Raw genomic sequence first — 230,686 nt, 5'->3', positions numbered from 1 at the left:
CATTGCAATACGCTTTCCCGAACGGACACAAAGATATCTGGACACGACAGAAACAGGTCTCAGCAATGCTGGGCAATATGACGTTTATCCGTAACCGCGCGGCGCACCTCGAGCCGGTTTTTCGGCGTAACGTCGCTAAAGACATCACGGAAGCTAGACATCTTATGCACTGGGTGAACCCAGAAGCACTGCTGTGGTTTGATGACACGCTGAATATTGATGATGTAATAAGCCGCTAGAGTCACATCAATCTGCCATCGTGGAACCTACACGTCAAAAAGAGCTGACACAATTATTGAGGAAGTTACTGACTCGGGTTCCAGAGCGAGAGGAAAGCGACACCTAGATGCCACGAGTACGCCATCGGTTGGGAGTGCTGAGCTCCGGTGGGAACATCACCTTTGCGCAACGCGAATTCACTCGCCCTACGAACGTGCTATTCGACGTCGACGGCACTCTTACCGATGCCAGTTCGCGGGTGCTCCCGGAAAATATCCGGGCACTCCAGCAACTCCACGCTGCCGGCATTCCCATTACCCTGGCCACCGGGCGAATCATTGCCGGGGCTGCCGATATCCTCGCGGAGGCGGGCGTTCCCGGATGGGTGGTGGCCGAAGGCGGTTCCATCGTCTGGGACGGGCACACGGTAGTGCGCCGTCATCCGCTCGGCGCTGCGACCTATGCGCGTGCGGTCCGATTCGCGGAGGAACACCGGCTCGGGATGGTTGTTAATGGCGAAGAAGGCGTCGTCGTGCAAAGCTTTGGGGCGCCCTTGTTTGAGGACGTTATTTGCAACGCTTCCGCGGGGCGGGAACCGCTCCGCGGCGACGTCGCCGCCCTTGCGGCCGATACCATAACGAAGCTCTCATTCTCCGGAACTGAAACCCAGCTGGACCGGCTGCAAGAACTCTGGCAGGCAGCTTTTCCCGGGGCGGTGCGCGGGCATGCTCATTTTGTTGATGTGGTTGCTCCGGGCGTGACCAAGTGGGAAGGAATAGAGCTGGCGCTGCGGGCGCGCGGCCTCGAAGCGGAACATACGCTGGGGGTGGGGGATTCCGCCAATGATATTCCCTGGATGCGGGAGATCGCGCTGAGCTACGCAATGCCGCAGGCCAGTGCCGAGACTCAGGCTGCCGCCCGGTGGATCCTCCCGGCGGGTCCGGCTCCTGTTGCCGATCTGGTTGCTGCGGTGCTGCGGTGATATTTGCCGAGTGTCACTATTTTGCGCTCACGCGAAGTATTGGAAAGTAGCTCACATATCCACTATGTTATGGGGTATGAGTCACAATATTAAAGGAAGTGCGCTACCGCATGTGGTCATCGTCGGAGGTGGCTTTGCCGGTATCCAAGCGGCACGTGGCCTTCGCCAGGCACCCGTGCGGGTAACGCTCATTGATAAAAATCCGTACACCACGTTCAAGCCGCTGCTTTTCCAAGTGGCTGCGGGCGCGCTCAACGCGGGGGATATTACCTACAACCTGCGTGCACTACGGAGCAAGCAAAAGAATCTGCGTTTTGTGCTCGGGGAACTCCAGCACGTGGATACCGGCAATAAGCTCATCGAGCTCGATGATGAGCGCACGATGTCTTATGACTATCTCGTCCTCGCCACCGGCGTGAGCGCAGCATACTTTGGTATTCAGGGAGCCGCGGAACACACCTTGCCGATGTACACGCGCGATGAAGCGCTTGCAGTCCGCGACCGGCTCTACGGGCTGCTGGACGGCATGGATGCGGTTGACAATCCCGGGCCTTTCCGGGTGGTTGTGTGCGGTGCGGGCCCCACCGGAGTGGAAACCGCCGGCGCTATTGCCGAACTACGCAATTTTGATTTTGAGACGTTGTACCCCGGCATTGATACCGAGCAGTGTGAGATCATCCTCGTGGATATGGCCCCCACGGTTCTCGGGCCTTTCGATGAGAAGAGCCGCAACGCCGCCCACCGCGCTCTTGAAGATCGCGGCGTCAAGGTGCTTCTCAACCAGGCCGTTTCCGCGGTGGAAGAGAATCGCATCCTGGTGAAGAACACCAAGACGGAAGAGGAACAGTGGATTGATGCTTCGCTGATCGTCTGGTCTTCCGGTGTGGGTGTTCCGCCCGAAGTCAAGGAATGGAACGTGCCGCAAGGGGCGCGGGGGCGTATCCAGGTGAACGAACACTTCCAGGTGGAAGGGGTCGACGGCGTTTTCGCTGCCGGCGACGTAGCTGTGAGCGGCGAACGCGGCCTACCGCAGCTGGCCCAGCCGGCTATCCAGGGCGGGCGGCATATCGCCAAGGTTATCTCCAATAACCTGGCGGGCAAGGAGACTGAGCCGTTCGACTACTTCGACAAGGGCACCATGGCCACCGTGGGCGTTGGTTTCGCGGTTACCGAAATTCCGCATCTGCCGGCTATTACCGGAAAGTTTTCCTGGCTTATGTGGAATGCCGTGCATATTCAGCAGCTCCAATCCGGGCGGGAAATGTTCGCGACTTTCACCAACCTTGTCTCGAAGTACTTCCTCTTCCCCAAGCGCCACGATGTCATCGTGGGCGATTTCCACCGCTTCTCGCGTCGGGCACGCCAGGGAATCGTGAGCGCCTCCCCGAAGCTGGATGCTCAAGAGCTCGAGAAAGCTGAAGCGTAGCGTGCCGGTGGCACCGCCAATAATGGTGGTGCCCACGCTGAACCGGAATGCGGCGGGCCCAGGGGTGGTTACCTCAAGATTTTCTGTCGTAACCTCATGCCATCATTCAGGTATGAATGAGATACTGCCAGAAGATGTCCAGGTAGCCCTATCCCTCGGCCCGCCGCCAGGTTCCGTGCTGGATCTGGCCTATTCGCGGTGGCCGCTTCGGATAGCTACCCTTAGTTGGTACCTACCCGCCTCCGGCGGGTAGTGAAATGAGTACGCGCGCTTCCACTTTCTTGGTATTTTAAGTGTGAAGTGCCCCGGGTCATGATCCCGTCGTGGCCATCGCTCGTTACGGAAGGAATACTCATGAGCGAACAGAATAACCAGTTCCCTGATAATAACCCCGGTTATGGTCAGCAGAGCGCCCAGCCGGAACAGCAGTCCTACCAGCAGGGTTTTGATCAGCAGAATCAGCAAACCCAGCAGAATCAGGCGCAGGGCCAGGGCTATATTCCCGCCCCGCAGCAGGGCCAGTGGGCGCCTTCGGCGTACTCGGCGCCGGGCTACGGCTACCCGCCCCAGCCCCAGCAGCCGCAGAATCCCTCCGGCTTCGCGGCACTGTTCTCCACGAACTTCTCCACCCGGGTGGCGCGGTCCATCGCACCGATCATCATGATCCTCGCCTTCATTGTGGCCGGCTGCCACGTGCTCGTCTCGCTTTTCGCGATGATTAGCGTCTTTGGCGAATACACGCCTGCCATGGTTGCGCTTGCCGGAGTTCTCAGCTTCCTCCTCAGCCTCGTGGTTGCTGTCCTTATTATTGGCGGTGCCCGGTTGCTCTGCGAAGCAGCCATCAAAGACGAACAGTAGTCGGAGCGCAGCACACTACCGCCGGGCCCTCCGGAGCTAAAAATCCGGATACCCAAGCTGGCGAAACCCACCAGCGGGCTGATACATCGCGATGTATCAGCCCGCTGCGTCGTCGTAAGAATGTGTGGGTACCCTAAAACAAGGGGCATCTACTCTGCGGGTAGGTAGCGTTGCCTAGTTATTTCGCATTTGGGTGCTCGGTGCACCATACTGTGGCTATGACGTCTTACCGCCTTATTGCTTTTGACTTGGACGATACCCTGGCACCTTCCAAATCCGCGCTCCCGGAACGCATGGCGCGGGCCCTGCGGGCACTGCTCGATACGTACGACGTGTGCGTGATTTCCGGCGGCCAATTCGGACAGTTCGAAAGCCAACTCCTGGAAGGACTAGACGGCACCCCCGCAGAGCTTGCGCGTCTCCACCTCATGCCCACCTGCGGAACCCGCTACCTCGTTCACGAGGACGGAGCGTGGCGCGATGTGTACGTCCGTAACCTCACCGCGGAAGAACGTCGGGATGCCGCTCTGGCCCTGGAAGAAGAAGCACGGCGGCTCGGGCTGTGGGAAAGTAGCACCTGGGGCGAGATCCTGGAAGACCGCGGATCCCAGGTGACCTTTTCCGCGCTCGGGCAAAGCGCCCCGCTGGAAGCGAAACGCGCCTGGGATCCGAGCGGGGAAAAGAAAAACGCGCTGCGAGAAGCTGTCGCAGCGCGTCTGCCGCACCTGGAGGTGCGCTCGGGCGGTTCAACGTCCGTGGATATTACCCGCAAGGGCGTGGATAAAGCCTACGGAATTGCGGAATTATCCAAGCAAACCGGTATCCCCATCGCCCACATGCTCTTCGTGGGGGACCGCCTCGACCCCGCCGGAAACGACTACCCCGTTACCCGGCTCGGCATCGATACCCACGCGGTGCGGGACTGGACCGATACTGCCGACTTCATTGAGGAACTGGTGGGGCTGGCCTAGACCGTTGCGTGTGTGGCCTAGGCGAGCGGGCATAACGCAGTGGGCTTAGGCAACTTGGCTTAGGCAACTTGGCTTAGGCGAGGGAACTGAGCTGGGCCGGAACGAAGGAACCCCAGCCCTGCTGCCGCAGGGCCGCGCGTAATTCCTCCATGGCCGCATCCAATTCGGTGCCGGGAACATCCTTGCGTGCCGATGCGAAACTGGTGACGTTTTCCGAATCAGCCGGAATAACATGCAGGTGTGTATGAGGTACCCCGAGTCCGGCGATGACGAGCATCGCCCGCTCCACGCCGAAAGCCGCGATCTGGGCCTTGCCAATACGCTTAGCCACGATGAAGAGATGCGCGGCTGTATCGTCGTCAAGATCGGTGAAACGGTCAATTTCCGCGCGCGGAACAACTAGCACATGGCCGCGGGCGTGCGGCTCAAGAGTTGCGAAAGCAACGCAGACGTCGTCGGCCCAAACAAAACGACCCGGAATCTCGCCGGCAATAATTTTTGAAAAGACACTCATGGTGCCAGTCTAGTCACCGCTGTGGACGACCTGAGATTTGTCGGAGGAGAGAGCTACAATTGACCGAAGTCGACCGTCGAAAAGGAGTACCCTTGAGCGCTGAGGATATGACCCAGTTCCGCTACACCGCAGAACTGGCTAATGAGATCGAAGCCCACTGGCAGGAACGCTGGGAAGAGGAAGGTGCCTTCTACGCCGCGAACCCGGTTGGGGATCTCGCGGGGGATACCTCGGCGCCGAAGTTCTTCATCCAGGACATGTTCCCCTATCCGTCCGGGCGCGGCCTGCACGTGGGCCATCCGCTCGGCTATATTGCCACGGATACCGTGGCCCGCTACCACCGCATGAAGGGTGAGAACGTCCTCTACACCATGGGCTATGACGCCTTCGGACTTCCCGCCGAACAGTTCGCGGTGCAAAATGGCAAGCACCCGGCTATCACCACCGCGGAAAATATTGCCAATATGGCAGCTCAGCTGCATCGCCTCGGGCTTTCCCACGATTCACGGCGGGTTTTCTCCACCACAGATATTGATTACGTGAAGTGGACCCAATGGATTTTCACCAAGGTGTTTAATTCCTGGTTTGACCCGGATTACCCGCGCCGGGACGGGCGTGGCAACGGAGCGGCCCGGCCCATTGCGGAACTCGAAGCGAAATTCGCCAGTGGGGAAAAGGCCACGCCGGATGGTCGGCCCTGGGAGGCGCTCTCCAGGAAAGAAAAAGCGGATGCGCTCAGCGAGTACCGCCTGGTTTATATTAAGGAAGCCCCGGTTAATTGGTGTCCGGGGCTGGGAACGGTGCTTGCCAATGAGGAAGTCACCGCGGAAGGCCGGTCCGAACGCGGTAACTTCCCGGTGTTCCGGCGCAATCTTGCCCAGTGGATGATGCGGATTACCGCCTATGCGGACCGCCTGGTGAGTGACCTGGACACCATTGACTGGCCGGATAAAGTGCGGGCCATGCAGCAGAACTGGATCGGGCGCTCCCACGGCGCCACGGTTCGTTTTGAGCTTTCTGACGGCTCCGGGCGGGTCCTGGATGTTTATACCACCCGCCCCGATACTCTCTTCGGGGCCAGCTTCATGGCCGTTGCTCCCGAACATGAGGCCTTGGGCGGAAGTGAAGCGGGTACGGATACGGATGCGCAGGCACTCCGGGTTCCCGATAGCTGGCCGGAAGGCACCCGCGCAGAATGGACTGGCGGATACGCCACTCCGCGCGCAGCGGTTGCGGCCTACCGGGCGCGCGCCGCCGCGAAATCGGATATGGAACGCACCTCGGATACTCACGAAAAGACCGGCGTTTTCTCCGGGCTCTTCGGGATTAATCCGGTCAACGGCGCCAAGGTTCCGGTTTTCGTGGCGGATTATGTGCTGGTCGGTTACGGAACCGGTGCCATTATGGCGGTTCCTGCCCATGATGATCGCGACTGGGCTTTCGCGCGCGAATACAATCTGGACGCTATCCGCACCATCGGCCCGGCGGAGGATCCGTACGGCCCGGACCTGGAAGAGGGTGCCTACACCGGGGATGGCATCCTCGTTGATTCCGCCAATGAGGAAATCTCCCTCAACGGCATGACGAAATCCGAATCCATGGCCGCTATTATCGCCTGGCTGGAAGAACGCGGTGCCGGAACCGCCACCGTCACCTACCGCCTGCACGATTGGCTTTTCTCCCGCCAGCGCTACTGGGGTGAGCCCTTCCCGATTGTTTGGGATGAGGAGGGTATTGCGCACGCGCTACCCGAATCGATGCTCCCCTTGGAGCTGCCCGAAATGGAAGACTTCTCGCCGGCGTCTTACGATGCCGACGACGCAAATTCACTGCCCCAACCTCCGCTGGAACGCAACCCGGAATGGGTGAATGTGGAGCTTGACCTGGGTGATGGTCTCAAGAAGTACCGCCGCGAAACCAATACCATGCCGCAGTGGGCAGGTTCGTGCTGGTACGAATTGCGCTATGTGGATCCCACCAATTCGGATAGCTTCTGCGCCCCGGAAAACGAAGCCTACTGGATGGGCCCGCGTCCCGAGGCCGGTAACACTTCCGGAGGGGTGGATTTGTACGTGGGCGGCGTCGAACACGCGGTGCTCCACCTGCTCTACGCGCGTTTCTGGCACAAGGTCCTCTTTGACCTGGGTTATGTTTCCTCTTCGGAGCCTTTCCACAAGCTCTTCAACCAGGGCTACGTACAGGCATATGCCTATACCGATGCTCGCGGGGCCTACGTGCCGGCCGATGAGGTAGAAGAACGCGAAGAAAACGGCGAAACGGTCTTCTACTACCGGGGGGAGAAGGTCAACCGGGAATACGGGAAGATGGGCAAGTCCCTCAAGAACATCATCACACCTGATGATATGGCTGATCAGTACGGTGCGGATACGTTCCGCGTCTACGAAATGTCCATGGGTCCGCTTGATGTTTCCCGGCCCTGGGATACCCGCGCGGTGGTAGGTTCGCAGCGCTTCTTGCAGCGGCTGTGGCGCAATATCGTTGATGAGCGCACCGGCGAGGTGACGGTCAGTGACGCGGCTCCGGATACCGAAACCGCTAAGCTCCTGGCCCGCACCATCGCGGGAGTGGCTGATGATTACGATCATATGCGTATCAACACCGCGATCTCCAAGCTCATTGTTCTCAATAACCATCTCACCGGGCTGACGGCGGTACCGCGGGAAGCTGCCTGCGCTATCGTGGCCATGGTGGCACCGGTGGCCCCCCATATTGCCGAAGAACTCTGGGCACGTTTGGGTAATAGCGGCCTGGTCGCGCGCGCTGCGTTCCCGCAGGTTAGCGACGCAGCGCTGCTGGTGGATGACACCGTGACCTGCGTGGTGCAGGTGAAGGGTAAGGTCCGCGCCCGTCTGGAGGTACCCCAGGATATTTCCGATGCGGATCTGACCGCCCGGGCCCTGGCTGAAGAACGGGTGCAGGCCTTCCTGGAGGGCGAACCGCGCAAGATTATTGTGCGTGCTCCGGGACTCATCAATATCGTTCCCTAAAGCGGAACGCAGGCAAGTCTCAGGCTCTGCTGGGGTCCGAGCCTGAAATGCTCGTTCACGCCCGTGAAGTGGGCGCCAATCCAAGGGGAGGAACCCGCGGGAGTAAGGAGGAATATCGTGGCACGTATGCGAATCACAGCGCAGGACTTTGACGGTAACCCGGCGTGGCTTCTTAGCGCACCGGGCGGAGCCAGCGCCCTCGTAGCTGCACGCGGGGCCACCCTCCTCTCCTGGAGTCCCGACGGGGAGGTGTTTTCCGGATACCGTAACGGTGCCGAACTGGAGGAGGCAGATGGGGGGCGTGGGCTTATCGAAGCCCCCTGGGTGGGGCCTCTCGCCGGCGGGTGCTACACCTGGGATGGGCAGAGCTACCGCCTCGAAGCGGATACCACCGGGCGGTGCTTGCGGGTCCACAGCTGCGAATTCCGGCGGGAACGCTCCGCAGATGCGCTTATTTTGCGCGCGGAGCTTCCCGCGGTAGCGGGCTACCCGTGGCCCGTGGGAATCCAAGTGGTCTATGCGCTGGGGGATTCCAGCGCGGGAACCCATCATCTTTCCGTCAGTCTGGAAGTGACGAACCGGGGTGAGAGCTGCGCCCCGGTGGCGGTCGCGTGGAACGGCTACTTGCGTTTCCCGCAGCTCGCTTCCATTTCAAAAATGTCGACGACGGTTAGTGCGCGCACCAAGATCGCAGCCGATGCCCACGGAATCCCGGCTCCCGGCGATGCCGCGCTCACGGGGGTAAGCACCCCCGTGGAGTGGCCGGTACTCGGAGCTAGCCGTATCGACTCCACCTTCACCTCGCTGGTGCCCACCAGTGACGGAGTCGTGGCAACCGTGCTGACCGATCCAGCTCGCGAACGCGATATCATCCTCGCCCAGGAACCGAGCGAAGCACCCTATGTGCGGCTATGGACCGGGGATACTCTGGAACGCGGGGCCCGGGAAGCTCTCCTGGTTGCCCCGGCCTCTGCCTTGCCCAATGCTTTTAATCGTTCGGATCAAGTGGGGCGCGTGGCGCTAGCGCCGGGCCAGTCCCGCAGCCTCACCGTCACCATGAGCTATCCGGCTACCTCTGCTCCGTATGCCCGAAAGTAAGCGGAATCCGCGCTAGCGCCGCCGCCCGAAAATCGAATTAATAATTGAACGGCCGAGTGACCTTCCGGCACTGCGCACCACCGAATCAATTGCGGCATCGCGGCGCCGGGCCTGCCGTTGCGCCTCCTTCTCGGCATTCCGTTGGGCCTGCCGAGCCTGACGCTCCGCTTCCCGCTCCGCGGCCGCCAGTTTTTTCTCCGCCTCGCGGGCAGCTTTCTTCGCCGCGGCTTCCGCGGCCCGCCGCTGCTCTTCAGCTTCTTTAGCAGCCACCGCGGCAGCTTCTCGTTGCGCGCGCCGCGCGGCAACAGCGCGGGCAGCACCTTCGCTTGCGGTATCCCCGGCTATAGGAGCAGGCCGGGGTGTGGTGCCAAGAGCGGTGCTCAACGCGGCCGGTCCGGCTGGGCCCATGATAGAGCGCGGCGCCCAGAGCCGGGTAGGGGCCACGGCCGTAGGGGCGCCGTCGTCGCCCAAACCTGTAACCACAGCCTCGCCGGTGCCGAGCGCGGGTAGCACGGCCGCTATATCGAGGGGTGAGAAGGGGAAGGTTTTTGCTGTTTCCTTGAGAATCTTCACGTCCTTGGGCGTGTGGGCGCGCAGCGCGTGGTGAATGCGGGTGCCCAGCTGCGCGAGCACCGATTCGGGAATATCCTGCGGCGTTTGAGTCACGAAGAAAACGCCTACACCTTTCGAGCGGATGAGGCGCACCACGCGGGTAACCTCGTCCACGAAATTCCGGGAAGCGCCCGAGAACAGCAGATGCGCTTCGTCGAAGAAGAACACCAGGCGGGGCAGGGGAGTATCGCCCACTTCGGGAAGATCGGAAAAGAGCCGACTGAGTATCCACATGGTGAAAGTGGAGAAAAGTTCGGGCATATCGCGCACGTCGGGAAGTTCGAGGGCGGAGATAACACCGCGTTCGCCTTCGTGGGCGATGAGCTCGCTGGGGCTAAAGGACGGGCGCTGGAAGAACATGTCTCCGCCCTGCGCAGCCAGGGCTGATACCTCGCGCAGAATCACCCCGGCGGTGGCGGTCGATACCCCGCCAATACCGGATAGCTCCGCCTTCCCCGCCGTGGTCAAATAATGAAGTACCTCGCGCAGATCCTCCAGGGTGTACAAGTGCAGATTCTCTTTTTCCGCCCACGCGAAAACCAAGGCCAGCGCCGATTCCTGGGTGTCATTTAGTTTCAGGGCCCGGGCTAAGAGCAAAGCACCGAAATCTTCCACCGTGGAACGTAGCGGCACCCCGGTTGATTCGGTGAGGGAATACAGGTGGAGCGGGAACGAGGCACCGGACCAATCCTGCCCTAAAGCTCGGGTGCGGGCCGTGAGCTTATCGGAAGCCACGCCCGCTTCGCACAGGCCCGACAGATCTCCTTTAATATCGGTGAGGAAAACGGCCACTCCGGCCGCGCTCAGCTGTTCGGCCAGCAGCTGGAGAGTACGAGTTTTCCCGGTTCCGGTTGCTCCGCACACCAGGCCGTGCCGGTTGAAACTAGCGAAGGGCAGCCGCACCAGAACATCGGGGCGCGGATTCCCAGCCGGGTCCAGGTAGGCGCCCAGGGTGAGAGCCGGGCCCGATATCTGGTAGCTGCGGGCAACCTCGCTCGCGTAATCCTCACCGGTGCTTTCTGGCGATTGTTCCGGCGACGCCGCCGCCGGCTGCGCCGGTGAGCGCTTCTCTGCCGCGGTGGCGGTGGTTATGGTGTCCGCGCCGTCCGCGCCTTCCGCTCCTGCCGTGGCATCGGCGGCGGTGGCTACTGCCGGGGAGGCTGCGGCGGCAAGTGCGGCATCGAGGCGGGCCTGGGCGAGTTCGGCTTCGGCGCGGGCAGCTTTGGCAGCGGCTTCGGCCGCTTGGGCACGCAGGCGAGCAATATCGGCGTCGTTCATACCAATATTGTAGAGCGGGCAATGGCCGTGGCTATCCACAGCTCGGCAAACGTTAGCGTTATCCCCAGGCCAGTGGGGCTGCCAACGCTGGGTGTGCCTCGGTGTGCATGATAGCCCCATGAATGCTTCTCTGCCTCGCCCTGCCCCGCGCCTGAGTCTGCCCTTTAACGATCCTCTCAACGAAACCCGCGGGGATCCGGGTGCGGGTGCGCCGCCCGGCCAGAGCCCGGTACGGGATTTCGCCACGCTGGCCCTCGGTGCGGGCACCGGCGAGGATATCGCCGTGCTCACCACACCCGCGCAATCATCGCGGTGGCGGTGGTCACCCCGCGCGTTGGGCGCCTTTGCTATAGCTTTGCTGGGCGGGCTGCTCATTCTCGGGCTGCTGGTATGGCTCGGGCGCGGTGGTGGTCCCGTTTCCGCCAACCCCGCAGCGGTGCCACCGGGAAGCAGTGTGGCCAGTTCGGGTTCCAACACGGAAAATCCGGCTGTGGTATCTACCGATCCGCAGGCTTCGCCGGGCCCTTCGCACGGCCGGGTAATGGGTAGCACACCTGGGCCGGCTGGCCCTACCGCGGGAGAATCCGCTCCCGCAACCATCGTTGCCTATATTTCTGGTGAAGTGGCCACTCCGGGAGTGTATAGCGCTCCCGGTGGGGCACGTGTCAATGACCTCGTGGAATTAGCCGGTGGGCTCACCCCGAATGCGGATGGCGCCGCGATCAATCTTGCCGAACCGGTAGCGGATGGCTCCCATATTCATATTCCCGCTCCCGGTGAAGCACCGCGAGCACGCATCGGCTCTGGAGCTAGCACAAGCCCGGGTGGGAGCGGTGGTAGCGCAGGTGGGAATAGCGGTGGGGCGGGCGGCGGCGCGGCCGGTGGGGATAAAGCATCTGGGAAAGCCGGCTCGGGTGCCCTGATCAACCTTAATACCGCCTCAGCCAGCGACTTGGAGAGCCTCCCCGGGGTTGGCCCGGCTACCGCTCGGGATATCCTCACCTGGAGGGAAAACAACGGCCCCTTTACCGCTCCGGAAGATCTTCTTGAGGTCCCCGGTATTGGACCAGCTAAATTTAATAAGCTTTCCGCGCTGGTGACAGTATGATCCGCAAGCTCGATGTCCCGCGCAGTCGCAGTGCCAGGGGCAAGCGCAGCGATCTGTGCAAGCCTAGGGTGTTCGGCGATCCCCGCACTCGCAGAAGCCAGCGAAGTTCGCATTGCGCGCATGCGGGCCACGGTCAGGATATGCGCCTCCTTCCATCAGCCGCCGCGGCCCTGGGCGGGGCGTGGGCGGCGCTGAGCGGGTATGCGCACTTCGGATTCCTCGGTGCTGCCCTGTGCATCGTGGCAGCTTGGGCAGTAACCGGGTATGCCCGGGCGCATCCCGGCCGGCGCGGGAAAGCAAGCGGGGTGGTTTTGAGTATCCTCGCGGTGGCGTGCACGCTGGGTGCTACCAGTATCGCCGGGCTGCTCGCCCTCTCTGCCGCGCATATCCCGGCAGTCAGGGGAAGCGTGGAACTGGATGCCTATGTCATGACCCGCCCGGAACCCTCCACTATGCCGTGGGGAGAAGAAAAATGCACGGCGCTGCTGCGCCCCGCAAAGATCACCACCGCTGGCCCGAACGGGGTGCAGCTTGCCAGCGGCCCCCGCGCGCGAATCCGAGCGGAAGTTCCCTGCACAGCCCTGGCGGGTCAGCGCGTGTTTGGGCAGGGCCGACTCACCCCCGCGCACGGGCGGCGGGAAAGTGCCCGCTGGTCCGGGCCTGCCCTCCAAACACGCGGGAGTGGCGCGCTGAGCGCCGGCATCGTTCACCGCATCGATACCGCGCTTGCCACGCTGCTCTCCACCCGCCCTGAGCACGCCCGCGGCCTTATCCCCGGGGTCGCCCTCGGAGACGATAGCCGGGTATCCCCGGAACTGGAAGAAGCCATGCGCACAACGGCCCTTACCCATCTCATTGCGGTCTCCGGGGCTCATGTATCCCTTGTTCTCGGCATCATTATTATGGCGGTGGGCCGGGCCCGGCCCCTGCGTACCGCGTTAGCGGGAGTGGTGGGTTTAGGTGGACTGGTTATTCTGGTGGGACCCGCGCCCTCGGTTATCCGGGCGGCACTCATGGGCCTGGTGGTTCTCGCAGCAGTGGGAATGAACCGCCGAAGCCAAGCTATCAATGCCCTGAGCTGCGCGAGCATCACCGCTGCCCTCATTGATCCGTGGCTCGCAACCGGCTACGGTTTCCTGCTCTCCGCCAGTGCCACCCTCGGAATTATCTGCGGAGGATACCCGCTTACGGAACACCTCAGCAGGTTCTTCCCGGCCGCACTCGCCCGGGTCGTTGCCATTCCGCTGGTGGCCCAAATCTCCTGCCTACCCGTACTGCTCCTCTTCACCGAAGCTGGGTCGCTGTGGGCGGTTCCGGCTAATGCGCTTGTGGCACCCGTCGTCGCACCCCTCACTATTTTCGGACTTGTCGGGGCGCTCACCGCACCGCTGTTCCCGGTGCTCGCCGGCCTCGCCATCTCCTTTGCGCAACTGGCCACGTGGTGGATTGACCACGTAGCCCGCGCCCTTGCCTCCCTACCGGGATCGGGAATTCCCCTTGTCCTTGCCGGAATCGGTCATATATGTGCGGTCTTGGTGCTCCTGGTGATACCCCGCCTGAGCGCAATCCTGATTCTGGTGGCCGCCCTCGTGGCCCTCGGGCTATCACGAGGGCCGGGCGCTACCGTGATTCCCTCCAACTGGACGGCGGTGCAATGCGATGTGGGCCAGGGATCAGCTTTCCTCTACCGGGTGCGCGGATACACGATAATGATTGATGTTGGACCTCGCACTCCCGCCGCTGCTCGCTGCCTAAGCGATGCTCAGGTGAGTCATCTTGATCTCCTCATCCTCTCCCATTTTCACTCCGATCACGTGGAAGGGTTACGCGACGTTCTCAGCACCGCAACAATCAGCGCGGTATGGATATCTCCAAATTCCGCCCCGAAGCCCCAGTCCCGCACCGCACTCGACTTACTCGATTCCCATTCCATTCCGGTGAACGTGGTAGCCGCAGGAACAACCTTGCGGGTAGATGATGTTCCCATCGCCCGGATTCTTAGCCCGCATCCGGGTGCGCGTAGCATTCCCGAGGAAGCCAACGCGGATTCCCTCGTGATCCTCCTCGACGCTGATGGTGTGGACAGCCCGGGCCGGGCAGCTAACGCCGGCGCGAGCGGTGGCACTAGCCAGGCTGCTCAACGCATCGTGGTTCTCGGAGATGCGACTGCCCCGGCCCAAGAACGCCTCGTGGGGGCGGTCGGGCCGGTTGATATCGCCGTCGTCGCCCATCACGGAAGCGCGGACCAATCCGCGCGCCTCGCCCGTGAACTTGACCCCGCAATTGCCCTGATATCCGTGGGGGAGAATAGTTACGGGCATCCCTCCGCACGCGTCTATGAGCTTTATTCCGGTGCCCAGATTTATCCCACCCTCGCGTGCGGGGCAATCGCATGGGCGGAAGGGGACCTCGTTTCCGAATGCGAGGAGCCACCCACGCAGCCCACGCCACCCAAGCCACCCGCCGTGCAGCAGGTGGGTTATGACATGAGAGAATGGAGCTATGGCAGCCAAAGAACGCGCGGTCGGGTACGACGCTCTCCGCTTAGAACCGGTGATCCTCATCGTTGGCGCGGAACCGGTCCTTGCCGAGCGCGCCTGGGCCCGCCTCATCAGCCTTGCCCGCCAGGCGCACCCTGAGGTGCAGGTCGTGCGCGTGGACGCGGCAACCTATGAACGCGGGGCCCTCGCCCTGCACACCTCACCTTCACTTTTTGGTGACCATTGCATCGTCATCGTCACCGGCGCCGAACATATGAATGACGCGTTCCTCACGGAGATGCTCGCCTACCTACCGCAGCCCAATGCGGATATTCCCGTGATCATCCAGCACGGGGGAGGTACCCGCGGTAAAAAACTCCTTGACGCTATCGCGGCGGGTGGTTGGCAAGTAGCCCGGATCGAAAAAATCAAACGCGATGACGATAAGGCGCGCTTGGTGACAGCGGATGTGCGGGCCGCCGGGCGCAAAATCACGGACGGGGCGGTGCGGGCGCTCGTTGATGCACTCGGCCAGGACCTGCGCGAATTACTCAGTGCCACCTCCCAACTCCTCGCGGATGTGGAGGGGATGATCACCGAGGACCATATTCGGGATTTCTATGCCGGGCGCAATGAAGCAACACCCTTTGAGATCGCGGATGCTGCCTTGGCCGGGCGTACCGGCCAAGCTTTGGCACTGGCCCGCCACGCTTTCGCCACCCGGGTCAACCCGGTTCCCATCGTGGCGGCGCTCGCGGCGAAACTGCGCCAGCTCGCTATTGTCCAGGCGCCTGGCATCACCCAGCGAGAATTGAAAATGGCGCCCTGGCAGGCCCAACGGGCCCGCCGGGAAGCACGCGGGTGGAGCGATGCCGGACTCGGGCAAGCCATTCGAGCGGTGGCGCTCGCCGATGAACAGGTCAAGGGTGCCTCCCGCGACCCGCAGTTCGCTGTTGAACACGCGATTATCACCATCGGGCGCGCCCGGCGCACGCGGTAGCGACTAACCCGCACAGTCTCACGCTTGCCGGGGTGCTCAGGCCCCTTCGGGAAACGTGGAATAATAAGGAATGTCCCGCGGCGGCGCGACAATGGCGTATCTGGAGCGCCGCCCACGCAGACCGCAGCACGGTAGTGCTGTACTGAGGAGCACTTTATGCTTGTTGGAATACCACAAAGTACCCGCCCGGGTGACCCCCTGGTGGCGGGCACCCCCGATACCGTCGCCAAGCTCATCGCTTTGGGCTACGAGGTCGTGGTGGAAACGGGGGCGGGGGAGGCCTCGTCCTACCCCGATAGCCAATACGAAAGCGCGGGCGCACGCCTCGTTTCCGCGCAAGAAGCCTGGGCTGCGGATATTGTTTTAGCCACCGACGCCCCGGATGTGAGCTACCTTGACCGCATGAGCCGCGGCGCCACCCTCATTGCGCGTATGAACCCGGCCGGCTCGCCCGAGCTTATCGAGGAACTTTCGCGCCGTGAACTCACGGCCCTGGCGCTTGACGCAATTCCGCGTATTTCGCGCGCTCAGTCCATGGATGTACGTTCCTCGATGGCCAATATTTCCGGCTACCGTGCCGTTATCGAAGCAGCCTCCCACTTCGGGCGGCTTTTCACCGGGCAGGTTACCGCCGCCGGTAAGGTTCCCCCGGCCACCGTCTACGTTATTGGAGCGGGAGTTGCTGGGCTTGCGGCGGTTGGCACCGCCAATTCCATGGGTGCGATCGTCAAGGCAACGGACGTGCGTGCCGATGTTGCCGAACAGGTTCAGTCCATGGGTGCCGAATTCGTGGAGATCCCGGTACGCCAGGAATCCGCGGACGGTTACGCCCGTGAAATGACCGCGGATCAGGCCAACGCAGCCGGGGTGGTCTACGCCCGGGAAGCAGCCGCGGCGGATATTGTTATTACGACGGCGCTCATCCCCGGCAAGCCGGCCCCGCAACTATTGGACTCTGCGGCGGTAGCCGCCATGAAACCCGGCAGCGTCATCGTTGATTTGGCGGCGGCTAACGGCGGAAACGTGGCCGGTACTCGCCCGGGAGAAGTTGTCCACACCGAGAACGGCGTCACGATTATTGGCTACGAAGATCTTGCCCTACGCCTGCCCGGCCAAGCCTCGCAGCTTTTCGGGCAGAACCTCGTCAATTTCCTCAAACTCACCACCCCGGGTAAGGACGGCCAGCTGGTGCTGGATACCGAGGATGATATTGTGCGCGGTATTCTGGTCACCCTCGGGGGAGCGGTGGCCTGGCCGCCCCCGCCCATCAAGGTCTCGGCCGCGCCGGCTGCGCCTCCAGCGCCTCCCGCACCGCCGGCCGCCCCTGAACCGTCCCGCCCTAGCCCGTTGCGCTACCTGTGGGCCGGGCTGGCAGCGGCGGTAGCCCTGTGGATTCTCTTCACGGCCCCGCCGAGCATGACTTCGCATTTCATCGTCTTCATGCTGGCCTGCGTGGTGGGCTTCTACGTCATCACCTCGGTGACGCACGCGCTGCATACACCGCTCATGTCCGTAACGAACGCGATTTCCGGAATCATCGTGGTGGGGGCAATCCTCCAGCTCAGTTCGGGACATCTAGCCGTGACCATCCTTGCCGCTATTGCACTCACCCTCGCTTCCATCAATATTTTCGGTGGATTCTTGGTGACTGCGCGCATGCTGTCTATGTTTAAGAGGAGCTAAGCCGTGCTCACTACTATTAACGACGTCCTTGCCCTTGCCACCCCGAACTTGGGTGGTCTCAAGGTTGCTTTCAGCGTGCAAACTGTCGCCTACCTGGTGGCGGCCCTGCTCTTCATTCTCGCTCTGGCCGGGCTTTCCAAACAGGAAACCGCCGCGAAAGGTAATATTCTGGGCGCCATTGGAATGGTGTTGGCCCTGGTCGCCACCATTATCGTGGTTCTCGCTTTCCCCACGGAGGCTTCTTCCACTGTTGTTGTGCTGGTGCTCGTGCTCGCCCTCGTGGTGGGCGGCGGCATCGGGATTTGGAGGGCCCGCACCGTGGAAATGACGGGCATGCCCGAACTCATCGCTCTGCTTCATTCTTTCGTGGGCGCGGCAGCGGTGCTGGTGGGCTACAACTCTTTCCTCCAGCAACCCGGGGAAGATTTCTCCCCCACAAATGCCTTCCATATGGGCGAAGTGGGCTTGGCTGTGTTCATCGGCGCGATCACCTTCACCGGATCGGTATGCGCCTACCTGAAACTCGCGGGGAAGATTCCCGGCAAGCCGCTGGTGCTCCCGGCCCGTAATCTTCTCAATTTGCTGGCGATCCTGGCGTGCCTGGGGCTTATTATCTGGTTCGCCTGGACCCGCGGGGTAGGGGCCGGCCTCATTCCCCTCATCCTCATCACGATTATTGCGCTGCTGCTCGGGGCACATATGGTGCTCGCGATCGGCGGTGGTGATATGCCCGTCGTCGTATCAATGCTCAATTCCTACTCGGGCTGGGCGGCAGCGATGGCTGGCTTCACCCTCGGCAATGACCTCCTCATCATCACCGGAGCGCTGGTGGGGTCCTCGGGCGCGTATCTCTCCTACATCATGTGCAAGGCCATGAACCGTTCTTTCATTTCTGTGATCCTCGGCGGTTTTGGGTCCGACGGCGCAGTTACCGGGGAGGCGCGTGACTATGGCAGCCACACGGAAACCACCGCGGCGGAGGTGGCCCAAGAACTCGCGGACGCCAGCTCGGTGATTATTGCCCCCGGCTACGGTATGGCCGTGGCCCAAGCCCAATATCCGGTGGCGGAGCTGACGAAGAAGCTGCGCGATAACGGAACTGAGGTACGTTTCGCTATCCATCCGGTGGCCGGGCGCCTGCCCGGGCATATGAACGTGCTGCTGGCCGAAGCGAAAGTCCCCTATGACATCGTGGAGGAAATGGACGATATTAACGATTCCTTCGCGGATACCGATGTTGTGCTGGTTATCGGGGCGAATGACACGGTCAATCCTTCGGCTTCCGAGCCCGGTTCGCCCATCGCGGGTATGCCGGTGCTGCATGTGTGGGATGCCAAGAAGGTGATTGTCTTCAAGCGATCCATGGGCAATGCCGGCTATGCCGGGGTGCAAAACCCGCTGTTCTTTAATGAGAATACCGATATGCTGCTCGGCGATGCCAAGGCATCCGTGGATGCCATCAATGCGGCTTTCCCCGGTTAAGGTAGCCTCGCTCCCGCGCCCAAGCCCGGGCGCGGCCGGGGCAAGCTGAACAACTATAGCCACACGAGGAATCCCTCAGCTAGCGCAGGTGGCCGGAACGCTTTTCAGGTTCCGGCCACCTGCGCTACGTGTATATCGCGGCAATACCGAAATACATAAGCCAAAGTTCCACACATGAGACGGGAGTCACGTTATAATGAAAGTGTCAATTACTGTGGAATGAAGAAGAAAGGAGGGAGGAATATGCGCTCAAAAAGGTATTTCTATTTCTCACAACTTGCACTCGGAGCTACTCTGGGAGGCTGCATTGGGAGCGCATTAGCAGGTGGTCGTTCCTGAGTCGTGCAACTTTAGTGACCCGGTTGTCCACGCGCATGTTAAATCTGCACGACTAGCGCAATACGAATTGCGCGACTCAAGCGCTAGTGCGTGCCGGGCGTCCGGCACCATCGCCGCTCAAAGCACGCCGGTGCCGTTGGGGCAGGTGTAAGCCACGGCCGAAAAACAGCCCCGAGCCGCTGCCACGCGCCACATCCACGAGGTGGGCAGAGAGGTGTCAAGTGCGCATTCTGGACCGTGTAGGTGCCATAGTGCGTGTTACAGACACGAAATCGGGTGTAAACACGGTGCTCTGCCGCGCGCTTCGTTTGCTGACCCAGTTCGTGCGGGTCCGCATCCGGATACATTCCAACGCCGCACCACCATTAGTAACTATTTTGTCTATTGGCCCCAGGCGTGGCACCCGAGGAGGTGCCCAATTTTACGCAGAAAATGCGGCACGACCCCGGTCAAGCTAAAACAACGCAACCGATTAGTGACCCAAAACCACCAACCACAACCCCCTGAACAGGGCAAACGTCGAAGAAAAACCTAAAATCCAAAAAGTTGCACGACTCAGGTGCGCTCAAAAAGGTATTTCTATTTCTCACAACTTGCACTCGGAGCTACTCTGGGAGGCTGCATTGGGAGCGCATTAGCAGGTGGTCGTTGGTACGACTACGCTCTTATTCCCGCCCTTATCACTCTTGCGTTACTCTGCCTTGCGCTATGGCAGCGGCACCGTGAAAACGAAGTACGCGCTACGCTGCGCCGTTTGGAAATAGAACGCCGCGGTTTGGAAGCGGAACGCGAGGGCGAGCACGAAGGAGAAGAATGAGAAAATTCGTGAGGGATACGAAAAGCGGCTGGAACGCCTAGGTTCCAGCCGCTTTTCTCTAAGCATCAGCGCGGTAGATATAACAGATACAACCGCGCCGGAGGTCCGGCCTGCACGGCCGGAGCACAGCCTACTTGGCCAGTGCGTTCACGCGCTTAGCGAGCTTCGACTTGCGGTTCGCCGCCTGGTTGCGGTGAATAACACCCTTGGACACAGCCTTGTCCAGCTTGCGGGAGGCCGCGGCCAGGAGGGTTTCCGCCTCTTCGGCATTGCCGGCTTCCACGGCAAGGCGGGTCTTACGGATGTAGGTCTTCAGTTCCGACTTAACGGCCTGGTTGCGAAGGCGACGCTTCTCGTTCGTCAGAACGCGCTTCTTCTGCTGCTTGATATTAGCCAATGAAATATCTCTTTCGGTCAATCGCTAGGCGATAGATGAATATGGTCGGAGAGGGAAGCGTTCCTCGTAGGACTGCGGGCGTGGGGCACCCGTGGTTGTTACGAAAGAACAAGGACTTGCCACCCGACCGGTGAAAGTCCATCTCCAAACACTACCAGAATCAGGCGGTTTCGCGCGAGGTCCCGGTGTGAATCCCCTCTCCCGCACGCTTGTCCAATAGCGTATTCAGAAACGTGGTGACAGCGGGAAGATTCGCAATGCGGCGCAGAGTGACTGTGGCGCCTGACGTCGTCGTCACAAGAAGGGAACCGGAGGTCCCGGTACCCGCAGGTTGCGCATCCACCCGTGCCACCGCGGCGAGCGGAAGATCGTGCCCGAGCTTTGTGAACACCCCACGCCGGGTAATAATCCGGCGGTTGGTAATACTCACCGTGCTCATATACCACTGCAGCCACGGCCACCCGGCTATCGCAATAAGCGCGAGAACCCCGGCCGCTACCACCAACCACCCGGCCAGCGGCTGCCACCTACCCGGCAGCGCTACCACCCCGAGCACCGCGAGGAACACCACCGCCGCGGCACCGAGCGCCCGCGGCAGCAAATGCCGGGCATCGGGGTGCATATGGACAAGGAGTTCTTCGCCGGTTCCGAGTAGTTTTTGCGACAGAGGCATACTCACCATCGTGCCACAAAGAAAACGCGGGCGTGCGAGGCGGCCGATAGCGTGGGGGAAAAGAAACGCGAAGCTGCGCGATACGGTACGACGCCGCGCCTAGCTGCCAGCGCGGCTCCTTCCTCAGCTATCCAAGCCGTAGCCACGCGCGGTGAGCTCCAAGCACGCCAGTGATTCTTCATGCGAGGTAGCCTGCACCGAGATCATCAGTTCATCGGCCTGTGCATCGCGGGCGAACTTTTGCAGGTAGTCACCTACCTCGGCCGCGTCCCCCACCGCGGTGTAGCGGAGCATATCGAGGATTTGGCGGGCCTGCGCACTGTCCATGACCGCATCAAGATCCGCATCGGAGATATCGCGGCTCGGCGTCTCGCGCAGCAGCATATTCCGGACCCGGGCCCGCTTGACCCGCTCAAATTCGCGGGCGGCTGCCTCGGAAGTTTCTGCCGCCGTCACATTCACCGCCGCAATAACATAGGGCTCGGCCAGCTCCTCCGAGGGCTGGAAATTCTCCCGGTAGTGGGCGATAGCCTCGTGGAGTAGGCGCGGAGCGAAATGGGAAGCAAAGGAATACGGTAGGCCCAGCTGCGCGGCCAGATCCGCTCCGAAAAGCGAAGAACCCAGAATGATGAGGGGCACGTGGGTGCCCTGGCCCGGATAGGCCGCCACCCCCGGCACCCGGGAGGCATCCCCGAGGAAACCCTGGAGTTCCACCACATCACGCGGGAAATTCTCATAGGCGCTGGCATCGCGGCGCAGCGCGTAGAGGGTGCGGCTATCGGTGCCCGGAGCCCGCCCGAGCCCCAGATCAATACGCCCAGGATACATTTCCGCCAGCGCCCCGAATTGTTCAGCAATGACGAGCGGGGAATGGTTAGGGAGCATCACCCCGCCCGCACCCAGCCGAATTCGGGAGGTATGCGAGGCAACGTAGCCGATGATAATCGCGGGGGAGGAGGAAATCACCGTGGGCATATTGTGATGCTCGGTGTACCACACCCGGGTGTAACCGGCGGCTTCGGCGCGCTTAGCGAGGTCCACGCAGCGGTGCAGGGCCGCGGCCGGAGCTTCGCCGTCGTACCGCGTAGCGAAATCTAACACTGACAAAGGAACATTCATGGCAACTCCCGTGACCGATATATCCATATCCATTATGGTCCAAGGACTATACTTGAGCAGAGTTTATTGTGAAGGAGAGACGTGCCTATTTCTTCCGCTGAGGAATCGCGCGCCATTATTCCGGGCGCGACGGCGCCCGAGCGTATCCGAAATTTTTGCATTATTGCGCATATTGATCACGGAAAGTCCACGCTGGCTGACCGGATGCTCCAGCTCACCGGGATTGTGGAGCAGCGCGAAATGCGTGATCAATACCTGGACCGGATGGATATTGAGCGTGAGCGCGGCATCACCATCAAATCGCAGGCCGTGCGTTTGCCGTGGTCGGTGGAGGGGAAAGCCTACGCTCTCAATATGATTGACACCCCGGGCCACGTGGACTTTTCTTATGAGGTCAACCGTTCGCTGGCGGCCTGCGAAGGCGCGGTGCTGCTCGTGGATGCCACCCAGGGAATTGAAGCGCAGACCCTGGCCAATTTGTATATGGCCATGGAAAACGATCTCACGATTATTCCCGTCCTCAATAAAATCGATTTGCCTTCCGCGCAGCCGGAAAAGATCGCGGAAGAAGTGGCTTCCCTCCTCGGCGTAGAACCGGAGGAATGCCTAGCCGTTTCCGGGAAAACGGGGGAGGGCGTGCCCGAGCTCCTCGATCGGATCGTCGCGGAGATTCCCGCGCCCTCCGGGCGTTCGGACGGGCCGGCTCGTGCCATGATTTTCGATTCTGTTTACGATATTTATCGCGGGGTCGTTACCTATGTGCGTGTGGTTGATGGTGAGCTGACCACCCGCTCGAAGGTGCGTACCATGGCCACCCGCACCGAACACGAACTCCTGGAACTGGGCGTGATTTCCCCCGAGCCTACGCCCACCACCGCGCTGGGCGCCGGGGAAGTCGGCTACCTTATTACCGGTGTGAAGGACGTACGCCAAACCCGCGTGGGGGATACCGTGACCGGTGCGCGCGAGAGCGCTACGGAAGCCCTGCCCGGCTACCTCGATCCGAAACCGATGGTGTATTCCGGAATTTACCCGATGGACGGCTCCGATTTCCCGAACCTGCGCGAGGCCCTGGAAAAACTCAAGCTCAATGATGCTTCGCTGGTTTACGAACCGGAAAGCTCGGTGGCCCTCGGTTTCGGGTTCCGCTGCGGCTTCCTGGGCCTGCTCCACCTGGAGATTATTCGCGAACGACTCGAGCGGGAATTCGACCTGGATATTATTGCCACCGCGCCTTCGGTGATCTACCGGGTCATCACGGATGCCGGTGAAGAACTCACGGTTACGAACCCCTCGGAATTCCCGGAAGGGAAAATTCGGGAGATTTACGAGCCGACCGTGCGCGCCACGATCCTGGCTCCTTCCGATTACGTGGGTTCCATTATGGAGCTGTGCCAGGAACGCCGCGGGGCGCTCCAGGGCATGGATTACCTCACCGCCGAACGCGTGGAGATTCACTACGTGCTACCGCTAGCGGAGATCGTCACCGATTTCTTTGACCAGCTCAAATCCCGCACGAAGGGCTACGCTTCCCTCGATTACGATATTGCCGGCGAACAGCCCTCCGATCTGGTCAAGGTGGATGTGCTGCTCAATCACGAACAGGTCGATGCTTTCTCCGCCATCGTCCACAAGGACAAGGCCTACTCCTACGGCAATGAGATGACGAAGAAGCTCAAGACCCTCATTCCGCGCCAGCAATTCGAGATCCCGGTGCAGGCCGCGGTAGGTTCGCGCATTATTGCCCGCGAAACTATCAAGGCTCTGCGTAAGGACGTGCTTTCCAAGTGCTACGGCGGCGACGTCTCGCGTAAACGCAAACTGCTCGAGAAGCAGAAGGAAGGTAAGAAGCGCATGAAATCCATCGGGCGCGTGGACGTGCCCCAGGAAGCTTTCGTTGCGGCCCTCACCTCCGAAGCACCCACGGGGAAGTAAATATGTCCGAGCGTCCCGAAGATTTACGCGCGGTTCGCCCGGATTCCGCACCGCAGCAGCACGACGGCGCAGCCGGGCCCTCCGCACCCGAGCGCTCCCAATGGCGCATCCGCTCTTTCTCCCTGCGCGGTTCGCGCCTGGGTGCGCGCCACGAAGAAACGGTGGCCCGCCACCCCGAGCTTTTCGTGCCGCTGGCCCCCGGACCCCAGGCCACCACGGTAGCCCTGGATGCCCGCTGTGACCTCGGGCAAGTTTTCGGCCGCCAGGCCCCGCTCGCCGTGGAAATCGGTCCCGGTTCGGGCGAGCACGGCGTCTCCTTCGCCCAGCGCCACCCCGAATACAATGTGCTGCTCGTGGAAGCCTGGGCTCCCGGTGCGGCGCGCTGCGTGGCCAGTATTCTGCGCGCGGGCGTTACCAACGTGCGGGTGCTGGAAGCTGATGCCGCCCAGGCCCTCCCGGTCCTCTTTGGGCTGGAATGCGCTGGCTTGGTTCGCGGGGAAGATGTGACTGCCTGCGGGCCGGCGCGCAGCGCCACCCACCCCAATGCCGCGAATCCGCGCGCCGAGCAGGTGTGGACATTCTTCCCCGATCCCTGGCGCAAAGCCCGCCACCACAAGCGCCGCCTGGTTGCCGCGCCTTTTGCCACGGTGGTGGCCGGGATGCTCCGGGAAGGGGGCACCTGGCGGCTGGCCACGGATTGGGATAATTACGCCTGGCAGATGCGCGACGTCGTCGAAACATCCCCGTATTTCACGAATCCGCACGCCGGTGAACGCCCCGACCCCGCGGATCCCACCCCGGAACGCGGCGGTTTCGCGCCGCGCTGGGAGGAACGCGTCCTCACCCGTTTTGAGGAACGCGGTATCGCGGCCGGGCGCACCATTCACGACATTCTCGCGGTGCGGGCCTAGGCTCCGATGGCGTCCCTCCCGCACGGCGAGCCGGCTCCGGCCTCCGGTACGCTCCCGAACCCAGATGTGAGCGCCGGTTTTTCCGCCTACATCCACATTCCTTTTTGCACGGTGCGCTGCGGTTATTGCGATTTCAACACCTACACTAAGGCGAGCTTCGGGCCAGGTGCGGGCCGCGATGATTTTCCAGCTTCTCTCGCCCGTGAAATAGCGCTTTCACGGGAGGTTCTCGACACCGGCACCAACCGCGCCGCGCTGCGCACCGTTTTTTTCGGGGGCGGTACTCCCACCCTGTTGGATGCCGAGCAGCTCGTCGCGGTACTCGCGGAGCTGGAGCGCGCTTTCGGTCTAGCCGAGGGTGCCGAAATCACCACGGAATGTAATCCGGAATCCGTGGACCGCGAGGCCCTCGCGACCCTGCGGGCTGGCGGTTTCACCCGCATCTCTTTTGGGATGCAATCAGCTGTGCCCGAGGTGCTGCGCACCCTTGACCGCCAACACAGTCCCGGCCAGGTCGAACGCGTAACCGGCTGGGCCCGCGAGCTTGGTTTGGAGTATTCTCTCGATCTCATTTACGGGGCACCGGGGGAGACGATGGCGCAGTGGCGCACCTCCCTGGCCGCAGCTCTTGCCCTCGAACCCGCGCATATCAGCGCCTACGGGCTCATGGTGGAGCCCGGCACTAAAATGGGGATGCAGGCCCGCCGCGGTCTCATTAGCCTCCCCGATCCGGACGAACTTGCCGATAAATACGAGGTCGCGGATGATATCCTCAGCGCGGCTGGCTACCGCTGGTACGAAATTTCGAATTGGGCCCGGCCCGGTCACGAATGCCGCCACAATTGCTATTACTGGGAGAACGCGAATTGGTGGGGTTACGGCCCCGGCGCGCACTCGCATATTAATGGGGTGCGGTTTTGGAACGTTAAACATCCGCGCGCGTATGCGGATCGGGTCTGGGCGCGCGGAATAGGGAACAACGACGGCGCCGCCGCGCCACGCGCGGCGGGCGGGATAGCCGCGAGCCAGCCGGCCATTACGTCGCCGGCCCTGGAGCGGGAAATTCTCAGCCCGGCCGAACAACGCGAAGAAAAAATCATGCTCGGTATCCGGATGCATAGCGGAATTGATATCCCGCGGGGCGTGGACGCCGCGGTGGTGGAGGGCCTGGTCCGGGATGGTCTAGTCGAGGCAGAAACCGCGCGCGCCGGGCGCCTCGTTCTGACCCGGCGCGGGCGGCTCCTGGCTGATACGGTGACCCGGGCTCTTTGGTAGAGCTGATCCTGGTATTTGAAACGGATAGGCTTAGCGGCCGGTGTAACCGGCATCCACGGCGATGACGGTACTCGTCACGTAAGAAGCCGCGTCGGAGAGCAACCACAGGGCCGGTTGCGCGATTTCGCGCGGGCTACCAAAACGGTTGAGTAAGGAAATCATGGGTGCGTATTCCTCACCGCTAGTTCCAAGAGCTTCTAAGGCATCATGCAACATCGGTGTATCAATAGCACCCGGGGCAATGGCGTTAACGCGGATATTATGCGGGCCGTTCTCCACTGCTGCTACCTTGGTTAGGCCAATTACTCCATGTTTGGCAGAAACATAGGCAGGATTAAATGGTTGGGGTCGAATGCCGGAAACCGAAGCGGTATTGACGATAGCACCTCCGTCGCCTTGTGCGAGGAATTGCTTAATTTCGTACTTCATGCACAGCGCCACACCTTTGAGATCGACTTTCATGAGCTTATCCCAGTAGTCTTCATCGAATTCGGAGGTGAGTGCATTATCGGGCGCAGCAGCTGCATTATTGAAAGCTCCATCCAAGCGTCCGTAGGTTTCTACCGCGGTCGCAACCATATTTTGGACGGATTCGGAATCTGAGACATCTGTACGTACCGCAATAGCTTTGCCACCAGCCTGCTTGATGGTAGCGACGGTTTCTTCAGCGCCGTCTAGATTGTAATCAGCGACGATGACCTTAGCGCCGGCTTCAGCAAAAAGAATCGATGCTTCGCGCCCGAGCCCGGAGGCTCCTCCCGTGACGATAACGCTCTTATCGGAGAGAACCGGGAAAGTGGTGACATTGTTAGTCCGCATAGCTACTCCTTCGTGATAAGGGACCTTAGTCGCAATCTATCGAAGGGTGGCTGCAGTGGTCGTCCGGCACGGAGTTTTTACGCTACGGGCCTACGCCGAATGCGTAGTGACGGCCGTTTGATGCCGAGCCGGTAGCGGCGCTTGGGTGCCCGCCCGATGAGGAAAATTCCGAGCAGCATAATAATGGCGCCCAGCCATTGCAGAGTGGAGAGCCGTTCGCCAACGAGCACCGCGGAAAAAATGATGGCGCTCAGCGGCTGAATCAAAATAAGGGTTGCGGCCACCGAAGGATTAACCAGCGGCATGCTTGCCTGGCAGAACAACCACCCCAGCACCTGGCTGGAGAGCGCAATAAGAATCATCCAGCCCCAGGAACTAGCCGAGAGCGCGAGGGTGAGGGGACCATGGGTGACAATGAGCAGCGGGGTGGACACCACCGTGGTTACCAGGCAGACGATCGCCATAGCGGTGCCCTGATGGTGCGGAGAATTAGTGCGCCCGGTGAGGACCACGTACACGGTATAGGTGAGGCCCGCGAGTGCAGAGAGGATAATGCCGCGTATCAGATCGGATCCGCCGGCGCCGTCGAGGATGCCCGAAAGCAAGAAAATCCCGCCGAGGGAAAAAGGTGCTGCCACGAAAAACATCCACGGGACCCGGTTGCGGAAGAAAATCCAGGCGACCAGAGGTACCGCGAGGGCCTGCACGTAATTGACCACCACCGCGGAAACCGACGGGCCGGCCAGCAGCACCGAAGGTGTCCACAAGGCCATATCCACCCCGAAGCACACTCCGCATACCGCGTAGAGCAGTAGATCAGTGCGCCGCATTGGCCCGTACTGGCGCCATTCATGAACCACCATGGGCAGCAGGGTAAGGAAAGCTAAGCCGAAGCGGAAGAATACAACCGTGGTGGCATTTTCTCCCGATAGCGTGATAAAGGGAGAGACAAGTCCCACGAGAACCGAAGCAACGGCGAGGGTGCCGCGCGGGGACGCAACCGCGATTTTGTCCACGAGGGAGCGGCGCTGGAGGGCCACGTGATCACAACTCCTGATAGGGGTGCAGAAGAACCGAAACAACGAGGGCAGCGGCTCCGGTCGGGACCAGATAGGCGCCACGCAGCAAGGATATACCCTGAGGGCCTCAGGATTGTAGCTAGGTTCGCGCAGCGGTTCCGGAAGGGGTGCTAATCGCGCTTATTGCCGGGATCGGAGAGGTGTAGCTTGTGGCTCCACCCGGGTGTGGGCGGGTGCTTCTTACCCCTACCGGGTGCCGGCAGCGGTGACGAAATCGATGAGTTCTTCCATGCGACCCAGCAGTGCGGGTTCAATGTCTTTATACGAATGCACGCAGGCGAGAATATGGGACCAGGCCCGGCCAATATCTTCGGGGGTTTCGTGGGGCCAACCGAGGCGGCGCAGGGTGCCGATCTTAATATCTTCCCCGCGCGGTACCTCCGGCCAGGCCCGCAAGCCCACCGCGGCCGGTTTAATAGCCTGCCACACATCAATATATGGGTGTCCTAGTACCAGTACTCCCGGGCCGGCCACCCGCGCCGCGATCCGCGATTCCTTAGAGCCGGGAACCAAGTGATCCACCAGCGCACCCAGGCGGTGCTCATTGTCAGGGGCAGTTTCCTTTACTACGGTCTCCAGATTATCCACCCCGAGTAATTCTTCGACCACTACTCCTTCGAGGGCTAGATCTTCACCCCAGATCTTGGCCACCAGTTCGGCGTCGTGCTTACCTTCCACCCAGATACGTGAGGCGCGCGCGACGCGTGCCCGTGCCTGCACGTGAAAAGAACCGGAGGCGGTCAGGAGCCGGCCGCGCGGAATCTCCACTTTCGGGACGGTGATCTCCACTGGCTCCCCCTCGATCCAATAGCCTTTGCCCAACGGGAAGGAACGGCGCACCCCGCCGCGGCCCTCCAGTTCCATCTGCCAGCGCCCTGCAACTTTCCCCACCGTGAGCACTTCGCCCACAAAACCGGAGGCCACGTCTTCAATGAGGAGGCCGGGCGCGGCCGGTACGGGGCGGGAGGGGCGGCGGTGGTCGTGCGGATCGCGAGCGAGCACGTCGTCGCCGTAGCGATCAGGCATTCCGGTAGCAGAGAACATCACGCTCTAAGGGTATGCGCTCAGGGTCCGCCCCGCGTAGAATTAGCACTCGAAGGTATAGAGTGCTGAGTGGGGTCGGGGTAAGGCTACGGGCAACGCCGCGGTTCCACGGCACGGGGAGGAAGGATACAGGTGGCGGCAGAAGATCGGCGCGGGCGCGTTCTTGAGGCGATTGTGCGCGATTACGTCACCACCCGCGAACCGGTGGGGTCCAAGGCTCTCGTGGAACGCTACGCTCTGGGAGTTTCCCCGGCCACCGTCCGCAATGATATGGCGGTCCTGGAAGAAGCCGGGCTGCTCACCCATCCGCATACCTCGGCCGGGCGCATCCCTACCGATGCTGGCTACCGGGCTTTCGTGGACTCCCTCACCACCGTCAAACCGCTCTCCCGGGCAGAACGGCGCGCTATTAGCCAAATCCTGGATGCCGCCGTGGATCTTGATGATGTGCTGGATCGCGCCGCGCGCCTGCTGTCCCACCTCACCCAGCAGGTCGCGGTTATCCAATACCCGGCCCTGGATAAAGCTCTCTTGCGCCACCTGGAACTTATTTGGCTCGGCGCTACCCGCATTCTCCTCGTGGTTATTACCAGCGCGGGGCGGGTAGAGCAGCGCGTTATTGCGGTGCCTGCACACCTGGAGGGCCTGGATGTGGATGCGGTAAGCCGGGAGGTGACCGCCCGCTGTAACGGTCAGCCGCTCACCACCGCAGTTGGAGTGCTCGCGGAGATCGCCGAGCGGAGTGAACCGGAAGTCTCCGCAGCCCTGCGTGATATTGCGGCGGCGCTCACCACCGCGGTGCATACCGGCGCGGAGGATCGCCTCACCATGGCCGGAACCGCCAATCTTTCCCGCCATTCGGTGGATTTCCTCCACTCGATTTCCCCGGTGCTGGATGCCCTGGAAGAACAGGTAGTGCTCTTGCGCCTCCTCGCCGCGATGGAAACTGATGTGGCAGTATCCATCGGAGTGGAAAATGACCATGAAAACCTGAGCGAAACGTCGGTGGTTTCCTCAAGTTACGAAGTAGCCGGGCATGAAGTGGCCCGGGTGGGCGTGGTTGGTCCTACCCGGATGGACTATCCCGGGAATATCGCGGCGGTGCGCGCCGTTGCTCACTATCTATCCGGTATTCTATCCGGGCAGTCATAAGTGCGGTGGTACCACAGCAGCTGGGAGCACGGCCTTTGAACGGGCACTCATCAGCTAGGTAGCACGCCGGGGCGCGGGCGGGCGCAGAACATAACAAAGACGGGAGAAATGTGGCTGATTTTTACGAAACCCTCGGGGTGGAACGTGATGCGAGCCAGGAGCAAATCCGCAAAGCGTACCTGCGCCTTTCGCGCAAATTACACCCGGATCACGCCGGTCCGGAAGCCGCTGAACGCTATAAGGAAGTCAATGAAGCGTATACGGTGCTTTCCAACCCGGACTCGCGCCGTCAATATGACCTGGGCGGGCGCGGCGGGGGAGCCGGAGCCGGCGGTTTTGGTTTCGATATGAACGACATCTTCTCCACCTTCTTCGGGGGAGCGGGTATGCGCGCCGGCGGCCCGACCCCGCGAGGGGAACGTGGGCGTGATGCACTTCTCGGTTTGAGCATCGAACTCTCCGACGTGGTCTTCGGTGCCCAGCGCCAGATAAGCGACTCCTTCTTCGCTGTATGCCCTACATGTGCGGGCCGCGGTTGCGCGGCCGGCTCCCAGCCGGTGACCTGCGGGGCCTGCCAAGGCCAGGGGATGGTCCAGCAAGTCACGAATTCTCTCTTCGGTCAAATGGTGACCCAGGTGCCCTGCCACACTTGCGAAGGCCACGGTACCATCATTGCCGACCCCTGCCGTCCCTGCCACGGCACCGGGCGCATCCGCCAAGAAAAAACCCTCACCGTAGATATCCCGGCTGGCATCGAGAACGGCATGCGCATCCGCCTGCGCGGCCAGGGCGATGCCGGAACCTTCGGCGCCCCGGCCGGCGATATTTTCGTGGAAATCCGGGTGGAAGAACACCCCATTTTCCAGCGGGTGGGCGATGAACTCCTCGGCGAGGTCCAGGTGCCCATGACTTTCGCGGCCCTGGGCGGCAACGTCACCATACCCACCCTGGATGGGGACCGGGAGTTGGAGATTCCCGCCGGGACCTCCTCCGGCGTAGTCCTCACCCTCAAGGGCCTGGGCGTGGCTCGCTTGCGCGGTAAGGGCCGCGGGGATATGCGGATTACCGTCGCGGTGAAAACCCCCACCGACCTGGATGAACGCCAGCGGGAACTGCTGCGCGAACTGGCTGAGCTGCGCGGGGAAAGTGTGCAGGATGCCCAGCTATCCGAGCAGGGCAAATCCTTCTTCGATAAATTGCGCGAAAGGTTGAGTTCGCTGTGACGCTCCCGCTTTTCTTCGCCGACTTCCCCGCCACCCGGCCCGGGGGCGGAGCCGGCGCCTGTCTCCGGGTGGGCCAGGAACTGAGCCTCACCGGTGAAGAAGCACGCCACGCCAGCGTGATGCGGATCCGGGTTGGCGAGGAAATCCTGCTCTCCGATGGGGAGGGCCGGCGGGCCCGCTGCACGGTGAGCGTCGTCGCCAAAAATGATGTGCGCGCCCGTGTTCAAGAAGTGAGCGCGGAGCCGAAACCGGCCGGGCCCATCACCCTGGTGCAGGCCCTCGCGAAGGGCGGCCGCGACGAACAAGCGGTGGAAACCTGCACCGAATACGGGGTGTGGGATATCGTCCCGTGGGAAGCGGCCCGCTGCGTCGCTTCTTGGAAAAATAAAGAGGAGAAGGGCCGGGCCCGCTGGCAGGCGACGGCACGCGCCGCGGCGAAACAATCACGGCGCAGCTACATTCCACGTATCCGTTCTTTAAGCACGACGGCGCAGCTGCCCCAGGCCCTTACCGGGAACACCGTGTTAATCTGTCATGAGGAAGCCGACGTTACCCTGGCTGAGGCGGTGGCCCGCGGAACGGTGAGCTTTGCGCAAGTGGCCGGACCCGTGGCCGTGATTATCGGTCCGGAAGGCGGAATCGCGCCGGAAGAGATGGAGTCGTTGCAGGCGGCGGGCGCTATCCCGGTGCTCCTGGGCGCGCATGTGCTGCGCAGCGCCTCCGCCGGGGCCTACGCCCTGGCAAGTATTGCCACCGTGCGCGCGCTGGGCGCGCTACTATAGGACGTAATGACGCACACAGAACACAGCCAGCGCACCATTGTTGTACCGGACCGAGTTTCCATGATTCAGCTGCTCGGGCATCGTGATGACGTCCTGCGGACCTTGGAAGAACGGCTGGCCCCCACCACTATTCACGTGCTTGGCCACCGGATCACCCTGACCGGCTCGGCTGCCGAGCTTGATTTTGCCGAATCACTCATCGGGGAATTAATCGACGTCGTCGCCGAAGGTGAAATCCTCACCCGGGACGCAGTCGCCCGCGCAGTTGATATTGCGCGCGCCGGCGTAGCGCATCCCACCACGCTGCTGCACACCGATATTTTATCTAACCGCGGCAAAACCATCCGGCCGAAAAGCCTGGGCCAGAAGGCGTACGTGGACGCCATCGACACCCACGATATTACTTTCGGGATCGGCCCGGCCGGCACCGGGAAAACCTATCTCGCCATGGCCAAAGCGGTGGTGGCGCTCAATGACGGGCAGGTCAAACGTATTATTTTGACGCGCCCGGCGGTGGAAGCCGGGGAATCCCTCGGCTTTTTGCCAGGATCCCTCACCGATAAAATCGATCCGTATCTGCGCCCGCTTTACGATGCCATGTATGACATGCTTGATGCCGATTCCATTCCGAAACTCATGGCCGCGGGCACCATTGAGGTGGCGCCGTTGGCATATATGCGTGGGCGCACCCTCAACGATGCTTTCGTGATTTTGGACGAGGCGCAGAACACCACACCCGAACAGATGAAGATGTTCCTCACCCGGCTCGGCTTCAACTCTAAGATGGTGGTGACAGGCGATATCACCCAGGTTGATCTCGGTGCGAATAAAGTGTCCGGATTGCAGGTGGTGCGTCGGATTCTACGTGATGTTCCGGGGATTCATTTCTCGGAGCTGAGCTCGGCGGACGTGGTGCGCCACCGCCTGGTTGCCGAAATTATCGATGCTTATGCTCGCTGGGATTCCCGGCAGCGTTAGCGCGGGTGATAGGTGTGAATAATGGCGTGCCTTGCAACTCTAGTAGCGGTAGAACTGTTTCGAGGAAATTTAGGGAACGGTTGTCAGGAAAGACCACATGATTGAAGTAAATGACGAATCGAGTTTTAGTCCGGCTCCGGATCTGGAAGAAATATCGGAGCTAGCTACCTACGTCCTCGATAAGATGCGGGTGCATCCCATGGCGGATCTATCTATCGTGCTCCTCGATGAAGATGCCATGGCGGATCTCCACGTCACGTGGATGGATCTGGAAGGTCCCACCGATGTGATGTCCTTCCCGATGGATGAGGTGCGCCCGGCCCCACCGGGTGAAGAACCGCGCCCGGGGATGCTCGGCGATATTGCGGTATGCCCGCAGGTCGCCAGCCGCCAGGCCCACGCCATGGGGCACTCCACCGCGGAAGAAATTCTCCTCCTCGTCACCCACGGGATCTTGCATCTGCTCGGCTACGACCACGCAACCCCGGAAGAAAAAGACACCATGTTTGCTTTACAACGCCAACTCCTCCTCGTGTTCCTATCGGAACGCGGGGGAGGCGATCCGCGCCCCACGGAGGTGTAAGAAAGGATGGATCACTTACCCGTGGCAGCGGGAACGCTGCCCTCCGCCCCGTTTTATATCGCCGCAGGCCTGTGCCTTCTGCTTTCCTTGTGGTGCACGGTTGTCGGCGCCGCACTCGGGCGCATGACCCGCACCGAAGCCGCGGAAATGTACGCGCATAAGGAACGCGGTTCGGCACGTGTGGTGGCAATTATGGCTCGCCGCCCAGCCGCCTCCATGGGCATCGCGGTGGTGCGGGCCCTGCTCATGGCCAGCTACGGAATCTGCTTTACTTTTGCCCTGGGAACGGATGTAGCTGCCTGGTGGCAGATCTTCCCTATTTTCTTCGGCGTGACGGTGCTTGCTCTCCTCGCTTTTGCTTTCTTCAACCCCCTGAGTTTCGGGGTGGAACGCCACCAGCGGGTACTCCGCAAAGCCACCTGGTGGCTTTCCCCGCTCACCTGGTTGCTCTCACTACTCATCAGGGAACGCGAATTTTCACCCGAAGAAGCCGAACAACGGCAAGAAGACCAGCTCGCGGTTATGGTGGAACGCGTGGCCGAATCCGAGGCCTTGGATGATGCCGAACGCGATATCCTGCAATCGCTTTTCGATATGGGGAACACCCTGGTGCGGGAGGTTATGGTCCCGCGTACCGATATGATCGCGGTGGAGGCGGATGAAACCCTCGACCGCGCCATCTCATTGTTTACTCGCTCCGGATTCTCGCGGGTGCCCGTGTACCGGGAATCCATTGATGACGTTATCGGGGTGCTCTACCTCAAGGATGTGATCCGGCGGGTGCACCGGCGCCACCAGCACGATGACCTGCGGGTGGCCGATCTGGTACGCGAACCAGTTTTCGTTCCGGAAACTAAAATTATCGATACCCTCATGCGGGAAATGCAGGCCGATCAGGTTCATATCGCCCTCGTCGTGGATGAATACGGCGGAATCGCCGGACTCGTTACCATCGAGGACCTCGTGGAAGAACTTGTGGGAGAAATTTCTGATGAACACGACCGGGCCCTCCCGGCCGTGGAAGAGCTCGAGGCGGGTAGTTTCCGCATCCCGGCGCGTATGCCCATCGATGACCTAGGTGACCTCTTCGGAATCGAATTGGAGGACGACGACGTTGATACCGCCGGCGGGCTCTTCGCCAAGAGTATCGGGCGGGTTCCCATCCGGGGAGCCGAAACCACCGTGGCGGGAATTCACATGGTTGCTGACCGTTTCGAAGGGCGCCGGCGCCGGTTATCGACTATTATCGTTGCGCGCGAAGAAACCGACGATGATGGTGAGGACTAGAACACGATGACGGTGGAGAACACAGAATTTCGGGCCGGGTTCGCCTCGGTGGTGGGCCGCCCGAACGCCGGGAAATCAACCCTCACCAATGCGATGGTGGGCAAGAAGGTAGCGATTACCAGCGCCCGCCCGGAAACCACCCGGCGTATTATTCGCGCCATTGTGACTCGGGATGCAGGTCAGGTGATTCTGGTTGATACCCCCGGGATGCACCGCCCCCGCACCCTGCTGGGTGAACGCCTGGGTGATATGGTGCGCGATTCCATCGCCGATGTAGACACCATTGTTATGTGCCTTCCCGCGAATGAAAAACTTGGGCCGGGCGATAAATACCTCCTCGATCTGGCGGTACGCGCGAAAGTCCCCATGATCGCCGCGATTACTAAAACTGATCTGGTGAGCCGCGAAGCCCTCGCGGAAAAGATCGCGGCCGTGGCGGCTTTCCACGATTTTGTGGAGATCGTACCGGTCAGCGCCGCCACGATGGACCAGGTAGAGCTCCTCACCGAGCAGATTATTAAACAGCTTCCCGTCTCCCCGCCGCTATATCCGCTGGATGCCATTACCGATGAAACCGAAGAAACCCTTATCGCGGAGCTTATCCGCGAAGCGGGCCTGGAAAAAATGCGCGAAGAACTTCCGCATTCCCTCGCGGTTACCATCGATGAAATTATTGAGGACACCGCACCTAACGGTGGCTCGCTGGTGCGCATCCATGCCTCGCTACACGTGGAACGCGATTCCCAAAAAGGGATTGTTATCGGGCGCGGGGGTGCCCGCCTGCGCCAGATTGGGCGCGATGCCCGCAAAGCCATTAAGGCGCTGCTCGGTACGCCGGTCTATCTCGATTTGCACGTGAAAGTTTCCAAAGACTGGCAGCGCGACCCGAAAATGCTGGATCGACTCGGGTTCTGATACGTGCGCCTCACCGATCTTCCCTACACCCCGCCCACCGAGAATCCGCCGCCGGGGCGCACCCTGGTGCCGGCCAGCGCAATGGACGGCACGGAACATCTAGAACACAGTGCGCGGCGGGGATGGCGGCGCTGGCTTCCCACCCATAAACGTTTCGTCACCTGGCTCATTGTGGTGCTGGCCGCCGGTCTCGTCGGGAGCGCTTTCGGCCCGGGCTGGAATCCGCAACCCATGACCGCGGCGATCGCTCCGCAAACTTCGGATACCACAATTTTCACCGGGGTTCCCACCGCGCGGCTGGGAACATACGAGGTGGCAAGTAGCACGGTCACCATCACGTTGCGGGATGGCACTCCTATTCCCGCCGTCGTCAAACGCCCGGTGGGTGCGGGACCGGTAGTACCGGGCATGCTTTTCATTCACGGTACCGGTACCTCCTCCGCGCGTGATTTCGGGCGTGAAACCGAAGCTATTGCTTCCACCGGGATTGTCACGGTGGTTCCGGAAAAACGGGTAGCGAACTATACGACGACGCATCGCGACTACCTCCAGCTCGCCGCGGATTTCGAGGATGTCTACCGCGAGATGCTTTCCTGGGATGACGTTGATGCGCGCCACTCGGGCCTGTACGCGGTATCCGAAGGCTGCTTCGTGGCACCAATTGTCGCCACCAGCGCGAGGGCGGTGAATTACGTGGCGCTTATCAGTGCGCCGGTGCTGCCGATCCGCCAGCAGGGGGCCTACGCGGCCGACGCCTATCTGCGGGAAATTCACGCGCCGGAACGCCTGCGCGCCGCCATTCCAAAACTTATCGGCCAGGATTTCGGTCCTGATACCTTCCGCTATATCGATTTTGATGCGGCTCCGTATGAGAAGCGGATGACCATGCCGGTTCTCATGCTCTACGGCACGGCTGATAATTCCATGCCGACCATCCAGGGTCCGCAGATGATGAGCGAGTACCTGGAAGAGGCCGGAAACAGCGCGCTCACGGTGCGCTATTACAAGGACGCGGATCACGGCCTCCAGATCAACCGCAGGCAGCTGTCTCGGGCAGCTATGCAGGATACCGCGGATTGGGTTAACGGTTTACCTTTTACGGCGACGGCGCAACCGCGGGTGGCCGGTGACCAACCCCGGCAGGCCTTCGTGGCACCCACCCTCACGGCCGGCGGATGGTTCACCGCCCAAACGGCGCTCTATATCGCACTGGGTGGTGTGGCCCTTCTCGGACTCAGCATTGTGCTGGTGGCGGTGTGCTGGATTCCGGTGCGCGGGCATCGACTCTCGAATTTCTCCGGATCGGGGGCAGCTCTCAATCTCGCTTCGCTTTCCGTGGTGGGTGCCTGGGCGGTCTTCCTCGTGTACCTGGTGGCCGTTGCCCATATCGCGCTCACCTACTCCCATAATCTCCTCATCGTCCAGGGCGGTTTTGCTCTTGTCCACCTGGCGGCGCTGGGTGCGGCATGGATGCACGTGCGGGCCGCTTTCCGCAGCTGGAAGGCTCGGTCCGGCATGGGGCGTATCGCGCGCGTCACCACGCTCCTCACCCTCTGCGCCCAGGCGGTCCTGCTCCTGAGCTTGGGGTACTGGAACGCCTTCCCGGCGGTACTCTAAGTCTCACATCCCGGACAAATCTGTGCGTATTCAGCTAGTTGAGGGGCTAGAGTTATCGGTATGGGTTTCTCTCGCCTTCTCCTTATGAGCCGCCGCGAGCTTATTCGGCTTCTCGCGGCGGGTTAAGCTGCGCCGTCGTTCTTAAATTTGACCGCCACACAGAGAATAAAAGGTGACCACCCCATGAAAACTTCCGGATACACGCACCGTCAGCGCCCCTCGGGCATGCCGTTCTACAAGTACCGGCCCTTCCTCGACACCAATCCGATTGCGCTGCCGGATCGTACCTGGCCCAATAACCGCATTACCAAGGCGCCACGCTGGCTCTCCACCGATCTGCGCGACGGCAACCAGGCCCTTATCGAACCGATGGATATGATCCGCAAGCGGCGGATTTTCGATCTGCTCGTCAAGATCGGCGTAAAAGAGATTGAGATTGGTTTCCCGGCCGCCTCCCAAACCGATTGGGATTTTGTGCGCTCTCTGGCGGAGGACGGTGCGGTTCCCGAAGATGTAACAGTTTCGGTTCTTACCCAGTCGCGCCCCGAACTTATTCACCGTACTATCGATGCGCTCGCCGGATTCCCGCGCGCCACCGTGCATCTATACAACGCCACTTCGCCGGTTTTCCGCGATGTAGTTTTTGGATCCTCCAAGGAAGCCATTCGTGAATTGGCCATGGCCGGAACCCGGGAAATTGTGGCCTACGCCGAAAAAGTTCTTCCGGATGATCTTATTTTCGGCTTCGAATACTCCCCGGAAATCTTCGTGGACACTGAAATTGATTACGCCCTTGACGTGTGCTCATCCGTCATGGATGTGTGGCAACCGGATGTCGAGCGCGAAATTATTATTAACCTGCCCACCACGGTGGAACGCGCCACCCCGAACGTCTACGCCGATCAAATCGAATACTTCTCCCGCCATATTCCCAAACGTGAGTACGTGGCGCTTTCCGCACATAACCACAATGATCGCGGCACCGGGGTGGCTACCACTGAATTGGCCATGCTTGCCGGTATCGACCGGGTGGAGGGCTGTCTCTTCGGGCAGGGGGAGCGCACCGGAAATGTTGATCTCATTACGGTCGCCATGAATCTTTATTCCCAGGGAATTGATCCGGAACTGGATCTTTCCGATATTGACGCCATCGTGGATGTGTGCGAAGAATGCACCGGGATTGAGGTGGGGCCGCGGGTGCCCTACGCTGGCTCACTCGTTTACACGTCCTTCTCCGGCTCCCATCAGGACGCCATTAAGAAAGGCATGCAGCGCCGGTCCGCAGATTTGGCCGCAGCCGGGGGAGACGAGCGGCAAGTTCCCTGGGCGCTGCCCTATCTTCCTATTGACCCGAAAGATGTGGGGCGCACCTACGATGCCATCGTTCGGGTTAATTCCCAGTCCGGCAAGGGCGGAGTGGCCTACCTCATGCAAACCACCCGCAACCTGGATCTGCCGCGGCGCATGCAAATCGAGCTCTCCCGCATCGTGCAGACCTGGACAGAACATACCGGAGAAGAAGTCAGTGCGGATACCCTCTGGGATATCTTCGTGGATGAATACCTCCCGCTCTCGCAAGGGTACGGGGAGCAGGAGCTTGCGTATGCTGCTGCGACGGAGCCGGCGGGCGCTACCGGAGCGAACTCGGCGGGCACGGTAGCGAAACCGGCCGGCGCGGCGGAGCTGCGCGGGGTACCGGGTAAGGCCAGCACTCCGTGGGGACGTTACCGTTTGCGCGCTCTGGAATTCACAAACCACAGCGGTGGGGTAACCGATATTAGCGCCGTCGTTGAAACTCAGGCTGACGGCGTGCAGCATAGCCTGCACGGCAGCGGCAACGGGCCCATCCACGCTTTCGTGACCGCGATGGAACAGCTCGGTGAATATATCTGTGTGCTCGACTACGCTGAACACACCCTGAGCGAAGGTACGGATGCCTCGGCTGCCGCGTATGTGGAGTGCGAGATTGATGACCAGGTGCTATGGGGCTGCGGTATTCACACCTCCACGACACGCGCCGGCCTCAAGGCGATTATCTCGGCCGTCAATCGCGCGCACCGCTAAACTGGGGGCCAGTGAAACTCTATCGGGATGAAGGAATAATCCTGCGCACGCAGGACCTGGGGGAAGCGGATCGCATCGTCACCCTGCTGGCACGCGCGCACGGTCTGGTGCGGTGCGTGGCCAAAGGGGTGCGCCGCACCCGTTCCCGATTCGGTGCGCGCCTGGAACCCTTCACCTATGTGGATGTGCAGCTCTACCGGGGGCGCAGCCTCGATATAGTCACGGAAGTGGCCACCCTCAATCCCTTCGGGCGTGCTATCGCGCCTGATTTTGAAGCTTACGCGGCCGCGAGCACCATGGTGGAAGTAGCAGAAAAACTCGGAGCGGAGGGGGAACCGGACCGGGCCCACTATCGCCTCCTTCTCGGGGCACTCAATTCCCTGGCCTCCCGCCAGCATGCCCCCTACCCGATTATGGATTCCTACCTGCTGCGCGCCATGGCGGTATCCGGGTGGGGCCTGGCGGTGACCTCCTGCGCGCTCTGTGGTAGCGGTGAGGATCTCGCTGCCTTCCACGTACAAGCCGGTGGAATGGTGTGCCGGCGATGCGCCCCGCGCGGGGCGGCCTATCCGGGGGAGGACACCCGACGGCTCCTCGCCGCGCTAGCTCGCGGGGATTGGGACGTTATTGACGCGCTCGCCGGCAGCACCGGGGAAACCGCGCACGGCTATATTTCCGCGTACGTGCAATGGTATTTGGAACGCAAGGTACGTTCCTTGCAGATCGTGAGGTCGGCATCATGACAGAAGCGCACCCGAAGCGAGCCCAGCTGGACCATCTCCCTCACCTGGAGCGGCCTACTCCGGCCCACCGGCCCGGCATCACGCCCCCGCCCCTGGGGCGGGTTCCCGAACACGTTGCTATCGTCATGGACGGCAACGGGCGCTGGGCAAATGCCCGCGGGCTGGCGCGCACCGAAGGGCATAAAGCCGGTGAGCGGTCCCTCATGGATGTGGTGGCCGGCGCCCTGGAAGTGGGAATCGCGGAGCTCTCCGTCTACGCCTTTTCTACCGAAAACTGGCGGCGTTCACCTTCTGAAGTACGGTTCCTCATGGGATTTTCCCGCGATATTATCCGCGCCAACCGCGATCAGCTCCACGAATGGGGCGTGCGGGTGCAGTGGGTGGGCCGCGAGGGCCGGCTGTGGCGTTCGGTGCTGCGTGAAATTCGCGCCGCGGAAGAACTGACCGCGGGAAATACCCGCATGGTTCTCAACCTGTGCATTAACTACGGCGGCCGCGCTGAAATCGTGGATGCGGTGCGCGCGGTAGCAGAGCGGGTAGCCAATGGCGAACTCAAAGCCGAGCGCATTAGCGAAGCAACCATTACTGCCCAGCTTTACTCCCCGCGGATGCGCGACGTCGACCTCCTTATCCGCACCGGCGGGGAATACCGCACCTCTAATTTCCTCATGTGGGAAAGTGCCTACGCAGAACTGTATTTTTCTCCGCTACCGTGGCCGGAATTCGAGCGGCGCGCCCTGTGGGATGCCTGCGCCGCCTTCGGGCAGCGCGAGAGGCGCTTCGGTGGTGCCGTCGATAAAATTGCGCCTCAAGATACCGGTACCGGTGAGGCAGGCGCGCCGCGGGGCGCGGGCGCCGTCGCCGAAAATATGCCCGAGGGTACGGGCACGGAACGCTAGACTGGGACCTAAGCGTGCCCGCCGCGCGGACGCGGCGCCCCACGCACGCATAAGCACACGCATAAGGAGCGGAAATGACCACCCACGATCCCTACGCCGGAGTGCCGGCCGGAAGCGTCGATCTTCACCTCACCTCCGATGATTTTGCGGAAGGCGAGGCCCTTCCTGAAAGTGCCACCGGGGCGGGTAGTACCCCGGGCGGCGCGGACCGCAATCCGCAACTGGGCTGGGATACCCCGCCGGAGGGCACGGTCAGCCTGCTTGTCTCCTGCTATGACCCGGATGCTCCCACGCCGTCGGGCTACTGGCACTGGACGGTAGCGAATCTGCCCGCCGATACCGCTGAAATTGCGGCCGGCGGTTCCGGTGAGCTTCCGGCACCTGCCCTCACTTTGAAGAACGACGGCGGAACTCCGAGTTTCCAGGGTGCCGCCCCGCCGGCCGGCCACGGCCCGCACCGCTATATTTTCGCGGTGCTCGCCCTCGACACCGTTTTGGATATCGATGCGGAAACCCGGCCCGCGGTGGCGTACTTCCTGGCCCGCGAACACGTGCTCGGCCGCGGCCTACTCACCGGCACCTGGGAAAATAACTAAGGAAAACGAAGCGCAAGGGGAGGATAACTCAATGACTGACGTGCGCACATACGCGGTACTTACGCCTTTTGATAGCGCGGATGCCCTCGCGGCGCTCTGCGCGCTGCACGGTCTGGAGGTGCAGGTGGTAGCCACGGATTCCGGGGCGCTGGTGTACCGCCAGCTGGCAACGCCCGTCTACGATGAGTGGGATATCCGCAATATCACCGGCCCGGATCCGGATGAGGAACCCGCCTCCCTTTCCGATGATGCCCCGGCGGTCGCCGGAATGCTCTCCCGCCTCAGCCCCTACGGCTCCATCCTTATTGATGTGAATCTGGATAAGGAATCCACCGGTTTTGAGCCGGGCGTATCCGGGATGGTGCGCGCGCGGCGTTTCTTCGCGGGTAAAGCCGATGAGGAAATTGCCTCCGGCCTGCTCCTCAACTCCCTGGATCCCATCGTTGAGGAGCTCATGCTGGGGGAGCGCTCCATTACCGACTGCGCGGCCTTGGATTCCGCGAAGCTCACGCAACAGGATATTGAGAAAATCCTAAACAAGATGGCCCGCGGAGAAGATGCGGAAGATAGGGACGGCATGGAAGGCGAGGCTGGAGAGTCCGGCGAAGAACCCGGCCGCGGGGGATCGCGATGAGCTGTGAGCTGCTCGTTGCGGTAGATATTCGGGCAGGGCGTTCCGCGCGGCTGGGCACCGGCCCGGAAGCGTGGAATGACCCGGCCGCGGCTATCGCGGATTTCCGGGCGGCAGGGGCGCAGTGGATCCACCTGGTGGATCTCGATCTGGTATACGGCACCGGGGATAATTTCGCCCTGCTCGAGCGCCTTATGGGTACCAACCCGATGCGCTGGGAGCTTTCCGGCGGCATCGACACCCCGGAGGCGCTGGAGCGCGCCCTTGCTACCCGCGCGGAGCGCATTAATCTTGCCACCACTGCCCTGCGGGATCGTGCGTGGGTAGCGCGGGTACTGGCGCAGCACGCGGATCGGGTGGCGGTTTGTCTTGATGTCGACGGCGCCCGGGTGGTTGCGCGCGGTGCCGGTACTGATGTCGGAGGGTTACGGGAAGTTATAGATTTTCTCGACGACGCCGGTGCGCGCCGCTACATCGTCACGGACCGGACCCGAGACGGTGCCCTCGCCGGGGCTAACCTTGAGCTACTCGAGCGGGTCACGGAACTGAGCCAGGTGCGTATCACTGCCTCGGGCGGGATGGCGACGCTGGCCGATTTGCGCGCCGTTCGGGAGCTGAGCGAGCATAGCATGAGCGCGGATGGTAATTCGCCCGGCCCCGTCGACTCGGTCATCATCGGCAAAGCTTTCTACGAGGGAAACTTCACCGTTGCCCAGGCTCTCGCGGAGCTTTCCTGAGTGGTGAGTCCTGTATCTGCGGGGTACAGATGCGCCGTCGCATGTGGGGAGAATAACCCGCGGTGTTATCTGTAGCTCATGTGTCTGTGCTACACTAGTACGGTCAATCCGGCATTCTGCCGGAACGCAAGTGGAGAAATCCCACCTAGCCGCCCGCCCGGGCGCTACTTCGAAAAGGAATTTTCGGAAAAGATAAGTACCGGGTCATATCAAAGGGTAGCGGGTTCGTAACATGGCCGTTTGGCGTGCCGTGTCACCTCGGGAGTACTCCGTGCGTTGTCCACGTTGAGGAACAGAGGAACTGCAATTAACAACGAACCGCGTGTAAATGATCGCATCCACGTCCCTAAGGTGCGCCTTGTTGGCCCCAGCGGTGAACAGGTCGGTGTGGTGCGCACGGAAGATGCGCTCCGCCTGGCTGTAGAGGCGAACCTCGACCTGGTGGAAGTTGCTCCGAATTCCAATCCGCCGGTCGCGCGCCTCATGGACTACGGGAAATACAAGTACGAATCCGCCCAGAAAGCTCGGGAAGCACGTCGTAACCAGGCCAATACTCAGATCAAATCCATCCGGATTGGGCTGAAGATTGACGGTAATGACTACAACACCAAGAAGTCGCAGGCGGAACGTTTCCTGAACGCCGGGGATAAGGTCAAATTCGATCTTCGTTTCCGCGGCCGTGAACAATCCCGCCCGGAAATGGGTGTGCGCCTGCTCTCCGGCCTGGCTGAAGAGCTCGCGGAAATTTCCACTGTGGAAGCAGCACCTCGCGCTGACGGGCGCAATATGTCCATGGTCCTTGCGCCCACGCGGCGGAAGTCGGAAGCCAAGTCCGATCAGCGGCGTCGTCGTGAAGCGGAACGCGAGAACCGGCGCGCGAAAGCCGCCAAACGCGCGGCCGAACGCAACGCAAAAACCTCTGAAACGGAAAACAACGCAGCAGCAACCGAATAAGTTGACTTGTGAAAAGCGCGCCCGCGGGCGCGGAGATCTGGTAGATCAAATGTGCCCACGGGGCACGAGTGAGGATGAACAATGCCCAAGATGAAGACGCACTCCGGTGCGAAGAAGCGTTTCCGCGTGACGGGAAGCGGCAAGCTCATGCGCGAACAGCGCAATAAGCGCCACCTGCTGGAGCACAAGAGCTCCACCCGGAAGCGTCGGCTCTCGCGCGACCAGGTTGTGGACAAGTCCAACCTTCGCGAAGTTAACCGTCTGCTCGGCCGCTAGATTCGTCCGACGAAAAGTTTTGTAAAAGGAGAAAAACATGGCACGCGTCAAGCGCTCCGTCAACGCCAAGAAGAAGCGTCGCACTACCCTCGAACGGGCGTCCGGCTACCGCGGGCAGCGGTCCCGCCTCTACCGTAAGGCCAAGGAACAGGTCACCCATTCCTTCGTCTACAACTACCGCGACCGCAAGAAGCGGAAGAACGACTTCCGCAAGCTGTGGATCACCCGCATCAACGCGGCCGTGCGCGCCGAAGGCATGACCTACAACCGCTTCATCCAGGGCCTGGGCCTGGCCGGAATTGAAGTTGATCGCCGTCAGCTCGCTGAAATGGCCGTCAATGATCCCACCGGTTTCACCGCGGTGGTCAACGCCGCCAAGGCTGCGCTTCCGGAAGACGTGAACGCACCCAAGGTTGCCTAAGCTTTTTCAAGAGTGACCTATCAGCGGCCCGAGTGACGAAATCTCGTTACTCGGGCCGCTGCGTTTAGACTACAATCATGAAACTTTTCGCCCATCGGGGCCTGTGCGCCGACGCACCCGAAAACACCATGGCCGCATTTCGGGCTGCTTACCAGGCCGGATTCACCTGGATTGAAACGGATGTGGATATCACTGCGGACGGCTCTCTCCCGCTCTGCCACGATGCGACCCTCGAACGCACCACCACCGGCCACGGGCGTGTCGATGCGCTGCGTGCCGCTGACCTGGACACCCTGGACGCCGGATCTTGGTTCAGCCCGGGCTTCGCGGGGGAGAAGATTCCCACCCTCGCCCAACTCGTTGATTTTGCCCTCGAGGCCGGGATAAGCATCAATATCGAAATGAAACCCTGCGCGCAGGGTGGCCAGCAAGCCCGTGCCCTCGTGCGCGCGGTAGCGGAACAGGCCCGCAGGCTCGGCCCCGAGCGAGCCCTGGTTTCCTCCTTCTCACACCTGCAACTGGCCGAATTCGCGCGCTACGCCCCTGAGATTCCGCGCGGTGCACTCGTTGATCGCGCGAGTTTCGGGCCGGATTGGCGCACCGTTCTTGACCTCACCGATTCTCGCTATCTGCATGTGAGCGACGACGCCGTGACCGCGGCCGTGGTGGCCGAGGCCCGGGCCGTGGGCCGAGATGTGCACGTCTACACAGTCAACAGCCCCGAACGCGCCCGGCAATTGGAACGCTGGGGCGTGGCCGGTGTTTTTACCGATGGCTTCGTGCGGCCCTAGCTGCTGCCGACCACCTGCAACCTACTCCCTACAGAAAAAGAAACGACCCGTGAAAAGCACACCCGCATCGCATACCCAACTCACCCGCGCCGCCCGCCTACACCGGCCCCAACAGCGCGAACGCTTCCGGCAAACCCTGGTGGAAGGCCCCGGAGCGGTTCAGGAACTCCTCGCACACCGCGCGAATCTTGTTCGCGACGTCTACTATACGAAAGCCAGCCTTATCTCCAACCCGGACTTGGGTGGCCTCATCAAAGAAGCCGGCGTCTACCACCACCCGCTTAACGCCGATGAGATGCAGGCTCTATCCGAAGATGCGCGCGGTGTGGTGGCCGTTATCGACATTCCGGAAACTCCGGCGCTCACCCCCACGGTTAAGAACGCCAAGCTAGTGCTGGCCACCGCGAATATTCAAGATCCCGGAAATGTGGGCGCCATTATTCGGGCCGCGGACGTGGCCGGATGCGATGCGGTGCTCCTTGGCCGGGGTAGCGTCGAGCTATGGTCCCCGAAAGTTATTCGCTCCTCAGCCGGTTCCATTTTCCATCTCCCGGTTCTTGATTCCATTAACGTGGGCAAGCTCGACGGTGTGCTTGAGCGCGCGGGCATCAGTTTCCTGGCAGCCACCGGCGAGGGGGAGTGGGATCTGGCCACCCTGGTGGCCTCGGCTAATGACGCCGCTTATCTTGGGCAACCGCCCCTTGGCCCGGACCTTACCCGGCCGGTGTGCTGGCTACTGGGCAATGAAGCGCACGGCTTCGCGGATGTGGACGCCAATGTGGATGCGACGGTTGCCATCCCGATCTACGGGAAAGCCGAATCCTGCAATGTTGCTATGGCTGCCGCTATTCTTTCCAGTACGACGGCGATGATCCAGCACCGCCCTGAATAAACGTACGAGGATATAAGTAAGCGGGCGGCGAAGAGCTTTCTTCGCCGCCCGCTGCGGCTCACCCCGAGGAGGGCGCGCCATCACTATTTTGGTGGATTTTACTGATGAATGGTGGATTTAGTTGTTATCGGAGAGGTTCTCTTTGATGTCCTCGAACTTTTCCTTGGCAGCATCACCGGCATCGGAGGCGGCATCCTTGACCTTTTCGCCAGCATCTTTCGCCTTGTCACCGGCCTCAGAAGCCTTCTCCTCGGCCTTATCGCCGTGATCCTTGTCCGTCAGTTCGTCCTTGATGTCCTCGAACTTTTCCTTCGCGGCATCACCCAGTTGGCCCGCCTTATCAGCGGCCTTCTGGCCGAATTCCTTAGCCCGATCAAAAGCTTCGGTTGCGCCTTCTTTAATCTTGTCCACAAATTCGTTCGCCATAGCGACTCCTTTCCATTGATTAATGAAACAAGTCGATCATAGCAAAGTGGTGGCCGTCACTTCATGTTAAGGTGGTTAATGCACTCGGCCGTGCGCGAACGTATCGCGCACGGCCGAATCTGTAGCGCCGAGCGGGCTCATTTCGGAGTCACGCTCCGGTTACAGAGCAGTGATCCTCCGGCTGAGCGGCAGTTCTCTTACACGAGGAGAACTCGCGCTGAGTCGCATTCTCCTTACTTAGCGGTGGTCCCGCCCAGCTTGGAGGTATCCACCCGGAAGGCCCGTGCCGGAATCGTGGTCACGAGGGCTTCGGACACCTCGAGGGCTTCATCAAGCTCCAGGCGATGTTCAGCAACCAACCGCGCCAGATAAACGGCGTCCATCCGGCGTGCGACGTCGTGCCGCGCGGGAATGGAAGCGAAGGCGCGGGTATCGTCGATCATCCCGGAGGTCTTGTAGAAGGTACCGTAGGGGGTGACCTGTTCGCGGTAGCGCAAAATCGCATCCGGCTCATCGATGAACCACCACGGGGCACCCACGTACACGCTCGGGTAGTACCCGGCCAGCGGGGCCAGTTCGCGCTGGTACACATCCTGATCGATGGTGAAGAAAACAACCTGGAAGTTCGGGTTGTCTCCGTATTCGGAAAGCATGGGCCGCACGTTATTCGTGAATTCCACAGCCATGGGCACATCGCCCCCGACATCCGCCCCCAGGCGCTCGAAAGCCGCCTGGTGATGGTTGCGGTACACGGCCGGATGGAAAGTCATAACCAGGCCGTCCTCGCAGGCCAGGCGAGCCTGGTCATTGAGCATATGCCGGCGCAGGGCCGCGCCATCTTCCGGCGAAATCTTGCCGGCCAGGGCCAGCTTGTAGAGTTCGGCTGCCCGCGCTTCGGGCAGGCGTGCCGTGCCCGGATCGCGATGTGAGTGATCGGAGGATACCGCGCCCATCTCCTTGAAGAAGAGGCGGCGCTTGCGCATCGCTTCCACGTAGCCTTCATAGGTGGAGACATCCTGATCGGCTGCCTGGCCGAGCGCCTCCACATTGGCCTTGAAGTCCGGGGTGGCCGGTTCAAGGTACTTATCGGGGCGGAAGGTAGGTGGAATATAGCCTTCCCAGGTGGGATCATCCAGGAGCTGCTTGTGGTAGCGCAGATCCGAAACCGGGTCATCGGTGGTGGCCATCATTGCCAGGTTGAAACGCTTGTACAGTGAGCGGGGGAGGAACTCCTCCGTCTTGAGCAGGGCGTTGATGTGATCGTAGATCTCGTCGGCAGTTTCTTCGGAGGGGCGTACGTGCACATCGAAGACATCCACAAATTCGGATTCGAACCAGCCCTGCACCGCGGTACCGCGCAAGGTCCACCAGTTCTTGCAGAACAGGCGCCAGGCCGCACGGGACTTTTCGGGGGAGAGCGGGCTTCCTACCGGCACGCCCAGATCGGCCAGATCCACCCGGCCCACCGCGTGCAGGAGACGGTTGGTGTAGTGATCCGGGGTCAGGAGCATACTCGTAGGATCGGTGAAGGGAGTATTGAGAGCGAGCCATTCGGGGGGAACGTGACCGTGCGGGGAAATAATGGGGTGCCTCTTGGTGACCTCGAAAATTTCGCGTGCCAGTTTCCGCTGCGTCGGATCTGCTGGGAAAAGCCGATCCGGGTTGAGAGTGAGGGGCGTCGACATTGAATCCTCCTATTTTTGAACCGGGCGCGGGGCTTTCCCTCGCCTCGGCTTTCTTCTTTTAAGGTACTCCACCGGGCCAGGAGGCACGCGGGCGCAGAGACCGGGGGTGCGGCCATCGGCGACGCCGCCGCGGCACGTACCCTCACTTTACGCGAAAACACGCGGTTTTCGGGGGAGTATTTGAAAACCCGAAACGAGAATTTCTAAATGTGAAAAATATCATGATAGGGGTGGATAGGAGCGCGCAAGCGCCGTCGTCGTGCAAAAAACCGCGAGAATCCGCGGTTTTCAGAGAATCTCCGCGGCGGCACGTTCCTCGTCCACGATACGAACGGGAGAGCTAGGTAACTGCTGGAAAGCCGCGGAAACTTATAAGCTTTTGATGCGAAAGAGCGGTAGTGATAGCTTCGCGGCAGTGTAGCGCGGTAACAGCTCGCGCGGGTACGGAAGCCGGGCCTGAGCGCGGTAAGAGTCGATGGCGAACCACCACCGTTCCTCCTTTCACAGAAAGACAAAAGAAAATGGGAACACACAATAGCGGCGCATTAGACGCCGATAAGCGTGGTGAGCTGGAGAAACTCTCCAAGCTGCGCGTGTACACCGCCAAGCCGATCACCATTGGTCGCGGTATTTGTTTCGGGCTGGTGGACCTCATGGGTGGTGGGTGGAATACCATCATCTCCGGTCTGCTGCTGTACTTCTTCACGAATTACGGCGGGGTAACGGCTACCCAGGGCGGTCTTATCCTCGGTGTGGCTCGTATCGTGGACGCCGTTATCTCGGTGTTTATCGGCCCGCTCACGGACGGTTTCTACCGTACAAAGCTGGGTCGGCGTTTCGGCCGGCGCCACTTCTTCCTCATGATCGGCGCGCCCCTACTGCTCCTCATCTTCCCGCTGCTGTGGATTCCCTTCGGCGGATTCTGGTACTACCTCGTTATCTACCTGCTGATCGAGGTTATTATCGCGATCATCCTCATTCCGTGGGAGACCCTGCCCACGGAAATGACCCGCAAGTACGAAGAACGCACCACACTCTCGTCTATGCGCATGTTCTGCTCGGCCACCGGTACCTTCGTGGTGTTCTTCATCCCGGCGCTGGTGCGCGGTAACGTGTCCAACCCCTGGGCCTACCTCGGAATCGGCGGCGCCTTCGCGGTGCTCTTCGCCATCGGTGTATTCACCACCTACGCCACCACCTGGGAGCGTCCGCTCACTCCGGAATTCGTGGCCGAACTCGATGCGATGCCGAAGATGAACGGTTTCCAGATGCTCAAGCACACCGCGGTGGAATTTACCTCGGTATTCCGCAACTCTTCCTACAACAAGCACCTGACGGTCTACCTCTTCTCCTTCACCGGCAAGGATGTGTACGCTTCGGCGCTGACCTTCTTCGCGGTCTACGCGGTGGGGATGAGCGAATCCCAGGGCTTCTGGCTGCAGGCCGTATCCATCGTGGGTATCCCCATGACTATCTGGGCCATGTTCCTCATGCTCTCGCACGGGCCGCGCTTCCTGTGGGCCTTCTCCTTCACACTGATCCTCGCCTCGCTGGCGGGCGTGGGTGCGATCTACCTTATCGGGCCGGAAAGCAATGCCTTCATCTACCTGCTGGCCACCGCGGTCATCTACCAGTGCGGGCGCGCGCTGCTCGAATACACCCCGTGGAATGTGTACCCCTTCATCCCGGACGTTGACTACATCATGACCCGCGAAGATCGCGCCGGCATCTACGCCGCCGTCATGACCTTCGGGCGCAAGTCCACCGGTGCGCTGGGAACCTTCCTCGTGGGCTGGTTCATGGACCTGGGCGGCTTCGTCAACCCGCTGGAAAAGGGCACGAACCTCGCGGCCTCCGGCTACACCCCGCTGCACGAAGGTGCCTGCAAGGTGGATGCCTCCGGCGCGCTGGAAGGCTCCTGCCAGGTGGTTCAGTCCGCCGGCGCTTCCCATATGATCGCCTTCGTGACGGTCATCCTTCCCGCGATCCTCATCGGGGTGGCGCTGCTGGTGTCTCGCTTCGTCAAGCTGGATAAGCACACCCACGCCATTCTCATGGATGAGATCCACCGCCTCGAAGCGGGCGGGGCGAAGGAAGATGCCACTCCCGAAGCTCGCAAGGTTGCCGAAGACCTCACCGGGCATTCCTGGGACAAGCTCTGGCCTGAGGTTCCCTTGAACCAGCGCTAAATTCTAGGAACGACGCCGGCGCCGCGTACCGCGGCGCAAGCAACCTACCAGTAACCTCACAGCGGGGCCGAGTCCATCTCGGCCCCGCTGTTACGCACTCCCGGCGAGTTTGACTAGAATTGACATGGTTAACAACAAGAAAGGCAGCTATGTCCTCACAGCTCAGTCCCCTGGACGAAGCGGGAGTGCAGGCAGCCGTCGCGCAGGCATGTAGCGCTTTTGCGGCGGCCACCACTCTCGAGGAGTTGAAAGCCGCGCGGCTGGCGCACAGCGGTGATAATGCTCCGATCACTCACGCGAATATGCAGATCCGGAACCTCGCCAAAGAAGAAAAGCCCATCGCCGGCAAACTTCTGGGCGCGGCCCGCAAGGAAATCCAGGCGGCCCTCGCCAGTGCCACCGCCCGCATTGAGGAGGCGGAAGCGGCCGCGGCCCTGGCCACCGAAACGGTGGATGTCACGGTGCCAACCAACCGCTCTCCGCGCGGTGCGCGCCACCCGCTCACGGTTCTCAGTGAGGATATTGCTGACTTCTTTATTGCCATGGGCTGGGAGATCGCCGAAGGCCCCGAAGTGGAGCACGAGTGGTTCAACTTCGACTCCCTGAATTTCGGGCCTGACCACCCGGCACGCCAGATGCAAGATACCTTCTACGTATCGGGCGTCGTCGGCCCTGATGGTGGGGTTACCGAGGAACGCAACCTGGTGTTGCGCACCCACACCTCGCCGGTGCAATCCCACGCGCTGCTGCGCCGCGGGGCTCCGCTTTACATCGCCTGCCCGGGTAAGGTATTCCGCACCGACGCGCTGGATGCCACCCACACCCCGGTTTTCCACCAGGTGGAAGGTCTGGCCGTGGATAAGGGTCTGACCATGGCCCACCTCAAGGGCACCCTGGATCACTTCGCCCGCCATATGTTCGGGCCGGAAGCGAAGGCGCGCCTGCGCCCATCCTTCTTCCCCTTCACCGAACCGAGTGCCGAAATGGACCTGTGGTTCCCGCAGAAGAAGGGCGGCCCGGGCTGGATCGAATGGGGCGGCTGCGGCATGGTCAATCCGGAAGTGCTGCGCAATAACGGCATTGACCCGGATGTTTATACCGGCTTCGCCTTCGGAATGGGCCTGGAGCGCACCCTGATGCTGCGTAATTCCATCGCTGATATGCGTGACATGGTGGAAGGCGATGTGCGCTTCTCCATGCAATTCGGAACCACCGGGAGGGGAAACTAATGCCACTGATTCCGCAGGAATGGCTGGGCTCGCACGTGGAGCTGCCCGAGGACCTCAGCCCCGCGCAGCTGGCTGCCGCGCTGGTAAAAGTCGGCCTGGAAGAAGAAACAATCCACCCGGGCGCGGTCACCGGCCCGCTGGTGTTCGGCCGGGTGCTCAGCCGCGAACCGAAGAAACAAAGCAACGGCAAGATCATTAACTACTGCCGCGTGGACGTGGGTCAATACAATGACGAACCCGGAACCGGGCGGGAACCATCCGAACTGCCCTCGCGCGGCATTATTTGCGGTGCCCATAACTTCGAGGTGGGCGATACCGTGGTCGTCTCCCTTCCCGGCGCCGTGCTGCCGGGCGGTTTTGAGATCGCGGCCCGCAAAACTTACGGCCATATTTCCGACGGCATGATGTGTTCGGAACGCGAACTCGGGCTATCGGATGAAAGCGCGGGCATTATTGTTCTCGACGACACAGCAGCGGCCAGTGTGGAACTCGGCAGTGACGCGCGGCAATTCCTGGGCCTGCCGGGGGAGACCCTGGAAATTAACGTGACCCCGGATCGCGGGTACTGCTTCTCCATGCGCGGGGTAGCCCGCGAATACCACCACTCCACCGGGGCGCGCTTCACCGACCCGGGCCTGGCGGATGCTCCGCTCCCGGAAGCCACCCCCACCGGGTTCCCGGTGCGGGTGGAAGATACTGCGCCGATTCACGGCAAACCCGGCTGCGACCTCTTCGTTACTCGAGTGGTGCGCGGGGTGGATCCGGCTGCGCCTTCCCCGGCTTGGATGGGACGCCGTCTTCAGCAAGCGGGGCAGCGCTCCATTTCCTTGGCGGTTGATGCCACGAATTACGTGATGCTGGACCTGGGCCAACCCCTGCACGCCTACGATCTGGATAAGATTCGCGGCGGCGGGTTGGTGGTGCGGCGCGCCACCGCGGGTGAAAAACTTACCACCCTCGATGATGTGGAACGCACGCTCGATCCGGAAGATCTTCTTATTACAGATAACGGGGGAGAGCGCGTGCTCGGCCTGGCCGGTGTGATGGGCGGGGCCGATACGGAGATCACCGCGGAAACCTGCAATGTGCTGGTGGAAGCAGCGCATTTCGATGCCGTATCGGTGGCGCGTAGCGCCCGGCGCCATAAGCTCCCCACCGAAGCATCCAAGCGGTTCGAACGCAGGGTCGATCCCGCGGTGGCCGCGGTGGCCGCGCAGCGCGTCGTCGACCTTTTGGTGGAATACGGCGGGGGAGAAGCAACAGATGAAGTCTTTGTGTACGGGCAGGTACACCAGTTGCCCGCGCTCGCTTTCCCAGTTGCGGATGTGGAACGCCTGACCTCTTTGCAGCTGAGCGAGGATCGTATCGCGGATATCCTCACGGATATTGGCTGCACGGTGGAACGCGGCGGCGCGGTGTGGAGTGTGCAGCCTCCCACCTGGCGCCCGGACCTGGTGGGCTCGGCTCACCTGGTGGAGGAAATCGCGCGCCTGGAAGGCTATGATGCGATTCCCACCGCAGTTCCGGCAGCTCCGGCCGGGCGGGGCCTGAGCCCCGCGCAGGGCCAGCGCCGCGATATTGCGCGTACCCTGGCGGAAACCGGGTGGGTGCAGGTGCTGACCTACCCCTTTATTCCGGCCGCGCGTTTCGATGAGCTCGGCTACGCCGCCGATGATGAGCGGCGCACCGCTATCGCCTTGGCTAACCCGCTGCAAGATGAGGCCAATCTGCTGCGCACCTCCCTGCTCGATACCCTCATCCCGGTGGCCTCGCTCAACGTCAAGCGCGGTAATCCGGCGGTGGCGGTCTTTGAGATGGGCACGGTGAGCCGGCCAGCTGGGATTAGCCCGGCTCCGATTCCGGCGGCCGGCCAGCGGCCTTCCGAGGAAGAAATTGCCGCCCTGCACGCGGCTATTCCCTCCCAACCCCATCACGTGGCCGGGGTGGCCTGCGGGCCGCGTACCGCCGCCCGAGCCGGGTACCCGGTGGAAACCTGGGATTGGCGTGACGCGGTGGAAGCCGGGCGGCGCGCTGCCGGGATGCTCGCCGAGGTTTCGGTGCGGGCTGCGAACCAGGCACCCTGGCATCCGGGGCGCTGCGCGGCCATCCTGAAAGGGGATCGCGTTGTTGGCTACGCCGGGGAACTTGCTCCGGCCGTCTGCAAGGCCTTGGATATTCCGATGCGTTCGGTTGCTTTCGAGGTGAATACCGACGCCGCACTTCCGGAAACCGTGGAACCCGCCGCGGTGAAACCGGTATGGACCAGCCCGGTCGCCAAGGAAGACCTCGCCTTTATTGTTGATGCCGACGTGATTGCCGGCGAGGTCCGCGCAGCTATCGTAGCGGCTGCCGGGGAAATTCTTGAAGATGTTGAACTCTTCGATGTGTTCACGGGCGATCCTGTACCGGAAGGTAAGAAGTCACTGGCATTCTCGCTGCGTTTCCGCACCGATCACACCCTGACCGCTGAGGAAACTGCCCAGGTACGCCACCGGGTAGCACGCCGGATGCGCAAAGATTTCGGCGCGGAGCTGAGGGCGTAATGACGCGGCAAGAATCGGAAGGACTGGCACCGGCCCGCCGGATTCTCATCACCGGAGCTTCGCGGGGCGTGGGTAAGGAGCTTGCTATTGGCTTAGCGGCGCCCGGGCGCACCCTCGTTTTGCTGGCGACCAAGCTTTCCAATTTGGATGGTACCGCTACCGAATGCGAGATCCGGGGTGCCCAGATTATTACCCTCGGGTGTGATCTAGCCAAGGAATCCTCTATCCGGGAGATGCTGCGCATCCTCCTGGAGGAAGGCGCACCCGATATGGTGCTCAATTCCGCCGGGGTCTACGGGGAAGAAGAACTTCCCTGGGATACCAGTCTGGAGGATTTCCAGCGCACCATCGCCATTAACGTGGAGGCGCCATTCCAGCTAGCGAAAACTTTGGTGCCGATTATGCTAGAACGCGGCGGGGGGAGAATTCTTGATCTTTCCGCCACCGCGGCCTCCCACGATTCGGCGGATGCGGTGTCCTATTACACCTCGAAAACAGCGCTCTTGCGGCTGGCGGCTTCTTTGCATCTAGCCGGATATAAGCACGGCTTGCGGGTACTGTCCCTCAATCCGGGAGCGGTGAAAACCGATATGACGGCCTCCATGAAACGCTATCGCGACCGCACCGAATGGGTACCGCTCGGGGAATCGGTAGCTATCGCCCAGGCATTTGCGGCAGGCGAGCTCGATGGGCTTTCCGGCACCCAGGTGCGGGCCGGTACTGACTCCCTTGAGAAGCTCCGTGAACTCTCCGCGCGCGGGGTATCCGGGCGGGCGCGTCGCCTGCGCCTCACCGGATGGGATGCCTAAAACCCAGCGCCCATAAACAAAGCGGACTAAGGGCGGGAGTCTCCTTCAGTGGAGACTCCCGCCCTTAGTCATCTGCGTCTTACCCGAGCCGCACAAAGTGCGCGTCAGGAACATAGCCTGCAATTAATTAAGTATCGAAAATCGCATCCTGTGCGAGCACAATGACTATTGATTATTAGCCCCGAACTTATCCCCGCAGACCTTGGCTGCTTCTCCCATAATCGCCTGGTCTTCCTGAGAGAGCAAGAGGATCTTGGCGGCGATATTACGCTGGCCCTGCTCGGACAGGCCACGGCTCAACGATTCATCGACCGTGCATTCCACCAGCAGGGGAAGCATCGCCTTCTGAGCTTCCGGGATATCCTGGGTGTTCTTGAGCAGCTCGGAAGTAGCGGCAAGCATACCGGCGCTCACCTCATCGCGAGTAGGAGCCGGGCCGTCCGTTGCAATAGCCGCAGGCCCCTTATCGGTGATCGGAGCGGAAGGCTGAGCGGTGCTCGTATTGGTAGCCGAGGGAGCCGCCGGCGCCGAAGTAGCAGCAGAAGTTTCCGGAGCCGGCGAAGCCGATTCTGATTTATCGCTGGTACCCGAGCATGCAGCCAGGCTCACCGCGAGACATACCGCGGCTGCTGCACCTAAAAGTTTACGCATTTTCACTCATTTCCATGCGGAATAAAACAAGTAGATACTATCAGCTACGCGGCTTTCGCTCGCGGGGTGCCCGCGTGAGATCCGCCGCCGCGCTGCCCGGCGGGTGCTTGAGTGACGTTGCGTCAAACACCGGGTCGTATGTCCATTGGGTGCGGTATTACCCGGTGGCTCTTCGCGAAGAGTATTAGCCCTGGGGCTGGCCGATGAGCTTCGTTACGCAGCCCTCGGTGATCTTTTGGAGCAGCGCATCATCTTTCTCCGGAAGGTCATTGAATTTATCAGCGTCACCCGTGGCAATAATCTTGAGGCTCTCCGCCGAAACACCCTGTTCGATAGCCCCATCTGCTATGCACCCAACAAAGCTAGAAAGCATGGCTTCTTGAAGTCCTGCCGGGGCGGACCTACCCGTTTCCTTTATCGCGGTAGCGAATCCCTCGTTCAGTCCGGCCACGATCTCATCACGAGAAGGAGCGGCATCCTTTCCGGAACCGTTCGAGCACGCCGTCAGAGTGAATGCGGTGCAGATAGCTGCAAGACCGGCAATAAGTTTACGCATGGAATTCTCCTCGGAAGAGTGGTGATGGATGAAAGTTTATCCACCCGTCACCACTCTACCGGGGCATGGTTACCAGCGCGTGAACACTGAATAGCAAAATCTATGAGCGACGCCACCCGCGCCCACCGCGGCGTTCCCCGCGATCATGCCGATCGTGGCGCCGGTCTGAGCGCCGCTCAGACCGGTAGTCCGAACCGTAGTCACCATCATCGCCACGGTTGAAAGAACTACGGCCACGCCCGCGCCGATCCCCGCGTGCACCCCGATCAGAACGCCCAGCACGATCCGAACGGCTGTGGCCTGAGCGGCGCGCGGCGGGAGCTCCGCTGTCTTCAGAGATCCGCAGAGCACGCCCGGAAACCTGCGCTTCGGAAATGCGCCTGCGGGCTTCCGGAGAAAGTGGCACCCCAATTTCCACCAGGGAGAACGTGGGGTAGATATCGATGTGGCCCAGGTCCGAGCCGCGCAGCCCACCTTCGTGGGTGAGCGCGCCAACGATCGCTCCCGGCCGCACCCGGTCCTTATGCCCGACTTCGATGCGGTAGCGCTTCCCACCCTTGAATTCGCGAGCTTCACGGCGCTTCTTCTTGAAGGAATCGCGGTTATCCTCCCCGGTGAAGCTTTCCTCCTCATCCGCGGAAGGACCGGGATCACGCACGCCCAAGGCAAGCAAGGCCACGATAATATCCTCGAGGCTCATCGGCGCGGGTGCCGGCTCCGTTACTTCCGAAGGCAGCGCTTCCGAAGAAGAAGTATCCGCCTCGGTTATATCTGCTGCCGCTTCGGAAATATCCGGTGTTTCCTCGCGAGCTTCCTCGCCATCACAGGCTGGAGCTGCGCTAGTTTCCGCAACGTTTTCGTCAAGCGGGAGGGCAGCGGCTGCGGCGTCGTCGTTCTCATTCTGCTGCTGCTTTTGCTGCGCGGCCAAGAATTGTTCGAGTACCTCGCGGTAGACCCCGAGCCGTCCGGCATCGAAACGGGTGCGAGCCTGCTCCATGAGCTTGGCGGCGCGCAGTTTCGAGACCTCGGCCGGGGTGGGAAGATCGATTTCTTCCATCTTTGATTTGGTGGTTTTCGCGATGCGGCGCAGGCGCGGCAGTTCTTTCGGTGTCACGAAAGTGAGTGAGCGGCCCTCGCGCCCGGCGCGACCGGTGCGGCCGATACGATGCACGTAAGTATCGGCTTCGCGTGGCACATCAAAATTGACGACCAGCCCAATGCGTTCCACGTCCAGGCCGCGCGCGGCCACATCGGTGGCGATAAGAACATCGAGGGTGCCGTCACGCAGGCGCGAAACCAGACGTTCACGATCCTTCTGGGCGACGTCGCCCGAAAGCGCCGCGGTGGCCACCCCGCGGGTACCCAGCTCAATCGCCAAATCCTCGGCGGTGGCGCGGGTGCGCACGAAGACGAGGGCGGCGTCAGCTTCAGAAACCGCGAGCACCCGGGCGAGGGCTCCCACCTTGCGGCGGGCCGGAACCACGGCGAACTCCTGAGTAATATTCGCAACCGTGGAGGCCGGCGGCGTGACGGTAATTTCCTCCGGGTCGTTCAGGTGAGAATCGGCCACGCGGCGAATTGCCGGGGGCATGGTGGCGGAGAAAAGTGCCGATACGCGCTCTTCGGGCAGATCGGAGGCGATCTTTTCCACATCCTCCGCGAAGCCCATGCGCAGCATTTCGTCCGCTTCGTCCAAAACGAAATAAGAAACGTGATCGAGCACGAGCGCGCCACGATCAATGAGATCCATAATGCGGCCGGGGGTACCCACCACCACGTGCACGCCGTTTTCGAGGGCGCGCAACTGCGGGGGATAGGGCGAACCGCCGTACACGGCCAGCACTTTGGTATCCGTGCCGCGGGCAAAAGATTCAATGGCATCCGCGCCCTGGAGCGCGAGTTCGCGCGTAGGTGCGAGCACAAGTGCCTGTACAACGGCGTTGCTGGTATCCACCCGTTCCAGGAGCGGCAAACCGAATGCCGCAGTTTTCCCTGTTCCTGTTTGGGCGACACCGATAACGTCCCGACCGCTCAGCAGCAGCGGAATGGCCTGCTCCTGGATCGGGGAGGGGTGCTCAAAACCGAGAGCATGAATAGCGGTGAGCGTTTCCTCGGAAAGTCCGAGGTCAGCGAAAGTCGCCGGGGTGGCGGTGGAGGAAGAATCAGACGGCGTATTTTCGCCGAGATGTTCAGACATGAATTCCTAACATAGGCACAGGGGACGCAAACGCGCCGCTACTAGTTTACTCCGGGGTGCAAGTCTGACGGCGGATATGCGCGGTGAGCTTGCCCTCTGTTCACGCGGCGCTGGGATCCTCGCTGAGCATATCCGAGCCGCTCAGTTGTTCGCCACCCGGGCCGACGCCGCTCAGGCGTTGCGATTCGGCAAGATTGGCCGCGGCCTCGCTGCCCGCGGGCGGCACAATGCGGCTGGCCACCACCGCACCTGCGATAGTCAGTGCAATGGATACCGCGATTCCAGCCATAAGCGCAATATCCTGCGGCGGGGTAAGAACCGAATAGATAATGCCAATAATCGCGGCGACGAGCGATGTTCCCATGGAGTCTGCGACCTGGAGCGCAGAGGAGGTGCGCCCCTGACCCGCCTGAGAGGTGCAGGCGAGTGCATGCACGCTCAGCGCCGGGAAAGCGAAACCGCAACCGATACCGGCAATGGCCCAGCCAATAATGACGAGACTTCCGGGAAGTGCGTGGTGCGAGCCGGCAAGCACCAAGGCAAGCCCGATGGCATCGGCAATCGAGCCCCATAGCGGCAGGCGTAGACGCAGCGCCGCGTTAGTAATACGCCCGGAGAAATACGAGCCCACCGCCCAGGTAATTGAACCAACCGATAAAATAAGACCGGCTTCCACCGGGCTCCACCCGTGCACATCCTGGAGCAGCAGGGGCAAAAACATCTCGATTGCCACGAATGTTCCCAGCAATACACGGGTGGTAATAGTGGCGGGAAGCCCGCGTTGCGCACGGAAAGTCCCGCGCGGGAAGAGCGGGCGAGCGCAGAAGAGCAAGCCAACTCCACACACCCCGATAATGGCGAAAGTGTGCGCATTATGCGAGGTTGCCCCGCTCATAATTTGCAGGCAGGCTACCAGGGCGCCGGTACCGAAAGCTGGAATGACCATGGTGCGAATATTCATCGGCTTCTTGACGCGATCAATATCCGGGATTTTGTTCATACCGATAAAGAAGAATGGACCAATGAACAGGATAGTGGCCGGTACGAAACCGAAAATCCACCGCCAGGACATTGCCTCAACGATGATGCCGGCGAGCAGGGGGCCGAAAAGCGAGGGGAGGACCCAGGCAGCGGCGAAAGCGGTGAAGAATCCAGGGCGACGACGCGGCTGCACGCTATTGCCCACGATGGTGTAGAAGGGCACGATAATGAGGCCCCCGCCCAGGCCCTGGATGGCGCGCCCGGCCACGAAAATCTCCATGCTGGGGGAGACGGTACAGATCGTGAGCCCCAAGGTGAGAAGTACAACGCCGGTGTACAGGCAGGAATGTGGGCCTTTGGAATCGGACCATTCCCCGGCGAGCGCCGTTGTCATGAGTTGGGCAGCAAGTACCACACCGAGCGCGAGAGCGTAAAGGTTCTGACCGTCGAAAGCACGCGCGACGGTAGGCATGGCCGTGGTGACCGCCATGCTCTCAAAAGCAACGAGCGAAATAAAGCCAACGGAAAAAATACGGAAAAGGCGTTCGCGCTCCGGAGATAGATACCTGCTCATTAGATCAATTACACCAGCGGGAGGGGGAAGAAAGGAAGAGGAGGAGCTCAAGAAAGGCGGTGGTGTGTGCCACCGTTAGGGTCTAAGCCTAACTTTTGCCCCGAGTGCGCCGCGGGTTCTACCATGGATCTGGTGCTTGCTCGTCTCGCAAGCATCTCAGAACGGCCCGTCTAGCCGTTTCCCACGATAAGAAAGAGTGACAAAAGCGTGTTACGTACTCGTTATGCAGGCTCGCTGCGAGCAAGTGATATTGACAGCGAAGTGACGCTGACCGGGTGGGTGGATCGCCGCCGTGACCACGGGGGTATCGCCTTCATTGATTTGCGCGATGCCTCGGGTATCGCACAGGTGACCGTCCGCGAAGAAATTGCGCACGAGTTGCGTAACGAATTCTGCATTAAGGTGACCGGGATTGTGCGTGAACGCCCGGAAGGCAATGCGAACGCGGCCCTGGCCACCGGTGAGATCGAGGTGGAGGCCACGGACGTTGAGGTCCTCAGCCCCGCCGAAGCCCTGCCCTTCCAGGTCTCTGATCACGCCGAAGGCTCCGGCAAGGTTTCGGAAGATGTGCGTCTCAAGTACCGCTACCTGGATTTGCGTCGCTCCTACGAACAGAAGGCACTGCGGCTGCGCGCGAAGGTCAATCAAGCGGCCCGCCGGGTGCTGGACGGCCATGATTTCGTGGAGATTGAAACGCCGACCCTCACCCGTTCCACCCCGGAAGGCGCCCGCGATTTTATTGTTCCGGCGCGCCTCAACCCGGGAACCTGGTACGCCCTGCCGCAGTCCCCGCAGCTCTTTAAGCAGCTGCTCATGGTGGGCGGGATGGAACGCTACTACCAGATTGCCCGCTGCTACCGCGATGAGGATTTCCGCGCGGATCGGCAACCGGAGTTCACCCAGCTGGACGTGGAGATCAGCTTCGTTGATCAAGATGACGTTATCGCGGTCGCCGAAGAAGTGCTGCGTGAGATCTGGAAGCTCATTGGCTATGACCTGGCCACCCCGATTCCGCGGATGACTTTCAAGGACGCCATGGAAAAGTACGGTTCGGATAAGCCGGACCTACGCTTCGGGCTGGAACTTACTGACCTGACCGAGTACTTCAAGGACACTACTTTCCGGGTCTTCCAGAACCCCTATGTGGGCGCGGTGGTTATGCCCGGCGGGGCCTCCCAGCCGCGGCGCACCTTCGATAAGTGGCAGGAATGGGCCAAGGCTCGCGGTGCACACGGTCTGGCCTACGTCACCATCGCGGAGGATGGCACCCTGGGCGGTCCGGTGGCCAAGAATATTACCGATGCGGAACGTGCCGGCCTGGCCGAGGCGACCGGCGCCAAGCCCGGGGATTGCATTTTCTTCGCCGCGGGTGAGCCGACCTTCTCCCGTGAACTGCTGGGCGCGGCCCGCTTGGAAATTGGCCAGCGGGTGGGCCTTATCGATGAAGATGCCTGGGCTTTTGTGTGGGTGGTGGATGCCCCCATGTTCAAGCCGGCCTCGCAGGCCGCGGCGGAAGGCGATGTGGCCCTCGGTTCGCGCTGGACCGCGGTCCATCACGCTTTCACCGCTCCCAAGCCCGAGCACCTCGATACTTTCGATACCGATCCGGCCGGCGCGCTCACGAATGCTTACGATATCGTCTGCAATGGTAACGAGATCGGCGGCGGTTCCATCCGTATCCACCGTCGCGATATCCAGGAGCGTGTCTTCAAAGTCATGGGTATCGATAAGGAGGCCGCGGAGGAGAAATTCGGTTTCCTCCTCGAGGCTTTCAAATTCGGTGCGCCCCCGCACGGTGGGATTGCTTTCGGTTGGGATCGCATTGTGTCCCTGCTGGTCAAGGCCCCTTCGATCCGCGATGTTATCGCTTTCCCGAAGATCGGCAACGGTTGGGATCCCCTCACGGATGCTCCCGCGGAAATTACCGCGCAGCAGCGTAAGGAAGCCGGTGTGGATGCCACCCCGAAGGCTCGCTCTGGCGCGGTGGATGCCGCCACCGGGGCGCCCCTCGCGGAGGAGGCAGTAGCTGCCGGTGAGCCCAGTGCAAAGTAGCGGCCCGGCTGCCGCGTAGCGGCGGTCGCGAGCCTAGCGGTATAGCGGGAAGACGCCGAGCGTGCTCAGATGCGCTCGGCGTCTTTCACACCCGCAAGCAGGCGTGGATCAAGCGTGGCAGCCGGCCCGGTGAGCACCGATAGCTGCCCATTGGGTTCAAGGATGACAGCTGCGACGTCGTCCACACACGCAACGCCGCGCAAGCGCAAAGCCATCATGATTTCTTCCGTGGTGGTCGAGTGCCGCCGCGCGGCGGGTGTGAGTTCCCCGCGCGCCCAGATAACGACGGGCCGCGCGTGCACCCAGGCTTCCCCGCGGTGCGAGAGCGCGATAAAACGCAGTAGCGCTTGCATGAAGAACAGGGTGAGAAGGGCGACGACGCCGCCGGCCAGGGTGGGAGTATGTCCGAGTGTCACGCGCCCCGCGATCGCCCCAATAACGACGACGGCCGCCATATCCGAGGTGGAAAGCCGGCTCACCACGTTTTGCCCCAGGGCCCGCAAAATCACCACGAGGAAAAGGTAGATAAGGCAGGTGGCTACTGCGATAGCGCCAGCCTGTAACCAGGTGATACCCAGGAGTTCAGCTAGATTCAGGTGATTGATTTCAGACATGCCTCCATTATGACGCGGCGTGCCGGCCGCGTGGCATCGGCGTTACGGTGCTCGCGTGTGCGGGGGTATTGGGGGTGTCGGTGCTTAGCGACGTGGAACCCGTGAGAAGGGCCTTCGGCTCATCATCCGTGGCGGTTGCCGGCTCGTGGTGTTCGAGGGTGCGGTGCCCGCCTTCGGACACCCCAAAACGCTGGTAAATACGCGATAGCCAGCGCGGCGCCCACCAATTCCACTTGCCCAGCACCGTCATGGTGGCCGGGACCAGGAGGATACGGCTGAGGCTAGTATCCGCGATGACGGTGATGGCCAATAGCACGCCCACTTCCTTGATCGCGAGCATCTGCCCGAAGCAGAACCCCACGAAGACCGCCACGATAATCGCGGCCGCGGAGGTAATAATCCGCCCGGAGCGCTGCAAGCCCAGCGAAACCGCCCGATCATTCGATTCCCCGGAATCCCAGTATTCCTTCATGCGGGCCACCAAGAACACTTCGTAATCCATGGAAAGTCCGAATCCGAAGGCCAGGCCGCAAGCCACTACCACCGCCGTAAGTCCATTCGTTTCCGGCAAGCCCAGCAGGCCGTTATCGAAGAGGAAAGCGGTTAGCCCGAGGGAGGCCACCAGGGAGAGCGAATTAATAATGATGGCCTTGAGGGGGATCAATACCGACCCGGTCATGAGGAAGAGCAAAATCAGTACGGCGAGTAGCACCACCGCGAAGGCAATGGGTGCACCTTCGCGCAGCACCTCATTGAAATCAATCTGGATGGCGGCGCTGCCACCCACCAGAATCTCTGTATTTGCGGCGCTTGCCGCATGCGTGCGGATATCACGAACGGTATTACTGGCCTGGGCGGAGGTAGGATCCCCACCGCTCACGAATACCCCGAGGTTATGCCAGCCGTTATCCATTTTCGTGGATTCCCCGACCTTGGAAACTGCCGGCAGCCCGGCGATCCACTCGGATTGCTCGCGCAGCGCGGCATCATCACCCTTGACAAGGACAGTAATGGCCGGCTGGCTCAAATCCGGGTAGTCACGTTTCAGTATCTCCTGAGTGGTGCCCGGCGAGGACGTCACCGGAATATATTCACTGGTATCCGTGCGTAATGTGGTGTCCTTAATAGGAATAATCATGACCACGAGGATGGCCGTGACCACAGTCATAATAACCCACGGGCGACGCTGCACCCAGCCGGCGATACGGGAGAATACCCCGTGATCGGTATGGGTATCACCCACCGCGCGCATAAGGTGCCCCAATCCGGGAATCTTCGCGAGCGCGGAGGGCTGGGCCAGCCGTGGCCCGGCAATGCGTAATAGCGCCGGTACCAAACTCACCGCGGAAATAACCGCGAGCAGCACGACGACGAAACCGCCCATGGCGATCACCCGAATAATGCGGGAATTGAAGGCCAGCAGCCCGGCAATGGCGAAAGCAATGGTGACGGCGGAGAAGATGACGGTGCGCCCGGCGGTGCGAACCGTGGTGGCCAGCGCTCCTTCCATAATGGTGGCCAGTTCCTTTTTCTCCGGGCGGGCACCCGGTCCGTAGCGCCTTTCGATACCGCGGGTGATTTCTTCGCGGTAGCGGGAGACTACCAGCAGGCCGTAATCAATGGAGAGTGCCAAACCGATAATGGATACCACGTTGAGCACGAAGGAATCCACATCCGCCATGAAAGTGAGGAGCCAAATACCACCCAGGGTAATAATGATGGCCACAATAGCCCCGGCCAGCGGCATGAGGGCGGTGAGGACACCGCCGAAGACCAGCACCATGAGGATGAGGGCTACCGGGAGGCCAATGGCTTCCCCGCGCACCAGATCGTGACGGGCCACATCGTTAATGGCGGTCATTGCCGCGTTCGCGGAGGTGGCATCCACCTGGACAGAGTTCGTGGCCGCGAAAGCATGGAGAGCCTTCTCAACATCGGCTTCGGTGGCCTCGGTATTCGCCTTCGAGGTGAAGGTGATGACGAGGGCGAAGCCGTCCGCGGCACGCAAACCGGCTGTTTCCTCGCGTGCCTGGGTGCGTGCGGTGCTCATGCCTTCTTCACGTGCGGAGGTGACGATTTCTTCCTCGCTGGGTTGGCCCGCCTGGGCCGCGGCGGCCGCGGCGCTCGCCTCCTGGGTGGCACGGGCCTGAGCTGCTTCGCGGGGCATTCCGGCGCGCATAAGCTGCGCGGTGGCGGCCTCAATCTGGGCGGTGAGTTGCTGCTGGGCTGCCGCGGCGGCCTTCTGGTACTCTGCGCGTGCTTTTTCCTCCGCCTGGGCTGCGCCTTCCGCTTCGGCTTCTCGCACGAGGGAGGGGGAACTCAGAGCGCTGGAAACGCCGGGTATTTTCGCGATCTCCTCACTGAGATCAGCGACAGCAGAGGTCAGCTCCTGCGGATTCACAGCTCCGTGGATGACGGCCACCATGCGGTAATCACCCTGGGAATCGGTGAGTTCCAGGACGCGGGCGGATTCGGTGCCGGTGGTGAGGCCCTGGGTGGAGGACATACGGGAGAACAGGCCTCCCTGGCCGAAACCTGACAGTGCGGCGAAACCGGCAACAACGGCGCACAATATCCAGGTGATGATGACTCTCCACGGGTGGCGAATAGAGGCACGCGCTAACAACTCTGTCATGTCTCTATTATCGCTCATTTTCCCGAAAAATAGCGGTTTTTAAGCCATTTTTGAACGCTTGACCTGGATCTTTTGCGGTGACTTCAGTAGTCGGAGCATGAGCCTAGGTGCAGAGCTCGTAGACTGGGAGGGTGGATCTCTTTGAAAGTAGCCAGGTTGATGCTCGCGGGGTGCCCGATTCTGATACCGGCCCGCTGGCGGTGCGGATGCGCCCGCGCACGGCCGCCGAGGTGGTCGGTCAGGATGAGGTGCTCGCCCGCGGCGCACCCTTGCGCCGCCTCATTGACGCGGAGGCCGGGTCTGCGCCGTCGTCCGTATTTTTATGGGGCCCGCCCGGGGTGGGGAAAACAACCCTCGCGTACCTTATTGCCCGGTCAGGCCACCGTGATTTTATTGAGCTATCGGCGGTGAGCGCCGGGGTGAAAGACGTGCGTGCCGCGGTGGATAGCGCCCGGCGCAAACTGGTGAGCAGCGGTACCGAGACCGTGCTTTTTATTGATGAGGTGCATCGCTTCTCGAAAACACAGCAGGACGCGCTGCTGCCGGCCGTGGAAAACGGGTGGGTGATCCTGGTGGCCGCGACCACCGAAAATCCGGCCTTTTCCGTGGTGGCGCCGCTGCTCTCGCGCTCGCTTCTCATCACGCTACGCGGTTTGAACGACGACGATATCCGCGCCATCATCAATCGGGCCCTCACCAGTGAGCGCGGGCTGGGCGGGGCATATACCCTGGACGAAGATGCGGAATATAACCTGGTGCGCCTGGCCGGGGCGGATGGCCGGCGCAGCCTGACCCTCCTGGAAGCCGCGGTGGACGGAGCACGCGCCCGCGGGGAACAACGGGTGAGTGTGGAAGATGTTGCCCGGGCGGCCGACGGCGCTACCGTACGTTACGACCGTGACGGTGATGAGCACTACCAGGTGATTTCCGCCTTTATTAAATCGATCCGCGGCTCGGATGTGGATGCGGCGATGCATTACCTGGCGCGCATGTTGGAAGCGGGGGAGGATCCGCGGTTCATCGCGCGCCGCCTCATGATTTCCGCGGCTGAAGATGTGGGAATGGCCGATCCGTCCGCGCTGCAAACCGCCACCGCGGCGGCCCAGGCAGTGGCTCTGGTGGGCATGCCTGAAGCGCGGATTATCCTCGCGGAAGCCGTGGTCCACCTGGCCACCGCCCCAAAATCAAACCGGGCCTACCGCGCCATTAATGCCGCTATTGCCGATGTGCGGGCTGGGAAAAGCGCCCCGGTACCCCTCGCGCTGCGCAATGCCTCTTTCAAAGGCGCAGCTGAACAGGGCTACGGGGAGGGATACCGTTACGCCCACGACTATGAGGAAGGTATCGCTCCCATGCAATTTATGCCGGAGGGCTTGGAAGGTACTCGCTATTACGAACCCACCACCCGCGGCTACGAGGCCAATATCACTCCGAGGCTGGCACATAACCGCGAGGTGCTCGGCCGGGAGAACTGATACACTAGTTCGGTTGCTTTGCGAGAAGTAACACCTGGGGTCTTAGCCGATTGTGTTGGCCCCGAACCGGCGCCGCCCGGCGCTGGAACGTACATCTACAGGAGATTATCAATGGCAGGAAATCGTTCTCGTAAGGCCGTGCGTCAGTCGCGCGCCCTGGGCATCGCCCTCACCCCGAAGGCGGAGCGCTATATGCAGCGCCGCCCCTACCGTCCCGGTGAGCACGGCCGTGGCCGCACCAAGGATTCCGACTACTCGGTTCGTCTCAAGGAAAAGCAGCGGCTGCGTGCCCAGTACGGCATCCGCGAAGCGCAGATGCGCCGCGTATGGGAAGAAGCGCGCCGCCAGGATGGTCTGGCCGGTGAAAACCTCGTGGAGCTGCTGGAAATGCGCCTGGATGCCCTGGTGCTGCGCGCCGGCTTCGCGCGTACCATCGCGCAGGCTCGTCAGGTTGTGGGCCACTCCCACGTTATGGTGGACGGCAAGATCGTCAACCTCCCGTCCTATCGCGTGACTCCGGGTCAGGTGGTGCAGGTCAAGCCGAAGTCGCAGGCTTCCCCGCAGTTCCTCGTGGCTGCGCAGGGTGCGCACCGCGATGTGCTCCCCGCGGTTCCCGAATATCTCGATGTTGATCTGGAGAAGCTGAAGTTCACTCTGGTGCGCCGCCCGCGCCGCGTGGAAGTTCCGGTCCAGGCTGACGTCCAGATGATCGTCGAATACTACTCCCGCTAAAGATGTGGGACTTGAGGAAGGGTGCACCCGGAAAGGTGTGCCCTTCCTTTATTTCATAGCTTTTAGCTATGTGAAAGCGATGCTCGCCGCTGCTTGTCGCGCCCACGCAGGTAGCTGCGGCGTCGTCGTAAAAAATATGCCACTCCCGCCCGCGCCTCGAAAATACCGGGCGGGAGAGCCTGTACCATAGGTGCGTGGTCGGAACGGCCACATAAGCCATAAGGAGACAAATACGTATGCGCACCGCTGAGATTCGCCGGCGCTGGCTGGATTACTTCGCGAAGCACGACCATCATATTGAGCCGTCCGTGCCCCTCGTGTCGCCCGATCCCTCCATTTTGTTCACGATTGCCGGCATGGTTCCCTTCATTCCTTATATCGTGGGAACGCAGCGAGCTCCGTGGCCGAGGGTAGCCTCGGTACAGAAGTGCATCCGTACCAATGACATCGATAACGTTGGTAAAACCACGCGGCACGGTACTTTCTTCCAGATGTGCGGCAATTTCTCCTTCGGGGACTACTTCAAAGAAGGCGCTATCGACCTGGCCTTCGGGCTGCTGTGCGCGCCGCTGGAAGAAGGCGGCTACGGCCTGGACATCGAGCGCATGTGGGTGACCATCTGGGAAGAAGATGAGGTCTCTTTCGCTAAGCTCGTTGAGGTGGGCGTCAATCCGGCCCATATCGTCAAGCTGACCCGGGAAGAAATTTTCTGGTCCACGGGCCAGCCTGGACCGGCCGGTCCCTGCGCGGAAATTCATTACGACCGCGGCCCCGAATACGGCCCGGACGCCGTGGGCGGGACCGTGGACCCGGGCGGGGACCGCTACCTGGAAGTGTGGAACCTCGTTTTCGACCAGTACCGGCGCGGGGAAGGCTCCGGAAGCGACTACCCGCTGCTCGGGGAACTGGACCAAACCGCTATCGATACCGGCGCGGGCCTGGAGCGTATCGCCTTCCTGCTCCAGGGTAAAAATAACATGTACGAAACCGATGAGGTTTGGCCGGTTATTGCCCGCACCCAGGAACTCACCGGGCGTACCTACGGCGCGAATGAGGAAGATGACGTTCGCATGCGCGTGATCGCCGACCACGTGCGCTCGGCCATGATGCTTATTAACGACGGCGTGCGCCCGGGTAATGACGGACGCGGCTACGTGCTGCGCCGGCTCATGCGGCGCGCCATCCGTTCGGTCCGTTTGCTCGGGGTGGATGCCGCGGTCCTCGGTGACCTGGTGGAAACCTCGAAGAACGCCATGAAGGAGTCCTACCCCGATCTGGAGGAAAACTTCGGGCAGATTCACCAGGTGGCGGTGGAAGAAGAAGCTGCCTTCCGGCGTACCCTGGCCACCGGCGAACAGATTTTCGCGGCGGCCGTGGATTCGGCAAAGAGCACGCCGCATACCGGCAAGGTGATTATTCCCGGCTCAGCGGCTTTCACGCTGCACGACACCTACGGATTCCCCATCGACCTCACCTTGGAAATGGCGGCCGAAAAGGGCGTGGCTGTGGACGAAAAGGGCTTCCGGGCCCTCATGACCGAGCAGCGTGAACGCGCGCGGGCAGATGCGCAGGCGAAGAAGACCGGGCATGTGGACGCGCATGTCTACCACGAGATTCTCGATGCGCAGGGCGGGCCCACCTCCTTCCTCGGCTACTTCGAAAAGGCTGCGGAAGCACGCGTGGTGGCCATCCTTGAAAACGGGGTGCCGGTGCCCGCGGTCACGGCGCCTTCCGATGCCGATGTTATTTTGGACAAGACCCCCTTCTACGCCGAAATGGGCGGGCAGCTGGCCGATCACGGTACCATTAGCGTCGCCGGGGGCGGTATGTTCGACGTCGTTGACGTCCAGGCGCCCGTCAAGGGATTGCATGTGCATCGCGGTTCGCTTACCGAAGGGACCATCGCGGTGGGTGACATCGTCCACGCGCAAATCGATACCCTACGTCGCCACCGGATCGCTCAGGCGCATACCGCAACCCATATGATCCACAAGGTGCTCCACGAATTTATCGGGGAGCAGGCTACCCAGGCCGGTTCCGAGGATGCTCCCTCGCGGCTGCGTTTTGATTTCCGGCACGGTTCGCAAATCCCGGTGGACGTTATGACGCAAATCGAGGCGCGTGCCAATGAACGCCTCCAGGACAACCTGGAAGTCACGTGGGCGGAATACCCGATTGAAGAAGCCAAGAAACTCGGGGCACAAATGCTCTTCGGAGAGAAATACGGCGATATCGTGCGGGTGGTGTCCATTGATGATGCCTGGTCGCGGGAATTCTGCGCCGGCACCCACGTGGCCAATACCGGTGAAATCGGGATGATTACCGTATTGGGTGAATCCTCCATCGGTTCCGGGGTGCGCCGAATTGACGCGCTGGTGGGTGAAAGCGCCTACGCGCAGGGGGCACGTGAACGCGCCCTGGTTTCCCAGCTCACAGCGATGATGGGGGTGCGCCCGGAGGAACTTCCCGAGCGTATTGACACCATGCTCGGCAAGCTGAAAGCGGCTGAAAAGCAAATCGCGGCGCTGCGTCAAAAAGATATTGTGGGGCAGGTGGACACGGTTATTTCCCAGGGTGTGCACCTGGGTAGCCGCACCCTCTATCGCGCCCATCTTGGCGTGGTAGACAGCGCGGATGACCTGCGGGTACTCGCGACGGAGATCCGCGGGCGGTTGGCCCCCTCCGAGGATTTCATCGTCATTATTACCGGGATTAGCAATGAGCGGCCCCTCATCGTGGTGGCGGCTTCCGAAGCGGCGCGCAGTGCCGGGATAAAGGCCGGAGCGTTGGTTTCCCGCGCGGCCAAGATCCTGGGCGGGGGCGGCGGCGGTAAGCCGGATCTCGCGCAGGGCGGTGGTTCGGATGTGACCAAGCTGGATGATGCCCTCGCGGTTCTGGAAGCGGAGCTGCGCGGCTAATGCGGCGAGGCGTGCGGATCGGAGTGGACGTAGGACGGGCGCGTACCGGCGTGGCCAGTTGCGATAGTGACGGCATCCTCGCCACTCCGGTCGCCACGCTCCCGGCGAACGGCACGGATGTAAGTGAAGTTGCTCGCGAGGTGCGCGAGCGCGGCGCCATGGAAGTAATCGTGGGGCTGCCGCGCAATATGGACGGGAGCGAAGGGGCCTCCGCACGGTATTCGCGCAGGTGGGCGCGGCGTTTAGCCCGGCGTATCGCCCCGGTTCCGGTGCGCTTATTCGACGAGCGGCTCTCCACGGTGGCCGCCCATGCCCAATTGCATCAGGCCGGGCGCAGCTCGCGGAGCCACCGTGCCGTTGTTGACCAGGTTGCGGCGACCGTTATTCTTAATAATGCGTTGGAAGCAGAGAGGCTCACCGGCGCACCCGCCGGCGAACTTGTGGCGGCACAGACCGAAGCGCAAAGCGAAGCGAAAGGCGATAATGAGTGACGTTTTTGACCGCTTGAGTGCGGATGACGCCGACATCCCGCGCCGTCGCCAATCGGGTGCGCGGCGCAGCTCTCACGGAGGTGGCTCCCAGCGCGGCACTGCGCCGCGAGGCGGGGCACGCGGAAGTCATCCCTACGGACGCGGCTCGCAGGGGCGCGGAAGTTCCGGGCGGGTACCGGCGGGGCGTGGTCCATCGGGGCGAAATTCAGAAGGCCGCAATGCTGCGGAGGCGAGGCGTCGGGCTGCTGCGCGGCGTACTGAGCGTGCCCGCTTGCGCCGACGTAAGCGCATCACCACCGGAATTATTACTGTTTTGCTTGTCACCGCGCTCACCGCTGCGGCTGTTATTTTCTTCCCGCGCCTGCTGCACAGCTCTGATACCGTGCGTGACTACAGCGGAGAAGGAACCGGCCAGGTGGTGGTGCGGATTCCAGAAGGGGCTACCGGGCGCCAGATCGCCGCGGTACTCGCCGAGAAAAATATCGTGGCCACCGAAGGCGCATTTATTGACGTATTTTCCCGGGATCCGCGCTCCACGGGCATCCAGGCTGGGGCTTATACCCTGCGTGAACAGATGTCGGCATCGGCCGCGCTTTCCGCGCTACTGGACCCGGCCAATGCCGCCACGATTAAAGTGACGATTCCCGAGGGATTTACCAAATGGCAGGTGCGTGACCGGCTCGGTAACCTCATGGATATTGACGTCGGAGTGGTCGAAGATGCGATGAACGATGCCGCAGCTATCGGTCTACCCGCGGAAGCCGGCGGTAACGTGGAAGGTTGGCTGGCGCCCGCCACCTATGATTTTGATCCGAATACCACGGTGACCGAGGCACTCCAGCAGATGGTAGAAGTTCAGGTCGGGCGCCTGGAAGCCAGCGGTGCGGAACGGAGTCGGTGGCAGGCAGTGCTCACTACTGCGTCCATCGTGGAACGCGAAGGGCATCCGGCAGATTACCCGAAAATTGCCCGTGTCATTGAGAACCGACTCGGGGATAATGCCCCGGAAGTAGCGGGGCGTCTTCAGATGGATTCCACCGTGCTCTACGGGGTTGGCAAATCCGGCGGGGTACCCACCCGGGCTGAATTGGATGCGGAGAATCCCTATAACACCTACCGGGTGAAGGGCCTACCGCCCACCGCTATCGGGGCACCCGGTGTGGAAGCCATTGAGGCGGCGGTTAATCCGGCCGAAGGTAATTGGCTCTATTTCACCACGGTCAATCTGGAAACCGGAGAAACGAAATTCACGGCCGATTACGAGGAACAGATGCGTTTCCAGGCCGAGTTCCGCGAATGGTACGCCGCACACCCGGACGGAGAGAAAAAGGACCACTAGCGTAGCCGCATATAGGTACGACGGCGCAGTGACACTCTGGCACATATCGATGTGTCGGTGCCAGATTTTATCCCCAGGCTGCCCAAAGTGCTGTGCTATCCACAGGGCGCAGGCTGGGGCTGGTTGAGGTGCCGGGGAATCCGTAACCTGGGCGCATGCCCTTCTTTTCCCGCGAGCGCATTCTGCGCGGCACCCTCAGCCCACCGGTAGCGGTGTTGCTCATGCTGGGTCTGAGCCTGTCCTGGACGGGCTTGGGATGGTCGCGTTCGGTAGGTGCGCTTGGCGGTGGGAACCAGGTTATTGAAGCGGGTGCGGCTAGCTCTGCCGGCGCGTACCTGGGCGCCGGAGCGTTCCTGAGTACCGGTGTGCTTGCGCTTCTTTGCGAGGCCGTGTGCGGGGCGTGCCTGGCACTTGCCGCGGTGGTGGACGCGCGGGTGCAGCTCCTTCCCGATCCGTTGCTGGCCGCGGCCGGGGGAGTGGCACTCACGGGAATAGCGCTGCGCGGGCAGTGGGAGAATATCGGTATCGGAGCCGTGGCCGGCCTGGGCGGCTATGTGACGCATCGCCTCGCGCAGCTCGGGTGGGGTGATGTCAAAATGCTTATCGTGCTGGGATGGTGGACGGGCTCACAGCTCGGTCTGGTCTTGCTTCTCAGTGTTGCGGGCGCGGGTATTTTCGCCGCGGTACGGGTGTTGAGCGCCCAGCTCACCCTGGCCGATGCGGTGCCGCTCGGGCCGTGGCTCATGGGCGGTGGCGCCCTCGCGTGGCTGGCCGGGCTAGGATAGGGAGGCGCCCGTCTCCTCGGCACCTCCGGGGCATAGCGGGCGAACTGGAACCCGTCACCGCTGTAGTATCAGCACGGGTGGCCGAGATCGGTAACGGGAACTATGTACATAGGGAACGGGGAAGGACGCGGATGATTCGGTGGTCAACAGCGGGGGAATCCCACGGAGCAGCCCTCGTGGCGCTTATTGAGGGAATCCCAGCGGGCTTGAGCCTGAGTTCAGATACCATTCGGGATCACTTGGCCCGCCGCCGGCTCGGCTATGGGCGCGGTGCTCGCCAGAAATTCGAACAGGACAAACTCCACGTTCTCACCGGATTGCGGCACGGAGCCACACTTGGGTCGCCGATCGCGCTCGTCATTGAGAATTCCGAATGGCCCAAATGGGAAGCGGTTATGTCCGTTGATCCGGTTCCACCCGAAGCCCTGCTGCGCAATGCCGGGCGGGGAGATAGCCAAGAACTTGCCCGGAATAAACGCCTCACCGCGCCCCGGCCCGGACATGCTGATCTCACCGGCATGAACAAATATGACCACAACGATGCTCGAAACGTCCTTGAACGCGCTTCGGCTCGGGAAACTGCGGCCCGGGTGGCCCTGGGTGCTATTGCCCGCGAGTACGCGAACCAAAGCGCCGGAATCACTATCCTTTCCCGCGTGGTGGCGCTCGGTAGCGTGAGTGATACCTCAGGGATTGTTCCTGGGCCAGCCGATGCTGCAGCTCTTGATACCTCGCCGGTGCGCTGTCTGGATGAGGATACTGCGCGGGCCATGATGGAGGAAGTTGATCGGGCGAAGAAAGCGGGGGACACCCTGGGAGGCGTCGTCGAAGTTCTCGCCTATGGCGTGCCGCAGGGACTGGGTAGTTACGCAACACCTTACGGGCGACTCGACGCGGAACTGGCCCGGGCCATGATGTCGATTCAAGCGGTTAAAGGCGTGGAAATCGGAGATGGATTCGCTACCGCAGGCCGGCTCGGCAGCCAGGCCCATGATGAGATCGTGCGCACAGCAGAAGGCGTGCGGCGCCTGACCAATCGTGCGGGTGGAATCGAAGGCGGCATGTCCAATGGTGAAACGATTCGGGTACGGGTCGCTTTCAAACCTATTTCCACCGTCCCGCGGGCCCTGCGCACCATCGATACTGAAACCGGGGAAGCCACTACCGCGCTGCACCAGCGCAGCGATGCAAGTGCTGTGGTTCCCGGGGCGGTCATCTGCGAAGCGATGATGGCGCTGGTTCTCGCGGAAGCAATCCAGGATAAATTCGGAGGCGACACTCTAGGCGATACCCAGGCGGCGGTGCGCGCCTACCTGGATCGCATCCCGGAGGAACGCCGATGAGCGTGCGGGCAGTCTTGGTCGGGATGCCTGGAGTGGGCAAATCGACCGTGGGAAAGCTGCTGGCCAAAGATCTTCAACTTCCCTTTGCAGATTCGGATGCTCTTATCGTCAGCGAAACGGGGCAGAGCATCCCGGAGATTTTCCAGACGGTGGGAGAAGAAGGATTCCGCAGGCTAGAAGCCGATATTATCGCGCGTACCCTCGCGAATTTTGACGGTGTGCTCTCCCTGGGAGGAGGCGCTATTTTGAGCGGTGCCACCCGGCAAGCACTCCGGGGCTATCCCGTGGTCCTGATCGAAGCACGTATGGATATTCTGGTGCGGCGTATTACCGGCTCGCGCACTCGCCGCCCGCTCCTCGAGGATAATCCTGCGGCGCGGCTACGCGAACTCGACCGGGAACGCACTCCGCTCTACCGCGACGTGGCAAGCGTGACGGTAACTTCCGACGGGGGTTCGCCGCACCGGGTAGTGCGCCGGATTCGCGCGGCCTTGGATGTGTGCAGTGAGGCCGCGAAGGAAAAGTAGCGCGAGGCACTCGAGATAAGAGCGACATCAACCGGTGGAAGTGCAGCAACGGCCGAAAATATGGCCGCGTCGCAAAGATGAAACTCCCCGTGTAAACTTGGGGAGGACTATTTGTGAAAGGATACCTTGTGGCAACAACCAATGATTTGAAGAATGGCATGGTCCTGGTATTCGACAACCAGCTGTGGCAGGTTGTTGAGTTCCAGCACGTCAAGCCGGGCAAGGGCCCCGCTTTCGTGCGGACCAAACTGAAGAATGTCCTCTCCGGTAAGACCGTAGATCGCACCCTCAACGCGGGCATTAAGGTCGAAACCGCCACCGTGGACCGCCGCGATATGCAGTACCTCTATCATGACGGCACCGATTTCATCTTCATGGATGAGGATACCTACGAACAGGTTCCGGTTACCGCTGAGGTCATGGGTAATCTGGCGAACTTCCTGCTGGAGAACCAGAAGGCCATCGTTGCTTTCCACGAAGGTAATGTACTGTTCGTGGAACTCCCCGCATCGGTGATTCTCGAAGTGACGGAAACCGAACCGGGTCTGCAGGGTGACCGTTCTAATGCCGGCACCAAGCCGGCTACGGTGCAGACCGGGTACGAACTCCAGGTGCCGCTCTTCCTCAATATTGGGGACAAGATTAAGGTTGATACGCGCACCGGTGAATACATTTCCCGGGCGAATGACTAATGGCTAAACAGAAGAAACGCCGGTCCACAGGCCGTTCCACTCAGCGTCATCGCGCCTTGGATGTGCTTTTCGAAGCTGATGAAAAAAACATCACCTCGGAAACGGGTATCCTCGAGCTGCTTGCCGAGCGTCAGCGTATCTCTACCGCTCAGGTTCCCATTGGGGAATTTGGTTCGCAGATCGTGACAGCTTACGCGCAGCAAATGTCGCAGGTGGATACCCTCATTGAGGCTTCCTCGGAGGACTGGTCACTCGAACGCATGAACGCGGTGGATCGCAGCGCTTTGCGCGGCGCGGTTGCCGAACTCATGTACCTGGGGACCTTCCGCGGTGCCGTTATTGTGGAATGGACGAACCTCGTGCGTGAATTCTCCACGGATCGCTCGGTCGGTTTTGTGATGGGCGTGCTCAACAAGGCTGCCGATATCCGCGAACGCGAGGAAAGCGGGAACGCACCTATTCTTCAGAACGCCGCCGCTAGCGCGGTAGAAGCTGGAGAAAAAAGCGACTCTTCGGAATCCGATGAGGTCGGCCTGATCGCCGCTATCCGCACCGGTCAGCTGGATGACCCCGAAGCCGCGCGGGTCAGCACCGAAGAATAAGAGTTTCCCGGTCCACCAGTAACTCATGGCGAGTTTCCGTGAATTGACATCACGGAAACTCGCCATTTTTGTGCTTGATATACGGCTTGTGCTGTTAAACGATGACGGTGAACCCCTGAACTCCCGGAAACTTACCGGCGGCCATAATTGGAATTGCGGCCGAACAATCGGTCGAGTTCGCGCCGTTCTTTCTTGGTAGGCCGGCCGCTGCCAGGATCGCGCCGCATAACAGGTAGATAAATTTTTTCCCGCACCGGGGTGAGATCCTCGTAATTCTCCCGAGCTAGCGGAGCGCTCGTCCGCTTGGTAATAATCCCGGTAACTTTAAGAATCCGATCAAAACCTTCCACCCGGTAGCGTACCACATCACCAACACGGACCTTCGCGGCGGGCTTGACCGGTTCATCGTTGATGCGCACGTGGCCCGCCTTGCATTCAGACGTGGCCAGCGAACGGGTTTTGCACTGGCGCACACTCCAGAGCCATACGTCAATCCGGGCTGTTTCCATGGCTGTAGCCTACCCGGAAGCCGCTGCCCGCCGCGAACTTCGTCACAAGCCGCGGCGCTGACCTGCCGCGATGGTTTTATAAAAAAACAAGGGCGTGGCTCCTTATATTATTTAGGACTATTTCGCTCTACGCTACTAACAAGACGAGGAAGTTTCGTAGCGTCAGCGTCGCCGTGACTGATGTTGACGGAATTGTTATGAGCACCAGGGTATATCTGATGCGCTAGAAAGGGGACACTGTGGAGGTACCACCACTTACTCCGGAGCAGCGTCTCGCCGCTTTGGATAAGGCCGCCGAAACACGGCGGCGCCGCGCGGAACTATTGCAGCAACTGAAATCAGGGCAGCTGCACCTTTCGGAGGTTTTGGCTCAGCGCGATGATCCGGTCATTGCGCGCACCCGTGCCAGCGTGTTGCTGCGGGCACTTCCCGGTATCGGTGAAGCCAAGGCCGCGCGGGCCATGGCCGATATTGGGATTGCTCCTTCCCGGCGCGTGCGCGGATTGGGCGTACATCAAACCGCGGCCCTCATCGCGCTTTTCGGTTAATAGCTTCGTCAGGGCCAAAGTAAACTACTCTTGGCGACTGATGAGGGCTCTAGCGCCCGAAATTTGCGTCGTATTGCTATGGCACAATAAATGTCATGACATCTGAGGATCATCGCCGTATTTGCGTGCTTGCCGGCCCTTCCGGGGTAGGAAAGGGAACCGTAGTTGCGCAGCTGCTCGCGCAGGAACCGCGTATTTGGCTCTCTATTTCTGCCACCACGCGCGCGCCTCGCCCGGGGGAACGTGAAGGGGAATCCTACTTCTTTGTGGATGATGAGCACTTCGATCACCTCGTGGAAAGTGGGGAGATGCTCGAATGGGCTATCGTTCACGGGAAGCACCGTTACGGGACCCCGCGGCAACCCGTGCTGGATGCATACGCAGCCGGAAAAATTCCGCTTCTTGAAATTGATCTGGCAGGGGCGCGCCAAGTTCGCCAGTCGCTGCCCGAAGCCTTCCAGATTTTCCTAGCACCGCCGTCGTTCCAGGAACTTGAGGCGCGGTTGCGCGGCCGTGGTACCGAAACCGAGGAGGCCATTGAACGCCGCCTGGAAACCGCTCGTGGCGAATTAGCTGCGCAGGGGGAGTTTGATGCCGTCGTCGTTAATGACACCGTGGCACGTGCCACCGGTGAAATTCTCGACCTTATTGCCCCGAAGCGTTAGAATAAAAGGCCGAAGCTTCACGGTGGTGCCCATGTGCGGTACCGCGTTTATCCAGAAGGGAACTACATGTTCGGAACTGTTCCGGAACCCGAAGGCATTACCAATCCGCCTATTGACGATCTTCTCGCGAAGATTGACTCGAAGTACGCACTGTGCGTGCTTGCAGCGGATCGTGCGCGTCAGATCAACTCCTACAAGCAGGAAATGGCGCGCGGGGACGGCAATATCGAGCATTACGGTGCGCTTGTCTCGGCGGAACCGGAAGAAAAGCCCCTGTCCATCGCGCTGCGCGAAATCGCCGAGGACAAGCTCGAATGGCAGCTGGACGAAAAGTAGAGCACGCACCGCGCGTCGTTATCGGCGTAACCGGAGGTATCGCCGCCTATAAGGCGGCCCACCTCGTCCGGCTCTTCGTGAAAGCCGGTGCGGATGTGCACGTTATTCCCACCCCGGCCGCCATGGAGATGGTTGGGGCCACCACGTGGGAAGCTCTGACACACCATCCTGTTCTTGTTCGGACCAGTGAACATGCTGATGAAGTCGCGCATGTTCGGCTCGGAAAAGAAGCCGACCTGGTTGTGGTCGCTCCGGCAACTGCGAATACGATTGCGAAGGCCCGGGCGGGAATAGCTGATAACCTTCTTCTCAATACTCTGCTGGTGGCCCAATGCCCGGTGGTGATGGCACCCGCGATGCATACCCAAATGTGGGAGCATCCGGCTACTCAAGAAAATATTGCGGTGCTGCAGGATCGCGGGATACATATTATTCCACCCGCTAGCGGGCAACTCACCGGAGCGGATTCCGGTCCGGGCCGACTGCCGGAACCGGAAGAGATTTTTGTACAATCCTGGGAGATGCTCACCGGCGCGCACCCGAAAGTAGGTGCGGCGCCGGGCAGTGCGGAACAGGCCTCGCTGTGCGGGCGGCACATCCTTGTCACAGCGGGTGGTACCCACGAAGCCCTTGACCCGGTGCGTTTTATCGGCAACCGTTCTTCGGGGCGTTTTGGTCTGGAAATCGCTCGGGCTTTGCTCGAGCGTGGGGCACGGGTGACGGTACTGGCGGCCCATGTAGCCCGTGATATTACCGCACTTGCTCGGGGTGCTGAGATTGTTCCGGTTAGTTCGGCTCGTGATCTTCACGAAGCCGTTCTCGCGCGGGTGAAGAATGTGGACGGCGTGGTCATGAGCGCAGCGGTTGCTGATTTTCGCCCGGCCGAACCCGCTGCAAGTAAACAGAAAAAAGACGGCAGCGGCAAACGCGTCGTCGAACTGGTAGAAAATCCGGATATTTTGGCTGATATTTCCCACCGGCGCCGCCGCCCGGGGCAGCTCATCGTGGGTTTCGCGGCGGAAACCGGGGACGCAGGTGGAAGCGTCTTAGATTACGGACGGGAAAAAGCGCGGCGTAAAGGCGCTGATTTACTTGTGATCAATCGAGTTGGGGAGAAAACAGGATTTGGTGAGGTGCCCACTGAGATCACTGTGGTCACCCCGGCCGGTGAGATCGTTGCGAGCGGCGCGGGCAGCAAAGCTCAGATGGCTGTTCTCATCGCGGGTCTTATAGCCGATCATTTCACCACCGAGCACGTATAGAATAAGGCTTGCCTTACCTGGCAGGCGCTGGTGACTAATAGTGACTAAGTAGTTTCAATTTATAGCGAGGGGATACGATGCATTACCGGCAACCGTTCACGTCCGAATCGGTCACGGAAGGACACCCCGACAAGGTGTGTGACCTCATCTCTGACTCCATCCTTGACGCGCTGCTTGCGTCGGATGAGAATTCGCGCGTTGCCGTGGAGACGATGGTGACGACGGGGCTGGTGCACGTGGCCGGTGAAGTGACCACGGATGCTTACGCGGATATCGCTCATATTATCCGCAATGTTGTGACCGGGATCGGGTACAACTCCTCGCAGGTAGGCTTTGACGGAAACTCCTGCGGCGTAACGATCTCCATCGATGAACAAAGTCCGGATATTGCCGCCGGTGTTAATACCTCGCTGGAACGGCGGGAAAGCAGCGAGGCCGAATACGATCATTTCGACCTGCAGGGAGCCGGAGATCAGGGTCTCATGTTCGGTTATGCCTGCAATGAGACTAAAACGCTCATGCCCGCGCCCATTCTGCTTGCCCACCGCTTCGCCGAACGTCTCGCGCTGGTGCGCCGTGAAGGTGTCGTTCCTGGATTGCGCCCCGATGGTAAAACTCAGGTCACTATTGACTACGAAGGTGCGCGGCCCGTGGCCCTCAATACCGTGGTGATCTCCAGCCAGCACGACGAAAATGTGCAACGCGACTGGCTGACGGAAACGCTGCGTGACCACGTGGTGACGCCCGTTCTCGAAGAAGAAAATATCGATATCGATACCGATAAATTCGCGCTTCTCGTTAATCCCTCCGGGCGTTTCGTGGTGGGCGGACCGATGGGTGACGCCGGTGTAACCGGGCGGAAGATCATCGTGGATACCTACGGTGGAATGGCCCGCCACGGCGGTGGGGCTTTCTCCGGAAAAGATGCCTCCAAGGTGGATCGCAGCGCGGCCTACGCGGCGCGTTGGGCAGCCAAGAATGTGGTTGCGGCCGGGCTGGCTACCAGGTGCGAACTCCAGCTGGCTTACGCTATTGGTCGGGCGCATCCGGTTTCTGTGCGTCTGGATACTTTCGGGACGGAAACAGAAGAACTCGGACGTATTGAAAACGCGGTTCAGAAGGTCTTCGATTTCCGCCCCGCGGCGATCATTGATTCCCTGCAACTCAAACGCCCCATTTTCGCGAAAACGGCTTCCTACGGTCACTTCGGCCGAGAACTTCCCGAATTCACCTGGGAAAAAACGGACCGAGTCGAAGAACTCCTCCGCGCTATCTAGGGATAACTGAGCTAGGACTAAGTGAGGTATCTAAGATATCTAGCGCCCGAAGTTTCGCGGCGAATTTTTCTGTCGTAGGGCCGGGATATCCTAGGTTGCATGGAGAGCACACTCTTTGATTTCGATGCCCTCCCTCTCATGGGGGAGCAAGGCGCACTGCTTGAGGCGCGCCCGGCACGCACCCGCGTGCGCTCCAAGGTAGCAAATCCCGTGGCGCATGTTCATGTGCTCCATTCCCAACCCCATATGGACCGGGTATTTGACTACCTTATCCCTGAAAAATTCGCGGATAGTGCCCGGGTGGGAACCCGGGTGGTGGTAGATCTCGGTGCGCAACGGGTGGGCGGATTTATCGTTGCCCGGGATGCTATCACGGAAGGCTGCGGGCGGCTGCGCCCCCTGTACCGGGTAGTCTCGGAATATCCCGTTTTGACCTCATCGGTGTACTCGGTTGCCCGTACCCTTGCCGATAAGTATGCCGGAACAGTTGCTGATATATTGCGGACCGCTATCCCGGAACGGCACGCGCGCGCCGCGAAAGAATTCTTGGCGGATGCCCAAGAGGCTTTCCCATTAGCCAGCCCGCGCCCGGCTCCTGAACCGGGCCCCTGGGAAGCATATCGGGGTGGGCCGGAATTCCTTGCGGCACTCGGGGCCGGGAAATCCGTGCGGGCCTGCATGGCTGCGCTACCCGGGCCCGCCGGGGGAGTGGAGGCCCTGGTTCGGGCAGTGCAAGCAGTGCGGCACGCCGGGCGCAGTGTCCTGCTGGTTGTTCCCACCACCCGTGCCGCACGAGCGCTGCAGGCTACCCTCGCCACCCGGGTGGGGGAAACGCCCACGCTCATGGTCTCTGAAGAATCACACGAAAAACGCTACCGTGCTTTTTTGAGCGTGATCTCAGGGCAATCACGCATCGTGGTGGGTACCCGCGGGGCCGCTTGGGCACCGCTCACTGACCTGGGACTGGCCATCATCATGGATGATGCCGCCTCCACCTTGCGGGATATCCGCGCGCCCTATCTGGCCGCGCGTGATGTGCTACTGGAACGGGCTCGGCGGGAAAAAGCTGCGTTCCTCGCTTTCTCACCCTATGTGAGTGAAGAATGCGCGCAATTACTATCCGAACACCGCATCAGTTTGCTGGATGGTACCGCGGCCGCGCGCCGGGCTGCGCTTCCGAATATTTCTGGTCCTCACCAGTGGCCCGGGGGAGAAGCGGATCATTTACGCCTGCCCCAGCCCGCGTTCTCGATTCTGCGGCGGGCTCTGGAGGATGGCCCGGTTCTCATTCTGGTGCCGCGTAGCGGGTACATCCCGGCGCTGTGCTGTGCTTATTGCGGGGAGCGCGCCCTATGCACTATCTGCGGAGGGAACTTGGTCCAGAGTACTCCGCATGATCCTCTGCAATGCCAACGTTGCGGGGTGCGGGTGCACCCGTGGCGCTGCCGGCACTGCCAGAACGGGAAACTGCGGGCTATCCGGATTGGTTCAGCGCGCACCGCGGAAGAAATCGGGCGGGCATTTCCCGGGGTGGGCATTATTCTCTCCGGAGCACACTCCCCGGAGGGAATTATTGGGAAGGTCTCCCAGCGCCCACGGATCGTGGTGGCAACACCGGGTGCGGAACCGGAGGCTGAAGGAGGATTCGCTGCCGCATTGGTGCTGGATGCACGCTACCTCCTCGGAGAAGGCTTAGGGGCTGAAACACGTTTTATTCGGGTGCTTGCGCGGGTCGCGGCGCGGGTGCGCTGCGCGGGAGAAGGCGGTCATATGCTCGTGGCCGGGGGAGCTCCTCCCGAGCTTCTCAACAGGATCGCTCGGTGGGAATTGGGTGAATATGCCGCTGAGCTGCTCGAACAACGGGCCGAACTGGATTTGCCTCCCACCGCCACCTGGGTGGGAATCACCGGGGCCAGTGGGGATGTGCGTACCTACCTTGCCATGCTGCGCGCCGCGCTCAACCGCGGGGAAGCCGCGGCAGCTATGAGAGGCACGGCAGGGGCGCGAAGCACGCAGGGAACGCACGGCGAACAAGATGCGCATCTCTTCACCCAGTTTTCGCCCGATTTAGGGTCCAAGGGATGGCAACAGGAGAGCGGGAAAGAAACAGAAGCTGATTTGCTTACCGGGGGAGCCTTCGAACTGGCTTCCGGAATCGTGCTACTTGGCCCGGTGCCGGGCGCGCGGCCGGGCGAAATAACCGTTTATGGCCGGGCAGAGCTCTCCCGAGGAATCACCCTCACTAGGCAGGCACGAAAAACTTACGGCGCCTACTCCGCCCAGCGCCTGGGTGGTTCACTGCGCTTACAGGTCAACCCGCCCCTGTAACCAGGCGATATCGGATAGGCACAGAAAAGAACTAGGTAGGATTGACACGTGAGAATATTATTCGCAGGAACACCGGAGACCGCAGTTCCGGCCTTGCAGTTACTGCATCATGAAGGCTTCGATATCGCTGGGGTTCTCACCCGCGCCCCAGCAGCTCAGGGACGCAAACGCATACTCACCCCCTCGCCGGTACACCGCGTGGCAACAGAACTAGGTATTCCCGTGCTCACGCCCCGTACCTTGAAAGACGGTGCGATCCAGGAACAGATTGCTGCGCTTTCTCCGGAAGCTGTTGCGGTGGTTGCCTACGGGCTTATTATTCCGCCCGCGCTTCTCAACGTGCCGCGCCACGGCTGGATCAACCTACACTTCTCCCTCCTGCCGCGTTGGCGCGGGGCGGCACCGGTTAACTACGCGATTGCCGCGGGGGATACCACCACCGGAACCAGCGTCTTCCAGATTGAACAAGGCCTGGATACCGGCCCCGTATTCGCGAGCGAGGCCACCCAGATCGGGGAGGAAGAAACCGCTGGAGAGCTACTAGCACGCCTGGCACAATCCGGGGCGCGTCAATTGAGCGATACCCTCCACGCTATTGCTGCCGGTACCGCCCACGCGCAGCCCCAAAGCGGGGAGGTGACCCTCGCACCGCAATTCGATTCTTCCTGGGCGCGGGTGAACTGGGAGTGGCCCGCCCAGCGCGTCGCGGATCGCGTCCGCGCCGCCAACCCCGCACCCGGGGCCTGGACCACCCTCAACGGGCAGCGCTTCAAGATCGAATCGGTGGGCGTACGTGCGCTTGAAACACCCGAAGGCACCGCAAAGCACGTCAGTCTGGCGCCGGGCGAAATCAGCCCGGGCGGAATGGTTGGCTGCGGGGAAGGAACAATCCAATTGCGGCGGGTTGCCCCGCCCGGCAAGGCACATATGGATGCCTCCGCCTGGCTGAACGGTGCCCGGCTTGCCGCGCACACCCGTTTCGACTCCGAGGTGAAGGAGGGCCAGCATGACTGAGCGCCCCGCAGGCTGGGTACCGCGCCGCCAATCATCGAACCACGCCCGTCTCGTTGCTTATGATGCACTGCGGGCAGTAAATACCGAAGATGCCTACGCTAATCTCATCCTCCCGGGCATGGTGAGCCGGGCACGCCTCAATCGCAGCGATGCCGCCTTCGCCACCAACCTCGCCTACGGGACCTTGCGGCTTCAAGGCCGCTGGGATGCCATGATTGCCCGCTGTTCTCAAGGCCGTACCCTCGCAGAAATAGACCCGCGTGCCCTCGATCTGCTTCGCCTGGGCTGCTACCAGCTCATCGAGCTGAAAACACCACCCCACGCGGCCATTAACGAAACAGTTGCGTTGGCTCGCAATGAACTCGGCCAAGGAATCGCAGGTTTCGTCAATGCTGTATTGCGTAGGGTCTCCGAGCGTCGGGATGCCTGGCGCGGAATCATTGAAAATAGCACCGCTTCTAGAGAAGAGTTCCTGGCAGTCTGGCATTCCCACCCGCGCTGGATCGTGCGCCAGCTGGAAGCTGCCCTCGCGGTGGCCGGGCGCTCAACCGAAGTGGAAGCCGTTCTCGAAGCGAATAACACTCCCGCGAAAGTAGCACTAGCCTGCCGCAATATTTCACCTGAACACCTCAAAGCCAGGATTGAACGCGCCAAAATGACGTGGGAAAATCCCTACCTGGTGCCCAGTGCAGTGCTCTTAGCCTCAGGTGACCCGCACCGGCTCTGGCCCGTGCGCGACGGGGTTGCGGGTGTCCAGGATGAGGGCTCACAGCTGATTTCTGCCGTTGTCACAGAGGCATCTATCTCCGGGAAGGATGATTCCTGGCTGGATATGTGTGCCGGCCCGGGCGGGAAAACTGCAACTATCGCCGCTACTGCGGCCCGGCGCGGGGCCCGTGTATTCGCGAATGAACCCCAGGCCCACCGCCTCGATCTCGTTGAAGAAAACGTTGCCCCTTGGGCGGATACCGTTGCGTTGCGGGAAGGCGATGGTCGGGATATTGGCGCTCAGGAACCGGATAGTTATGACAGGATCCTCGTGGATGCCCCATGTTCTGGCTTGGGAGCGCTGCGTCGTCGCCCTGAAGCCCGGTGGCGCAAAAAAGAAAGCGACCTGGCCGCACTCACGCAACTCCAAGGTGAACTCCTCGACTCCGCCTACCGGGCCCTGCGCCCGGGCGGACTGCTGCTCTACACCACCTGCTCCCCGGTACTTGCCGAAACTCGCGACGTCATCTCCGCTTTCCTGGAGCGCACTGCCGGCGCAGAACTCGGAGACGTGACCGTCACCGCGAACCGGCGGGCCCTGCGCCCGGTCGCCTCCCGCGGAATGACCGTACAACTCTGGCCTGATATCCATCACACGGATGCCATGTATATGGCACGCATCCTCAAACCCGCAACCGCCCCCGCGCCCGCAGAACGGCGCTCCTGAAAGGACCATCATGGACGTGAAGATTTCCCCCTCGATCCTCAACTGCGATTTCGGGCATCTCGCTGATGAACTGGAGAAAATCTCCAACGCCGATTTCGTGCACGTGGATATTATGGACAACCATTTTGTCCCCAACCTCGCCCTCGGCCTGCCCATTTTTGAGGCGGCGGCGCAGGCAACCACCGTTCCGCTGGACGCGCACCTCATGATTGAGAACCCGGATCGGTGGGCCCCCGCCTACGCTGAGGCAGGAGCCGCTTCCGTGACCTTCCACGCCGAAGCCTGCCAAGCCCCGCTGCGCCTGGCGCGCGAACTGCGCGCGCAGGGCGCCCGCGCCGGACTTGCCCTCAAACCTGCCAGCCCCATCGAGCCGTATCTCGATATCCTCAACGAATTCGACATGATCCTCATCATGACGGTGGAACCGGGTTTCGGCGGGCAGAGCTTCATCGAAACGATGATGCCGAAAGTCACCCGCACCCGGCGCGCGATTGAAGCAGCCGGCTTGGACGTGTGGATCCAGGTAGACGGCGGCATTTCCCGCTCCACCATCGAACAAGCCGCGGCTGCCGGAGCCAATAACTTCGTGGCGGGCTCGGCGGTATTCCGTGCGGAGGATGCCTATGCCGAAGTGGAGAAGCTCCGTGAACTCGCCGCAGGCGCGTGCCAACACGCCTCAATCTAGCAATGCACGTGCCAGCACGCTGCAAACTAACAACGGGTGCACGCCAGCACCCGAAGGGCTAATATAGAACACGATGCACCGGGGTCAGTGAAAGTCTGAACCGGCGGTAACAGTCCGCGAACCACGCAAGTGGCCGATGGGGTGGAATTCCCCAACCGACGGTAACAGTCCGGATGGGAGGCGCATTGAGGGGCTCCACGCCCCTGCTTCGGCTACGCTATTTCAGCGTACCGCGGCGTCAGCGTCTCCCGGTTTGATCATTCCCGGCCATCGGGAAGGTCAGGAACCAGGACGTGAACACTGTGCGCCGCAACTCTCACCCACGCCCGCGCTCGCCGCGCACCGCGTGGGTACCCGCCACCCTTGCTCTTCTCGCGGTTTTTCTCCTCTGGGTGGTGGTCACGCGAGCCCACCTGGTGCCCGAACATCTCCTTCCCGCACCCGGCGCGGTCGGGCAACGCCTCGCCACCGCACTCCTGGGAATCGGCGGGCACCCGCCCTACCTCCTCAGCGCACTGGGGAACACCCTCACCGCGGCCCTCACCGGCTGCGCCTGGGCGGCCCTCCTCGGAATTCCCCTCGGCATTGCCCTGGCACGTTGGCGTCTCCTCAATAGCGCGCTCCAACCTTTCCTCGCCGCCTCACAAGCCGTCCCCGCCGTGGCCCTCGCACCCCTCCTCGTGGTGTGGATTGGCTACGGGATGCCTTCCATCGTGGTGCTCTGCACCATCATGGTGATTTTCCCGATTATCGTCTCGACCTCGGTGGGCGTGCACGCTATCGACCGCGATGTCATCGCCGCAGCTCGGCTCGACGGCGCATCCCGGCTCACCCTCCTTTTCCCCATCATCGTGCCCCTGGCAGCACCTTCCATCCTGGCCGGCCTGCGCACCGGATTCACCCTCTCCATCACCGGCGCAGTCGTGGGCGAAATGATCATCGGGGGAGCGGGCCTGGGCACCGAACTTTCGCGTGCCCAACCCACCGGAGATATCACCGGAATGTTCGCGGTCATCGTCGTCATGGCCGCCGCAGCCATCAGCATCTACCTGCTCATCTTTACCATCGAAAAACACGTCACAGCGGCGGTGCGTTAACTATGGCCTCTCAAAGCCACGGCTCGCACCCCAGCAAGACCCCAGCGCATAGAAGCGCAACACAAGAAAGGACACCCATGAAACGACTCATTGCCACACTTGCGGCAGCTACCCTCGGCCTGGCCGGATGCGCGGGAGGCGCCGCGGGAGGAGGCGCGGATAAAAACGGCGAAAGCACCTCGCCCTCCGCCGCGCAGCCAAGTACCGCGAGCGCCACCGCTTCCCTCACCGTTGGCCTCACCTATGTTCCCGATATCCAATTCGCGCCCTTCTACGTGGCCGAAGACCAGGGCTATTTCCGCGAAGCCGGGCTCGATATCACGCTGCGTCACCACGGCGCCCAAGAATCGCTCCTCGGCGCGCTTTCCAGCGGCAGCGAGGATGTGGTCTTCGCCGGAGGCGATGAAATGATGGAAGGCCGCTCCAACGGCATCGACGTGGTCAATTGGGCCACGATGTACCAGGATTACCCCGTCACTCTCATCGTCCCGGCTGATTCGCCGATCAAGAGCGCCGCCGACCTGGCCGGACGCCGCGTCGGCCTGCCCGGCCCGTACGGCGAAAACTACTATGCCCTCCAGGCGCTCATGGCCGCCCATAACTGGAGCGAATCAGATATCAGCGTGAATTACATCGGCTACACCCAGGCCGCGGCCCTGGCCAGCGGGGAAGTGGACGCAATTATCGGCTTCCGTAACTCCGATGTTCCCAGCGTGGAACGCCAGGGGGTGCCGGTGCGCACCATTGAGATGCTGCCGGGCGGACTGCCGCTGGTGGGCGTGGGACTCGGTTCGCTGCGCCCCACCGTGGAGGCCCATCGCGATGATTTCACCCGCATGCTCACAGCTCTTGACCGGGCAGTGAACTTCGCGCGCAGTAACCCGAAAGAAACCGTGGAGATCACCGCGAAGCATGTCCCGGCCCTGCGCGAAGCGGATAACGCCGCCGCGGCTGAAAAAGTCCTCGCGAATACCATCGAGCTTTACGCCGGGCGCACTCCGCTCGGAGTGCAGGATGCGCAGCGTTGGGAGGCGATGGCTGCGTTCATGTCTGAGAAGCTTCTGCGCGAACCGGTTGCTGCGGCCGATGCTTTCGTTGATCTAACCGGCAGCGCCGCGCATTAAGAACGACGACGCAGCTGTGCTCCACCGGCCCATCAGGCGCGCAGCTCACCTCGGCTGCGCCCACGCCACCAGCTCCCCGGCCGTGTAGCCGGCCGCGCCGGCCGCTAAGAAATTGAGGGGATCTTCGCTGAGTGAGCGCCCCATCGTGGACAGCCGTACCGGGAAGTCCGCGAGGGCGCTCGCCACCGCATCCGCCTCCACGTTCACCCGCTCCAGGTGCGGCGCCTGGAAAAGCTCCTCCAGTTGCCCGGCCAGCCGCGCGCCTACCTCAGCGGGAACCGCGCGGGAGAGTGCATCTGCACCCAGTACCGGCACCGGGCAGCTCACCCGGCAGCGCGCCACCCGCGTGAGTGCGGTAACACTGTGGTGGGAGAGCCCCAGGTGGCGCTCCCGCTTATCCGCGCTCGACATGCGCAAAGCCGCAATAGGGATTCCGCCCAGAGTGTCAGCGGCATTGAGATGCTCACCGACGCGCGTGCCAGAAAAACCCCACCGGGTATCCGTGCCCAAATTCCCCGGCCCTTGCGCCACCACGGCCACATCCGCCTGCCACACCAGGCGCGCCGCCAACAAGGCAGTGTAAATCGTGACAGCTTCGAGCTTCCCCCCGAAGGCCTGCCCGCACGAAATTGTGCCCAGGATAAGGCCAAGATCCTCCAGTAGCGCAGCGGTGCGGGAGAACCACGCTGGCAGAGCTCCGCCGTCGTCCATCACATACGCGATACGCGCCCCCGGCACGCGCGCACGCACCCCGGCAACAATGGCGGGAAGCGCCGAATGCAAATCCGCAGCCACCACCGGCATCCCGGCAATGGAATCCGCCTCGCGCAGCAGCTCGTGGTACGGGGAATTCTGTTCATCCACACCCAGAGTGAGGTACTGGAGCGGGGTGTAGCGGGCCTTGACGATATGGCCGGGCGTGGGGGAGTCGGCGGGGAGCCGCTCCGGAATCGCGCACACGAAGAAATACCCGCCGGTGCCCAGCCCGCGCGCGGCGGCACTCGCCTGGAGCAGCACGGTATCACCGGCGGCAGGTTCGCCCACGAGCTCGGGATAAGCGAGCGCCCGAGCGCGACTGCCGTCCTCAAGTTCCACCTCGGCTTCGCGCGCCCCGCGCCATGTTTTCCCCAGGGAAAGAATTTTCCCTCTGCGCCACATCATCACGGCTTTAACTCTACCGTCGGCTAGGCTGGGTACGTGAAGCAGAAAGAGACACGCCGGCACCGCGAACGCCAACTCGCGCTCCTCCACACGATTCGCCGCGGCAGTTTCCTCACCGCGGCGGAACTCATGGAGCGCATCCCTGCCTACGCCGAAGCGGGAATTGATCTGCGCACTTTCCAACGTGATATTGACGCGCTGCGCGAAGCCGGATATCCCATTATTTTTGACGACCAGTGGCGTTATTCATACGATTCCGCTGCGCCGGTGCTCGCGCGGGTCACCGGGATCGGGGCCGGGGTGCTCCACAGCTTGCGCTCCAGTATCGAGGCCGGCGATCCCCAAGGCGAATCGGCGCGTTTGGGGGTGGCGAAACTTCTTGCGGGCGCACCTCCGGAAAACGGCGACGCCGCAGCCCCCACCCACCTGCGCGTCCGGATTCCGGGCGGTGCAGCAGCACGGGTGGTTGCGCGCGCCTTGCAGTACCGGCGCCGGGTCAGTTTCGATTACCGTCGGGGTGCTGACCTTGTCAAACATTATGAGGTGGAGCCGTGGAATTTCGCCGAACACTACGGAATGTTCTATGTGTCCGGCTTGGCACGCTCGCGGGAGAGCGGCCGCAAGGATTTCGGCCCCTGGGCTGAGCGAACCTTCCGCCTCAGTCGCGTGATCTCGGGAACTCTCAGCGTGGGTGAACGGTGCGAGTTCCCCCGCGGGGAGGTAAGCGGGGAGCATTTTGACGTGGACATTATTCTGCATATTCGCGACGGTGCCGCGGCTGCCCTTGCCGCCCGCGGGGAGAAACTCAGCCGCGCGGATGCGCCGGCTGTAGCGGATGATTCGGCCCCCGCGCACGTACCGGCCCCCGCGGGCTGGACGGCCTACCGATTCTCCACCGTAGGCCTTAATCGTATTTTCGAATATCTGGCTTTTTACGGGGTGGATGTGCGCCTGGCCGCACCCGGCGAGCTGCGCGAAGAATGGGACCGCCGCGTAAACAATCTCATTACCCTGGGCGAAGCTGCCGGGCCGGGGGAGGGCGAAACTCGATGAGTACCGATATCGTCACCACCCTCGGCATGCTGCTCTACCTGCACGAACGCCCCCAGGGCGCCACCTTGGCCGAGCTCACCGCACATTTCCAATTCCCCTCCTGGAAGCGCACCCTCGACTACCTTTGGGATGCCAACCTGGCCGAAACCGCCGATTTCGATGTCCCCTTCGAATTGGAGTTGCCCGAGCGTGGTGCTTGCGCGGGGAGTGCGGCACAGGCGGATACGGCGGGCCGCTCGGGTAGCGCGGAGCTGCCGGAAAACATGGCGCAGGCGAATACCGCGGCAGGGCCGGAGAGCCGCGTCTACCTGCGCTCCATGACGGATGATCCGGTTATTCCCTTCACTCTGGACGATGCGATGGTGGTAGCTGCGCTGCTCGATGCTGCCCGGGATGTCAGCGCACCCGGGCCAGCTGCTACAACCCTCACCGCCACCCGCGCCGCGCTGGGGGAGGCGGTGCGGGAAGCCGGATATGAAGGTGCGCTCTGGCCGCCCTCCCGTCCGGCCGCAGACGCAGCCACGATGGAGGCCGTGCAGGCCGCACTCCAAGGCGGCTTCTACCTCGACTTTAGCTACGAACGTGCGCTCAGCGACCCGCTTCCGCACGCGCGCGCCGGGCGCGAACACGTTATTCCCCTCGTCATCCTGGCCGGCGATGCCCCGCTGCTGCGCGCCCTCACCGAGCACGGCCTGCGCCATTTCCGCCTGGATCGCATAACCGCGGCCCGCCCCGGCGCGAAGCTCAGCAGATCGGAACGCGCGGCCGCTCGCCGGGTCCTCGCCGAGGTGGAGAAAAAAGAGAAAACGCAGCGCACCCGCGGGGAAGATACCTGGGAGCCGAACGGCACGGACGTGCGCATTATCGTCACTGGAGCCTCACGTTGGGTGGCGGAAACCCTGCCCGGAGCGCGGGTGCGCGATGCGAATGAAGAGCCCTGCATCGCGAATGCGTGTGGTGAGGAGAACGTGTTGCACAACGGGGATGCGCGTCGTGCTGAGGAACTGCTCACCATTGAGGTCCGGGCCCGCTCCCTTCCCTGGCTCGTCTCACTGCTCGTGCAAATTGACGATGTGGTCGCCCTAGAACCATCGGAAGTTGCGCGCGCGGTGGCGGATTATTGCGCGCGCTTGCGCGCGAATGAGGGCGACGACGCCGCTACGCCGGCCATCCGTGAACATACGCTGGAAAGCACACCGGAGGGGGAGCGATGACGGATCTGCTACTTGAGGACTATCGGGAAAGCTACGCTAGCCGCGGGATCCACCTCGATGATTTCCAGCTGGAGGCATGCGCGGCTCTGGGGCGCGGCCATGATGTGCTGGTATGCGCGCCTACCGGTTCGGGGAAAACGGTGGTGGCCCACTACGCGGTGTATCTGGCGTTAGCGTCGTCGAAAAAATGTATCTATACCGCACCAATAAAAGCGCTCTCCAACCAAAAATACGCCGAACTGGCGCGAGAGATCGGCGAGGAACAGGTGGGGCTGCTCACCGGGGACCAGAGTATTAATCGCGAGGCGCAGATTCTGGTGGTGACCACCGAAGTGCTGCGCAATATGCTGCTGCACGAATCCCCGGATATCCTTGACGTGGGCTACGCAGTTCTGGACGAAGTACATTTTTTGGCCGATCCTGACCGCGGGCCGGTATGGGAAGAAACGATTTTGTCGCTTCCTGAGCACGTGCGTTTGGCGGCGCTTTCCGCCACGGTGGCCAATACTGAGGAACTCGCGGCGTGGATGCGCTCCGTGCGCGGGCCAACGGACGTCGTGGTATCAAAGAAACGACCCGTCCCCCTCGCGCAATACGTCAACGTGGGCCGCAAACTCTTCCCGCTTTACCGCGCAGATACTCTGGAGCCGGACCCGGCCCTCGTCAATGCGCTGGGGCGGCTCAGCGGGGAACGCAAAAAAAGGGTCTCGGATCGCGAACGCCGTGCCATTATCGACAAGCTCGGCGAACGGGGCATGCTCCCGGCTATCGAATTCATTTTTTCTCGCAAGGGCTGCGATAAAGCGGTTGAAGCTTTGCTGCGCCATAACGAAGTTCTTACCACCCGCGCCCAGCGTGCGGACATTAAACAAGAAATCGCGGCCCTGCGTGAAACGCTCACGGAATCGGATCGGCGGGCCGTGCATTTTGAGCGGGCTGCAGCAGCGCTGGAACGCGGCTACGGTGCCCATCACGCCGGGGTTTTCCCCGCTATCAAAGAGCTAACCGAGCGCCTCATGGAACGCGGGCTCCTCAGCATTGTTTACGCCACCGGCACCCTGGCTCTCGGTATCGATATGCCGGTGCGTACCGTGGTCCTGGAGGAGCTCCAGCGCTGGGACGGGCACGGCTTCGTGGACCTGAGCGCCACCGAATACACCCAGCTCATCGGGCGGGCCGGGCGGCGCGGGCGCGATACCGTGGGCTACGGAGTGGTGGTAGCCGATGCGGATACCGATCCGGAGTATCTGGCGGATCTGGCTTCGGGGCGGGTGGAGCCCTTGATATCCGCTTTCCAGCCCTCCTATAACACCGTGACGAATCTACTGGCTCGCATGAGCTACGCTGCAGCGCGCGATCTGATGGGCCGCTCCTTCGCGCAATTCCAACGCAATGCGGAACTGGGCGGCCTGGCGGCGCGGCGCGCCCGGATTCAACGCCGGGTGGAGACCGAAGAAACCCGCTTGAGTTGCTCGCGCGGTGATCTGCTTGACTACCTGCGCCTGCGCGGGAATGCCGGGCGGGCCGCAAAAGCCGAACGTAAAGCCGCGAAGCGGCGCTATCGGGAGCGCATCGCAAAGAGTTTCGCGGCTGTGCGCCAGGGCTACGTGTACGCTTACGCTATGGGCACCGATCTCGTTTACGCCTTGGTGCTCTCTGCCGCCCCGGACCGCGTGCGGGTGATCGATTGGTTCGGGGACCTGGCTTGGCTGTATGAAGATTCCCTCGCCTCGGAGATGCGCGAAATTGGCCCGGTCACGGTGCCTTTCGGAATGTCCACTAAAAAGGCGGTGGTGCGCGAGCAGATCGCCGAAGATATTCTGGACCTGGTGGGCGGCCGGGCTGATCTGGGAATCGACCGGGATCTGCTGGCATCCTGGGCGCGTTTCGCCACCCCGCGCGATCCCAAAGTCGCCGCGCACCCGGTTGCTTCCTGCCCGCATCTGTACGCACACCTTGATAATGCCCAAACCTGGGTCTCGCTGCACCACCGCATCGAGGAAATCGATCAGCGTATCGCGGCCTTCACCGATTCGGCCGGGCGGGAATTTGATGCCACGGCTGCCGTCTTGCGCGAGGTCGGGGTGCTCCAGGGTGATAATGACGCCATCCGCATGGGCCCGGGCGCCGCGCAATTACGCGAACTGCACACCGAAGCCGATCTGCTCATGTACCAGTGTTTGGCGCAGCTCCCCGAAGGTAGCTTGGACGCGCCGGCCCTAGCCGGATGGGTATCCATGTTTTTGGCTGATGAGCGCTTGGGGACTGCCTTACCGCGTGATACCCGACTCTGTGATGCGGCGCGGGTCGCTCGTGCCGAGGTACAGTACCTGCAATCCCTGGAATATCAGCATGGGATTACCCGCACCCCAGATCTGAGCCCGGGCTGCGCGGATGTTTTCGCTGCCTGGGCCGGGGGAGTGGGTCTGGAAGCCTGCCTCGAATCAGCCCACATGACCGCCGGGGATTTCATTTCCGCAGCTCGACGCATTATTGATGTGCTCGGGCAGGTCACGGTAGCAACTGAGGGCACCTGGCTGAGCGATATCGCGCGCCAGGCCCGTGACCTCATGGGGCGATCGGAGCTCATGTGAGCGGTGTTCTCTTACGGCTGTGCGGCGCGGTCCTAGGAGGCCTCGGGCTCTTCGCTGCTTTCCCGCCCCTGAGCTACGGCCTACTCGCGCCAGTGAGTATCGCGCTACTTCTCCTCGTTGCTGCATCCTGCCGCCCCAGCGCCGGCTTCGGATACGGACTCCTTGCCGGATGCATATTTTTCTCCTTGCATTTTTCCTGGGCCGGAGAAGCATCCGGGGATCTCATCCCCCAACTCGCCCTCGCCTTGTCGCAAGCACTGTTTACCGGGCTGGTGGTAGCCACGTGGAGCGCGATGTGTCGAGCACGCTGGACCCACTGCCCGCTCCTCTTCATCCCCGCGGCAGCCCTGGTGTGGGCGGGCGCGGAACTCGCCCGGTCCCTGTGGCCCTTCGGCGGTATCGCCTGGGGAACCCTTGCCTTTTCCCAGGTAGATAGCCCGCTGGTGCGGCTGGCTCCCTGGGGTTCCACCATGCTGGTCTCCGCAGCGGTGGTCATCTGCGGGGCGGCCCTCAGCCTGGCCCTGATGCGGGTGCGCAGCGGGCGGCTCTTCGTCGGGGCCGGTCTGGCGCTCAGTGGCGCGCTGATCTTCGCCCTACCTTGGGCACTTCCTCTTCCGACCGCAGCACCCGCCGGCACGCTGCGCCTGGGTTACGTACAGGGGATTGTCCCGCGGGCGGGCAGCCTTCCCGAGGGCCGCGATCAAGCCTTGACGGTCACCGAAAACCTCAGCACCGCCACCCGCGCGATTAACCCGGAAGAGGTGGACCTGGTGGTGTGGCCGGAATCCGCCTCCGATCACGATATTCGCGAATATCCGCGCGCCCGCGCCCTGGTCAGCGAAACCTCCACCTACCTGGGCGTCCCGCTGCTCCTGGGCACCCAATCCTATGAGCGCGACACCACCGGGAAGGCGATCAGCCGCACCAATGACCTTGTTGTCTATCTCCCCACCGAGACCGGGGGCGAGGTAAGCGCTGTATATAGCAAACAGCACCCGGTTCCTTTCGGGGAATATATGCCCTACCGGGATTTCTTCCGGAAGTTTAGTTCCGCGGTTGATCTGGTATCTGTTGATATGCGGGCCGGTACGAAACCTGCGGTTCTTGACATCCCGGTGGGGGAGCGCGCGCTGAGGGAGAGCAGCCCCGGCGGCAAAACCAGCGCCCCGGGCACGAAGAGTACTACCGCGCGCCTGGCCACCCCTATTTGTTTCGAAGTGGCGCTGGGCGATGTGGGATCTGAGGCGATCCGCCAGGGCGCCCAACTCTACGTGGTGGCCACTAATAATGCGTCATTCGGCGATAGCGCCGAATCAGCCCAGCAATTCGATATGGTTCGTTTCCGGGCGGTGGAATACCAGCGCATTGCGCTCCAGGTTTCCACCGTGGGAATTTCCGGCGTCGTCGAAACAAATGGTGCGGTACGTGAACGCACCGAACCGTGGACGCAAGCAGCGCATACCACCACGGTCGCTTTGCACGAGGGTCTTACTCCGGCGGCGCGTTTCTACCCGTACTACCGGAACGGACTTCTGGCTGCGGCTGGCGCGGTTGGAGGTATAGCATGGGTAGGGTACGCAAGGCTGCGCTGGAAGAAAGGTTAGTCGTGCACGTTCTCATCACGATTCCCACGTACAACGAGGCGGAGAATCTTCCGCGGATTATCGAGCGGGCCCGGCGGGCCGTACCCGAGGCGGATATCCTCGTGGTTGATGATAATTCACCGGACGGTACCGGGAAGATCGCAGATGAGCTGGCCGGGCGCGATGAGCACATCCACGTGCTGCACCGCACCGAAAAAGACGGGCTCGGGCGCGCCTATATTGCGGCTTTCGGCTGGGCCATGGAGCGCGGCTACAGCCACGTGGTGGAAATGGACGCCGATGGTTCGCATCATCCCGAACAGCTGCCCTTGCTACTCGAACGCGCCGCGATGTCAGATGCGCCGGATCTGGTGATCGGTTCGCGCTACGTGCGGGGTGGGAAAATTGACGGCTGGTCCAAGCCCCGCGAGGCGCTTTCGCGCCTGGGGAACCTCTATATTCAAGGGATGCTTGGGCTGCCGGTGCGCGACGCCACCGCGGGCTACCGCGTCTACCGCACGGATATCCTCGAGCGCCTCAACCTGGATACCGTGGAAGCGCGCGGCTATTTCTTCCAGACCGATATGACGGATCACGTGGCACGTTGCGGGGGCCATATCGTTGAAATGCCCATCACTTTTTCAGAGCGTGAGGCGGGGGAGTCGAAGCTCTCCGGCTCGGTCTTCACCGAATCCCTCAAGCGCACCACAGTGATGGGCGTCACGCGGCGGGGAAGGCAGCTGGGCAATCTCGCGAAACGCGTGGTCACTCAGCTGCGCCGGCCGCGAAACTGAGCGCGATTAGCGATTGCGCCGCAGTCGCAGCTTGCCTTCGCGTAGCAGCTCGAGGCGTTCCTCCAGCAGCACCTTGAGCTCATCTTCGTTACGGCGTTCCAGGAGCATATCCCAGTGGGTACGCACCGGCTTGGGCGGCTTGCGGTCGTCCACGCCTTCGCCTTCGATAAGTTCAGCTTCCACGCCGCAGCGGCAGGTCCATGCGGTGGGAACTTCGGCGTCCACCGCCATCGCGACGCCAAATTCGTGGCCGTTCTTGCAGCGATATTTCACCTGCTGGCGGTCCACAAAAACCACATTGTCATCAGTTTCGAGCGAATTCGCTCCGATGCGCATACCGCGCAACGAACGTTCAGCCATATTGCTATCCTTCCTCGCGAGCGTGCCTGCTCGCGTTACGTTTCTCCGTTTCCATATTAACGACGGCGCCGCGCGCCCCGGTGGTTACGTCCCGGAAACGGGTGTCATGACGCGTTAAAGAGGGGCTGGACAGAATTCTGGCACTCTAGCTCTACTTGCCGATAATGTACATTATGTCAAAATACGCTCTGGCGGCGCCGCGCGAAGCGTATGTTGAGCCCCACCCGTCCCCTGCTCTCATTCCCTGCCTGCCGGTCGTTCACACTCTGGACTATCAATTTTGATTATTTAAGATATTCGGCAAAATTGCTGGCATGCCGTTGACCTGGGTACATATCTTCACGCTCGGGCCTGCGGTCAGTTATCAGGAAGGAAATGTATGGCTGAGCAACCACGCTGGCGCCGATTGGGCGTCACCTGTGCGTGTGCCGCACTCATGGGCGGCGCTCTCGCTCCCGCAACCGCCGTGGCCACGGAGTCGGATGGGCACGCGCCCCGCGACATCCGTGCTACGGTCGCCGCGGCGGAAAGTGATCCGAATTTCACCGGGAAATGGTTTATTGAGCTTAAGAGCGAACCTCTTATTCGCGGTGGTTCCTCCGCCCGCATCGCGGGTGAACAGCGGGAATTCACTCAGACGGTCGAAGATGACGGTGGCGAGGTAGACACCTCCTACCAGCACGTGTGGAATGGCGTGACCGTCGAAGCTGATTCGGTGGAACTCGCGCGCTACGTTAACGACGCTAATGTCATCGGTGTTTACCCGGTCCTCACGGTGGAACGGCCCGCCGAGGTGGACTCGAATGCGGAAATAAACCGCCCCGGCGAAACTCCCGATATGTATTCTGCGCGGGAGATGACTGGCGCGAGCGTGGCCAATGAAGAATTTGGAGTCACCGGCAAAGGCGTGCGCGTGGGAATTATCGATTCCGGCGTGGCCATTGATCACCCGGCCTTTGGTGGGAATGGTGTCAAGGGCGAGCGTGCTTTCCCCAATGACAAGATCGTGACCGGCTACGATTTCGTGGGCGATTCCTTTAATACCGATCGCAGTGACCCGAATTTCCAGCCGGTCCCCCACCCGGATGCTCTTCCCGATGATTGCGGAGCCGGCGGCGGGCACGGTTCGCATGTTGCCGGTATCGCCGCAGGTAATGACCCGGAAAGCAAGTTCAAGGGCGTGGCTCCCGATGCTGTGATCGGTGCTTACCGAGTGTTCGGGTGCACGGGTTCCACCAGCTCCGAAGTCATTCTTTCCGCTCTCGAACGCGCTCAGCGCGACAAGATGGACGTTGTCAATATGTCTATCGGCGCGGCTTTCGCCACCTGGCCCAACTACCCCACCGCGGTGGCATCGGAAAATCTCGTTGCCGCCGGCGTGGTCGTGACGGCTTCGCAGGGTAATTCCGGTGCGAAGGGCATTTTCTCCGGTAGTGCTCCGGCGGTGGGCCCCTCGGTTATCGCGGTGGGTTCGGTGGACAATACCCACGTACTACGCCCGGTTGTTATGTTCAACGGCGCGGCCGAGGGATTCGATAATGTAACGGAATCACCGGCGGTACCCACTGCGGGTAGGCTCGACGTCGTCGCCTATCCCGAAGGGCAAAAAACCGGTGCCGTTGATCTGCCTGGAACACCGTTTACCGGGAAAGCAGTGCTGGTCTCGCGCGGAACCTCGACCTTCTACCAGAAGGCGCGTGCCGCGCAGGACGACGGCGCCGCAGCGGTTATCATCTACAACAACCAGCCCGGTACCATCAACGCAACCATTGCCGGTAGTCCGGCCGTGACCATTCCGGTCATCGCGGTTACCCAAGAACAGGGCGAGCGCTTCGAAGAAGCCGCAGCTGCTGGAAACGCGAGCCTTGAATGGACGGACGCGAAGCGAGTGGCCGCCTCCCCCACCGGTGGGAAGATTTCCGATTTCTCCTCGTGGGGCCTGGCAGCGAATCTCCAGCTCAAGCCGGATGTAGTCGCCCCGGGTGGCAATATCTATTCCGCGTGGCCGGTCGATGATGAGGTGACGCCCTCGTGGAAGACGATTTCAGGTACCTCGATGGCTGCCCCGCACGTGGCCGGGAGTGTCGCTTTGCTCCTCCAAGCCAATCCGAAGCTCACGCCGGCGCAGGTGCGCACGGCTTTGCAGAATACCGCTGATCTGGTGACCGTGGATGGCAGCGCGGATGCCCTGAAGCTTGCCACGCACCGCCAGGGCGCCGGCCTCATCAACCTTCCTGCGGCCTTGACCGCCGTCACGGAGCCGGGCGCGAATGCCGGCGGAGTTCCCACCGCTATCACTCCCGCGAAGATTTCTCTGGGCGATTCTGACGTGCAGGAAACGACGACGCTCACCGTGCACAACGCCTCCGCAGCGCCTGTCACCTATACCTTCACGGCGGATACCCACGTGCGTGCCACCAGCGGGCCGCATGATCGTTTCACCAGCTACAACGGGACCGATGCCCAGGTGGCGATTAGCCCAGCGCAGGTAACGGTGCAGCCCGGGGCAGAAGCCCAGGTACAGGTTTCCGTGACCGATCCGACGAACGTGCCCGAGGGTGCGATCTACGGCGGCTATGTGGTGGTGCACGGCGATGATAATTCCACCTACCAGGTCCCCTTTGCGGGTCTCAAGGGCGATTACGAAAACGCCTTACAATTCCTGCACACCACGTGGAAGGTCAAGGACATCCGCCCAGATATCGCCCAAAAGCGCCCGGATCTGGCGAATCTGCTCGCCTACGATCCGCCTTCGCTGACGAAGCTCATTGCGTGCCCCAACCCCGCCACCATCTACAAGGGTGAGTGCCTGGATAAGGGTGCGCAGTACTCCAATGCTCCCAATTCCGAACTGTTCGCCTACGCCATGGACTACGCCAACGGCGCGGTTCCGGTAGTGGAATACCATATTGATTCCCCGGTGCAGAAGCTGGAGATCCGGGTCTTCCACGCGAACGAGGATGGCTCGAAGGGCGCCCCGGTTTCGGATAATAACGTGGTGCATAGTGAGGACGGTGTGGGCCGTACCGATCTGGGGCGCTTTGCCTGGGATGGCACCTACCTCGAATCTGCTTCGGCGACGACGCGCACCGCGGCCGCCCCGGGGCGCTATGTCTTCGAGTTGCGGGTCGTCAAAGGTACCGGCGGCGGAACGACTGAGCCGACCGGTGACACCCTTCCCGGCTTCACCCGCAGTGCCAGCGAAGAAACCTTCGTGACGGCGCCCTTCTGCGTCAAGGAATGCACGACGCCGCAGCCGACTCCCACGCCGGACCCGACTCCGAGCGAGAAGCCGGAACCTACCGCGCCCGCGCCGAGCCCGAGCGTCGAGCCGACAACTCCGGCTCCTGCACCGACTCCGAGCGTGGAACCTACGGTCGATCCGACCACGCCAGGCCCGGTGCCGACACCCTCGGAGGAGCCGACTGCGCCGGCACCGAGCCCGAGCGACAAGCCGAAACCCACGCCTGTTCCAGAACCGACCCCGGTTCCTACTCCGAGCACGGAGCCGACGGACGAACCCCCGGCACCCGAGCCGAGCGAAGATCCGGAACCAAGCGTGGAGCCGAGCGAACAGCCGAGCAAACCGGCCACTCCCCCGGCCTCGCACGGCAATACCTTCTTCGTCTCCAATAACTGGACGGCGACCGTTGCTTCCGTAGTGTTCTCTTACGGACGGGCTGGCGACGAAGTCTACGTGGGTGATTTCGACGGGGATGGCAAGGATACTTTCGCGGTGCGCCGCGGGAACACCTTCTACGTCCAGAACTCGCTCGTCGGTGGGAATGCTGAGCAGGTATTCTCCTACGGACGGGCTGGCGACCAGGTCCTTGCTGGGGACTTCGATGGGGATGGTAAGGATACTTTCGCGGTGCGCCGCGGAAATACCTTCCACATTAGCAACCAGCTCACCGGAGGAGATGCTGAAGCAACTCTTGCCTATGGGCGCCACGCTGATGCGGTCTTCCTCGGGGATTGGGACGGCAACGGAACGGATACCCCGGCTGTGCGCCGATAGAAAGAGTGAGATCCCCCTGTATTTTCACCTTTAAAGATTAAATGGACCCCGATGTGTCGCTACTTACGGTGACGACACATCGGGGTCCTTTGTTGCATCGCTTAAAGATAAAGCTGAGAAACATTTTCTTGGTTAGTAGCTCGAAGATCACTAAAATGAAACAACCTCGCATTTGCCAAGGTCAGAGGGATGTTTATTCCGCAAGGGCAGCGTTGAGTGCTCTCGTATTCCTCGAAATCAAATGACTCTAAACAAATACAGTAAGAACTTTGGTATTATCATCTTGTCACTATAGCTGGTGCAAAATATCAAGTCACAGTGTCAAGAATGTGCGCGTCGAAGTGTGCCCTCGGTGGCGCTGTTGAAAGGATTGCAGATGAAACTACGGGAAGAAAAAATTGGACAGGGGGTGAATCGGCTTCGCACCATCGCCGCGGGCTTGGTTTCCGGAATTATGGTTACCGGCGCTACGCTCGGCACGGCTTGGGCTGCGCCGGATAACACCGCTCCGACCCTGGAAATACAAAACGTCACAATCGCGAGCACATATCCCTTCGATCTGAAACGCATGATCGTGAAAGCCGGGGACGCAGAAGATTCTCAGCTCGGAAGTGATGACGTTGTCGTTACGAATAAGAGTGGGTTCACGGAAGGTAAAGATAAACCTAAGTATTCCGTGTATAACGAGGTTCGGGATTACACCGTCGAATTCTCCCTCACTGATAGTGGAGGGAAGACCACCAAAGCTACAGGAACGGTAACAGTCGTTCCGAAGCGCCACCTGGAGCGCTCCCATTCGTCAGCGAATGTCCTCGGTCGGGATACTAAGTACGGGAATACCCCGACCGAATCAAATGTGGCATTCCCCGCTGATCAGCGTACGCCGTATGAATTCAAGCTGAAATACGTCGATGATGAGACGAAAGAACCCGTTTCCGGGTTGAATCTCTGGTTCGAACGCAATAGCGAGATTATCGACGGAAATAAAGGGAAATTCTTCACCACTGATGCTAATGGTGAAATCGGTTTCTCAATGACTCGTGAGGAACTTGCAGCCTATTCCGTAGCGGACCAGCCCAACAAGCATTATCTGACCGGTTATGATGCCGCGACGCATATGAGGTACCTCCAGATTTTCGAGAAGTTCAATTATTCTCCGCATCTGGTGGCCATTTATGATTCGACACCAGGCCTTCCCATCGAGAAAGCGCACTATATCTATCCGGATGGCTCCACGCAGAATTTCAATATTGGTCTGTGGGGAGAAAAGCAAAATCTGGTCAAGTTCAATGCTATCGATACCGTATACGAGATTGAGGAGGGTAGTGACTTCTATACGGGACCTCAACGGAAACAGGAAGAGGTCGATAAAGCCCAGACTAACCTAAAGAAACTCGTTGATTCGTATAGCTATTTGAAGAATTCGGGTACTAAAGAGAACCCTGATTATCAGTGGACCACCATTCTTAGCGGAAACGATGCGCCTATGTATCGCGTAGCTTCCGGTAGTGTGGATACGTCCACCCCAGGCGAGTACCAGCTCACGTTACAAGCAGGTCCTTTTGCTGATTGGATTTGGCAGGACAATGAGATGGGCCTTCGTTCCTATGCGGAAGATACCGTAAAGGTTCGGGTTGTTCCGAAGCCTGTTGTGAATTTCAAGCAGCTCCTTCCCGATGGTTCTACCAAGGCCGAATCTTCAGTTAAGGTAAGTCGTAATACTGTGGTTTCCCAGCCGGGTTTCCCGACCGTTAACACGGAAGAAAAGGGTCACGTTTTCAAGGGATGGTTCAAAGATGAAAGCTTCACACAGCCTTTCGATTTCACCACCCCGATTACGGCTGACACAACTGTGTATGGACAGTGGGCTGCCGTCGCTAAGTACACGGTTGCTTTCGATACTCGTGGCGGAAACGTCATTCCTTCCCAGCAGGTTAAAGCTGGATCTCCCGCACAAGAACCTGAGAATCCGATTAAGGAAGGTCATGCCTTCATCGCGTGGTATCTCAATGGTCATCAATATGATTTCGCTACCCCGGTTAAATCTGATATTACTTTGACTGCGGAGTGGGATCAGATTCTATACAACGTTACTTACCGTTATGACGATGGGGTAACACCGGATGGTAACCGGCAGGTACTTCATGGCAAACAGGCCGAAAATATCGCACCTCCTGTTCGGGATGGATACAAGTTCATTGGCTGGTTTAAGGACGGTCAGCCTTATGATTTCTCCACTTCAGTTACGGGTGACATTACTCTCACTGGTCAATGGGAGAAAATAACAACCAAGCCTGGTGGTGATCCGGGGGCCAAGCCTGGTGGTGATCCGGGGGCCAAGCCTGGTGGTGATCCGGGGGCCAAGCCTGGTGGTGATCCGGGGGCCAAGCCTGGTGGTGATCCGGGAACGAAGCCTGATGACGACCCGGGAACGAAACCGGGGACTCCCAGTCCTAATCCCACAAATTCGGGTACCGACAATGCAATCAGTTCCACTTCCGCCAAAAAGCTCGCGCATACAGGAACGGCAGCAGCTGGTGGTATTGCAGGAGTTGTACTGCTTCTTGCCACCGGCCTTGCCTTCGTTCGGTTGCGCCATTGGGATAGAAAATAACTACGGAAATTAGCCACTACGATTACGGGAAAACAGTAATGTAAACGAAGCCTCTGGAAACGAAGCTATAAAAGCTTCCTCCAGAGGTTTCGTTTACGTGGTAACGGTGCCGGGTTTCTATACTGCTGAGTGACGTTGCTCGCCAGGGTAGGAAATGAGCAAGAGCTACCTGGAGCCTTGATAATAAACGAAACAGGTCCGCTGCACTTCGGCAACGGACCTGGATGGTAAAAGAATTGTGAGTTATGCACCGCGGCGGCGCTTGGCGGCCCGCCGCTGCGCCAATTCATCCACCACTTCTTCTTCAGCGCGTTCGGTGGGAAGCTCGGAAAGCGAACCCTGGATTTCACGCCAAACCCGGCCAACCGCGATGCCGAAAACAGCCTGGCCGCCCTTGACCAGGTCGATCACTTCATCATCGGAGGTGCATTCGTAGACCGAAGCACCGTCAGACATGAGGGTGATACCGGCCAGATCTTCCACTCCGCGATCCTTGAGCTGTGCGATCGCAACCCGAATCTGCTGGAGTGATACCCCGGTATCCAAGAGGCGCTTAACCACCTTGAGGACCAGGATGTCTTTAAAAGAATAGAGACGCTGGCTGCCGGAACCCGACGCATTTTGCACGGTAGGTGAAACAAGACCGGTGCGATCCCAGTAATCGAGTTGACGGTAGGTGATGCCTGCTGCCTTGCAGGCAATCGGACCGCGGTAGCCGGTTTCGGCGTCAAGCTCGGGAAGAGGATCGCCGAAGAGCATCGGTTGGGTGCGCCGATACGTCGCGTCTTTGGCGGTCGCGTCGCTCATAGTCTCTCCGTTTCGCAGCGTGGATTCTGGCCGGTTGCCAGTGTTAGCTACCACGATATAGCAGGCCGGCCAGCGGGTCAGCGCCCGGCGCGGCGTGTCTAAAGCTCAACTTGAGCTTTAGGGTAAGGTGCCGCAAGAAAGCACTGTTTACTACTCCCCTAGCCTACCGCATCCACTCCACAAATTGGCTAGTTCCCGCCACTTAAAGCCCGCGGCGCCGGCACGCTCCCACGCGGGAAGCGGCCGGCGCCGTCGTTCCCATCGCGATGTGATAAACGATACATGCGATGTTATTGTGACAGTTGAGGTACCTGAGGCGAGCATGCGAGATGCCTCGCGCGCACGCCCCAGCGCCTACCTCACCTAGCCCTCGTAGGCAGCAATCTCCGCGGCGATGCGTTCCTTGAGCGAGGCCGGCGCCCAGGAAATATCCACCGCATTGCGCGCGAAACGCTTGAGGGTCTCCTCATCTGCCCCGGCTTCGTCCGCCACGCGTTGGTAATTCTCCGCGATATAGCCACCGAAATAGGCCGGGTCGTCCGAATTGACAGTAACCTTGACCCCCCGCTTATCCAGTTCGGTGAGCAGTCCCACCTTAGAGCCGTCGGAGACCCAGGTATTGGAGATCGGGCAGGAGGTCAGACCGATACCGTGCTCAGCCATGTATTCCACCAACTCGGGCTTTTCCACCACATTCGTACCGTGGTCCACGCGGTCCACCCGCACGTCCTCGAGAACCTGACGAATATGCTCCGCTGAATCTGCAATATCAACATCGCAGTGCATCGTCAGCTGATATCCCAGCTCGCGGGCCTTCGCGAAGACGGCCCCGAACTTGGCGGGCGGGTTGCCGGTTTCATCCGAATCAAGCCCCACGCCGATTATCCAGGGGCGGTACGGCAGGGATTCCAGCAGGGTTGCCATGGCGTATTCGGCCTGGAAATCCCGCAGGAAACACATAATCAGAGCGCTGTCCACACCCAGCTGTTCGCGCGCCTCAATCTGGGCACGGCGCAGCCCGGAGATCACGGTATGGAATTCCACCCCGCGCGAGGTATGCGCCTGCGGATCGAAGAACATCTCCACGTAACGAACGTTTTGGCGCGCTACCTTGCGGAAATACTCCATCGCGAGGTCATAGAAATCCTCCGCGGTGAGCAGCACGCTCATGCCTTCGTAATAAGCGTCCAGGAAAGAGGCGAGGTCATCGAATTGGTAGGAAGCCCGCACCTCCTCCTCGCTGGCGTAAGGCAGCTCTACGCCATTGCGCGCGGCGAGCTTGAATTTGAGATCGGGTTCCAGGGTGCCTTCAATATGCAGGTGGAGCTCAACTTTGGGCAGACCCTGCACGAAGGGCGATATCGCAGTCATATTTTTCCTTTCTGCGTGGTTACGTTCGCGGGTACCCGTTACGTTACCGTGTTGCAATAACGGGATCGACGACGTCAAATTTGACGCAGTCAATGAGGCCGAGATCGGTGATCGCCCAATCGGGAATCGCGGTGATGGACAGGAAGATGAGCTGGCCAAAGGGCGAATCGAGATCCGCACCCAGCACCTCCCGGGCAGCCCGGTCCATCTCCGCTTCGGCGGTGGCCATATCTTCGGCTACCAGGTCGGCAACAATGCCACCCACCGGGAGGGGCAGGGAGGCAACAACCTCGCCATCACACACCGCAACCTGTCCCCCGCCCAGGCGGGAAACTTGATTAATCGCCAGCGCGATATCCTCCGGGTTTACTCCCGCGCACACCACATTGTTATCGTCCGGGGCCGCCGAGGTGGCAATTGCCCCGCGCTTGAGGCCGAAGCCCTGAATAAAAGCAACGGGCAAATTCGTGGTTTTGCCGTAGCGTTCCGCTACGCATACATAAACGGCATCCTGGGCAGTATCGGGTTGCACCTTGCCGTTCACCACCGGGAGTTCCACCTCAGCTCCGGGGCGCTTGAAGGCAACATCCTTGGAGAGCACGATGGTGCGCACTCGCGCCGAGGTAGCCGAATCGGCAACCCGAACTGCGATGCGATCAGCGCTGACCGGGGCGAGCTTGAAGGTATCGAGCACCGCTGCGGTGCGCTGCGGTGCATGCGGGGCGTGCACGGCGGCACCGTTCTGCGCCACGATCCTCCCACCCTTGAGGACGGTGCGGGGCCGGAAATCATCGAGGGAATCAACGAAGAGAATATCCGCGAAACGCCCCGGAGCAATCGCACCGATGCGGTCATCGAGTTGGAACATCCGCGCGGTGTTAATCGTGGCCATCTGGATCGCGGTGACGGGATCAATTCCCTTCGCAATGGCCAGGCGCACCACGTAATCGAGGTGGCCGCGGCCCAAAATATCGGTGGCCGTCACATCGTCGGTACAGAAACCAACCCGGTGGGCCGGGGCGCCCATCTCGGTGATGAGCTTAATATTTTCCTCGAGCATCGGGGCGGCGGTGGATTCCCGGATAAGGATATTGATGCCGTTACGCATCTTCTCCAGTTCTTCTTCCGGAGAATAGGATTCGTGACACAGCGTCACGCCCGAAGCTGCGTAGCCGGCTACCCGGCGGGCATCCACGAGCGGTGCGCAGCCAAAGGCGTGCAGGCGGTTTTCCTCGGCCAGGTCCATGGCGGTGAGGACTTCTTCATCACCGTATTCCACCATTTCCTGCACGGTTTCCCACAAGCCCACGCATTCGGGCATGCGCTGCACTTTCCGATGGTCTTCCACCGCGAAACGGTGCCCCACGGTAGATTCAGGAACCGTGTAGGGAGCTTTAGCGGGCGCACCCCACCACACTCGCATGGAGGATTCTTCGGCTTCGGCCAGGAATTCCTTGACGCCTTCCAGGCCTGCGGATACCAGGATCTGGTCGAGGCCGGAAATAACGGAGGTTGTTCCGTAGCGGGATACCAGATCCGCGAACATCGTCACGGAAAGCTTGGAGCATTCGATGTGCTGATGCCCGTCAATGAGACCGGGAGTCAGATAGGCGCCGTCGGCATCAATAATGGTGGTGTTCGGGCCGCGCTGCGCGTCCACGTTCCCCACCGCGGCCACGCGCCCGTAAGCGATGGCGACGGAGGCGGGGTAGGTTTCCCCAGTGAGAACGTTTACCAGAATTCCGTTGTCAATAATGGTGTCGGCGTGGGCGCGCCCGTAGGCGACATCAAGAAGCTGACGATGAGGCATGAGTTTCTCCTAAAAATAATGACGTTGTTGCGGGGTGACGGTATGCGGCCTTTAGGCAGCGGTAATGAAGGCCCGGCGGGCAGCGCGTTCGCGTTCGCGCACCGGGCGCAGAGCCAGGTAGATTAGCGCGGAGGCGATCACTCCGGCGGGAATGGACAGATCCGGTGCCGCGGCGGGCACATCCACGAGGAGTCGGGTGAGCGGGCCCACCAGGTAGCCAGAGTTTGTGAAGAGCGCTGAGCAGAGCATGCCGCCCAGCAGCGCGGCCATTCCGGACCAGCGCACCCCACCGCTGCCCCAGTACGGGCCGTGGGATTCAATGGCCAGGCCGGAAAGATGGTAGGTGCCGTGCCGGGCCACCCAATCCAGCAAATATACGGTCACCCACGGCGCCAGCCAGATGCTTAGCGAGGCGGCGAAAGCATTGAGGAGGCTGTAGAACGCTTCCTGCTGGATCGCGAAAATGCAGATGGCCACGCAGATGAGGCTATCGATGCACACGATAACCATGCGCGGAACGTGGATACCGGCGGTCTGCAAATTCAGGCCGGAAGAATAGAGGTTGGTGCCGTTTTGGAGCAGCAAACCGACCATAACAAGAATGAGGAAAGGTACCGCAAACGCCGGGCTGAGGATCGCCGGGACGGCCAGCGGATTAGAAAGTTCCACCTCAGCGGGAACCGCTACAGTTGCCATCGCGGCCCCGAGGGTCTGGAGTAGCACGTAGGGAATAAACCCACCCAGCGCCGCCCAGGTTCCCACTGCGAGTGGCGAAGAATTAGCGGGTAGATAACGGGAGAAATTTGCTCCGCTTGGCGCCCAGGAAAGCCCGCCCGAAACAATAACGAGCGAGGTTGCAGAAATCATGGTGAAGAGCGAATCGGTACCCGCGGAGGCGCCCGGCGCGGCCTGCGGAATAATGAGGGCTGCTAACACAATAAAAGCCACCGTGAAAATCATGGTTGCGTATTTTTGTGCTGCCATGAGTATCCGGTGGCCAAGAAGGGGAAGAAGAAGCTGAATACCCGCAAGAAGAACGACGACGGTAATCTGCGCGCCGCCCTCCAGGGCGATACCCGCACGAGCGAGGAGTGCCTCACAGGCATAGTAAACGAGAATGAGTCCCCCGGCTTCGAAGCCGATGAGCATCAGCCAGGACAAAACTCCATTAATACGAGCTCCGCGAGTACCGAGTGATGCTCGCGAAATGGTCATCGTGGTGGTGCCGGTTAGCGGCCCTTGAATGGAGGTTAGCGCGAGAAGCGGGTATGCGATAACGTTGCCGATTACGATAACGGCGAGCGCTTGCGTGAATGAAAGTCCGTAAAGCAGCACCAGCATGGCGCCGTAGGACACGGTAAAAATATTAGTGGTTGTGCCCGCCCACAGGAAGAAAAGATCGCGGGGGCGACCGTACCTTTCGTGGGGCGATACAAGGTCGATACCTTGGGTTTCCACAGAACCTGACATTAATTGTCTCCTGCTAGTTGAGGTGCCCAGCATGACCTGGGTTCGGTTCAATCGATATGAAGTTGTACTGCCACCTTACTCCTGAGTGGGTGGTGCTGTCTGCCTGACGTGGTTCATTTTTGCGCAAAAGGCTACTTGCCGGAGCGGCGAGCTGGCCTTAGTGCATTAAGACGAGGTTGAAAACGTGCCCCGTGAGCGCGGCGGTGGAACGCACCTTAGCGCAGTTCCACTTCGACGTTTTCCGTGAGAAGAGCACCGTAAAGCCGCGCGATGGTGGTGCCGTCTTCGGCGGCCTGGTTGAGGGCGCGCTCGGAGGCAACCGGTGTTTTCTTTGCCAGCTCGGTAGCTAGCTGGGTGGTAATCATCACGGCTTGAGCGTGTGCGGAATTTTTGACGCTGCGAATCTGACGTAGATCATAACCGGCTTCCAGCAGCATCACGCAGTAACGCACAATATCCGCCGATTGGGCGGATAGGCGCCCGCGTGCGTCGGTAGCAAGGATGCCAGCGGTGACGAGCTCCTCAATGGTGCCCAGAGCCGCTCCGGTCATATCGGCCAGTTCGGCTTGAGTAATACGTTCGCCCGGTTTCGGGCGGCGCACTTCCGGTGCGGCGACGGCGCGCATTCCCCCGGGGCGTCCCGGGGCCTCAATGATGCCCTCGTCGAGCTGACGCAGCTCCTCCCGGATTTGATCGAGGGGTAGGAAACGATCACGCTGTTCCCTCAGGATGAAGCGCAAACGCTCGGTATCCGAGGTGGAAAAAAGTCGCTGATTAGTAGCGGTGCGATAAGGAGAAATAAGATTAATGGATTCGTAATGCCGGATCTTTGAAACCGAGAGCATGGGGAACTCGTCCGTGAGTGCACGGCGAACCTCCCCGATACGCAGAGTTGGTTCGTGGCTGAGGTCATGGGGCCAGGTGCTCGGGCTGCCATCCGTCCGCATGCGGCGCGGCGCGCAAGTGTGCGGGAAGGAAGAATCCGGAGTGGCCGTAGAAGCGCGAGATATCACCGGTGTATCACGCACCGGCTCGCGAAGCGTAGAAAGTTAACCGGAATTTTCCGATTTGGATCTCATCACCGGTGCGGAGTACAGCGTCATCGACTCGTTCCCGATTTACGTAAGTGCCGTTGAGAGAACCGGAATCACGCACGTGGAACGTATCGCCGCGGCGGAAGAACTGAACGTGCTTACGGGAAACAGTGACGTCGTCAAGAAAAATATCGGCACGTGGGGAACGTCCCGCATTCGTCACTTCCCCATCAAGAAGGAACCGAGCTCCGGAATTAGGACCGGAGAGCGCAATCAGGAGCGCGGAGCCGGCAGGGAGCGCATCAATAGCGGTACATTCTTGCGGACTGAGATGCCGTTCGGCCACCGGTTGATCAGGTTGCGCGCCGATAGCGGTGAAGCGAGAAGTTTCCGTAGGCGCGGGTGCGGCCGACCTCGGATCAAATTGTTCAGCCATATGACTTCTCCTTCACTGCCCTGGTGCGCTCCCCGGGCGCGTCTTTATCGGTAACAATCCTATAACGATTCGGGGTGATAACTCTAGTGAGGCTATCCGTTCCGAAAGATACGTCAGAGCCGTTGTGTCGGAGTGATGGCACCGGGCTGGGCGTATCACAGTTCCGAGGGAAGAGCGTGCTACGTCACCTTCTGAGATTTGTATTTGTCTGCGCTCATGAGGTAATCTCATGTGGTCCACGTGGCGATGACCCGGTGTTGAAATCAGGTTTTCGGAACGGGGGTAGCGCTAAGTTTTCTTATCGCTTCGGGCTATGGCGCAGTTTGGTAGCGCACTTGACTGGGGGTCAAGGGGTCGTGGGTTCAAATCCCGCTAGCCCGACGATTGTGATGTCCCGCGTCATAGGTCCGCCTGTGACGCGGGATTTTTCGTGTTTTTGGGTTGGATGTCTCACGTCATATGTCCGGGTATGTTTCGCGTCATGTGTCCGTTTTCTTTGTGTTTTTCTTTTGGTAATCCCGGGTCGGGTCGATGGTGAACTCGGCGATTATTTCCCCGCTGGCTCGGTTGATGATCAAGGCGTTGGGGCCGTGGGTGAGGGCTATGACGGCCTGGCCTTGGTAGGCTCGCCCGATTCCTAAATGGCGTAGTTTGCCGGCGTAACGCAAGGTTATGGTGCCGGAGGTGTCTATTTTGTCGATACGCACTCTCCAGTCCTGGTCTTGGTAGGACATGGTGGGACCGTCTTTAGGACGGGCGTGGTAGGCCTCGTGTGGTGTTTTATTGGCTAGGGAGCGGTGGGGGCGGTGCGTGTTGTAGAGGTCCTGGAATTCTTTCACGAGTGTGTTGAGTTCGTCCACGGTGGTTGCTTGGGGTTGGGCTCGTAACCATTTTTTGAGGGTTTGGTGGAATCTTTCGATTTTCCCTTGGGTGGTGGGATGTCCAGGACGACCGTTTTTCTGGATGATGGAATAGTCGGCTAGGAGTTGTTCGAAGGCGTTGGGTTGGTAGCTCTTGTTTTTGTTTCCGGCTGCTAGGCGGGTTGTGTAGACCATGCCGTTATCGGTGAGGGTTGAGGCGGGTAGGCCATAACGTAGGGCTGTTTGGGTGAAAGTGGTGGTGACCGTGGTGCCGGTAACGCGTGGGTGTGCGCTGATGTGGAGGAGGTAGCGGGAGTGGTCATCAAGCCAGGAAATGATTTCCGTGTCGGTTTTATCGGCAAGGGGCCAGTGTGTGAAGTCTGACTGCCAGGTCCCGTTGGGTAGTTCAGCCTGGAAGCGTGTATAGGAGTTTTTCGGGCGTTTTTGCGGTTCGGGGGTGATGAGTCCTGCTTTTTTCAGGATCCGCCATATGGTGGTTGGGCTGGGTTTGTTTTCCATGTTTAGGTGGGCGTGGATGGTGTGGGCTCCGCAGTCCATGCCTTGTGTGGCTAGTTGTTTCCTGATTTTGAGGATTTCGTTGATTGTTGTGGTTGGTGTTGTGTTGGGGTTGGTGTGCGGGGCACGGGATTTTTCTTTTAGGCTTTCTATTCCGTGTTCGTGGTAGCGGGTTAGCAAGCGGCGAATGTGTCGGGTGGAGAGGTGGAACTGTTGGCTGGCTTGGGTGATGTCCATGTTGCCCTGGGTGATTGCTAGGACGAGGGCACGGTTTCTTGAGAACGTCATGTCTCATTTTGCTGGTTTGAGTGTGGACGGATGTCGTGGGACATGCGCGGACGTATGTCGTGGGACATGCGTGTTTAGGTTGTGGTGGGGTGGGATGGACATATGTCCTGAAACTAGACACCGCTAGCCCGACGATGTGATGTCCCGCGTCATAGGTCCGCCTGTGACGCGGGATTTTTCGTGTTTTTGGGTTGGATGTCTCACGTCATATGTCCGGGTATGTTTCGCGTCATGTGTCCGTTTTTCTTCGTGTTTTTCTTTTGGTAATCCCGGGTCGGGTCGATGGTGAACTCGGCGATTATTTCCCCGCTGGCTCGGTTGATGATCAAGGCGTTGGGGCCTATAGGACACTTGGGTCTAATGACGGCGTGTCCTTGGCTTGGATCCGGCTCGGATCCGTACGAACTGGGTCCGCAAACGAAGTGCGAGGGAGAGCACCGTTTGCACCCGATTCCGTGTCTCTAACGCGTACTGTGGCGCCTGCGCGGTCCCGAATGACGCACTTTGACACTTCTGTCCACCCCGCGGCTGTCAGGAAAGCAGGCTCATTGAGGTACTCAACCTTAATAAGGTCGACTTCTCGCTGCCATAACAGGGCAAACCCGGATATAAGAGCCATCTTTGGGGATGCGGGCTGAATTCGTACCGGGTATAGGAGTCTGTCCGGGAGGTGAGACACACTGCGGCGTCGTACTCAAAACAAAACCTGCGCAAAATGGCGAGTTTTCAGCGATTTCCGTCACACGGGACTATTGTCCGGGGAAATGCTCCATGCAAGCTGATAAAACTCTGGGCAAATTAAGTTATGCTTGACACATGGAAAATCATCAAGATTTCAGTGGCATCCCCACTGACCTAGAGGAGCACAAGGTTGCCAGGTGGGCGTCGCTCCTCGCTAAAGCCACCTGGGTTGTCCTCGCGCTTGGACTCGTTATCGGGCTGGTCTTCTGGGCCACGGCAAGCGGAAGTACCGGGCAGGATCTTGGCGTCCTGAGCTGGTGCATCACTTTTGCCGCTTCCATCGCCTTGATGTCCATCCGCCAATTCCTGCTTTCGGAAAGGAGGTAACGGGCCATGCTCATGCAAGGTATTACGTATAACACCACCATGGCGCTCGTTGCCGGTGCGATTATGGTGCTCGTGGTTCTTTTCGCCCGCGTGGCTGCGAACCCGAATCACCGCACCCTGGCCGGGTGGGGCTGGACTTTCGTTGCTACCGGTGCCTTCCTGGGGATTACCGGTATTCATATGACCCTGACCTGGCCGCTGGCCCAGATCGACGGCGCTTTCTGCTGCTCCGTTGATAACATCACCTTCGGTGAGCCGGCTGCCTTCTACGGAATTTTGACCTTTATCGCCGGTATTGCGATTCTGCGCGCTGAAAAGCTTGCGGATAAGGGTGTGCGTCCCCTCGATTTGGTGGCCACGCTGCGTCCGCTTCTCTACGTGGCCGCTATTGGTGGCTTCGGGCTGGTGCTTTTCGGTATCGCGGGTATGCATTTCGGTATGTGGCGTCCCCCGGAAATCGAGCCGGTTGCGCGCCTCATGGCCGGATCGCTGATCGAGCCGCTGCTGGTCATGTTCCTGTACGTGGGCACCGGGGTTTCGGCGATCCTCTCCCCCTTCGTTCCGGATAGCAAGTGGGTGGCGCGTATTGCCGCCATCCTGACCTGGGGCGTGGGCATGCTGTGGATCTTCCTGTCCCTCACGGTGTTCTACAGCCACGTGGGCTTCTTCCCACAGCCGGACGGTTCCTATATCTAATAACAGTTCCTATATTTCACATTTCATGATGTCGCCGTAGCGGAAACGCTAGTGCACATCACACGATCCGCGGGGTTTGGCGGTGTTCCTGGTGAGCATCCCGGACCCCGCGGATTGTTATTGTTGCTTTCGGAAAAGATGGACTGCCGACAGACTGAACGTGTTCGAAAATCTGGTTCGAATAGATAAACTGCGATGTCGCGCTCGCGTGCGGGATCAAGTACTCTCCCACTTTCTGAGCCGTAGGCAACGATGGCGGTTGGCTGCTTAGTTTCACAGATGTGCCGAATTTCTTCTTTGACGATGGCGCGATTCGCGGGATTTTTCACGCAGCCATGGAGTCCGATGGCGAGCGTTGAGCCACAAGGGATTCCAGCCAATGCGTATTCGTCTGAATACGGTCCGCACATGCGCACATTCGCGATTACAGGAATACCCTCGTGTTGTGCCCAACTTCCAAGTAGCTGGTTGCGATAAACCGAATGAAGCTTCTCGGCCGCGGGCATATTCGCGTATGTCGAGAAGTCGGGAGAAATTATTCCCCCAAATTCTCTCAATCTATTGATATAACGTTCCGGGTGTTTCCAAAGTCGTTCGAACTTGTAGTCATCTTCGTAGAAATGAATCCACGTTCCGGTTTCTGCCTTGCTTCGTTTTGAGGCAGCTTCGGAGAAAGCAATGAGCTTCTTAGGGATTGCCGTGCACGGATCTATGATAGGGATTCCCCACGGCTCGGCACTATCGAGCCGTTCTAAGAGGTTCCAGTTTCGGTTATTCTTTCTTAGCTTTTTATCGCCGGAGGTGAGTGACGGCTCAGGGGAGCTTGGGGTAATGAGATTATGGCCGTACTGAGTTATATTCGTGAATCCACTCAGCGCCAATCCGGGTATTTCTTGCTTTCCAATTCCAAATAAACGTTTAGCTTCGCTAACCATGTATCCTGCCAAAATTGTTTTTACGGCCACACCATCTAGAGACATCGGGTTTCCGTAGTGGTTTTACAATCGCTTTGAAGGTGGATAGAGCACAACACCGTTCGTGATGTCGATAATTTTTTCGGGGAAGTCGCGGTAATCGAGCGAAAGGTATTGGTTGAGGCGTCTGGGGCCATCGTGAACAATACTCACGATCTCAATCGCAACAACGAAGAATTCATCGTATCTAGGATCGTCCATTTCAATTCCAAGCTCGCCGGCATTATCACTTTCGAATGCCGCGAAAAAAATACCTATGTATTCCTCACCATCGGCAAAAACAATGCGATAGTACACATCCGGATGATCCCAGTAGTAGCCCTCAAGAACATCTACTTGGTCTCGTTCCTCTGGATGGGTGATGCCGGTCATTTACTCTTCCTCTTTGTATGCGTGGCGGGAACGATGTGTGCACCACTCCTTGAATAGTGGATATTTGCCCGAGTTGTCGGTTGCCCAACTTTTGGTGCCGGGAACGATAAATGCCGATCACTACCCCAAAGTCAACAACCTCTTTATTCGAGTTATTGGGCAAGCGGGATCCGTAGCCAGCGTGCCGTAAAACGAGCTTCTGGATCGTCACGATGTCTAAAGTGACTGCGGAACGGTGAGGTTCGTATTCGGGCTGGCCGGGCATGTGCTTAGCCTGCGTGCCGAAATGAATCTCGGTCGTGAAGCCGTAAACCTCACGGAACTTCAGCTTATGGTACGGAATCAACTTGCTACGTGGTTTACCCATATGCTTCTTCCGATTCCTTCGGTGGATTTACCTGGTAGACCACGGTGTTGTTCGTGATGTCGATAATTCTCTCGGCAAAGTCCCGATAGTCGATGGACAAGTACTGGCTGTATCGGCGCGGACCGTCATGGATAATCTCACGGATCTCAAATACCAGAACATGAAACTCGTCGTAACGGGGATCGTCCATTTCGATGTCTAGTTCACCGGCGTTGTCGCTTTCAAAGGCGGTGAAGTAGACTGCGCGGTAACATTCACCATTGGAAAAAGCGATCTCGTAAACGGCATCAGAATGTTCGTTGTCATAATCCCACACAACCCCAAATTGGCTGTATTCTTCAGGGTGGAAAAAGTTATCGTGTCCCATTATCTCCTCCTAGGATCTGCTAGTACTAAGTGCGCTCCGTTTTTGGAATAGTGAATCGTAGCCCAGGTTGTGGGCAGACCTGGATCGGAACTGCTATACCGATACATGCCAATAACCTGTTCGAAATTGACGATCTCCTTATTCGGACTGGATTCATAACGTTTGCCGTCACCGGCGTACCGTAAAACAAGACGCTGGATCGTGAGAATATCTACCGTGACAGGCGAACGTGACGGATCGTATTCGGGCTGGCCGGGCATGTGCTTAGCCTGCCTGCCGAAATGAATCTCGGTCGTGAAGCCGTAAACCTCACGGAACTTCAGCTTATGGTACGGAATTAACTTGCTACGTGGTTTCCCCATATGACTCCTCCGAATCCTTCGGTGGATTTACCTGGTAGACCACGGTGTCATTCGTGATGTCGATAATCTTCTCCGGAAAGTCCCGGTAATCAAGTGACAGGTATTGGTTGAGGCGTCTGGAACCATCGTGCAAGATCTCTTGGATTTCGATATCAACAACGAAGAACTCATCGTACTCGGGATCATCCATCTCTATCCCGAGCTCTCCGGCATTATCGCTTTCGTAAGCTGTATCGAAAACACCGATATATTCTTCACCATCTGAAAAAGCGATGTGGTAGCGCGCATTTTGATGATTCCAGTGGTATTCCTCCAGATGACCTGCCTGCAAATGTTCTTCGGGATGGTCAATTTTTGGACGCATGGTCTTCCTCCCTTGGCGCAGCAGGAACAATATGAGCTCCTGTCTTTGAATAGTGAATATTTACCCACGTCGTCGGGACTGATCGCGTGGAATTGAGGGAGCGGTAGTTTCCTATAGTCACTCCAAAATTCACGGTTTCCTTGTTCGAGTTTTTGCCGCGAAGAGTGCCCCTGCCGGCATGACGTAGAACAAGTCTTTGGATGGTGAGAATATCGACCGTAACAGGTGAACGTGACGGATCGTATTCAGGCTGGCCGGGCATATGTTTAGCCTGCCTGCCAAAATGAACTTCAGTGGTGAACCCGTAGACTTCGGGAAACTTGAGCTTGTGATAGGGAATGAGCTTGCTTCGCGGCTTACCCATTCACACCCCCGATACAAAATCAGTACAACTTTTCAGAAAAAGGTGTAGGTTTATGGGATGGTTTTGTAAATAGTATTCATAGCCAGCTTCTAGCTGGTCTATATGCCGCTCCTGGCGTCACCAATATTGTATGTATGCGGTTATGCTTTTGACTAGCACATTAGGATATAGTGCGTAATGTCACATGCAATTATTTATCGTACGCCCTTATATCAATGGCGCACTAACACAGCAGCGGCCAGGAAGCTCCCGAAAGAGCCCCTGGCCGCCACTTTCTACGCGCCTTTCACCGCGGGGATATAACCGAGTTCGATCCTATTCCATACCGCCGTTTAGTTGCGCAGGAGAGCGAATTCCTCCTTGCTGGCGTAGGAGGTTTGGGTGCCGCGCTTCGTTACCGAATCGGCAGCGTAGCGATTGGCCATCCGCAAGGAATACTCGATATCGCCGGTGGCCACCACGTAATGCGAGAAGCACCCGATAAAGGCATCGCCTGCGCCGGTGGTATCCACCGCCTCCACCGGCGTTGCCGGCAACAGCATATCCACGCCCTCGGCCACCCAGAGCACTCCCCTACCGCCGAGCGTCACAATAACGTTGCGCATGCCCGCCTCCAGCAACGTATGCGCGGCATTGCGAACATCCGGGATAGTTTCTACCGGCATCCCGGTGAGCAGCGATAGCTCACTTTCATTGGGTGTGAAATAGGTGCAGGCTCGCACCCGGGAGAGCAGCAGATCCGGCTGGGCTGGCGCCGGGTTGAGAAGCACATCAATTCCGTGTTTCACCCCGAATTCAATAGCGTAATAGACCGTTTCCAGGGGAATCTCCAGCTGCAAAACGATCAGTTTGCACTTGGAAATATCCGCGGCCGCGGCATCAATATCAGCCGGAGTCAGCAAGGAATTAGCACCCTGCACAATAATGATCGAATTCTGGGAATCCGGATTGACGAAAATAGGAGCCACCCCCGATGTTGCCGCGGTACGCATCACGTAGGTGGTATCAATCCCGTTGCGCTCGAAATTCGCAACCGTGTTATCGGCAAAGAGGTCATTACCCACCCGGGTCACCATCCGCACCGCCGAACCTAGGCGTGCGGCAGCCACCGCCTGATTGGCTCCCTTTCCACCGCAGCCGAGTGCAAAATCGGGCGCCTCCACGGTTTCGCCATCGCCGGGCATGCGGTTGATATAGGAAATAAGATCGACCATATTCGAGCCGATTACTGCGATATCCATTAGTGTGCCTCTTCTGCTGTATCGTTCTTCGCGCTGCGGGAATGAGAAAGCTCCGCGGCCTGCACTTCCGGTACCAGGCCAGTATGGACCCGGAAACTCCGGGTTCCACCAGGTTCCACCCAGATAAGAGTGCCGGCCCCCTTAGCAGCCAAGAAACCTTCAGGCCGGCTGGTTCCCGGAAGAACAAAAGCGGCCACCTGCTGGTCTAAAGTCCAGAGGATCCACCGGGTCGCCACGGGGAATTGCGCCGTCGAAAATTCTGTGAAGAAAGCGTGCCCCTCAGGGGCAGCAAGCTCAAAACGCGCGCTCTGCCCGTAGCGGGGCAGATCATCGGCGAAGTACACGATTTCCGGATTGAAGCTCTCCGCACCTTCTAAGGAATCCGGATCGATTTCACCGGCGATAATCCGGTTATTCAACTCGGTCCATTCCGGCGTGGGCGTGACGTGCGCGGGAATGGAGCGGCGCAAGTGGAAACTACCCGCCGGGAGCGACTGGCGCATGATGCCGCCGGGCACGAAAGCATAATTCATATGGCACATGTACTGGAGCGGCATCGGCTGGCAGGGAGAAAGATTCTCCACATCCATACCGATGGTGAAATCGGTGGCCCCGGCACCCAGTGAAACCGTGGGCGTGGCGCGGTAATGATCGCCAAATCCACGTGCGTATTCATAGGTGGATGCAAGCCGAATAGCGCCGTCGTTCCCACAACCATCGATCTCAATCCACGCGCGATCCATCGTGGCGCAAGAAAACTCCCCGTGCAGCACGTGAGTATCTTCCGGACTGGGGCAGCCGGCCGCAAGCAATCCGGAATGGAAAGCGAAACAGCCGTAGGTATCCGAAATCTCGCGGGCGGGGCGCGGCTGGTTGAACATATTTTTCATGCGCAGCGAGATACCGTCAAAATTGGCATCCCAGATGATGCCGCCCATAAACGGAAGAACCTCAATATATCCGCGTGAATTATGCACGGTGAGCGCAGCAACGCCCGAAGGATAGCGCTGCGCAATCACCCGAAACTCTGGGGATTCGGCTAGGCAGCGCGGTGCCTCGGTGAACTGATCCTCACGCAGATTAATAGTGAACGTCATAATGATCTCCTTTGTTCATAACAGTGACGTCTCAAAAACACGACAGGCAGGCGCGGTCAGGCCGCGGCGCCCGCGCGATCTTTACGATAAATAGAGAAGAAGTAGATGAGCACCGCCACGAAGCAGCACAGCGACACGATGAAGGAGGTTTGCATCGACCCGGTCTTATCAGAGACCAACCCTTGAATAACGGGTATCACCGCGCCGCCGATAATCGACATAACAATAACGGCGCCACCGGTTTCCGTATGCCGCTTATCCTCGATGGCGTCGAGGGTACGCGAATAAATAGTGGCCCAGCACGGCCCGAACAGCCCGGAGGTCACGATGGCGGCGTAAACCGCCGTCATATTCGGCACCAGCACCACGTAGCTGAGGGCAGCCACCCCGGCCAGGGAATACAGCACGAGCACCAGGTTTTCGTTCAGCTTCGTCATGAGAATATTCGCGATGAATTTCCCGGTAAAGAAAGCCGCGAAAGCCCACACCATATAGTTACTGGCGGTGCGTTCATTAATGGAAGTATCGAGGGTGAGGGCGAGGCGAATCGTGAAGGACCACACCGCCGTCTGCATACCTACGTAGAGGAACTGGGTGAGAATCCCGGTGCCGAAGCGCTTATTGTGGAGAAGATAGCGGAGCGTTTCGCCGATGGACGCCCGGGACTGGTGGTGCGCGGCGTTGAGCGGTTTACACGACGGCAATTGCGTGAGCGCCACCAGAATAAGTACGACGGCGAGCACCAGAATAATGAACCTATAAGGCTGCAAAGTGCGCTGGAGCATTTCCTGCGCAAATTGGGTTTTCTCCAGGCCGCTCAGATCATCGAGCTGCTTATGTAGCGCCTCCCCTTCCGTGAAAATCAGGTATTTACCGAGCAGAATTCCGAAAATGGAGCCCAGCGGATAGAAAGTTTGGGAAATATTGAGCCGCAATGTAGCGCTACGCCGCGGGCCAATCATGGTGGAATAGGTATTGCAGGAGGTCTCCAGGAAGGAAAGCCCGGTAGCAATAGCGAACAGCGCTGCCAGGAAAACGGAGTAGGTTGCCATATGTGAGGCCGGGAAGAACATCGTGCAGCCGATGATATAGCAGCTCAGACCCACCAGGATCCCGGTTTTATACGACCATTTCCGGATCACCCGCGAGGCGGGGATGGCCAGCAGGAAGTACCCGCCATAAAAGGCGGATTGCACGAAGGCGGAGGCGAAATCAGAGAGCTCGAAAATTGATTTGAATTGGGTAATGAGCACGTCATTGAGGGACGCGGCGGCTCCCCACAATGGGAAACAAATGGAAATAAGAATGTATTGGAGCAGCGGGGTGCGGTTGAGATAACCGTCGCGCAGCTGGAGGGAGGGATCTTTAATGAGACCGAAGCTGGTATTGGGAACTCCGGAATTTTCTTCGTGCGGTTTTAGTGTGGTCCGCAGTGGGGCGTCATTGCCCGATTTTCCTGACATGACTAGTCCTTCTTTTGTCAAAGTTCGCCCGCGGGTGGTGGGTTGCGGCGTCGCTGCCACCCCACCACCCGGAAGGGAATATTCGTTTTTTCGGTTGGTACGTGTGCTCGTGCTGGTGTTTAGCGCTGTAATTCGGCGAGGATCTGAACTCCGGCGGAAGCCCCGATGCGATTGGCTCCGGCTTCCACCATGGCGCGGAAATCAGCGGCGCTGCGGATCCCGCCGGCCGCCTTCACCCCCATCTCTTCCCCTACAGTTGCCCGCATGAGCGCGACGGCGTGTTCCGTTGCCCCACCGGAGGAAAAGCCCGTTGAGGTTTTTACGAAATCCGCTCCGGCACGTTGGGCAGCCCGGCAGGCGTGCACGATCTCCTCATCGCTGAGCAGGCAGATCTCAATAATCACCTTGACCAGTGCGGCGGGCTGAGCTGCACCCACTACCGCGGCGATATCCGTTTCCACATCCTCCCAGCGTCCATCGCGTGCCGCACCCAGGTCCATGACCATATCTACTTCGGTAGCTCCATGCGCGATAGCATCGCGAGTCTCGAAAGCTTTGGTTGCCGAAGTACTGGCCCCCAAGGGGAATCCAATAACGGTGCACACCTTGACGCCACTACCCGCAAGGCGGGCCGCGCAAGTTTCCACCCACACCGGGTTAACGCATACCGATGCTGTTCCCAGGTCGCGGGCCTGGGAGCACAGTTCCTCAATCTCGCCGCGGCGTGCATCGGCTCGCAAGAGTGTGTGGTCGATGAGCTGTGCGGGATGTGGATAATGATCGAGAGCGGGCATCATGACTCCTTTGTATGTTTCCCACCGTGATTCACGCTGATAGCGGGAAACTCCACCACCGTAGTCTCCCCTAGCAGTCTCACGCTACTGATATAACACCGTTCCCGGTGTTCACGAGTGAATCTAGGCGAGAGCCCCACTTGCGCGCCATGCGCTGCCCCGCGCTTCTGCAGTGTACAAAACCGCGTCAGCTTGCGGGAAAACCACTGTGGCGCGGTTACGGAGCGCGCATATTGCCACCGATGTTCGCGAAAGGAACATTTGTTACACGGCAGCTTAGCCTTGTTATCCCTCAGCCGTTCAACTTCGGATCACTGTGTTCAGGCTTATCATCAGGCCATCATCGTCAAAGCCCGCGCGGTCCCAACATCGGTAACCAGGCGGGACACATAGCCATTGGCCAAGGCTGCATAAATAGCCTGGAGTTTATCCGGCCCGCCGGCCACCAGGATCTTTTGCTCCTTTTCGCGCAACTCGGGCAGGCTAATCCCGGTGGCACGATTATTGAGATCCGGAAGGCATATCCGGCCCTGCGCGGTAATGAAATGGGTGCAAATATCACCGACCGAGGTGGTGAGCAGGCGCGTCATATCGGCATCCTCCAGGCGGAAACCTGCCAGATAGGCCAGATTGGAGCGAGCATCCCCCACGGTGTAGAGAACCACCCGGGTACTGGCCCGCTGCGTGCGCGTAGCTCGCAAGCGCGCCTTCACGCCCGGATCTTCACGTTGCTGAGCACTGAGAAAAGCCGGGAGCTGGAAATACACGGCCTGCCCGCCACAGGAGGCGGCAATGCGTTCCATCACCATCGTTTCATCAATGGTGCGCACGCATGCCCCGATACAGCACGTCAGCTGAATAATCGCCACGCCTTTACGCGGAATACGAGGCATATGGCGGGAGACCGCTTCGGTCGTGCGCGAGAGGCAGATGCCGATAGCGTCGCCGTCACGAATCTGTTCGCTGAGCACCTGCGCGCCCACCCGCCCGAGGGCCTCGCGCATATCTTCCGGCGCGGAACTGGGCGGGCTGACCAGGCGCACATCCAGTAAATTGAAGCGCTCGCTCAAACGCGCGCATAGGAAAGCATCATCTTCGCGCGGATCATTGACGGTAATCCGCACAAAACCGCGTTTGCGGGCGTGGCTGAGCAACTTGGAGATCGTGGAGCGGGCCAGGTGCATACGCTGGGCGACCTCGTCCTGGCTGAGTCCGGAGTAATACAGTTTTGCGGCGTCAAGCGCATCAATATCCCGAGTAGAAAGACCAGAGTCCACGTGCACCACCTCGTCGTCGTACCTCACCACCGCTAGTGTAAGCGAGGCTTCCCGCGCACGTAACAACGCAGTCGCCGCGGCGTCGTTCCACCCGGGACCTGTGATTACACCGGGGCGCGGCCTTAGCGTTAGGATGGAGAGCGGCGTCGGTAAGGGCACACGCCACAGCTGTGCCTCGCCCGATACCGTGACGGTGAAATCCCCAAGGAGAGGCGAGTAGATCTAGTGAGCCACGACCAAGATATTCAGCTCCACGACTCCGTTGACCGCACCACGGCCCGCTCCACTGAAGATTTTGACGCCCCGTTGCGCGCGGTTGTGCGGCGCCTGAGCACGATGCTCGGTCAAGAAATCGCCCAGCAGCACGGGGAAGAAACCCTCGACCTTATTGAAAAAGTTCGCGCGGCTGCGCGTGACCTAGATTCGGAGACGGCGGCTTCGGAAGTGCAGCGCTCCCTGGATGATATGTCCACGGATACCGCCATTATTCTCACCCGCGCTTTCGCGGAATATTTCCTGCTGGCCAATGCCGCGGAACAAACGTTCCGTATCAAGGTTATCGGCGATAAAGAGCCGGCCGAATCCTGGGTGCCGCGCGCAATTTCCCGGATCTATGACGCGGTCGGGCTGGAAGGCCTGCAAAAAACCGTCGATTCGCTTGATATTCGCCTTGTTTTTACCGCTCACCCCACCGAAGCGCAGCGGCGCGCCGTGCTCACCAAGCTACGCCGCGTCTCGGAAATTGTGGAGACGGAAACGGAAGAAGGCAGTGAAGAACGCGCCCGCCAAGATCGCGAACTCGCCTCGGTGATGGAGAGTATCTGGCTCACGGATGAATTGCGCCGGGTACAGCCCACTCCTCTGGACGAAGCCCGCAATGTCATGTGGTATCTGCGCAGTCTCTACACGGATACCCTTCCCGATGTCATCACGGATTTCCGTGACGAACTGGAACGTTACGGTGCCCGCCTTCCGGAAGACGCAGTGCCGATTCGTTTCGGATCCTGGATCGGTGGGGATCGCGACGGAAATCCTTACGTCACGGCAGATGCCACCGCCGATGTGTTGCGGTTGCAGTCCAGCACCGCTATCGATATTGCGGTGTGGTTCGTCAACCGCGCGATGCTCAGCTTGTCCATTTCCTCGCGTCTTTCGGGCGACGACGCCGCACTGCTGGCTTCTCTGGAAGAGGACTTCCGCTTCCCGGACCTTGTGGATGAAGATTCGCGGGCTCTTTACGCGGAAGAACCCTACCGGCTCAAACTCGGCGCTATTCGCTCCAAACTCAATAATACGAAGGTGCGCATTACCACCGGGGCCGAGCACATCCCCGGCCATGATTACGCAACCGGATCGGAAATTCAGGAAGAATTCCAGCTGCTCCGCGATGCACTGCGCCGCCACGGTGCGGAACGGGTAGCCGATGGGCTGCTCGCCACCGCCCAGCAAATTATTCACGGGATGGGCCTAGGGCTAGTCATTTTGGATGTCCGAGAGCATTCCGAGAAGCATTTTGAACTGCTGAGTGAATTGTTCAATCGCTTTGGTGGGCTGGAGGCGGATTACGCAACGCTGAGCCGCGAAGAACGCACCGTGCTGCTGGGGCGGGAACTGGCTTCGGCACGCCCGCTGGCCCCCGCGCTCATTAACACCGATGATTCGCCGCTCACCGCGAGTTCGCAAAAGACTTTCGAGGTGTTCCGGGCGATTCGCCAGGCCCATAAGATATACGGGACCGATGCCATCACCACCTATTTGGTCTCGATGACCCACGGCCCCGATGACATCCTCTCCGTGGCCCTGTTGGCTCGCGAAGCCGGGATTATCGATTTGGAAAGCGCGGAGAAACGCGCAGATCTGGGATTCGCTCCGTTGCTGGAAGAAGTGCCGGAACTGCGCCGGGCCGGGGATATCCTCGATACCCTCCTTTCTGATCCTTCCTATCGGGAAATTGTGCGGCTGCGGGGTAACCGTCAGGAAGTAATGCTGGGCTACTCCGATTCCAATAAAGATGCGGGTGTGGTGACCTCCCAGTGGGAGATTCACCAGGCCCAGCGTCAATTGCGCGACGTCGCCGCACGCCACGGCGTGACCCTGCGGCTCTTCCACGGCCGTGGTGGCTCGGTGGGGCGCGGGGGTGGACCCACCTATGACGCAATTTTGTCTCAGCCCTACGGTGTCCTGGACGGGGAAATTAAGTTTACAGAACAGGGCGAGGTTATTTCCGATAAGTACACGCTGCCGGCCCTGGCACGAGAGAATCTCTCCCTCACCCTGGCTGCCGTGATGGAGGCCTCCGCCCTGCACCGCGAACCGCGCAATAGCAATGTGTCGCTCAGCCGTTATGACGAAGTCATGGATTTCCTTAGCGGTGCTGCGTACCAGCGCTATCGGGTTCTTGCCGATGATCCCGATTTGCCTGAATACTTCGTGACCTCCACTCCGGTGGAATTGCTGGGCGATCTTAATATCGGATCACGTCCTTCCAAGCGCACCACCTCGGAAAAGGGCTTGGATGGCCTGCGAGCTATTCCCTGGGTTTTCGGGTGGACCCAATCCCGCCAGATCGTTCCGGGATGGTTCGGCGCTGGTTCTGGGCTCCGGGCTGCTCGCGAAGCCGGTTACGGTGAGGATTTGAAGAAGATGGTGCGCGGTTGGCAGTTCTTCCGCACCACGATGTCCAATATCGAGATGACCCTGGCGAAAACTGATATGGATATTGCAGGGCATTACGTACGTACCTTGGTGCCTGAGCGTCTCCACCATATCTACGCGGAGATTCGCGAAGAATATGAGCTGACGGTGCGTGAACTTGAGGCCCTGCTGGCTGAGGATGACCTTCTTGATACCCAACCGGTTCTCCAGCGTACCTTGCGTATCCGTGACCAGTATCTCAAGCCCATCCATTACCTCCAGGTGGCGCTACTGGCGCGGGTTCGGGCTGATGCGGCTTCGGGCAAGGAGCAATCAGCTGATGAGCAGCGTGCTCTGCTCACCACGATTAACGGGATCTCCGCTGGAATGAAGAACACGGGATAAGCGTTAAGGAAACCGAATGAAGCGTGCGGCGAACTCACCGCGCGAGATGAGGCTCAGTACCGACAAGGGCGCCGGTGCTGAGCCTCATTTTTATCCGGATACCTTTCGAATGGCGGCGGCGCATGGGGGCTTCGGAACTCGTTGCTGCGAGCACCACCTCGGTTTCCCCATTTGTTAAGAAAAAACCTGTGTTTCGAGCGACACCGGAGTTATTTTTACACTAAACTGAAACCGTGGAACGAACGCATGGAAGAAAAGTGGGTAGGAAGCAACGCTTCAACGCTGACGATGTTATTCGGGCAGCGAAGGAGGTTGGCGTCTTTACCTTCACTATGAGTGATATAGCAAGCAAGATCGGCGTCGCGACCCCCGCGGTGTACCGCCTCTACGATGGCCGCCAGGACATTGTGGATGCAGTCGTTCGGCGTGCCGCCGATGAAACACCAATCGTGCTGGCGGGCACAGATTGGCACGATGCCATTGAGCAGGCAGATGCGAATCTGCGGCGCACCCTGGATGATTTCGTGGGTCTGGGTGAGGTGCTGCTGTGTAACCCGAAATTGACGGTGCACTTTGCCCGTCAGCTCCAAGGGCTCTCCCGGGCACTGGAAGATGGCGGTTTTTCGCATCGCAAGGCGGTGGCTTTCGCATTTATGGCAACCGGGCGGACTATTCTCCACTATGTTACGGAAAAGGCTTTCCGTAACATCGATCTGGAGGGTCTGGATGTCATGGAGAAAACCGGGCCGGATCTGATTCCCTTCCTCGAGGATGCGGCGGAGGATCCCGCGGGCGCTCTGGACGGATACGAAGCAGTGCTGCTCCGATATCTGGAAGACCGGGAGCGCTAGGCGCGGCCTTTTGCAGTAGTTGCGGGGCTGGAACACGACACCAGCTAGCGCACAAGAATCAACCTGTACACGGGCGGGTACCGAGGAAACGGTACCCGCCCCTTAGTTTGCCAGGCGGACATCATTCTTCCTGAATGATGTCCGTGTTTCCACAGCATCGTCCTCACCTCGCGCCTCAGCCCCGCATCCAGGACCTACCGCTTGGTGCTCTGCTGCACCACTGCGTACCCGTGCAGGGTCACGTCCAAGCCCCGATTCTTGGGCTGATCCGCGGTGTTATGCGGAGCACGTTCCCGGGCCTCAGCCCAGGAATCGTAAGAATCCTGCGAATCCCAGCCGGTGACCACGTAGTACTCCTCCACTCCGCGCACCGGGCGCCACAGCTCGAAGAAGGAGAACCCGGGCGCCGCATCCACGGCTGCCTTGCGCGCCGCGAAGCGCTGCTCAATAACCTTCTCCATCCCGGGAAGGAAGGATAGCGCTACAAGAGAAACAAAACCCGCCTGCGGGGTTTCCCCGTGCTCGACTTCGGGAAGATTGACTACATCAAATTCGAGCAGCTGCGCGCTCAGGTCCGCATGGGCAGCCGCGTGGCGGTTCTCCTCCATCTTGCGTGGATGTGCCGCTGGATCGCTACACCACGCGGTGAAATCTTCCTCGGACTCCCATTCGGTGACCACAAGGTAGCGCTCACCTTCGTTGAGTGGGCGCAGCAACCGGAAGGATAGGAAACCGGGCCGCTGATCTACGGCGCCTTCGCGCGCTGCAAAACGCGCTTCGAAGTGCTCGCCAGCACCTTCCGGAACAGAAATAGCATTGATTTTCACGACGGTCATGGAGGCTCCTTCACCTTGAACAATGGGACCTGCACCATAGTAACTCTCTTGGCGCCCCGCGCTCCGCATCGTGGAAACTTCACCCTCCGCTCCCCCGCCAGTGCCACAATAGGGCGCATGCCTTCCCACGTATCAGATGTACGCTTCGGAGCACAGATGGCCGCGGGCGCTGGCCTGGGAATGATCCCCCTGGGCATGGCCTTCGGACTTCTTGTCATCCAGTACGGCCAACCGTGGTGGTTAGCGCCCGCGCTGTCCTTCTTTATTTATTCCGGCTCGGCTGAGCTGCTCGCCGTCGCCCTCATTAGCGCACACGCACCGGTCCTCACGATTCTCCTCACCATCTTTTTCGTGAACGTACGTCACGTTTTTTACGCGTTTTCGTATCCCATCGCGCAGCTCACCCACCCGCTTGCCCGCATGTATTGCATCTACTCCCTCACCGACGAAACCTACGCGATCACCACCTCACATCCGGGCGTCTGGAACCAACGCCGGCTCATCTCTCTCCAAGCTGTGCTCCAGGCATGCTGGGTTGGTGGCGGACTACTGGGAGTGGCGATTGGCGGATTCCTTCCCGGTCAGATTCGTGGTGTTAATTTTGCGCTCGTCGCCCTTTTCATCGTCCTCGCACTGGACGCTTTCCACGCACGCCGCGATATTCCCGGCGTGCTCGGTGCCGGCCTCGCGTTCCTGCTGGCGCAGCTATGTGCGCCGAGCGCCCTTCTGCCCGTCGCGATGAGTCTTTTCGCGCTGTTCTTGGTGGTGCGTTTCGTGGTGCGCACTCGTGTCAAGAAGAACGACGACGCCGCACCTTCCCCGGGCGGCGCAGCAGGCGAGGTAGGTGATCTGCGATGACTGGCTATCTCCTGGCTGTCCTGCTCGGCTCTTTGGCTCTCATGCTGTGCCTGCGCGGGATTCCCTTCCTCATTTTGCATCCGCTGCGCCGCTCGCGCCTGGTTCGAGCGCTCTCGGTCTGGCTCCCGGTGGGAGTGCTGGTAATTTTGGCGCTGGCGATGGTACGCAACGAAGTCCTTCCGGTGTCTGCTGAATCTGTGCTGCACGTGAGCGTAGCCAGCGCCGTCACGATCCTGGCGCACGAGCTTTCTGGGCGCCGCATGCTCGTTTCCCTCGCCGCCGGTACCCTCACCTACATCGGCTTGCTAGCGATCTAGAATCTGGGGTGACGCTTGCGCCACCGGGGGCAAGCGGAAGACGGCTGAGGAGGATCCGGATGTCTCAGGCCCGCAAGCGTAGTTTCGTGAAGCGGCACCCCTACCTCACGCAGATTTTTCTTGCCTATGTTATTGCAGTCCCCGGGTATCTCCTCTATACCGCATATACGGGACAGCTTAACCCGGGGGCTTCGTGGGACCCTCAAGGTTTGATTTTTCTTTTGGTTTTCTTCGCCCTCCTCCCCTGGGTGACCACGTACCCGGTTATTCTCACCTGTTACCAGGTGATCGCGCTCATCACCGCAATACGGGGGAAGCCGCTGCCGGTTCTAGACGTAGCGCATGATGTCTGGACTATCTTTCTAGCGCTTAGTTTCCATTTGGCCGCTATCTCGATGAGATACAGGGTGGTCTTTTATGCCGATTGGTCGGAGCATCTCGTCAATGACCAGACGCATACGCCGGTCCACACTGATTTTCAGCCATTTTTAGTGCTGCTGTGCATCGTCTGCTCGGTAGCTTTTCTTTACGTGCGGCTCAAGCCGCTCAGCCAGATCCCGCCACTTCTCACGGTTCTCTGCTTCTCGTGCATCTATCTTGGCAACGCGATTGTTATCGTATGGACTATTCAAACATTCCGGCCTGGGGGAGCTGAAAATCTCATCCTGTTGTTGCCGGTCATCGCGGTAGTGTTGATCTCCGCGAAAACAATCATCGTGAAAATCCACGAATTTCATCGCCAAGAGCTCCGAGAGCCCCGGGAGACACCGGAAAGCCGGGAGGTCGGATCAGGCGTGCTCGCCTACCTGGAAAACATTCTTTCCCATGCCCGAACCTGGCCGCTGCTCGCTCTGCTCGGCCTGATACCCGTGCTGGGTATCTTCCTCCTTATTCTGGTGCTCTTCGGCCAGGAACCAAACGCCGCCATCAAAGCCTTCACGGAAACAAGCGATTGGACGCTTTCGCAGCGAATCTCCCCGCCCAATACCTACTACGACGAGCACTATTTATGCACCGTGGCAGCAGGCGGGCACCCGGCAGTGGTGAAACCGATCCGGGACGGAGTACGCGGCGGGCATCGCATCACCGTGAATCGCCAGCTTCTTATCGCGAATGCCTTCGAACAGGTTCTGGAAGAAAAGACCCCGAGGGCACATCGGGCAATCCGCAGCCTCTATAACCGTTACGGCTTCCCGCTCTCGCGACTCATCCGCACCCGCCTCGCAGCGGACGTCGTATGGCTCGCTATGAAACCCCTGGAATGGCTGTTCCTGGCAGTTATTTACCTTGTTGATACCCGCCCGGAGGACCGTATCGCAATCCAGTACACCGGCCGCCGCCGTGAGGACTTCACCGCCGGGTAATCTCAAGCGCAAGTTGAAACTGAACTAATAGCGCAAGGGTGTGCGTAATGTAGCTGCCATTGCGCTTTGATTCCGGGCAAACACTGCGGTCTTCCCGCGAGAGCCTCATGGACCTCACGAACTTCGATAGTCACATCGGCCCCGGGCGAGGGGGTATCTGTTTTCAGAGCTGTACTGCGCTTGTCGTACATGCAAAGTACGTCCCGAAAAAACACCCTACCTCCCGCGGGCGAGGTAGGTAGAGTGGGTCATTCTCAAGCGTCAAGGCTGCAAAACGTGCATTTTGGACTGTTAGGGGCACAGAGTGTACGCCACGGACATTGAATCGCGGAAAAACTGTCACCCAGGTACATTTTGTTAGCCGGCCTGGTCTCTCTCCTCCTCAAAGTGCGCATGTCGAACCATGGTCCCCGCCAAGCGCGCGTAGGGGACACGAAATCGCCCCGAAACGGTGCTCTCCCGCGCACTTTGTTTGCGGCACGGTTCACGGTGGTTCCGGGCCGGACCACTTCGTTTCCTGGTACGGTTCATGCGGCTCCGTGAATGCAGAGGGGAGCAGATCCGGATGTCCGGATCTGCTCCCCACTCATTGCGCTGTGTGCGGTGTGCGCCCTGAGCTAGCTCACTCGAAGGCAAGCCGCGCGATAGGCGCGTGACGCACGCCGCGGTTATGCGGCTTTAGCGCGTGGCGTACGCTGCACCTGTGCACCTCTGTGCAGCTTATACGGCCTTAGCGCTTGACGCGCGCCGAGCCACCGCGGGCGAGGTTCTCTACCTCGGCGCGGGTAGCCATGGTGGTATCACCCGGCGTGGTCATGGCGAGGGCGCCGTGGGCGGCCCCGAGTTCCACTGCCTTCTGGACATCACCGTATTCCATGAGCCCGAAGATAAGCCCGGAGGCGAAGGAGTCTCCCCCACCCACGCGGTCAAATATCTCTAGGCCATCACGCTGGGTGGCCTGCACGAAGCCCTGGTCACGCTTCCATGCCACTGCACCCCAGTCATTGATGGTTGCCGAACGGACCTGGCGCATCGTGGTACCGATGGCCTTGAAGTTCGGGAAGGTTTCTGCTGCCTTCTCAATCATCTTGTGGAAGGATTCCACCTGGAGATTATCGAGGTTTTCATTTGCGCCTTCGATTTCCAGACCGAGGCAGGCAGTAAAGTCCTCTTCGTTACCGATCATGACATCCACGAAGGGTGCCAGGGACTTATTCACTTCCTGCGCACGGGCCTTTCCACCGTGCAGATTCCACAGCGAGGGACGGTAGTTGAGGTCATAGGACACGACGGTGCCGTATTCCTTGGCCTTCTTAATAACCGCCAGGGCCGTTTCCGAAGCTTGCTCCGAGAGGGCCGCGTAAATCCCGCCGGTGTGCAGCCAGCGCACCCCAAGCTCGCCAAAGAGGTAATCGAGATCGATATCCTCCGGGGTGAGCTGCGAAATCGCAGTGTGGGCCCGGTCGGAACAGCCGACCGCTCCGCGCACGCCGAAACCGCGTTCGGTGAAATTGAGACCGTTACGAGCCGACTGGCCGATGCCGTCGTCGTCGACCCAATGAATAAAACGGGTGTCTAGACCGCCGGTGAGGATCAGATCCTCGAGCAGCAAGCCCACTTCGTTACGTACCAGGGAAGTGAGGATCGCACCGCGCTTCTGGAAAGCGCGCCGCAGGCCGCGAGCCACGTTGTATTCGCCGCCACCTTCGGAGGCAGCGAACTGACGCGTGGTGCGGATACGCCCGGCACCCGGATCCAGGCGAAGCATAACTTCACCCAGGGAGACAATATCGTAGGTGGTTTCCTCGGCGGATTTAATCGTCAGGGCGTCGCTCACTTGCGAATCTCCTTAGCTAGATCGGATGCTTCTTGGGACAGACGGGTGATCTCCGCAAAGTTCCCAGAGGAAATCAGGTCGCGCTTGATCATCCACGAACCCGATACGGACAGGATCGCCGGATCGGACAGCCACTCGGCCATATTCGCGAGCTTCACACCGCCCGAAGGCACGAAGTAGGTATTCGGGAAGGGACCGCGCAGGGCCTTGACCATGGGCAGCCCACCCGCTTCCCCACCGGGGAAGAACTTTACCGCGGTGGCACCGTACTCCAGGGCCATCATGATTTCCGTAGCGGTCTGCACACCCGGAAGGTAGGGAATTTGGCGTTCGGCTGCCACATCGGCAACACCGGCGCTCCAGCCCGGGGACACGAAGAACTTCGCGCCCAGGTCCGCGGCGGTTTCCGCCTGGGCCCGGGTGAGCACCGTTCCGGCACCCACCGTCATTCCCTCGATATCGCGCATGGCTTTAATGGCTTCCCCACCGGCAGCGGTACGGAACGTCACTTCGGCGCAATGGATACCGCCGGCGACGAGCGCGCGGGCCGCCTCGGGTGCCTGCGCGGCATCATCGATCACCACAACGGGAACAATGGGGTGGGTTTCCAGGAACGGACGAACGTCTGGAAGTTGCTGAGACACTACTTTGCCGCCTTCTTCATCTTGTCGATGCCGTCCCACAGCCCGAGGAGGTACTGGGTGCCCAGTGCCCGGTCATACAGCGGGTAGCCGGGGCGGCCTTCTTCGCCCCAAATCATGCGGCCGTGATCGGGACGCACGTAAATATCAGGGCAGGTATCGTAAATGGCTTCCACCGCGGCCTGCATATCGAGGTCGCCGTCCGCGGACCAGTGGGCCGCTTCCTTGAACGTCTTCTCCCCGAGGTACTTGACATTACGCAGGTGGGAAGCGGCGATACGGCCACGTTCGCCAACGTAGCGCAGGATCTCAGCAACGTTATTGGACGGGTTGGAGCCGAGCGAGCCGATGCACACGCACAGGGAGTGCATCGGGGAATCATTGAGAGCCAGGATTTCCTTGATGTCATCCAGGCTCTTGTAGGCACGCGGAATACCGAAGAGATCCCAGGCCGGATCATCCGGATGGCAGGCCATCTTAATGCCGACCTTTTCACAGGTGGGGATGATGCCGTCCAGGAAGTACTTCCAGTTTTCGCGCAGTTTCTCCACTGTCATATTCTGGTAAAGCGCCATGACTTCATCCAACTTGGCCAAGCGTTCGGGTTCCCACCCGGGCAGGGTGAGGCCGCCGGACTCTTCGGCCGTCTTATTGACGATATCCTGCGGGGTCATGCCTTCGATTTCGGAGTGATCGTAGTACAGGCAGGTGGAGCCGTCCTCGTTCACGTGAGCGAGCTCGGTGCGCAGCCAGTCAAAGACCGGCATGAAGTTGTACACAACTACCTTGACGCCGAATTCCGCGAGGTTTTCCAGCGTGGTGCAGTAGTTCTTGATGTACTCGTCACGGCTCGGAAGCCCGAGCTTGATGTCCTCGTGGACGTTGACGGATTCGATGATCTCGCATTCAAGCCCGGCTTCGTGGACCTGGTCGATGAGGACCTTGATTTCGTCCTTTTCCCAGTTCTCCCCCGCCGCCTTGTAGGACAGGGTTCCCATAATTCCGGACACGCCCGGAATCTGCTTGATGTACTGCAGCGGAATCGGGTCGTGACCTTCGCCGTACCAGCGGAATGTCATTTTCATTAGTTGATCTCCTCGTGAATAGTGGCACGCACAGCGCCGGGACCGGCAATGAGCTTGGTAAACAGAGCTTCGACCTTCTCCGCCAGCGGAGTGGTATACAGGTCAAGGCCGAAGATATTGGCATTGGACAGAATGGGCTTGAGCACGGCGTGAGCGTCAACGCTTTCACCGAGCTTAATTCCCTTGAGGTGCCCCTGGAGTTCTTCCAGCAGCGGATCGGAAGACGGCGTGAATTCTTCGCCATCGTCCGCGATACCGAGCAGGTACCGTGCCCACACCGCGAATACGAGCGGGATCACGCGCAACTTGTCCATATCCAGACCGCGGCGCTGATACTCCTGCAGCGTGACACCGAAACGGATCGGAATCTTCTGCGAGGTATCCATGGCGATACGGGCCGGATTATCGGGCAGCGCGCTATTGGGGAACCGCTCTTCGAGGACTTCGCGCACGAAGTCCTTCGGATCGATGATCCCCGGATCGGTTACTACCGGCATCGCTTCATCATAGGCGAGGATATTGACCATCTTCGCCAAATCGGGATCGCGCATTTCCGAATCAATGGTCGGGAAGCGCATAACCGTACCGGACACTGCCAGTGCGGTGTGGAGCGGATTGAGGCAGGTGGTGACCTTCATCCGCTCGAACTTATCGCAGGTTTCACGATCGGTGATGTACACGCCGTAGTCCTCAAAAGGCGGGCGTTCGGCCGCGAACTTATCTTCGATAATGAGGTATTCGGTGGGTTCGGCGTTGACAAACCCGGCAATCGGGGTGCGCCCGAGGTGGTCAATACCCATGTCGGTAAAGCCAAGACCGGTGAGGTATTCCGAAACTTCTTCCGAGGGTCGGGGGGTGATCTTATCGATCACGGAAATCGGGAAAGCAACCTTGGTGTCATCACTGACCCAGTCCAGGAATTCCTGGCTGAGTGCGCCGCGCTCCACCCACCCGCGGGCAATTTGCAATATCGAATCGCGCAGCTTATCGCCGTTGTGGGAGAAGTTATCCGCAGAGATGAAGTTAATGGGTGCTCCGCCCGCCTGGTAGCGATGCGCGAGGAGCCCGGCCAGCAGTGCCATGGTGTTTTCATGGTTAGCGTAAGGATCCGAAGCGATATCCGCGCGGGTAGCTTCGGAGAGTTCACCCTGGGAATCCTGAATAACATAGCCTTTTTCGGTAATGGTGAGAGTTACCGTGGTCATCTCCGGCTTGGTGAAAATCGAGACGAGCCGGTCAAAATCACCGTCGCGGCGGGTGGCCAGGCCATCAGCCAAGCCGGCGATAACGCGGGTATCGCGCTTGTCCCCGGAAAGAATAACGCCCAGGGTCAGCAGATCAAAAGCTTCGAGCTGCTTTTCCATTTCAGCGGGATCCATGGGAACCACACCGGTAATCGGCCAGTACTTGCCGTCTGCAAGCATGTCATCCGCAATGCGAGCCAAGAAAATCCGGAAAATATTACCCGGGCCGATATGCAACCAGCGCGGGTTGGTGCGCGCGCGCTCCTGCGTGGCGGCCACATCAAAAGCCGGAACTTGAATACCGGCCGCTTCGTAATCACTCGCGTGGGAAAGCGAGCTGAGATTGAGTTTCATATACATCACCTTTGATAGTTGGATCGGGACGGCTCCACGTGCGATCCACCGGCGGCCGCCCCGCAGGATCGCCGGCATGCGCCGCGTTCCTACCGTGAGGTCACCCGGTGAGTGAACACCGCTCCCGATGTCACCACCCAGTATTCCTTTATAAGACGACGAACCGGCCAGGCACCCCCGCACCCGTATGTTTCTTTACGTGAAACGCCCGTTCGCACGTATGAAATGATTGTACCTCATTTTCATTCCGGACGGCACCCCTGAGCGACGTATGAAGTATTCGGATTTCGGGCCTTTTCTTATTCAACACTGACTGCCTGATGCTCTCATTTCCATGTTTCACATATTGAAATCCCGCGGTATAATTTTCCCGGCCTGCAGTTATACCCTCGTTGAGTAAAGGAGCTTGAGGTGTCCGGTACTTCCCCCGAGGAGCGCGCTCCGCTCTCCTCCATTGATCGTGCATTGCTCGTTGTCGAGTTTTTAGCACGCCGCGGACCGGAAGGTGCCCCCCTCTCCGATATCGCGGCCGCGGTAGAGTCCAATAAGGCCACGGTCCACCACACTCTGCGTTCGCTGCGCTACCGGGATTGGGTGAACCAAGATCCCGACAACGGTTACTACTTCCTCGGGGACGGCGTCGATCCGATCATTCGCTACACTACGCGCACCCAATTCGTGGTGGACCAACTCCACCCGGCCCTGGTTGCTATTTGCCACCGCTTTAACGAGTTGGTGCACCTGGGCAAGCTATCCGGTCAAGTTGTCACCTACCTGGATAAGGTGGAGCCAGACCGGCCCATTCGAGTGGTTTCTTATATCGGGCGTAATGCGCCGGCCGTCACCACCGCGCTCGGGCGTGCCCTCCTGGGCGCGAATAACGTGACGGGCGCGGAAATTGACTGGTACCTGAGTGTCCCCACCGACACTCCCCCTACCCGCGCCGCTATCGAAGAATGTATCGAGCATGTGCACCGCTACGGCTGGGGTATGGAAGTGGAAGAAAACGAAGCGGGGATTGCTTGCGTGGCGGTTCCCGTGGATTTGAAAAATGGCGAGCGGGTAGCGGTATCCGTCACCGCACCCGCCGAACGCCTGGGTGCGGCAACACGTGAAGCGGTGGCTTACGGCATCGCGGAAGAAATCAGCGCTATCGCCGGCTCCACCGGCGTGAGCGTTCCGGAGGTTCTACTGCCGCGCTCGGCGCGCTAGCCGGAGCGCCGTGGGCAGGGACAGCGATGGGAGCTTTCCTGCCGCGGTCCCTGCCGGTGGTGGAAGTACGACGACGCCGCTAGCTGCGCCGTCGTACCCATCTCCGCTACTTCTTGCGCCGTTCGCGCACCCGAACCGAAATTTGAAGCGGGGAGCCTTCGAAACCGAAAGTGGCCCGCAAGCGATTTTCCAAGAAACGCCGGTAGCCTGCTTCGATGAAGCCGGTGGCGAAAAGCACGAAACGCGGCGGACGGGTGGAAGCCTGGGTGCCGTAGAGGATACGCGGCTGCTTGCCTCCGCGTACCGGATGCGGGTGCGCGGCCGCCAATTCGCTGAGGAAAGCATTGAGTTTGCCAGTGGGAATACGCTGGTCCCAGGATCGCAGCGCAGTGGTCATGGCGTTGGAGAGCCGATTGGTATGCCATCCGGTTTTTGCCGAAAGATTGACGCGCGCGGCCCACTGGATCTGAACCAGCTCCCGCTCGAATTCGCGGTCAAGTTCGAAGCGACGTTCGTCATCCACTTCGTCCCATTTATTGCAGACGATGACCAGGGCGCGCCCAGCGTCAATCACCTGCTGGATCACCCGAATATCCTGTTCGGTGAGCGGCTCGGAGGCATCGATGAGGGCGAGGGCCAGTTCGGCTTCCGCCAGCGCGCGCTGGGTGCGCAGATTCGCGTAATAATCGGCCCCGCGAGTTTGGTGAACCCGTCGGCGAATTCCAGCGGTATCAACAAAAGTCCACGGGGTACCGTCTAGCTCAATGACTTCGTCAACAGGATCGCGAGTGGTTCCGGCAATATCACTCACCACGGCGCGGGTTTCCCCAGCTAATTGGTTGAGCAGTGAGGACTTGCCCACATTCGGGCGCCCCACAATCGCGACCCGGCGCGGGCCGCGGTGAACGGGACGTGCCGGTACCTCGCGTTCCGCGGGAAGCGCACCGATGACCACGTCGAGAAGATCTCCCGAGCCACGCCCGTGCAGAGCGGATACCGGGTACGGCTCCCCTAGCCCTAAAGACCACAGATAAGCAGCATCCGGTTCCTGCTGGGGCGAATCTACTTTATTGGCCGCAACAATCACGGGCTTGCGCGAGCGGCGCAGTACCCGCACCAGAGCTTCATCGGTATCCGTCATACCCACGGTGGCATCCACGACGAAAATAACGGCATCGGCCTGGTCAATGGCAATTTCGGCCTGCAGGGCAACATCGCGATCCAGACCGGCAACGTCACGTTCCCAACCGCCGGTATCCATGAGGAGGAAGCGGCGATCCGCCCACTCGGCTTCGTAAGATACCCGGTCACGGGTCACGCCCGGAACGTCCTGCACCACGGCCACCCGCTTACCAACAATGCGATTCACCAGGGAGGACTTGCCCACATTCGGGCGCCCAATAACCGCCACCACGGGTAGCGCGCGGGCAGCCGCCTGCTCCTGGGGTTCCTCACCGGCCAGGAGCGCCAGATCGGCTTCGTCCAGATCGTAGGCGTCCAGACCGGCCCGGAGTACGCGTTCGGCATCGTCCGGGGTGGTCCCCTCCGTGCTCATATCACGGTATTCCTCAGTCATTCCTGTTCCTTTCGAGAGCCCTGTGCCAGCGCTCGCACCGCGGCTACCACGTCCGCAATACTCATCTGAGAAGAATCAATTGTAACGACTCCATCGCGATCTTCCAGGAAAGAAGCGACCGTCGAGTCCTTCGCGTCCCGCTCGCTCACTTCCGCGCGGGTAGCTGCTAGGGCAGCGGGCGCTACGCTTCCGCGTACCTCCCGGGCCCGCCGTGCCAAACGTGTTGCTTCCGATGCGGTGAGAAGAATTTTTGTGGGCGCATCGGGGGCGACGACGCTGGTAATATCGCGCCCCTCCACCACAATGTCCGGGTGCGCTGCGATAATGGCCCGCTGCCGGGCAATGAGTTCGGCTCGCACCTCAAGATTCACGGCCACCTGGGAAACTACCCGGGAAAGCTCCGGAGCGCGAATAGCGGCGGTTATATCTTCACCTTCGCAGCTAATCACCTGTTGATCGGGATCGAGGGGCATCTCAAGTTTCATTGCCCGCACCACGGCGGTCACGGCCGGCTCATCAGTGAGCTCCACGCCGGCACGCTGCGCGGCCCAGGCCGCGGCGCGGTACATTGCCCCGGTATCCAAGTAGCGCAGCCCAAGTTCCCGGGCAACCTGGCGGGACACGGTGGATTTACCCGAGCCGGAGGGTCCGTCAATAGCAATGGGATAGCCCGCAGCCTCGGGGCGTGGGATGCCCAATGTGCCCATCTCACTCATGCTCTCCTCCTTCAATAAAAGCTTGCCACTGGCGCGCGGCGAGAGCTCCGGTGAGATCCCGGGCAGCGGCCGGAGCTACAGATAACCGTGCCCGCCCTACTTTTTGGGACACGGAATGTTCAAGAGAAAAATCTTCAATATTCACGCCGATTTCACCCACCTCGGTGAAGAGGCGGCCCAATTCACCAGGGCGGTCCGGAACCAGGACGGTTACTTCGGTGTAGCGCTGGGGAGCTCCCCCATGTTTGCCGGGGATACGCGCTACCCCGCGCCCACCTGCAGCGACCACCGCGGCAACCGCCCGGGCCAGCCCGGGTGCCCGCGCCGCACCCGCGGCCGCTTCGAGAGCACTCGCCAAGCGCCCGGTACGCTCGGCAACATCGCGAAGAACGGGAGCAACCGCCGCGCAATTACAGGCGATAATCGCGGTCCATAGCTGCGGATCCGAATGGGCCAACCGAGTCATATCGCGTAAACCTTGGCCGGCGAGGCTCAGCTCGGTAGCTGCGGCGTCGTTCAACGTGCCCGCCAGCAGGGACGACACCAATTGTGGAACGTGACTGACAAGGGCAACGGCGCGATCATGCGCTTTTGCCTCCACAAGAATCGGCATGGCTCCGCAATCCAAAGCCAGGGTGCGCAAACGCACAATATCTTCTTCGCGGGTCTCCGGGCGCGGGCAGATCACCCACGGGCGGCCCTCAAAAAGATCGGCATCCGCGGCGATCGCCCCGGAACGTTCCCGACCTGCCATGGGATGGCAACCCACGTAGCGGGCTCGTTCGGGATGCGCGGTAAGGCGAGCCGCCACCACAGCCTTCACGGAGGCAACATCGGTGACAAGCGCGGTGGGGAAACGATCCAGGGCCGTGCTCACCACCTGCGCCGTCACATCCGGGGGAACCGCAACCACCACGAGGCTCGGCTCCCAGGCATCTTCCGGAGGCTCCTCCCCAGCCCCCAGATCACGGGCGAGGGCCGCCGCGAGCGGAGAAGCATCCTCCAGATACACCGGGATATCGCGCAGCCGTAGCCGCAGTCCGAGGGAAGCGCCCAGCAACCCCGAACCGATAATAAGGACCGAACCGGCGCGCATCACATCCCTACCGAATGCATGAGGGCCGAGAGCTCACTTCCTGCGATAACCCTGCTTTTACCGGGGCGCAACCTCCCGGCATCAATAGTGGCGAAACGGGTGCGCACCAGTTCCATAACGGGGTGTCCCACTTCTTCCATAATGCGACGCACAATCCGATTGCGGCCCGAATGCAACGTGAGTTCCACGATGGAATTGCGCGGCTGCGATTCCCGCAGTACGAATTTATCCACCCGGATAGGGCCGTCCTCCAGGGTGATGCCCTTTTCCAACACTCGCGCGAGGCCACGCGTCACCTGGCCTTCCACTCGCGCCACGTAGGTTTTGGGAACCTCGTACGAGGGGTGGGTGAGCCGGTGGGTGAGTTCGCCATCGTTCGAGAGCAGAATAAGGCCCTCGGTATCTTCGTCCAGGCGCCCGACGTGGTAGAGCCGTTGCTCGTATTTCTCCACGTACTGGGCGAGGCTCGGGCGGCCCATATCATCATCCATGGTAGAAACAACCCCCGGCGGCTTGTAAAGCGCGACGGTCAGCAGATCGGGTTTCACGGCGATTGGCATACCATCCACGTGGATGGTGTCACGTTCGGCATCCGCACGCGTTCCCATTTCGGTCACGACGGCGCCGTTCACAGCCACCCGCCCCTCGGCAATGAGCGCTTCGCAAGCGCGCCGGGAACCCACCCCCGCGTGGGCCAGGATCTTTTGCAAGCGTTCTCTCATCTTATTTCTCTTTCCACATCATCAAGGTCGGTTGCTTCGGGCAGATAGGGCGCCAGCGGAGGCAGATCATCCAGGGAATTCATACCCATGGCTTCGAGGAAATACGGGGTGGTCACATACAGCACTGCACCGGTGGACGGTGTAGTGCCCGCTTCTTCAATGAGGCCGCGAGTGGCGAGCGTACGAACAACTCCATCAACGTTCACACCGCGAATGGCCGCGATCTGGGCGCGGGTAACAGGCTGCCGATAAGCGATCACCGCCAGCGTTTCCAAAGCCGGCGTGGATAGTTTACCCGATTGTCCGCGGGTCACGTGGGCAAGAACAACGTCCGATACTAACGGATTGGTGTAGAAACGCCACCCCCCTCCCGCTTCGCGCAATTCGAATCCGCGCGGGCGCCCACTGCAGTACTCCCGCGCGAGATTTTCTAATTCGGTGCGGGTATCGGCTTCGTTCAGACCCACCGCCTCGGCAAGAGTACCGAGAGGAACCGGAGCGGCCGCCACAAAAAGCACCGCCTCAAGTGCGGTGGCGGGGCAAAGATCAGCCACAGATTCTCCTTTAAGCTTCCGGATCCGGAGCGGCACGCGCACAGTGCTCGCCCTGATGCCCAGTCTAGTCGCTGCTCAGCGCGCTGGTTGGCGACACTTCGCCGTATTCCGCGGCAACGTCGCCTGCACCGGCCGCCCCGCGATCATCAGCCGGCGTGGGACGCAGCACCAGCGCGCCCAAAGGCTCATCCTGTTCGGCGGCTATCGCGCCCCGACGTAACAATTCCAAGACCGCCAAGAAACGAGCCACGACTACCTGCACCGATCTAGCGTCGGAGCAGAGCTGCGCAAAAGTGAAAGAATCGCCACCCCGAAAACGTTCTTCTAGGTAGGAAATTTGACTGGCAACCGGAACAACCGGGGAGTGCAAATGCTCCAGGCGAACCACCGGTTCGGAAGTATCACGGGTGAAAGCACGGGCAGCCAGTAGGGCCAGATCCATGACACCGAGCGGGAGGCGCACCTCCGGAAGCGCTTTCGCGTACATTTCCTCGAGGGGAACATCGCGGCCCACCCGCCGCCCGGTTTCCTCCAGGCGCGCTCCGAAATCCCGAGCCACTTCTTTGAAGGCTCGGTATTGGAGCAGCTTGGCGAAGAGAAGATCGCGCTGTTCAAGGAGCTCCCAATCTTCTTCTTCGCTTTCGTGGCGCGGCAGCAAGCGCGCTAGTTTCATATCGAGGAGGGTGGCGGCCACGACCAAAAATTCTGAGGTGGTAGATAGATCTACCTCCGGCCGAGACCGAATCCAGGCGATGAACTCATCCGTCACTTCCGCCAAGGCCACCTCGGTAATATCCAAGTTTTTCTTGGAAATCATGGAGAGTAGTACCGAAAATGGCCCCGAATACACGTCGAGATCAACGTCAAAATCGGAGGAGACATCAAAAAGGGTGGTCACGCCCACTCCCGCTTAGGCACTCTGACCGCGGGCAATCACTTCGCGCGCCAACTTCCGATAAGCTACCGCACCCGGGTGCGAGGGCGCGTATTGGGTGATAGGTTCTCCGGCTACCGAGGCATCGGGGAACTTCACGGTACGGGCAATATAGGTGTGGTAGACCTTATCCCCGAATCCTTCGTGCACGGATCTCATCACATCGCGCGAGTGGAGGGTACGCATATCCACCATGGTGAGGAGGACTCCATCAATGGTGAGCCGCGGATTAAGGCGATCTTGCACCCGGCCGATCTGTTCGGTCAGCAGTGCTACCCCGCGCATGGCAAAATATTCCGCCTCTAACGGGATAATAACTCCGTGTGCGGCAGTGAGGGCATTGACAGTGAGGAGGCCCAGGGAGGGCTGGCAGTCAATAATGATGACGTCATAGTCATCGAGAACCGGGCGCAGCACCCGGCTGAGAGCCTGTTCGCGTGCCACTTCATTAATGAGCACAATTTCGGCAGCGGAAAGGTCAATATTGGCCGGGACCACATCTAGGCCCTCCACTTTCGAATGCTGAATAATTCCCCGCACATCCGGTTTCGCGGCAATAAGTTCGTTATAAATGGTGCGATCCAGCGCGCGGGCATTAATACCAAGACCGGCAGAGGCGGCGCCCTGCGGATCAAAATCCACAATGAGAACGCGCCGTCCATACCCGGCCAGCGCCGCGGCGAGGTTAATCGACGTTGTTGTTTTCCCCACGCCACCCTTTTGGTTCGACATCGCAATAATGCGCGCCGGGCCGTGTTCTTTCAAGGGCTCCGGTTCGGGAAAATCCACGTTCTCAGTTTCAAAAAGCGCGTTCTGTTCGGTCACATCTCTAGGGTACCTAAACTCGGAGGACTTGCGGTGCCATTTCTGGCGAAGAGCGTAGAACGACGCCGCCGCGCCTACCCCGCTTCCTACTCGCTGCGCAGCGCCCGCGGGTGCGAGGTGGCATACACCTCCTTGAGCACGTCGGGGGAAACCTGGGTATAAATCTGGGTGGTGGTCACCGAGGAATGCCCGAGCAGCTCCTGAACCACCCGCACATCCGCGCCGCCCTGGAGAAGGTGAGTAGCAAAAGAATGCCGCAGCGAATGCGGGGAAACATGCGCGGTAAGACCGGCACGCTCGGCAGCCTGGCGAATAATGAGCCAGGCGCTCTGGCGGGAAAGCGCCCGCCCGCGGGTATTGAGGAAGAGCTTGGTCACTCCATTCCCGCGGGCGGCAAGCTCCGGGCGGGCTCGGGTGATGTAGGCATCCAGTGCTTCCAGGGCGTAGCGCCCCAGCGGCACGACGCGTTCTTTGCGGCCCTTACCGAAGAGTCGAATCGTGGCGGTATCGGTATCGATATCATCTGCGCTAAGCCCGAGTGCTTCGGAGATCCGCGCTCCAGTTCCGTAGAGAACCTCCAGGAGGGCACGGTCGCGCAGGCCCAGGGGAGGCGGGGTGGTCCCAGCTGCCTCGATCATGGCGGTTACTTCGGCAATTGTCAGGGCTTCGGGCAGGCGCGCGGGGAGTTTCGGGGGGCGCACCCGGCTAGCCGGATTGGCCGGGCTAGCGCCGTCGTCGTATAAAAAAGTATGAAAAGCTCGCACCGCGGTCACGGCCCGCGCAATAGAAGCCGGGGCCATACCGGTGAGCGTTTCGGAAAAGGAGGCGACGTCCTCCTCGCGTACCTCAGCGGGGTTGGTGACCCCGCGGGAATCGAGGTGCGCAAGATATTTACGCAAATCGCGCCGGTAAGCGGCCACGGTATTGCGCGATAAGGCACGTTCGACACCGATATGGGCGAGGAACTGCGCAACAGCGCGCTGCAAGGGTGGGGTGCCGGGTTCAGCCATCTATTCTCCTTCGCGGGTGCGCGGTAGCCGCGCGGTAGTGACGCGATAGCTAGGCGCGCAGGGTCTCGCGCCGGGCGCGAACGGAGGTGCACCCCGGGCGCGCGAAACCCGCGTGACCAGTAGACTAGTGCGTGGCACATCTCATGTAACCACAACCTTATGTTAGGAGAATTCAATGGCGAAGCTCGAATGGTCGCAGCTCGATCAGCGGGCCGTGGACACAACCCGGTTGCTGGCCGCGGATGCGGTACAAAAAACTGGGAATGGGCATCCCGGAACGGCTATGTCCCTGGCTCCGGCGGCCTATCTGCTCTACCAGCGGGTCATGAACCACGATCCGGCAGATTCTGCGTGGGTGGGCCGTGATCGTTTTATTCTCTCGGCCGGGCACTCCTCCCTCACGCAATACAATCAGCTCCTGCTGGCCGGTTACGGTCTGGAACTCGATGATATTAAGGCCTTGCGTACTCTCCACTCGAAGACTCCCGGCCACCCTGAATACGGCTATACCAACGGTGTGGAGATGACCACCGGTCCGCTGGGCCAGGGCCTGGCCTCCGCGGTGGGATTCGCGATGGCCTCCCGGCGCGCCCACGGGCTTTTTGACCGCGATACCCCGCTCGGTGAATCTGTGTTTGATCATTTTGTGTACGTGATTGCCGGTGATGGTTGCCTCCAGGAAGGCGTGACCAGTGAGGCGTGCTCGCTCGCCGGCACTCAGGAGCTCGGGAATCTTATTCTCATTTATGATGACAACCGCATCTCCATTGAGGACAATACCTCCATTGCTTTCAGTGAGGATGTGCTGGCGCGTTACGAAGCCTACGGCTGGCACACCCAGCACGTGAATTGGATTAAGGAGGATGGTTCCTACCAGGAGGATGTCCAGGCGCTCTACGATGCGATTCTGGCCGCTCAGCAGGTTACCGATAAGCCCTCTATTATTAAGCTCTCCACCATTATTGCCTGGCCGGCGCCCACCAAGCAGAATACCGGCGCCTCGCACGGTTCGGCCCTGGGGGTGGAAGAAATTCGTGCTACTAAGGAAATCCTGGGCTTCGACCCGGATGTTGATTTCCCGCTGGACGATGAGGTGCTCGCCCACACCCGCAAGAATGCGGCGGAGCGGGCAGCCGCGGCCCGGAAGGATTGGGATGCGCGTTTCGAAGCCTGGCGTGCCTCCCATCCGGAAGAAGCCGCACTGTACGACCGCATCCGGGCCAAGAAGTTCCCGGAGGGCTGGGAAAAGAAGCTGCCGAGCTGGGAGCCGGATCCCAAGGGTATCGCCACTCGCGCGGCTTCCGGAGCGGTGCTCAATGCCCTCGCCCCGGTGCTCCCCGAATTGTGGGGCGGTTCGGCTGATCTGGCCGGCTCGAATAACACCACGATGAAGGGCGAACCGTCCTTCCTGCCCGCGCATCGTTCCTCGCAGATGTTCTCCGGTGATATTTACGGACGTACCCTCCACTTCGGTATCCGTGAATTCGCCATGGGCGCGATCATTAACGGAATTACCCTCGATGGACTCACCCGCGCCTACGGCGGAACTTTCTTTGTGTTCTCCGACTACATGCGCGGTGCGGCGCGCCTGGCGGCCATTATGAATATCCCCTCGATCTTTGTGTGGACGCATGATTCGGTGGGCGTAGGCGAAGACGGCCCCACCCATCAGCCCATCGAACACCTGTGGGCCTACCGAGCCATCCCGCGCCTCAATATTGTGCGTCCGGCCGATGCGAACGAAACCGCTGCCGCGTGGCGCGGGGCATTGGAGAAGGCCGACGGCGGGCCTACCGGCCTCATCCTCACCCGGCAGGGCGTGCCGATTCTGGGAGGGACCTCCACCGAAGGCGTCCTCAAGGGCGGCTACGTGCTGGCGGACTCCCCCACCGGGACCGTTGACGTGCAGCTGCTGGCTACCGGTTCGGAAGTGCAGCTGGCAGTAGCCGCCCAGAAGATCCTCGCGGAGCAGGGTGTGGGTGCGCGCGTTATCTCGCTGCCCTGCCTGGAATGGTTCGAAGCTCAGGATCGGGCCTACCGTGATGCGGTGATTCTCCCCAACGTCAAGGCACGGGTCTCGGTGGAAGCTGGCGCCACCTTCGGATGGGCTGGCTACGTCGGGGACGCCGGGCGCAGTGTGGGTATCAATACCTACGGGGAATCCGGGCCCGGTGGTGAACTCATGAAGGAATACGGGATGACCGCTGAGCACGTGGTCTCCGCCGCCCTCGAATCCATCGAAGCGGCGCGCGCCTAAAACCCAGGCAGCACGGCTGTTGTACAGAATCCCCTAGCACGATCAAGGTCGCGTGGTCTTTTTTGGCCGCGCGACCTTGATTAGTTGCTGCAGTTTCGACTTCGGAGCCTCCACTCGCGAACTGGCTGCACTCATGGCTCCCGAAGCCAGCCGCACACCGTGATGGACACGGCCGTGCCCCTTTTCATCTCAAGCGTCTACCATAAGACAGGCGCATATTCTCGCCAGCTTTTTCACGACAGGAATTTCATGGTTGCTTCTATCTCAGGTAATCCGCTCCGTGCCGTCGCTGACCGCCGCCTCCAGCGGGTGGCCGGCCCTTGCGGCATCGTTCTTTTTGGCATCACCGGTGACTTGGCGAACCGCAAAATTCTTCCCGCTCTCTATGACCTGGCGAATCGGGGACTATTGCCGCCGTCGTTCTCCATTATCGGAGTGGCGCGCCGTCCCGTGAACGCGGCCCGCAGTGTGGAAGCGGCCATCCGCAAAGGCGCCCAAACTCCCGTCATCTCCACCACCCTGGCGCAGATCCTTGACGGTTTACGGATGGTAGAAGGCCAGTACAACGATCCGGAACTTTACCGTGCCATCGGCGCCACGATGGCAGATGTGGATGCCACCCGCGGTACCGGTGGGAATTTCGCCTTTTATCTCTCTATTCCACCCAGTCTTTTCCCGGTCGTGACCGAAGGGCTCGCTTCCGCGGGGCTCAACCGCGGGGCACCGGGCAGCTGGCGGCGCGTGGTTATCGAGAAGCCTTTCGGGCACGATATGGCTTCCGCGCGTGAGCTCAATGCTTCGGTGAGCGGGGTCTTCCCCCATGATTCGGTTTTCCGCATCGACCACTACCTCGGTAAAGAAACGGTCCAGAATATCTTGGCGCTGCGTTTCGCTAACGAGCTTTACGAGCCGCTGTGGAATTCTTCGCATGTGGATCACGTGCAAATCACCATGGCGGAAGATATTGGGATCGGCTCACGCGCCGGATATTACGACGGTATCGGGGCCACCCGCGATGTTATCCAAAACCACCTGCTTCAGCTGCTCGCTCTGACCGCCATGGAGGAGCCAACCTCTTTCCACGCTGATGCCCTGCGCGCGGAAAAGGAGAAAGTCCTCGAGGCTACCCACCTGTTCGGGAGCCCGGCGCAGGCTTCGGTGCGCGCACAGTATTCGAGCGGGTGGCAGGGCGGCCAGTGGGTGCGCGGCTACCGGGAAGAAGACGGTATCCCCGCCGAATCCATTACCGATACCTACGGGGCCATTGCCCTGGGGATTGAGACGCGGCGCTGGTCCGGAGTGCCGTTCTACCTGCGCACCGGCAAGCGGCTCGGGCGGCGCGTTTCGGAAATCGCGGTGGTCTTCCGCAATCCGCCCTTCCTGCCCTTCCCGGACGTGGCCGGACTGGGCCAAAACACCCTGGTTATCCGGGTGCAGCCCAATGAAGGTATCACTTTTAAATTCGGTTCCAAGGTGCCCGGCTCCGAAATGCGCCTGCGTGATGTCACCATGGACTTCGCCTACGGCCACGCTTTTACCGAGTACACCCCGGAAGCTTACGAGCGCCTTATTCTTGACGTGCTGCTGGGCGATCCGCCGCTTTTCCCGCAGACTCGGGAGGTGGAAGAGTCCTGGCGGATTATTGACCAGGTGGAAAACTATTGGGATGCTCATCCGGAGTCACTGGAAACCTACGCGCCCGGATCCTGGGGCCCGGCCGGTGCCGATGCTATGCTCGCCGCCCACGGCCACGCCTGGCGCCGCCCCTAGGCCGGCACCCCTCAGCGGACCCTATCCCGTACCTGAAAGATCCGAGGAAGCTTCATGATTAACCATATTGCCGATATCACGTCTGCCCAGGTGGGCCAGCAGCTTGATCAATTGCGCGGAACTTCCGGGGTGGGAGCCCTCGGGAGGGTCCTCACCCTCATTATTGTGGCGCATACCGAGGGTGGGGTGCGCGACGCTCTCGAAGCGGCGGCCGGAGCCTCTCGCGCCCATCCTTCGCGGATTATCGCGGTACTGCCGGTAGCCGGGGAAACCGCCCGTCTCGATGCGGAAATCCGCACCGGATCCGAGGCCGGTGCTTCCGAGATCGTTATTTTGCGCGCGCACGCGGGTGCCGCGGAGAATGTGGATACGTTGGTCACCCCGCTGCTGCTCCCCGATACTCCCGTGGTGACGTGGTGGATTCAGAATATGCCGGAAAACCCCGCGGCTACCGAGGCCGGGCGCATCGCGCAGCGCCGCATTACCACCACCCGCACCGCCGATCATCCGGCTCTGGCGCTCCAGCATCTTTCCGCCAATTACGTTCCCGGGGATACCGACCTGGGCTGGGCGGGCACCACCCTGTGGCGCAATTACATCGCTTCCATGGTCGATGAATTCCCGGGCCGCACCATTACCGGCGCGAAGGTATGGGGGCGCCCGCACCGTTCCTCCCTTTTCTTGCTCGCCGCGTGGCTGCGGCTGCGCCTCGACGTCCCGGTGGAGATAGAGCCGCAGGAGGGCGCTCCGATTACTGGCGTGGAAATTTTCTTGAACGACGACGCAGCCCTCAGTCTGCATCGCACCCCGGGCAATGATCACGGCATGATGCTGCGCCCGGGCCGGGCTCCCCAGGAAGTATCTTTGCCGGTGCGCAGCCTTGAAGCGATGCTCATCGAGGATCTGCGCGACCTCAATCCCGATACCGCCTACGGCGAGGTTCTGACTAAGGGACTCCCCCTGCTGGATTATTCTCCCGCGGATGTGGATGTATAACCTGTTGCAGCCGTAGACGGATAGCGCTGTTGTACGCAACGTGATGCACTCAGCCGCGAGAAGCAGCGTGCGAAGCGGGGCCGGTACGTAATATCTACGTACCGGCCCCGCCGCTTAAAGGCTATATTAACGCCTTGTAAAAACTCTCCGGGCTTAGATGCCGACCTTGACAATGAGACCAATAAGAATAATGGAAATGCCCCAGATGAGGGCCAGCACCACGGTGATACGGTTGAGGTTGCGCTCGGCTACCCCGGAGGAACGCATGGACGTGGAAATACCTCCACCGAACATATCGGAGATACCGCCGCCCTTGCCTTTGTGCAGCAAGATGGAGAGCGTGAGGAAGATGCTGGTGATGAGCATAAGTACTTCGCAGGTAATGAGCAAAGCTTTCATTTCCAGTCCTTTCGGATGCTTCGTGCACCCGGAGAGTAATAGAGTCCTTGGTTAGTGTACCTGGTGACACCGGCCAGCGGGAAATAAAACGTGCGGGGTGGGAAGAATCCCACCCCGCACGCGAGGGCCAGGCCGGTACACCGCGGTGATCGTTCCTAGCCGCTATCCTTTTTAGCCGCGGAACATCACGATCTTCGCGAATTCCTCCGCCTTGAGGCTGGCGCCACCCACGAGGGCACCGTCAACATCAGGCTGGGCCATAATCTCCTGGACGTTAGCCGCCTTGACCGATCCGCCGTACTGGATGCGAACCGCAGCAGCTGCCTCCGCACCGAAGGTTTCCTCGATGCGAGCCCGGATGGCACCGCAGACTTCCTGGGCGTCTTCCGGGGTGGCCACTTCACCGGTGCCAATAGCCCAGATGGGTTCGTAGGCGATAACGAGTTTGGCCACATCCGCTGCCTGGAAACCAGCGAAGAGTTCATCAATCTGAGAGACGACGTACTCGACGTGCCGGCCTTCCTTACGCACCTCGAGTTCCTCACCGCAGCAGACGATGGGCGTCATGCCAGCGCCAAGAACCTTCTGTGCCTTCTGGCCAATGAGTTCATTGCTTTCGCCGTGGTAGGCGCGCCGCTCCGAATGACCCACGATGACGTAGCTGCACCCGAGCTTGGAAAGCATCGAGGTGGAGATTTCACCGGTGTAGGCGCCTTCGTCATGCACGGACACATCCTGAGCACCGTAGGCAATGCGGAGCTCATCCGATTCGCACAGGGTCTGGATAGACCGCAGATCGGTGTAGGGGGCGAAAACCGCCACGTCTACATCACCGTAGGTGAAACCTGCATCATCCAGGGTCCACGCGACTTTTTGCACAAGGTGGGTAGCCTCAAGATGATCCATATTCATCTTCCAGTTACCCGCCATCAGGGGGGTGCGTGCCATTAATCCTCCAGAACAGCGATACCGGGCAGGGTCTTACCCTCGAGGAATTCGAGGGAAGCGCCACCGCCGGTGGAAATATGGTTGAACTTCTCTTCGTCGAAACCGAGGATGCGCACGGCAGCCGCGGAGTCACCGCCACCAACGATGGTGAAGCCTTCGGCATCCTGCATGGCCTGGGCAACGCCCTTCGTGCCCTCAGCGAAGGCCGGGAACTCGAAGACACCCATGGGGCCATTCCAAACGATCGTCTTCGAGGAAGCGATCTTCTCCGCGTACTCAGATACGGTTTCCGGCCCGATGTCCAGGCCCATGCCATTGGCGGGCATATCGGAAGCGGAAACAATTTCGGATTCTGCATCCTTATCAAACTTATCGGCGACGACAACGTCAACCGGCAGGAGCAGCTCCACGCCCTTATTGGAAGCGGTTTCAAGGTACTCGCGGGCCTTGTCGATCTGGTCATCTTCGCACAGCGAGGAGCCAATCTCATAGCCCTTGGCGCGCAGGAAGGTAAAGGCCATACCGCCGCCGATGAGGAGAACATCCGCCTTATCCAGAAGGTTCTCAATCACGCCGATCTTATCGGAAACCTTGGAGCCACCGAGCACCACAGTGTAGGGACGCTCCGGATTTGCGGTGGCCTTGGACAGCGAATTAATTTCCTTGGCAACGAGTTCGCCGGCAGCCGAAGGCAGCAACTTTGCAATATCGTAAACCGAGGCCTGCTTGCGGTGGACAACACCGAAACCGTCGGACACGAAGACATCGGCCAGTGCAGCGTATTCCTTTGCGAGAGCCTCACGGTCAGCATCAACCTTGGAATCTTCACGCTTGTCGTAGCGCACGTTCTGCAGCAGCACAATATCGCCGTCGTTCAGGGCGTCAATCTTAGCCTTAGCATCCGGACCCACGGTATCTTCCGCGAGGGGAACATCACGGCCGAGGAGTTCACCGAGGCGCTTAGCGACAGGAGCCAGGGAGAATTCCGGCTTCGGTTCGCCCTTGGGCCGGCCCAGGTGCGCGGTAACGATGACCTTCGCCTTGGCATCGAGGAGACGCTTGATGGTGGGCAGCGCGGCGCGGATACGGCCGTCGTCGGTAATGTGATCCCCATCCAGCGGAACGTTGAAATCAGAACGAACAAAAACCTTCTTGCCGGTGAGGTCACCGAGCGATTCAATAGTCCTCATATTTTTCCTTTCGCGTAGGGAAGCCCGTGCGCGCTAGCGCACGCACGGGCTTCACATCAGCTCATCGCTTGATCTTTAGAGCTTGCTCGCAACGAGGTTGGCAAGCTTCACGAGGGAAGCAGCGTAGCCGTATTCGTTGTCATACCAGGAGCCGATCTTGACCTGGCCGTCCATCACCTTGGTGAGGCCGGCATCGAAGATGGACTGGTGATGATCACCGATGATGTCCGAGGAGACGATGGGATCCTCGGTGTAGGCGAGGGTGCCCTTGAGAGCGCCTTCGGAGGCTTCCTTCATCGCGGCATTGATTTCTTCCACGGTCACATCGGACTTTTCAGCTTCGAAGGTGAGGTCCGTGAGGGAGCCGGTGATGGTGGGGACGCGCACGGCGTAACCATCAAGCTTGCCCTTGAGCTCAGGGAGAACCAGAGCCACGGCCTTGGCCGCACCGGTGGTGGTGGGAACCATGTTCTGCGCGGCCGCGCGGGCGCGACGCAGATCCTTGTGCGGGGCATCTTGGATGTTCTGATCCGCGGTGTAAGCGTGGATCGTGGTCATCAGACCCTTCTTGATGCCGAACTTATCCACGAGAACCTTCGCCACCGGGGCGAGGCAGTTCGTGGTGCAGGAAGCGTTGGAAATAATATTGTGCTTGGCCGGATCGTACTGATCGGAGTTCACGCCGATAACGAAGGTGGCATCTTCGCCCTTCGCCGGGGCGGAAATAAGAACCTTCTTGGCGCCGGCTTCGATATGAGCCTGGCAAGCTTCACCGGTACGGAAGCGGCCGGTGCACTCGAGAACGATATCAACCTCGAGTTCCTTCCACGGGAGGTTGGCCGGATCCTTTTCAGCAAGAACCTTGATCTTCTTGCCGTCGAGTACGAATCCATCTTCGGTTGCTTCAATCTCCACGGGGAGGCGGCCGCCGGCGGTGTCATACTTCAGCAGGTGGGCGAGAGTCTTGATATCGGTCAGGTCATTGACCGCGACGATCTCGAAATCCGCACCCTCGGCGAGGGCTGCGCGGACAGCGGCACGACCAATACGGCCGAAGCCGTTAATAGCAACGCGTACAGTCACTCTTTATCCTCCTCACGCGCCAGCTAGCGCGTTTCCAACTCGACTTCTTGTCTTTGAGAAGTCCGTCCGAGAACTTCTCTCGGAACCACTAGCTATTCTACCGGTCACGTTCGGCTTGGGCTAATGCCAACGGGAAGCACCTTGCGAACTTTGGCACAGAGCGAAACCCGACAGCGGCATAACACGCCCTTAGTCCCATTCTTGATTGTTAGTTTTTTCGACGACGGCGAACGCGCTACGCGCGTTAGGATATTGCGCTGTGCCCTGCGGCACGCACCGCGGCCATGGTGTCCGGAATGCCCAGCTCCTTGGCCCGCTTATCAGCCATAGAATTCAAGCGACGCAACCGGCCGGCCACGGCATCTTTGGTGGCGCGCGGCGTGAGCTGCTCCCCGAGCAGGTTGAGAGAATCTTCCGGGTGGGCGATGCGGGCTTCGCCGGCTGCCCGCAAATTCTCCGGAACATCCGTGCCGAGAATTTCGAATGCTCGCTTGACCCGAATCACCGCGATGACAGCGGCATCGGCACTGCGGCGCATATTTGCGTCGTCGAAATTAGCAAGACGATTAACCGTGCCGTGTACTTCCCGTTCCACGCGTAACTCTTCCCAACGCAGCACGGCATCATTGGCGCCCATCCGGGTGAGCATATCGGAGATAGCTTCTCCCCCGCGGATATCGATACGGTGGGCACCGCGCGATTCACGTACCCGGTAGGGGATATCAAGGCGGCGTGCCAGCCCACCCAGGGCATAGGCGGCCTCCAGGCGCGGGCAAATAATCTCAAGGGAAGCATTGCGCCCGGGCTCCATGAGGGTACCTCGCGCGAGGAAAGCTCCGCGCCAGGCTGCTCCCGCATCGGCTTTTGAGCCACCAACGACCGAGGGAGGTAGCCCCCGCACCGGCCGCCCGTGCGCGTCTAGGAGGCCGAGTTTCACCGCAATGCGTTCGGTGTTTTCCGAAGAACGAACCAGGAAACGTTGCCCCTGGCGCATCTGCGAGGAAACCGAGAGAAGTTCCGGTTCCACGGAGAAAAGCTGGCGCACCAATTCCCACAGGCGTTGCGCGGTTGCTCGGTGGCCCAGCTCAGCCACGAGTTCGAGGGTGCGCGAACGCACGGCCAATCCCCCGCCGTACCGGAACATCGCGGTGAGTTCAGCCAGAGCGGCGGAAAGCGAGGCCGGCGTAACGGTGGCTAGCTCATCTTTCACCGTACGTGTTAACGCGGACACGACTCCCCTTCCTCCTATGGTGGGACCGCTGCTCAGCAGGAAATATCCCAGTTGTGGATTCTTCCGTGCGCGAGTTCCCGATTTAGGAATCTCCCATGACGCCTTCGAAGGCATCCCGATAGGCAGCGGCCAAACGCAACGCATCGTGACGTGCGCGATTATCGCCCATTCTAACCTGTCGCAGCATAAGCGTGGCCCCAATGCCTTCAGCTTCCGCTGCGACTTCGCCGATGTCATCCACGCTGCGCGGATCGGCCACCACCACGTCAATACGCAGATCCGGAGCATGGCGAGCAAAAGAACGAATATGATCAGCGGCGCTCATTCCCCATGTTTCACGCTCGTTACGGAGATTGAGGGCAAGTACCCGCCGAGCCGGGGAACGCACGAGGGCCGTGTGCAAATCAGGAACCATGAGATGGGGAATGACAGAGGTATACCAGGATCCCGGTCCGAAAACGATCCAATCGGCCTCGTCAATAGCGGCAACCGCTTCGGGCTGGGCGGGAGGATTCTCTGGAATAAGGCTGACGTGTTCCACCCTTCCACGGGCTGTTGCTACCGCCACCTGCCCGCGGTAGAGCTGGGGGCCGTCTTCCTCGTCAATCACCCGCGCCTCAATCTCCAGGGGAATAGGAGACATAGGTAGCACGCGGCCGTCAATGCGCAGAAGCTGACCCACCCAGTCGAGGCCGGAAACTGTACTCCCCAATTGCTCCCACATAGAAACAATGAGGAGGTTACCCATGGCGTGGCCGTTAAGCGGCCCCTCGGAAGAGAAACGGTATTGGAGAACATCGCGCCAGGTTTGGCCCCATTCGCCGTCGTCACACAGCGCCGAAAGGGCCATACGTAAATCTCCGGGTGGAATCACGTTAAATTCATTGCGCAAGCGCCCCGAGGAGCCGCCGTCGTCCGCAACAGTAACCACGGCGGTGATATTTTGGGTGATGAGCCGCAAGGCCGAAAGTGACGCGTATAAGCCGTGACCGCCCCCGAGGGCGACGACACGCGGGCCGCGACTACCGCGCCCACCCATTATTCACGCCCCAAATCACGATGAATTGTACGTACCGAGTGCCCGGCGGCGCGTAGAGCTTCGGATACCGCTTCCGCGATAGCCACCGAACGGTGTTTTCCGCCGGTGCAGCCAATCGCGATAGTGGTGAAGGGCTTGAGTTCGCGGGCGTATCCGGCCAGGATTGTGTGGATAAGATGGGAGTACTCCTGCACGAAAGCCTCTGCGCCGTCCTGTTCCAGCACGAAATTCGCCACCGGTTTATCGTGACCGCTCAGGTGGCGCAACTCGGTAATCCAGTAGGGATTCGGCAGGAAGCGCACATCGGCCACGTTATCAGCATCCAGGGGCAGGCCGTATTTGAAACCGAAAGACATCACCGTTACGCGGGTGGCTTCTGTTCCGGAGGTTTCACCCACAAGGCGGCGGATTTTGCGAGAAAGATCGTGGACGGACAGCCGCGAGGTATCAATAACAGAATCTGCGCGGCTACGCAGATCCGCCAGGAGTTTACGCTCCGCGGTGATGCCATCAAAAAGCCGTCCGTGGCCCTGGAGCGGGTGGGGCCGGCGCACGCTTTCATAGCGCCGCACCAGGGAAGCATCATCGGCATCGAGGAAAATAATGCGATAGTTAATGCCGCTTGCGGTGAGATCGGCAAGAACTTCCAGGAGCTCAGCGAAGAATTCCCGGGAGCGCACGTCCACCACCGCTGCCATGCGGGTCACCTTTCCATTACCGGAGAGCAGCCCGGCCAGGGCGCTGAGCAAGCGCGGCGGGAGATTATCCACCACGTACCAACCCAGATCTTCGAGGGTGGCAGCCGCTCGGGATCTGCCCGCCCCGGACATTCCCGTGACAATAATGATTTCCGGAACGTCGGCCGGCGGAAGCTCAGCTGTACAATCGGCCGCCGGAAGAACAGCGGGGATACGGGACGTATCGTTAATGTCACGGGTGTCACTCATATCTCCATCATGCCACAAAGATTCGCGAGCTACTTCTCCCGCAGTGCTTCTTGAATCGCTGCCGCCAGCACCGGGCCAATACCCGGAACTTCGGTGAGTTCCTCAATGCTGGCTTCCCGAATCCGTTTGACCGAGCCAAGAGCGCTCAGTAGTTTCTTCTGCTTAGCCGGCCCCAGCCCCGGAATGGCATCAAGTGCGGAGCGGGTCATCGCCTGACCCCGTTTCTTGCGGTGGAAAGTAATGGCGAAGCGATGCGATTCATCGCGTAGTTGCTGGAGGAGGCGCAGCGCCGGCGAGGTGCGCGGGAAAATAACCGGGAATTCTTCCCCCGGAATCCACACTTCTTCCAGACGTTTAGCCAGGCCCACTACTCGCACATCGGCACCGAGTTCCTCGACCACCCGCTGGGCGGCATTGACCTGCGGCAGCCCGCCGTCCACCACGAGGAGGTCGGGGCGGTAGGCGAAACGACGCGGCGCGGCCGCGGCAGTAACGGCACTAGCCGTACCCTCATCTTCCACTCCCCCGGCATCGGCGGCGTGCGCGGCAGCGTCGTTCAAACGGTGTAATCGCCGGCGTAACACTTCGTCCATCGCGGCGGTATCATCCCGGGCCCCCTGGCCCTCCGGCCCGCGCACGATAAAATGCCGATAATCGGAGGTTTTCTTAAGGCCGTCCTCGAATACCACCATGGAGCCAACCTGCTGGCGACCCTGGGTATGGGAAATATCGTAGCCTTCGATGCGCAGCGGAGCGCGATCCAAATCCAGCCCGATGCGCAGCTCTTCCAGGGCTTGGGAACGCACCGTAATATCGGCTGCGCGCGCCAGCTTATTGCGGTCAAAAGCCTGTTTCGCATTCGCGTGCACGGTATCCGCCAGCTGGGCTTTCGGCCCGCGCTGGGGGCGCTTGAGGTGAACCGGCCCGCCGCGGCGTTCAGCAAGCCAGCGCTCCAGCCCCGCGCGGTCCGAGGGGAAGACCGGCACCCAGATTTCCCCCGGGATAGCCCCGGGCGGTACGTGGTCCCGGTCATCAACGGAGGTGCCGGCCCGCACGGTTCGATCTCCCTGGGTGCCTACCCCGCGGTAGGAGTCGTATTCAGGATTGCCGTAAATATGGAGGAGTAGCGCGTTGATAATATCGGCTGGTTCGGTACCTTCGGTTTCTGTTACCCAGCCGCGCTGCCCGCGGATTCTGCCCCCGCGCACATAAAAAATCTGGACTGAGGCATCAATTTCATCGGATTCGAGACCGATAATATCGGCATTGAGATTAGAATCGAAGACCACTACATTGCGTTCAGTTGCGGTTGTCATTGCGGTGATTTCATCGCGTAGTTTCGCGGCACGCTCGAAATCTTCCACGGCGGCTGCCTTTTTCATCTCCGCGGTGCGGGCACGAATAAAATCGCTACCATCCGATTCCATGAATTTTACGAATTCTTCGGCGACGGCGCGATTCTCCGCCGCGCTCACCATCCCGGCGCAGGCCCCATTACACAGCCCGATATGAGTATTGAAACAGGGTTTCCCAGTGCGCTGCGCCCGCCGAAATTCCGCGTCGGAACACGAGCGCATGGTGAACACCGGTAGCAGGGCGTCCAGCACTTTCCGGATCGCCCACACCTTGGTATACGGCCCGAAGTACAGGGTGCCTTTGCGATGCTTTTCCCGGGTGATATATGCCCGCGGGAACTCCTCCCCCAGGGACACCGCCAGGTAGGGATAGGACTTATTATCCCGAAACATCACGTTGAAGGGCGGTTCGAATTCCTTAATCCAGGAGTATTCCAGAGTGAGCGCCTCAATTTCACTCCCCACCACCACCCACACCACATTCGTGGCGGTATACACCATGGTGCGGATGCGCGGAATGAGGCGTTCAGGCGGCTGGAAATAGTTCTGGAGCCGGTTGCGCAGATTCTTCGCTTTCCCAACGTAAAGAATGCGCCCCTCACCGTCCACGAAACGGTAGACGCCCGGGTCGGTGGGAATCGACGACGGCGCCGGGCGGTAGCTGCGTGGATCAGCCACGGTCCGTCACCTCCTCGTCTCCTCCAGGAGCGGGCGAAGGAATTGCCCGGTATAGGATTCGGGAACCGCGGCGATCTGTTCCGGGGTGCCGGTGGCGACGACGGTGCCACCACCGGCGCCCCCTTCCGGACCCATGTCGATAACCCAATCCGCGCATTTAATAACATCGAGATTGTGCTCGATAACAATCACCGTATTACCTTTATCCACGAGGGATTGCAGCACTAGAAGAAGCTTGCGAATATCCTCAAAATGCAGGCCCGTGGTGGGCTCATCCAGAATATAGACCGTGCGTCCGCTGGAGCGCCGGTGCAGTTCCGAAGCAAGCTTCACGCGCTGCGCTTCCCCACCGGAGAGCGTGGTAGCCGATTGCCCCAAGCGTACGTAACCCAGGCCCACCCGTTCCAGGGTGGTGAGATATCGGGTGATATTCGTGATGGGATCAAAGAATTCCGCAGCCTCGTGAATGGTCATATTGAGAACTTCGGAAACATTCTTCCCGCGGTACTTCACCTCTAGGGTTTCCCGGTTGTAGCGGGTTCCGTGGCAGACTTCGCAGGGCACATACACATCGGGAAGGAAGTTCATCTCAATTTTCACGGTGCCATCGCCCTTGCAGGCTTCGCAGCGACCGCCTTTGACGTTAAAGGAGAAACGACCCGGACCGTAACCGCGCACCTTCGCCTCCTGGGTTTGGGCGAAAAGCTGACGAACTTTATCCCAAACCCCGGTGTAAGTGGCCGGATTTGAGCGCGGGGTGCGCCCAATCGGAGACTGGTCCACGTGTACAACCTTATCCAGGTTCGCGGCCCCGGTAACTTCACGATGCCGCCCGGGTACGGTATGAGCACCGTTAAGCTGATTAGCCAAGGAACGATACAGAATCTGATTGACGAGGGTAGATTTCCCGGAACCGGAAACCCCGGTCACCGCTATCAAGGTGGAGAGGGGGAACGCCACCTCCACGTTTTTGAGATTATTTTCCCGTGCACCCCGCACCGTGATCTTCCGATCCGGATCACTAGCGCGGCGTTGCTGTGGCGTCGTAATACTACGTTTTCCGGAAAGGTAAGCACCGGTCACGGATTCTTCGCAGTCACTTAAGCCCGCAACATCCCCCGCGTAGACCACATGCCCACCGAATTCCCCCGCACCCGGCCCAATATCGATAACGTAATCGGCGGTGCGAATTGTTTCTTCATCGTGTTCGACAACGATCAGGGTATTCCCCAGATCACGGAGTTTGACAAGAGTACCGATGAGTTTTTCATTATCGCGCTGGTGCAGGCCGATGGAAGGTTCGTCCAGCACGTAGAGCACACCCACAAGCCCGGAACCGATCTGGGTGGCCAGGCGAATCCGCTGGGCTTCGCCCCCCGAAAGAGTGGAGGCCCCGCGCGCAAGGGTGAGATAGGACAGCCCCACATCCACGAGGAAGCCCATCCGAGCCTGGATTTCGCGCAGCACCTGCGCGGCGATACGGGCCTGGCGTGCATCGAGTTCCACGGAGTCGAGGAAGGCTTTAGCATCGTCGATGGAGAGGGAGCACAACTCGAAAATATTGAGGTTTCCGATGCGCACGGCCAGCACATCCGGCTTGAGACGCGCGCCGTGGCAGGCCGAGCAGGCGATCTCCCTCATATAGCCTTCGTAGCGTTCCTTCGACCAGCTGGATTCGGTTTCCCCGTGCTTGCGTTTAACGTAGCCGAGTACTCCTTCAAAGCCGGTCGCATAGGTTTTTTCCCGCCCCCACCGGTTACGGTACTTGACAGTGACCTTGTAATTATTACCTTCCAGCAGGGCCTTTCGCGCCTTCTTAGGCAGATCCTGCCAGGGAGTATCCACATCGAAGCCGAGTTCCTCCCCCAGGGCTTCCATCTGGCGGGTAAAGAAGTCCTGGTGGCCGGTCCACGGAGTGATTGCGCCCTCCCGCAGAGTTTTTTCCGGATGCGGCACTACCAGATCCGGATCCACTTCCAAGGTGGAGCCCAGACCATCACAAGCCGGGCAGGCCCCGTAAGGAGCGTTAAAAGAAAAAGTCCGCGGTTCGATTTCTTCCAGGGCGAGGGCGTGCCCGTTTGGGCAGGACCGATGTTCGGAAAAACGCCGGGAGCGTTCTTCACCTTCCACCGCGTCCACGAATTCCACCACCATGAGCCCGGCGGAGAGCCCGAGAGCCTGCTCCACCGAATCGGTGAGGCGACTGGTGATACCCTCGCGCACCACAAGCCGATCAACAACGACGTCGATATTATGGCGCAGCTTCTTATCGAGACTGGGCGGGTTATCCAAGCGGATATCTTCGCTATCCACCCGGGCGCGAGTGTAACCGGCCTGGGCGAGATCCGTGAAAACATCCGCATATTCGCCCTTGCGGTCACGCACAACCGGGGCAAGGACCTGGAAACGGGTTCCTTCCGGGTAGGTAAGGAGCGTATCCACGATTTGCTGGGCGCTTTGGGCGGTGATTTTCGCCCCGCATTCCGGGCAGTACTGCACCCCGGCACGCGCGTAGAGCAAACGCAGGTAGTCGTAGACTTCCGTGACCGTGCCCACCGTGGAGCGCGGGTTACGGTTGGTGGATTTCTGATCGATGGACACCGCCGGGGAAAGCCCCTCAATGAGATCCACATCCGGTTTATCCATCTGACCGAGGAACATGCGAGCATAGGAGCTCAGCGACTCCACATAGCGGCGCTGCCCCTCGGCAAAAATGGTGTCAAAAGCCAGGGAAGATTTACCGGAGCCCGAGAGTCCGGTAAACACAACGAGTTGATCGCGGGGAATATCCACCGTGATATTACGGAGGTTATTTTCCCGTGCGCCCTGAACATGGATAACATCACTCACCCGGCCAAGCTTACACGGTTGAACACAGGTTCGATAACCGAATGGTGCAATGTTCACGCTAGGCTGGTTTCCATGGCAATTAAGCGAGCACGAAGCTGCGGGAATGGCCGAGAGGATAAGAGAGCCCATCGGGGCGCTCGCCTCCTCCGCTACCGCCCCGATCCCCTAGTAGCAGGAATTATCCTGGCGATGATCGCGGGACTGCTGATTCCGGCGCCCAGCGCCCTGCGGGCACACTTGGGAACCGTATCGGACCTCGCGGTTGCCTGCGTATTCCTGGTCTACGGGATGCGGCTACGCACCCGGGACGTACTGGCCGGGCTGCGCAATATCCGCCTGCAAGGCCTGGTGTTTCTATGCACCTACCTGATTTTCCCACTCCTCGGTTTCGCCCTGGGCCACCTCGTTGCACCGGTTGTGGGTCCAGCTTTTGCCCTCGGTTTCCTCTACCTGGCACTCCTGCCCTCTACCATCCAGTCCTCGGTGACCATGGTCTCCATCGCCCGCGGGAACGTGGCCGCTGCCGTCACGTCCGCCACGGTATCCAATATCGCGGGAATTTTCCTCACCCCGCTACTCGTCCTGCTTTTCCTGCACGTAGAGGGGGCTTCGGCCGGATCTATTAATTCGGTGCTCCTCAAGCTGCTCCTCCCCTTTGTTATTGGGCAGTGCCTTCAGCCCTGGGTCGGCACGTGGTTCCGCGCGCACCCGCGCCTGGTACGCACCGTGGATAACACCTCGATTATCCTCATCGTGCTCTCATCCGTCCTCAATGCCACCGCGGAAGGGGCCTGGGCCGGGGTAACGGTCTGGACAATCCTCGGACTGCTCGCCCTGTGCTGTGTGCTGCTGGCAGCAATGCTATCCATTACCTGGTGGCTGGGGGGCCTGGCTCGGATGCGTGTAGAGGACCGCATCGTGGTACTCATGTGCGGATCAAAGAAATCATTGGCAACGGGGCTCCCGATGGCCAAGGCACTATTCGCCCCGGCCACGGTCGCCCCGTTGTCCGTTCCGGTGGTTATTTTCCACCAGCTACAAATTTTTGTGTGCGCAATTCTGGCGCGCCGCCTAGCCCGGCGCCACAGCAATTAGCCCAGCGCCACGCTGATTCGTGCGCCGCTACAGCAATTAGCCCGGCACGCGCCGCCCTAGTTAGCACCGCCAGCTGCATCGTCGTCGTTCTTCTTCTTGCGTGCAAGGGAACGCGAGCGCAGCAGGGAGGCCACCACCGTCACCACGATGATGACAACGATCACGAGCAGCGAGCTCAGCGGTGTGAACTCGAAGAATCCCGCGGCGATATCGTAATGGTGCAGCGCCTCGAAAATGAGTTTGAAACCGATAAAAGCGAGGATCGCGGCCAGCCCAAAATGCAGGTAGACAAGTCGTTCGAGGAGGCCGTCCACCAGGAAGAACATCTGACGCAGGCCCATGAGGGCGAAGGCGTTTGCCGCGAAAATAATGAAGGGCTCGGTGGTGAAACCGAAAGAGGCCGGGATGGAATCGAGGGCGAACATGAGGTCAATCCCGCCGATGGCGATAATGCACAGCAGTAACGGGGTGATGTAGCGCTTGCCGCCCCGCTTCACGATGTAGTGGTCGCCGTGGTAATCCTCGGCCACTGGGAGGGTGCGGCGCGCCAGGCGCACGAAGAAATTATCGGCTTCCTCGCCTGTCGGTTCGCTATTCGAGAGGCCCTCTTTGACCTGCGAGAACGCGGTCCACAGCAAGAAAGCGCCGAAGAGGAAGAAGGACCAGGCCAGGGATTCCACAATGACTTTACCCAGCAAAATAAAGAGGAACCGCAGGCACAGTGCGATAACAATACCCCAGAACAGCACTTTTTGCTGGAGGGCACGGGGCACCGCGAAGGAACCCATAATAATAATGAAGACGAAGATATTATCGACAGAGAGGGAATACTCCACGCCCCAGACGCTGAAGAATTGCAATCCGAAGGTATCCCCGTGGCGCCACCACAGGTATCCGCCCAGGCAGACGGCGAGGAAAATGTAGAAAAGCAGGAAACCTGCCGATTCTTTCATGCTGGGCTCGTGCGGTTTGCGCACGTGGGAGAGCAGATCGAAAGCGAAAATACCGATAACAACAACGAACAGCAGGATCCACTCGGCCATATGGACCGACATCTGATCGGGCGTGCTCGTCAACGGCAGCACACCCGTGGCGTATGAAAGCATATATACCTCCGGATGGAATGACCGGAGGTCTCTTCCCACCGACCGGGCGCGCGGCCGCGGCAGGTCTCCGATCCGGACGACCCGGGTGGGTCTCGTGCTGACGAATCGGCGGTTGACGGGAATACTCCCCTCCACGAGTGCACACTTTACACGATGGGGAGCACCACCGAGCCGCGTTTCCTATGCGGTGTGGGTGCCGGGCGGAGATGCGTGCCCGTGCGGGCGCGCGTTTCCCGTGCGGGCATTTTACTTTTGGGCCTGCTGAGAGTGCCACAGCTCGCTTTTTAAATCTTTGATCTCATCGCGATAGCGCGCCGCGAGCTCAAATTGGAGCTGTTCGGCGGCCGCGTGCATCTGTGCGGTGAGCTCGGTAATGAGTTCGCGCAACTCTTTGCCACCCTGCGCCCGGGCAATTTCAGCTTCCGAAGCCCGCGCCCGAGCATGCGCGGGTTCTTGACGATACCCGCCGGCGAGCAGCTGCTCAGTATCCACGTCTTCCCGGGCGAGCATATCGGTCACGTCCGCAATGCGTTTGCGCAGTGGTTGCGGATCGATACCGTGTTCCCGGTTATAGGCGAGCTGCTTTTCCCGGCGCCGATTCGTTTCATCAATAGCCTGCTGCATATTCGGGGTAATGCTATCGCCGTACATATGCACTTCCCCGGAAACGTTACGGGCCGCTCGCCCAATAGTTTGGATGAGCGAGGTGGTAGAACGCAAAAAGCCCTGCTTATCCGCATCGAGGATGGCCACGAGGGAAACTTCCGGAAGATCCAGGCCCTCGCGCAGCAGGTTAATACCCACAAGCACATCGAATTTCCCGAGCCGCAATTCCCGTAGCAGCTCCACTCGGCGCAAGGTATCCACATCCGAATGCAGATACTCCACCCGCACCCCGCGGTCAGCCAGGTAGGCGGTGAGATCTTCAGCCATTTTCTTCGTTAGCGTGGTGATAAGTACCCGCTCATCACGTTCGGCTCGTACCCGTACTTCCTCGAGGAGATCATCGATCTGACCTTCGGTGGGTTTGACTTTAATAAGAGGATCCACCAAACCGGTGGGTCGAATAATTTGTTCGACGACGCCGTCCGCTTGCTCGAGTTCATATTTACCAGGTGTCGCGGATAGGTACACAGTTTGGCCGATACGATCAAGAAATTCCTCCCATTTGAGGGGACGGTTATCCATGGCGGAAGGTAGTCGGAAACCATACTCCACGAGCGTGCGCTTGCGGGACATATCCCCTTCGTACATGGCCCCGATTTGGGGAACAGTCACATGGGATTCATCGAGGATGAGAAGGAAATCATCGGGGAAGTAATCAAGAAGCGTATTGGGTGCGGTACCCGGCCCGCGCCCGTCAATATGCCGAGAATAGTTCTCAATCCCGGAGGTTGTTCCAATATTGCGCATCATCTCGATGTCGTAGCTGGTGCGCATTTCCAGGCGCTGTGCCTCGAGGAGCTTATTGTGCGCACGCAGGTATTCCAGGCGTTCGGCCAGTTCTTCCTCAATGGAACGGATAGCGCGTTCCATCCGCTCGGGTCCGGCCACGTAATGGGAAGCCGGGAACACGTGGGCGGTATCGGTGCGTTGGAGAACATCCCCGGTGAGCGGGTGCAGTAGGGATATCCCGTCAATTTCATCGCCGAAGAATTCAATGCGGATAGCCAATTCCTCGTACACGGGAATAATTTCCACAGTATCGCCCCGCACCCGGAAAGTGCCGCGAGTAAAAGTAATATCATTACGGGTGTACTGCATGGAGACGAAGGTGCGCAGCAGCTCATCACGATCCAATTGCTGGCCCACGTGCAGTTGCACCATACGATCAACATATTCCTGCGGGGTACCCAGGCCGTAAATGCAAGAAACGGAGGCTACTACCACGGTATCCCGCCGGGTGAGGAGCGAATTAGTGGCCGAGTGGCGCAGTCGTTCTACCTCATCGTTAATGGAGGAATCTTTTTCGATAAAGGTATCGGTTTGAGGAACATAGGCTTCCGGCTGGTAGTAATCGTAATAGGAAACGAAGTATTCCACCGCATTATTCGGCATAAGTTCGCGGAATTCCGCTGCCATTTGCGCGGCCAGCGTTTTATTCGGCTCCATAATAAGGGTGGGGCGCTGTACCTGTTCGATGAGCCAGGCGGTGGTGGCCGATTTTCCGGTACCGGTGGCTCCCAGCAACACCACATCCTTTTCACCGTCGTTAATACGACGGGTGAGTTCGGCAATCGCGGCGGGCTGATCTCCCGAGGGACGGTACTCGGAGATAACTTCAAAAGGCTTATCGCTGCGCACAATCTCAGAATCAAGAGCCATAGTGGCGAGCTTACTAGCCTCACCCGGCGCGCGGTACGAAATACGCCAGCGGCCGGATAGAGACCCGAGGTTATGGTCGAGTTTCTATCCGGCCGCTGGGCGCCGTCGTTATCCCACGCCGTTCGAGCGTGGCGAGAACCGGCCTTGAACTAAAAACTAGTCAAGGTGCTCCACGGTGGCGTGCAGGGTGAGCGTGGCGCTCTCCCCCGGCGCAAGCTGCGGGGCCCCTTCGCGCACCCGAGTTGCTTCCACGCACACAAAATGCTTCCAGGCATCATCGGGCATATCCGCATTCGCGGCCGAGCCCTTCGTACCCGGGTTCCACACCACCGATTTATCGGATTCTTCCGAGCGCAGGGTGATCTTACGGTGTCCGCCCGCGTCCACGAGCACGATATCGCCCGCGAAGGGGTAGAAACGATCAACGGTTTGGCCTTCGAGAGCCTCGAAGGGGCCGGCGGGGAGTTGGGCATTATCCGCAAGGCGATCGATGCCGCCCTCCTCGATACCCTTGATACGCAGATCCTGCGCATCCACAGCCCAGTAGGCGTGAAGGGCTAACTCCGGGGCGATCGTTTCGGTGCCGGTATTGGTGGCGTTTAGCCGCACCCAAAAATCACTGCCCAGGTGCACGGTGTAGCTGAGGCTGAGGGAATCAGCCAGGTCGCCACCCAGGGCGCTGCCCGCGAGGGTGAAGGTTGCTTCCACCGCGGTGGTATCGCCACTGACGGATTCGAGGGTCCAGTCCTGGATGCGGGCCCAGCCGTGCAGGCCGTTATCCGAAGGTCCAAACCACGGGGCTACCACCGGGATACCGCCCCGGATAGGAGTGCCCTGCGTGAGGCCAGATAGGTCGCTCATGTAGAGGACGTCCTCGAAGCCAGCCGGTTTCCAGGAGGCAACGTGGGCGCCGTAGGGGAATACGGAACCGGATACGGTATCAGTGTTAATCTCTAGCGCGCTCAGGTCCCCACGGGTGACGAGGCTGACGCCGGCGATAGCTTGCTCGGCAAAGGGAATGCTCTGCGTCATGTGTACTCCTTGATTATCTTTATGTGTGCGATGCGGGCGACCATACCGGCCGCCCGCACCCGCCTACTCATGCTCTAGCCGAAGAACGGCGAGAGGCACATTACGTACGCCAGTGAAACCAGTGAACCGGAGGCGAGCAGGCCGCCCCACGTCTTGAGAGTGTCCTTGATGGACAGATCGAAGTATTCCTTGAAGAGCCAGAAGGACGCGTCATTAATATGCGTCATGAAGTTGGAGCCCGCAGCAGTGGCAAGCACGAGCAGCGTGGGATCCACGCCCGCCTGCATCACACCGGTGGTCGGATCCATAACAGCCGCACCAATAATGGAGGCGGCGGTCATCGCGGAGACCACGCCCTGACCGGTAGCCAGGCGGATAAGAACGGTGATGAACCAGGCCATAATGTAGGGCGATACCGCGCCCGCACTCATGAAGCCGCCGATGTAATCGCCAATGCCGGAGTCAATCACAACCTGCTTGAAGGCGCCACCGGCACCGATAATCATGACAACGCCGGCGATAATCGACACGGCCTTATTGAACTTGTCCATGACCCATTCGCCCTTGTGCCCGCGCTGAATACCGAAGAGCAGCATAGCGAGCACCAGCGCCACGGACATGGCCACCGGGGAGGAACCGAAGAAGTTGAGCCACTGGCCCAGCGTGGATTCTTTATCTACCCAAATATTGGCGATGGTCACCGAGATCATGATGATGGCCGGGCTGAGCGGCACGATGAGGGAGATGAAGAACGACGGCGGATTGACCGCGGCTTCCTTATCGTCCTTATCACCGGACATGAACTTCGGCACCGGGCGCTCAAGGTTACCAAGAACCTTGGGCAACAGCACGCCACCCACGATCACCCAGAGAATCGCCATGGGAATACCAAGGAGGTACACCATGCCGGCATCCGCGTGATACTGGTCAATGAGCGCAACCGGACCGGGCTGCGGCGGGAAGATGGAGTGAGCGACCGTGGTAGCGCATACAGCCGGAATGGCTAGGCGCAGCCACGGCACCTTTGCTTCCTGAGCGATAGAAATAACGAGCGGAGCAATCATCAGGAAGGCGACTTCGTAGAACATCGCCAGGCCGAAAATAAGACCGATGATAATAACAGCGATACGCACGAAGCGCAGTCCGAAGCGCCGAATGAGCCCCGATGCCAGCACGTGAGACGCACCGGAATCCACCATGAGGCGGCCGATAACTGCACCGAAAACAACGATAATGGCGAGCGAACCCAGCGTAGAACCAAAACCGGTGGTGACGGTCTTGAGAGTTTCCATCGGGCCCATGCCATTGCACAGTGCCACCACCACGGCGGCGAGCAACAGCGCGAGCATCGAATTCACCTTGAATACGATGTTGAGCACGAGCATCAACGCAATGCCCACGAGCAGCCAAACAATTGGCATAGCTTTTAACCTCTCAAATTTTAGGCCCCATCGCCGCGCATCGTTGCTTCGTGGCGACGAGACGTACCATATAGCGAAACGGTCATTTCACTATTTGTAAATGGTACTCCCTCTTACGCTGAGAGTAAACACGGTACGGATCACCATTTTACTTGCGTTTATCTTGATTTTTCTACGACGACGCCGGCGCCTGCGGCGCCGCCAGCCAGCTATCCGCGCATTTGGCAACGAGCTTCTCCAACTCCGCGCGGCTTCCTGCATTCTGAATCCAGATATGAGCCAGGCCCCGACGGACTTCATCATCAACCTGAGTGTGCATCCGGGCCCGCGCATCTGTTTCGCTCATGCCCCGGCCGCGGAGGTGCTCAAGGCGCTTTTCTTCCGGGGAAGAGACGATTATCACGCAATCGACCTCACGATCGGCGCGGGTTTCTACCAGGAGGGGCACATCATAGACAGCCAGCTGGTCCGGGTGCGCACTGGCAAGGATCTCCCGAGCCCGCGCGATAATAGCGGGATGGGTGAGAGCTTCAAGCCGGTGGCGGGCGGCCGGATTGGAGAAGATATGTGCGGCGAGGGCAGCGCGGTTGAGTGCGCCGTCGTCGTTTAAAATACCCGAACCAAAAATGGTGGCGAGCTGCGCGAGGACGGGGCTACCCGGGGCGGTGACCTCCCGGGCGAGGGCGTCCGCATCGGCAATAAGCGCGCCGCGGTCCCGCAGAACGCGAGTGACCGTGGATTTTCCGGCGCCGATTCCACCGGATACCGCTACCCGCAGGGCGCGATCCCGCGGGTGGGTGAAGGTGCGTAGCAGATATGCGCTGGCTCCCCCGACTGTTAGTGCTTTCACCGTCTCAGCTTAACAATGTGCTCGAGAGAAAGAAAACGCCGCCGGCGCTCCCCCAAAGAGGTGCGCCGGCGGCGGTACTAGATGCTACCCGCGGTAGCCTATGCCTTAGTTGTTGGTCAGCTTCTCGCGCAGGGCAGCGAGAGCCTCATCGGCATCCGAGTCGAGCGAGCCGCTCGGTTCGGAGGTGGAGGTGTAGCTGGCCGGGATTTCCGCGGCCGGCTCGGCAGCGGTAGCAGCCTGGGCGCCAGCGGCAGCATCGGCTTCGAGCGCGGCAGCAACCTGGGCCTTGTGTGCTTCCCAACGAGCCTGGGCCTGGGCGTATTCGTTCTCCCATGCCTCGCGCTGAGCTTCGTAGCCCTCGAGCCATTCGTTCGATTCGGGATCGAAGCCTTCGGGGTACTTGTAATTGCCGTTTTCGTCGTAATCAGCGGCCATGCCGTAGAGCGAGGGATCGAAGTCCTGGGAGTTCGGATCCACGCCTTCGTTCGCCTGCTTGAGCGAGAGCGAAATACGGCGGCGGTCCAGATCGATATCGATGACCTTGACGAAGACGTCGTCGCCCACCTTGACAACCTCTTCCGGGGTGTCGATGTGGCGGGAGGCCAGTTCGGAGATGTGGACGAGGCCTTCGATGCCGTCCTCCACGCGCACGAACGCGCCGAAAGGAACGAGCTTAGTGACGCGACCCGGAACGATCTGGCCGATCGCGTGGGTGCGGGCGAAGGACTGCCACGGATCTTCCTGGGTGGCCTTGAGGGAGAGCGAGACACGCTCGCGATCCATGTCAACATCGAGAACTTCCACGGTGACAGGCTGACCCACTTCGACAACCTCGGACGGGTGGTCGATGTGCTTCCAGGACAGCTCGGAAACGTGGACGAGGCCGTCCACACCGCCGAGGTCCACAAAGGCACCAAAGTTGACAATGGAGGACACGAAGCCTTCGCGCACCTGGCCCTTCTGAAGCTGGTGCAAGAATTCGCCACGAGCCTGGGACTGGGACGCTTCCAGCCAGGCGCGGCGGGAAAGAACCACGTTATTGCGGTTCTTATCAAGTTCGATGATCTTCGCTTCAAGCTCGCGGCCGATGTAGGGCTGCAGATCGCGCACGCGGCGCATTTCAACAAGCGAAGCGGGCAGGAAGCCGCGCAGCCCGATATCAACAATCAGACCGCCCTTGACGACTTCAATGACAGTGCCGGTAACGACGCCATCAGCTTCCTTGACCTTCTCGATTTCCGCCCAGGCACGTTCGTACTGCGCGCGCTTCTTCGAGAGGAGGAGACGGCCTTCCTTGTCTTCCTTCTGGAGGACAAGGGCTTCTACCTGGTCGCCAATTTCAACGACATCATCAGGGTTGACATCGTGCTTGATCGAAAGTTCCTTGGAGGGAATAACACCCTCGGTTTTGTAGCCAATGTCGAGCAACACTTCGTCATGGTCGACCTTGACAACGGTTCCTTCGACGAGGTCACCATCGTTAAAGTACTTGATCGTCTTATCGACGGCGGCAATAAGTTCTTCCTCGGAGCCGATATCGTTGACGGCAATCTCGGGGAGAGTCGAAGACTCGGGGGTGGTATTAGTCATTAACTGATAACTTCCGGACACTATTGTGAATATTTGCTTGGGACCGATGGATATCGGCCAGTGCGGCGGGTGCTCACACCAGTTCTCCATACTACGCGGAAAAGCTTGGCTAGTGCAAGGCATCCGGGCCAGAATCGGCGTGGTGTGGGCGCCTCGTTCTAGTGGGCTGCCTCCCGCCAATTCGGGCCGTACCCAACCCCGACCGAAAGTGGGACCCGCAGCTGGGCTGCGCCGGCCATTTCCCGCCGCACGATCTCCTCGGTGGCCTCGTGCTCACCGGGTGCCACTTCCAGCACCAGTTCGTCATGGACCTGGAGCAGTACTCGGCTGCGCAACCCTGCTTCGCGCAGCGCTTCCACCACGGCCACCATGGCGATTTTGATAATATCCGCCGCGCTGCCCTGAATCGGAGCATTGAGAGCCATGCGTTCAGATGCCTCGCGCAGTTGTCGGTTCGTGGAACGCAATTCGGGAAGGTAGCGCCGCCGCCCCAACAGCGTCTGGGTATAGCCATCTTCACGGGCTTTCACCACGAGGGAATCAAGGTATTCGCGCACTTTCCCGAAACGCGCGAAATAGGTATCCATGAGCTCTTGAGCATCGTGGGCGGAAATATGGAGCTGGCGGGAAAGCCCGTAGGCGGAGAGCCCGTAAGCCAAGCCGTAGCTCATCGCTTTAATACGGGAGCGCTGTTCGCTACTTACCTCACTTTCGGGAATCCCGAAGACGAGAGAGGCCACCGAGGAATGCAGGTCTTCGCCCTCGTTAAAAGCGGTGATCAACGCTTCATCGCCGGAAAGCGAGGCCATGATTCGCATTTCGATCTGAGAGTAATCCGCGGTCATCAGCGCCGCATAGCCCGCGGAAGGAATAAAGGCAGAGCGGATCTGAAGACCTTCAGCCGTGCGCGCATGAATATTTTGAAGATTCGGATCCGTGGACGAGAGCCGCCCGGTAGCTGCCACCGCCTGCTGGTAGGTAGTGTGGATTTTCCCATCCGCCCGGGTATTGCGCTGCAAACCTTCCACGGATTGCCGCAGTTTAATGGCATCACGGTGCTCAAGAAGAGCCCCGAGGAATTGAGTCCCGGCTACCGCCTTATCATCTTCGCGCGCGGCAATGCGCACCGCCAGATCTGCTAGCGCTTCCGCATTCGTGGTGTACCCGGATTTGGTTTTCCGGGTGGTGGGCAAGCCGAGTTCCTCGAAAAGCACCCCTTGTAATTGCTTGGGACTGGAGAGGTTGACTTCGTGGCCGATAGCATCATAAGCGAGTCTGGCCGCGGCTTCCACGCGTCCATCGAAATCTTTTCGCAGTTTTTCAAGGTAGGGAGAATCCACCGCAATGCCGGTGTCCTCCATGCGCGCGAGGGTGCGGGACACGTCCATTTCGAGGTTGAGCAAGGCACCATCCTCACCGCGGGCCTTCAATTCCTCGAGCAACTTATCGGAAAGCGGGCCGAGGAGTGCGGCGCGCTGCGCCAACGGATCAGCCTGTCCGTCCAACCCGGGCAGCACTCCCCCATCCCCCAAATCAACGCCGAGGTGACGCAACGCAAGATCTCCGAGATCATAGCTGCGCTGATCGGGGTAGAGAAGGTAGGCACACAGCACGGTATCGCGGACGACGCCGCGTAACTCGGCGCCGTGCCCCCGCACCCGATGCCAGGCTTCTTTGGCGCCGTGCACCACTTTCGGAGCATCAGATTCCAGCCAGGCACGCACCTGCGCAGTATCGTCGTCGTTCATGGTGTGAGTATCGAGAAGTAAGGCGGCCGTTGCCGTTCCAATCGCAAGTGCCTCCACACTCCCCGCACCCGGACTAGCAGGGCCCGCAAGTTCAAGACCGTACACCGGAGCGTCGGAGTGCCGGGCGAGCCATTCTCGCACCCCGGAGGTGGTGATCTCCAAGCCGGTGAGGGTAAAACCAACACTTGCCTCGGTTTCGGCGGTGCCGTCACGCGCCGGTAACTCTGCCAGGACGCGCCCGCGTAGAGTGTCAAAATCGAGAGTGTCAAAAAGCTCGTGCAGCGCTTCCCGTTCCACTCCGCGCGGGCGGAACTCCTCGAGGTTCTCTCCGATAGGAAGATCACGCACAAGGGTATTGAGGGACCGATTCTGGCGAACCTGATCCAGGTGCTCGCGCAAGGAGGCACCTACTTTTCCACCAATTTCATTCGCACGGTTGAGAATAGTATCGAGGTCGCCATAGGCGGCGAGCCATTTCGCCGCGGTTTTGGGGCCGACACCGGGGACTCCGGGAATATTATCGGCGCCTTCCCCCACGAGCGCGGCCAGGTCGGCATAGCGTTCGGGGCGCACTCCAGTTTTCTTTTCGATACCGGCCGGGTCAAGGGCCTGCATGGCCGAACGCGGCATGGGATAGAGCACGGTGGTGTGCTCATCAACGAGCTGATAGGAGTCTTTGTCGCCGGAGGCAATATAGACATCCGCTCCCTCTTCTACCGCACGACGGGAAAGGGTGGCAATAATATCGTCAGCTTCGTAGTCCTCGTAAGTAAGCCAACTTATTCCGCAGGTATCCAGGACGTTTTTAATAACATCGATTTGGCCGGAGAATTCTACCGGTGTGGGGGCCCGGCCTCCTTTATATTCCGGATAGACGCGGGTACGGAATGTTCCTCCCGGCAGGTCAAAGGCCACGGCGATGTAATCGGGGTGGTAATCACCAATGATTTTGAGCAGGGTGGAGAGGAAACCGTAAACAGCATTGGTGTACTGCCCCCGATCGGTGAGGAAATTCTCTGCCCGCAGGGCGTAGAAGGCGCGGAACGCCATAGAATGGCCGTCAACAAGAAGGAATTTTTTTTCACTCACCCCTCTAGCCTACGCGAGATAGCTAGCAGGCGCCCACCGGAAAATCGATGAGCGCCTGACTGTGAGACTGTGGGACCTGGCACGTACGCGGCTGGATGCGCTTAACTACGCCCGCCAACCTGTTCGATCACAGCATCGGCTACTTCGCGCATGGTCAGCCGCCGATCCATCGAGGTCTTTTGAATCCAGCGGAAAGCTTCCGGTTCGGTCAGGCCCATATGCGATTCCAGCAAGCCCTTAGCCCGATCCACTCGCTTGCGGGTTTCAAATTGCTCGGCCATGGTAGAGACTTCGTTTTCGAGCGCTTCGATTTCCTGATTACGCGAGACAGCGATTTCGACCGCGGGAATGAGATCAGCGGGCGTGAACGGCTTGACTACGTAAGCCATCGCTCCGGCGTCCCGTGCGCGTTCCACCAGGTCACGCTGAGAGTAGGCGGTGAGCATAACGATGGCCACCCGATGTTCTTCTAGAATCCGGTCCGCTGCGGTAATGCCGTCCATACCCGGCATCTTCACATCCATGACAATCAGATCGGGTTCGAGTTCGCCGGCGAGTTCAATAGCGGATTCGCCATCGCCGGCTTCTCCGACAACCTCATACCCGGCATCTTCCAGTGTTTCAACAATATCGAGGCGAATGAGAGTTTCGTCTTCAACGACAAGAACCCGAATGGCTTCTTTGTTCTCCGCGGCTTGCGCCGCCGTGTCCCTGGCCATCATGACCCCTTCGACCGGCATGCCGGATAGATTGAACCAATTTACTGCGTGCGATGTTGCACCTGCATCCACACCGAAGTGTTCTCTGACCCTTGAGAGAATGATGACCGGCAACGGGATTCACGCGCCCCTTACCATGCTGTCAGACCACGCGGTGCAGAGCAAACAACGGGACAGAGATTCCCAGCGAACTTCAAGGTTATCGCCGCGGTGCTCCCGGAGGGACTCGAACCCTCACGCCTTGCGGCGCTGCATTTTGAGTGCAGTGTGTCTACCAATTCCACCACAGGAGCTTGTGCATATGCCGCCACCACCAGCAGAATCTCCAGGATCACCGCGAGTGAATGTGCAAACGCAGAGAATATTTCACCATACCCGCCACCAAATTTCAAATGATGGTGACGCAGAAATCTGGAACGGGAGCGGGTGCCCGCCGGGATAAGCCCGGGGGGCACCCGCTCACCTTTGCTGTGCTACTCGCGCATCCGGCGCGCCCAGCACGGTTCACGAGTTTTAGGCAACGCCCGTTTCTTCACCGATCTTGTGAACACGCAGGGTGTTGGTGGAGCCGGCCACACCCGAGGGCATACCGGCCACGATCACCACGCGGTCACCGACCTGGGCGCGGCCCAGTTCGAGAAGACGGTCTTCCACCTGCTGCACCATTTCATCCGTGGTGGCAGCCGAATGATCCACCGTATAGGTTTCACTGCCCCACAGCACGGCAAGCTGGTTGCGGACCTTCTCCGAAGGAGTGAAGTTGATAATCGGCAGGCGGGAGCGGTTGCGTGCCACGCGGCGGGCGGTATGCCCGGTTTCCGTGAAGACCACAACTGCCTTGACACCCAGGGCTTCACCGATGTCCAGAGCGGAGCGGGTGAGAACACCGTTGCGGGTGCGATGCAGGGAGGAGAGCTGCGGGATCTGCTCCAGGCCGTGTTCCTCCGTGTAGGAAACGATGGAGGCCATGGTCTTCACGCACTCAATCGGGTAGAGACCCACCGAGGTTTCCCCGGAAAGCATAACGGCATCCGCACCGTCCAGAATGGCATTGGCGCAGTCAGAAGCCTCAGCGCGGGTGGGCCGCGGGTTCTGGATCATGGATTCGAGAACCTGGGTGGCCAGAATGACCGGCTTGGCACGCTTGCGGGCCAGCGAAATGGCTTCCTTCTGCACCAGCGGAACCTGCTCGAGGGGCAGTTCCACGCCGAGGTCGCCGCGGGCAACCATAATGCCGTCGAAGGCCTGGACGATGTCATCCAGGTTGGCCACGGCCTGCGGCTTTTCGATCTTGGCGATAACGGGCAGGTGGATGCCCTCTTCGTCCATGATGCGGTGGACATCGTCAATATCCTTGGCATCACGCACGAAGGAAAGCGCGATAAGATCCGCGCCGTAGTTGAGTCCCCAACGCAGATCCTCTTCATCCTTTTCGGACATGGCAGGAACGGACACCGCCACACCGGGAAGATTAATACCCTTGTTATTGGACACGGGACCGGGGACTTCCACGCGGGTGACCACGTCAGTTCCGTCCACAACTTCCACGACACGCACGGAAACCTTGCCATCGTCGATCAAGAGCACATCGCCGGGATTGCAATCGCCCGCCAAGCCCTTGAAAGTGGTGGAGCAGATATCCTTCGTGCCGGGGATATCGCGGGTGGTAATGGTGAAAGTATCGCCCACGTTCAGCTGGACCGGGCCTTCGGCAAAACGGCCGAGACGGATCTTCGGGCCCTGCAAATCAACGAGTACCGCAACCGGGATACCCAGTTCCTTCGCGGCGGCGCGCACATTATCAATGCGCTTTTCGTGTTCTTCATGCGAACCGTGGGAGGCGTTAATACGCGCCACGTTCATGCCGGCTTTAACAAGTTCAAGGATTTGATCGTAGGTATCCGTAGCGGGACCCAACGTACACACAATTCTAGCTCTACGCATGTTTCCTATCTTACCCGAGCGCCCTGTTTCCCCATCGGGACTCAAGGCACTCGTCCTGGTAAATATGCACCGTTATGAGCCCCGCTCCCGGAGCTCATCTTTACGCTAGCGCACGGTTCGGGCATTGGCTTCACTCGTTCACTGAGCGGTTACCCACGCCCTATTCGGATTCCTTTGCCGCGGTGGCGGAATCGTTTTTACTTGCAATCCCGGCAGTTTCCATTTTTTCATGCACGGCGACGGCTGCGCCCGCTGCGGCGTCGTTGTTTTGTGACGTGTCGATTCCCTCAGTTTCTGGTTCGGGGCGGGCCCGCAACCACACGTGATCGCGAGAAGAATCACGCAAATAGGCGCGTCGTAAGATAACGAGGGCAATGATCCCGCCGAGTAAAACGAGAAGCGATGTCCAAACATTGAGGCGTAAACCAGCAACGAGGTGCGCCGGATCGATACGCAGGTTTTCAATCCACACTCTGCCGAGAGTGTAAACGATGACATATGCGGCAAAAAGCTGCCCGGCCACCAGGTGGAAGCGCTTTTCAAGGAGAAGGAGTACGACGGCGCCACCCAGGCACCACAGGGATTCGTAGAGGAAGGTGGGGTGGAAGAGCTGATCGGGTGGAAAACCGGCTGGGCGGTGCGCGCCGTCCACTTCCAAGCCCCACGGTAGTGAGGTGGGGCCGCCAAAAAGTTCTTGGTTGAAGTAGTTGCCCAGGCGGCCGATGGCCTGGGCAATGAGAAGGCCCGGAGCAAGGGCATCGGCAAAGGGCAGGAGCCGGACACCGTTGCGGCGGCACCCAATCCAGGCACCTACACCACCCAGCGCAACCGCACCCCAGATTCCCAGACCGCCTCCGCGTAGGTCAAAGACGCGCCACGGATCACGGCCGGGGCCGAAATACAGCTGGTAGTCCGTTATCACATGGTAGAGCCGCCCACCGATAATCCCGAAAATAACTGCCCACAGCGCGATCGAAAGCGTGACATCGCGGGTCGCGCCTTTCACAACGTAGCGCCGTTCCGTCACGGCATACGCGATGATAATGCCGATGACAATAGCAATCGCGTAGAACTTGATGGAGAGGGAAAATCCGGATGTCTCAAAAAGCACCCATTCGGAGTGCTCGGGAGCCGGAATAGCTGTTGGAATCATCGTGTCCCTTCTTGTGCGGGGGTGTGGGGCTGATGCCCGAGCCCGGGTGCCTGGGCCGTATCTTCGGTAACGTCAAGGGTATGTTCAGTTACGTGCGCAATGCGTTCGGCCATGAGCAACGCGGCCGGATGCCGCCCCGCGGTTGCCATGCGAGCCACAAGCCCGACCGGGTCATCGGTTTCTAGTAGGGCCCGCCCTACGATAACGCACCCTGCACCGTGCCGTGCCGCGGTGAAAACATCCCGGGGATTGCGTACCCCGCGCCGTACCACCCGCACGCAGGTATAGGGCAATTGCTCGAAAAGCTGCGGATAATCCGTGGCGGAACGCGAATCTGCGACGATTACGCGCGCCGCGCAGCCAATCGCGCGAGTTATGTCACTTTCGGATTCCACTTCCAGGCAGGGTTCCATGCCGAGGGATCGCGCGCGTTCCACCAGTGCTTCAAGTTCCACATCGGAGAGGATGCGAGGGGTAAGCGAAACAGCATCCGCGCCCGCCGCGCGAGCCCTTAAAAGCTGCACTGCGGAAACAGTGACATCACGGTAGAGAAGCGGCCCCACTCCGATGGCGCGGGCGCGCCGTAGCGCCGGGAGGCCGAGACCTCCGGGGATAACCGGAGCGGTCACAGAGATCGCAGCCGCTCCCCCGGCGCTCAAGGCCTCCGTAAAAGCTTCTAGATATTCCGGTGCGGGGCTTGGATTTCCGTCCAAATTGCGGATCTCCCCAATGACACCGATAGGACGCTGCGGACTGGGCGCGAGAGCACGGTAAAACTCGCGTGGTGCAGGAGCTGCCTGGACGGCGCGCCGCAGCGCATCACGCTCCTGGTCTGAGACCTGCCGAGCGGCGGCCCGCACCCGCTGTGCTACCTCATCAATAAACCATGCCACTGTGCCTCCCGCTCTCGGTGAGCTTCGCTCCGCGTGCCGGTTATGACATAGAGTACCCGCACGGGGTGACAAAAAAGATGCAGGAATAGGTGAGGCGCATGAACGGTGGCACGGACGGCCTGGGTCTCCTCGCGGCCCTGGTACTTCGCGGGAAAGGCCGGAGAATCTACGGCATTGACGGGCGCAGCGGAGCCGGGAAAACCCAGTTATCGCGGGCTCTTGGGGCGCGGCTACGCGCGAGCGGGCTGGCGGTCGAAATCCTCGAAGTGGAACATTTCGTACCCGGGTGGGATGGCTTGGCTCGCGGCGTGGAGCGGGTAGCCCGGGAGATTCTGGAGCCTTTTCTGCGCGGAGAGAACGCGCGGGTAAAACCCTGGAATTGGTATCTGAGCTGCTACGACGCTCCGGTAACGGTGCCGGCCGATCAGCTCACCGAGGTGCTGCTGCTGGAAGGATGCGGCTCGGCTTCGGCGGCCTGCGCGCCGCTATGCACGGCCACAATCTGGATGGAATGTGAGGATTCTCTCCGGCGGGCTCGGGTACGGGAGCGTGAGGGAGATCCGAGTGGCTGGTGGGATATGTGGGCCGCCCAGGAACGTGTGCTACTCGCAAAAAGAGACGCCCCGGCCCTGGCATATGCGGTGGCGAGCTGGGATGCGGGACAGCTACACGTGGAGATGCGCAGTCATTAGGCAGCTCCGGCACGAATCTGGGTAAGTGCCTGACCCGTGGCCAAAATATCGACAATGGCCACAAGGTCAGTATCCCCGCGAGCTTGGCTAGCGGGAATCAGAATCATGACCCGCGAACCTACCCGCTGATCGACCAAACCTTTGCGCATCCCATCCATGAGATCGCCCATGGCGGCACGCACCGGCCCGGATGTCCAGCTGGAGTCAACCGTTTGCCCATTCGGATCCACGAGGAAGTAGTTGAGCACAAGTTCGTCCGAGGCGGCTACCTGCTCACCGCGCCCGAGCACGAGGGGTACCACCGCGAATTCCGGAATGGGCCCGCCACCCCCGGTAAGCACGGGTGCCACTCCTTCTCCGCTTGCCAATCCCGGCATTCCTGCCGGTGGCGTGGCCGGCGGAGACGCTGCCTCCCCGCGTGCATTTGTGTAAAGAATATCGACAATAACGATTTCTACCGCACCGGGGTCTCCGGCGACTAATTCTTCGCGCTGGATGAGCAGGCGGCTGCCTTCCCGCTGTCCGCTGATATAGGGAGCTAGCTCCCCCACTCCAGCCCGGCTCACGGTAGCGAGAGTAATCCCGCCGGTGGCAAAGCCTTCCACCGGAGCCTCGGTACGCGAGTCAAAGGAGGTGATGCGGGCGAGGACCGGGCTTCCTTCGGCCAGTTCCACACCGTCTCCCGGGATGAGGACATCCTGGCGCACCCCGTCTACATGGAGGTTTCCACTCACGGAGATAGTGACGGGAGCTCCGAAAGCGCCTGTGACATCCACGCTTCCGGGAGTGTCGGGCTCGCGGTGGCCGCTACAGCCCGCTAGCGCGGTAGCGGCCACCGCGAGGCCCGCCAGGATCGCTCGGTATCTCACGGGGTACTTCACGCGGTGATCTCCTCGATAAGTGCTTCGACCTCGGGGTTTTCAGTGGCGAGTGGGTCGTTGAGGACCACGGTGGAATTCCCATTGGCCTCCATCAGGCGCAGGGTGGACCAGTCCACCGCCACATCGCGCCGGGCTCGCCGCGCCGCGGCCAAAAAACGCCCCCGTAACGCGGCTCGAGTGGTCTGCGGCGGGGCCGTGATCGCTGCATTAGCGCGTTCGGGCGTGATAACTCGGCGTAGGAGCCCGGATTCTTCCATCCGATCGCGCAAACCGCCCGCGGTGATATCGTGATATGCCAAATCCAGGCGCGCCACCCGGGCATCGCAGAGTTTCGCCCCGGTGCGTTCCCGGTAGCGGGTGAGAAGGGCGAGTTTGGCAGCCCAGTCGATTTCGGTGGCAATAGTGCTTGGATCGCGGCGTTCCACCGCATCAATGGCGCGCTCCCACAGCTCGAGGAGATAGCGCCGCGTGGGATCGAGCTCCGCCAGGTATCCTTTCCGATCCAGGTGGTTCATCGCGGCTTCATACATTCGCTGCTGTACCGAAATCGGATCGGTCAATCCACCGCTGGCCAGTTCCAAATTAGCTCGCCCCGATAGATCGGCGCCGGTGATCCGGATGGCGTGCATGGGATCGGCGAGTTCCAGGTCCGGAAGGATCGCGCCTTCTTCCACGAGAGTGAGGAGAGCTTCGGTGGCCGCGACTTTGAGACCGGTTGTAGCCTGGGCAATATTGGAATCTCCCACGATAACATGCATGCGCCGGTAGAGTTCCGCATCAGCGTGGGGTTCATCGCGGGTATTGATCATGGGCCGGGACCGCGTGGATGCCGAAGAGATGGCCTCCCACATTTGGTGGGAGCGCTGGGAAAATTCGTAGCGAACCTGCCCGTCTTCCCCGCGGTGCAGGCTTCCGGCTCCCGCCACGATCTGCCTGGTGACGAAGAAGGGGATGAGCCTGGCAATGCGCTGGCGGTAGTCCGGGCGCCGGTGCACCATGTAGTTTTCGTGGCACCCGAAAGAATGCCCTTCTGAATCAACATTGTTTTTCAGGAGGTGGATGGCCCCAGGTACGCCGTCGTCCTGTAATTTTTCATTGGCACCCTTCGCGAGCCGCGCAAAAATGAGTTCTCCGGCGCGGTCGTGAGCGAGGAGGTCGTCGATATTATCGCATTCAGCGGTGGCGTATTCCGGGTGGGCACCCACGTCGAGGTAGAGGCGTGATCCATTTTCTAGGAAAGTGTTCGTGGACCGATGCATGGCCAGTACCGGCGCAAATAGCCGCTGGGCGGATTCTTCGGCGTCCAGCGGTGGGCGTGTGCCGCGCCGGGCTGCGCAGGTGATCCCGTACTCGGTCTCAATGCCCATAACGCGACGGGGTATCACTGTCCGCCTTTCTGCACGAAGCCCTGCACGAAGGAGGACGCGTTGCTTTCTAGCACGGCGTCAATATCGTCGAGCAGCGCATCGATACCAAAATCTTGATTCTGCGCCTGCGGGGCGTCCACTTCGGTTTGTTCTTCCTGCCGGCGTTGGGGCTGCAGGAATTCTTGACTGGACATTTCTTCCTTCCTCTTCTTTGGTACTGGTGCGGGTAGGTCCCGGCTGCGTTACTGGCGCTGCCCCGACTACGAACCCACCGCGGTGAGCGCGGCAATAACGTCGTCTATCGTGTGTGCGGCGGCCAGGGTAGCCCCCAGGGTCGCTTCGTTTGCGGCAGCCGGATCGGGCAGGCTGAGGCGATGGAGCCGGCCGGCGCTATCGCGCAGCACCGCGCTTGACCAACTGGCCGCGGCCACGTGTTCGGAGAAACGGGAGATGAGCTGGCCGCGCAGATATGCGCGCGTGGAACCCGGGGCGTGCAGGGCAGCTCTGGAGATCTCCGCTTCGGAGAAGAGTTCCTCCACCCGTCCGGCACGCCGCAGTTTCGCCACGATGGAGCGCTCGGGGCGCAGATCATGCCATTGGACATCGAGGGCGCGCAGTTTATCCGAATCCCAGCTACCCCCGCCGCGTTCGCGTAATTCATTGAGGATCTGGTATTTCGCCACCCATTCCACCTGGGGTGCGGCGGAGAAAATATCACGTGAGAGCAGGTCCAGCACGCCTTGCCACCGCTCGAGGATTTCCGCGGTATCGGCATCTACCTCACCGCGTTCGGCCAGCGCATCGCGCACCGCATCGAGGTAAATCTGCTGGATTTCCAGTGCGGTACGCGGTTCGCCTTCGTGCACCTCAAGTTTGGTGGTAAGGCTCGGGTCTTGAGAAACCGTCCACGTGAGCGGCACGGGATTATCCATGATGACCGATTCCAGCCCGAGGGGCACCGCGTCCTGTTCCAGCATCCACAGCACCAGCGAGGTGGTTCCCACTTTGAGCAGGATAGACACATCAAATTGGTTGGCGTCTCCCCCGATGACGTGAAGGCGCCGGAAGCGCTGCGCCGCCGCATGCGGTTCATCGCGGGTATTGATAATGGGTCGGTTGAAAGTAGTTTCCAGCCCGACGTCATTTTCCACGTAGTCGGCGCGTTGCGAGATTTGGAATCCGGGTTGTTCCGAGCGCGGGCCGAGCCCCACGCGCCCGGTACCGCACAGAATCGGCCGAGTCACGAAAAAAGGAATGAGGTAGCGGATGATCTCTGTGAAGGGCAGGGAACGATCAACCAGGTAGTTTTCGTGGGAGCCGTACGCCGCGCCTTTTCCGTCCACGTTGTTTTTGTAGATGGCAAATTCGCGGCCGTTTTCGCGCAACAGCTCGATTCCACGCCGCGCGATAAGCTCTCCGGCGCGGTCCCAGAGCACGGCTTCGCGCGGGGTGGAGGTTTCCGGCGAAGAATATTCCGGGTGGGCATGATCCACGTAGAGACGCCCGCCGTTAGTAAGAACCGCGTTCGCGGCGCGCGGGCGGCGCAGTTCTGCCTCTTCTTCCGTGAGAGGTGCGACGACGACGCCAGCTGGCGGGGCAGGATTCTCAGGATCATCGGTGAGCTGAGAAGGGTCCGCCTCCTCCCGGCTCATCCGGAAACCGCGGGCGTCATTGAGGGGATCTTCTCCGGTGTAATCCCAGGCCACCGGACCGTGCGTACCGGCCCCTTCCCCGGCATGCCCGTAGGTTTCTACAAAATCAGCCGAGAGCACCACGGGATTTGCCCGCAGATCAGCGGGTTCCATAATCCCGAATTCTGTTTCCAGGCCGATGACTCGACGTGCTGTCACCGTGGTTCCTCCCCTGTTGTGTTCTGCGCGGGCGGCACACTTGGTTCGGCATGGCCGGACGCACTTGCCTGGCGTGCCTGATCACTCTGGCGTGGCCGCACCGCCACGATCCGCTCCCCGCGGTTTTTACCGTTGACTTTGGCCCATTCATCCGGGTTGGAGATCTGGTCCAGTTCCGAGCTATCACGGGCTTCGGCATGCACGGCGGCGATAGCGTGTTCCGCGGTAATTCCGCGCGCCCCGGTTGTTAAATACGTTTTGATAGCTGCCTTTTTTGCGCGATCAACAATACCTGCGAGCAGCGCGCCAGATACAAAATCGGCAAGATAAAGAGTTTCTTTCCTACCCGATGCATAGGTGACATCCACGAAGCGGTTCTCCGGCGATGCCTCGAAAACCTTATCCGCGATGAGGCGGGCCAGATGGGCGGAGGCTCCCGTCCCACCACCATAGGCCTCCATATCAGCTGGTGTATAGGGCAGATCTGGGGTGAGGTATTTGGAGAGGATATCCACACTCCCCGCATAATCGGGGCGTTCTACCCGGATTTTCACGTCGAGCCTTCCGGGGCGCAAAATAGCCGGGTCAATCATATCTTCCCGGTTGGAGGCGCCAATAACGATAACGTTGGAGAGTTGTTCTACCCCGTCAATTTCGGCCAACAGCTGGGGTACCACGGTTGTTTCCACATCGGAAGAAATCCCGGAACCGCGGGTGCGGAACAGGGCTTCCATTTCATCGAAGAAAATAACAACGGGAATACCCGAGGAGGCCCGATCCCGGGCCCGCGAAAAGATTTCGCGGATCTGGCGTTCGGTTTCCCCCACGTATTTATCGAGCAGCTGCGGGCCCTTGATATTGAGAAAGTACGAGGAGGCTTTCGCCACCCCTTGGGCACGTGCAGCATTCTCCGCGAGAGAGGTGGCCACCGCTTTCGCGATCATGGTTTTCCCGGTTCCCGGAGGCCCGTACAGCAAAATTCCCTTGGGTGGACGCAGGCCGTGCTCCCGATAGAGGTCGGGTTGTTGGAAGGGCAATTCGATACTGTCGCGAATTTCCTCAATCTGAGCATCCAGACCGCCAATATCCGCGTAGGAAACATCCGGGACTTCTTCGAGTAAGAGGTGCTCAACATCCGGGCGTTCCACTTTCTCTACCAGAAATCCGGTTTTTAGATCCGCCATGCAGGTATCCCCGACCCGCAGTTGCGCAGCCGAAAGCTTCCCGCCGATGCGCAGCACTTTTGTTTCATCCGCGTGCACCCGCACGAGTACCCGCTGGGGGTCCAGCACGAGTTCAACAGCAACGAGCTGCCCGATATTTTCGTAGCCTCCGATGCCGACCACTACGAGTTCTTCATTAAGGCGTACTTCTTGGCCAGGGCGCAATTGTTCCAAAGCGACATACGGGGACACGGCCACATTCATTTTCCGGCCGCCCACGAGGGCATCAATGGAATGATCGGAGGAATGCCCACGAATAAAGGTGGCGAAGGTAGCCGGAGGCCGGGAGAGGGAATCGAGTTTCTCCCCCAATTCCTGGATGCGTTTGCGGGCGGCGACCAGCGAGGTGGAGAGACGTTCATTTTTCTCACGCAAGGACGCGATTTCGGCAAGAGCCGCGCTCGACTCCGGTGTGCTCATGGCTTCCTTTCTGATCGTCCCTTTATTCTAGGACAGGCCTACCTTACCGCCCACCCCGGGAGATAGCATCCCGGGTGCCCTCACGGTTAGGTCACTAGTCCTCGACGTGCTGTGCGTGCTCCACATCCCGTCGTTTGTCCACTTCCCGTGATTCCTCCGCGTGCCGTTTCTTTTCCGCTTCGCGGTGCGCGATTTCCGCCGCGATTTTCTCAGCTATCTGGCGGGAATGTTCTCCCGGAGTGGAGACCCCGCTTTCTTCTACATCCGCCCGGTGTGCCAGATCGCGGCGGACCTTACGAAGTTTCTTTTCCGCAATAGTGCGTTCTTGAAGTGGTTCAGCTTCTGGGTTTTCCCAGGGCATGGGTTCGGCGTAGGCGCCCTTGGCAGGGCGGGATGCCGGAGAAAGCCGGGTGGGCCCCGCTAGCCGGCGCGCCACAATGAGGAAACCGGTATGGGCAACCATCCGGTGATCGGGGCGCACCGCGAGCCCTTCTAAATGCCAGGTGCGTACCAGAGTCTCACTGGCTTCAGGGCCGGTGAAAAGTCCCGTTGCTTTGAGATCTTCGGCGCAGCGAGAGAGCTGCGTCGTCGTTGCAACGTAAGCGAGGAAAACCCCGCCGGGTACCAGAGCCTGCGCGGCCGCCGGAATAATTTCCCAGGGAGCGAGCATATCGAGGATAACGCGATCAAAACCGGCCGGGTGAGCAGCCAAAATATCAGCCGCTTCCCCGCATTCCACCCGCCAGTTCTCCGGGTGGCTCCCCCACCACGACACTAGATTGGCCTGCGCAATCTCCGCGAATTCCGGACGACGTTCCGCGCTGAGAAGAAAACCTTCGGGGCCGACCGCCTGGAGCAGGGATATAGAGAGAGCCCCGGAACCGACCCCCGCTTCAAACACCCGCGACCCCGGGTAAATATCCGCAGTATGGGTGATTTGCGCCGCATCTTTCGGATACACAATGGTGGCGCCACGCGGCATCGAGAGAACGTAATCGCTCAGGAGCGGGCGCATGGCGAGGAATTCGCGGCCTTCTTCGGTGGTAATGAGGCTGCCTTCCTCTTTCCCAATAAGTTCGCTGTGGCGGAAAGAGCCCCGCGTGGACTGGAAATAGCCATCAACCGTGAGATTGATGGTGTAATGCCGCCCTTTAGGATCGGTGAGTTGCACGCGTTCACCGGGGCGGAAGGGGCCTCGTCGTAATGTCATTCCTCCAGTGTAGTTTGTCCTTGCGATAGATTTTTCTGTCGTAGCGAGTTGTTAAAGTGGAGGCATGACTCGTCACGCCGCACTATCACCATCACGTGCCAAAGATTTCAAGCAGTGCCCGCTGCTCTTCCGTTTCCGAAGCGTTGATCGTCTTCCGGAAGCACCCTCCCTCGCCGCGCTACGCGGCACTCTCGTACATTCGGTTTTGGAATACCTGTACGCCGCTCCGCAGCAAGAACGTACCGAGGAATACGCCCAGTCCCTCCTCCTCCCACGCTGGGAAGCCCACCTGGAAAAATCCCCTCAGGATGCCGATCTTTTTGAGTCCGCGGATGCGCTTTCGGAATGGCTGGAGCAGGCCCGCGCTCTTATTAGCAATTATTTCCACATGGAGAATCCGCAGTTTTTGGCACCGCGGGATCGGGAGAAGTTCATCAATGCCCGCCTGCCTTCCGGTTTGGCCCTACGTGGAATCGTTGATCGTATCGATGCTGCTCCCGATGGCGCCTTGCGAGTGGTTGACTACAAAACCGGGAAGTCCCCGCACCCGCGCTACCAGAACGAAGCGCTCTACCAGATGCGTTTTTATGCGCTGCTTTTGGAGCTAACGGAAGGGCAGCGCCCAGCCCGCACCCAGCTTGTCTACCTCAAAGATGGGCGCACCCTCACCTATGATCCACTCCCGGAAGATACCCGGCGTATCGCCCTGGATCTGGAGGAAACCTGGAGGGATATTGCCGCGCGCCTGGATTCCGGAGAATTCGAACCGCGCACCTCCCGCCTGTGCGATTGGTGCTATTTCCAGCAGATCTGCCCGGCCTACGGTGGAACTCCCCCGCCGCTCAGCATGGAGGGGGTGGAGCAGATGCGCACGGCACATAGTTAGCGCATGCGCCCGGGCCGAGTTCGCACGGCGAAATGCGCACCGTCCGCAGCCCGCACGTGCCTAACGCATTTACCTCAGGCGGCTGGATTTTCCACCTAGTTGGCAAGCAGCTGGATACCCAGGAGCGCATCAACAGCGCGCACCACCTGCCCCGCATTGGGCGCTCCGGATGCCGCCCAATCATCCAGGATGCGCAGTGCCTGCGGAGTGTCCAGATCATCGGAAATAGCGTCAATAAGTGCTCGGCACGTTGGATCTAACTCCGTGGAGGTATTGCTTGGTGATACAGCGGAGGTTTCGGGGGAGCTCGCAACACCCGCGGCCGTTGCGAGCGCACCGCGAGCTGCCTGTTGCCATGATTCCAAACGGGCTTCGGCATCCCGGAGCGCACTCGCCTCGTATTCCCAATCGGAGCGATAATGATTGGCCAAAAGAACCAGACGAATGGCACTCGGGTGCGCACCTGCCGCGGTCAGCTCTGAAACTCGAACTAGATTGCCCAGCGACTTGGACATTTTTTCGCCCTGGTAGGCCACCATACCCACGTGGAAGTGGATATCTACCCGGCCGCGATCATCGGTCATCTCCCGCAGATGACTCTCACTCATTTCATGGTGCGGGAACAGCAGATCACGCCCGCCGGCCTGCACGGTGATATGCTCCCCCAGGTAGGTGCGGGCTATCAGCGCGCATTCCACATGCCAGCCGGGCCGCCAGAACCCGGGCTTCTCCCCCGCGGGCCGGAAGTCATTGCCACGCACACCCTTCCACACCAGCGGGTCCAGGGTGCGGCGTTTGCCGGGGCGAGTTGAGTCGCCACCGTGCTCGTCAAAAATCTGCTCGAGATCCAAATACTCAAATACCGGCGCGGCGGCAAAACTCGGATCGCGGGTGAGATCAACATAGATATCTTCCGAGCCATCCCCATTGGGAAGTCGGTACGTGAGACCGCGAGCTTCAAAATCGCGAACGACCGCCTCCACCTCGTCCAGCACCTCGGACACCGCAACCCAGTTCCCGGGCGGAACAACCCGTAGGGCATCCATATCGGAACGGAAAAGCGCTATCTGAGAATCGGCAAGTTCACGCCAATCCACCTGCGTTTGCTCGGCGCGTTCGAAAAGCGGATCGTCGATATCCGTGATGTTTTGGGCATAGCGAACCGGAAGTCCGGCCGCCAGCCAATACCGCACCAGGGTGTCGGCGCTCACGTAAGTAAAAGCATGGCCCAAGTGGGTGGCATCGTAGGGTGTGATCCCGCAGGTATAGAGGGTAGGGCGCCGCGTTTCTACCCGGCAAATGTCCTCATTATCAGAATCGTAAAGGTTGAGGTCCGGGGTGAATCCCAGTGGTGGTACCTCCGGGTGTGTCCAAGTCTCCATCTGGTTATCCGTTAGTCTCCTACTTCACAGGTCCTCCCCGCGAGGAACCCACGCACAGTCTACCCAGTACGCCGCTAGCTCTCAGAGAACACCCGCGCGAGGCGAGCCGTCACGGCGTCGTCGTTAAAAAACAGAAAGCGTACCGGTGCCCAGCAGCACCACCACGAGTACCGCCAATCCAAGACGATAAATCACGAATGGCAGGTACGAACGCGTGGACACCAAACGCAAGAACCACACAATCACCGCGTACCCCAAAACGAAAGAAATTACCGTGGCAAGAATCGTGGGCCCGGCCGGAATCGAGGCGTCTCCGGCGTATTTGACCAACTGGTAAAAACCGGAGAGCAGCACCGCGGGCACCGCCATGAGGAAAGACACCCGCGCCGCAGCTTCGCGCGTATAGCCGAGGAGTAGCCCGGTGGTAATCGTTCCGCCCGAACGGGACACTCCCGGAATAAGCGCGAGAGCCTGCCCGAAACCGAGAAGCAAACCGTCACGGTAGCTCATATCGCGCAGCTCTTTACGCTGGCTCGCCCATCGATCTGCCAGCCCGAGGAAAATTGCGAACAGCGCCAACACAGCCGCGGTGATATAGAGATTACGCAGCGACGTCTCGATGGTATCCGCGAAAAGGAGGCCGAGAATGCCAATGGGAAGCGTTCCGATAATGACCACCCAGCCCATCCGTACATCCGCGTCCGTGCGCGCGACCCGCCCGGTCCACGAACACAACCACTTCCGGATGATGCGCACAATATCTTTCCAGAAATAGCAGAGGACCGCTGCTTCGGTGCCCAGTTGAATAATCGCGGTGAAAGCCGCACCCGGATCTCCCCAGCCGAAAAGATCACCGATAATACGGATATGCGCCGAGGAAGAAATCGGCAAGAATTCCGTTAGCGCTTGCACAATGCCAAGAATGGCTGCTTCTAGATAACCCACGGGGCCTAAGCATAGCGGGCGGGGCGCGCGGGCACGGGGAAGTGTCCGGGCACTGTCGGCCCCGTGCCTCGATAGCCGCTACTGTCGTCGCGACCAGCAGAGCGCGGCGGCGCTGTACAGTGCGGTGGTTTAGAGTGGAGCCATGGATTATCGTGCGGTTGGTACCAGCGGACTTCTTGTATCCGCTCTCGGCTTGGGAACGCTCACGTGGGGTCGCGATACCGATGAGGAGGAGGCCCGCGGGCAGTTGCGTGCTTTCCTCGACGCGGGCGGCACCCTCGTGGATACTTCACCGGCTTTCGGTGATGGCACGGCAGAAGCGCTGCTCGGCTCCTTGCTTAGCTCTTTTTTTGGCGACGCCGCCGCTCGCTCCCAGCTCACTATCTGCACCCGGGTAGGTTTCCTCGATAATCCGAGCGGTCCCACCTACAGCGTGTCGCGGGCCGGTATTGAACGTTCCCTCGAGGCATCTCTCTCCCGGCTCGGTATCGAGACGGTAGATATCGCGGTGGCCGGCGGCCCCGATGGAGTGACCCCGGATGAGGAAACTGCGCTGGCCCTGGCGGGGCTGGTAACGCACGGTAAAGCGCGCTACATCGGAGTATCGGGTTATGAACCCTGGCGGGTAGCGGCGATGCACACCCTCTTGCACGAACGCCACCTGCCTCCGCTGACCGTGGTAGAAGAAGAGTATTCGCTTGTGGAGCGGAGTGTAGAAAAATCCACGCTTCCCATGTGTGAAGCTATGGGGATCGGGCTGCTCGCCACCTCAGCCCTCGGGCGGGGCGTGCTCACCGGGAAATACCGGCACTCCATTCCCGCCACCTCGCGGGCTGCCTCCGATCACCTTGCTGCCTTCATCGCCCCCTATTTGGATGAAAGGCCGCGCCGGATCGTGGAGGCAGTAGCTAAAGCTGCTGACGGGTTGAACTGGAATCCCGCCGAAGTTGCGCTGGGATGGCTCCTAGCCACCCCGGTGAGCGCAGCTCTGGTGGGCGCACGTACCGCCAGCCAATTAACAAGTCTGCTCGGGGCAAACCTAGCGGGTGGTGAGGAACTGCCCGATCTGGTGATCGAGGCACTCAACGATATTTCTTAGGAGCGGGACCCTGCGGAGTCCTCATCCTCTTCATCATCGAGACCGGGGTAATCGTCCTCATCATCCTCGTCGTCATCGTAATCAACGTCCGAATCGTCATCATCGTCGTCCAGATCGTCGTAATCATCGGTGTCGTAGAGGTAATCCCCGGAATCGTCATCATCATCGTAGAAATCGTCACTATCGTTATCGAAAACATCCAGCGGTGTTTCGACATCAAAATTCGTGAAGATGACGTCATCGTAAATGGTGTAAGCATCCGCCAGCTTATCGGCGGCTTCCAGCACCGCCGGAGCTTCCGGGTCATCAGCGGTAGTAGCCGCCTGGTGGAAATCCTCGAAAGCACCGATGAGACGGTCAAGCGCAGCGCGCGGATTCGTAGCCATGGCCCTAGAATACCCCGAAAGGCACGCGATTAGCTAACCTCTTCGGCACCGGGTCTCTCCGCAGAGCAGGCCGGGAAAGCACCGGGCATGCGAAAAGCCCCGGAAGTTGGTATTTTCCAGGGCTTTCTCACCGTGCGCGGAGGGGGACTTGAACCCCCACCCTCTATACGAGGACTAGCACCTCAAGCTAGCGCGTCTGCCTGTTCCGCCACCCGCGCGGTGATTGCCATTCAGCACACCGTGCTGAGCAACAGAGAAGAATCTACCAGGCCCGCGCCCGTTTTTTCAAATCCTAGGGCCGGGACATGGTGTGATTCCACTTACGCACCCTGGTGCGGGTTCTGGTGCGGGTTCTGGTGCGGGCCCCGCCGGTACTTGTATCGCGGGCCACGCTAGTACTTGTTCGGCCCGGCCCGCTACCGTTAAGCCTATGAGTACTCTCTTACCTGATTTTTCGCATGTGACCCCGGCATCTCAACTTGCTACGGTCCTTGATTTGATGGAGCACCAGCGCGGCGTCGTCGCCTCTCTTCTCGAGGTTACAGATGCGCCCACCGTTGATAATTTCCTGCGCCCCTTTGAGCTTTCCGGCGCGCAACTCGAGGTGGAAGCTTCGATTTTCTACACCTATTGTTCCTCGATTGGCGGGGCGGAATGGGATCGTGTTGAGGCCGAGCTCAGCCCGAAAATGACCGCACACGAAGACGCGCTGTATATGGATCCGCGGTTGTACCGGCGTTTTGAACAGCTGTGCCAGGCGGATCTGGATCCGGAAACCGCGTATACCGCCCGCGAGCACCTCAAGCGCTGCCAGCAGTCCGGTGCCGGGCTCGATGAAGCGGCCCGGGGCGAACTGGCGACTATCAATAACCGCATGGCCGAACTTTCTACCGAGATCGGTCAGCGCATCGTGCAGGCCGGCCTGGATGATGCGGTGGAATTCACCGAAGCGGAGCTGAACGGACTTTCGGCTTCGCAGCGCGAAGGCTTGGCCGGGGAGGCCGCCGCGACGGATAGCTCGGCCGCTTATCTTGCCACGCTGCGTCTTCCCACCCAGCAGCCCCTGCTGGATAATTTGGACGACGCCGCAGCCCGCGCCCGCCTCCTGGATGCTTCCCTGCGGCGCTGTGATGGTCATGACGCGGCCACCGATACCCGCGAGTCCATCCTCGAATTGGTGCGACTGCGGGCCCGGGCGGCCAAGCTGCTCGGCTACCCGAACCATGCCGCCTACGTGGCCGCAAATTCTTCGGCCGGGACGCTGGAGAATATCGATGCGCTCCTCTCCCCCATGATGGCCCCCATTGCCCGCAATGTTGCTGCCGAAGCTGAGGAGCTGGCCGCTTTCGTCAAGGAACGCTGGGCGAAGGACAGCTTCACCGCTAGCGATTGGGTGCGGGCCCAGAATCAGGCGCGTGCCGAAAAGTTCAGCATTGATGACGAGGCCCTCACCCCGTATCTCGAGCTCGATAATGTGCTGGAAAAGGGTGTTTTTTACGCGGCGAATAAGCTTTATGGCCTGACTTTCACCCGCACCGAAGAACACGGGTATACCGATGACGTGGTCGTCTGGAAGATCACTGAAGAAGATGGCACCTTCCTCGGCTACTTCCTCGGTGATTACTACGCGCGGCCCGGTAAGCGCGGGGGTGCGTGGATGCACGCCATCGTGCAGAAGTCCGCGGAGGGAGCCCCGGCCTCGGTTATCTGCAATAACCTCAATATCACCAAGCCGGCTCCCGGCGAACCCACCTTGCTGAGCTGGGACGAAGTGGAAACCGCCTTCCACGAATTCGGGCACGCCCTGCATGGCTTCCTCTCCGATGTGCGCTGGCCCTCGGTGGCCGGAACGAATGTTCCGCGCGATTTCGTGGAATACCCCTCCCAAGTCAACGAGATTTGGGCGCGGCATCCGGAGGTACTCTCGCGCTACGCTCGCCACTACCAGACCGGGGAGGTTCTTCCGGCCGCCCAAACTGAGGCACTCGTTGCTTCGCGCGGCTACGGCGCCGGCTTCCGCATGTGCGAAATTGAGCAGGCGGTGCTCCTGGATCAGGCCTGGCACCGGCTCAGTGAAGCCGAAGTCCCGGCAAGCCCCGCGGACTTCGAAGCTTTCGAAGAGAAGGCTTTGCGGGCCACGGGAGTCCAGCATGAGCTGGTGCCCCCGCGGTACCGTAGCGCCTACTTTAACCACGTTTTCTCCGGTGGCTATTCTGCCGGGTACTACTCGTACACCTGGTGTGAAGCCCTGGACGCGGATACGGTGGCGTGGTTCCAGAACGATGCCGCACGGGAGGGCGATCTCGGCCTCAATCGGGAGGCTGGCGAAAAGTTGCGCCGCGAGGTTCTCTCGCGGGGTAATTCACGTGATCCGAAGGAGTCCTTCGCGGCGCTCCTCGGGCGGGATGTCGATGCCACCGCCCTGCTCAAGCGGCACGGCCTGGTGGAAGCCTAAGCTCTGAGATCGGCTGCTTCTTGCGGTGCTTCTAGGATTGCGTGAGGAGCGCCGGGAACTGGCGCGAGGCCCGAACTGTCTGGCGGTTCGGGCCTCGCGTTTTTGTAGGCTTGCTGGCCTGCGTACACTAAAGCCATGCAGGAGTTCACACTAACCACGCCATCGTACTTTCTCAGCGCTCCGAGCCCCGCGGATGTTCCCGCGCTGGCCACAATATGCGCAGATCCGGATATTCAACGCTGGACCACGATTCCGGCCGGGTATTCGCGCTCTGATGCCGAAACTTTCGTCACGGAGTTCGCGCCGCAAAAATGGGCAGAAGGTTCACCGGTGTGGTTGATCCGCCGTGGTCCGGAATCGGCTCCCCTGGGCTGTGTGCAGGTCGATGTAACGGGGAACGGGCTCATCGGCCGGCTCGGTTTTTGGGCCGCCAAGGAAGCTCGCAATACCGGGATGGTGACGGAAGCCGTTCGTTCCGTCCTGGAGTATTTCTTCGATAAGACCGATCTGGCGGCGATGCACTGGGATTGCGAAGTGCAAGGTTCGGATATCAATTGGGCATCGGCGAAGGTCGCCTGGAAACTCGGTTTTTCTTTTGTCGGTATCCGCCCGGCCATCACAGTGAATAAAGGCGAGATCTACGGCCTGTTCCAGGCCACTCTCCAGCGTGGGGATGCCATGAAGCCCGCGCATGCCTGGTTTGGCCCCGGTGAGAAGCACCCGGCTTTTCCCGATCCGCGCCGCCCGGAGGATCTGGTGCGGCAATTCCACGAAACGTACGCGCTTCCTATTGTCACGGATGGACCGAATGCGGATCGGCCACGCCTGCCGATGCGTATGTCCCTCATCGCGGAGGAATTTACCGAATTGGTGACGGCCGCCTACGGGAAGGCGGCCGGTGAGCAGATCAGCGCGGCTTTTGCGCGCGCTGTTGATCTTGATGACGAGACCCGAGATATTGTTGAGATTTCGGATGCGCTCGCGGATTTGGTATACGTGATTTACGGGATGGCCCTGGAACTGGGAATTCCTATGGCCGATGTGCTTGCCGAGGTGCAGGCTTCGAATCTATCAAAGCTGGGGGCGGACGGCCGGCCGATCTATCGGGAGGACGGCAAAGTTCTCAAAGGCCCGAATTTCTTCAATCCGGATATCCCGCGCGTTTTGGGAATGTCCCCGCGCGCTTAGGGCCTGCACTCCCGCTTATTGCGTTGCTGCTGGGTGCTCGTACTCATCGCGATTCGTTCCGGACGTACCAGCATCTGTAGAACCGGGCGTATGGGGCTTGCCCACTCCGGGAGCAGCGTTCTCTCCCGGAGTTCCGGGCGTGGGAGCAGCTGCGTCGTCGTCAATAATGGCGTCTTCAATGTAATCGCTGAGGCTGGCGGAGAGAATCTGTTGGGATAGCACGTCGATTCGTTTGGAGAGCTTGCGCCGTTCCGTGAGCCGCTGTGGGCGGGCCATCGCGTCAAGGACGGGGATGGCCCGTTCAATAGAGTCGAGTTCTGCACGCCAGGCCGCGGCTTTTTCGGCAATTTCAGCGGTGTTGGCAGAGGCGTAGAGATAGGTGACCTGCTCTTTGAGGATGTCGATGCGGCCGCTCAGGCTGTGCGCTTCCCGCTCGTTCGGCTTTTTTCCGGCAAGTTGATGCATACGGTCCTGGAGTTTGGACACAATTTGCGGATTCTCGCGGATGAGGGCGCGCAGTTGCGGTCCGTAACGCGTGATTACGAAAACGATGGCGGGGCCGATCCGACGCGCAAGCCGCAACAGTGCCCGATATTTACCCATTACCTTGTGCCTCCAGATTCTGTGCGGGTGATGCTCCGGGTAGGGAGCAACTTCAGTTATCGTATCGATTGTTCGCGGCCGGTTGCGTTCTTTTCGCTAAGAGGTTTTAAGCTACGACGACGCCGCACTTTCGCCACCGGCCCTATCGCGCGGCTAGCGAAAATCCCGGGAAGGCAGGCTGATCCCGAGCGGGATAGCTTCGATTCCATCCGCGTGGAAAACAGCGGCTCCGCCATCGCGTTCAATCATCCCGCGGATGACCAGGGCGTTCGAGGTGCGCGCAATCTCCCGGTATCGTTCCCATAGCTGCGGAGTGATGAGGACGTTGAGCATCCCGGTTTCGTCCTCAAGGTTGAGGAAGGTGATGCCTTTCGCGGTATGGGGACGCTGGCGGTGAGTAACAAGCCCGGCCACTTTGCACCGGCTTTTTTCCGGATGCGTGGACGCTGCGGCAACCGTAAGAATTCCACGCGCGCTAAGAGCTGGGCGAATAAATTCCGTCGGGTAGGAGTCGGGAGAAATACCGGTGGCGCGCAGATCCGCATGAGCTTGTTCCACGGCGGTGAGTTCCGGGAACTCCGGTACCGCTCCGAAAGGTTCGGTTCCGGGAATCGCGGGCTGATATGTGGTGCCCCGTGCGATATCAGCATTGCTCACGGCTTGGGCAATCCAGACACCTGCCCGTCGGCTCAGCCCCAGACTATCCGTGGCTCCGGCGCGGGAGAGAATTTCGATATCCGCTGTTTTTAGCCGGGCTCGCTGCGCCAGATCCGCGAGGTCACGGAAAGGCGCGTGGGAGCGTGCCGCGAGAATTCGCTGGACTGCTGCGTTCCCGAGGCCTTTGATGCTAGTGAGCCCGAGCTGGAGGTAGCGCTGGCTATCCACGTGGACACGCGGATGTTCCCGTTTCTGATGCAGCTCCGTATCGCACAGTTTTTCCACACTTGCGTGTTCTTGCGAACGCGTGACATCCGCCCGCCGCACCACGAGGTGATGCCGCCGCGCATCGGCAACGAGGGATTGCGGGGAGTAAAAGCCCATCGGTTGCGCATTCAGCAAACCCATATAGAACTCTTCCGGGTGGTGAACTTTGAGCCAGGCGGAAGCATAAACGAGGTAGGCGAAGGAAAAGGCGTGTGATTCGGGGAAACCGAATTCGGCGAAGGCGGCGAGTTTCTCATAGATTTCTGCGCGCACCACCGGATCAGCTATCCCCTGTTTTTCCATGCCTTCCATGAGTTGGCCGCGCAGGCGTTCCATGCGGGCAGCTGAGCGTTTGGAGCCCATGGCTTTGCGGAGTTGATCGGCCTGCGCGGGGGTGAAGCCCGCGGCGTCAATGGCAATATGCATGAGCTGTTCTTGGAAAAGCGGCACCCCCAGGGTTTTTTCCAGCGCGTTTTTCAGGAGTGGATGGGAATAGGTAACTTTTTCTTTGCCTTGTTTACGCCGAATATACGGGTTGACGGATCCACCTTGAATAGGTCCGGGTCGGATGAGAGCCACCTCGATAACAAGATCATAGAAGCATTCGGGTTTCAGGCGCGGCAGGGTGGCGATTTGCGCGCGAGATTCCACCTGGAACACTCCGACGGTATCGGCTGCTTGGAGGAGCTTATAAACGTCCGGATCTTCTGCCGGCACATTGTGCAAGCTGAGGGGGTGGCCATTAGGAGCCAGAATTCCGCGGTGCGCGAGTTCGGTGAAGCTGATACGCAAGGCGGTGAGCATTCCGAGTCCGAGAAGATCGAATTTCACGAGCCCGGCGGTAGCGCAATCATCTTTATCCCATTGCAGTACTGTTCTTCCCGGTTTGGAGGCCCAACCTACCGGGCAAACGTCAATGACCGGGCGGTCACAGAGCACCATTCCGGAGGAATGAATACTAAGATGACGCGGGAGCCGCTGTATCCGGTTAGCCAACGTGGCAACACGTTCGGGCAGCCCGGCTGGCTGGAGCTGTGCGCCACTACCCGAGCTGATACTGCGATGGTGGAATGCTGATGCCCACTGGTCGATACGGCCCTCCGGATATCCGAAAGCCCGAGCCACATCGCGGAGAGCAGAGCGGGGCCGATAGGAGATAACATTGGCGACCTGGGCAGCGCGGGAGCGTCCGTACCGTTCGTACACATGCTGGATGACTTCTTCGCGGCGTGAGGATTCGATATCAATATCAATATCGGGTGGCCCCGAACGCCCCGGAGACAAAAATCGTTCAAAAAGCATGGAGTATTTCACGGCATCTACGGAGGTGATTCCCAGGGCGAAACAGACGGCAGAGTTCGCGGCCGAGCCGCGCCCCTGGCACCAAATGTCACGCGAGTGGCAAAAGGACACTATTTCTTCCACGATAAGGAAGTATCCGGGGAAACCCAGGTTGGTAATAACCTCGAGTTCGTGCTCAATCACTTCCCAAGCCCGCGGGTATTGCGCGGGTGTTCCGTAGCGTTCGCGGGCTTTACGCATCACCAGTTCCCTCAGCCACGTGGCTTCGGTATATCCTTCCGGGACCGGGAATGGGGGAAGATTCGGCGCGACGAGGGAGAGGTCAAAGGCACATTCTTCGGCAATACGAGCTGCGGCCTCCAGGTACCGTTCGCGCCCGCGGTGCAGAATACGCAAGGCGTGACCGGAGCGCAGATAGGCTCCGGCGGCGGGCAGGTAGGGATCTATCTCATCGAGAGTGCGGCGGGCCCGGGTGGCCGCGAATATATCGGCAATCGGACGGTCCGCGGGACGTGCATAGTGGACGTTACCGGTGACCGCCGCGCGAACCCCAGCTTCCCGGGCCAGTTCTTCGAGAAGGTCACATCGCTGCGCATCAAGAGGCCCGGCATGGGAGGTGAGTTCCACGACGACGTTAGCTTTCCCGAAGATGTCGATAAGAAGATCAAGTTCTTGCCGGGCCGCGCGGCGGGCCCCACTGCCGCGCTGGGTATCAAGAATTCGGCGGAGGGCGCTTTTACGGCAGCCGCCGGTGAGGACGAGAATATCGCCATTATTGCGTGCAAGATGAGCCAGAGTATGGTGTGCGATTCCTTTTGCACCGCTGGTGAGCATGGCTGTTCCGATAGCGCGGGAGAGGTGCTGATATCCGGCCGGGGTGCGGGCAAGGAAAACAAGATGGTCACCTTCCGGATCCGGGCCTTCGCGTGGCTGGGTGCTATCCAGTGTTATTTCGGTGCCGGTAATGGTGGGTAAGCCGGTCTCTCGCCCGGCTTGCGCGAGCTGCATGACGCCGGGAAAACCATCGTGGTCGGTGAGCGCGAGGGCTTCGATACGCAGATCCAGGCAGCCTTGCACGAGGTCTTCGGGCAGGCTAGCTCCGTCGAGAAAACTAAAAGCTGAGTGAGCGTGCAGTTCCGCGTATGGCACATAGGGAGGGCTGCTGATAAGAGTGGTCATGACTAGATATAGCTGGCAGCAAGGTACCAGCGCTCCTGTTCTCTATAGAGAAGTACAGCCCCGGTGGTGGTGACTGCTTGAATATAGGCGCGCCGGGTGGGGCGCGCCCACCAGCGCTGTTCGCTAACCCAGGGACCGGCGTAGTCGAGCACCCTGAGGAAACCTTCCGCACCGAAAAGAGGGTGGAGCGATGCGGTGGGAGGTCTGGTTCTACCCGTAGCTGAGGTGACACCGCCGAATACAGCAACACTTCCGACACCTGGAGCGGCATGTTCCGCGGGTAAAGCCGCACGGACAGTAACGGGAAAGGGATGCCAGCACTCCCCCGGGCACTGCAGCGCGGTGGTTGCTGTAATGGCAAGTGGTTGCCCGCAGGCACACAGTACAGTCACGGGATAGGGTGTGCGCAGGAGTTGTACCGGAGCGGGTTCGGGCAGCCGGCCCGGCCAGGGAAGCTGAGCCCGGGAGGTATCTACCGCCTGGCCCCAGGGAATTTCTTGTATATCTTCTTCGGGGAGGCGCCCGCCCACCCTGCGGGGTACCCGCACGTATTCTTCACCGAGGAGACTTTGGAGGCGGTGAGCCCCACGAGCTGCCGCCGCATCGCTGGCGGTGCGCGCGCCCCAGAGGGGCGTCGGATGGTTGCCCACGAGGGCAATATCCCGTGCTATCAGCTCTAATTGAGTAATACCTCCGCGGGTTTCCGCTGGAGCTTCGCTGGCATCATGCCGCCGCGCTATCCAAGCGGAGATTTGCCACCGCACCCGATCCACCACATCTTCTTGGGTGAGGAGCTCGAGGTGCCAGCTGCGTGTCATCACTTCGCCGTGTGCGGCACTCGCCCGAATATCCAAGCGAGCTGAGCCAGCCGCACCGGCACGCATTTTTGTTTCGAGCTGCCCGGCGAGATTACGCGCGGCAAAAGCCGCGTGTTCCGCGTGACTCAAAGGCGGATCAAAAGTGGCAACCACGGATATATCACGAGTATCCGGAGTCGCCTCACGAGCTGTCAGGGTGCGCGCTGTAGCCAGGTCCCACAGGTATTGCCCCATATTTCCGAAACGCGTGACAAGGGAACGCTGCCCCAGCCCGATAGCATCAGCGATAGTAGTGATACCCAGATCATGAAGTAACTCCACACAATCGCGAAGCGCGGGGCGTGTTGCTGGTGTCGCGGCAAGAAGAAAAAGTGAGATCGGTTGGCTGGCCAGCGCCTGTTCCGAAGCACCCGGAGCAATAATGCGCGAAGTGCGAGCTGCCCACAAGCTAGGAAGAGTTCCTTCCGCGATTCCAACCCGGACTTCGCACCCGGCGGCATCAACAATATCTCCCACGAGGTTTTCACACAGGCGTTCTTCTCCCCCTTCGGTACGCGCCGGCCCCGCCGCTGAAAAGATAACCACCCCCGGTTCCACCAGCGAAAAACGCGCCACTCTAGTGGAGATAGCACGCAGCACCGGATCGAAGAAACGCAGTTCACGCGCCCCATCACGTTGGATAACCTGGCATTGAGGTACGAGAGATTGCAGCTGCCGGGTAGACATATCCACCCGGGCGCCTTGCTGCCAGGCCCAGATATTGAGACTGGCCACCCGATGGTGTTCCACAACAGCTACGGGAATTTCTCTGCTAACGATCCCTGCCATTTCCGCCGCGATAATGGGCCAGTTAGGAACCCATACCGTTGCCTGGCGCATTATTTTTCACCCCTCCCCCGCGTACCGTTGACGGGTACCAAACGGAGCCCGCCCCCGGTAACCTGCCCGCGCGGAACCCGGTGTGCCGGAGTAGCTTCGCGTACAGATGGCACCGCACGCAGGCCCGCGGCTGGATGCCAGCCAGTAGCATCCCATTCAATACGCAGGCGCGCACCGTGCCCGGAGCGAAGCTCCACAGTGATATACGCTATATGCCCGCTTCCGTTAGCCGGGCCCCTCACCGATTCATAGCGCGCATTCACCCGATCCCGAACCTGCCAATTTTCCGCAATAAGAAGCGTTTCCCGGTTACGTGCCCGCTGTGCAAGCCGGCGCTGCTCCCGCGTATCTAGGCGCAGCGCACTCCCCACAATCACCACGTCAAAAAGATCAATAGCGGCTGAAAGGGCTGCCCCGCTCCGCGCCGGCGGGAGGTAGGGAATAGTAACAATCCGATTGAGATCACTGCCTAACCCGACGCAGGCCTCCCAGCCCATATCAGGCATACCCAAGTAGATGCACCACGCGCCTTGTGCACTCACCAGGGAGGCCACCAAGGCCAGTGCAATACGCGAACCGCTGACTCCGAGCGTCATTCCCGGGGCGAGGCCCCGCGGAAAAAGCGGAGAAAGTTCCGGGGGAAGATCCCAGCCTTTCCCGCCCGACTGCGGTTGTACTTGCGGTTGCGAGCCGGCTAATCCCACCGCGGATTCCGCCCGGGCAAGTGCGGCCCGCGCGGCCGCTAATTTCTGCGCACCCATAGCACCCCCCACAACACATTAGAACGCATGTTCGATTTTACGGTACGGATTTACTCTACCGAAGGGATACGACACAAAAATCGCGCGCGAAATTCTCAGGCTAGTACCCTAGATGGGTGCTTCATATTGTTTTCTTCGAGCCGCGCATTCCCGGTAATACCGGCGCGGCCATTCGCCTAGCGGCGTGCACCGGCGCCACCTTGCACCTGATTGAGCCCCTCGGTTTCGATTTCTCTGACGCGCATCTCAAACGCGCCGGCTTGGACTACCACGACCTCGCCAGCCTCGTTATTCACCCGAATTTTGAGGAGTTTCTCACCAGCGCACCCGATGCTCGCATCTTTGCTTTTACCGGACACACCCAAAACAACTTCGCCGAAGTCTCCTACCAGCCCAACGACTATCTCCTTTTCGGGCCGGAACCAACCGGCTTGCCCGCGCGCGTCGTCGCCCACGAACGTATCACCGCGGCGGTGCGCATACCAATGCTCCCCCACCTACGATCTCTTAATCTTGCTAATGCGGCATCCATCGCCGTTTACGAAGCCTGGCGTCAGCTCGGATACCCCGGCGCCGCCCAATTTTCCTAAGGTATTTCACTGGCCCATCTCAGTGCGATGGCCCGCGCCTTATGTCCGGTATATCAAACTACCTCACACCAACGCTGGCCAGGGCTCAGGCTACAAGCCCTCCTCACGAAGCGCCTGATCGTAGAGGCGCTCGGCTTCACCGAGGAGTTCCCCGGCGGACATTTCGAGCGCTCGGGCCAATTGGAGCAGTGTGCGCAGCTGCGGATTAGATGGCTTTCCGGTTTTATGATCGGAGCGCCCACTTTCTAGCGATTGCAACGTGGTGCGGTTGAGATTGGCGCGCAAAGCGAGATCTTCTTGCGACATTCCCAGGCTTTCACGCCGGTCACGTACTGTTTTCGCCAAGCGCCACGCGACGAGCGAATCAATTCGGGAACTGTCCTGCACCCTTCCACTTTCGTCGTGCGTAGCACCTTCTTTCCACCGGGTATACCCGGCATTAACAGTAATTATTTTCTCAATTAGCCGCTCTACGTGCCGCTTCGTTACGCTCCGCTTCTCTCAGTGACGCTTCCACCCCGGGGCAGTATCAGCACGGGCCCGCTGCTTCTGCCTCAGTTGCGGGTGCGCAGCGCCCAGCAGGCCACCGCGCTCGCGGCAGCCACATTGAGGGAGTCCACGTGCCCGGCCATGGGAATAATGACCCGGGTATCCGCGCTCGCGACAGTGCGTGAGCTCAGGCCGTCCCCTTCCGTTCCGAGAATAAGCGCGACCCGCGAATCCGGGGCCAACACATCAGCTCGGTTCGCAAAATCGTCCAGAGTTTCGGCGTCGTCCTCCAAAGCTAGTGCGGCCGTGAGGAAACCGAGACCGTGCAATTTTTCGATACTGCGCGGCCATTCGTGGATTCGCGTCCACGGCACCTGGAACACGGTCCCCATGGATACTCGGACCGAGCGGCGATACAGCGGATCGGCACAGGTATCGGTCACCAGCACCGCATCGACCCCGAGTCCGGCGCAGGAACGAAAAATAGCGCCCACATTTGTGTGGTCCACCAGGCCTTCTAGAACGACGACGCGCCGTGCCCCGCGCCCCTCGCGTGCCTGCGATAGCAGGGTTGCCACATCGGCCAATTCCGGGCGGTGCATCGCGGCCAGGGCACCCCGATGAACTTTGAAGCCGGTTACTGCCTGGAGCATCTCATCGGTACCCACGTAGATGGGCGCCGCCGCTCCGTCTGCCTCCCAACCGCAGCGTTCCAAGCAGGATTGCAAATCCGGAAGCCAGCGGGGGGAGGTGAGAAAAGAGCGCGGCTGATGGCCGGCCTGCAACGCACGCTCAATAACTTTCGTCGATTCGGCCATATATACCCCACGCTCAGGCTCGAGTAAGCGGCGCAGGTGCACATCGGTGAGCCGGAAATAATCATCGAGTTCGGGAGCGGCAACGTTATCGAGGTAAATCAACACATAGCAAGCGTGCCACCGCGTCGGTACCCGATACAAATCACCGGGGCCGCACCGCGCGTTGTGCACAGGGTCAGCCCCGGTCATTTATCGTTATTCAAGCTCCGCGACTCCACACGCCGGTGAGCCTTCTTTTTCGCTTAGTTCTTCGGGATCTGGGTGGGATCGGAAACGGAACCGCGCGCATCGTCAACAGCGCGATTAGCTTCTCCGCGCGCATCTGCCAGCGCCGAATCAATATCGGGGAGGGTTGTTTCCTTGAGAACATCCGCTACATCGGCCGCGTTCTCGAAATCGACCCCGGTGGGCCCTGTCGGGCCGGGTTCGTCTCCCCCGCTGCTACGGCCGCCGCCGAAACCCTTCTGCACCGCATCGAGCGCGGCGGTGAGCTCGGTAGGAACAATCCACAGCTTCGAAGACTGCGAATTAGCGATCTGCGGCAGCGTCTTGATGTATTCGTAAGAGAGCAGCTTCGGATCAGCATTGCCCTTGTGGATAGCGTCGAAGACTTGGAGGATAGCGCGGGACTCACCCTGAGCCTTGAGAACAGTGGCCTGAGCTTGACCTTCGGCCTTGAGAATAGCGGATTGTTTTTCACCTTCAGCGGTAAGAATCTGGGATTGCTTAATGCCTTCCGCGGTGAGAATCGCGGCGCGGCGGTCACGTTCCGCCTTCATCTGCTGCTCCATCGCACCCTGGACCGTGGCCGGCGGATCAATCGCCTTCAATTCCACGCGCGAGACACGAATGCCCCAACGCCCGGTCGCATCATCAAGTACGCTGCGGAGCTGATCATTAATACGGTCACGACCGGTGAGGGCCTGTTCCATATCCATCGTGCCGATGATATTACGCAAGGTGGTGACGGCCAGCTGCTCAATACCCGTCATCGGGTCGGCAATTTCGTAAGTTGCGGAATAAGCGTTCGTCACCTGGTAGTAGATAACCGTATCAATGGAGACGTTGATGTTATCGGAGGTAATAACCGGCTGAGGCGGGAAAGGCACCACCTGCTCACGCATATCGATGCGTTGGCGGACCGCGTCGAAGAACGGCACCAAGAAGTGCAGCCCCGGTTGCAGCACGGAGTGGTAGCGCCCCAGGCGTTCCACCACTACCTGGTAGCCTTGCTGCACCTTGATGACGGAACGGAACACCGCCACCACCACAAGGAGAAGGAGTAAGAGCAGGAGCACGCCAATAATCGTGCTCGCGTTGAGATCAACATCCATGATTGTTCCTTTGTGCCGCTAGGCGGCCTCGGTGACTTTTCGGTGATACGTGAGTAGATACAATTTACGATTCTGGTGTCACGATTGCGGTAGCACCGTCAATTGCTTGTACAAGTACGACGCCGCCCTCCGGGATGCGCCCCGCAGCGGTCCGCGCACTCCATTCATCTCCGCCAATTTTCACGCGCCCGCTGCGCTCGTTAATTTCCGTGAGCGCGTATGCCCGCCGACCCACCTGCGCTTCCACATTGCCGACGGCAGCTCCGCGCGGATTGACGTGACGGCGCGCCCAGGGGCGCGCGAAAAGCAAGAGAATAAGAGCGAAAACCCCGTAGGCCACAATCTGAATCCACAGAATCTCTGTTCCCAGGGCCACACCCGCGGTAGCCAGGGCAGATAGTCCCAGCATAAGGAAAGTGAAATCGAGGGTAAACATCTCAACAATTGCGAGTGCCAACCCGGCTATGACCCAAATTTGCCACGTCATTGTTCTCCCTTTCCTGAGAGTTCCGTACCGCCGGTTCTCCGACTCCGGGCCTCTTCGTCCTCTGGTGCCATGCTACCGGACGCACTGTGCCTCGGATATACCGAGCGCCCGATCCCTTAGCGGGCAGCGCGCGCGGTATACCGACCCGCGTTTTCCTCCACCTGCAGCGGGTAATCAAAAGTATCCGAGAGGCGCGCGGAGGTTAAAACCTCCGCTAGCGGCCCGGCCGCCACAACATTGCCCGCTTTAAGAAGCAGCATATGGGTAAATCCGACCGGGATTTCCTCCACGTGGTGGGTGACCAGAAGCATGGCCGGGGCGTATACTTCCCCGGCCAGCCGCGACAGGGTAGCCAGCAGGCGTTCGCGCCCGCCCAGATCCAGGCCCGAGGTTGGTTCATCCAAAATGAGGACTTCCGGATTGGGCATGAGGGCCCGCGCAATCCCTAAGCGTTTACGTTCCCCGGAGGATAGGTGCGTGACCTTGCGTTCCTCAAGGTCACGCAAACCGAGCCGGCGCAACATGGCACGGGCGCGGGCGTCATCTGCGGCGTCGTACTCTTCATTCCACGCGGCTAGGTGCCCATACGCAGCGCTGCGCACCGCCTGGAAAACCGTTTCCCCACCGGGAATACGATCATCAATCCCGGCCGAGGTTACGCCCACGGCGCTGCGCAGCTCCCGCACGTCCACCGTGCCGAGGCGTTCGCCCATGAGCTCTACGCTTCCCGAACTGGGGAAGAGTCGCGCGGCAGCCACCTGTATAAGCGTGGTTTTCCCGGCACCATTCGGCCCGAAAATCACCCAGCGTTCCCCGGAATTAACATCCCAGGATACCGAGCGGAGAATTTCCGTGGCCCCGCGGCGTAGCGTTACATCTTTCAACGACAGCACGTCACCCATGGTTCTAGAATAGCGTGCTGCTGCGACAGGTCGAGTTAGCGCCGCGGATAGTTATCCACGAGTTCACGGTAGAACTCCATAGTTTTTTCGCCAATAGCTTCCCAGGAGAAATGATCTTCCACCCGGCGCCTGCCCGCAGCTCCCATCTGCGCGGCCCGTTCCGGATCGGAGCACACCTCGTTGAGAGCCTCAGCCAGATCTGCCTCGAATTGCTCGGGGTTGAGCGGAGTACCCGTACCGTCCTGGGCTTGTTCGATGGGAACGAGGAGCCCGGTGGCTCCGTGGACAATGCAATCGGGAATTCCCCCGGTTTCGGTGCCGACCACCGGTAACCCCACGGCCATAGCCTCGAGATTGACAATGCCGAGGGGCTCATAAATGGAGGGGGTAACGAAAGTGGTGCAGCATGATTCCAGGGCAACAATACGATCCTGACTGAGCATATCGTCAATCCACACCACGCCTTCGCGTTCGGCCTGCAGCTCGGCCACGAGTGCCTTTGTTTCCTCCAGAATTTCAGGGGTATCGGGAGCCCCGGCACACAGTACCACCTGGATCCCCTTATCTACCTGGCGGAGGGCACGCAGCAGGCCCGGCACCCCCTTCTGACGGGTGATACGCCCGACGAACATAATGGTGGGCCGATCCGGATCCAGACCGTAGCTGGCGAAATACCGGCGGGCATCTTCCTTCTCTGCGGTGGTTTCCGGAGCTTTCCACGCGTTCAAATCAATACCGTTGTGGATCACCCGCACCCGTTCGGGAGCAATATTCGGGTAGCAGCGCAAAATATCGGAACGCATCGCGTGAGATACCGCCACGATTCCGGCCGCGGATTCATACGCGGTCTTTTCCACCCAGGAGCTCAAGTGATAGCCGCCCCCGAGCTGTTCGCGCTTCCACGGGCGCAGCGGTTCGAGCGAGTGAGCCGAAATCACGTGCGGAATTCCGTAAAGAATCGAGGCGATATGCCCGGCGAAATTCGCGTACCAGGTATGGGAGTGCACCAGATCCGCTCCCTCAACATCCGTGACCATCGCGAGATCAACGCCCATGGTACGCACAGCCGCATTAGCCCCCTCGAGTTCCGTGAGGTAGTCATAGCCTTGCAGCGCCACACCCGCGGGAACATCGTTGTTCTCCGCGGGGGCACGCGGACCATCAAAAGCACGCACGTGAATATCAGCGTGCTGGGCGAGAACACGAGAAAGCTCCGTAACGTGAACTCCCGCGCCTCCGTACACATGCGGGGGGTATTCGCGAGTCAGTAAATCAATGCGCATGGCTGCCTCCGGCTTCTTCGCCGCCGTCCGCTTCCCCACGAAGCGAATCATGCGTGCGTACTACCTCAAGGGTATCCCACCGCACGGGGAAACACAGCCGTAGCGCTCATCTATCCACAGCGTGGACCGACGCTCACCTTGTCCACACTCACCTCGAGAGGTGGGTGTTCAACTTCACGTTTTACGGTACGCTGTAGGCATGAGGAGAGATTTACGCGTTCTGGCCATCGTCCTTGCGGGAGGCGAAGGCAAGCGTCTAATGCCGCTCACTGAAGATCGAGCGAAACCCGCGGTTCCTTTCGGGGGCATTTACCGGTTGATCGACTTTGCGTTGAGTAACATCGTGAATTCTGGATACCTCCAGATCATCGTGCTTACCCAGTACAAGTCACATTCGCTGGACCGCCACATTACAAGAACCTGGCGTATGTCCAACCTCTTGGGCAATTATGTGGCCCCGGTTCCCGCCCAGCAGCGGCGCGGTAAGGGTTGGTTCTCCGGAAGTGCGGATGCCATCTATCAGTCCATGAACGTCATCGATGATGAACGGCCCGATGTTGTGCTCGTGACCGGTGCCGACAATATCTACCGCATGGACTTTTCCCAGATGATGGACCAGCACGTGGAATCCGGTTTTGACCTAACCATCGCCGGTATCCGCCAGCCGCTGGAACTGGCACCGTCCTTCGGTGTTATCGATGTGGATGAGGAAAACCACCAAAAGGTTTCCCGGTTCCTAGAAAAACCGCAGGATACAAGCGGTTTGGGCCTGGAAGAAGCCCCGGATCAGTTCCTGGCCTCCATGGGCAATTACATTTTCAATACTGACGCGCTGGTTGAGGCTCTCCAGAATGACGCCGCGGATCCCAGTTCCGCCCATGATATGGGTGGAAGCATTGTTCCGCGTTTCGTGGAGGCCGGTAATTGTGGCGTCTACGATTTCACCTACAACCGCATCCCCGGTGAAGGTGAACGCGATAAGGACTACTGGCGTGACGTGGGTACCATTGACGCCTACTACGCGGCGAATATGGATCTTATTTCCGTTACCCCGGACTTCAACCTGTACAACGAACGCTGGCCGATTCTGACCGGGTACACCGGGTTACCGCCCGCAAAATTCGTGTACGGGCATCACGAACGCCTCGGGCATGCCCTAGATTCCATTGTTTCTCCCGGAGTGATTGTTTCCGGCGGTGAAGTCATCGGATCGGTGCTCTCCCCCGGGGTGCGGGTGAATTCCTGGTCCTCGGTGCGCGAATCGGTCCTGTTGGACGGAGTGAACGTGGGCCGCAACGCCACCGTTATCCGCGCCATCGTAGATAAGAACGTCCAGATTGAAGAAGGCGCGCAACTGGGAGTTAATCACGATTATGATCGCGAACGCGGTTTCTACGTTTCCGAAGGTGGCGTGGTCGTGGTTCCCAAGAATGCGGTGGTGCGCCGCTAAGCACCTAAGTTGCTCAGCGCGTGCCCTGAGCTACTAGCCGCAGGCAGTATCTGTGCCCGGTATTGGTTTCCAGTACCGGGCACAGGCGTACCCCTAGCCATATTTCCCTGCTTTCCACCTCCGCGAGTAACTCCCGCCGCTTAGGCGAGGGAGACCAACTCCAGGTAGTCGTCGTTCCACAAGTCTTCATCTCCGTCCGGGAGGAGAAGCACCCGCTCGGGATCAAGTGCGGTCACGGCACCTTCGTCGTGCGTGACGAGCACGACGGCGCCTTCATATTTACCCAGAGCAGCTAGGATTTTTTCGCGGGATGCCGGATCGAGATTATTCGTCGGTTCGTCTAGCAGTAGCACATTGGCGCGCGAGACCACCAGCATGGCCAGCGCCAAACGAGTCTTTTCACCGCCGGAGAGGACGCGGGCGGGCTTATCGGCGTCGTCACCCGAAAACAAAAACGAACCGAGCACGGTGCGTAAGCCTGTTTCATCGAACTCCGGGGCGACGTAGCGCAAATTATCCACCACAGTTTTATCAGTATCGATAAAATCGTGTTCCTGCGCGTAATATCCCAGCTTGAGGCCGTGGCCGGGGATTACTTCGCCGGTATCCGGTGTTTCCGTTCCGTAAAGCAGCCGCAGCAGCGTGGTTTTACCCGCGCCGTTGAGCCCCAGAACGACGACGCGCGAACCGCGGTCAATCGCCAGATCAACGCCGGTAAACACCTCCAGCGAGCCGTAGGATTTTGACAGGCCCCGGGCCCGCAAGGGGGTTTTTCCGCACGGGGACGGTTCCGGGAAGCGCAGCGCTGCCACTTTGTCATCCGCGCGTTCTTCTTCCAGGCCCTCGAGCAGCTTCTCCGCACGTTTCGCCATATTTTGAGCGGCCACCGCCTTCGTAGCCTTCGCGCGCATCTTATTAGCCTGCGCTAGCAGCTGGTCCGCCTTCTTTTCGGCATTAGCGCGCATCTGCCGGCGCCGGCGTTCATCGGTTTCACGTTGCTTGAGGTAGGCCGACCATCCCATCGCGTACTGGTCAAGAGCTGCCCGGTTGGCATCTAAATGCCACACCGCCGTGACCGTTTCTTCCAGCAAATCCACCGAGTGAGAAATCACCACGAAACCGCCCGAATAATTAGAAAGGTAATCGCGCAGCCACAGGAGAGAATCATGGTCGAGGTGGTTGGTCGGTTCGTCCAGAAGCAGCGTATCTGCCTGGGAGAAGAGCACCCGCGCCAGATCGACGCGGCGGCGCTGCCCACCCGAAAGCGTCCCCAGCGGTTGGTTGAGGACACGCTCATCCAAGCCCAGCGCGGCAGCCATCTGGGAGGCCTGCGCATTGGCGGCCCAGCCCCCGGCCGCGGTGAACTCCTGATCGAGACGCACGTAGCGCTCCATAGCTTTTTGCTGGCGCGCTCCGGTACATTCGGCCATATCCTTTTCCGCTTTGCGGATACGGCGAATCGTGGCGTCGATTCCGCGCGCCTCCAGGATACGATCCCGAGCTATCTGATTCGGATCCCCATCGTGGGTATCTTGCGGGAGGTAGGCAATGGTGCCGCTGCGGTGCAGGGTTCCTTCGTAGTCAACGGCATCAGACGTGGTGCCTTCGCCCGCCAGCAGGCGAGTCATCGTGGTTTTGCCAGCGCCATTGCGCCCCACCAGGCCCACGCGCATACCCTTGTGGACCTGAAAACTAGCGTGCTGGACAAGTTCACGCGTACCGATGCGGATCGTGAGATCAGAAGCCGTAATCACAAGGGCCTACTTTACCGAGAAAACCGCCCGCGGGCCGCATTGCTCATCACTCTAGCGCGCTACGGGTGGACCCGGCCGGCATATGCCGGCACGCCAACGCGCCACTGGTGCGCCTAGCCCGCACGCGCGACAATGGAGAAGTGATAACAGCTTCTTCCGCACCCGAGCCGAATCCCGGCGAACAGCCGGAGAACCACACCACCTATGTGCTGCCCGTGATGATATCCGTCTGCGCGGCAGCCTGCGTATTCCTCGGGCACGGTCGCCTGCTCGTCCAACTCCTCGCCTGGCTCGGCACGGTAGCTGGCCTGGTGCTCACCGCTGTCACCCTCTCGCGCGAACAACGCGCCACTCCCGGACAGCTGCGGTTCCGCAAGGCTGCCGGATGGAGCTTCCTCGCCTGTGTGCTGTGTGTGATCGTGGCCGCGCTGCCCCTCGGGTACGCCATCGCGCAATACTGAAGCGCGGTTGAGGAAACGCGCACGGGGTGCGCACCGGGAGGGTAGGCTCAACGTCATGAGTGTTAACGACGGCGTGCGCCTCGACGGGGCGAGAGTACAACATCGCGGCCGCGGGCGCGGTACCATCATCGGCGGCGGTATGGGCGTGACCGGCATCATTATTGCCCTGGTGTGGTACATAGTTACCGGTACTCCCCCGCCGGCGGCCCTCTCCCAGGGTGGCTCAGCGCAGGGCAGCTCCGCCCAGCAATCCACCACCTCCGATTTTGCGGATAAATGCCGCACCGGGGCGGATGCCAATGCTTCCACCGAGTGTTTCATGGTGGCGATAGCCCAATCACTCGATACGTTTTGGGAGGGTGAACTTCCCCGCTCGGCTCGCACGTCCTATGAACTTCCCGGATTCGCACTCTTTTCTGAGGGAGTGAGCACCGGGTGCGGGAACGCGTCCAGTCAGGTGGGGCCCTTCTACTGCCCCGCCGATAGAACCGTCTACCTCGACACCACTTTCTTCGACGAGCTGGAAACCAGTTTCGGGGCAGAGAACACCACCCTGGTGCAGGCCTATGTGGTTGCCCACGAATTCGGGCATCATATCCAAAACCTCACCGGGGTATTCGAACGTATTAATCCGCGTGATACCGGCCCGGATTCTTCGCAGGTACGTTCGGAGCTGCAAGCTGATTGCTACGCTGGACTCTGGCTGCATCACGCTGCCAGCACGGTGGATCCGGCCAGCGGAATCCCGATTCTGCAAGCCCCCACCCGGGAGCAGCTCGCCAGCGCTATTGATGCCGCGGTCGCGATCGGCGATGACCATATCCAAGAAAGCGCCGGAATGGATGTCAACCCCGAAAAATTCTCTCACGGGTCATCTGCCCAGCGGATGGATGCACTGACAACCGGCTACGAAACAGGCGATTTCAACGCCTGCAATACCTGGCGTTAAAGTAGCGCCGGTAGAGATAACACGGGCGCCCAGAGTTTTCTGGGCGCCCGTGCGTCGTCGTACTAAATATTGAAACCGAGGGCACGCAGGTCATCGCGGCCATCTTCGGTAATGCGTTCCGGGCCCCACGGAGGCAACCACACCCAGTTAATATCCACGTCATCAACAAGATCTTCCGTGGCGATAATAATGCCGTCGGTAATGGCGTCTGTGAGCGGGCAGGCCGGCGAGGTGAGAGTCATATCGAGGTGAAGATGGCGGCCGTTGGTCGTCACGCCATACACGAGGCCAAGATCAACAATATTGACGCCGAGCTCCGGGTCGATAACGTCTTTCATCGCTTCGAGAACGAGATAGGGGTCGACGTCGTCCACCGGGCTATCGCCGTCCGTGTAAATAACTTCGCCGATATGTTCCCCGGCCTCGGTCGGGGGCGGTTGAGGCGTGCTCGTTGTGCTCAACGTTTCCACTACGGGCGCTGTGGCCTCGGGCTCCGGCGGGGTTGTGTCCTTCTTCTCCGTCATTGTTCCGGGGTCTCCTTTGTGTTCTGCGACGTATCTTCCGCGGAGCCACTCTCCTGCCCATCGGAGGTGCCGAGGTGGCGAAGAGCTTCGTCAGTGGCTTCACGGACCGCCATCCAGCCCAGCAGCGCGCATTTGATACGCATGGGGAAACGCGCGACACCGTGGAAAGCGGCGGCATCTTCCAGGGCATCCGCGGCGGCCTCGGGCAGCTCGGCCCCGCGGCTATCCATCATCTCGCGGAAATAGCTGTAGAGCGTGGCGAGATGCTCGATGGACTGCCCGGCAACCAGGTCATTCATAATGGAAATCGAGGCCTGGGAAATAGAACACCCCTGCCCCTGCCACGCCAGCTCGGCGATCTTCTCCCCATCCGGAGACAGGCGCACCTCAAGGGTCACTTCATCCCCGCACATGGGATTGACCTGGGTGGACTCCCCACACGGCCCGGATTGCGCGCCCGCGCCAGCCGCACCCGCGCCGGCCTCCACCGGCGCCAGCTCGCCTTCCCCGTGCCGTTCACGCGCCGCATCGAGAATAATCTGCTGGTAGAGCTCATCAAGTTCGCTCACGTGCCTATCCTTCCGCCCGGAAATAGCCGCGGACCTGGCTCAACGCGTCCAGAAACGCATCGATATCCGAGCTTGTTGTATATATCCCCACCGAGGCGCGCACCGAGGCAGGCACCCCGAAGAAATCGTGAATGGGCTGGGCGCAATGGTGCCCCACCCGCACCGCAATACCGCGCGCATCTAAGAATTGCCCTACGTCATGGGGATGCACACCGGCAACGGTAAAAGCCGCGATCCCGGTACGGCCACCTCCCCCGCGCGGTCCGAGCACCCGGATCCCCGGGATCTGCCCGAGGCCTTCGAGGAGCTGGACCGTGAGCGCGTCTTCATAGCGTGCCACCTTCTCCATGCCGATAGCACTGAGATAATCAACCGCACGCGCAAGGCCCACAATCTGGGTGACCGGTTGGCTTCCCGCCTCAAAACGGGCCGGCGGGCGCGCGTAGCGCGTTTTTTCCATCGTCACCCGTTCGATCATTGAGCCACCAAATTGGTAGGGCGGCAGATCCGCGAGGAGCTCTTCGCGCCCGTAGAGCGCGCCCACACCGGTGGGGCCGTACATTTTGTGCCCCGAAAAAGCAGCGAAATCCACGTCGAGGGCATGCACGTCCACGGGAAGGTGCGGCACCGATTGACAGGCATCCAGAACCGTAAAAGCACCCACCGCGCGGGCAGCTGCCACGATCTGCGCTACCGGAGATACCGCCCCGGTCACATTCGAAACGTGGGTGAAAGCAACGATACGAGTGCGCCGCCCGATAACCCCGAGACTAGCCGGGTCAATTCTTCCTTCGCTATCCAGATCAAGCCACGTGAGTCGGGCGCCGGTACGTTCACACAGCTCTTGCCAAGGCAGCAGATTCGCGTGGTGTTCGGCCCGGGTGACCACAATGTCGTCACCGGCACGCAACAGAAAACGATCCGCATTACCCCATCCGCGTCCCGCCGTGGCATTCGAGATCGCGTAGGCGAGGAGATTGAGGGACTGGGTGCTCCCGCTGGTCCACACGATTTCCTGGGGTGCCGCCCCGATAAAGGCCGCCACTTTCGCGCGGGCTTCTTCGTAAGCCACGGTAGACTCCTCCGCGAGAAGGTGGCTGCCGCGTTTGACCGCTCCGTTGGAGCGCGTATCGAAATCCACCATCGCGTCCAGAACGGCGCGCGGACGCTGCGCCGTCGCCCCAGAATCTAAGTACACGAGGGCCTGGCCGGCGCGCATCGGGCGGGCGAGGATCGGGAAATCTTCCCGCGCCACCAGCGGGCGCACGGCGCTCACCTACTTCGCCTCCGCTTCGATGTAGCTGTCGTAACCGGAAGCTTCCAGTTCGCTGGCCAGATCCGGTCCGCCGGTGCGCACAATCTTGCCGCCGGCGAAAACGTGGACGTAATCGGGTTTGACGTACTGCAAAATTCGGTTGTAGTGGGTGATGAGCAGCAGCGAATTACCGGTGCGTTCATGCACATCGACGATCCCTTCAGAGACCACGCGCAGCGCGTCCACGTCCAGCCCGGAATCCGTTTCATCCAGCACGGCGATCTTGGGTTCCAGTAATTCCATCTGGAGCACTTCGGTGCGTTTCTTCTCCCCACCGGAGAAGCCCACATTGAGATCACGCTTAATGAAATCGGCATCCACGCGCAATTTCTCCGTGACCTTGCGCAATGCCTGGGACCATTCACGCAGTTTCGGAGCTTCTCCATCAATCGCGGTTTTCGCGGTGCGCAAGAAATTCGAGACAGATACCCCCGGCACTTCAACCGGGTACTGCATGGCGAGGAAAAGTCCCTCGCGGGCGCGTTCATCAGCGGTCATATCCGTAATATCTACACCGTCGAGCAGCACCTGGCCGGAGGTGATCTCATAGGAAGGGTGCCCGGCCAGCGCGTACGCCGTGGTCGATTTACCTGAACCGTTCGGGCCCATAATCGCGTGGATCTCATTGTCACCGATATGCAGATTGACGCCGTGCAGGATCGGTTTGGGGCCTTCGGGGGTGATCACCGAGGCGTGCAGATCAATAATATCGAGAGTAGCCATTACTTCTCCTCAGGTCTTGTGTCCACGTCGACAAAAACGCGGCCTTCGTTATCGCAGGTCAAGGGGTAGACGGGCACGGGCGTGACCGCCGGGAGCGTGAGGGCACGCCCGGAACACAGATCGAATTCCGCACCGTGTTTGGGGCATTCGATTGTGGTATCAAAAACTTCGCCGTCACTGAGATTGACGTCTTCATGGGTGCAGATATCGCCCACGGCATGCCAGGTGCCGTGGCAGTCGCGTGCGATGCATACCGGTACGACGGCGCCGTTAGCAGCGCGGACTTCCACGCTCAGGGCGCTTTCCGGCTCGAGATCCGCGGTGGTACACACCTGCTGCCAGCTCATGCATCCTCCCCGTTTCCGGCATCGGCTAAATCGAGTTCCCGTTCGATAGCGTCCATGAGCTTGGTGCGCACCGAATCCACTTCGATCTGCTCCACCAATTCCGCGAAGAAACCGCGCACTACCAGGCGGCGCGCCACATCGGCGGGAATGCCCCGTGCCATGAGGTAGAAGAGTTGTTCATCATCAAAACGGCCCGTTGCTGAGGCATGCCCAGCCCCAGCGATATCTCCGGTGAGAATCTCCAGGTTAGGCACCGAATCGGCCTTGGCTCCCTCGGTGAGTACCAGGTTGCGGTTGAGTTCGTAGGTATCCGTCTGTGCGGCCTGAGCCCGGATGAGCACATCCCCGATCCACACCGAATGCGCCTCATCGCCCTGGAGCGCACCCTTGTAGGTAGCGCGAGATTTGCAGTGCGGGGCCACGTGATCCACGAAAATGCGGTGCTCGTGATGCTGGTGGCTTTCGGTGATATAGGCACCCAGCAGCTCGCTATCGGAACGCTCTCCTTCCAATTCGCACGCGGTGGTCATGCGGATGAGATCCCCGCCGATGGTCACCACGATATGCCGGAATTTTGCGCCTTCTCCCACTCGGATCCGCTGGGCGGAATGTTGGGAAGCACAGCGTTCTTGTTCCTGCACGGAAACAACGGTGAGATCCGCATGCGCACCCACCTCAATTTCCACGGTTTCGGTGAGGTTGCCGCTACCGGTGTGCTCGAGCACTACGGTGCCGCTAGCCTCCGGGGCCGCGGTAATAAGGGTGTGGGCAACGCTCAGCTTTCCTTCCCCGTTGATAATGGCGACGACGTCCGCGTGCTCGCTTCCATCGAGGGTGACGATATGCGCACGCTGAAAAGCGGACCAGGCGAGGGCCGCCGCGCGGTCGTCGGGTTTCCCGACTGTACCTAAGCGCGGATCGCTGCGGTCCACTTCTTCCACACAGGCACCGCCCACGACGGTGGCGGTGACGGTGGCATCTCGCACCCCCTCCACGTCCTTAACGAACGGGGCTACCCGATCCATCGGCGTAAAACGCCAATCTTCTTCCTCTCCGGTTCCGCGCGGAATCGGGAACTCCTCCGGATTAAAGGAGGCGAAGCGATCCGAGCGGTCGGCGTGCGCGGTATGGAATCCTTCATCTGCTAGCACCGCCTGGGAATGATCAGTACTGACCATTAGCCCACACTCCCTTCCATTTGCAGATCAATAAGACGATTGAGTTCGAGTGCGTATTCCATAGGCAGTTCCCGAGCGATGGGCTCTACGAAACCGCGCACGATCATACCCATGGCTTCCTGCTCGGATAGGCCACGTTGCATGAGATAGAAGAGCTGTTCCTCGCTCACCTTCGTCACGGTGGCTTCGTGCCCCATCTCGACGTCGTCCGTGCGTACGTCCACGTACGGGTAGGTATCCGTGCGGGAAATATCGTCTACGAGCAGCGCATCGCAGACCACATTAGATTTCGAGCCACGCGCATCTTCCGAAACCTGCACGAGACCGCGATAGGAGGAGCGCCCGCCCCCGCGCGAAATCGACTTCGAGACAATCGAGGAGGTGGTATTCGGCGCCAGGTGCTGCATTTTCGCGCCGGTATCCTGGTGCTGGCCGGGGCCGGAGAAAGCCGCGGAAAGCGCTTCCCCGTGCGCGTGTTCACCCAGGAGCACACAAGCCGGGTATTTCATATTGAGACGTGAACCGATATTACCGTCCACCCATTCCATCGTGGCCCCCTCCGCTACGGTCGCACGCTGGGTGACGAGGTTGAGCACGTTATTCGACCAATTCTGGATCGTGGTGTAACGGCAGTGGGCGTTCTTTTTCACAATGATTTCTACGATGGCGGCGTGGAGGGAGTCCTCAGAGTAGATCGGGGCGGTACAGCCTTCCACGTAGTGCACGTAGGAGCCTTCATCACAAATAATGAGCGTACGTTCAAACTGCCCCATCGCCTGGGTGTTGATACGGAAGTACGCCTGCAAGGGAATATCCACGTGGACATTCTTCGGGACATAAATGAAAGAGCCACCCGACCATACCGCGGTATTGAGGGATGCGAATTTATTATCGCCGGCCGGAATAACGGTACCGAAGTATTCCCGCACCAGGTCCTCGTGCTCACGCAGTGCGGTATCGGTATCCACGAAAATAACGCCCTGTTCTTCCAAATCCGCGCGAATCGAGTTGTAGACCACCTCGGATTCGTACTGGGCAGCCACCCCGGCTACCAGGCGTTCTTTTTCAGCTTCCGGAATGCCGAGCCGGTCATAGGTGTTTTTGATTTCCGGGGGAAGGTCGTTCCAATCGGTCACCTGACGGTCGGTGGCGCGCACGAAGTATTTGAAGTCATCAAAGTTGATACCGGAAAGATCAGCTCCCCACGTGGGCATGGGGCGTTTCTCAAAAAGGCGCAAAGCGCGCAGGCGCCGTTTGAGCATCCATTCTGGTTCTTCCTTCGCCGCGCTAATCGCGCGCACGACACCTTCATCTAGACCGCGGCGCGCGTGAGCCCCGGCGGTATCGGTATCGTGCCACCCAAATTCATAGGCGCCAGACAGGTTCGCAATAACGTGTTCCTGCTGCGCCACGGCCTCCGCAATTGCTGCCTCGTGCCGTGTTTGTGCCATGTGTTTCCTCCCGATTTAAACGCTGTTAGCGTGCAGCGTCACCGTGCACACGTGACTCCCCGATGCAATGGTTGCCAACCGCTGCACGGGAACCCCGAGTAGTTCGTGAAAAGCGCGGGTTTCCGCCGCGCATAAAAAGTTATTCTGTGTGGCGACGTCGCGCAGGGGGCAGCGCCCCTGACACAACTGGATCATATGCCGCGGCCCATCCTGGGTACCCGGAACATCGCGAACCGAAGCGGCATAACCATCTTGGGTGAGGGCTCGCGCCAGACGGCGCAACCGTTCCACCGAATTTTCCGTATCCCCAAGCACATCGCGGTAACGAGCGACCAAAGCACGCTCGCGGCGGCGCGCAAATTCCGCCACTCCGGCCTCCCCCAGATTTTCACGCAGAAAATCAAGAGCTGCATTCGCCATGGTGTGATAAGAGGTTGCCCCGGCATTCTGCCCGGCATCCGTTGCCACGTAGTAGCGTGCTGGCCGCCCGGCCCGCGCCTCACGCTGCCCGGGTTTCTCACATTCGGTAATAGCACCCGCATCTTCGAGCGCCACAAGATGGCGGCGCACCCCAGCTGGAGTAAGGATAGCTAAGCGGGCAAGTTCCGTGGCGCTAATGGGTCCGCGTTCCATAATGAGACGCAGAATACCTTCGCGGGTTGTTTCTTCACGGGGGCGGATCTTTGCGCCTTCATCTTCGGACACTTGGAACACCACCCCCGTTACAGTTCTACATCCTCGCCAAGCACGTATGCGCGCCCGGACCACGACCGCAGGTTCTTTCGAATTGAGCACCGCCACTTACCACGCGGTGGTCGACCATATCTAGGACCTCGCCTCCCAATTAAACAACACCAACGTTGCGTAATCTAGTTTGGACAGCCTAACCGGACGGAAAAAGGACCGTTGTTACCGGCGCGGGTCCACACGCCCACACGAGTTACGCTCGTGGCTAAGAGCGGTGCAGAACCGCCGTTGAACCGCTGTTAAACAGCCGTTGAACCGCAACAGCGATCGGCCCGGACCCTCCTAGTCGTTAAGAGCTACGCGCCAGGTAAGCAAGTACCGCTGCCACCAGTTGCGGATTAGCAACTCGCCCGGTCATAATTGCCTCCCGCACCAGGGCTAGCGGCACCCACCGCACCTCAATTTCGGCCTCTTCATCCTCGCGAGCAAAAGCTGCCGCGGCTGGCTCGGGATTACGAGTGAGATAGACCGTGAGCTGCTCGTTAGTGAAACCGGGCGAGGTGTAGAAACGGGTAAGAAACTCCAGTTCCCCGGCGGCATAATCGGTTTCTTCGCGCAGTTCCCGGCGAGCGGCCTCCATCGGATCCTCACCCTCTATATCGAGGATGCCAGCCGGAATTTCCCACAGGAGCGAGCGAACCGGAATCCGATACTGCCGGATAAGCAGTACTTCCTCAGGTGCGCCGTCGCCACTGCCCCGTACCGCAAGCACGGCCACCGCATCGCGGTGCTCCACCCAGTAACGATCCATTCGCGCTCCTACGCTGGGCAGTTCCACCGTATCCTCGTACACGTTAATGAACGGAGACGTGAGCACGTTGCGCCGCTCCAGGAGCCGCATATGCTCGGGGCAGTATTCATCACTCAGACCGTTGTACATAAAATTTCCTTTCCCACCTGCGCGGGCGTGCAGGCCGCAGACCAAGTTTTATGCATTCGCTTCGTCGAAAGCCACGGCAATAGCGGGCATTTCTTGGGTCGACGGCGCCTCCGCGTCACGCGCCAGCCGCAGCGCCCGTCGGTCAACGAAGTAGAGCGCCACTCCCCCGATCGCGAGGGTGAGTGCACCGGCCACGGCAGTTGCTCCCAGGGCACCCAGGGCGCCTTCCCCCCACCAGCGTAGTATCTCGCGCCCGCTGGTATATCCGACCGTGCCAGCTACTACAGCGGCAGGCAGCACGATCCGCAGGGAGTAACCGACACCGCGCAGCGCCCCGGGGCCTACCGCGCGCCGGATCGCGAAAATATGGCCAATACCTCCAACGGTCATTCCCGTGGACATCGCCACACCGATGCTGATGAGCACTTCGGTGCGTCCGTGCACCCCCAGGCCCGCCGCCCCGATAAGAACCACAACGACCATCAGCCACGCCGCCGAATTGACAATAATAACCGCACGAGCTGCCTCCACTGCGTAGAGAACCCGCGACCCATGGTAAATAAAGGCATAGCCGAGGAGTGCGGGCGCCATAGCCAACATGGCAATATCCATATGAGCCACCGGACGCGCCACCGCGAAGAGTGCCTGGGCAGGCTCTGCAACCGCCACCAGCAGTGCCACGCAGAGCAGTCCAATATCAAAAACGAGACGGGAAGAGCGAGCGGTGATCCGAGCCAGACCCGGGCGCCCGGGGATCGCGGCGGCTTCTGCGAGGCGTGGGAAAACCGCGGTGGCGATCGGAACAGCAAGCACGGCGTAGGGCACCATATAGAGCTGGTTCGCGAAAGTGAAAATCGGGTAGGTTCCCACATCACCGCGGGCATTGGCAAAAAGCATGACCGCGATGATTTGGATCTGTTGAGCGAGCAGGCCGGCCAGCCCCGCCGCGCTTAACCGTAGCGCACGGCACCCTACCCCCGGCGGGAAACGGAATGTAGGTCGCAAGCTGATGCGGCGTAGCACCGGGATAAGCTGGGGTAGGGAGAAAACCGCGACCCCCGCCGTGGTACCCCAGGCCAGCACATAGAGGGTCGCCCGAGAAATCCGTGCCGGATCGTGCTGATTACCCCCGGCGAGCTGCGTGAAAATAACGAAAGTAATAATAACCGTGACCGACGAGAGCAGCGGGGCGAGAGCGGGAAGCACAAATTTTTTATGCGCCTGCAACAGCCCCGTGCACACCACCGACAATCCGTAGAGGGGGATTTGCCAGGCGAAAATCCGGAGCAGGGTGGCGGCGAAATCCACGCTGGCTGCCGGCGAGCCCTCCCCCAGGAGCACGTCCATAATCGGCCGGGCACCCAGGGTAACAATCCCCGCAACCGGAATTCCGATGGCAAGTACCCAAGTGAACAAGGCCGAGGCAGTGCGGGATACTTCCGCGGCCAGTGCCTTCGCTAGGAATCCGGAGACCAACGGGATGACCGCGGCAGCCAAGGCACCGCCGGCCGCGATTTCAAAAAGCACATTAGGGACGGTATTCGCCGTCGAATACGCCTCCCCGGCGAGGGAATCTCCCAACGCCCCATTTTGCACCCAGGCCCGCACGAAGCCCATGGCACGCGAGAGCAGGGTAAGAATCGCTATGGTTCCGGCTGCTCCAAGTGCAGTTCCAAGAACTTTTTTCATGCCCGGCCTGCCTGGTCGAGAGCGCGCAGCCACGGGTGGGTTGCGATAACCCGCGAAAATGATATTTTTTCGCTCGCGATATTCAGGGCGACGACGACGCCCAGCGCTCCGCGCCGCACCCAAGGACCACGGCTGGCGAGCGTCCAGCCCAGTGCCGCTCCCACCGCATTTGCCCCGGTATCGCCGAGCATGACCCTACCCGCGAGGTCCTCAGGCAGGCAGGCTGTGCCAGTACCCACGAGAGCCGCGGCAATGGGACCTGCCGGCGGGTAGCTGACCAGGGAGAAGGGAGCCGCGGCTATGAGCGTTCCTTTCCAGGCCCGGCCCGGCGCGAGGTCAAGGAGATTAATAAGATTCGCGGTAGCAGCGATGAGAATGGTGCGTTCGCCGCGCAGCGCGAGCTGCCGCGCGCAAGAACCACTACTACGAGAGCCGTCCACAGTAACCGGGACGCATGAGGCCAGAGCCGCACCGGCCCCAATAATGACTATTTTCAGAGCCCCGGAGGTCAGATGGCCCCGGGAAAGTGCACCGAGGTGGCCGCGCAACCCTTTGGAGGTACGTGAAAATGCACCTTCGTAAAAATCGTCAATATAACCGGCCAGTCCTCCGCTGAGCGCCGCGATTACCGAACCAGCCGAGCTCGTGCCTCCGGAAAGTAGAGCGCCCACCGCGCTTCCGGTAACCGTGCCTGCTACCGCAACCGGGCCTTCCCGCAAACTCACAGTACGCCCGTCCTTAGCGGTACGCTGCCAGGCGGGCGCGGCGCGCCGGGCGAGCAGCTTCTCGGCTGCGCGAGCCGCGGCGAATCCGGCCAGGGCGGCAACGCCCAGGCGCACTTGATTCCTCCAGAAAGCAGAAAGGGTCATGCACCCATGGTACCGTTACTGCCCAGCCGGGGCCTGCCCGCCTTCGGGAGCTTGCCCGCCTTCCGCGGGTGCGGGGGCCGGAGCAGGAGCCTGTTCAGGCTGCGGAGCGGGCGCTGTTTGCGCGGGTGCGGAGGCACTTTGGCGCTCCCCAATCGCGCTATCCGCTCCGGGCGCTACCCCGAGGTGTACGTGGCGTTCATGCAATTCGGCAGCTGCCGCCATGGGAATATTGACATCACCAAGCGCGGTTTGCGCAGAATCCACCGTGGATCCGTTTTTTGCTGAACGCACGGCTCCCAACACCGAGTTTCCGTCTGTTCCCGCACCGACGGCCACGGCCGGGCCCCGCCCGGCAATAGCCGCAAAGGCAGCCTGGTAGGTATCCGTAATATGCGGCGAAGTGGTCGCCTTATCGGCGGGAACCGGTGCGGTCTCAGCCGGATCCGAGGTGATGAAAACAACCACCTCCGCGGCTTCACTCGGAGCAACCGCCACGTCAATCAGCTTATTTTCCGGAGAGGTGAGAAGAGTGATGAGCGTCGTCGCCCCCGCATCTTCCGGCGCAGAGCGTACCACGGTATCCACGGCCGCCCCGAGAATCGCATCCGCGGAACCACCGGCCGGCAAGTCCTTGACATAAGAGCCGAGGTTACCGGAAAGGGTGGAACGGTAGGTAGCGTATTCGGTATCCGTAAAAGCTGGAGCCAGGGTGATTTCACCCGTGATACGAGCCCCGGCCGCGGTCAGGCTCTGCCGGGTTTTCTCCACGATAGCTCCGTCGGCCCCGGCTGCCGCCACGATAGCAACGCGCCGGTTGGTCAGCGTTCCGGCATTAAGTTGCTCGCCGGCACCTAGCAGCGCCGTCGACGCAGCATCAAGCTGTGCCCCGCGTTGATCGAGTTCCACGCGCATCTTGTCACGCGATTCACGCAGGGAATCCACCTGGCCGGTAAGCCCGTGCGCGATGGAATTTTGCAGCGGCCCGGCCCCGAGAATCACTCCGATGGCCAGCGCTAAAAACACCGAGACCAGGGAAACGAGATGATACCTAAAATCAACCATCAGCTAACTTTCCTAGAAGAGATTACGGAACCACTCGGCAAGATCCCCGAGGCGAGTGGTGAGCACGGACAGGAAGGTTTGGCCCGCACCGGTAACGGCCAGGGCCGCGAAGAGTGCAAAAACTCCCGCAAGAATGAGGGCAACGAGCATCCAATTCGAAATCGAGGAACGATAGAGGCGTGAAACACCTTTCGCGTCAATGAGTTTGCCACCCACCACCAGGCGGGTGAGGAACGTTGAGGCCATTCCCGCCCGGCCCTTATCGAGGAATTCCAGAATCGTATTGTGAGTACCCACCGCCACAATGAGCTTGGCGCCTTTGGAATCAGCCAGCAGCATGGCAACGTCTTCGGAAGTCCCGGTAGCCGGGAAGACCACGTGATCCACTCCCAGATCCTCCACCCGCTTCTTGCCGGGTGCGCGCCCATCGCGGTAGGCGTGCACCACCACCTCGGCACCGCAGCGCAACGCTTTATCGGAAACCGAATCCATATCACCCACGATAATATCCGGGGTGTAGCCAAGTTCCAGAAGAGCATCCGCTCCGCCATCCACCCCGATCATGAGCGGGCGATTTTCCCGAATATAGGGACGCAGGGCGCGCAGGTCTTCACGGTAGTCGTAGCCGCGCACCACCACGAGCACGTGCCGGTGCTCCATGGACGTACGGATATCTGGAATTCCCACCCCATCGAGGATGAGTCCCTGTTCTTCGTTGAGATATTCGAGGGTATTGGCGGCGAAAGCTCGCAGTTGCACGGTCATGCCCGCGCGGGCGGCCTCGCTATCACGCGCGATGCTCTGGGCGGTTTGTAAAGTGCCTTCCGCAATAACGCGTCCGCCTGCCACCACGCGTGCCCCATCAATATCGACCCACTGGCCCTCCGAAATATCCATAATTTCTGGGCCGAGGTCATCGATGAGCGGGATACCGGCTTCTTCCAGGATCGCCGGGCCAAGATTTGGGTAGCGCCCCGAGATAGATTTCGCGGCATTGAGCACGGCAACGGGCTGCGCGGCGACAAGGTTTTCCGCGGCCACCCTATCCAGATCCGTGTGGTTAATAATCGCTACATCGCCGGCTTGGAGACGACGAGTGAGATTTTTGGTGCGTGCGTCCACCCGGGCCGGACCGGCCAGGGTGCCTTCCGCAACGACCTTCTTTTTTCGCCATAACTTCGATGCCACAAGCTTTATAGTGCCACACTCGCGGCCTTAAGTAGCTCAGCGGCGTGCGCGCGTGCCACATCGGTATCGCTGCCCGAAAGCATACGGGCGAGTTCTGCTTCGCGTTCCGGCCCCGTGACGTCACGCAGCTCCGTGCGCGCGGTACTTTCTTCAAGTTGTTTCACGACGACGAGTTGGTGCTCGGCATAGGCCGCGACCTGGGCAAGGTGAGTAACAACAATAACCTGGGCACTACCAGCCAGTTTTGCCAGTCTTTTCCCAACGGCAGTGGCAGCACGGCCCCCAATCCCGGCATCAACTTCGTCGAAGAGGAAAGTGTGGCCCCGCTGAGCACGCCGGGCCGCCAATCCCACTTCGAGGGCGAGCATAACTCGCGAGAGCTCACCGCCCGAAGCACCCGATGCGAGCGGGGACAGCGGCGCACCGCGGTGGGCGGCTAGCAAAAAAGTGACGGAATCCGCACCGGCTGGCCCAGGATCCGCGGCGCTGACAGCCACGGTGAAGTGGGCATCGGGCAGCGAGAGCTCGGGAAGTTCCGTTTCCACAGCACGGGCGAGTTCTTCCCCGGCAGCGGCACGCGCGGCACGTAGGGCTGCTCCGGCTTGTTCCATGGCCGTATGAGCGTGCGAAAGCTCCTTCTCAAGACGTTCTAGAGTGGCCGCTGGATCATCGAGGTTCTCTAGACCCGCTCGGGCCTCAGCGGCGGCGCGCAGGATTTCTTCGCCGCTCATTCCCAGCTGTTTGCGCAGCCCGGCCAGTTCGGAGCGGCGCGAATAAATCGTAGAGAGCTCCTCGGGTTGGGCTTGGGTACCACGAGCTAATTCTGCGATATCGGCATAAATATCGTTGATATCGGCTTCGGCATTTTCCAAGCGTTCGCGTAGCTCCCGAAGTTGTGTATTCGGCACATCAGGGCCGCTGAGTTCAAGAACACGCTCGAGTTGCGCGGCCGCGCTACCCAGCGCGGATATGGCTCCGTTTTCGGTGTCGCTCCCGCTCAGTGCTTCGGCAGCCGCGGAGTATGCCCCGTACATTTCCACCGCATTTTCAAGCACCCGGGCGCGCGCCCGCAGAGTTTCTTCTTCACCGGGATGCGGATCGACCGCCTCAACTTTGTCAAGCAAGGCTCGGTAGGCTAAACGCTGTTGAGCAGCGCGCTGTGCACCTGCCTGAAAGGTATCGCGGGCTTCGCGGGCTTCACCGTAGTTTTTCCACGCCTGTTCCCACGTTGTTTTGGCCCGCGTGATCGTTTCACCTCCGAATTCATCGACCGCAGCGCGCTGCTGGCCGGGGTTACCCAACCGAATCTGATCGGATTGGCCGTGCACGGTGACAAGTTCGGCCGCGATATCGGTCAGCACCGCGGTGGGTACTGACCGGCCTCCAACAAAGGCACGGGAACGCCCCTTCGCGGGAATATGCCGAGCAATAATCACAGCAGCGGTATCGCCTTCAACGTCATACCGCCCCCCTGCCTCGGCGATACGTTCCAGCAACGGGGAAGTCGCGTCCACGAGAAACGTTCCTTCCACTTCCGCTTGGACGGCCCCGGCCCGCACCCGTGCGGGATTCGCTTTAGCTCCGAGAAGCAACGTAAGGGAGGTCACCGCCATAGTTTTTCCCGCCCCGGTTTCCCCCGTTAGTGCGGTGAGCCCGCGAGATAGATTAAGCTCGGCTTCCGCGATAACACCGAGATTGCGGATACGTACCTGTTCGATCATTCCCGTACCTCACGCTCGCGCCAGCCGCGCACCGGCAGGTGGAAGCGCGCCACCAGACGCCCGGAGAAAGGGGTTTCATTCAGTCGGGCGAGCTTGACGGGACGCTCCCCCCGCACCGCGGTAATCACGGTCCCTTCAGGTGCGACGAGCCGGCGCCGTGAATCGCAGGAAACCATCGCCTCATCACGCAAAACCCGTACTTCCAAGGTTGAGTAGGGGCTCACCACCAGAGGACGGGTGAAAAGCGCGTGAGCGGCCACCGGGGTGAGAAGAAGTGCTTCCACGCTGGGCCATACCACCGGTCCACCCGCCGAAAAATTGTAGGCAGTAGAACCGGTGGGCGTGGAGAGTAGCACCGCGTCGGCTTTGAAAGCAGAGATTTCGCGCCCGTCCACACCGATAGAAGCTTCGATGAGACGCGAATTAAAAGCCTTTTCCACCGATACTTCGTTGAGGGCCCACTGGACGTTACAGGAGCCATCCGGGCGCTGCACATGCACATCAATGGTCATTCGTTCGGAAATAACCCAATCGCGCGCGGCAATCCTTTCCACGACGGCAGGGAGCTCATCAGGTTGAGCTTCGGAAAGAAAACCCATATGCCCGTAGTTAATACCGAGGATGGGCACGCCGGTACTACGTCCTAACTCAGCCCCGCGCAAAATCGTGCCGTCCCCACCCATGACGAGGATGAGATCCGCATTGCGGGCACCCGCCAGAGTTTCACTGGTATCCACCCGTACGCCGCGGTCTTCTAGGGCGACAATCGCATCGTGAGCGGCGCGCTCCATCTGCGGTGGTAACGTGCGATTGACGACCAGGGCGACTTTTGGTTCTGCCATCGAATGCCTCCCCTCTCCCAGGTATCCTACCCCGCTACCGCGCTGGCCGTCCTTGCCCCGCTGGTCCAGCTTTCACCGCGGCCCGGACACTTTCTTCGAGGTTCTCGCCAAGCTGATCAATAGCATTTTTCTTCATATAAAGAAAGTATTCAACGTTCCCCGCCGGTCCAGGAAGGGGCGAAGGCGCGATCGCTTGCAGGCCCAGCCCTGCGGCACGGGCGGAAAGGGCGACGTCGCATACCGCCTCAACGTGGTACTCCGGGTTTCGTACCACCCCGTGCGCACCGATTTTTTCCCGACCCACCTCGAATTGAGGCTTGACCATAAGCAAAAAATCGGCCGTTGGCGAACTCGCCGCAGCGAGCGGGGCAACGAGGAGCCGCAAAGAAATAAAAGATAGATCCCCCACAACCAGATCAGGCGCGGGGGCGACCGCCGCGGGATCCAGGGTGCGCACATTCGTGCGTTCCAGCACGGTGACACGAGGGTCTTCACGGAGCTTCCAGGCCAGTTGGCCGTAGCCAACATCCACGGCAACCACGTGGGCAGCACCGCGCCGCAGCAGCACATCGGTAAATCCACCCGTGGAAGCGCCCGCATCCAGGGCACGGACTCCTTCCACACGCGGGCCGGCGTCTCCGAGATAATCGAGGGCTCCCAGGAGTTTATATGCTCCGCGGGAGACGTAACGATCCTGAGCCGCTTCTTTCACCAAAAGCGCCTGTGCCGGATCCATCTGTCGAGCGGGTTTCGTTACCTCAGCTCCGTCAAGGAATACCTGACCTTCACGAATGAGCACCGCAGCATCCTGGCGAGAGCGCGCGAGCCCGCGCCGGACAAGTTCCGCATCAACGCGCCTTAAACGCCCCATAGGCTCGCCTTTCTGATTTAGAGCCGCGCCCGGGATAAGCGCCGACCGAGTTCGGTGTGAATCGCCTCCAACTGTTCAATCTGTTCGGGCAGATCGAGTTCGTTGAGATTCTCCAAGGCGGCTTCAATATTGAGCGGAGCGCTCGGCAACGGTACCGTTGCCTCCGGCGCCGTGGCTCTTTCCTGGTCCGTCATCGCCGCTCCACGATGATCTCCTCGAGCGTGACGTTCCCCTCCAGCCCGCGATCTCGGGCCTCCCATACCGCGTGCACCGCGGCCCGGTAAGTATCCAGCCCCAAATGTGGCCCGCATCCATCGGAGGTGACCAAGCGGGCCGCTGCGCCGTCGTGTCCCTCCTCAACCTGTGCCCAGGATGTGCCTGCCACCCAGCGTTCACCTTCCCGATGAATCTCCGGGTAGTCCTCGTTGAGGACCCGCAGATCATCACCGAGATAATCGGGGCGTTCTTCCTGTGCAGCCAGCATAATATCGCGAGCAGAACTCACTCCGGTAAGCACGTGGAGACTGGCGATACCTGCGGCACGCGCTCCACGAATATCGGTATTGAGCCGGTCACCAATAGCGAGAGGATGGCTGGCGCCGAGCATATCCATCCCAATGGCAAAAATCGCAGGATCGGGTTTGCCCGCGGAGAGTGGTTGCACCCCGGTGGCGTTAACTACTGCAGCCACGAGGGATCCGCAACCGACCATAAATCCACGCTCCATGGGCAGGGTGGCATCGAGATTCGTGGCCACGAAAAGGGCGCCGCGGCGAATGGCCAGGGCGACTTCTGAAAGCGCTGCCCAGTCAATTGTCGGGTAAAACCCCATAATGACCACGTCGGGGTTATCATCCGCGGATGATACCGGAACGAGGCTAGTTTCACTCACCGCACGATGCAGACCGTTGCCCCCGATAACGAGGGCTTTTGCGCCGGCAGGTACTCGCGACACGGCGAGCTGCGTACTTGCCATTGCAGAGGTAAGCACCGTTGATGCCGGGGCTGAAATTCCCACTGTTGCGAGGTGCGCGGCGACTTCTTCCTGGGTGCGCGAGGCATTATTGGTGAGGAAAAGCGGGCGCATACCAGCAGCGATGGCGCGTCCGTAGGCATCGGCAGCGTGAGGGGCCGGATCGGTGCCGAGGTAAACGACACCGTCCAGATCGAAAATCGCGCCGTCAAAATGGGATATCAGGCTCACCATTATTCTTCTTCTGATTCCTGCTCGGAGTCCGTCTCCGAGTTTACCTGCGCCTCGGCCTCAGCTTCGTGCGCCACTTCATGTTCGGCTTCGGCTGCACACGTCGGTTCACTCTCGGATGTCGTATCAGACTCAGCTAGTGCCCCGGCCTTATGCTCCACTTCCGATGCCTGTTCCGCTTCCGTTTCCGCGTCTTCGTTCGTCTCGGTTTCAAAATCGGGCACGTCTGTTGTCTCGGACTCAGGCTCGTCCGCGGTGAAAAGCTCGACTTCGCCTTCTGCATTGTAGACCGGATTCCAGCGCGCACGCAGATCTTCGGCCTCCTCCACGCGTCCTAGTTCTTCGAGACGATCTGCCTTAATGAGCTCAACGCGGGCGCGTAATTCTTCATCAAGGTTCTCAACCTTGATTTTCTCCAGGACGGCCAGTCCGGCCTCGGAATCCCCCGCGTCCGCACGGGCGCCGGACGTCACCAGCGCCAATTCGAGCGTGGTGGCGGTATTGAGCCGCTTGAGCGGAATTTCAGCAATAAAGGCAAGAGCCTTTTCAGGCCGCCCCAATCCGCGCTCGGAATCAGCCTCAAGGGCCACATGCGAGTAATCATCGGTCATGCGCCGATAGGTGCGCAGTTCACGCAGAGCTTCGGAGTACCGGCCGGTCAAGTAGGACGTCAATCCCAGTGCCTCACGCACGATGTCGATGCGCGCGGCGTGCCGGTAGGCTGCTTTCGCGTGCTCGTAGGCGAGTTCCGGGTTCTGATCCATCATGGATCCGGCATAAACCAGATGCCGCGCCACGTTCTCGGACACCGCTGGCGCGAGAACCTTGAGTTTACGACGCGATTCCGCCGCGAGATCCTGTGCATTAACCGTTTCCGGAATAAAGGGATCTTTCACGCCGCGGCTGCGGCGGTCATCACGCCGGCTTTTATCTTCTTCGCGATGTCCACCACGTTCGTCACGCCTGTAGCTATCGCGACGGCGCTCATCACGGCGCCGGCCATCCTGCCGGTGGTTGTCACGCCGGCGCTCACCGCGATCAAACTGCTGCTTGTCGTCATACTGGTCGCGGCGCCCGTAGTTGTTATTATCACGGGGTTCGTTTTCGTTGGTACGACGACGATCTTCGCGCCCGGAACGCTCATTATAACGATCATCACGCCGCTCCCCGAATCGCCTGTCCTGGCCCCGGCGATTATCGCGCCACTGGCCACCCCGTCCGCCGCGCCGGTCGTAGCGGCCTTCACCGCCGCGATCCCAGGAACCTCGGGATTCGCGCGATTCACTCGAATCCCTGTCATTCCAATCGCGCCGGTATCCACGATGGTTGTCACGGTCACGTCGGTTGTGGAATCCACCCTTCTGTCCGCGTTCGCCGCTACCATCGTGGAATTCACCCTGACGGTTCCACGAAGAGCGCCGGGAACCACCATCGCGCCCGCCACGGGAATCTCGCGATTCCCAGGAGTCACGGTCGTGGCCGCGATCATAACGACGGCCACTACGTCGGTCCCCTTGGTGACGGTTCCAGTTTTCTTCTCGATTATCCCGACGCCGTGGGCCTCCGCGGCGGTCATTCCAGGCATCGCGGGGATCGCCCGAATCGCGGGTCGCGCCGCCCTCTCCATCGTGCTGCGAGGGTTCGCGCCGTTGCCGCGCGGACCGCCATTGTCCTTTCGGACGGTCGTCTTCGGAGCGCTCTTGGCTCCACTCTTCGTGGTCAGACATTTCATTCCTCGCAGTTCGATTGTTAAGAATCACGATGCTGTGCTTATTTTAGGCCGACTCCAGCTCGGCCGCGCGCTGAGCTTTGAATTTTTGGCGCGCAGAGATTAAAAAGTGTGGGGTGTGTACTATGCCTACCAAAAAGACATAAACACACCCCACACTCTAAAAAACATGGCGGCAGCAACCTACTCTCCCACACCCCACCGAGTGCAGTACCATCAGCGCAAACAACCTTAGCTACCGGGTTCGAA

The 230,686-nt window shown here is 60.3% G+C and carries 198 protein-coding genes, 3 tRNA genes, 1 pseudogene and 1 riboswitch (1 of these 203 cut by a window edge); of the genes and pseudogenes, 89 read left to right on the top strand and 113 right to left on the bottom strand.

What is annotated here, in order from left to right; all coding sequences use genetic code 11:
• From HMPREF9237_RS09760 to HMPREF9237_RS06215, 5 genes are all read left to right on the top strand, one after another.
• Positions 1-94: the end of a hypothetical protein gene (locus tag HMPREF9237_RS09760; RefSeq protein WP_016442890.1), read on the top strand. 203 nt of this gene lie to the left of the window's left edge; only the last 94 of its 297 coding nucleotides appear in the window; its start codon lies beyond the left edge, outside the window; it ends in the stop codon at positions 92-94.
• Positions 95-346: 252 nt separating this feature from the next.
• Positions 347-1,201, top strand: coding sequence for an HAD family hydrolase (locus HMPREF9237_RS06230; protein ID WP_016442888.1), 855 nt, complete (start codon positions 347-349; stop codon positions 1,199-1,201).
• A 76-nt stretch (positions 1,202-1,277) separates the two neighbouring features.
• A complete protein-coding gene (locus tag HMPREF9237_RS06225; protein WP_039898878.1) occupies positions 1,278-2,627 on the top strand; it encodes an NAD(P)/FAD-dependent oxidoreductase in 1,350 nt (449 codons plus the stop codon).
• 354 nt (positions 2,628-2,981) lie between these two features.
• On the top strand, positions 2,982-3,485 hold the full coding sequence (locus HMPREF9237_RS06220; RefSeq protein WP_016442886.1) for a DUF4282 domain-containing protein: 504 nt from the start codon (positions 2,982-2,984) through the stop codon (positions 3,483-3,485).
• Between the two features lie 218 nt (positions 3,486-3,703).
• Entirely contained in the window at positions 3,704-4,456 is a 753-nt protein-coding gene (locus HMPREF9237_RS06215; protein WP_016442885.1) for an HAD-IIB family hydrolase, read from the top strand.
• A gap of 73 nt (positions 4,457-4,529) precedes the next feature.
• On the opposite strand, the gene HMPREF9237_RS06210 is transcribed toward HMPREF9237_RS06215, so the two are convergent.
• Positions 4,530-4,970 carry an HIT family protein gene (locus tag HMPREF9237_RS06210; RefSeq protein WP_016442884.1) on the bottom strand — a complete coding sequence of 147 codons (441 nt, stop codon included), beginning with the start codon at positions 4,968-4,970 and terminating at the stop codon, positions 4,530-4,532.
• 107 nt (positions 4,971-5,077) lie between these two features.
• Between HMPREF9237_RS06210 and HMPREF9237_RS06205 the strand changes: the two genes are divergently transcribed.
• Positions 5,078-7,978 carry a leucine--tRNA ligase gene (locus HMPREF9237_RS06205; protein ID WP_039899036.1) on the top strand — a complete coding sequence of 967 codons (2,901 nt, stop codon included), beginning with the start codon at positions 5,078-5,080 and terminating at the stop codon, positions 7,976-7,978.
• Positions 7,979-8,104: 126 nt separating this feature from the next.
• The gene (locus HMPREF9237_RS06200) at positions 8,105-9,076 is read left to right on the top strand and encodes an aldose 1-epimerase (protein ID WP_039899034.1); all 972 of its coding nucleotides are present in this window, start codon (positions 8,105-8,107) and stop codon (positions 9,074-9,076) included.
• A 12-nt stretch (positions 9,077-9,088) separates the two neighbouring features.
• Here HMPREF9237_RS06200 and HMPREF9237_RS06195 read toward each other — a convergent pair whose 3' ends face one another.
• The gene (locus HMPREF9237_RS06195) at positions 9,089-10,966 is read right to left on the bottom strand and encodes a helicase HerA-like domain-containing protein (protein WP_039899032.1); all 1,878 of its coding nucleotides are present in this window, start codon (positions 10,964-10,966) and stop codon (positions 9,089-9,091) included.
• 118 nt (positions 10,967-11,084) lie between these two features.
• Between HMPREF9237_RS06195 and HMPREF9237_RS08975 the strand changes: the two genes are divergently transcribed.
• The 5 genes from HMPREF9237_RS08975 to pntB all read left to right on the top strand — a co-directional run bounded on the left by HMPREF9237_RS08975 (position 11,085) and on the right by pntB (position 18,719).
• Positions 11,085-12,074: a ComEA family DNA-binding protein gene (locus tag HMPREF9237_RS08975; protein ID WP_016442880.1), complete on the top strand. Its 990-nt coding sequence runs from the start codon at positions 11,085-11,087 to the stop codon at positions 12,072-12,074.
• 140 nt (positions 12,075-12,214) lie between these two features.
• Positions 12,215-14,713, top strand: a complete 2,499-nt coding sequence (locus HMPREF9237_RS09305) for a ComEC/Rec2 family competence protein (RefSeq protein ID WP_196800260.1) — start codon at positions 12,215-12,217, stop codon at positions 14,711-14,713.
• Positions 14,628-15,554 (top strand): DNA polymerase III subunit delta, encoded by a 927-nt coding sequence (holA, locus tag HMPREF9237_RS09755; RefSeq protein ID WP_231366734.1) that lies wholly within the window; start codon positions 14,628-14,630, stop codon positions 15,552-15,554. Before HMPREF9237_RS09305 ends, holA begins: the two co-directional genes overlap by 86 nt.
• Positions 15,555-15,710: 156 nt before the next feature.
• Positions 15,711-17,237 carry a Re/Si-specific NAD(P)(+) transhydrogenase subunit alpha gene (locus HMPREF9237_RS06180; RefSeq protein ID WP_016442877.1) on the top strand — a complete coding sequence of 509 codons (1,527 nt, stop codon included), beginning with the start codon at positions 15,711-15,713 and terminating at the stop codon, positions 17,235-17,237.
• A gap of 3 nt (positions 17,238-17,240) precedes the next feature.
• Positions 17,241-18,719 (top strand): Re/Si-specific NAD(P)(+) transhydrogenase subunit beta, encoded by a 1,479-nt coding sequence (pntB, locus tag HMPREF9237_RS06175; RefSeq protein ID WP_016442876.1) that lies wholly within the window; start codon positions 17,241-17,243, stop codon positions 18,717-18,719.
• Between the two features lie 1,286 nt (positions 18,720-20,005).
• Here the strand turns inward: pntB and rpsT are convergent.
• The 3 genes from rpsT to HMPREF9237_RS06160 all read right to left on the bottom strand — a co-directional run bounded on the left by rpsT (position 20,006) and on the right by HMPREF9237_RS06160 (position 22,097).
• Positions 20,006-20,272, bottom strand: a complete 267-nt coding sequence (gene rpsT / locus HMPREF9237_RS06170) for a 30S ribosomal protein S20 (protein ID WP_016442875.1) — start codon at positions 20,270-20,272, stop codon at positions 20,006-20,008.
• A gap of 160 nt (positions 20,273-20,432) precedes the next feature.
• On the bottom strand, positions 20,433-20,945 hold the full coding sequence (locus HMPREF9237_RS08970) for a PH domain-containing protein (protein WP_051107001.1): 513 nt from the start codon (positions 20,943-20,945) through the stop codon (positions 20,433-20,435).
• Positions 20,946-21,068: 123 nt separating this feature from the next.
• On the bottom strand, positions 21,069-22,097 hold the full coding sequence (locus HMPREF9237_RS06160) for an LLM class flavin-dependent oxidoreductase (RefSeq protein WP_016442873.1): 1,029 nt from the start codon (positions 22,095-22,097) through the stop codon (positions 21,069-21,071).
• A gap of 48 nt (positions 22,098-22,145) precedes the next feature.
• Between HMPREF9237_RS06160 and lepA the strand changes: the two genes are divergently transcribed.
• The 3 genes from lepA to hemW are packed head-to-tail and all read left to right on the top strand — an operon-like array spanning position 22,146 to position 26,185.
• Complete coding sequence (gene lepA / locus HMPREF9237_RS06155; RefSeq protein WP_016442872.1) at positions 22,146-23,999, top strand: translation elongation factor 4; 1,854 nt, start codon at positions 22,146-22,148, stop codon at positions 23,997-23,999.
• 2 nt (positions 24,000-24,001) lie between these two features.
• On the top strand, positions 24,002-24,910 hold the full coding sequence (gene trmB, locus HMPREF9237_RS06150; protein ID WP_016442871.1) for a tRNA (guanine(46)-N(7))-methyltransferase TrmB: 909 nt from the start codon (positions 24,002-24,004) through the stop codon (positions 24,908-24,910).
• A gap of 6 nt (positions 24,911-24,916) precedes the next feature.
• Positions 24,917-26,185 (top strand): radical SAM family heme chaperone HemW, encoded by a 1,269-nt coding sequence (gene hemW / locus HMPREF9237_RS06145; RefSeq protein WP_016442870.1) that lies wholly within the window; start codon positions 24,917-24,919, stop codon positions 26,183-26,185.
• Positions 26,186-26,215: 30 nt separating this feature from the next.
• Here the strand turns inward: hemW and HMPREF9237_RS06140 are convergent, their stop codons facing one another.
• The 3 genes from HMPREF9237_RS06140 to HMPREF9237_RS06130 form a co-directional block, all read right to left on the bottom strand.
• Positions 26,216-27,004 carry an SDR family NAD(P)-dependent oxidoreductase gene (locus HMPREF9237_RS06140; RefSeq protein WP_016442869.1) on the bottom strand — a complete coding sequence of 263 codons (789 nt, stop codon included), beginning with the start codon at positions 27,002-27,004 and terminating at the stop codon, positions 26,216-26,218.
• A 77-nt stretch (positions 27,005-27,081) separates the two neighbouring features.
• Complete coding sequence (locus tag HMPREF9237_RS06135; RefSeq protein WP_016442868.1) at positions 27,082-28,044, bottom strand: DMT family transporter; 963 nt, start codon at positions 28,042-28,044, stop codon at positions 27,082-27,084.
• Positions 28,045-28,269: 225 nt separating this feature from the next.
• A complete protein-coding gene (locus HMPREF9237_RS06130) occupies positions 28,270-29,127 on the bottom strand; it encodes a DUF3097 family protein (RefSeq protein WP_016442867.1) in 858 nt (285 codons plus the stop codon).
• Between the two features lie 132 nt (positions 29,128-29,259).
• Between HMPREF9237_RS06130 and hrcA the strand changes: the two genes are divergently transcribed.
• From hrcA to HMPREF9237_RS06035, 19 genes are all read left to right on the top strand, one after another.
• Positions 29,260-30,279 carry a heat-inducible transcriptional repressor HrcA gene (gene hrcA, locus HMPREF9237_RS06125; RefSeq protein ID WP_016442866.1) on the top strand — a complete coding sequence of 340 codons (1,020 nt, stop codon included), beginning with the start codon at positions 29,260-29,262 and terminating at the stop codon, positions 30,277-30,279.
• Between the two features lie 110 nt (positions 30,280-30,389).
• Positions 30,390-31,502, top strand: a complete 1,113-nt coding sequence (dnaJ, locus tag HMPREF9237_RS06120) for a molecular chaperone DnaJ (protein ID WP_016442865.1) — start codon at positions 30,390-30,392, stop codon at positions 31,500-31,502.
• Positions 31,499-32,284, top strand: a complete 786-nt coding sequence (locus HMPREF9237_RS06115) for a 16S rRNA (uracil(1498)-N(3))-methyltransferase (RefSeq protein ID WP_016442864.1) — start codon at positions 31,499-31,501, stop codon at positions 32,282-32,284. The genes dnaJ and HMPREF9237_RS06115 overlap by 4 nt, the downstream gene beginning before the upstream one ends.
• A 6-nt stretch (positions 32,285-32,290) precedes the next feature.
• Positions 32,291-33,262: a PhoH family protein gene (locus HMPREF9237_RS06110; protein ID WP_016442863.1), complete on the top strand. Its 972-nt coding sequence runs from the start codon at positions 32,291-32,293 to the stop codon at positions 33,260-33,262.
• A gap of 97 nt (positions 33,263-33,359) precedes the next feature.
• Positions 33,360-33,845: an rRNA maturation RNase YbeY gene (gene ybeY, locus HMPREF9237_RS06105; protein WP_016442862.1), complete on the top strand. Its 486-nt coding sequence runs from the start codon at positions 33,360-33,362 to the stop codon at positions 33,843-33,845.
• A gap of 6 nt (positions 33,846-33,851) precedes the next feature.
• On the top strand, positions 33,852-35,132 hold the full coding sequence (locus HMPREF9237_RS06100) for a hemolysin family protein (RefSeq protein WP_016442861.1): 1,281 nt from the start codon (positions 33,852-33,854) through the stop codon (positions 35,130-35,132).
• 6 nt (positions 35,133-35,138) lie between these two features.
• A complete protein-coding gene (gene era, locus HMPREF9237_RS06095; protein WP_016442860.1) occupies positions 35,139-36,047 on the top strand; it encodes a GTPase Era in 909 nt (302 codons plus the stop codon).
• A 3-nt stretch (positions 36,048-36,050) separates the two neighbouring features.
• Positions 36,051-37,664 (top strand): alpha/beta hydrolase family protein, encoded by a 1,614-nt coding sequence (locus HMPREF9237_RS06090; protein WP_016442859.1) that lies wholly within the window; start codon positions 36,051-36,053, stop codon positions 37,662-37,664.
• A 183-nt stretch (positions 37,665-37,847) separates the two neighbouring features.
• On the top strand, positions 37,848-39,728 hold the full coding sequence (locus tag HMPREF9237_RS06085; protein ID WP_016442858.1) for a 2-isopropylmalate synthase: 1,881 nt from the start codon (positions 37,848-37,850) through the stop codon (positions 39,726-39,728).
• An 11-nt stretch (positions 39,729-39,739) separates the two neighbouring features.
• Positions 39,740-40,471 carry a DNA repair protein RecO gene (recO, locus tag HMPREF9237_RS06080; RefSeq protein WP_016442857.1) on the top strand — a complete coding sequence of 244 codons (732 nt, stop codon included), beginning with the start codon at positions 39,740-39,742 and terminating at the stop codon, positions 40,469-40,471.
• The gene (gene uppS, locus HMPREF9237_RS06075) at positions 40,468-41,370 is read left to right on the top strand and encodes a polyprenyl diphosphate synthase (RefSeq protein ID WP_016442856.1); all 903 of its coding nucleotides are present in this window, start codon (positions 40,468-40,470) and stop codon (positions 41,368-41,370) included. The genes recO and uppS overlap by 4 nt, the downstream gene beginning before the upstream one ends.
• A gap of 74 nt (positions 41,371-41,444) precedes the next feature.
• Entirely contained in the window at positions 41,445-41,966 is a 522-nt protein-coding gene (locus HMPREF9237_RS06070; RefSeq protein WP_016442855.1) for a YbhB/YbcL family Raf kinase inhibitor-like protein, read from the top strand.
• 31 nt (positions 41,967-41,997) lie between these two features.
• On the top strand, positions 41,998-42,600 hold the full coding sequence (locus HMPREF9237_RS06065) for a hypothetical protein (protein ID WP_016442854.1): 603 nt from the start codon (positions 41,998-42,000) through the stop codon (positions 42,598-42,600).
• Complete coding sequence (locus tag HMPREF9237_RS06060; RefSeq protein WP_016442853.1) at positions 42,597-43,334, top strand: HisA/HisF-related TIM barrel protein; 738 nt, start codon at positions 42,597-42,599, stop codon at positions 43,332-43,334. Before HMPREF9237_RS06065 ends, HMPREF9237_RS06060 begins: the two co-directional genes overlap by 4 nt.
• A gap of 240 nt (positions 43,335-43,574) precedes the next feature.
• Complete coding sequence (infC, locus tag HMPREF9237_RS06055) at positions 43,575-44,288, top strand: translation initiation factor IF-3 (RefSeq protein ID WP_419456737.1); 714 nt, start codon at positions 43,575-43,577, stop codon at positions 44,286-44,288.
• Positions 44,289-44,369: 81 nt separating this feature from the next.
• Positions 44,370-44,564 (top strand): 50S ribosomal protein L35, encoded by a 195-nt coding sequence (rpmI, locus tag HMPREF9237_RS06050; protein ID WP_016442851.1) that lies wholly within the window; start codon positions 44,370-44,372, stop codon positions 44,562-44,564.
• 37 nt (positions 44,565-44,601) lie between these two features.
• The gene (rplT, locus tag HMPREF9237_RS06045) at positions 44,602-44,985 is read left to right on the top strand and encodes a 50S ribosomal protein L20 (protein WP_016442850.1); all 384 of its coding nucleotides are present in this window, start codon (positions 44,602-44,604) and stop codon (positions 44,983-44,985) included.
• A 77-nt stretch (positions 44,986-45,062) separates the two neighbouring features.
• Complete coding sequence (locus HMPREF9237_RS06040) at positions 45,063-45,776, top strand: glycerophosphodiester phosphodiesterase family protein (protein WP_016442849.1); 714 nt, start codon at positions 45,063-45,065, stop codon at positions 45,774-45,776.
• Positions 45,777-45,825: 49 nt separating this feature from the next.
• Positions 45,826-46,668, top strand: a complete 843-nt coding sequence (locus HMPREF9237_RS06035) for a TrmH family RNA methyltransferase (RefSeq protein ID WP_016442848.1) — start codon at positions 45,826-45,828, stop codon at positions 46,666-46,668.
• Between the two features lie 117 nt (positions 46,669-46,785).
• Here HMPREF9237_RS06035 and HMPREF9237_RS06030 read toward each other — a convergent pair whose 3' ends face one another.
• Entirely contained in the window at positions 46,786-47,094 is a 309-nt protein-coding gene (locus tag HMPREF9237_RS06030) for a hypothetical protein (protein ID WP_016442847.1), read from the bottom strand.
• Between the two features lie 233 nt (positions 47,095-47,327).
• Positions 47,328-48,779, bottom strand: a complete 1,452-nt coding sequence (gene uxaC / locus HMPREF9237_RS06025; protein ID WP_016442846.1) for a glucuronate isomerase — start codon at positions 48,777-48,779, stop codon at positions 47,328-47,330.
• Between the two features lie 521 nt (positions 48,780-49,300).
• Here uxaC and HMPREF9237_RS06020 point away from each other — a divergent pair.
• The 4 genes from HMPREF9237_RS06020 (at position 49,301) to HMPREF9237_RS06005 (ending at position 55,549) form a co-directional block, all read left to right on the top strand.
• Positions 49,301-50,968 carry an MFS transporter gene (locus HMPREF9237_RS06020; protein WP_016442845.1) on the top strand — a complete coding sequence of 556 codons (1,668 nt, stop codon included), beginning with the start codon at positions 49,301-49,303 and terminating at the stop codon, positions 50,966-50,968.
• Positions 50,969-51,117: 149 nt separating this feature from the next.
• Positions 51,118-52,197: a phenylalanine--tRNA ligase subunit alpha gene (gene pheS, locus HMPREF9237_RS06015; RefSeq protein WP_016442844.1), complete on the top strand. Its 1,080-nt coding sequence runs from the start codon at positions 51,118-51,120 to the stop codon at positions 52,195-52,197.
• Entirely contained in the window at positions 52,197-54,740 is a 2,544-nt protein-coding gene (gene pheT, locus HMPREF9237_RS06010; RefSeq protein ID WP_016442843.1) for a phenylalanine--tRNA ligase subunit beta, read from the top strand. Before pheS ends, pheT begins: the two co-directional genes overlap by 1 nt.
• Complete coding sequence (locus HMPREF9237_RS06005) at positions 54,740-55,549, top strand: SDR family NAD(P)-dependent oxidoreductase (protein ID WP_016442842.1); 810 nt, start codon at positions 54,740-54,742, stop codon at positions 55,547-55,549. Before pheT ends, HMPREF9237_RS06005 begins: the two co-directional genes overlap by 1 nt.
• Before the next feature lie 165 nt (positions 55,550-55,714).
• Here HMPREF9237_RS06005 and HMPREF9237_RS06000 read toward each other — a convergent pair whose 3' ends face one another.
• The 4 genes from HMPREF9237_RS06000 to HMPREF9237_RS05985 form a co-directional block, all read right to left on the bottom strand.
• A complete protein-coding gene (locus tag HMPREF9237_RS06000) occupies positions 55,715-56,200 on the bottom strand; it encodes a hypothetical protein (RefSeq protein WP_016442841.1) in 486 nt (161 codons plus the stop codon).
• Positions 56,201-56,384: 184 nt separating this feature from the next.
• Positions 56,385-56,756, bottom strand: coding sequence for a hypothetical protein (locus tag HMPREF9237_RS05995; RefSeq protein ID WP_016442840.1), 372 nt, complete (start codon positions 56,754-56,756; stop codon positions 56,385-56,387).
• Between the two features lie 100 nt (positions 56,757-56,856).
• On the bottom strand, positions 56,857-58,953 hold the full coding sequence (locus tag HMPREF9237_RS05990; RefSeq protein ID WP_016442839.1) for a DEAD/DEAH box helicase: 2,097 nt from the start codon (positions 58,951-58,953) through the stop codon (positions 56,857-56,859).
• Positions 58,954-59,053: 100 nt separating this feature from the next.
• The gene (locus HMPREF9237_RS05985) at positions 59,054-60,508 is read right to left on the bottom strand and encodes an MFS transporter (RefSeq protein WP_016442838.1); all 1,455 of its coding nucleotides are present in this window, start codon (positions 60,506-60,508) and stop codon (positions 59,054-59,056) included.
• Between the two features lie 207 nt (positions 60,509-60,715).
• On the opposite strand from HMPREF9237_RS05985, the gene aspS reads away from it, so the two are divergent.
• Positions 60,716-62,560: an aspartate--tRNA ligase gene (aspS, locus tag HMPREF9237_RS05980; RefSeq protein WP_016442837.1), complete on the top strand. Its 1,845-nt coding sequence runs from the start codon at positions 60,716-60,718 to the stop codon at positions 62,558-62,560.
• A gap of 65 nt (positions 62,561-62,625) precedes the next feature.
• Here aspS and HMPREF9237_RS05975 read toward each other — a convergent pair whose 3' ends face one another.
• On the bottom strand, positions 62,626-63,174 hold the full coding sequence (locus tag HMPREF9237_RS05975) for a DUF421 domain-containing protein (RefSeq protein ID WP_016442836.1): 549 nt from the start codon (positions 63,172-63,174) through the stop codon (positions 62,626-62,628).
• Positions 63,175-63,181: 7 nt separating this feature from the next.
• Positions 63,182-65,809: an MMPL family transporter gene (locus HMPREF9237_RS05970; protein WP_155875947.1), complete on the bottom strand. Its 2,628-nt coding sequence runs from the start codon at positions 65,807-65,809 to the stop codon at positions 63,182-63,184.
• Between the two features lie 131 nt (positions 65,810-65,940).
• On the opposite strand from HMPREF9237_RS05970, the gene HMPREF9237_RS05965 reads away from it, so the two are divergent.
• From HMPREF9237_RS05965 to HMPREF9237_RS05920, 10 genes are all read left to right on the top strand, one after another.
• Positions 65,941-67,284 carry a replication-associated recombination protein A gene (locus HMPREF9237_RS05965; protein WP_016442834.1) on the top strand — a complete coding sequence of 448 codons (1,344 nt, stop codon included), beginning with the start codon at positions 65,941-65,943 and terminating at the stop codon, positions 67,282-67,284.
• Positions 67,285-67,395: 111 nt separating this feature from the next.
• A complete protein-coding gene (rpsD, locus tag HMPREF9237_RS05960; protein ID WP_016442833.1) occupies positions 67,396-68,016 on the top strand; it encodes a 30S ribosomal protein S4 in 621 nt (206 codons plus the stop codon).
• Between the two features lie 236 nt (positions 68,017-68,252).
• Positions 68,253-70,934: an alanine--tRNA ligase gene (gene alaS, locus HMPREF9237_RS05955; protein WP_016442832.1), complete on the top strand. Its 2,682-nt coding sequence runs from the start codon at positions 68,253-68,255 to the stop codon at positions 70,932-70,934.
• On the top strand, positions 70,934-71,425 hold the full coding sequence (gene ruvX, locus HMPREF9237_RS05950; RefSeq protein WP_016442831.1) for a Holliday junction resolvase RuvX: 492 nt from the start codon (positions 70,934-70,936) through the stop codon (positions 71,423-71,425). The genes alaS and ruvX overlap by 1 nt, the downstream gene beginning before the upstream one ends.
• The gene (gene mltG, locus HMPREF9237_RS05945; protein WP_016442830.1) at positions 71,418-72,764 is read left to right on the top strand and encodes an endolytic transglycosylase MltG; all 1,347 of its coding nucleotides are present in this window, start codon (positions 71,418-71,420) and stop codon (positions 72,762-72,764) included. The genes ruvX and mltG overlap by 8 nt, the downstream gene beginning before the upstream one ends.
• Before the next feature lie 155 nt (positions 72,765-72,919).
• Positions 72,920-73,549 carry a prepilin peptidase gene (locus HMPREF9237_RS05940; protein WP_016442829.1) on the top strand — a complete coding sequence of 210 codons (630 nt, stop codon included), beginning with the start codon at positions 72,920-72,922 and terminating at the stop codon, positions 73,547-73,549.
• Positions 73,550-73,680: 131 nt separating this feature from the next.
• On the top strand, positions 73,681-74,892 hold the full coding sequence (gene aroC / locus HMPREF9237_RS05935) for a chorismate synthase (RefSeq protein ID WP_016442828.1): 1,212 nt from the start codon (positions 73,681-73,683) through the stop codon (positions 74,890-74,892).
• On the top strand, positions 74,889-75,419 hold the full coding sequence (locus tag HMPREF9237_RS05930) for a shikimate kinase (RefSeq protein ID WP_016442827.1): 531 nt from the start codon (positions 74,889-74,891) through the stop codon (positions 75,417-75,419). Before aroC ends, HMPREF9237_RS05930 begins: the two co-directional genes overlap by 4 nt.
• A gap of 128 nt (positions 75,420-75,547) precedes the next feature.
• Positions 75,548-76,111 carry an elongation factor P gene (gene efp, locus HMPREF9237_RS05925; RefSeq protein ID WP_016442826.1) on the top strand — a complete coding sequence of 188 codons (564 nt, stop codon included), beginning with the start codon at positions 75,548-75,550 and terminating at the stop codon, positions 76,109-76,111.
• Positions 76,111-76,713 (top strand): transcription antitermination protein NusB, encoded by a 603-nt coding sequence (locus HMPREF9237_RS05920; RefSeq protein ID WP_016442825.1) that lies wholly within the window; start codon positions 76,111-76,113, stop codon positions 76,711-76,713. The genes efp and HMPREF9237_RS05920 overlap by 1 nt, the downstream gene beginning before the upstream one ends.
• A gap of 131 nt (positions 76,714-76,844) precedes the next feature.
• Here HMPREF9237_RS05920 and HMPREF9237_RS05915 read toward each other — a convergent pair whose 3' ends face one another.
• The gene (locus HMPREF9237_RS05915; RefSeq protein ID WP_016442824.1) at positions 76,845-77,222 is read right to left on the bottom strand and encodes an RNA-binding S4 domain-containing protein; all 378 of its coding nucleotides are present in this window, start codon (positions 77,220-77,222) and stop codon (positions 76,845-76,847) included.
• A 239-nt stretch (positions 77,223-77,461) separates the two neighbouring features.
• Between HMPREF9237_RS05915 and mihF the strand changes: the two genes are divergently transcribed.
• The 11 genes and pseudogenes from mihF (at position 77,462) to HMPREF9237_RS05860 (ending at position 88,993) form a co-directional block, all read left to right on the top strand.
• Positions 77,462-77,770 carry an integration host factor, actinobacterial type gene (gene mihF, locus HMPREF9237_RS05910; RefSeq protein WP_016442823.1) on the top strand — a complete coding sequence of 103 codons (309 nt, stop codon included), beginning with the start codon at positions 77,462-77,464 and terminating at the stop codon, positions 77,768-77,770.
• Between the two features lie 95 nt (positions 77,771-77,865).
• Positions 77,866-78,435, top strand: a complete 570-nt coding sequence (gene gmk, locus HMPREF9237_RS05905) for a guanylate kinase (protein WP_016442822.1) — start codon at positions 77,866-77,868, stop codon at positions 78,433-78,435.
• Between the two features lie 66 nt (positions 78,436-78,501).
• A pseudogene (gene rpoZ, locus HMPREF9237_RS05900) lies at positions 78,502-78,750 on the top strand (DNA-directed RNA polymerase subunit omega); the annotation flags it as partial.
• On the top strand, positions 78,750-80,033 hold the full coding sequence (gene coaBC, locus HMPREF9237_RS05895) for a bifunctional phosphopantothenoylcysteine decarboxylase/phosphopantothenate--cysteine ligase CoaBC (RefSeq protein ID WP_016442820.1): 1,284 nt from the start codon (positions 78,750-78,752) through the stop codon (positions 80,031-80,033). The pseudogene rpoZ and the gene coaBC, both read left to right, overlap by 1 nt.
• Positions 80,034-80,110: 77 nt before the next feature.
• Entirely contained in the window at positions 80,111-81,310 is a 1,200-nt protein-coding gene (gene metK, locus HMPREF9237_RS05890) for a methionine adenosyltransferase (RefSeq protein ID WP_016442819.1), read from the top strand.
• Between the two features lie 99 nt (positions 81,311-81,409).
• Positions 81,410-83,638 carry a primosomal protein N' gene (locus HMPREF9237_RS05885; RefSeq protein WP_016442818.1) on the top strand — a complete coding sequence of 743 codons (2,229 nt, stop codon included), beginning with the start codon at positions 81,410-81,412 and terminating at the stop codon, positions 83,636-83,638.
• 48 nt (positions 83,639-83,686) lie between these two features.
• Entirely contained in the window at positions 83,687-84,652 is a 966-nt protein-coding gene (fmt, locus tag HMPREF9237_RS05880) for a methionyl-tRNA formyltransferase (RefSeq protein ID WP_016442817.1), read from the top strand.
• Positions 84,645-86,087 (top strand): RsmB/NOP family class I SAM-dependent RNA methyltransferase, encoded by a 1,443-nt coding sequence (locus tag HMPREF9237_RS05875; RefSeq protein ID WP_016442816.1) that lies wholly within the window; start codon positions 84,645-84,647, stop codon positions 86,085-86,087. Before fmt ends, HMPREF9237_RS05875 begins: the two co-directional genes overlap by 8 nt.
• A gap of 10 nt (positions 86,088-86,097) precedes the next feature.
• A complete protein-coding gene (gene rpe, locus HMPREF9237_RS05870) occupies positions 86,098-86,772 on the top strand; it encodes a ribulose-phosphate 3-epimerase (RefSeq protein WP_016442815.1) in 675 nt (224 codons plus the stop codon).
• Between the two features lie 70 nt (positions 86,773-86,842).
• A riboswitch (FMN riboswitch) is annotated at positions 86,843-86,961 on the top strand.
• Positions 86,962-87,065: 104 nt separating this feature from the next.
• The gene (locus HMPREF9237_RS05865) at positions 87,066-87,869 is read left to right on the top strand and encodes an ABC transporter permease (protein ID WP_016442814.1); all 804 of its coding nucleotides are present in this window, start codon (positions 87,066-87,068) and stop codon (positions 87,867-87,869) included.
• A 77-nt stretch (positions 87,870-87,946) separates the two neighbouring features.
• Entirely contained in the window at positions 87,947-88,993 is a 1,047-nt protein-coding gene (locus HMPREF9237_RS05860) for an ABC transporter substrate-binding protein (RefSeq protein WP_016442813.1), read from the top strand.
• A gap of 45 nt (positions 88,994-89,038) precedes the next feature.
• Here the strand turns inward: HMPREF9237_RS05860 and HMPREF9237_RS05855 are convergent, their stop codons facing one another.
• Positions 89,039-90,154 carry a DUF3866 family protein gene (locus tag HMPREF9237_RS05855; RefSeq protein WP_016442812.1) on the bottom strand — a complete coding sequence of 372 codons (1,116 nt, stop codon included), beginning with the start codon at positions 90,152-90,154 and terminating at the stop codon, positions 89,039-89,041.
• 36 nt (positions 90,155-90,190) lie between these two features.
• Between HMPREF9237_RS05855 and HMPREF9237_RS05850 the strand changes: the two genes are divergently transcribed.
• The 5 genes from HMPREF9237_RS05850 to HMPREF9237_RS05830 are packed head-to-tail and all read left to right on the top strand — an operon-like array spanning position 90,191 to position 97,392.
• Positions 90,191-91,207 (top strand): helix-turn-helix transcriptional regulator, encoded by a 1,017-nt coding sequence (locus tag HMPREF9237_RS05850; protein WP_016442811.1) that lies wholly within the window; start codon positions 90,191-90,193, stop codon positions 91,205-91,207.
• Positions 91,204-92,421, top strand: a complete 1,218-nt coding sequence (locus HMPREF9237_RS05845; RefSeq protein WP_016442810.1) for a WYL domain-containing protein — start codon at positions 91,204-91,206, stop codon at positions 92,419-92,421. Before HMPREF9237_RS05850 ends, HMPREF9237_RS05845 begins: the two co-directional genes overlap by 4 nt.
• Positions 92,418-95,015: a DEAD/DEAH box helicase gene (locus HMPREF9237_RS05840; protein ID WP_016442809.1), complete on the top strand. Its 2,598-nt coding sequence runs from the start codon at positions 92,418-92,420 to the stop codon at positions 95,013-95,015. The genes HMPREF9237_RS05845 and HMPREF9237_RS05840 overlap by 4 nt, the downstream gene beginning before the upstream one ends.
• Positions 95,012-96,619 carry an apolipoprotein N-acyltransferase gene (gene lnt, locus HMPREF9237_RS05835; RefSeq protein WP_016442808.1) on the top strand — a complete coding sequence of 536 codons (1,608 nt, stop codon included), beginning with the start codon at positions 95,012-95,014 and terminating at the stop codon, positions 96,617-96,619. Before HMPREF9237_RS05840 ends, lnt begins: the two co-directional genes overlap by 4 nt.
• The gene (locus HMPREF9237_RS05830; protein ID WP_016442807.1) at positions 96,580-97,392 is read left to right on the top strand and encodes a polyprenol monophosphomannose synthase; all 813 of its coding nucleotides are present in this window, start codon (positions 96,580-96,582) and stop codon (positions 97,390-97,392) included. Before lnt ends, HMPREF9237_RS05830 begins: the two co-directional genes overlap by 40 nt.
• 6 nt (positions 97,393-97,398) lie before the next feature.
• Here the strand turns inward: HMPREF9237_RS05830 and HMPREF9237_RS05825 are convergent, their stop codons facing one another.
• Positions 97,399-97,752, bottom strand: a complete 354-nt coding sequence (locus HMPREF9237_RS05825) for an RNA polymerase-binding protein RbpA (RefSeq protein ID WP_016442806.1) — start codon at positions 97,750-97,752, stop codon at positions 97,399-97,401.
• Positions 97,753-98,131: 379 nt separating this feature from the next.
• Here HMPREF9237_RS05825 and HMPREF9237_RS08965 point away from each other — a divergent pair, with 379 nt between their 5' ends.
• Positions 98,132-101,770: a S8 family serine peptidase gene (locus HMPREF9237_RS08965; protein WP_016442805.1), complete on the top strand. Its 3,639-nt coding sequence runs from the start codon at positions 98,132-98,134 to the stop codon at positions 101,768-101,770.
• 376 nt (positions 101,771-102,146) lie between these two features.
• Positions 102,147-104,384, top strand: coding sequence for an InlB B-repeat-containing protein (locus tag HMPREF9237_RS05810; RefSeq protein ID WP_016442804.1), 2,238 nt, complete (start codon positions 102,147-102,149; stop codon positions 104,382-104,384).
• 243 nt (positions 104,385-104,627) lie between these two features.
• Here the strand turns inward: HMPREF9237_RS05810 and HMPREF9237_RS05805 are convergent, their stop codons facing one another.
• From HMPREF9237_RS05805 to HMPREF9237_RS05780, 6 genes are all read right to left on the bottom strand, one after another.
• Positions 104,628-105,191: a MerR family transcriptional regulator gene (locus tag HMPREF9237_RS05805; protein ID WP_016442803.1), complete on the bottom strand. Its 564-nt coding sequence runs from the start codon at positions 105,189-105,191 to the stop codon at positions 104,628-104,630.
• Between the two features lie 363 nt (positions 105,192-105,554).
• A complete protein-coding gene (gene add, locus HMPREF9237_RS05800) occupies positions 105,555-106,562 on the bottom strand; it encodes an adenosine deaminase (RefSeq protein ID WP_016442802.1) in 1,008 nt (335 codons plus the stop codon).
• 43 nt (positions 106,563-106,605) lie between these two features.
• Entirely contained in the window at positions 106,606-108,372 is a 1,767-nt protein-coding gene (locus HMPREF9237_RS05795; protein WP_016442801.1) for an adenine deaminase C-terminal domain-containing protein, read from the bottom strand.
• 51 nt (positions 108,373-108,423) lie between these two features.
• The gene (locus HMPREF9237_RS05790; protein WP_016442800.1) at positions 108,424-109,842 is read right to left on the bottom strand and encodes a purine-cytosine permease family protein; all 1,419 of its coding nucleotides are present in this window, start codon (positions 109,840-109,842) and stop codon (positions 108,424-108,426) included.
• Between the two features lie 215 nt (positions 109,843-110,057).
• Positions 110,058-110,870: a MerR family transcriptional regulator gene (locus HMPREF9237_RS05785; RefSeq protein ID WP_231366710.1), complete on the bottom strand. Its 813-nt coding sequence runs from the start codon at positions 110,868-110,870 to the stop codon at positions 110,058-110,060.
• On the bottom strand, positions 110,863-111,312 hold the full coding sequence (locus tag HMPREF9237_RS05780; RefSeq protein ID WP_016442798.1) for an FHA domain-containing protein: 450 nt from the start codon (positions 111,310-111,312) through the stop codon (positions 110,863-110,865). The genes HMPREF9237_RS05785 and HMPREF9237_RS05780 overlap by 8 nt, the downstream gene beginning before the upstream one ends.
• A gap of 307 nt (positions 111,313-111,619) precedes the next feature.
• Between HMPREF9237_RS05780 and HMPREF9237_RS05775 the strand changes: the two genes are divergently transcribed.
• Positions 111,620-111,693: transfer RNA gene (locus HMPREF9237_RS05775), tRNA-Pro, on the top strand.
• 98 nt (positions 111,694-111,791) lie between these two features.
• On the opposite strand, the gene HMPREF9237_RS05770 is transcribed toward HMPREF9237_RS05775, so the two are convergent.
• On the bottom strand, positions 111,792-112,976 hold the full coding sequence (locus HMPREF9237_RS05770) for an IS481 family transposase (RefSeq protein ID WP_016442797.1): 1,185 nt from the start codon (positions 112,974-112,976) through the stop codon (positions 111,792-111,794).
• Between the two features lie 816 nt (positions 112,977-113,792).
• Between HMPREF9237_RS05770 and HMPREF9237_RS05765 the strand changes: the two genes are divergently transcribed.
• Together HMPREF9237_RS05765 and HMPREF9237_RS05760 are read left to right on the top strand one after the other, a co-directional pair.
• The gene (locus HMPREF9237_RS05765; RefSeq protein ID WP_016442796.1) at positions 113,793-114,044 is read left to right on the top strand and encodes a hypothetical protein; all 252 of its coding nucleotides are present in this window, start codon (positions 113,793-113,795) and stop codon (positions 114,042-114,044) included.
• Positions 114,045-114,050: 6 nt separating this feature from the next.
• Positions 114,051-114,740, top strand: coding sequence for a DUF981 family protein (locus HMPREF9237_RS05760; RefSeq protein ID WP_016442795.1), 690 nt, complete (start codon positions 114,051-114,053; stop codon positions 114,738-114,740).
• A 23-nt stretch (positions 114,741-114,763) separates the two neighbouring features.
• On the opposite strand, the gene HMPREF9237_RS09300 is transcribed toward HMPREF9237_RS05760, so the two are convergent.
• The 12 genes from HMPREF9237_RS09300 to HMPREF9237_RS05715 form a co-directional block, all read right to left on the bottom strand.
• Positions 114,764-115,720, bottom strand: a complete 957-nt coding sequence (locus tag HMPREF9237_RS09300; protein WP_016442794.1) for a DUF4417 domain-containing protein — start codon at positions 115,718-115,720, stop codon at positions 114,764-114,766.
• Between the two features lie 18 nt (positions 115,721-115,738).
• A complete protein-coding gene (locus HMPREF9237_RS05755; RefSeq protein WP_016442793.1) occupies positions 115,739-116,086 on the bottom strand; it encodes a hypothetical protein in 348 nt (115 codons plus the stop codon).
• Positions 116,037-116,351, bottom strand: coding sequence for a polymorphic toxin type 50 domain-containing protein (locus HMPREF9237_RS09855; protein WP_284896917.1), 315 nt, complete (start codon positions 116,349-116,351; stop codon positions 116,037-116,039). Before HMPREF9237_RS09855 ends, HMPREF9237_RS05755 begins: the two co-directional genes overlap by 50 nt.
• Before the next feature lie 94 nt (positions 116,352-116,445).
• Positions 116,446-116,820, bottom strand: coding sequence for a hypothetical protein (locus tag HMPREF9237_RS05750; protein ID WP_016442791.1), 375 nt, complete (start codon positions 116,818-116,820; stop codon positions 116,446-116,448).
• Positions 116,820-117,182: a polymorphic toxin type 50 domain-containing protein gene (locus tag HMPREF9237_RS05745; protein WP_016442790.1), complete on the bottom strand. Its 363-nt coding sequence runs from the start codon at positions 117,180-117,182 to the stop codon at positions 116,820-116,822. The genes HMPREF9237_RS05750 and HMPREF9237_RS05745 overlap by 1 nt, the downstream gene beginning before the upstream one ends.
• Complete coding sequence (locus HMPREF9237_RS05740) at positions 117,166-117,546, bottom strand: hypothetical protein (protein WP_039898869.1); 381 nt, start codon at positions 117,544-117,546, stop codon at positions 117,166-117,168. The genes HMPREF9237_RS05745 and HMPREF9237_RS05740 overlap by 17 nt, the downstream gene beginning before the upstream one ends.
• Positions 117,530-117,808, bottom strand: coding sequence for a polymorphic toxin type 50 domain-containing protein (locus HMPREF9237_RS09290; RefSeq protein ID WP_231366731.1), 279 nt, complete (start codon positions 117,806-117,808; stop codon positions 117,530-117,532). Before HMPREF9237_RS09290 ends, HMPREF9237_RS05740 begins: the two co-directional genes overlap by 17 nt.
• Positions 117,809-118,242: 434 nt before the next feature.
• Complete coding sequence (gene rbsK / locus HMPREF9237_RS05735; protein WP_016442788.1) at positions 118,243-119,151, bottom strand: ribokinase; 909 nt, start codon at positions 119,149-119,151, stop codon at positions 118,243-118,245.
• A complete protein-coding gene (locus tag HMPREF9237_RS05730) occupies positions 119,151-120,248 on the bottom strand; it encodes an aldose 1-epimerase family protein (protein WP_016442787.1) in 1,098 nt (365 codons plus the stop codon). Before HMPREF9237_RS05730 ends, rbsK begins: the two co-directional genes overlap by 1 nt.
• Positions 120,249-120,304: 56 nt before the next feature.
• The gene (gene fucP / locus HMPREF9237_RS05725) at positions 120,305-121,711 is read right to left on the bottom strand and encodes an L-fucose:H+ symporter permease (RefSeq protein ID WP_016442786.1); all 1,407 of its coding nucleotides are present in this window, start codon (positions 121,709-121,711) and stop codon (positions 120,305-120,307) included.
• Positions 121,712-121,830: 119 nt separating this feature from the next.
• The gene (gene deoC / locus HMPREF9237_RS05720; RefSeq protein ID WP_016442785.1) at positions 121,831-122,505 is read right to left on the bottom strand and encodes a deoxyribose-phosphate aldolase; all 675 of its coding nucleotides are present in this window, start codon (positions 122,503-122,505) and stop codon (positions 121,831-121,833) included.
• Between the two features lie 332 nt (positions 122,506-122,837).
• Positions 122,838-123,809 carry a sugar-binding transcriptional regulator gene (locus HMPREF9237_RS05715; protein WP_155875945.1) on the bottom strand — a complete coding sequence of 324 codons (972 nt, stop codon included), beginning with the start codon at positions 123,807-123,809 and terminating at the stop codon, positions 122,838-122,840.
• Between the two features lie 198 nt (positions 123,810-124,007).
• Here HMPREF9237_RS05715 and ppc point away from each other — a divergent pair, with 198 nt between their 5' ends.
• Positions 124,008-126,821: a phosphoenolpyruvate carboxylase gene (ppc, locus tag HMPREF9237_RS05710; protein WP_016442783.1), complete on the top strand. Its 2,814-nt coding sequence runs from the start codon at positions 124,008-124,010 to the stop codon at positions 126,819-126,821.
• Between the two features lie 257 nt (positions 126,822-127,078).
• Positions 127,079-127,672: a TetR/AcrR family transcriptional regulator gene (locus HMPREF9237_RS05705; RefSeq protein WP_016442781.1), complete on the top strand. Its 594-nt coding sequence runs from the start codon at positions 127,079-127,081 to the stop codon at positions 127,670-127,672.
• Positions 127,673-127,866: 194 nt separating this feature from the next.
• On the opposite strand, the gene HMPREF9237_RS09825 is transcribed toward HMPREF9237_RS05705, so the two are convergent.
• On the bottom strand, positions 127,867-128,508 hold the full coding sequence (locus tag HMPREF9237_RS09825) for an antibiotic biosynthesis monooxygenase family protein (protein ID WP_016442780.1): 642 nt from the start codon (positions 128,506-128,508) through the stop codon (positions 127,867-127,869).
• 117 nt (positions 128,509-128,625) lie between these two features.
• Here HMPREF9237_RS09825 and HMPREF9237_RS05690 point away from each other — a divergent pair, with 117 nt between their 5' ends.
• Genes HMPREF9237_RS05690 through HMPREF9237_RS05680 form a run of 3 tightly spaced genes read left to right on the top strand, consistent with a single transcriptional unit; the run spans position 128,626 to position 131,047 of the window.
• Entirely contained in the window at positions 128,626-129,366 is a 741-nt protein-coding gene (locus HMPREF9237_RS05690; RefSeq protein ID WP_155875943.1) for an AzlC family ABC transporter permease, read from the top strand.
• Positions 129,363-129,683, top strand: coding sequence for an AzlD domain-containing protein (locus HMPREF9237_RS05685; RefSeq protein ID WP_016442778.1), 321 nt, complete (start codon positions 129,363-129,365; stop codon positions 129,681-129,683). Before HMPREF9237_RS05690 ends, HMPREF9237_RS05685 begins: the two co-directional genes overlap by 4 nt.
• A gap of 59 nt (positions 129,684-129,742) precedes the next feature.
• Positions 129,743-131,047 (top strand): DUF6688 domain-containing protein, encoded by a 1,305-nt coding sequence (locus tag HMPREF9237_RS05680; RefSeq protein WP_016442777.1) that lies wholly within the window; start codon positions 129,743-129,745, stop codon positions 131,045-131,047.
• A 730-nt stretch (positions 131,048-131,777) separates the two neighbouring features.
• Here HMPREF9237_RS05680 and HMPREF9237_RS05675 read toward each other — a convergent pair.
• The 4 genes from HMPREF9237_RS05675 to HMPREF9237_RS05660 are packed head-to-tail and all read right to left on the bottom strand — an operon-like array spanning position 131,778 to position 136,208.
• The gene (locus HMPREF9237_RS05675; protein WP_016442776.1) at positions 131,778-132,884 is read right to left on the bottom strand and encodes a sugar kinase; all 1,107 of its coding nucleotides are present in this window, start codon (positions 132,882-132,884) and stop codon (positions 131,778-131,780) included.
• Positions 132,881-133,528, bottom strand: coding sequence for a bifunctional 4-hydroxy-2-oxoglutarate aldolase/2-dehydro-3-deoxy-phosphogluconate aldolase (locus HMPREF9237_RS05670; protein WP_016442775.1), 648 nt, complete (start codon positions 133,526-133,528; stop codon positions 132,881-132,883). Before HMPREF9237_RS05670 ends, HMPREF9237_RS05675 begins: the two co-directional genes overlap by 4 nt.
• Complete coding sequence (gene uxuA / locus HMPREF9237_RS05665; RefSeq protein WP_016442774.1) at positions 133,528-134,610, bottom strand: mannonate dehydratase; 1,083 nt, start codon at positions 134,608-134,610, stop codon at positions 133,528-133,530. Before uxuA ends, HMPREF9237_RS05670 begins: the two co-directional genes overlap by 1 nt.
• The gene (locus HMPREF9237_RS05660) at positions 134,610-136,208 is read right to left on the bottom strand and encodes a mannitol dehydrogenase family protein (RefSeq protein WP_039898995.1); all 1,599 of its coding nucleotides are present in this window, start codon (positions 136,206-136,208) and stop codon (positions 134,610-134,612) included. Before HMPREF9237_RS05660 ends, uxuA begins: the two co-directional genes overlap by 1 nt.
• A 411-nt stretch (positions 136,209-136,619) precedes the next feature.
• Here HMPREF9237_RS05660 and HMPREF9237_RS08960 point away from each other — a divergent pair, with 411 nt between their 5' ends.
• On the top strand, positions 136,620-137,420 hold the full coding sequence (locus HMPREF9237_RS08960) for an IclR family transcriptional regulator (protein WP_016442772.1): 801 nt from the start codon (positions 136,620-136,622) through the stop codon (positions 137,418-137,420).
• A gap of 106 nt (positions 137,421-137,526) precedes the next feature.
• Here the strand turns inward: HMPREF9237_RS08960 and der are convergent, their stop codons facing one another.
• The 8 genes from der to xerD form a co-directional block, all read right to left on the bottom strand.
• Positions 137,527-138,996 (bottom strand): ribosome biogenesis GTPase Der, encoded by a 1,470-nt coding sequence (der, locus tag HMPREF9237_RS05650; RefSeq protein ID WP_016442771.1) that lies wholly within the window; start codon positions 138,994-138,996, stop codon positions 137,527-137,529.
• Positions 138,993-139,712, bottom strand: a complete 720-nt coding sequence (gene cmk, locus HMPREF9237_RS05645; protein ID WP_016442770.1) for a (d)CMP kinase — start codon at positions 139,710-139,712, stop codon at positions 138,993-138,995. The genes der and cmk overlap by 4 nt, the downstream gene beginning before the upstream one ends.
• Positions 139,705-140,808 (bottom strand): prephenate dehydrogenase, encoded by a 1,104-nt coding sequence (locus tag HMPREF9237_RS05640; protein WP_016442769.1) that lies wholly within the window; start codon positions 140,806-140,808, stop codon positions 139,705-139,707. Before HMPREF9237_RS05640 ends, cmk begins: the two co-directional genes overlap by 8 nt.
• Positions 140,808-141,530, bottom strand: coding sequence for a pseudouridine synthase (locus HMPREF9237_RS05635; protein ID WP_016442768.1), 723 nt, complete (start codon positions 141,528-141,530; stop codon positions 140,808-140,810). The genes HMPREF9237_RS05640 and HMPREF9237_RS05635 overlap by 1 nt, the downstream gene beginning before the upstream one ends.
• Entirely contained in the window at positions 141,527-142,084 is a 558-nt protein-coding gene (gene scpB / locus HMPREF9237_RS05630; protein WP_016442767.1) for an SMC-Scp complex subunit ScpB, read from the bottom strand. The genes HMPREF9237_RS05635 and scpB overlap by 4 nt, the downstream gene beginning before the upstream one ends.
• A 64-nt stretch (positions 142,085-142,148) precedes the next feature.
• Positions 142,149-142,982, bottom strand: a complete 834-nt coding sequence (locus HMPREF9237_RS05625; RefSeq protein ID WP_016442766.1) for a segregation and condensation protein A — start codon at positions 142,980-142,982, stop codon at positions 142,149-142,151.
• A gap of 12 nt (positions 142,983-142,994) precedes the next feature.
• Entirely contained in the window at positions 142,995-143,843 is an 849-nt protein-coding gene (locus HMPREF9237_RS05620) for a ParA family protein (protein WP_016442765.1), read from the bottom strand.
• Positions 143,844-143,929: 86 nt separating this feature from the next.
• Positions 143,930-144,853: a site-specific tyrosine recombinase XerD gene (gene xerD, locus HMPREF9237_RS05615; RefSeq protein WP_016442764.1), complete on the bottom strand. Its 924-nt coding sequence runs from the start codon at positions 144,851-144,853 to the stop codon at positions 143,930-143,932.
• 175 nt (positions 144,854-145,028) lie between these two features.
• Here xerD and tkt point away from each other — a divergent pair, with 175 nt between their 5' ends.
• From tkt to HMPREF9237_RS05600, 3 genes are all read left to right on the top strand, one after another.
• Entirely contained in the window at positions 145,029-147,110 is a 2,082-nt protein-coding gene (tkt, locus tag HMPREF9237_RS05610) for a transketolase (RefSeq protein ID WP_016442763.1), read from the top strand.
• A 249-nt stretch (positions 147,111-147,359) separates the two neighbouring features.
• A complete protein-coding gene (gene zwf / locus HMPREF9237_RS05605; RefSeq protein ID WP_016442762.1) occupies positions 147,360-148,880 on the top strand; it encodes a glucose-6-phosphate dehydrogenase in 1,521 nt (506 codons plus the stop codon).
• Between the two features lie 54 nt (positions 148,881-148,934).
• On the top strand, positions 148,935-149,876 hold the full coding sequence (locus HMPREF9237_RS05600) for a glucose-6-phosphate dehydrogenase assembly protein OpcA (protein ID WP_016442761.1): 942 nt from the start codon (positions 148,935-148,937) through the stop codon (positions 149,874-149,876).
• 153 nt (positions 149,877-150,029) lie between these two features.
• On the opposite strand, the gene secG is transcribed toward HMPREF9237_RS05600, so the two are convergent.
• The 9 genes from secG to uvrA all read right to left on the bottom strand — a co-directional run bounded on the left by secG (position 150,030) and on the right by uvrA (position 161,596).
• Positions 150,030-150,275 carry a preprotein translocase subunit SecG gene (secG, locus tag HMPREF9237_RS05595; protein WP_016442760.1) on the bottom strand — a complete coding sequence of 82 codons (246 nt, stop codon included), beginning with the start codon at positions 150,273-150,275 and terminating at the stop codon, positions 150,030-150,032.
• 171 nt (positions 150,276-150,446) lie between these two features.
• The gene (gene tpiA / locus HMPREF9237_RS05590; RefSeq protein WP_016442759.1) at positions 150,447-151,223 is read right to left on the bottom strand and encodes a triose-phosphate isomerase; all 777 of its coding nucleotides are present in this window, start codon (positions 151,221-151,223) and stop codon (positions 150,447-150,449) included.
• Positions 151,223-152,413, bottom strand: a complete 1,191-nt coding sequence (locus HMPREF9237_RS05585) for a phosphoglycerate kinase (protein WP_016442758.1) — start codon at positions 152,411-152,413, stop codon at positions 151,223-151,225. The genes tpiA and HMPREF9237_RS05585 overlap by 1 nt, the downstream gene beginning before the upstream one ends.
• Positions 152,414-152,488: 75 nt before the next feature.
• The gene (gap, locus tag HMPREF9237_RS05580; protein WP_016442757.1) at positions 152,489-153,496 is read right to left on the bottom strand and encodes a type I glyceraldehyde-3-phosphate dehydrogenase; all 1,008 of its coding nucleotides are present in this window, start codon (positions 153,494-153,496) and stop codon (positions 152,489-152,491) included.
• Between the two features lie 244 nt (positions 153,497-153,740).
• A complete protein-coding gene (whiA, locus tag HMPREF9237_RS05575; RefSeq protein WP_016442756.1) occupies positions 153,741-154,727 on the bottom strand; it encodes a DNA-binding protein WhiA in 987 nt (328 codons plus the stop codon).
• 82 nt (positions 154,728-154,809) lie between these two features.
• Positions 154,810-155,766: a gluconeogenesis factor YvcK family protein gene (locus HMPREF9237_RS05570; protein WP_016442755.1), complete on the bottom strand. Its 957-nt coding sequence runs from the start codon at positions 155,764-155,766 to the stop codon at positions 154,810-154,812.
• A complete protein-coding gene (gene rapZ, locus HMPREF9237_RS05565; RefSeq protein ID WP_016442754.1) occupies positions 155,766-156,713 on the bottom strand; it encodes an RNase adapter RapZ in 948 nt (315 codons plus the stop codon). The genes HMPREF9237_RS05570 and rapZ overlap by 1 nt, the downstream gene beginning before the upstream one ends.
• 29 nt (positions 156,714-156,742) lie before the next feature.
• A complete protein-coding gene (gene uvrC, locus HMPREF9237_RS05560; protein ID WP_016442753.1) occupies positions 156,743-158,746 on the bottom strand; it encodes an excinuclease ABC subunit UvrC in 2,004 nt (667 codons plus the stop codon).
• A gap of 6 nt (positions 158,747-158,752) precedes the next feature.
• The gene (gene uvrA / locus HMPREF9237_RS05555) at positions 158,753-161,596 is read right to left on the bottom strand and encodes an excinuclease ABC subunit UvrA (RefSeq protein ID WP_039898861.1); all 2,844 of its coding nucleotides are present in this window, start codon (positions 161,594-161,596) and stop codon (positions 158,753-158,755) included.
• Between the two features lie 72 nt (positions 161,597-161,668).
• On the opposite strand from uvrA, the gene HMPREF9237_RS05550 reads away from it, so the two are divergent.
• Positions 161,669-162,691 carry a bile acid:sodium symporter family protein gene (locus tag HMPREF9237_RS05550; protein ID WP_081637313.1) on the top strand — a complete coding sequence of 341 codons (1,023 nt, stop codon included), beginning with the start codon at positions 161,669-161,671 and terminating at the stop codon, positions 162,689-162,691.
• Positions 162,692-162,747: 56 nt separating this feature from the next.
• On the opposite strand, the gene HMPREF9237_RS05545 is transcribed toward HMPREF9237_RS05550, so the two are convergent.
• The 12 genes from HMPREF9237_RS05545 to HMPREF9237_RS08955 form a co-directional block, all read right to left on the bottom strand.
• Complete coding sequence (locus HMPREF9237_RS05545) at positions 162,748-163,797, bottom strand: TerC/Alx family metal homeostasis membrane protein (protein WP_016442750.1); 1,050 nt, start codon at positions 163,795-163,797, stop codon at positions 162,748-162,750.
• A 246-nt stretch (positions 163,798-164,043) separates the two neighbouring features.
• Positions 164,044-166,122 (bottom strand): excinuclease ABC subunit UvrB, encoded by a 2,079-nt coding sequence (uvrB, locus tag HMPREF9237_RS05540; RefSeq protein ID WP_016442749.1) that lies wholly within the window; start codon positions 166,120-166,122, stop codon positions 164,044-164,046.
• A gap of 156 nt (positions 166,123-166,278) precedes the next feature.
• The gene (locus tag HMPREF9237_RS05535) at positions 166,279-167,154 is read right to left on the bottom strand and encodes a hypothetical protein (RefSeq protein ID WP_016442748.1); all 876 of its coding nucleotides are present in this window, start codon (positions 167,152-167,154) and stop codon (positions 166,279-166,281) included.
• Positions 167,155-167,228: 74 nt separating this feature from the next.
• A complete protein-coding gene (locus tag HMPREF9237_RS05530) occupies positions 167,229-168,575 on the bottom strand; it encodes a gluconate:H+ symporter (RefSeq protein WP_016442747.1) in 1,347 nt (448 codons plus the stop codon).
• 172 nt (positions 168,576-168,747) lie between these two features.
• Entirely contained in the window at positions 168,748-169,425 is a 678-nt protein-coding gene (gene coaE / locus HMPREF9237_RS05525) for a dephospho-CoA kinase (RefSeq protein ID WP_016442746.1), read from the bottom strand.
• 105 nt (positions 169,426-169,530) lie between these two features.
• Positions 169,531-171,015 carry a 30S ribosomal protein S1 gene (gene rpsA, locus HMPREF9237_RS05520; protein ID WP_016442745.1) on the bottom strand — a complete coding sequence of 495 codons (1,485 nt, stop codon included), beginning with the start codon at positions 171,013-171,015 and terminating at the stop codon, positions 169,531-169,533.
• Positions 171,016-171,173: 158 nt separating this feature from the next.
• Entirely contained in the window at positions 171,174-173,852 is a 2,679-nt protein-coding gene (gene polA, locus HMPREF9237_RS05515; protein ID WP_016442744.1) for a DNA polymerase I, read from the bottom strand.
• A 101-nt stretch (positions 173,853-173,953) separates the two neighbouring features.
• A complete protein-coding gene (locus tag HMPREF9237_RS05510; RefSeq protein WP_196800258.1) occupies positions 173,954-174,571 on the bottom strand; it encodes an ANTAR domain-containing response regulator in 618 nt (205 codons plus the stop codon).
• A gap of 211 nt (positions 174,572-174,782) precedes the next feature.
• Positions 174,783-174,864: transfer RNA gene (locus tag HMPREF9237_RS05505), tRNA-Leu, on the bottom strand.
• A 220-nt stretch (positions 174,865-175,084) separates the two neighbouring features.
• Positions 175,085-176,515, bottom strand: coding sequence for a pyruvate kinase (pyk, locus tag HMPREF9237_RS05500; protein WP_039898859.1), 1,431 nt, complete (start codon positions 176,513-176,515; stop codon positions 175,085-175,087).
• 160 nt (positions 176,516-176,675) lie between these two features.
• Positions 176,676-177,668 carry a prolipoprotein diacylglyceryl transferase gene (gene lgt, locus HMPREF9237_RS05495; RefSeq protein WP_016442741.1) on the bottom strand — a complete coding sequence of 331 codons (993 nt, stop codon included), beginning with the start codon at positions 177,666-177,668 and terminating at the stop codon, positions 176,676-176,678.
• Positions 177,665-178,561 (bottom strand): hypothetical protein, encoded by an 897-nt coding sequence (locus HMPREF9237_RS08955; protein WP_016442740.1) that lies wholly within the window; start codon positions 178,559-178,561, stop codon positions 177,665-177,667. Before HMPREF9237_RS08955 ends, lgt begins: the two co-directional genes overlap by 4 nt.
• Before the next feature lie 98 nt (positions 178,562-178,659).
• Between HMPREF9237_RS08955 and HMPREF9237_RS05485 the strand changes: the two genes are divergently transcribed.
• Complete coding sequence (locus tag HMPREF9237_RS05485) at positions 178,660-179,253, top strand: hypothetical protein (RefSeq protein ID WP_016442739.1); 594 nt, start codon at positions 178,660-178,662, stop codon at positions 179,251-179,253.
• Here HMPREF9237_RS05485 and HMPREF9237_RS05480 read toward each other — a convergent pair.
• From HMPREF9237_RS05480 to HMPREF9237_RS05455, 6 genes are all read right to left on the bottom strand, one after another.
• A complete protein-coding gene (locus HMPREF9237_RS05480; RefSeq protein ID WP_016442738.1) occupies positions 179,250-180,134 on the bottom strand; it encodes an FKBP-type peptidyl-prolyl cis-trans isomerase in 885 nt (294 codons plus the stop codon). The genes HMPREF9237_RS05485 and HMPREF9237_RS05480 overlap by 4 nt on opposite strands.
• Entirely contained in the window at positions 180,131-181,501 is a 1,371-nt protein-coding gene (gene pafA, locus HMPREF9237_RS05475) for a Pup--protein ligase (protein ID WP_016442737.1), read from the bottom strand. Before pafA ends, HMPREF9237_RS05480 begins: the two co-directional genes overlap by 4 nt.
• 14 nt (positions 181,502-181,515) lie before the next feature.
• The gene (locus tag HMPREF9237_RS05470) at positions 181,516-181,695 is read right to left on the bottom strand and encodes a ubiquitin-like protein Pup (protein ID WP_016442736.1); all 180 of its coding nucleotides are present in this window, start codon (positions 181,693-181,695) and stop codon (positions 181,516-181,518) included.
• 66 nt (positions 181,696-181,761) lie between these two features.
• Positions 181,762-183,351, bottom strand: coding sequence for a depupylase/deamidase Dop (dop, locus tag HMPREF9237_RS05465; RefSeq protein ID WP_016442735.1), 1,590 nt, complete (start codon positions 183,349-183,351; stop codon positions 181,762-181,764).
• On the bottom strand, positions 183,348-184,994 hold the full coding sequence (gene arc / locus HMPREF9237_RS05460) for a proteasome ATPase (RefSeq protein ID WP_016442734.1): 1,647 nt from the start codon (positions 184,992-184,994) through the stop codon (positions 183,348-183,350). Before arc ends, dop begins: the two co-directional genes overlap by 4 nt.
• 94 nt (positions 184,995-185,088) lie before the next feature.
• The gene (locus tag HMPREF9237_RS05455) at positions 185,089-186,204 is read right to left on the bottom strand and encodes a tRNA (adenine-N1)-methyltransferase (RefSeq protein ID WP_016442733.1); all 1,116 of its coding nucleotides are present in this window, start codon (positions 186,202-186,204) and stop codon (positions 185,089-185,091) included.
• A gap of 64 nt (positions 186,205-186,268) precedes the next feature.
• Here HMPREF9237_RS05455 and HMPREF9237_RS05450 point away from each other — a divergent pair, with 64 nt between their 5' ends.
• Positions 186,269-187,090, top strand: a complete 822-nt coding sequence (locus HMPREF9237_RS05450) for a RecB family exonuclease (RefSeq protein WP_016442732.1) — start codon at positions 186,269-186,271, stop codon at positions 187,088-187,090.
• A 95-nt stretch (positions 187,091-187,185) separates the two neighbouring features.
• Here HMPREF9237_RS05450 and HMPREF9237_RS05445 read toward each other — a convergent pair whose 3' ends face one another.
• Complete coding sequence (locus HMPREF9237_RS05445; protein ID WP_016442731.1) at positions 187,186-188,472, bottom strand: hypothetical protein; 1,287 nt, start codon at positions 188,470-188,472, stop codon at positions 187,186-187,188.
• Between the two features lie 123 nt (positions 188,473-188,595).
• Complete coding sequence (locus HMPREF9237_RS05440; RefSeq protein WP_016442730.1) at positions 188,596-189,417, bottom strand: undecaprenyl-diphosphate phosphatase; 822 nt, start codon at positions 189,415-189,417, stop codon at positions 188,596-188,598.
• Positions 189,418-189,559: 142 nt separating this feature from the next.
• Here HMPREF9237_RS05440 and HMPREF9237_RS05435 point away from each other — a divergent pair, with 142 nt between their 5' ends.
• On the top strand, positions 189,560-190,516 hold the full coding sequence (locus HMPREF9237_RS05435; protein WP_016442729.1) for an aldo/keto reductase: 957 nt from the start codon (positions 189,560-189,562) through the stop codon (positions 190,514-190,516).
• Here the strand turns inward: HMPREF9237_RS05435 and HMPREF9237_RS05430 are convergent.
• Both HMPREF9237_RS05430 and HMPREF9237_RS05425 read right to left on the bottom strand, forming a co-directional pair.
• Positions 190,513-190,902 (bottom strand): hypothetical protein, encoded by a 390-nt coding sequence (locus HMPREF9237_RS05430; protein WP_016442728.1) that lies wholly within the window; start codon positions 190,900-190,902, stop codon positions 190,513-190,515. The genes HMPREF9237_RS05435 and HMPREF9237_RS05430 overlap by 4 nt on opposite strands.
• 133 nt (positions 190,903-191,035) lie before the next feature.
• A tRNA-Leu gene (locus tag HMPREF9237_RS05425) sits at positions 191,036-191,120 on the bottom strand.
• Positions 191,121-191,332: 212 nt separating this feature from the next.
• Here HMPREF9237_RS05425 and HMPREF9237_RS05420 point away from each other — a divergent pair.
• Together HMPREF9237_RS05420 and HMPREF9237_RS05415 are read left to right on the top strand one after the other, a co-directional pair.
• Complete coding sequence (locus HMPREF9237_RS05420; protein ID WP_231366708.1) at positions 191,333-193,357, top strand: M3 family metallopeptidase; 2,025 nt, start codon at positions 191,333-191,335, stop codon at positions 193,355-193,357.
• 135 nt (positions 193,358-193,492) lie between these two features.
• Positions 193,493-194,545, top strand: a complete 1,053-nt coding sequence (locus HMPREF9237_RS05415; protein WP_016442726.1) for a GNAT family N-acetyltransferase — start codon at positions 193,493-193,495, stop codon at positions 194,543-194,545.
• Between the two features lie 15 nt (positions 194,546-194,560).
• Here HMPREF9237_RS05415 and HMPREF9237_RS05410 read toward each other — a convergent pair whose 3' ends face one another.
• The 4 genes from HMPREF9237_RS05410 to HMPREF9237_RS05395 all read right to left on the bottom strand — a co-directional run bounded on the left by HMPREF9237_RS05410 (position 194,561) and on the right by HMPREF9237_RS05395 (position 201,011).
• Positions 194,561-195,148, bottom strand: a complete 588-nt coding sequence (locus HMPREF9237_RS05410) for a hypothetical protein (protein ID WP_016442725.1) — start codon at positions 195,146-195,148, stop codon at positions 194,561-194,563.
• A gap of 153 nt (positions 195,149-195,301) precedes the next feature.
• The gene (locus tag HMPREF9237_RS05405; protein WP_016442724.1) at positions 195,302-198,553 is read right to left on the bottom strand and encodes an error-prone DNA polymerase; all 3,252 of its coding nucleotides are present in this window, start codon (positions 198,551-198,553) and stop codon (positions 195,302-195,304) included.
• A gap of 2 nt (positions 198,554-198,555) precedes the next feature.
• On the bottom strand, positions 198,556-200,250 hold the full coding sequence (locus HMPREF9237_RS05400; protein ID WP_016442723.1) for a Y-family DNA polymerase: 1,695 nt from the start codon (positions 200,248-200,250) through the stop codon (positions 198,556-198,558).
• On the bottom strand, positions 200,250-201,011 hold the full coding sequence (locus HMPREF9237_RS05395; RefSeq protein WP_016442722.1) for a hypothetical protein: 762 nt from the start codon (positions 201,009-201,011) through the stop codon (positions 200,250-200,252). Before HMPREF9237_RS05395 ends, HMPREF9237_RS05400 begins: the two co-directional genes overlap by 1 nt.
• A gap of 116 nt (positions 201,012-201,127) precedes the next feature.
• On the opposite strand from HMPREF9237_RS05395, the gene HMPREF9237_RS05390 reads away from it, so the two are divergent.
• Positions 201,128-201,601 (top strand): tRNA (cytidine(34)-2'-O)-methyltransferase, encoded by a 474-nt coding sequence (locus tag HMPREF9237_RS05390; RefSeq protein ID WP_016442721.1) that lies wholly within the window; start codon positions 201,128-201,130, stop codon positions 201,599-201,601.
• A gap of 90 nt (positions 201,602-201,691) precedes the next feature.
• Here the strand turns inward: HMPREF9237_RS05390 and HMPREF9237_RS05385 are convergent, their stop codons facing one another.
• From HMPREF9237_RS05385 to glgA, 6 genes are all read right to left on the bottom strand, one after another.
• Entirely contained in the window at positions 201,692-201,988 is a 297-nt protein-coding gene (locus tag HMPREF9237_RS05385) for a helix-turn-helix transcriptional regulator (protein ID WP_016442720.1), read from the bottom strand.
• 167 nt (positions 201,989-202,155) lie between these two features.
• Positions 202,156-203,013 (bottom strand): TrmH family RNA methyltransferase, encoded by an 858-nt coding sequence (locus tag HMPREF9237_RS05380; protein ID WP_039898973.1) that lies wholly within the window; start codon positions 203,011-203,013, stop codon positions 202,156-202,158.
• A 137-nt stretch (positions 203,014-203,150) separates the two neighbouring features.
• Positions 203,151-204,242 (bottom strand): SPFH domain-containing protein, encoded by a 1,092-nt coding sequence (locus HMPREF9237_RS05375; protein ID WP_016442718.1) that lies wholly within the window; start codon positions 204,240-204,242, stop codon positions 203,151-203,153.
• A 64-nt stretch (positions 204,243-204,306) separates the two neighbouring features.
• The gene (locus HMPREF9237_RS05370) at positions 204,307-204,729 is read right to left on the bottom strand and encodes an NfeD family protein (protein ID WP_016442717.1); all 423 of its coding nucleotides are present in this window, start codon (positions 204,727-204,729) and stop codon (positions 204,307-204,309) included.
• Between the two features lie 116 nt (positions 204,730-204,845).
• Positions 204,846-205,631 carry an ABC transporter ATP-binding protein gene (locus HMPREF9237_RS05365; protein WP_016442716.1) on the bottom strand — a complete coding sequence of 262 codons (786 nt, stop codon included), beginning with the start codon at positions 205,629-205,631 and terminating at the stop codon, positions 204,846-204,848.
• 35 nt (positions 205,632-205,666) lie between these two features.
• Positions 205,667-206,914 carry a glycogen synthase gene (gene glgA, locus HMPREF9237_RS05360; RefSeq protein WP_016442715.1) on the bottom strand — a complete coding sequence of 416 codons (1,248 nt, stop codon included), beginning with the start codon at positions 206,912-206,914 and terminating at the stop codon, positions 205,667-205,669.
• Positions 206,915-207,113: 199 nt separating this feature from the next.
• Between glgA and glgC the strand changes: the two genes are divergently transcribed.
• Positions 207,114-208,364, top strand: a complete 1,251-nt coding sequence (glgC, locus tag HMPREF9237_RS05355) for a glucose-1-phosphate adenylyltransferase (protein ID WP_039898855.1) — start codon at positions 207,114-207,116, stop codon at positions 208,362-208,364.
• 140 nt (positions 208,365-208,504) lie between these two features.
• Here the strand turns inward: glgC and HMPREF9237_RS05350 are convergent, their stop codons facing one another.
• Positions 208,505-210,118: an ABC-F family ATP-binding cassette domain-containing protein gene (locus HMPREF9237_RS05350; protein WP_016442713.1), complete on the bottom strand. Its 1,614-nt coding sequence runs from the start codon at positions 210,116-210,118 to the stop codon at positions 208,505-208,507.
• Between the two features lie 140 nt (positions 210,119-210,258).
• On the opposite strand from HMPREF9237_RS05350, the gene HMPREF9237_RS05345 reads away from it, so the two are divergent.
• The gene (locus HMPREF9237_RS05345; protein WP_039898853.1) at positions 210,259-210,579 is read left to right on the top strand and encodes a hypothetical protein; all 321 of its coding nucleotides are present in this window, start codon (positions 210,259-210,261) and stop codon (positions 210,577-210,579) included.
• Positions 210,580-210,634: 55 nt separating this feature from the next.
• Entirely contained in the window at positions 210,635-211,528 is an 894-nt protein-coding gene (locus tag HMPREF9237_RS05340; protein ID WP_016442711.1) for a neutral zinc metallopeptidase, read from the top strand.
• 62 nt (positions 211,529-211,590) lie between these two features.
• Here the strand turns inward: HMPREF9237_RS05340 and HMPREF9237_RS05335 are convergent, their stop codons facing one another.
• From HMPREF9237_RS05335 to HMPREF9237_RS05245, 20 genes are all read right to left on the bottom strand, one after another.
• On the bottom strand, positions 211,591-212,052 hold the full coding sequence (locus tag HMPREF9237_RS05335; RefSeq protein ID WP_016442710.1) for a metal-sulfur cluster assembly factor: 462 nt from the start codon (positions 212,050-212,052) through the stop codon (positions 211,591-211,593).
• Positions 212,049-212,621 carry a Fe-S cluster assembly sulfur transfer protein SufU gene (gene sufU / locus HMPREF9237_RS05330; RefSeq protein ID WP_016442709.1) on the bottom strand — a complete coding sequence of 191 codons (573 nt, stop codon included), beginning with the start codon at positions 212,619-212,621 and terminating at the stop codon, positions 212,049-212,051. The genes HMPREF9237_RS05335 and sufU overlap by 4 nt, the downstream gene beginning before the upstream one ends.
• 4 nt (positions 212,622-212,625) lie before the next feature.
• Positions 212,626-213,897, bottom strand: a complete 1,272-nt coding sequence (locus tag HMPREF9237_RS05325) for a SufS family cysteine desulfurase (protein WP_016442708.1) — start codon at positions 213,895-213,897, stop codon at positions 212,626-212,628.
• Complete coding sequence (sufC, locus tag HMPREF9237_RS05320; protein ID WP_016442707.1) at positions 213,898-214,659, bottom strand: Fe-S cluster assembly ATPase SufC; 762 nt, start codon at positions 214,657-214,659, stop codon at positions 213,898-213,900.
• On the bottom strand, positions 214,659-215,006 hold the full coding sequence (locus HMPREF9237_RS05315) for a Rieske (2Fe-2S) protein (RefSeq protein WP_016442706.1): 348 nt from the start codon (positions 215,004-215,006) through the stop codon (positions 214,659-214,661). The genes sufC and HMPREF9237_RS05315 overlap by 1 nt, the downstream gene beginning before the upstream one ends.
• On the bottom strand, positions 215,003-216,184 hold the full coding sequence (gene sufD, locus HMPREF9237_RS05310; RefSeq protein ID WP_016442705.1) for a Fe-S cluster assembly protein SufD: 1,182 nt from the start codon (positions 216,182-216,184) through the stop codon (positions 215,003-215,005). Before sufD ends, HMPREF9237_RS05315 begins: the two co-directional genes overlap by 4 nt.
• Positions 216,184-217,635 (bottom strand): Fe-S cluster assembly protein SufB, encoded by a 1,452-nt coding sequence (gene sufB, locus HMPREF9237_RS05305; protein ID WP_016442704.1) that lies wholly within the window; start codon positions 217,633-217,635, stop codon positions 216,184-216,186. The genes sufD and sufB overlap by 1 nt, the downstream gene beginning before the upstream one ends.
• 15 nt (positions 217,636-217,650) lie before the next feature.
• On the bottom strand, positions 217,651-218,340 hold the full coding sequence (locus HMPREF9237_RS05300; protein WP_231366706.1) for a helix-turn-helix transcriptional regulator: 690 nt from the start codon (positions 218,338-218,340) through the stop codon (positions 217,651-217,653).
• 331 nt (positions 218,341-218,671) lie between these two features.
• Positions 218,672-219,262 (bottom strand): NUDIX domain-containing protein, encoded by a 591-nt coding sequence (locus HMPREF9237_RS05295; RefSeq protein WP_016442702.1) that lies wholly within the window; start codon positions 219,260-219,262, stop codon positions 218,672-218,674.
• A 48-nt stretch (positions 219,263-219,310) separates the two neighbouring features.
• Positions 219,311-220,951 carry a murein biosynthesis integral membrane protein MurJ gene (murJ, locus tag HMPREF9237_RS05290; protein ID WP_016442701.1) on the bottom strand — a complete coding sequence of 547 codons (1,641 nt, stop codon included), beginning with the start codon at positions 220,949-220,951 and terminating at the stop codon, positions 219,311-219,313.
• The gene (locus HMPREF9237_RS05285) at positions 220,948-221,820 is read right to left on the bottom strand and encodes a hypothetical protein (RefSeq protein WP_081637311.1); all 873 of its coding nucleotides are present in this window, start codon (positions 221,818-221,820) and stop codon (positions 220,948-220,950) included. The genes murJ and HMPREF9237_RS05285 overlap by 4 nt, the downstream gene beginning before the upstream one ends.
• 15 nt (positions 221,821-221,835) lie before the next feature.
• Positions 221,836-222,882, bottom strand: coding sequence for a copper transporter (locus HMPREF9237_RS05280; RefSeq protein WP_016442699.1), 1,047 nt, complete (start codon positions 222,880-222,882; stop codon positions 221,836-221,838).
• Between the two features lie 12 nt (positions 222,883-222,894).
• The gene (gene steA / locus HMPREF9237_RS05275) at positions 222,895-224,070 is read right to left on the bottom strand and encodes a putative cytokinetic ring protein SteA (RefSeq protein ID WP_016442698.1); all 1,176 of its coding nucleotides are present in this window, start codon (positions 224,068-224,070) and stop codon (positions 222,895-222,897) included.
• A 5-nt stretch (positions 224,071-224,075) separates the two neighbouring features.
• Positions 224,076-225,791, bottom strand: a complete 1,716-nt coding sequence (gene recN, locus HMPREF9237_RS05270; protein ID WP_016442697.1) for a DNA repair protein RecN — start codon at positions 225,789-225,791, stop codon at positions 224,076-224,078.
• Positions 225,788-226,633 (bottom strand): NAD kinase, encoded by an 846-nt coding sequence (locus tag HMPREF9237_RS05265; RefSeq protein ID WP_016442696.1) that lies wholly within the window; start codon positions 226,631-226,633, stop codon positions 225,788-225,790. Before HMPREF9237_RS05265 ends, recN begins: the two co-directional genes overlap by 4 nt.
• A 34-nt stretch (positions 226,634-226,667) precedes the next feature.
• The gene (locus tag HMPREF9237_RS05260) at positions 226,668-227,504 is read right to left on the bottom strand and encodes a TlyA family RNA methyltransferase (RefSeq protein WP_016442695.1); all 837 of its coding nucleotides are present in this window, start codon (positions 227,502-227,504) and stop codon (positions 226,668-226,670) included.
• Between the two features lie 17 nt (positions 227,505-227,521).
• Positions 227,522-227,698 carry a hypothetical protein gene (locus HMPREF9237_RS09495; protein ID WP_016442694.1) on the bottom strand — a complete coding sequence of 59 codons (177 nt, stop codon included), beginning with the start codon at positions 227,696-227,698 and terminating at the stop codon, positions 227,522-227,524.
• Complete coding sequence (locus tag HMPREF9237_RS05255) at positions 227,695-228,711, bottom strand: HAD-IIA family hydrolase (protein ID WP_016442693.1); 1,017 nt, start codon at positions 228,709-228,711, stop codon at positions 227,695-227,697. Before HMPREF9237_RS05255 ends, HMPREF9237_RS09495 begins: the two co-directional genes overlap by 4 nt.
• The gene (locus HMPREF9237_RS09625) at positions 228,711-229,604 is read right to left on the bottom strand and encodes a hypothetical protein (RefSeq protein ID WP_016442692.1); all 894 of its coding nucleotides are present in this window, start codon (positions 229,602-229,604) and stop codon (positions 228,711-228,713) included. The genes HMPREF9237_RS05255 and HMPREF9237_RS09625 overlap by 1 nt, the downstream gene beginning before the upstream one ends.
• Positions 229,601-230,284 carry a hypothetical protein gene (locus HMPREF9237_RS05245; RefSeq protein WP_155875941.1) on the bottom strand — a complete coding sequence of 228 codons (684 nt, stop codon included), beginning with the start codon at positions 230,282-230,284 and terminating at the stop codon, positions 229,601-229,603. Before HMPREF9237_RS05245 ends, HMPREF9237_RS09625 begins: the two co-directional genes overlap by 4 nt.
• Between the last annotated feature and the right edge of the window lie 402 nt (positions 230,285-230,686).

This window comes from Actinotignum schaalii FB123-CNA-2 (genome assembly GCF_000411135.1).
In the GTDB taxonomy this organism is placed as follows: domain Bacteria; phylum Actinomycetota; class Actinomycetes; order Actinomycetales; family Actinomycetaceae; genus Actinotignum; species Actinotignum schaalii_A.
The sequence above is the reverse complement of the archived record's forward strand: the minus strand, read 5'-3'. Positions and strand labels throughout refer to the sequence as shown.

What these genes read in the sequence shown, in the direction of transcription:
- HMPREF9237_RS06230 (WP_016442888.1), top strand. Translation starts at nt 347, where the DNA reads ATGCCACGAGTACGCCATCGGTTGGGAGTGCTGAGCTCCGGTGGGAAC.
- HMPREF9237_RS06225 (WP_039898878.1), top strand. Translation starts at nt 1,278, where the DNA reads ATGAGTCACAATATTAAAGGAAGTGCGCTACCGCATGTGGTCATCGTC.
- HMPREF9237_RS06220 (WP_016442886.1), top strand. Translation starts at nt 2,982, where the DNA reads ATGAGCGAACAGAATAACCAGTTCCCTGATAATAACCCCGGTTATGGT.
- HMPREF9237_RS06215 (WP_016442885.1), top strand. Translation starts at nt 3,704, where the DNA reads ATGACGTCTTACCGCCTTATTGCTTTTGACTTGGACGATACCCTGGCA.
- HMPREF9237_RS06210 (WP_016442884.1), bottom strand. Translation starts at nt 4,970, where the DNA reads ATGAGTGTCTTTTCAAAAATTATTGCCGGCGAGATTCCGGGTCGTTTT.
- HMPREF9237_RS06205 (WP_039899036.1), top strand. Translation starts at nt 5,078, where the DNA reads ATGACCCAGTTCCGCTACACCGCAGAACTGGCTAATGAGATCGAAGCC.
- HMPREF9237_RS06200 (WP_039899034.1), top strand. Translation starts at nt 8,105, where the DNA reads ATGCGAATCACAGCGCAGGACTTTGACGGTAACCCGGCGTGGCTTCTT.
- HMPREF9237_RS06195 (WP_039899032.1), bottom strand. Translation starts at nt 10,966, where the DNA reads ATGAACGACGCCGATATTGCTCGCCTGCGTGCCCAAGCGGCCGAAGCC.
- HMPREF9237_RS08975 (WP_016442880.1), top strand. Translation starts at nt 11,085, where the DNA reads ATGAATGCTTCTCTGCCTCGCCCTGCCCCGCGCCTGAGTCTGCCCTTT.
- HMPREF9237_RS09305 (WP_196800260.1), top strand. Translation starts at nt 12,215, where the DNA reads ATGCGCCTCCTTCCATCAGCCGCCGCGGCCCTGGGCGGGGCGTGGGCG.
- HMPREF9237_RS06180 (WP_016442877.1), top strand. Translation starts at nt 15,711, where the DNA reads ATGCTTGTTGGAATACCACAAAGTACCCGCCCGGGTGACCCCCTGGTG.
- HMPREF9237_RS08970 (WP_051107001.1), bottom strand. Translation starts at nt 20,945, where the DNA reads ATGCCTCTGTCGCAAAAACTACTCGGAACCGGCGAAGAACTCCTTGTC.
- HMPREF9237_RS06160 (WP_016442873.1), bottom strand. Translation starts at nt 22,097, where the DNA reads ATGGATATGGATATATCGGTCACGGGAGTTGCCATGAATGTTCCTTTG.
- trmB (WP_016442871.1), top strand. Translation starts at nt 24,002, where the DNA reads ATGTCCGAGCGTCCCGAAGATTTACGCGCGGTTCGCCCGGATTCCGCA.
- hemW (WP_016442870.1), top strand. Translation starts at nt 24,917, where the DNA reads ATGGCGTCCCTCCCGCACGGCGAGCCGGCTCCGGCCTCCGGTACGCTC.
- HMPREF9237_RS06140 (WP_016442869.1), bottom strand. Translation starts at nt 27,004, where the DNA reads ATGCGGACTAACAATGTCACCACTTTCCCGGTTCTCTCCGATAAGAGC.
- HMPREF9237_RS06130 (WP_016442867.1), bottom strand. Translation starts at nt 29,127, where the DNA reads ATGTTCTCTGCTACCGGAATGCCTGATCGCTACGGCGACGACGTGCTC.
- HMPREF9237_RS06110 (WP_016442863.1), top strand. Translation starts at nt 32,291, where the DNA reads ATGACGCACACAGAACACAGCCAGCGCACCATTGTTGTACCGGACCGA.
- ybeY (WP_016442862.1), top strand. Translation starts at nt 33,360, where the DNA reads ATGATTGAAGTAAATGACGAATCGAGTTTTAGTCCGGCTCCGGATCTG.
- HMPREF9237_RS06100 (WP_016442861.1), top strand. Translation starts at nt 33,852, where the DNA reads ATGGATCACTTACCCGTGGCAGCGGGAACGCTGCCCTCCGCCCCGTTT.
- era (WP_016442860.1), top strand. Translation starts at nt 35,139, where the DNA reads ATGACGGTGGAGAACACAGAATTTCGGGCCGGGTTCGCCTCGGTGGTG.
- HMPREF9237_RS06085 (WP_016442858.1), top strand. Translation starts at nt 37,848, where the DNA reads ATGAAAACTTCCGGATACACGCACCGTCAGCGCCCCTCGGGCATGCCG.
- uppS (WP_016442856.1), top strand. Translation starts at nt 40,468, where the DNA reads ATGACAGAAGCGCACCCGAAGCGAGCCCAGCTGGACCATCTCCCTCAC.
- HMPREF9237_RS06070 (WP_016442855.1), top strand. Translation starts at nt 41,445, where the DNA reads ATGACCACCCACGATCCCTACGCCGGAGTGCCGGCCGGAAGCGTCGAT.
- HMPREF9237_RS06065 (WP_016442854.1), top strand. Translation starts at nt 41,998, where the DNA reads ATGACTGACGTGCGCACATACGCGGTACTTACGCCTTTTGATAGCGCG.
- HMPREF9237_RS06060 (WP_016442853.1), top strand. Translation starts at nt 42,597, where the DNA reads ATGAGCTGTGAGCTGCTCGTTGCGGTAGATATTCGGGCAGGGCGTTCC.
- rpmI (WP_016442851.1), top strand. Translation starts at nt 44,370, where the DNA reads ATGCCCAAGATGAAGACGCACTCCGGTGCGAAGAAGCGTTTCCGCGTG.
- rplT (WP_016442850.1), top strand. Translation starts at nt 44,602, where the DNA reads ATGGCACGCGTCAAGCGCTCCGTCAACGCCAAGAAGAAGCGTCGCACT.
- HMPREF9237_RS06040 (WP_016442849.1), top strand. Translation starts at nt 45,063, where the DNA reads ATGAAACTTTTCGCCCATCGGGGCCTGTGCGCCGACGCACCCGAAAAC.
- HMPREF9237_RS06030 (WP_016442847.1), bottom strand. Translation starts at nt 47,094, where the DNA reads ATGGCGAACGAATTTGTGGACAAGATTAAAGAAGGCGCAACCGAAGCT.
- uxaC (WP_016442846.1), bottom strand. Translation starts at nt 48,779, where the DNA reads ATGTCGACGCCCCTCACTCTCAACCCGGATCGGCTTTTCCCAGCAGAT.
- HMPREF9237_RS06020 (WP_016442845.1), top strand. Translation starts at nt 49,301, where the DNA reads ATGGGAACACACAATAGCGGCGCATTAGACGCCGATAAGCGTGGTGAG.
- pheS (WP_016442844.1), top strand. Translation starts at nt 51,118, where the DNA reads ATGTCCTCACAGCTCAGTCCCCTGGACGAAGCGGGAGTGCAGGCAGCC.
- pheT (WP_016442843.1), top strand. Translation starts at nt 52,197, where the DNA reads ATGCCACTGATTCCGCAGGAATGGCTGGGCTCGCACGTGGAGCTGCCC.
- HMPREF9237_RS06005 (WP_016442842.1), top strand. Translation starts at nt 54,740, where the DNA reads ATGACGCGGCAAGAATCGGAAGGACTGGCACCGGCCCGCCGGATTCTC.
- HMPREF9237_RS06000 (WP_016442841.1), bottom strand. Translation starts at nt 56,200, where the DNA reads ATGCGTAAACTTTTAGGTGCAGCAGCCGCGGTATGTCTCGCGGTGAGC.
- HMPREF9237_RS05995 (WP_016442840.1), bottom strand. Translation starts at nt 56,756, where the DNA reads ATGCGTAAACTTATTGCCGGTCTTGCAGCTATCTGCACCGCATTCACT.
- HMPREF9237_RS05990 (WP_016442839.1), bottom strand. Translation starts at nt 58,953, where the DNA reads ATGTCTGAACATCTCGGCGAAAATACGCCGTCTGATTCTTCCTCCACC.
- HMPREF9237_RS05985 (WP_016442838.1), bottom strand. Translation starts at nt 60,508, where the DNA reads ATGAGCAGGTATCTATCTCCGGAGCGCGAACGCCTTTTCCGTATTTTT.
- HMPREF9237_RS05975 (WP_016442836.1), bottom strand. Translation starts at nt 63,174, where the DNA reads ATGTCTGAAATCAATCACCTGAATCTAGCTGAACTCCTGGGTATCACC.
- HMPREF9237_RS05970 (WP_155875947.1), bottom strand. Translation starts at nt 65,809, where the DNA reads ATGACAGAGTTGTTAGCGCGTGCCTCTATTCGCCACCCGTGGAGAGTC.
- rpsD (WP_016442833.1), top strand. Translation starts at nt 67,396, where the DNA reads ATGGCAGGAAATCGTTCTCGTAAGGCCGTGCGTCAGTCGCGCGCCCTG.
- alaS (WP_016442832.1), top strand. Translation starts at nt 68,253, where the DNA reads ATGCGCACCGCTGAGATTCGCCGGCGCTGGCTGGATTACTTCGCGAAG.
- ruvX (WP_016442831.1), top strand. Translation starts at nt 70,934, where the DNA reads ATGCGGCGAGGCGTGCGGATCGGAGTGGACGTAGGACGGGCGCGTACC.
- mltG (WP_016442830.1), top strand. Translation starts at nt 71,418, where the DNA reads ATGAGTGACGTTTTTGACCGCTTGAGTGCGGATGACGCCGACATCCCG.
- HMPREF9237_RS05940 (WP_016442829.1), top strand. Translation starts at nt 72,920, where the DNA reads ATGCCCTTCTTTTCCCGCGAGCGCATTCTGCGCGGCACCCTCAGCCCA.
- aroC (WP_016442828.1), top strand. Translation starts at nt 73,681, where the DNA reads ATGATTCGGTGGTCAACAGCGGGGGAATCCCACGGAGCAGCCCTCGTG.
- HMPREF9237_RS05930 (WP_016442827.1), top strand. Translation starts at nt 74,889, where the DNA reads ATGAGCGTGCGGGCAGTCTTGGTCGGGATGCCTGGAGTGGGCAAATCG.
- HMPREF9237_RS05920 (WP_016442825.1), top strand. Translation starts at nt 76,111, where the DNA reads ATGGCTAAACAGAAGAAACGCCGGTCCACAGGCCGTTCCACTCAGCGT.
- HMPREF9237_RS05915 (WP_016442824.1), bottom strand. Translation starts at nt 77,222, where the DNA reads ATGGAAACAGCCCGGATTGACGTATGGCTCTGGAGTGTGCGCCAGTGC.
- gmk (WP_016442822.1), top strand. Translation starts at nt 77,866, where the DNA reads ATGACATCTGAGGATCATCGCCGTATTTGCGTGCTTGCCGGCCCTTCC.
- coaBC (WP_016442820.1), top strand. Translation starts at nt 78,750, where the DNA reads ATGGCAGCTGGACGAAAAGTAGAGCACGCACCGCGCGTCGTTATCGGC.
- metK (WP_016442819.1), top strand. Translation starts at nt 80,111, where the DNA reads ATGCATTACCGGCAACCGTTCACGTCCGAATCGGTCACGGAAGGACAC.
- HMPREF9237_RS05885 (WP_016442818.1), top strand. Translation starts at nt 81,410, where the DNA reads ATGGAGAGCACACTCTTTGATTTCGATGCCCTCCCTCTCATGGGGGAG.
- HMPREF9237_RS05875 (WP_016442816.1), top strand. Translation starts at nt 84,645, where the DNA reads ATGACTGAGCGCCCCGCAGGCTGGGTACCGCGCCGCCAATCATCGAAC.
- rpe (WP_016442815.1), top strand. Translation starts at nt 86,098, where the DNA reads ATGGACGTGAAGATTTCCCCCTCGATCCTCAACTGCGATTTCGGGCAT.
- HMPREF9237_RS05860 (WP_016442813.1), top strand. Translation starts at nt 87,947, where the DNA reads ATGAAACGACTCATTGCCACACTTGCGGCAGCTACCCTCGGCCTGGCC.
- HMPREF9237_RS05855 (WP_016442812.1), bottom strand. Translation starts at nt 90,154, where the DNA reads ATGATGTGGCGCAGAGGGAAAATTCTTTCCCTGGGGAAAACATGGCGC.
- HMPREF9237_RS05845 (WP_016442810.1), top strand. Translation starts at nt 91,204, where the DNA reads ATGAGTACCGATATCGTCACCACCCTCGGCATGCTGCTCTACCTGCAC.
- HMPREF9237_RS05840 (WP_016442809.1), top strand. Translation starts at nt 92,418, where the DNA reads ATGACGGATCTGCTACTTGAGGACTATCGGGAAAGCTACGCTAGCCGC.
- HMPREF9237_RS05830 (WP_016442807.1), top strand. Translation starts at nt 96,580, where the DNA reads ATGGGTAGGGTACGCAAGGCTGCGCTGGAAGAAAGGTTAGTCGTGCAC.
- HMPREF9237_RS05825 (WP_016442806.1), bottom strand. Translation starts at nt 97,752, where the DNA reads ATGGCTGAACGTTCGTTGCGCGGTATGCGCATCGGAGCGAATTCGCTC.
- HMPREF9237_RS08965 (WP_016442805.1), top strand. Translation starts at nt 98,132, where the DNA reads ATGGCTGAGCAACCACGCTGGCGCCGATTGGGCGTCACCTGTGCGTGT.
- HMPREF9237_RS05810 (WP_016442804.1), top strand. Translation starts at nt 102,147, where the DNA reads ATGAAACTACGGGAAGAAAAAATTGGACAGGGGGTGAATCGGCTTCGC.
- HMPREF9237_RS05805 (WP_016442803.1), bottom strand. Translation starts at nt 105,191, where the DNA reads ATGAGCGACGCGACCGCCAAAGACGCGACGTATCGGCGCACCCAACCG.
- add (WP_016442802.1), bottom strand. Translation starts at nt 106,562, where the DNA reads ATGACTGCGATATCGCCCTTCGTGCAGGGTCTGCCCAAAGTTGAGCTC.
- HMPREF9237_RS05795 (WP_016442801.1), bottom strand. Translation starts at nt 108,372, where the DNA reads ATGCCTCATCGTCAGCTTCTTGATGTCGCCTACGGGCGCGCCCACGCC.
- HMPREF9237_RS05790 (WP_016442800.1), bottom strand. Translation starts at nt 109,842, where the DNA reads ATGTCAGGTTCTGTGGAAACCCAAGGTATCGACCTTGTATCGCCCCAC.
- HMPREF9237_RS05780 (WP_016442798.1), bottom strand. Translation starts at nt 111,312, where the DNA reads ATGGCTGAACAATTTGATCCGAGGTCGGCCGCACCCGCGCCTACGGAA.
- HMPREF9237_RS05770 (WP_016442797.1), bottom strand. Translation starts at nt 112,976, where the DNA reads ATGACGTTCTCAAGAAACCGTGCCCTCGTCCTAGCAATCACCCAGGGC.
- HMPREF9237_RS05765 (WP_016442796.1), top strand. Translation starts at nt 113,793, where the DNA reads ATGGAAAATCATCAAGATTTCAGTGGCATCCCCACTGACCTAGAGGAG.
- HMPREF9237_RS05760 (WP_016442795.1), top strand. Translation starts at nt 114,051, where the DNA reads ATGCTCATGCAAGGTATTACGTATAACACCACCATGGCGCTCGTTGCC.
- HMPREF9237_RS09300 (WP_016442794.1), bottom strand. Translation starts at nt 115,720, where the DNA reads ATGTCTCTAGATGGTGTGGCCGTAAAAACAATTTTGGCAGGATACATG.
- HMPREF9237_RS05755 (WP_016442793.1), bottom strand. Translation starts at nt 116,086, where the DNA reads ATGACCGGCATCACCCATCCAGAGGAACGAGACCAAGTAGATGTTCTT.
- HMPREF9237_RS09855 (WP_284896917.1), bottom strand. Translation starts at nt 116,351, where the DNA reads ATGCCCGGCCAGCCCGAATACGAACCTCACCGTTCCGCAGTCACTTTA.
- HMPREF9237_RS05750 (WP_016442791.1), bottom strand. Translation starts at nt 116,820, where the DNA reads ATGGGACACGATAACTTTTTCCACCCTGAAGAATACAGCCAATTTGGG.
- HMPREF9237_RS05745 (WP_016442790.1), bottom strand. Translation starts at nt 117,182, where the DNA reads ATGGGGAAACCACGTAGCAAGTTAATTCCGTACCATAAGCTGAAGTTC.
- HMPREF9237_RS05740 (WP_039898869.1), bottom strand. Translation starts at nt 117,546, where the DNA reads ATGCGTCCAAAAATTGACCATCCCGAAGAACATTTGCAGGCAGGTCAT.
- HMPREF9237_RS09290 (WP_231366731.1), bottom strand. Translation starts at nt 117,808, where the DNA reads ATGCCCGGCCAGCCTGAATACGATCCGTCACGTTCACCTGTTACGGTC.
- rbsK (WP_016442788.1), bottom strand. Translation starts at nt 119,151, where the DNA reads ATGGATATCGCAGTAATCGGCTCGAATATGGTCGATCTTATTTCCTAT.
- HMPREF9237_RS05730 (WP_016442787.1), bottom strand. Translation starts at nt 120,248, where the DNA reads ATGACGTTCACTATTAATCTGCGTGAGGATCAGTTCACCGAGGCACCG.
- fucP (WP_016442786.1), bottom strand. Translation starts at nt 121,711, where the DNA reads ATGTCAGGAAAATCGGGCAATGACGCCCCACTGCGGACCACACTAAAA.
- deoC (WP_016442785.1), bottom strand. Translation starts at nt 122,505, where the DNA reads ATGCCCGCTCTCGATCATTATCCACATCCCGCACAGCTCATCGACCAC.
- HMPREF9237_RS09825 (WP_016442780.1), bottom strand. Translation starts at nt 128,508, where the DNA reads ATGACCGTCGTGAAAATCAATGCTATTTCTGTTCCGGAAGGTGCTGGC.
- HMPREF9237_RS05690 (WP_155875943.1), top strand. Translation starts at nt 128,626, where the DNA reads ATGCCTTCCCACGTATCAGATGTACGCTTCGGAGCACAGATGGCCGCG.
- HMPREF9237_RS05685 (WP_016442778.1), top strand. Translation starts at nt 129,363, where the DNA reads ATGACTGGCTATCTCCTGGCTGTCCTGCTCGGCTCTTTGGCTCTCATG.
- HMPREF9237_RS05680 (WP_016442777.1), top strand. Translation starts at nt 129,743, where the DNA reads ATGTCTCAGGCCCGCAAGCGTAGTTTCGTGAAGCGGCACCCCTACCTC.
- uxuA (WP_016442774.1), bottom strand. Translation starts at nt 134,610, where the DNA reads ATGAAAATGACATTCCGCTGGTACGGCGAAGGTCACGACCCGATTCCG.
- HMPREF9237_RS05660 (WP_039898995.1), bottom strand. Translation starts at nt 136,208, where the DNA reads ATGAAACTCAATCTCAGCTCGCTTTCCCACGCGAGTGATTACGAAGCG.
- der (WP_016442771.1), bottom strand. Translation starts at nt 138,996, where the DNA reads ATGACTGAGGAATACCGTGATATGAGCACGGAGGGGACCACCCCGGAC.
- cmk (WP_016442770.1), bottom strand. Translation starts at nt 139,712, where the DNA reads ATGAGTGAGATGGGCACATTGGGCATCCCACGCCCCGAGGCTGCGGGC.
- HMPREF9237_RS05640 (WP_016442769.1), bottom strand. Translation starts at nt 140,808, where the DNA reads ATGCGCGCCGGTTCGGTCCTTATTATCGGTTCGGGGTTGCTGGGCGCT.
- HMPREF9237_RS05635 (WP_016442768.1), bottom strand. Translation starts at nt 141,530, where the DNA reads ATGAGAGAACGCTTGCAAAAGATCCTGGCCCACGCGGGGGTGGGTTCC.
- xerD (WP_016442764.1), bottom strand. Translation starts at nt 144,853, where the DNA reads ATGGCTGAACCCGGCACCCCACCCTTGCAGCGCGCTGTTGCGCAGTTC.
- tkt (WP_016442763.1), top strand. Translation starts at nt 145,029, where the DNA reads ATGGCGAAGCTCGAATGGTCGCAGCTCGATCAGCGGGCCGTGGACACA.
- zwf (WP_016442762.1), top strand. Translation starts at nt 147,360, where the DNA reads ATGGTTGCTTCTATCTCAGGTAATCCGCTCCGTGCCGTCGCTGACCGC.
- HMPREF9237_RS05600 (WP_016442761.1), top strand. Translation starts at nt 148,935, where the DNA reads ATGATTAACCATATTGCCGATATCACGTCTGCCCAGGTGGGCCAGCAG.
- secG (WP_016442760.1), bottom strand. Translation starts at nt 150,275, where the DNA reads ATGAAAGCTTTGCTCATTACCTGCGAAGTACTTATGCTCATCACCAGC.
- tpiA (WP_016442759.1), bottom strand. Translation starts at nt 151,223, where the DNA reads ATGGCACGCACCCCCCTGATGGCGGGTAACTGGAAGATGAATATGGAT.
- HMPREF9237_RS05585 (WP_016442758.1), bottom strand. Translation starts at nt 152,413, where the DNA reads ATGAGGACTATTGAATCGCTCGGTGACCTCACCGGCAAGAAGGTTTTT.
- HMPREF9237_RS05570 (WP_016442755.1), bottom strand. Translation starts at nt 155,766, where the DNA reads ATGGGTGGGCGCGGTAGTCGCGGCCCGCGTGTCGTCGCCCTCGGGGGC.
- rapZ (WP_016442754.1), bottom strand. Translation starts at nt 156,713, where the DNA reads ATGAGTGACACCCGTGACATTAACGATACGTCCCGTATCCCCGCTGTT.
- HMPREF9237_RS05550 (WP_081637313.1), top strand. Translation starts at nt 161,669, where the DNA reads ATGGCAATTAAGCGAGCACGAAGCTGCGGGAATGGCCGAGAGGATAAG.
- HMPREF9237_RS05545 (WP_016442750.1), bottom strand. Translation starts at nt 163,797, where the DNA reads ATGCTTTCATACGCCACGGGTGTGCTGCCGTTGACGAGCACGCCCGAT.
- uvrB (WP_016442749.1), bottom strand. Translation starts at nt 166,122, where the DNA reads ATGGCTCTTGATTCTGAGATTGTGCGCAGCGATAAGCCTTTTGAAGTT.
- HMPREF9237_RS05535 (WP_016442748.1), bottom strand. Translation starts at nt 167,154, where the DNA reads ATGACGCAGAGCATTCCCTTTGCCGAGCAAGCTATCGCCGGCGTCAGC.
- HMPREF9237_RS05530 (WP_016442747.1), bottom strand. Translation starts at nt 168,575, where the DNA reads ATGCCAATTGTTTGGCTGCTCGTGGGCATTGCGTTGATGCTCGTGCTC.
- rpsA (WP_016442745.1), bottom strand. Translation starts at nt 171,015, where the DNA reads ATGACTAATACCACCCCCGAGTCTTCGACTCTCCCCGAGATTGCCGTC.
- HMPREF9237_RS05510 (WP_196800258.1), bottom strand. Translation starts at nt 174,571, where the DNA reads ATGGCCAGGGACACGGCGGCGCAAGCCGCGGAGAACAAAGAAGCCATT.
- pyk (WP_039898859.1), bottom strand. Translation starts at nt 176,515, where the DNA reads ATGCGTAGAGCTAGAATTGTGTGTACGTTGGGTCCCGCTACGGATACC.
- lgt (WP_016442741.1), bottom strand. Translation starts at nt 177,668, where the DNA reads ATGATTCCAACAGCTATTCCGGCTCCCGAGCACTCCGAATGGGTGCTT.
- HMPREF9237_RS05485 (WP_016442739.1), top strand. Translation starts at nt 178,660, where the DNA reads ATGAACGGTGGCACGGACGGCCTGGGTCTCCTCGCGGCCCTGGTACTT.
- pafA (WP_016442737.1), bottom strand. Translation starts at nt 181,501, where the DNA reads ATGGGCATTGAGACCGAGTACGGGATCACCTGCGCAGCCCGGCGCGGC.
- HMPREF9237_RS05470 (WP_016442736.1), bottom strand. Translation starts at nt 181,695, where the DNA reads ATGTCCAGTCAAGAATTCCTGCAGCCCCAACGCCGGCAGGAAGAACAA.
- arc (WP_016442734.1), bottom strand. Translation starts at nt 184,994, where the DNA reads ATGAGCACACCGGAGTCGAGCGCGGCTCTTGCCGAAATCGCGTCCTTG.
- HMPREF9237_RS05455 (WP_016442733.1), bottom strand. Translation starts at nt 186,204, where the DNA reads ATGACATTACGACGAGGCCCCTTCCGCCCCGGTGAACGCGTGCAACTC.
- HMPREF9237_RS05450 (WP_016442732.1), top strand. Translation starts at nt 186,269, where the DNA reads ATGACTCGTCACGCCGCACTATCACCATCACGTGCCAAAGATTTCAAG.
- HMPREF9237_RS05445 (WP_016442731.1), bottom strand. Translation starts at nt 188,472, where the DNA reads ATGGAGACTTGGACACACCCGGAGGTACCACCACTGGGATTCACCCCG.
- HMPREF9237_RS05435 (WP_016442729.1), top strand. Translation starts at nt 189,560, where the DNA reads ATGGATTATCGTGCGGTTGGTACCAGCGGACTTCTTGTATCCGCTCTC.
- HMPREF9237_RS05430 (WP_016442728.1), bottom strand. Translation starts at nt 190,902, where the DNA reads ATGGCTACGAATCCGCGCGCTGCGCTTGACCGTCTCATCGGTGCTTTC.
- HMPREF9237_RS05420 (WP_231366708.1), top strand. Translation starts at nt 191,333, where the DNA reads ATGAGTACTCTCTTACCTGATTTTTCGCATGTGACCCCGGCATCTCAA.
- HMPREF9237_RS05415 (WP_016442726.1), top strand. Translation starts at nt 193,493, where the DNA reads ATGCAGGAGTTCACACTAACCACGCCATCGTACTTTCTCAGCGCTCCG.
- HMPREF9237_RS05410 (WP_016442725.1), bottom strand. Translation starts at nt 195,148, where the DNA reads ATGGGTAAATATCGGGCACTGTTGCGGCTTGCGCGTCGGATCGGCCCC.
- HMPREF9237_RS05405 (WP_016442724.1), bottom strand. Translation starts at nt 198,553, where the DNA reads ATGACCACTCTTATCAGCAGCCCTCCCTATGTGCCATACGCGGAACTG.
- HMPREF9237_RS05400 (WP_016442723.1), bottom strand. Translation starts at nt 200,250, where the DNA reads ATGCGCCAGGCAACGGTATGGGTTCCTAACTGGCCCATTATCGCGGCG.
- HMPREF9237_RS05395 (WP_016442722.1), bottom strand. Translation starts at nt 201,011, where the DNA reads ATGGGTGCGCAGAAATTAGCGGCCGCGCGGGCCGCACTTGCCCGGGCG.
- HMPREF9237_RS05375 (WP_016442718.1), bottom strand. Translation starts at nt 204,242, where the DNA reads ATGGATGTTGATCTCAACGCGAGCACGATTATTGGCGTGCTCCTGCTC.
- HMPREF9237_RS05370 (WP_016442717.1), bottom strand. Translation starts at nt 204,729, where the DNA reads ATGACGTGGCAAATTTGGGTCATAGCCGGGTTGGCACTCGCAATTGTT.
- HMPREF9237_RS05365 (WP_016442716.1), bottom strand. Translation starts at nt 205,631, where the DNA reads ATGGGTGACGTGCTGTCGTTGAAAGATGTAACGCTACGCCGCGGGGCC.
- glgA (WP_016442715.1), bottom strand. Translation starts at nt 206,914, where the DNA reads ATGCGCATTGATTTACTGACTCGCGAATACCCCCCGCATGTGTACGGA.
- glgC (WP_039898855.1), top strand. Translation starts at nt 207,114, where the DNA reads ATGAGGAGAGATTTACGCGTTCTGGCCATCGTCCTTGCGGGAGGCGAA.
- HMPREF9237_RS05340 (WP_016442711.1), top strand. Translation starts at nt 210,635, where the DNA reads ATGAGTGTTAACGACGGCGTGCGCCTCGACGGGGCGAGAGTACAACAT.
- HMPREF9237_RS05335 (WP_016442710.1), bottom strand. Translation starts at nt 212,052, where the DNA reads ATGACGGAGAAGAAGGACACAACCCCGCCGGAGCCCGAGGCCACAGCG.
- sufC (WP_016442707.1), bottom strand. Translation starts at nt 214,659, where the DNA reads ATGGCTACTCTCGATATTATTGATCTGCACGCCTCGGTGATCACCCCC.
- HMPREF9237_RS05315 (WP_016442706.1), bottom strand. Translation starts at nt 215,006, where the DNA reads ATGAGCTGGCAGCAGGTGTGTACCACCGCGGATCTCGAGCCGGAAAGC.
- sufD (WP_016442705.1), bottom strand. Translation starts at nt 216,184, where the DNA reads ATGGTCAGTACTGATCATTCCCAGGCGGTGCTAGCAGATGAAGGATTC.
- sufB (WP_016442704.1), bottom strand. Translation starts at nt 217,635, where the DNA reads ATGGCACAAACACGGCACGAGGCAGCAATTGCGGAGGCCGTGGCGCAG.
- HMPREF9237_RS05295 (WP_016442702.1), bottom strand. Translation starts at nt 219,262, where the DNA reads ATGTACAACGGTCTGAGTGATGAATACTGCCCCGAGCATATGCGGCTC.
- murJ (WP_016442701.1), bottom strand. Translation starts at nt 220,951, where the DNA reads ATGAAAAAAGTTCTTGGAACTGCACTTGGAGCAGCCGGAACCATAGCG.
- HMPREF9237_RS05285 (WP_081637311.1), bottom strand. Translation starts at nt 221,820, where the DNA reads ATGACCCTTTCTGCTTTCTGGAGGAATCAAGTGCGCCTGGGCGTTGCC.
- HMPREF9237_RS05280 (WP_016442699.1), bottom strand. Translation starts at nt 222,882, where the DNA reads ATGGTTGATTTTAGGTATCATCTCGTTTCCCTGGTCTCGGTGTTTTTA.
- recN (WP_016442697.1), bottom strand. Translation starts at nt 225,791, where the DNA reads ATGATCGAACAGGTACGTATCCGCAATCTCGGTGTTATCGCGGAAGCC.
- HMPREF9237_RS05265 (WP_016442696.1), bottom strand. Translation starts at nt 226,633, where the DNA reads ATGGCAGAACCAAAAGTCGCCCTGGTCGTCAATCGCACGTTACCACCG.
- HMPREF9237_RS05260 (WP_016442695.1), bottom strand. Translation starts at nt 227,504, where the DNA reads ATGGGGCGTTTAAGGCGCGTTGATGCGGAACTTGTCCGGCGCGGGCTC.
- HMPREF9237_RS09495 (WP_016442694.1), bottom strand. Translation starts at nt 227,698, where the DNA reads ATGACGGACCAGGAAAGAGCCACGGCGCCGGAGGCAACGGTACCGTTG.
- HMPREF9237_RS05255 (WP_016442693.1), bottom strand. Translation starts at nt 228,711, where the DNA reads ATGGTGAGCCTGATATCCCATTTTGACGGCGCGATTTTCGATCTGGAC.
- HMPREF9237_RS05245 (WP_155875941.1), bottom strand. Translation starts at nt 230,284, where the DNA reads ATGACCGCCGCGGAGGCCCACGGCGTCGGGATAATCGAGAAGAAAACT.